The sequence below is a fragment of the Vibrio sp. VGrn 2 genome, assembly GCF_009361695.1.
Taxonomy (GTDB): Bacteria; Pseudomonadota; Gammaproteobacteria; order Enterobacterales; family Vibrionaceae; genus Vibrio; species Vibrio diabolicus.
In genome coordinates this window covers 112,069-342,754 of record NZ_RBWD01000004.1, presented here as the reverse complement: position 1 = coordinate 342,754, position 230,686 = coordinate 112,069, and the positions used below count along the sequence as shown (strand labels likewise).

Genomic DNA, 230,686 nt, shown 5'->3' with positions numbered 1-230,686 from the left:
GCACGGTAAAGCGTAAGCGCATCACGCTGGTGTCTTCCAGGCGAACAATATCGGTACCCGCTTGTAGGTACTGACCTAGGTACACGTTACGAATACCTACTACACCATCAAATGGCGCTTTGATCTCGCGTCGGTCGATGGTCGCTTTCAAGCTTTCAATGTCCGCTTTTAAGGAGAAGTAGTTCGCTTCTGCTTCGTCATACGCTTCTTTAGAAATAGAGCCTTTTTTAAATAGCCCTTGGTAGCGTTTGTATTTCGCTTCTGCTGCTGGCAACTTGGCTTGCGAGCTCTTTAAATTCGCTTTCTCAACGTCAGAGTCAAGCAGTACTAATGGCTGACCTGCTTTGACTTGAGTGCCGGAATCAAATGCGATTTTGTCGATAACACCACTGGTTTCGTTTGCGACCGTCACACCTTGGTTTGGTTCGATAAAACCGATAGCCTCGATCACTGGTACCCAATCAACCGCTTGTACTTCCGTCACGGTTACTGGGAACTCAGGTTCAGGACGGTTTGCCATGTATTCAGCAATCTTTTGTTGCTTAAATAAATTGAAACCTATCACGCTGCCGAACAAGAGAACGGCGATAAGTAACATAAAGAAAGTCCACTTTTTCATTCTATTAAGAACTCCAAGTTAGTGTTTAATAATTGCATCCCAACTGGCTTCAATAGCAGCTTCTAATGCCGCCTTATCCAGTTGATAAAATCCCAAAGCGTGTTTCCTAGCAAGTGCAACACTTGCCTCAAAACTCAATCCAGAAAGCACTTCGTTATCGAGAGGCTTGAATACGCCCTCTTCTTTCCCCTGATTAAAAAGAAGATCTACTTGGGCAAACATTTGTCTTTCAAGTTCCCGAGCTTTGCTACTATTTGAACAGGGTAGAGACTCATATTGAACTCGATTGCTGAGCGCATTTAAATTCGAGCTCGCTAGATTCCAAATATTGAGCCACATGGTTCGATATCGCTGTTTTAAAGGCATCTCTTCACTCACGCCCAGTTGCACAGCCGTAGCGACGCGCTTTGCAACGTTAAGGCGTAACTCCTCCAAAAGATGTTCTTTATCTGAGAAATAACGATAAATCGTTCCTGCTGCGACACCTGCTTCATTGGCGAGCTTTTGCATGGAAAGCCCTTGAAAGCCGGATTCAGCAATGAGTTGCTCTGCAGCGACTAAGATTTGTTCTCGCTTATCTACAGCAGGGTTATCCTTCATAATCCTACCACTAGTGAATGAACGTTCATTCATTATAGCTCAAATACCCGCCTTTTATGCAACAGAATGTTGCGCTTGTTGGTATGAAAATTACAAGAAATCAGCGTAGCTTTCACGAGGCCACCCCTTTATCATAGGCGCCACATTTATCACCCGCAGAGAATTTCTATGAAGCTGAACCCTAGTCAAGATGAAGCCGTGAAATACGTGTCTGGTCCATGCCTAGTGCTAGCTGGTGCTGGCTCGGGCAAAACTCGTGTTATTACCAATAAAATCGCTTATCTGGTTCAGCAATGTGGCTACAAAGCGCGTAATATTGCAGCGGTGACGTTTACCAACAAAGCGGCGCGTGAAATGAAAGAACGTGTCGGCCAAACGTTGGGGAAAGCAGAGTCTAAAGGTTTGATGGTATCAACGTTCCACACCTTGGGATTAAACATCATCAAACGCGAATACAAGCATTTAGGATTGAAAGCGGGCTTTTCACTGTTTGATGACCAAGACCAACTGGCGCTACTCAAGGAACTTACCGAAAAGCAGCTTGATGGTGATAAAGACCTGCTACGTCAGCTTCTGAGTTGTATTTCCAATTGGAAAAACGACATGTTGACGCCAGAGCAAGCCAAAGCGCGTGCGCAAGGTGAGCAGCAACAATTGTTTGCGTTCTGCTTTGATATGTACCAAAAGCAAATGAAAGCCTATAACGCGCTCGATTTTGATGACCTAATTTTGATGCCCGTTTTACTTTTGCGCAATCATGAAGACGTTCGTCAACGTTGGCAGAACCGCATCCGTTATCTACTGGTCGATGAGTACCAAGATACCAACACGAGCCAATATGAGTTGGTGAAATTAATCGTCGGTGAACGTGGGCGATTGACGGTCGTAGGAGATGATGACCAGTCCATTTATTCATGGCGTGGTGCGAAGCCTCAGAACCTAGTCTTGCTGGGTGAAGATTACCCGAATTTGCGATTGATTAAGTTGGAGCAAAACTACCGCTCTACGAGTCGAATCCTGCGTGCGGCCAACATTTTGATAGCCAACAACCCTCACGTCTATGAGAAGTCCTTATTTTCAGAAATTCCTGACGGTGAAAAACTCAAAGTGTTGTTGGCTAAAAATGAAGAGCACGAGGCTGAGCGTGTCACGGGGGAGTTGATTGCACACAAATTCTTGAATCGAACCGACTATCGTGATTACGCAATTTTGTACCGTGGTAACCACCAATCGCGCTTAATTGAAAAGTCTCTGATGCAAAACCGTGTGCCTTATAAAATTTCTGGCGGCACCTCGTTTTTTGCACGCGCAGAAATTAAAGACATCATGGCGTATTTGCGTGTTTTGGTTAATCCAGATGACGACAATGCATTCTTACGCATTGTGAATACACCACGACGTGAAATTGGCCCAGTAACTTTAGAAAAGCTAGGCAGTTATGCCAATATGCGTGGGAAGAGCCTGTTTGAGTCGAGTTTTGAAATGGGGCTCGAACAGCACTTAACGGGACGCGGCCTGGAAAATTTACGTCGTTTCACCCAATGGTTAGTGGCGATTGCTGACCAAGCTGAGCGTGGTGATACCGTCGAAGCGGTTCGCTCGCTAGTTCGCGATATCCATTATGAAGATTGGCTATACGAAACTTCAGCAAGCCCGAAAGCCGCTGAAATGCGAATGAAGAACGTTTCTGATCTTTACTCCTGGATAGTGGCGGACCTAGAAGGTGACAACTACGATCAAGAAGAGAAAACGTTAAAAGAAGTCGTTCAGCGTTTGACCTTGCGTGACATGATGGAACGTGGCGAAGAAGATGAAGACAGCGATGCAGTACAACTGATGACGCTGCACGCATCAAAAGGCCTTGAGTTCCCATATGTATACCTAATTGGGTCTGAAGAAGGTATTTTACCGCACCAAACCAGTATTGATGAAGACAACGTCGAAGAAGAGCGTCGTCTGATGTATGTTGGCATTACCCGTGCGCAGCGTGAACTGACTTTCACTATGTGCAAAGAGCGTCGACAGTTCGGCGAGTTGATCAAACCGACTCAAAGCCGCTTTTTGGATGAGCTGCCATTTGATGACGTTGAATGGGAAGTGAATAAAAAGCCAGTATCAGCAGAAGAGCGTATGGCGAAAGGTCAGGCACACATTGCCAATATTCGAGCAATGTTTAAGAAGTAGAGTAACCTTGTGTTCACTGACTAAAAACAAAAAGGCTTGCCAGTTGGCAAGCCTTTTTCGTTGATGTCTTTACTTATAGACCTTCAATCATGTGGTCGATTGCTGCGATGATTTCATCGTCAGAACAGTCCATACAGGTTCCTTTGGCAGGCATCGCATTGAAGCCTTCTAACGCGTGCTTCACTAACGTCTCTTTGCCTTGTGCAATACGCGGTGCCCAGTCATCGGCATTACCCGTTTTAGGTGCGCCGTTTACACCAGATGCGTGACAAGCAATACAAAAAGTACCATAAACTGTGGCGCCATCACGTGGACCGGTTGGTTCTTCTTTCACTGGCTCAGAACCCGCTAGATAAACATCACCGACAGGTTGGATGCGTTCTGCGATCGCATCGTATTCAGTTTGGCTGATGTCAGAAGCTAAAGCTGCCGTAGAAAACGTTAAGGCAGCGAACAAAACGCTAATCATTTGTCGAGACATATCCATTAAACCCACTTCACATTCCCGAGGTAAGTAACTTACCTATTTATATAGTTAGAGTATTAATGCCGAGCAGAGAAATCACTAAATTCCACTGAATGGCATAGAATGATTAGACAACTTGGTTGCAGCTGTTAAATCAATGTAAATAATGGGTGATTATATCCCGATAACTTGTTGCAATAAACAACAAGTTATCCATGACAGGGCGTGAATCACATCAAAAATTCAGTTTAAAGGAAGATAACTGTCGAAAAAGAGACCAAACGATAAAAAAAGTAAAAAAAGTACTAGACGGCATAGTGTGATATCCGTATTATTCCACTCCGCCGATAGGGCATGCGCCCGTAGCTCAGTTGGATAGAGCGTTGGCCTCCGGAGCCAAAGGTCGAAGGTTCGAATCCTTTCGGGCGTACCATTGCCTCGGAGGATACATCGGTAAAAATCAGTGGTGGCTATAGCTCAGTTGGTAGAGCCCCGGATTGTGATTCCGGTTGTCGCGAGTTCAAGTCTCGTTAGCCACCCCATTCTTTCTTTTTTAGATTGAATGCGGTAGCATTACTTCCAATCTTGATGAAATCAAGATAAAACATCGTCGGTGAATAGCGCAGTTTGGTAGCGCATCTGGTTTGGGACCAGAGGGTCGGGGGTTCGAATCCCTCTTCACCGACCACTATTTAGTTTATGGCTGAGATAGCGGTAAACATGACAATTTGATGGTGGCTATAGCTCAGTTGGTAGAGCCCCGGATTGTGATTCCGGTTGTCGCGAGTTCAAGTCTCGTTAGCCACCCCATTCTTTATTTAAAGAATATATGCTCGGTGAATAGCGCAGTTTGGTAGCGCATCTGGTTTGGGACCAGAGGGTCGGGGGTTCGAATCCCTCTTCACCGACCACTATTAGAAAGCCTGCTTTTTAGCAGGCTTTCGTCGTTTTAGAGTTTATGATCTCGCTTGGACTGTATTAGTCGGTAATGTATCAATGGATTTGAACCCAAGTGGGGTTCGCCTGAAGTTAGAATTCGGCTCTTCACCGACCGCTATTTAGAGCCCCAGTCGAAAGACTGGGGCTTTGTGTTTTTCTAATCCGCTATTTTTATTGGGCGAGTGTTTTAAGGATTTCTCTCAGTTCTACCGTTTCTTGGATTTCAAAATTGGGCGTTATATCTGTTGAGTTACTCGCACCTGTCGCATTCACCCACACACTCAAAATACCCATATTGTTAGCGCCTGCTATATCTGCTGGTAAAGAGTCGCCAATGTGTAGGGCTTCTTCTGGTTTTACTTCGACCAAGTCGAGCGCTTTTTGGAAAATGCTCGCAGCGGGCTTCTCTTCAGGCTCTTCTCCCCCCACAATAATATGGTCCACCCAGTCGCTCATCTGTGTCGCGCTGAGTTTAGGGTGTTGAGAAAAAATCGGGCCGTTAGTGATCACGACGAGTTTATAATGCTGACGAAGGTCGCTGAGCATTTCTTTTACACCAGGGAAGAAAGTGAACGCGCCCATACGTGCAGAGTCAAAGTAGTCTTGAGCTTGTTGAGCCTCTTCGGCATTAATGCTGACTCCGTGCTCCGCCAATATGTTTTGGATCAGGCCACAACGGAACGCGTTTTCATCAGGTAGCAGAGCCACAAGGTGAGGGAATTCCGCATTCAGCTTCTTGTACACACCCTGTAAGTAGCGCTGTAAGAAAGCTTGTGGTTCGGTAACTTGCGGGTAGGTCTTATGAATCCAAGTCGTAAACTTTTGTCCTGCAACTTTATCGGCTTGTGACGTCGCACATAAAGTCTCGTCCATATCAAAAAAAATCGCTTTAAGCACAGGGGCTCCTTTCATTTACAGCTTGGCTCTAACATTGATTATCTATTATCCCACTCTCAATTGTGCCGTAAAGGGTTAAAACCGACGTGTTTCACCTACAATGGGAGAGTGATGGTAACCGCATTTTCTTTTGTTTAGTCAACAAACCGCTTAAGTGGCGCATAATCGTCGTCGACAAAGGATTTGTGTGGTTTTGCTGTTGTGTTCACGTTTTAGCCTATCCTTTCTCTTTCTAAGTTTGGCTTTTTATATTTGCCGACTATTTTATTAATAGTTTTTTATGTTGAAAAATTGCTTTTCGCATACGATATTGTTTGTTAAATGTTAATAATCACATATGAATAATGTGGGTAATGGTTCTGGTTGGCCCATGCTTATTTTTAGAGCATTTTTCTAGTTTTATTGGTGTATGGCGCACAAAAATAGTGTGATATGAAAGTGGTTAAATACTTGTTAATGCATTTTTATTCGCTCATTGTGCGTTTATTTAATGTTTTCTCGGCGGAATATACTTTAATTGTTGCTTTTTTGTGTGATTTTTGCCAAATTGTTTCCGCATTAAGATTTCAGAGTATTATTCTGAATTTGAACGGATTCATTCAGGTGATGAATGGTGCCTTTGGCGCGATTCGATACCACAGACAAGGCAGTAGAGGTCTGAAATGTCACTATTAGAAGTGAAAAACCTTCGTATTGAATACCCATCCCGACACGGCGTTCACGCTGCCGTGAAGTCACTTTCTTTTCATATTGAACGTGGTGAAATCGTGGGTGTTGTTGGCGAATCAGGTGCGGGTAAATCCACCGTTGGTAACGCCGTTATTGATTTGCTTAGCCCTCCAGGTCGCGTTGCTAGCGGCGATGTTTTCTTGGATGGAGAAAAAATTTCTGGTTTATCACCAGAAGCGATGCGTAAGGTTCGCGGATCGAAGATTGGTTTTATTTTCCAAGATCCAATGACCTCACTTAACCCACTTTTTACGGTTGAGCAGCAGCTGAAAGAGACGATCCACGCCAACATGAAAGTCTCTGATGAAGAGGCGTATCAGCGTGCGCTTTCTCTGATGCAGCAAGTTGGCATCCCGCAGCCAGAAAACCGCTTAAAACAATACCCACACCAATTCTCTGGTGGTATGCGTCAGCGTGTCGTCATTGCGATTGCTTTGGCTGGTGAGCCAGATCTGATCATTGCGGACGAACCAACTACGGCGTTAGACGTTTCTATCCAAGACCAAATCCTCAACTTGATCCGAGAATTGTGTATCAAGAACAATGTCGGCTGTATGCTGGTTACTCACGATATGGGTGTGGTCTCCAACGTCACTGACCGCGTCGCGGTAATGTATCGTGGTGACTTGGTGGAGTTTGGACCAACAGCCAAAGTGTTGGGCGATCCTGATCACTCCTATACTCGCAGTCTAATTTCAGCCGTTCCACGTTCAGACAGAAAGCTAGATCGCTTCCCTTTGGTCAGCTACATCGAAGAAGCGGCAGAAATGGAGCCTCTCGACATCAAGAATCACTGGCTAGGACAAAGCCAGGATGAGCGCGAGTACACAGGCCCGCTTTTAGACGTGAAGAACGTTAATCTACGCTTTGTCACCAAAGACTCTTTATTTGAAAGCCGTCGCGAATACGTGCAGGCATCCAATAATGTGAGCTTTGAAGTGCATGAAGGCGAAACCTTTGGTTTGGTGGGTGAGTCTGGCTCTGGTAAATCAACCATTGCGCGAGTTATTGCTGGTTTATACCAACCTAACTCTGGTCAGGTGAAGTTTGAGGGGATTGACCTGACAGCTTTAACCTCTGAGAAAGAACGCCGCCCAATGCGTCGTCAAATGCAGATGGTGTTCCAAAACCCGTATACCTCAATGAACCCTCGTATGAAGGTATTCGATATTATTGCTGAGCCAATCCGTTTTCATAAACTGACGAAAAACGAGTCGGAAACTCGCCAAATCGTGAATGACCTATTGGATCATGTTGGTTTGGGTCGAATGGCTGGGCTTAAGTACCCTCATGAATTCTCCGGTGGTCAGCGTCAGCGTATTTCTATTGCGCGTGCGTTGGCGACTCGTCCTCGACTTTTGATTTGTGATGAACCGACCTCAGCACTGGACGTATCGGTACAGGCACAAATTCTAAACTTGCTGAAAGATCTGCAAAGTGAGCTGAACTTGACTATGTTGTTTATCAGCCACGATTTACCTGTTATTCGTCAGATGTGTGACCGAGTAGGTGTGATGCAAATGGGTACACTGTTAGAAGTAGCACCAACAGAACAGTTATTTACGGCACCTCAACACGAATACAGCAAAAAATTGATTTCTCTGATGCCTGAATTTACAGGCTTGCGAGAAGAGATCGAAACGGCATAAACCAAGCACCTCGCTTGGCTAACCTTTAGTCATAACAAAGACGCAAACACAACAACAAGGGATCCGTATCCCCGCATGAAGGAGTTATGCAAATGAAAACCATGAAAAGCAAATTAGCAGTGGCGCTAATGGCGGCGGGCCTAAGCTTTAATGCACTGGCAGCAGATATCAAAGTTGGCTACGCAGCTGACCCAGTATCGCTTGACCCACATGAGCAGCTATCAGGTGGCACACTGCAAATGTCACACATGGTATTTGATCCGTTAGTTCGCTTTACTCAAAAAATGGATTTCGAACCTCGCCTAGCGGAAAGTTGGGAACGCATTAACGATACTACTGTTCGTTTCAAACTGCGTGAAGGTGTGAAATTCCACTCTGGTAATACCCTAACGGCTGACGACGTTGTATGGACGTTTGAGCGTCTACAAAGTTCTCCTGATTTTAAAAACATTTTCGACCCGTACGAGAAAATCGTCAAAGTGGACGACAACACGTTCGATCTTGTAACCAAAGGTCCTTACCCACTAGTGCTGCAAACTGCAACGTACATTTTCCCTATGGATAGCAAGTTCTACACGGGTAAAACCGCAGACGGCAAAGACAAGTCTGAACTAGTGAAGCACGGTAACTCATTCGCATCGACTAACGTTTCTGGCACGGGTCCGTTCATCGTGACATCACGTGAGCAGGGCGTAAAAGTGGAATTTGAACGCTTTACAGATTACTGGGACAAAGAGTCGAAAGGTAACGTTGATAAGCTAACGCTTGTTCCAATCAAAGAAGATGCGACTCGTGTAGCTGCGCTACTTTCTGGCGGCGTTGACATGATTCACCCGGTAGCACCAAACGATCACAAACGTGTGAAAGACGCAGACGGCATCGATCTAGTAACGCTACCAGGTACTCGTATCATCACGTTCCAACTAAACCAAAACAGCAACGAAGCACTGAAAGACGTTCGCGTTCGCCAAGCGATTGTTCACGCAATCAACAACGAAGGCATCGTGAAGAAAATCATGAAAGGCTTCGCGACAGCAGCTGGCCAGCAGAGTCCAACTGGCTACGTTGGTCACGATGACAAGCTAGTACCTCGCTACGATCTGAAGAAAGCAAAACAACTGATGAAAGAAGCGGGTTACGAGAACGGCCTGACGCTAACTATGATTGCGCCAAACAACCGCTACGTAAACGATGCGAAAGTAGCGCAAGCGGCGGCGGCAATGTTGTCTAAGATTGGCATCAAGGTTGATCTGAAAACTATGCCAAAAGCGCAATACTGGCCTGAGTTTGATAAGTGTGCGGCAGACATGCTGATGATTGGTTGGCACTCGGATACAGAGGACTCGGCAAACTTCAACGAGTTCCTAACCATGACTCGTAACGAAGAAACCGGTCGTGGTCAGTACAACTGTGGTCACTACTCAAACCCAGAAATGGACAAAGTGGTTGAAGCTGCAAACGTAGAGACGGACCCTGCGAAACGTGCAGCAATGCTGAAAGGTGTCGAAGCGACGCTATACAACGATGCTGCATTCGTACCGCTACACTGGCAAAGTGAAGCGTGGGGTGCGAAGTCTAACGTGAAAGCCGCAGACATCGTGAACCCAATGGTAATGCCTTACTTTGGCGACCTAGTTGTCGAGTAATCATACTTAGTCATGACAGAGAGGGGCGCCAGTCCTTCTCTGTTTTCGACACTTGGCTCGTTTTTATTTCAGTCGGATTGAGCCAGTTTTACAGACTGAATTTTCTCTCTAAGTTTAGAGATCTATGGATAGTTAAGGGGCAAGGAATGTTTTCGTTTCTGGTCAAGCGCCTGTTTCAGGCACTGATAGTGATGTTTGTGATCAGTTTGGTGGCGTTTGCCATTCAGGACAACCTGGGTGATCCGCTGCGTGAGCTTGTAGGTCAGTCGGTTTCGGAATCGGAGCGCCAAGCGCTACGCGACGAATTGGGCCTGAACGATCCCTTTATCACAAAGTACACGCGCTTTGTGGGTAATGCACTGCAAGGTGATTTGGGTACATCATACTTTTTCAAGCGACCTGCGGTTGAGGTGATCCTCGATAAGCTGGTGGCAACATTAGAGCTCGTGTTTGGCGCGACGCTCATTATTATCGTTTTCTCTATACCACTCGGGGTGTATTCCGCGATTCACCCGAAGAGTGTCTTTACCAAATTTGTTATGGCGATGAGTAGTGTCGGCATCTCGATTCCGGTGTTCCTAACCGCAATCATGCTGATGTACGTCTTCTCCATCGAACTCGGCTGGCTGCCTTCCTACGGACGAGGTGAAACCGCTAACGTGCTTGGTTGGGAATCTGGCTTCTTTACCATCGATGGTATTAAGCACCTTATCCTGCCGTGTATTGCGCTAGCGTCTATCATGCTGCCGTTGTTCATCCGTCTGGTACGTTCAGAAATGCTGGAAGTACTGAGCTCGGAATACATTAAGTTCGCCAAAGCAAAAGGTTTGAACTTACAAAAGATTTATTACCAACATGCACTTAAGAACACCATGCTGCCAGTATTGACGGTAGGTGGCGTGCAGATTGGTACCATGGTGGCTTACACCATCCTAACCGAAACCGTATTCCAGTGGCCGGGTACAGGCTTTCTTTTCCTAGAGGCAATCAACCGTGTCGATACACCGTTGATCACAGCTTACGTTATCTTTGTTGGTCTGATTTTCGTGGTAACCAATACCATCGTTGATTTGCTGTACGGCATCATCAACCCAACTGTGAACTTAACTGGAAAAGGAGCTTAATCATGAGCCAATCAAATGTAACACCAGCTCCTGAAGCCGCTCCATCTGCATGGCAGCGTTTTAAAGAGTCGGACTTCTTGTATTACTTCAAGCGCGACAAAGTGGCGATGGCAAGTTTTACGGTCTTTATGATGTTCTTAGTGTTGGCATTAGCTGCGCCAATTCTAGCTCCGACTGACCCGTATGATCTGACGTCTATCGACATCATGGATTCAGAGCTACCACCGTCTTGGATGGAAGAGGGCGATGAGCGTTTTGTTCTTGGTACTGATGAGCAAGGCCGTGATATTTTATCGACCATTCTTTACGGTTCTCGTTTGTCTTTGACGATCGGCTTTTTAGCCGTCGGTCTTCAGTTGATTTTGGGTATCATCATTGGTTTGTCGGCGGGTTACTTCGGTGGTCGTATCGATAGCTTCTTGATGCGCTTTGCGGATGTTCAACTATCGTTCTCAACCATGATGGTGGCGATCATCGTATCGGCCATTTTCAAAGCCAGCTTTGGCAGCGATTTTTACAGCCAATACGCGGTGGTGATGCTGGTGGTGATCATCGGTGTGGCTGAATGGCCGCAATACGCACGTACCATTCGTGCTTCAGTACTGGCTGAGAAGAAGAAAGAATACGTAGAAGCGGCACGCGTGATGGGCTTTAAAGCGCCACGCATCATGTTCCGTCACATCCTGCCAAACTGTCTATCACCAATCTTGGTTATCTCGACGGTACAGGTAGCGAATGCGATCATGTCGGAAGCGGCACTGTCATTCCTAGGTTTGGGTCTTCCTGTTGATCAGCCGTCACTAGGTGCGCTGATCAGCATCGGCTTTAACTACATCTTCTCAGGTGCGTGGTGGATTACTGCCTTCCCAGGCATCGTGTTGGTTACACTGGTTCTGGTTATCAACTTATTGGGTGACTGGTTACGAGATGTATTCAACCCGAAACTGTACAAAGGTTAAGAATTTTCCCGCCAAGCGTTGTAAATTCGCTTAATTCCTTCCTAAACTGAGAGCCGGATGCAAATTCCGGCTCTTTTTTTGCTAGTTATTCTTTGTTCACATTTTTTTGGCGCTTTGCCGCCATAATGACCTTACCCACTAATTTAGAGTGAAGTGTATGGAAATGAAGAAGGCACAACACCCATCTCGTATCTTCCAAGCGAGCCTAGCTTTCGGCTTGTTGCTGGTATGCGCCCAGTTTTCTAGCCCAGTATCGGCGGAGGAGTTCCTTTGCCAAGCTACTCAAGCCAGCGAGAAAGAACTGCCGATGCTTGAGAAAACGTGCCCAATTGGTAACGGAGTATGGGGAAAGAAAGTGCCGCAAGGAGGCAACTACCTCTACTGGATTCAATGCGGATTACTACCAAAGCCAATGTCACTCGCGAAAGCAAAGCCGCTTTACAGCAAGATTACGACCGACGTGTGGATGAAGCCGGAGTCCCAAGGTTATCGCTGTTTGATTGGGCCTTATAAAGATCTGTCTGATGCGAGGGGAGATTTGCGGGGAGTCAAAACCTTGTCGAATTACAAAGAGGCTTTCATCCGCGTGGTTGGAAAAGAGAATAAACAGTCTACGACACTATCTAAACCCGCTGTGCCGTCGAAATCAGCCGCATCTTCGGTTAAGCCAACACCGACGGTGACCCCGAAACCCGCGCCAGTTCCTGCCGTGCGAGCTGATACCGACGCCTTTACAGCGCCGGCAGAGAAGTCAAAGACCAAGGCAAAAAATACACGTGATAATTCTTCCTCCAAGCCTGTTGCTAAGACCAAAGCGAAGCCAGTTGTGAGCGGGAATGATGACATTGAAGTTCGGTTGAGAACCTCCTTACAAGGCAAAACGTACGTGGTGCCATATTTACTCGATCACCACAATCAGTTTTACATGGAATACGGCAAGCCGTGGAATCGTCTCAACTACGAAAACTCGCAAAAAGTATGTCAGCAACTGGGTATGAGCTTAGCCAGCCCTGCAGAATTCAAAGTGTTGAGGGCGTCTGGTGTGATGGAAAAAAATCAATGGCCACTGCAACTGCCGTATTGGGGCAAAAGTAAGAAAGGTTTGTTCGCAGATCGTGAGCCAAACCAGCTCACCGGAACCTCATTATTGAACGTGGTGTGCGTGAAATAACGACTCAAATATTGCGGTCAAAAGATAGAAGAAAGCCCCGAGTTCGGGGCTTTTTTGCGGTCTCAAATATTATCGCTATTTGAGTGGCGTTTCTTTGTGACAGTTGGAGCAGATATACACTTCTTTGATGCCGACCAAGCGTTCCCAAAGCGTTCTGCGTCTTCTACGCAAATGCACGCTATCACAGCAAGGGTTAACGATGGTTGCTTTAGTCATCATCGCCAGGCTCCAAAATCGGGAGTGAACTCGCGATGCTTGTCATGGCTTCTTTGTTGTGAGAGTACAGACCATATTCCGGCGCGGATTCATGACCGTTTTGCTCTTTACTCCAACGAATACCGATGTAGAAGTCACCAAAATCACGGTTGATGTAACGATGACGAGTTTTGTAATCTGACTCTGAGCCTGTTTCTTTTAGAATCAGCAGCTCACGGCTTTCATCATTCTGGATTTCCCAATTACCTGGAGTTTGGAATCCTGTTGGCATGAACGACGTGTAGTTGTAAGTTTCAGCGTCGTACTCGTACGTACCTGACGAGTATTTCAGGACTTTGTCGTCGCCCGAGCCTTTACTTTCTACCATCAAGTCATGCTCTACCGTGCCGTGTTTGATGTGTTCTGCAACCGAAAGTGATTCTGCGAATGGTGTATTGCTTGAATCCATCCAGAACAGCTCATCATCTGAGATTTTAACGATCATTTGAGTGCCGTTATGCTCGGTTGTGTGCTGGTACAGCATTTCATACTCTTCGCCGTAGCTGTTGTATAGCTTGCCGTCTTTCAGCTCGACGTCTTCACAGTCTTTATTGTGGTATTCCGCGTAACCAGTTTGTTGGTCCAGATCGGCAAGAATGGCGTAGGCATCGTGTTCCCATGTGTCCTTTAGGAAGTCACTGATGTTTGCTTTGTACTCTTGATTCATCTCATCATGGTTTGAACCCCAGCAGAATAGTAGGCCTTCAGAGTCTTGCATCAACATGGCATAGCCAATTTCACCGTCTTTTTGAGCGAAGCTACCCATTTTCCATTCTTGACCGTTGAAGTGCTCGTGAGTGAAGCCCAAAGTCGGTACTACTGGTGGTGGCGTTACGCCTTCGATAACCGTTGGCATGCTGAGCGCAATCTGTACCGCGGTATGGCCATCTGTTGCGCTAATCGCAAGTGCTGCACCAGCTTCGCTCGCTTTTGTCGGTGTGCCTTTAATGGTGACAATCGCATTGCCATCCTCAGATACTGTTAGACCTTCAATGTCCACATAGTCCGCTGAGTAGTCGGTGATATGACCGTCTTTATCTTGGAACAAGCTAGAAATATCGAGAGTTTGTTCAAACACTTCACCTTGTTGTAGGTACCAACCATCAATGATGGACTGTAGATGCGCTTGTTCTGTTTCTACAACTATTGGTGGTAAGTTTGCCGATTCGATTTCGAACTTAAATACGGTGCTTACCGTACCCAAAACCTTACCTGAAGAATCAATGTCTTGCGCCGTTAGGACGATCTCAAAATCACCAGATTTTTCTACGATAGCAGTCGGATATAGAACAATCAGGTTGCCAGTTTGCGCAACTTCAATGCCTGTGCCTGCTAAGTTGTGCGTCAGTTTGGTTGTCACAAGGTTTTGGTCTTTGTCTGTGAAAAGACCTTCGATGTTTAGTTCAACGCCATCAAAGCCTGCGCCTTGTACGATTTTTGGTAATTTGCCAAGCTTATCTTTAGCAGCCTCTTCGACGGTTTCGTTTACGGTTAGCTTGTTATTGATTGCCGTTTCAGGTGCTAAGTTGTCGCTATTTGGGGTCGCGTCAGTGATGATTGGGCGTAGGCTTGCATCATTGATGTTTTCGCCGGATGCGATAAGACGATCGACTTCTTGGTTTGCCGCTTGAGCAAATTCAGTGGCCTTTTTCTCGTAGTTAGCTGGGTTTTGCGCTTTTGAGTCGGTCAGAATCTGAGCGGTTTTATGTAGTTCGGCGTTTTTTGTCGCACTTTCAACAAAATCACTGTACAGATCAATTGGTGCTTCTTCTGAGCCTCCTAGCGCTTGGTTTACCTTGGCTTTTGCGTCTTCTTCACTAATGGATGGATCTTTTGCCATTTCAATCGCAACAAGGTCTGTGATAGGTGAAATCACGTTTGACGATGTTGGTGCACGGAACACGATTTCGTGGGCCATGGCTTGGCCTGGATGATCCATATCAACCGTGTATTTGCCAGCGTACTCTTTAGAATCCAAAGCGATAAGCTGTTTCTGCTTTGCACCGTTTGGTGTAATGGTCTGCAGTGCTAGAGTGTTTTCTGGTTTTGCATCCAATTTAAGCTGACCTTTCTCATCGGTCAGACCAAGGAATGTTTCTTGAGTGTCCCATTGGCCGTTGTTGTTCGTATCTTCAAAAACAACTGCATGTTTGAAGTAGCCGTCAAAGCCTGTGATCACAACACCGTTGTTAGCACTGTTTGAACCACCATCTGAACCGCCACAGCCAGTAAGAGCGATAGCCACTGACGCTGCTAATAAACTCACCTTATTCATTATTCATTTGTCCTTGTTTCGTTTCCGAATGAGAAAGTCGCTTTTTTATTGTTTTTATCTTTCAATCTCACTAGTGAGATTGAAGAGAGTGGTGTCTTTTTAATGACTATTGAGCCTAGGTTCAAGACACGAAAAACCGCACAAAACCCGTAAAATTTATTTCTATTTTTTGTCTATGGTGGAAAATTGATAATTTGATCACGGTTCCAGTTTTATTTTGGAGATGATTGTTTTGTCAAAATAACCACATGTAAAGAAAGGTTTATTGGGTGTTGGTAAGGACTGGGGCGTGATAAATCATGTTGATCTTAAATTCCTCAACGCGATCAGCAAATTGAGGGTGAGGTTTAAGCACATAACTGTAGACTTCGCCTGGAATGAATATGTCGTAATCTGTGTATTCAAGGTTGTAAAACATAAATGTTCGTTGCCAGTAATCATCTGGCCATTCAGCACAATGTATTGGATTTACGCCGTCAAAATCCATTGAGCTAGAGATAATATCGGCAAACTCTCCTCGCCCTGCTACGATAGAGCTGTACCAGTAAAGTAAATAATCATGACAAAATAGGTCATGTTGGTTTGATTTCATATTGAGATCAGAGTCCAGCTTGTGCACTGGTTCGTTACCCTGAACACTTCTATCAAATATGTAGTTGCTAGCAGTCCCGTTTATGTAACCCCCTCCTGAAATGGGAAAGAGGTAGTCAAACAACGTTCCTTGATATTCGTACTCACCAGTGTGGACATTGATGCGTTTTTCCATCGATTGCTTGTTTTTTTGCATGGTGTAGCTTTCGAATTGTTTGCCATCAAATACGGTGGTGAAATAGTTCTGAGTCTCTTTATGAACCTGAGATGCGTATACCTTTTTGGTGGTCCAAATTTGGCGTACGCCGTGGACATAAACAATCAACGAGTCATCACTGATTTTGTACTCACCCACCTTTTTTAAGTCTCCCTTTTCAGGACACTGGTGTTTGTTGTTTGAGGCGGCATAACGTACCTCGTCATCCTCAAACTGAAACGCTTCGCAATACACCACTTCATACGCGTACGCGGTACCGCCAAGGTTTTGCGTCGTCTCCAAGCGATAGACAATGCCGCCAATTAACGGGTGTTCCGTGTCATTGTGACCTGGAGTGACAACAGGCAACTCAAAACGTGTTGTGACCCACGCATGGTCGCTGTCGCCGTGGTAATCATCACGCGCCGCTACCGCCAGGTATGTGGTGGTTTTAATGTTCTCTGGTGCACCTAGCACCATCATTTGTCCTTGGTTTAGCACCCTTAATCCATTGGCGTTTTCGAGCCAAATCCGAGTGGTGAGGAGATCACCATCCGGGTCTTCAAACAGTTGGTTAAGATTGAGCGAATAGCTAATCGGAGAGTTTTGGTTGAGCTCCCAAGCATAAATAATGGTTTGTAGCTGTTGTTCCACCGTGAGGTTGATGATGGGTTTATTGTTCTCTGATGGGTCCTCTTTTGAGCGGCTGTCTTCATAACCCACAGACGAGTCGTAAAAAGAGCCGTCTTCTGTAGTATGAAATGGGTTCGTAACTGGCCCTGGTTGTCCTAAAATGGCAGAATTGAAGGCGTCATCACCGTCTTTTGTGTGGGCGTTCTCCAACGCAGAACCTGTCAACGCTTGCTTTACTTCAACTAAAGATGTGCGCTCATATTGACGATGTGTTCGCGTGGTTGATTGGCTTGTGCTGTCTGATGAGTCCGCCGCGGATGCCAAGCTGGATTCGTCTGACATGCAGTATACGCCGAGCAAACCAACGCAGATTGCGCCGATTATCCAAAACTTTTTGCTTCTCATTACGCGTGCGCCATTCGTGATTGCAACCAGCTGCGAGAGAATTTTAGGTCTTTCTCTATTAAGCTTGCGCTGCACTCGAGCAGTTCACTGATTTCTTGGTTTTTCATTCCCATTAAATACTTGAGTTTGAGTGCACTTGATTGGCGTGGGTAACGGCTACTGAAGTTATCCAGCGCTTTATCCATGATAATCAATTGCTCGAAACGATCTTCTTCATCTCTCATCAATGTGATGTGTTGACGCTTTTGTGCTTGGTGCGAGCGTGCGTTATCGATCAAGATTTGACGCATCACTTTGGCGGCCATCAAAAAGAAATCACGTTTTGTTTCAATTTCACTCATGTCGCAGTTGGACATCTTTAGGTAAGCATCATGAATTAATGCCGTGGTGCTGTTGACGCTATCAGCCAATACTTTGTTGTCGGTGCCGTACTTTTCCGCGTTTCGTTCACGCTCGTGTTGGGCGATCTTACGTAACTGCAAATACGCAAATTGGTAAAGCTCACTCTCAGCTTGTTTATCACCAGATTGCCATTGTTGAATGATTTGTGTCAGTGCTACTGCTGTTGCCATGGTTATACATCCTCGCTCACTTTGACAAATTCAGAAATGGTGTGGGTTTCAATGCGATCAGAGCCGTCTCGGTTGCGGAGAACATCTTGTTGATAGCGATATAAAATGCCTTGCTCCCAAGTTGCGCCAGCGGGCAGATATTCCCAAGTGGTGTAATTGATTTCGGCAGGGGTCGTTGACCAACGTACCATGACATTCATTTGCGCAAGCTCGGCTTTGGGTTCGTCATTGTTGACCCACCACATGTCCGCATACTCTTGGGTGACATCTTGGGTGTATAGGCTTGCGTCGGTTGGACAGGTGTCTGCATTGTGCGGCAGTCGCATGACTTGTTGGTGGCGCATCAATAGGCACGATTGTGTCATGGACTGCTGGTGGTATTGGGTCTGCTGCCATACCCCGAGGTAGTCGATGTCGTGTTCGTTCGTGTTGGGGTAGGTAAACCACAGCATTTCTGTACGATTGTGGTGGTGGATGTTTTTTTTACGCCCAAGGCCTTGTACTTTTTCCATCAGTAGCTCAGTACTTGGATCAAAGTTGAGTGCAACGGAGCGGTATTTCCAGTCGCCTTCATCATCAAAGTCTTCGAGAGAGAGAAACCATTCAAGTCGTTGCGGGTGCACCCAGTGATTGAGCAACCGACGATATTAAACCAATCCGCAAATTTGCTTATCGGCTCGACAATGTCTTCCGTGATAGGGTGCTTCATCGAGAGGAAGCAACCTTGAAAATGGTCGCCAACGCTTGGGTGCTCAATCAATGAATCTTTGGTGATGGTGAATCGAGTTTCACCAAACGGAGGGCGATATTTAGGATGATATTGATAACGTAAATCGTAAGCACAAGCGCGGCCTTGCCAATCTTTCTTTTTGATCACGATGTTTTTGAACGTCATGCCGCGAGGTTCGAAGATGATCTCATCTGAGGCAAAGTTTTTCTCAATGTACAGCTGGCTTTCGTTTAAGTGCTCGATTGCCTCATCGACAGACACCCAGTCGAGATTGAGGTGACGTTTGGCGTCATCCAGATAATTGAGGTCAAGGCCCTTGAGCTGGTTTTGAAAGCGAGCATCAGACAACACGCGGTTGGCTAAGACAATTTCCTTACGATTCTCAGGCGTGCTGTCGAGAGAGAGCAGCAGGCGCGTCATATTGATGCTACGACTGGGTTTGGTTGTTGCCATCGTCGGTGTAAGCACTTCTTGGCTTGATAAGGTTGTCAGCAGATACCCCTTATCATCGTTGCCAAGGAAGAAGCTAATCACATCACCAGGTTGGTAGTGAAATGCCCCTTGTTGGGTAACGCCAGTGATATTGGAACTGGTTTTGTAATACAAGCCAGTCACCGGCGCATCGATAAAGTAGCCTTGCTTCAAGGATGAAGTGGGCGGGTGTGAAGTGGCAGCAGAAGTGTCTGCTGCTAACGTGGAGGTAGCCGTCAATGCAGACAGCCAAAATACCACTGAACGTGTATACATCTTATTTTAAGCCTTATTGGTTGGTGCTGTCCTCAGACGCACAATTTGGCTGACAACTCATTGGAGTAGTTAGGTGCTTCTTTGGCACCGGTGTCATCATCGCCAACAACATTTTTTGTTTTATATGTTTGGGGATATCTGGATTAGAGAGTATCCGTCTTCGTGTTAACTCCATCATGGAGCTCACCGAGAGGTGTTCGACATTCTGCCCCTTCGCGTGGAAGATAAGGCGAGTCATTTCGTACATCATATCTTCTGCAATCTTCTTCTCTTGTTGCAGTTGGATATTCTTTTGCATCATGGCGCTGCCAAATAGCACACCTGATAGCACGATGATGCCTGACAATGCAGAAGCAAGAGGGCGCCGTTGCACCAAGCGAAAGGCGCTATACAACGGCCAGTGTTTTTTCTGCTCGATAGGGCGACGTTCGATAATTCGCTCGATATCAATGCGTAGCGCTCGTACATCTGAGTATCGCACTTGGGTGGCTGGACGCGTCGCCCGTCTTATCACCCAATACACATCAGACCAAACCGCTGGTGACGGAAACATCAAAGCGAGGATTTTGCCCAATGAATAAACATCGCTTTGCTCTGTCAGTACTTGTCCTGCCTGCTGCTCAGGGCTGGCAAAATTTTGGCTAAACGCAATCAGTGCCGAGGGTGAGCCCTCTCGGGTGGAGTGCGCTTTTTGAGTCAAGTTGAAGTCGAGCAGTTTGGGTCGTTTGCTACGATCGATCAGTATATTTTCTGGTTTTAGATCGGCATGCAAAACATGATGCTGGTGGGCGTGCTCCATCGCCTGACAAATCTGCTTAAACAGCAGCAGTTTTTCCGTCTTTTCCAGCTTATTTTCTGACAGGTATTCATCTAAGGTTTGACCAAATACCCGCTCCATCACGATGTAAACTGAATCTTGATGAAGGCCGCCATCAAACACTTTCGCTATGTACGGATGGTTTAGACGCGCGAGCAGTTGTGCCTCATCGAAGAGTGCACGTTGTCCCAGCACATTACTCAAATTGCTTTGAATAAACTTGATGGCCAGATCTTGTTCGAACGTTTCATCTGCCCGTAGAGCGGCGTAAACGACACCCATGCCACCGCGACCCAACTCATGAGTTAGGCGATACTTACTGATGACTTCTCCGCTTAGATCGACGTCTCGGTTCGTAGCCTGGTGAGCACCAAAGTAAAGTAACTGCGTTAGTTGTTCTTCAGGTGTCTCGTGGGCTAAAAGAGGAACGAGTTGTTGATACAGCTCAGGTTGACTTTGTTGCAATGCTTGGAGGTATTGCTGCTTTTGGGAGTCGTCCAGATCAAGCAAGTGATAGTAAATCTGGGTTTCGCTAGAGCCTAACTGCACTGTGCCTAATGTCTTATTCTTTTAGGTACGGCATTTTATAAGAACTTTGATATAAATGTCATTTATTTATTCGGCTTTGACTCACAATGTATGAAACGCAATTTGGTGGCTAATAGAATAATAACGTCATGATTTTGCGAATTATTTTCACTGAGCTTGTCGGCAGAGAGTCTATTCGTCATAATGTTACTTGTAACATTACTGATAAATCACATATTTATGGCTCAACAGAATAAGAAAACTCGCACGACATTGCAGGATGTCGCAGACCAAGTTGGTGTCACGAAGATGACGGTTTCACGTTATATGCGTAACCCTGAATCGGTGGCAGAAAAGACTCGGGCCAAGATTGCGACTGCGATTGAAGAGATGGGATACATCGAAAACCGCGCCCCCGCTATGTTGTCAAAGTCGTCCAGTAAAGCCATTGGTATTTTACTGCCCTCATTGTCCAACCAAATTTTTGCTTCCTTTGTTCAGGGCATCGAGATGGTGACCAAAGCCAATGGCTATGAGACGCTTTTAGCGCATTTTAGCTACGATGAGCTTGAAGAAGAACGCAAGATCGCATCATTACTCTCTTATCAGGTCGATGGACTTATTCTAACTGAAAGCCATCACACGCCGCGTACATTGCAAATGATAAAAAATGCAGGGATCCCTGTGGTGGAAACCATGGAACTACCACCAGAGCCGATTGATATGGCGGTTGGGCTAGATCATGAAGATGCCTCGTACACGGCGGTTAAGCAGATGCTAGATTCAGGTAAGCGCACAATCGTTTATTTTGGGGCGCGTTTGGATACGCGAACCAAGCTGCGTATGCAAGGTTATGATCGCGCGATGACGGAAGTAGGGCTAGAACCTAAGCACGTATTAACGGGTGATCACTCTAGCTTCTCTTTAGCTCATGATTTGCTTGAACGCGCTCTGAAAACGTACCCAACGCTTGATGGCGTATTCTGTACCAACGACGACATCGCGATAGGGACCATGCTGAGCGCGCAACAACGTGGCATTCAAGTTCCGCAGCAGTTGGCGGTTGTGGGCTATAACGCGCTGGATATTGGTCAAACCATCAGCCCGAAACTGACTAGCGTTGATACGCCGCGTTTCCAAATTGGTGTAAAGAGTGCAGAGCTTTTAATTGCGCGTCTGAAAGGTGAAGCGCAAGAAGAAAAAGTGTTTGATATGGGTTATCAGATCACTTCAGGAGAGAGTGTTTAACTCGCAGTTAACCGCTCTTCGTGTTCGATCATCAATGGTATTGGCAAGTTAGGGTATGGCACATCAGCTGGATGCATTGGATCTCAACTTAATGCGTTTATTAAAAGCCGTGGTGGAAAACCGCAGCATCAAGCTGGCCGCAATGCAGCTGGGCATTTCTCAACCGAGCGCCAGCCGCGGCGTAATGAAGCTTAAGCAAGTGTTTGATGACCCGCTGTTTGTGCGTAAAGCGCATGGGGTTGAGCCGTCACCGATGGCGATACGTCTCGCCGCCGAGTTCGACAACATGATTGCACCACTGGAAAAAGTGGTGCAAGAGTTTGAAGTGTTCGACCCACTGCAATACCAAGGGCAGATCGCGATTGTGACCGACCCTTATTTGATGGATGAACAAGGGCAGCGATTGCTAACTGGCTGTCATCGAGCCTTTCCCAAAGCGCACTTTGCCTTTTCCAGTTGGAACAGTTACTCGCACGATGAAATGTTAGAGGGCGAGCACGATTACTGCATTCTAGACCAAGAGACCGAGCTGTCGAAAGACATTTATATGCGTCCGTTGTTTGTTGAAAAACGGGTGATTTTGGCACGTAAAAACCACCCGACTTTGTCGAAAGTCAGCAATGATTGGGACACGGTCTCCAAACTGCCTCTGGTGTCTCTGCCTGCGCCCGCTTCGTATAAACCACTTTGTACCGTGGAGTCCGAGTATCGCCGCATGGGCTATGAGCCTGTGGTGTTATTGAAATCCTATAATTTGCGCGTGGCGTGCCAAATGCTGCAAGAAACCGACGCAATTATGTATGCCAGCCAAAGCTCAGCAGTATTGATGCCGGAGCTGGACTCTTACGCGATGCCTTTGGTCAACCGTGAGTTTAGCCAGTTTGTCGTCTCTGGCGGTTTCTTACAAACCAATCGCAACCATCCTTTGCACCGACACTTACATAAAGTGGTACGCCAAACTCTGAAGATGCCATTAATTTTCGCACAGTGACGACGGATTATTGTCTCGCGTCACCGAGATTCTCTGCATAAGATAACCATGAAGAAAATGTGTGATTACATAGACAACTCGATCCTATAGATATTCAAAAATGAATATCTCAATTACCTGTCTCTTTTTCCTGCTCAGCGCTAACCTTAGCTCAAATAGTCAGGAGAAGTGGCTCATTTTTATCTTTTTAACTTTTTGAATGTCGATACAGATGCGTGACATTCACCATTCTCCGTTATGCAGTTTTTTAATTTCTGATGGAGGATTCATCATGCTAGTTGCACGTCTATTTTTATTGCTCGCCATCGTTGCCGAAGTAGCAGGCACCAGCACCATGTCTTTTATCGGACAAGGTCATGGATGGTTGGGCTACATCGTGATGTACGTATTGATTGCGGTGTCGTACTACTTCCTCTCGATTGCAGCGAAAAAGATTTCTATCGGCGTGGCATACGCTATTTGGGAAGGGTTGGGTATCTCATTGATCACGGTCGTTTCGATCGTGTTGTTTGATTCTGACTTAAATACCCAAGAGCTGCTTGGTTTGATGTTAGCTGTCATCGGCATCGTTTGTGTGACTTTAGGTGAGTCACACGGTCAATCTAACACCAAGAAAAACGCCGATAAACTGGCAAAAGAACGTTCATTTTCTACAAGTGTAAGGTGTGAATCATGAGTCAATTTTTTACGATGTCATTTGGATTTGTCGTGATGGCTGCCTTGGTCGATATCGTGGCGAACATGGCGCTCACACGTTCTCACGGCTTTAAATACAAAGGCTGGGGCATTACCGCGATTGTGCTGGTACTGGCTGCGTTCACGCTGTTGGCGCAAGCGGTGAAAGAGATCGACTTAGCCATTGCTTACGCCTCTTGGGGCGCGATCGGTATCTTGGGTACCGCAGTGGGTGGTGCTTTGCTGTTTAAGCAGAAACTCAAGCCAATCGGCTGGTTTGGTATCTTTGTGGTGATTGCTGCGGTCGTGGTGATGAAAACCGCTTAATCAAGCCAAACAAAAACAACGAAGACAAATACAAAGAGCGGAGTATCAAACTCCGCTCTTTTTGTTTTTCTGGCTTAAACAATGAAGCTTGCGCCTTCTTCTGCGCTAGAGACGTTTTGGCGGATCACGCTAAACAAGCCTCGTCCCCATGTTTGTTGGGTGGATTCGGTATCGAAATGAATCAACTCGCGACCAGTGGTGTCGCTTAAGTTGTTCAGTTCGCCCGTTTGGCAATCAAGGCGAATCAAATCGCCATTGCGCACCAAACCAATCGCGCCGCCACGAATGGCTTCTGGAGAAACATGGATCGCAGACGGAATTTTACCTGACGCGCCAGATAAACGACCGTCAGTAACCAGCGCTACTTTAAAGCCCGCTTTTTGCACGTTACCTAAAATGGGCATCAGCTTGTGCAGTTCAGGCATGCCGTTTGCCGCTGGGCCGTTGTGTGTGACCACAACGATGCAATCTTGGTTTAGCTCACCGCGTTTGTACGCCGCTTCCACTTCGTGTTGGCATTGGAATACGATCGCAGGCGCTTCGATGATGCGCTGATCTTCTTTCACCGCAGAGACTTTCACCACTGCTTTACCCAAGTTGCCAGTCAGTACGCGAGTGCCGCCAGTGTTTTGGAACGTGGCCTCCGGTTTGGCGATCACGTCACCGTCTTGGCTGCCTTGGCACGGTGTCCAAGTCAGTTGTCCATCGACAAGACTCGGTAGCGTCATTTGGTCTTCAAATTCACCAAACACGGGTTTCACATCGCGATGCAAAAGCTCGGATTCGTTCAAGCGGTACAATAACGCTGGCACGCCACCCGCATCTTGGAACGCGTTCATATCGGCTGGGCCGTTCGGGTAAACGCGAGCTAACAAAGGAACCACATCCGACAGATCGCTGATGTCTTGCCACGTGAGCAAGATGCCAGCAGCACGCGCCACGGCGATCATATGAATGGTGTGATTGGTACTGCCGCCAGATGCGAGTAGAGCGATGATGCCGTTGACCAAGCTCTTTTCTGTGACCACTTCTGCCAACGGACGGAAGTGTGCAGAACCCGCCGTCATTGAGGCGATTTTCAGAGCCGCGTGAGCGGTTAACGCTTTACGCAGTTGGGTATGGGGATGAATGAATGCCGAACCTGGCAGCATCAAGCCCATGGCTTCGAACACCAACTGGTTGGTGTTGGCGGTGCCGTAAAACGTGCATGTACCCGCAGAGTGGTAAGCGCGACACTCCATATCCAGCAGAGCGTCTTTGCCGACTTCTCCCGCTGCGTATTTTTGGCGCACGTCGACTTTCTCTTCGTTGCTGATGCCTGTTGCCATCAGACCCGCTGGTACAAACGCAGTCGGTAGGTGCGCGTAAGACAGTGCGCCCATCAGTTGCCCCGGGGCAATTTTGTCACAGATGCCAAGCAGTAATGTGGCATCAAAGACATTGTGGCTCAAAGACAACGCCGTTGATTGCGCAATTAAGTCACGCGAAAACAGCGACATATCCATGCCTGCTTGACCTTGAGTCACCCCATCGCACATCGCTGGCACACAACCTGCGACTTGCGCTGTATGGCCGTAGTCCGCCAGCACTTGTTTGATTTGCGTTGGGTAGTCTTGGTACGGCTGGTGGGCGCTCAACATGTCGTTGTAGGCGCTGATCAGCGCGACGTTGGCATGAGTAAAATCGAGAATGTTTTTCTTTTCAGAAGAGCAAGAAGCGGCGACTGCATGGGCTAAGTTACCACAAGATAAACCAACGCGGCCTTTGCCCGCTTCGGCTTGCACTTCGGTGCGAGCAAGAAACGCAGCGCGCGCTTCACGGCTGCGCTCGGTCAAACGTTGTGTGACCTCAAGAACAACAGAGTGAGTCATTACGCCACCTCGATCGCTTGCATTTTGATTAGCTCAGCGGCAGAGCGTTCCACCACGTCGCTGATGTCTCCGTCGATACTGACGATCAGAGTTTGAGGCTCGTTGTCTGGGCGCTCTAGCGTCTCGAATTGGCTCTTCACCATGTTTTCTTTCATGAAGTGGCCTTTGCGCATACGCATGCGATTTAGGATCAACTCCATATCGCCATCAAGGAACAGGAAGGTCACGTTGTCGTTGCCTTCGCGGATCTGATCGCGGTAAATCTTTTTCAGTGCTGAGCAGACAATAATGCCGTGTTCGTTTTTGCTTTCTAGGCTGTACGCCGCATCACGAATGCGTTCTAGCCATGGCTTGCGATCATCATCGTTCAGAGGCTGGCCCGATGCCATTTTCTGAATGTTCGCTCGTGGATGAAGATCATCACCATCAATGAATTTACGCCCTAGCTTTTTCGCTAGATGCTCACCAATTGTGCTTTTACCACTAGCACAAACGCCCATAACGATGACACTACTACCAGCCATAACTTATCCTCATAACCAAATTTGCGCGTGATCTCAATTTTTGAATTCACTTTAAAATATGGGTTTATCTTATTAATGTTATCGGTAACTGAAATAAATGTGAACCATAACACAAACAATAATTCTTAAAGGTGAACCTATGGAGCAATTAACCCAAGCCCCAGATCCTACGTTCCTACTGACGATTGCAGGCCTTGCCATTGCAGCGTTACTCGTTCTGATCATTAAACTGAAAGTCCATGCTTTTGCTTCCCTTACTATGGTGAGTTTAGGCACAGCAATCGCCGCTGGCGTTCCTTCTGAGAAAGTCGTATCGACCATGATGAGCGGCTTCGGCGGCACACTGGCTTCCGTGGCATTGCTGGTTGGTCTTGGTGCGATGATCGGTAAAATTCTTGAAGTGACTGGCGGTGCTAAAGTGCTGGCAGACACTTTGATTGGTCGCTTTGGTAAAGAGCGCGCACCATTTGCTTTGGGCGTCGCTTCATTACTGTTTGGCTTCCCAATCTTCTTCGATGCTGGCCTTGTAGTGATGATGCCAATCATCCTAAGTGTGGCGGCTCGTTTTGGTGGCTCACCAATTAAATACGCGTTGCCTGCTGCCGGTGCTTTTGCGGTTATGCACGCGTTTGTTCCACCACACCCAGGTCCGGTTGCAGCGGCAGAATTTCTTGGCGCAAACATCGGTCTGTTATTGGTGGTGGGTATTCTGGTGGCTATTCCAACTTGGTACCTTGGCGCTTACTTATTTGGCTTGTACGCGGGCAAAAAATTCGATATTCCACTATCTAAAGCCTTCTTTAATGGCGAAGCGATGGTGGATGAGCGCAACGCACCAAAATTTGGCACGGTTATGACCATCCTTGTGCTGCCAGTCCTGCTAATCTGTTTGGATACGGTATTGAACACACTGGCGGTTGCGGGTGTGATTGATGGCAAAACGGCACTGGTTGAGTTCCTACGTATGCTAGGTAAAACCCCAGTCGCGTTGCTGATTACTTTGATTGTCTGTCTGGCTGTGTTTGCCAAAGACTACGGCATGGCAAAACTAGAAAAATTGTGTGGTGAGTCATTGGCTCCTATCTGTGGTGTTATCCTAGTAACGGGTGCAGGTGGCATGTTTGGCGGCGTACTGCGTTCAAGCGGTATTGGTGATGCACTGGCTGACGTTCTTACAGACACAGGTATGCCTGTGATTGTGGCGGCGTTTGTGATTTCAACCTGTTTGCGTGTTGCTCAAGGCTCGGCAACCGTCGCGCTAACCACGACGGCGGCTCTTATCGCGCCAGTTGTGGCAGCATCAACAGGTTTGAGTGAACTAGACCTTTGCTTTATCGTAATCGCGATTGCGGGTGGTGCAACGGTACTGTCTCACTTCAATGACTCTGGTTTCTGGTTGGTCTCTCGTCTGCTTGAGATGGATGAGAAAACCACATTAAAAACTTGGACGGTAATGGAAACGTTACTTGGCGGTATCGCGTTTATTATCGTCGCAACATTAAGCTTTATTCTTTAGAGGTTCCCCATGACAACACTTGAACAACGATTAAGAGAAATCAAAATCGTCCCAGTTATCGCAATCAACGACGTAGCACACGCTCTGCCACTGGCAAAAGTGTTGGTAGAAAACGGTTTACCATGTGCGGAAGTAACATTCCGCACCGAAGCGGCGGCGGAGTCTATTCGCATCATGCGTGAAGCGTACCCAGAACTGTTGATTGGCGCGGGCACCGTTCTGACCACAGAACAAGTCGACATCGCAATCGAAGCGGGCGTGGACTTTATCGTTAGCCCAGGCTTCAACCCAACCACAGTGAAATACTGTCAGCAACGTGGCGTGACTATCGTACCGGGTGTAAACAACCCAAGCTTGGTTGAGCAAGCGATGGAAATGGGTCTGCGTACGTTGAAGTTCTTCCCTGCTGAGCCATCAGGCGGCGTAAACATGCTGAAAGCACTCACGGCGGTTTACCCAGTTGAATTCATGCCAACAGGTGGCGTAAGCCCATCCAACGTTGAAGATTACCTAGCGCTGAAATCGGTTGTAGCTTGTGGCGGTACTTGGATGGTGCCAACCGCAATGATGGACAACGGCGATTGGGAAGGCATTGCTGAATTGGTTCGCGCAGTTAAGTAAAACGCACAAACGGCTTCGAAATACCCCCGAACGTTAGAAAACGTGATACGAAAAAGGGTCATCAAGTTACTTGATGACCCTTTTGCTTTTTGGAATGAAACAGCTTTAGAAGTGATGCTTCATAAAGCGCTTAATAAAGCGAATGAAATCTGCTTCGGCTAGCTTCGCGCACTTCAATGTTTGGGCGTGAGACAATTCTACATCTCCCAAGCCTTCTGCCATGTTGGTGATCGCACACACTGCCAATACGGGTAAGCCGCAATGCGCCGCAGAAATCACCTCTGGCACGACCGACATGCCCACTACATCACCACCGATGATTTGCATCATGCGGATTTCGGCTGCGGTCTCAAAGTTGGGGCCTGTGTAAGAGACAAACACACCTTCATTCAGGTGAATGCCATTGGCTTTGCCAACTTCAAACGCTTCTGCGCGCAGGTCTTTGTCGTACGCATTGGCGAGGCTGAAGAACCTCGGGCCGTACTCTTCATCATTCGGACCGATCATTGGCGATTCAGGCATGGTGTTGATGTGGTCATGAAATACCACCAGAGAGCCGACATCAATACGCTCAGGGCGAAGTGAGCCTGCCGCGTTGGTGACGAGCAGAAACTCACAGCCCAGCTTTTTAAAGGTTCGTACGGGTGTTGTCATGACCTTCATTGAGCCGTGTTCGTAGTAGTGACCGCGACCTTTCATGCACACTACGTCTACGCCGCCCATGGTGCCAAGTACCAACTCACCAGAGTGGCCTTGCACGGTGCTAACCGGAAAGCCTTCGAGCTCTTCGTATGGAATGACCACTTTGTCTTGTAGCTCGTCTGCCAATACGCCTAAGCCAGAGCCTAAAATAAACGCCGCTTTAGGTTGGAAGTTTGGTTTGCGTTCGCGAATGGTTTGTAGCGCGCCGATTACTGGATCGTGATTCATGTTAGTCACCTTCTGGTTGTGTGTTGATTCCATTGTGTGACTTTCTGCGCTGGTTATCTTTGCTTTATTCGCTACTATCATCCTTAAAAAGAGGATGATGAAATTCGCTAGGACTCAATGCATGAAGTCAGAACCATTTGAGCGCGTGACGCTGAAGATGCTGCGTTACTTTTACGAGGTCGCACAAACCAAGCATTTCACTAAGGCGGCCGAGAACCTCAATATCACCAATTCGCCGTTGAGCAATCGCATCAAAGAGTTGGAAGAGGTGCTTAACGTCAAACTGTTTGAGCGTGATTCAAGAAACGTCATGCTGACGGAGGCCGGGCGATTGTTGGAGTCCAAATGCCAACTGATTTTTCAGACCTTGGATGTCTCGCTCAATCAAGTGCAGCAAGTGGGGTTGAACCAGAGAAATATCCTGCGAGTTGGTGTGGTAAGTAGCGCATTTTGGGGCGGATTTGATCGTTTGTTACAGCGCTTCCATGCTGAGCATGACACTTATCACGCCGACATTTTTGACCTCAACCCAGAGACGCAAAAGAAGCATCTGAGCGAGAAGAAAATTGATGTGGGCATTGTGCGTTTTGCCGATGCACTCAACATTTATCCGTATCAGTCGGTATCTTTGGGCAAAGATGTGTTTGTGGTGGCGGTGTCGGAGCAACATGAGTTAGCCAGCAAATCTTTGCTGCGGCTCCAAGATTTAAAGACGTGTGAGTTTGCGTTTATGAGTTTGGCGAATTCTGCCTCGGCAAACTTCATCATCAATGCCTGTCTGCAAGAAGGCTTTTCACCCCATATTGGCAAACAAGTGGTGGAGCCAAGCACCTTGATGGCGTATGTAGCAAACAGCAACACCGTGACGTTGGTGCCGTCGACGTTTTCTCAGCATCATTGGCATGGGATTCGTTTTATCAAGCTGAAAGAGTCACTGCGTGCAGACTTGTGTCTGATTCATGACGGTAAGCAGGAGAGTGCTATCAAAGCCGAGTTTATTCGCACGTTATTGGAGAATGCGAGTTAAGCATGGGCAAACAAAAAAAGATCATCCTAAGATGACCTTTTCAAATGATTCGCTGAAATCAGCAATGCGATTAGCGCGCAATTAACGCATCGTTACAAACTCTTCTGAGCCTGTTGGGTGGATAGCCACAACAGAGTCGAAGTCTGCTTTGGTTGCGCCCATCTTCATTGCTACGCCGAAGCCTTGGATCATTTCATCTACCGTGAAACCGATGCCGTGTAGACCAACAACCGTTTCTTCTTCACCCGCACATACAAGCTTCATCTTACATGGTTGACGGTGCTTAGTAACGGCGGTGTACATCGCAGTAAAGCCAGATGTGTAGACTTTGATGTTGTCTTTGCCGTACTTCTCTTCCGCTTCTTGCGTTGTAAGACCGATAGTGCCGATTGGTGGGTGGCTAAATACCACAGTTGGTACCAAATCGTAGTCCATCTTCGCGTTTGGTTTGTTGTTGAACAGACGCTCAGAAAGTTGACGACCCGCTTTCACTGCTACTGGCGTTAGCTCGATACCGCCTTCCATGATGTCACCCACACAGTAGATGCCTTTCACGTTGGTTTTTTGGTATTCGTCTACCTTAATGTAGCCTTTTTCGTTCGTTGCCACGCCAGTTGACGCTAGGTTGATTGCGTCTGTTGCTGGGTGACGACCGATTGCCCAAATCAGTTGGTCAACGTTTTGGCTCTCACCGTTTTCTAGGTGCAGAGTTAGGCTGCCATCGGTTTCTTTTACCACTTCTTTTGGTACAGAATGGGTGTGCAGTGTTGGGCCTTCTGCTTCCATCACTTCAACCAACGTATCGATGATCATTGGATCGAAGCTACGCAGTGGTGACTCTTTACGTACGAACAGGTGCGTTTCTGTACCTAGTGCGTGCAGCACGCCAGCAATTTCAACTGCGATGTAGCCAGCGCCGACAACCGCAACGCGTTTTGGTTGCTCTGCTAGGTCGAAGAAGCCGTTTGAATCGATGCCGTATTCAGCGCCTGGAATGTTTGGAATAGTAGGACGACCACCCACCGCGATCAGGATGTGATCCGCAGTATAATGTTCACCGTTTACTTCTACGGTTTTCTCGTCAACAAACTTAGCAAAGCCTTTAATCACGTTTACTTTGTTGTTGCCAAGAACGCGATCGTAAGATTGGTGAATACGACCAATGTACGCCTGACGGCTCTCAACCAGTTTGCTCCAGTCGAAACCTTTCACGTCGACATCAAAACCGTAATCTTCTGCGTACAGGTTCATTGCTTCTGCGATTTGTGCGCCGTGCCACATCACTTTCTTCGGTACACAACCCACGTTTACACAGGTGCCACCAAGATCTTGAGCTTCGATTAGCGCAACTTTAGCGCCGTACATCGCCGCACGGTTTGCAGATGCGATGCCGCCACTGCCGCCACCGATACAGATATAGTCAAAATGAGTCGCCATTACTTTCTCCAAGAGCTTATAAATTTTATCTGGTACATAGATAGATTGGGATGACCTTGCTCGAACTCAATGCCACCGTTATCCCACTATCATAAATCGAATGTAACGAATTCCTAAATGGGAAAAAGCGACATTACTTATGACAAATAGCGATGAGAGGCACAAAAAGAAGAATAAGCGCGATGAGAGGGCAAAGTTGAGAGTATAAAAAAGCGCAACGAAAATGTCGTTGCGCTGAGAGGTTTCGGTGCAGAAGTACTTACTCTGGCACAATCCAGTCCACTTTCCAGTGGCCGGTGGCTGGTGCGATCGCGCCTTGCAGGAATGGCAGAATCTCTTTCATCTGGCTTTCCAGTTTCCACGGCGGGTTAATCACAATCATGCCGGATGCCGTCATGCCGCGCTCGTTGGTATCGGGTGCGACACCTAACTCGATTTGCAGAATTTTACGAATGCCCAGTGCTTCCAGGCCCTCAATCATATCTTCGATGTCGTGACGGTTTACCACTGGGTACCAAATCGCGTAGATACCGGTTGCCCAACGCTTATGGCTCTGATGAATCGCGCGCACTACATCGCGGTACTCTTTCGCGAGTTCGTATGGTGGGTCAATCAGCACCAAACCACGACGCTCTTGTGGCGGTAAGCTGGCTTTTAGACGCTGGAACCCGTCCTCTTTGAAGATGCTCACTTGGCGATCGCGATGGAATTCTTGCTCTAACAATGGGTGATCGGCTGGGTGCAACTCGGTCAGCACCATGCGATCTTGTGGGCGGATTTGCGCGCGCGCCACACGTGGTGAGCCTGGGTAGTAACGCAGTTTATCACCGTTGTTGAGCACTTTGATGGCATCGATGTAGCTTTTGATGTCTTCAGGAATGTTTGGGTTATCCCAAATACGCGCGATGCCTTGCTTGTATTCGCCCGTTTTTTCAGACCATTCGTGAGTCAGATCGTAACGGCCCACACCCGAGTGGGTATCGTGATAAACGAATGGTTTATCTTTTTGTTTCAGCGCATCAAGAATGAGGCTTTGAACGATGTGTTTGACCACGTCAGCATGGTTGCCGGCGTGGAAGCTGTGGCGGTAACTTAACAAATTAAACTCTCGAAACACTCTTTGGTTGAGTGTGGTCTGTGATTTTCACTCTATGGCGGTATTATACTCAAGTAACTTAAAGATGTAGAACTTCCAATCAAATCCGTTCCTCTAATAGGGGCTCACTATTGAAATTTCTTTAAGTCACCCACACTTACTATTGGTAATCGAATTGAACTAGGTGAGTTTCTCGTGCTCAAAGAGTGTGAAATCTCATTTAGGTATAACAAGACTCAAGGACAGAGTAGCGCTCGTTGACTATATGGTCATCGCAGCATAGAGAAAGGGAACGGAGCTCCCCCAATCCATGTTGCTGGCTCGTCTGTACATTGAGTTGGCCTATCTACACAAAATAGACAGGCAATCACAGAGTCAAAACACAAAAGGAATTATTCATGTCTAATCCTCTTCTGACGTTTACGGACTTACCTCCGTTTTCTCAAATTAAACCAGAACACATCAAGCCTGCCGTTGAACAAGCGATTGCTGACTGCCGAGCGAAAATCGATGAAGTTCTAAAAGATAATGCTCACCCAACTTGGGACAGTGTGATTGCGCCAATTGAAGAAGCGGATGACCGCTTAAGCCGCATTTGGTCGCCAGTTGGTCACATGAACTCCGTGGTGAACAGCGAAGATCTGCGTGAAGCGTACGAAAGTTGTTTGCCAATTTTGTCGGAATACGGCACTTGGGTTGGTCAGCACAAAGGCCTGTACGAAGCGTACAAAGCGATTAAAGCCAGTGATGCATTCGCAACGCTGACTCGCGCTCAACAAAAAACCATCACCGATGCGTTACGAGACTTTGAGCTATCGGGTATTGGTTTACCATCCGATGAGCAGCACCGTTACGGCGAAATCAGCAAGCGCATGTCTGAGCTCAGCTCTAAATTCTCTAACAATGTACTGGATGCCACCATGGGTTGGACCAAGCACATCACTGATGAGAAAGACCTTGCTGGCATGCCAGAATCGGCGCTGGCAGCAGCGAAAGCCGCGGCAGAAGCAAAAGAGCTCGATGGTTATCTCATTACGCTGGATATCCCATCTTACCTACCTGTCATGACGTACTGCGACAACCAAGAGTTGCGTAAAGAAGTGTACGAAGCGTATGTGACGCGCGCCTCTGATCGCGGTCCAAATGCTGGTAAGTGGGACAACTCAGAAATCATTACTGAGCAACTGAGACTGCGTCACGAAATTTCACGCATGTTGGGTTTCAATACTTACAGCGAGAAATCGTTAGCAACGAAAATGGCCGAAACGCCAGATCAAGTGTTGGGCTTCTTGAATGATCTAGCGACACGTGCGAAACCGCAAGGTGAACGTGAAGTCGAAGAGTTGCGTCAGTTTGCGAAAAGTGAGTTTGGCGTTGAAGAATTGAATGTGTGGGATATCGCTTACTATAGCGAGAAACAAAAGCAGCACTTGTTCCAAATCTCGGATGAAGAACTGCGCCCGTACTTCCCAGAGTCAAAGGTTGTCAGTGGTCTGTTTGAAGTGCTAAACCGCGTGTTTGGCATGACAGTTACTGAGCGCGAAGGCGTGGACACTTGGCACGAATCTGTGCGTTTCTTCGATATCTTTGACGCTGAAGGCGCACTGCGTGGCAGTTTCTACTTAGATCTCTACGCACGTGAGCACAAACGTGGTGGCGCGTGGATGGATGACTGTCGTGGTCGTCGTATTACGCTCTCTGGCGAACTGCAAACGCCGGTGGCGTACCTAACGTGTAACTTCAACCGTCCAGTGGGCGACAAGCCAGCACTGTTTACGCATGATGAAGTTGTGACACTTTTCCATGAATTTGGTCACGGTATCCACCACATGCTGACGCAAGTAGAAACTGGCGCGGTATCAGGGATTAATGGCGTACCTTGGGATGCGGTTGAATTGCCAAGTCAGTTCCTGGAAAACTGGTGTTGGGAAGAAGACGCACTGGCGTTCATTTCTGGTCATTATGAGACAGGCGAGCCGTTGCCAAAAGCGATGCTAGATAAGATGCTCGCGGCGAAGAACTTCCAGTCGGCGATGGGCATTTTGCGTCAGCTAGAATTCGGTTTGTTCGACTTTACTCTGCACACCGAATACGACCCAGAAGTGGGCGCGCGTGTGCTGGAAACGCTGGCGAAAGTGAAAGAGAAAGTCGCGGTGGTTCCAGCCGTTGAGTGGGCGCGCTTCTCGCACAGCTTTGGTCACATCTTCGCTGGTGGTTACAGCGCGGGTTACTACAGCTATCTGTGGGCGGAAGTGCTGTCGTCAGACGCGTATTCTCGCTTTGAAGAAGAAGGTATCTTCAACAAAGAAACGGGTCAAAGCTTCCTGAATAACATCCTAGAAATGGGTGGTAGCGAAGAACCAATGGAGCTGTTTAAGCGCTTCCGTGGTCGTGAACCACAAATTGATGCGCTATTGCGCCATTCTGGTATTGCAGCGTAAGCGCACGCTGTCTTTCCAAAAATACTAAGGCCAACCATTCGGTTGGCCTTTTTTGTCCATTTTTATAAAAAATTCACGGATTCACACTGCGGTTAATTGGGTTCTGCAGCGATATCAATGTCTCCGTAGACTGAACCTCATCAATGGCTTGCAGCTTATCAATCAGCACAAATTGCAGTTCTTCAATCGATTTGCACATCAATTTGACGAATATGTTATACGCGCCCGTGGTGTAGTAAGCTTCAACGACTTCGTCGAGCGCGTTGAGTTTTTCTAGCGCGGAATGGTAATCACGAGCTGCGTTTAGGTTAATACCAATGAAGCAGCACACATCGTAGCCGAGCTTTTTGGTATTTACGATCACCTCCGTTCCTTCGATGATATCAGCCGATTTCATCTTCTCAATACGCACATGGATAGTGGCAGGGCTGACATCGAACTGCTTTGCCATTTCTGCGTAGGGCGTTCTGGCGTCAGCCATCAGTGTTTTTAATATTGCGCGGTCAAGGTCGTCGAGTTTCGGCAGGCTCGCATTCATACTATTATTTCCGTTAGGGATAGAGTTTTACCTCCCTTTTATACTCATAGCGGATAGGATTCACAAGGTTTGGCAGGAGTAACTGCGGGTTAACTCCGAGCTATGGAGATAATGTGCAGCGTTTTCTGGTTATTGTCGCGCTATGTTGGAGCGCGTTTGCCGCGGCCTCAGATCCGAAAGTTTTGGTCGTGCACTCCTATCATCAAGGTTTTTTCTGGACGGATTCCATACAGCGAGGTATCGAGCAGCAATTGGGTGATCGATCGCTGGATATGCGCGTGCTCTATTTAGACTCGAAACGTAACCAGAGTGAGCAGTTTTTCGCTCAGCTTGAATCCTTATATCGTACGAAATTAAGCAAAGAACGATTCGATGCCATTTTAGTGAGCGACAACAACGCGCTTGAACTGATGCAGCGTTTGGCACCAATCATCAAAGACACCCCGGTTATATTTAACGGCATCAACAATTATCATCCTTCTTTGCACCAATCTCTGAACGCAACAGGAGTAACAGAAGATGTCGATTTGGAGGCAAATTTAGCCCTCATAGAGCGACTACACCCTGATTACACCCAAATTCTTATTGTCAGTGACCATTCCGTAACGGGAGAGGTATTACGCTATCAAATCGACGATTTTGTACATGAACATCCGCAATATCGCGACAAAATCGTGCAAGTTATTCCCGACAGTATCATTGACTTAAAGCAACAAGTGGCGAAGCTGAATAAAGATAAAGTCGTCCTGTTTTGGACCTATTACCGAGATAAACAGGGTGTGGTTGGCAGTGAACGTGACTGGATTGGCGTTAACAGAGCCTCAAATGCGCCGCTGTTTATGGTGCACGACATTGGCTTAGGGCACGGTGCGGTTGGTGGCGTGATCCAAAGTGGTTATCGGCATGGCATTGAGAGTGCTGAGATACTTGAGTTTGTGTTGGATAACCCTGACCAATCTCTGCCAGCCGTGAAGAAAAGTGATTCTGAAATCAAGCTCGATTATCAAGCTGTAGTGCGCTGGGGGTTGGGTGCTGAGCAAGAGGTCTCTGCGGTATTTTTTAATAAACCGATGAAGTTTTCTGAGCGTTTTGCCAAAGAAATTCGCTTGTTTGGTAGTCTGTTTGTGGTGATGTCGGTGGTCATTTTGTTGATGGGTTACTATTTACAGCGGATGCGTCGCAGCGAGAGTGCCGCGCGAGAAAGCCAAGCCATCTTAGAATCGATTTTTGATCAGAGCATGCAGTATATGGGCATTTTGGATGCCAACGGTGTACTTAAATCGGGCAACGATCACCTGCAATCTTTGCTGTATCACCAAGGGCTGCGTTTAGATCGACCACTTTGGTTTCATCCCAATTGGAGTGAGAAAGCGCAAGCGTTGCTTGAGGCGTATTTCCACGCGCCTCACCATCAAGTGTCGACGTTTGAGGCTGAAATTTGGAGTAAAGAGCACGGTACATTGGTGTTGGAAATTTCACTCAAGCCTTTTTCTCAGCAAGTAGGAAATCAAAAGCAATACTTGTTTGAAGCGCGCGATATCACTAGTCGTAAGTTGATGGAAGATAAGCTCTATCAACGCGAATCAACCCTGCGTAACTATTATGAGCAACAGCCTGTCATGATGGTGACACTCGACAGCAATAACCGCATTCAAGAAGTGAATCGATTTGCTCAGCTACTCCTTGGCTACAAACCGATGGACATGCTCGGACACCGCCTGAGGGAGTTTTATTTTGATGACAAGGTACTGTTTCCTCGCCAAGTGCTATTGCAACCCAATCAACAGGTGCATGGGGTCTGGCGACGTGAAGTCGAGTATCGCCATGCAAATGGTCATCGTGTTTGGGTACGTGAGAACATTCGTCCACTGAGTGAATCTGATCAGCTGTTGATTGTGGGTGAAGATATTACAGAAACCAAACAGCTTTCCGAGAAACTGGAATATCAAGCGCGCTATGACTTACTGACAGGGACTTATAACCGAAACCACTTTGAACTAGAGCTCAAGACCGCACTGCGTGAGGTGGACAGCCATCGTCGCGTCCACGCCATGCTATACCTCGACTTAGATCAGCTAAAAGTCCTCAATGATACGGTTGGGCATGATGCGGGTGACGCGGCGATTCAATTTTGCGCCAGCATGTTAGAGGAAGTGCTGCCATACAATTCCATCTTGGCTCGAATGGGAGGCGATGAGTTTGCGGTACTACTCAAAGATTGCGACGAATACGGCGCCATTAATATCGCCAAACTGATCATCTCGACGTTGAGTGAACATCTCTTTATTTGGGAAGATACACGCTTGTTCATCAGTTGTTCTATTGGTATTCGTATCATCGACCATACGGCAGAGACGCCGCAAATGGTGCACGCTCAAGCAGACTCTGCGTGTCATGCCGCCAAGGAGCAAGGCCGTAACCGCTACAATCTGTTCAGTTTAGATAACGAAGAGCTACAACGTCGCCAGATGGAAATGCAGAGCGTCAATTTGGTGCATGAGGCATTGTCGAATCAGCGTTTAGAGTTGTTTGCTCAACCGATCAAAAGCTTACAACAGCACGATGCTCAGATGTATTTTGAGATTTTAGTGCGCATTCGCAATGGATATGGTGATTATGTTTCTCCTGCATTGTTTATTCCTGCCTCCGAGCGCTACAACATTGCGCATTGGATTGATAAACAGGTCATTACTCAAACGCTAGAATGGTTTGAGCAACGCCCGGAGGTGGTTGAAAAACTCGGTCGTTGTTCGATAAACCTTTCAGGTCAATCTATGGGGAATCAAGAGTTTATCGATTTCTTATTGGAGCGATTGGAACGTTCGCCCATGCCGTGTGAAAAAATCTGTCTAGAAATCACCGAGACAGCAGCGATGAGTAATCTTGAGCAAGCCATTGAGCTCTTCACCAAGCTCAAAGCGCTGGGTTGCATGATTGCATTGGATGACTTTGGTTCGGGCTTGTCTTCATTTGGTTACTTAAAGAAACTTCCCGTTGATATTGTGAAAATTGATGGCCTTTTCGTGCGAGATATCAACGTAAATGAAATGGACCGCGTAATGGTTCGCTCGATCAATGACTTGGCAAAACAGCTAGGCAAAGTGACGGTGGCGGAGTTTGTCGAAAACGAACAAGTCATGCAGCATTTGATCGATCTTGGTGTGGATTATGGCCAAGGCTACGGTATTGGGCATCCTCAACCGCTTTCTGAGTTAGTTGAGCGACTGACGGCTGAGTAGTCTTGTCATATCAAGCTCAACCTAGCATTGAGAGGTAACTTAGGTATACACTCAGCGCCAGTTACCGCGATTTTTTATTGGAGCCTCCTTTTGCAACTGCAATTGATCTGTGAAGACCCGTCTCAACAACCTCATCTGGATGAACTGGCTGCGCGCTGGCAGCTTTCTCACACTGACGAGAGCGATTTTGCTTTGGTGCTGACCACCGAGCGTTTAGAGCTGCGTAAAGTGGATGAGCCAAAGTTGGGCGCTATTTTTGTCGATTTAATTGGTGGCGCAGTGGGACATCGCCGAAAATTTGGTGGTGGTAAGGGCCAAGCCATCGCAAAAGCTGCAGGTTTGAACAAAGGGGCAACGCCAACCGTTCTAGACGGCACGGCGGGGCTGGGACGTGACGCATTCGTTTTGGCTTCGCTCGGCTGTAAGGTACAGATGGTGGAGCGACACCCGGTAGTCGCAGCGTTGCTGGATGACGGGTTAGCGCGTGCGAAACAAGACCCTGAAATTGGAACTTGGGTATCAGAGCGTATGTCGCTGATCCATGCCTCCAGTCATGATGCATTGGAACAGCTGGCACAAGATGAAGACTTTGTTCAGCCAGATGTGGTGTATCTCGACCCTATGTATCCGCACCCAGAAAACAAGAAGAAATCGGCGCTCGTAAAAAAAGAGATGCGCGTTTTCCAATCGTTGGTTGGCGCCGATTTGGACGCCGATGGTTTGCTAGATCCTGCCATGGCGTTAGCCACAAAACGCGTGGTGGTGAAGCGCCCAGACTATGCAAACTGGCTGAACGAGCAAAAGCCGACTATGGCGATTGAAACCAAAAAAAATCGCTTTGATGTCTATGTTAAAGCCTCAATGGCATAACTTCCTGACCGCTCAACTTTTCTTGTCACAGTACGGTGTATCGTGCTGTGATCAAGCCTCTCTTTCTGAACCGTTACTGATAGTTTTCTCTTGCTAATTCTCCTCCCTGACTGTATATCTAACTAAGAATTATTATTATTTCACTTGTTGTGATGCGGTCGATAATTGGGAAGCTGGAGTAGTAGAATGGCTAAACGCTTATGTAAAATGAGTCGTAAACAGATCGCGGCGGAGCTTGGCGACATCCATCGTTTAGTTGTCGCACCAAAGTTTGTTTGTCGCTCTTGCGCACGCTCTTCAGCGGCCAAAGATACCTTGTGTAAGCCAGCCGCTATTCCGCCGAAAAAGTGCCAAGACAAGCCATTGAACGAGCAACAATCATGTGGCTTATTGGCTGAAGCGTTGCCAGTACAACCGATTCCTGTGACAACAAAACAAAGCAACGAAAAAGCAGCGATTGTGAAGCGTGTTGTTGAGCGCGTGAAAGAGAAAAAGCAAGCCGAAAAATCCCTGGAGTCAGTAAGAACCGACGCATCAGTATGGTTTGATTTAGCGGATAAAAAATCGCTTAAGAAAGCGAAAAAAGCACTGAAAAAGCATTACAAGCAGCAGAAGAAGTTGTTAAAAGTAGCGAAAAAACAACAAAAGTTACTTAAGCGTCAGCGCAAGCTGGAAGCGCGCAATGCGAAGCTAGAGGTGTTGCTATCAACGCCACCTAATGCGTTGATGAGCACAAGCTCGCAAGTCAAAGTGCATTAATCTAATCCAAAAAAACGCTCTCCAGTTAGAGAGCGTTTTTTATTGTCGGTATGTGTTGGGAGCGGTTGCGTTACTTCTTGGCGTAGCTCATTTCGACGCGCTTTTTCACCCAGGTTTCGTTAATCCATAGCGATAGCATGATGATCGCACCGCCAATGGCGAGTCGCATGACATCAACATCGCGGTTCCAAATCACAATATTCACAATCAAACCCGCCGGAACTAATGCGTTGTTCATTACTGCAAGTGCTCCTGCGTTCACCATGGTTGCGCCTTTGTTCCACGCGAAGTAACCAAAACCGGAAGCAATTAAACCAAGGTACGTCAGAATGCCCCATTGCGTTGCGGTGGTGGGTAGTTTGTCGAGGTTGCCCATCAGAGCGAAAGCCACGGTTGCTACACAAAGCGCACCTAAGTAGAAGTAACCAAACACGGTGTGTTGTGGCAAATCAACCGGCTCACTTTCCATGATGTATTTGTAGCCTACCTGACCAATGGCAAAACAGAGGTTTGCTCCTTGTACGACCAAAAAGCCCAGCAGGAAGTCTTCATTAATGCCTGCAAACTTAATCCAGGCTGCGCCAAATACAGCAATCGCCGCGGTAACCAAATACCAAGGTGAAAAGCGACCTTTCAAGAAGTCATAGATCAGCGTTACGTAAATGGGTGTGAATACGGTGAACAGCAATACTTCTGGCACGGAAAGGAGCAAAAAAGATTGGTAGTAGAAGCAGTACATCAGACCGAGCTGAAAGCCACCGACCGTCATCAGTTTCGCGATTAAGGATTTGCTAACGCCGCGGAATTTTAAAAAGGGAATGAAAACCAGACTCGCCAGTGCCACGCGCATGAACACCGAGAACCAAGAATCAACCTGACCAGCGAGGTAAACGCCGATCAGGCTAAATGAGAATGCCCAAAGTAGGGTAACTGCGGATAGATAAGCCATGGATGAGAATCTTTATCAACAACAAATGTGCCCGCAGTCTAACCAAGTTTTAACGTCGCGCCAATCAGTCTTTTAGCGGTACGACCAGCATATCGACTGGAGAGCAGTTAATCAGTTGTCGAGTCGAAGACAGAATCTTGCTCCAGAAATCTTGGTGATGACCACAAACCACCAAGTCAATACTGTAATCTTGAATGGTATCGCACAGCTCATTACTCAAATCGCCACTACCGACCAACGTATGGGCTATTGGGTATTGCGCATATTCTGCGAAATTCGCCAATTGTGTGCGCGACGCTTCCATTGCTTGATGTTGCGCTTCTGCCATATTGATGTCGATAAGCCCGGTGTAGAGCTCTGCGTAGTTCACGTCGATGTGAATAAAAGAGACTTTCGCATCCAGAGGTTTAGCCAGTGATACGGCTTTTTTAATCAACACTTTACTGTCGTCTGACAGGTCGACTGCCACAAGTACGTGTTTGTAACTCATATTGCTATCTCCTTGTAAGGTCATAGTTTTAGATTAGCACTAACCCCCAAAAAAATTTGCTGAAGTGATCTCATATCAGTGTCGTAGGTACAAAGTCTTGTCTCAGTAATCATGTTATAGTGGCGTTATACCCAAGTGACTTTGAGATGCGGAGTTCAGCGCTCCGTTACTGACTATAGTTCAAGTAAAACCTTGCCTCTGATGTAGAGCAAGTCAATCTCGCGGGGTCGTTTATCTCGAGGTTACTTGGGTATATTGCATGCACATTAATAGGAGTTAACATGCTGTCTCAAACTATGGTCGAACAATTGAATGAGCAAATTAACCTAGAATTTTTCTCATCCAATCTATACTTACAAATGAGTGCTTGGTGTGAAGACAAAGGTTTTGAAGGTGCGGCTGAATTTTTACGCGCTCACGCCGTAGAAGAAATGGAGCACATGCAACGCCTATTCACCTACGTAAGTGAAACTGGCTCAATGCCAATTTTGGGCGCTATTGATGCACCAAAGCATGATTTTGCTAGCTTAGGTGATGTTTTCCGCGAGACCTTCGAACATGAGCAAATGATCACGGAAAAAATCAATAAATTGGCACATGTTGCATTTACTAGCCAAGACTACTCAACGTTTAACTTCCTACAGTGGTACGTGTCTGAACAGCACGAAGAAGAGAAGTTGTTTAAAGGGATTTTAGATAAGATCGAATTGGTAGGTGAAGATGGTAAAGCATTGTTCTTCATCGACAAAGATCTAGCACAAATGGCGAAAGAAGGTTCATCTTCAATCATGGATGCTCCAGCTGCGTAAACGCGTTTTTTGACGCTATAAGTAGCGGGTAAAGACGAAGCATTGATCGTCTTTTTCTCTTGAGCATTGTTGAAGATGTAGGGAGGAAAAGATGATCAGTGGAGACACAATCTTATTTGCGCTAATGGTGGTAACTGGAGTCAACATGATCCGGTATCTCACCGCTCTTCGTTCTCTAATTTACATCATGCGTGAAGCGCATCCGTTGTTATATCAGCAAGTTGATGGCAATGGCTTTTTTACCACCCATGGAAATGTCACCAAACAGGTGCGTTTGTTCCACTACATCAAAAGTAAAGAATATCACCATCACCACGATGAAATTTTTACTGGTAAGTGCGAAAGGGTGCGTGAGCTATTTGTTTTATCGACCGCTTTGCTCGGTGTTACCCTACTCGCGGCCTTCATTCTTTAAAGAATCAACAATCTAGCGAGTTAATCTCCTAGGATTGTACGGGCATGCATAGCGCTTACCGTTTAAGCGCTTTTCCCCTTCGAGATTTGTCGGTAGAATGTCGCGCCTAGAAAGCAAGGATGTGCAATGTGCACATCCTTTTTTATTTCGATTCGATACCAATCAGTCTAAGAGCTACCGATGAGTAAGAAATTTGATGTTGTTGTAATTGGCGCAGGCGCAGCGGGTTTGATGTGTGCTGCAGAAGCCGGCAAGCGAGGCCGTCGTGTTTTGGTGCTCGATCATGCTAAAAAGCCAGGACGTAAAATCCTTATCTCAGGCGGTGGCCGTTGTAACTTCACTAACTACGACGTCTCAGCCAGCAACTACCTATGCCAAAACCCGCATTTCGTTAAGTCGGCGCTTTCTCAATACACTAACTGGGATTTTATCTCGATGGTGTGTAAGCATGGTATTGAATTTGAAGAGCGCGATCACGGTCAGCTGTTTTGTGTCGATGCGTTTACGGCGAAAGACATCGTGAAGATGCTGTTGGCTGAGTGTGACATGCCGAATATCGAGCAGCGTTACCAATGCGATGTTAACTCAATTGAGAAAATCGATGAAGGTTTTCGTTTGCACGCGGGTACCGAGCCAGTTGAGTGTGAGTCTTTAGTTATCGCAACAGGTGGCTTGTCGATGCCAAAACTGGGGGCGACACCATTTGGTTATAAAGTCGCGGAACAATTTGGTCTTCGAGTTATCCCAACTACGGCAGGGCTGGTGCCATTTACGTTGCATAAAGAAGACAAAGAAGACTTTGCTGAGTTATCTGGTATCGCGGTACCTGCGGAAATTACAGCTGAAGATGGCACCATGTTCAAAGAAGCCCTGTTGTTCACACATCGTGGTTTATCTGGCCCAGCCGTTTTACAGATTTCATCATTCTGGCGAGCGGGGCAAAAGGTGTCGATTAATCTGGTGCCAAATGATGATGTTGCCGAGTTATTAGAACGCAGCCGTGAAAAGCATCCGAATCAGTCGCTCAAAAATACGCTCGCTAAAGTGCTACCAAAGCGCTTGGTTGAAGTCTTGATTGAACGTAAAGAGCTGGTCGATAAACCGCTAAAGCAGTTCAATCAAAAGGAGCTTGCGGCGATTGTGGCGCGCTTAGAACATTGGGATATCGCCCCGAATGGCACTGAAGGCTACCGAACCGCGGAAGTGACACTCGGCGGTGTGGATACCGATCACTTATCTTCGAAAACCATGGAATGCAAAGACATCAAAGGGCTGTACTTCATTGGTGAAGTCATGGACGTGACTGGCTGGTTAGGGGGCTACAATTTTCAGTGGTGCTGGTCGAGCGGCTTTGTCGCGGGTCAGTGGGTGTAATCAAACGCTACACATCCGCATAAAAGATAAGATAAAAAAAGAGCACTGAATCGTATTCCGTGCTCTTTTTTGTAGTTCCACAGCGAGTTACTCGTCTTGATACTTTTCGAGTTTGTTGTAGAGCGTTTTAACGCTAATGCCTAACTCCTGCGCTGATTCCGTTTTATTGCCTTGATTCTCTTCAAGGGTATTGAGAATAGCGGCTTTTTCTAGCTCTTCTAGCGAAACGCCCGCTGGAACAAGGTCTTCGATGCTGGTGCCTGTTTCCAATGGTGGCGTATCGAAGATCAGGTGTTCATCTCGGATGGTGTCATCAGCCAAAATAAACGCGCGCTCGATCGTGTGTTTGAGCTCACGGACATTACCTGGCCAATCGTGTGCAGCGATTTTTTGGATGGCAGAATCAAGAATGGTTTTGGTTTTAGCCTCATTTGCGTTGCGGTGCGCGATAAAGTGTTTAGCCAGACCGACGATGTCACCGCCTCGATCTCGCAGTGGCGGTATCGTTAATGGGAAGTGCGATAAACGGAAAAACAGATCTTCACGCAGGAACTGCTCTTCAATGGCGACTTTAGGATCACGGTTGGTGGCGGCAATGATGCGAGTGTTGGCGATATGCACCGTATTACTGCCCACTGGGCGATACTCTCCGGTTTCCAACACACGCAATAGCTTCACTTGATGCTCGATAGGCATCTCGGTGATTTCATCTAAAAACAGCGTGCCGCCTTCTGCCTGTTTAAATACACCTTGGTGAGTTTTATTCGCTCCGGTAAAGGCGCCTTTTTCATGGCCAAACAGTTCACTATCGACCAACTCTGGGCTAATCGCACCACAGTTAATCGCGATAAAGGGTTGTTGCTTGCGATCGCTAGCTAAATGAATGGTCTGCGCGACTAACTCTTTACCTGAGCCGCTTTCACCGACAATGAGGACGTTGGCTTCTGTTTTTGCGACGCGTCGGATCATGCGATAGAGCTGATGCATTGGCGATGAGGACCCCACCAAAAGGCCAAACTGGTCGAGATCGCTAGTGGACACTTTACGTCCTTGATCTTGTTTTTGCTGATAGTACTGGCTGACTTCGCTTAGGGTGTCCGTCAAAATGGCAATATCGACGGGTTTTCTGTAGTGAAAAATTGCACCTAAGTTCATTAGCTTATCCAAATTTTCGTTTGGAGCACCAGAGCTAATGATGATCAAGTCCATATCGTAGATGTCTTCGATATTAGAAAGGCGCTGGTAATCTGCGCTAGTAAAGTGGGCGACTTCAACAATCGCAACTTCCGGTTTGAGTTGTAGGAAATCTTCAATCCAACTATCTGCGGCATCGGTATTATGCAGACGAAATTTGTTCAGTTCCTGGCAAGAGGCAATAGCATCTTTAAGTGTCGGGTCTTGTATTCGTAGAAACAGGCTTGGCAACGACATAGAAATGTCCTCTTTACTATGACAGAAACAATGTACGTGGATTATTCTAAGTGCACAAGACAAAATATTGTCAGCAGAGATTTAAGGGTCTGTAGGCTATTTTAATTTTGTTGATCCTCTCTTGGTATATATCAGTAATAATTCTGATAAATATTGCTTCTTTATTCGGGTGTCTCACATTTTAAATAATAATTCTGCGATTAAGTGAAGTCGAAGAAATAATGTCTCATCTTTTATTGGCGTATTATGTAATTGATTGCGAAATTATTAACGATTAAAAATTACATTTCTTCTGTGTAAATAATTCATGCTTATATTTTTTTGTTCGTCTTATTTTTATCTCTTGTTTTTATTATTCCTTTAAAAATAACAAGTTACAAACTTGGCACATGGTTTGCTCCTATGGAAATACAACGTCAATAAAGGAGAATTACCATGAATAACATCGCAGCTAAAATTGTACTTACGTCAGTTCTTGCTACTTCATCTACAGCAGTCTTAGCGAGTGATAAATGGGAAAAAGAATCCATGGACGCTTGGCTAGATGGTAAAGCTGAAACGACGCTGCTGCTAAACAGTAACCTTAACTCTTTTGATATCAACACCGATGTTGAAAATCAGGTAGTTACCCTTTCTGGTTCGGTAAACAATGACCTTGAAAAATCGCTTGCCGAAGAGCTTGTAACAGGTCTTGATGGTGTGAAAGAAGTAAATAACGAATTGTCAGTGGTGAATGAAGGTAAGAAAGAAACCGATTCAGAGGCATTAGCCACACTGACCGACTCTAAAATCACGACTATAGTTAAAACGCGCCTACTGATGGATACCAATGTAAGTGGTACGGACATTGATGTAACGACGGAACGTAAAACGGTAACGTTGGCAGGTAAGGTTAATTCAGATGCGGAGCATGATCTTGCACTTTCAATTGCAAATAATACCAATGATGTAAATAAGGTGATTGATAAGCTAGAAGTGGTTCAATAATAACGAGCCAAGTGACCTAACCCAATTTTATTAGGAGGTAACACTATGGTTCGTTGGATGTTTATTTTTCTGGCTTTGGCACTGGTTTCTGCACTACTAGGTTTTACTGGTATTGCAGGGGCGGCGGCCTCTATCGCGCAAGTGATATTTTACCTATTCCTATTGTCATTAATTGTATCAATAGTGATTGTTCTGCTAGGAAGAAAAACGTAAATAGATAGGAGATTTCATGCGACTTACGTCATTAATTTACCGTATCGCCGCAGTATTTGGTTTGGTGTTCGCACTGGCTGCTTGTAGTGAAGAAGGGCCAATGGAACAGGCAGGCAAGAAGATAGATGAAGCCGCCGAAGAAACTCAAAACGCGATTGAAGATGAGTGCGAAAATATTAAAGAGAACTTGAACGCAGAAGACCAAGATTGTTAGTCGAGTCAGGTCAGCTTTTTGTTCACAGCAATGTAAGAGAAGGGCGGTCAATCACCGCCCTTCCTTTTATCTCAATTGTTTACAATCAGATAAGGAGTCAAAGATGAAAAACATATTTGATGTACTAAAAGAGAGTCATGAAAAGCAACGCCTTTTACTCGATGCTCTGATGGAAACGTCTGGAGATTCCCCTGCACGCGAAGAGTTTTACCACAATCTGAAGGATGAACTCGAACAGCACGCCGCCGCAGAAGAGCGTTTTTTCTACGCGCCTTTAATCGAGAGCGATAAAACCATCGATCTTACTCGTCATGGCATCGCAGAGCATCACGAGATTGATAAAGTGATTGCACAGCTTGATGCAACCGACATGAGCTCGCCAGCATGGCTCAACCTCATGAAAACTTTGCGTCACAAAGTATTGCACCACCTCGAAGAAGAAGAGCAGCGTTTTTTCCAACTGGCCGGTAAGGTGATGACCGATCAGCAGAAAATGAAACTAGCGGATAGCTACGTCGAAGAAATGGCTAGCTAAGTGGAGTATTGGTCCTTTTCGTGCCATTTCGGCACGGGAAGGGGCCCAATCAAAGCGTTTACCAAGTTAATTAGCCTAAACTAAAACCAGCTTATTCTCACTTTCACTAAAAAAGTGCACTCGCTGAAGGCAAGGAGAGCGAATGTTTATCATCAAATATTATATTCTTGGCGCTCTGATCAGTTTATTGGCCGCTATTTATATTCCCCAAATCATGGTTAGCCTGTTGTTCTTGTGGGTATCTCTTTCTTTAGCATTAGTCAGCGTAGCCTACGTTTTCGACATTCCCTCCATTTTTAGAAAAAACCAAGACGGCAAGATTGTCAGATGGATCCGCTGGGCATTCATCCCCTTCTTGCTGGGTGCTAGAGCGTATAATGCATGGGAAAGACGGCGCGATACCGTGCCTCCTATCCAAAAAGTCAGCGATAATTTATACCTCTCCCGTCGGCTATTTCAGAGTGACTTAGATTTTCTCGAATCCAATGACATCTCTTGTATTGTCGATGTCACCGCAGAATTTGCTGGGCTTGAAAGTGCGATGACCGACAAGCAGTTTCATTACCTTTCGATTCCGGTACTTGACCACAAAGCCCCAACGTTGGAACGCTTGCGTCATGCGATTAACTGGATTGATACGCAAATCTCGTGCTCACGAGCTGTGGTTGTGCATTGTGCGTTAGGGCGCGGTCGTTCGGTGTTTGTTGTTGCGGCGTATCTATTGAGCAAAGATCCGTCGCTGACGGTTGAATCTGTGATGAAAAAAATCAATGACGTGCGCAGTACCGCGAGATTGAATAAATTGCAGATCAAAACGTTACGAGCGATAAGTGAAAAAGGCGTACTGGGTCTGGATCAATCCACTTGGATGGTGGTTAACCCTGTTGCAGGTGGCGGCAAATGGGAGGAAAACGAACAGCACTTGATTCGTGAACTAACCAAAAAATATCGCTTGAGTATTCATCAAACCACCACAAATCTCAGCGCCGAGCAGCTAACACAACAGGCAAAAGAAAGTGGGGCTAAGCAAATTATCGTAGCGGGTGGTGATGGCACAGTGACGGAAGTGGCGAGCCAGCTGGTAGGTACCGACATAAAACTCGGCATTGTTCCGCTCGGAACCGCCAATGCGTTGTGTCATGTGCTCTATGGAGTTGGCGCAAAATTCTCACCAGTCGAAAAAGCGTGTGAAGCATTGCTAGCAGGTCACTGCCAACGTATTGATACGGCGGAGTGTAATCAGAGGCTTATATTGTTAGTCCTAGGTATTGGCCTAGAGCAGAAAATGATCGAGCATGCGCAGCGAGAAGAGAAAAACACCTTTGGACAATTGGCCTACTTAACGGGCTTTTTTAACGCGGTGGTGGCGGAAGAGACGCAGACGTTGACTATTGCGATGGATGCGCCATTTGAAGATGGAAACCGCGAAAATGGATCACAAACGCTAGAAGTTCATAGCTTTGTTGTTGCGAACATCGCTCCTTTTAGTACGTTGCTCGCGCAAGGTGGTGGTGCTCCGCAGCCTGACGATGGCAAGCTGCATATCACGTATTTAGATAACACCGAATCTTTAGGTGGACGCCTCATCGCATTGTCTGATCTGACATTAACCAGCGTAGGTGCGCAGGAGGAATCGACTCATTTTCAATACGCGACGGCTCAGAATGTCACTATTTCTGCGAACAAACCGATTGAGTATGTGATTGATGGTGAGCTTTATTCTGATGAGCAATTAGCGATCAAGCTTCGTCCAAAATCGTTGAACGTATTTGTCCCAAGCGGGAGAAGTAAATCGGCTTAGCTTTAAAACAGATAAGCAGTGGATAATGCGCCATTTGCCAGTGCTTTATAGCGTGCCTTTGTTTACCGGTTTAGTCGTAGTTTTGAGGGAACCAATAAGGTCGCTGCGTAGGTGCAGCGGCTTTTTTTATATCGGCATTTTTTGTATCTGAGAGAGCGTCTATTTATCGTTCTCGAAGTGAAAGGAAGAAGGGGGTGAGTATGACTACTCACCCTGGGATAAGTGCTTTTCAATTTCATCGTTTTCGACTTGTAAAGCAGCTAACCAGTAAGAAACAAGCGCCGTTAAGTTGGTGTCGTCAATGGCTCTGAGTAGCGCTTTTAAATCATCTAACAACAACTTGTTCATGAAATGCATTTCTTTGTAATTACCTAATTCGGCAACGCCGTATTCGGTGGCATTTTCTGCAATGAATTGTTCACCATCTTGGTCGAAGAACAACTTCGCCATCTTTTTGATCATCACTTTTTCTATTTTAACGAATCGATACGCCGCTCTTGCGAGTGTCATATGCGATTGCGGATTAACGAGAGGCAAACACGTTTGGCGATGGTGTGTCATTTTTACGAGTAGCTCCCTTACTCGATTATTATCCAATGTCATACTGACCTCTTTATTTATGACTACCGTGTTGATTACTCGGTTTAGTGTTTTCTAGTTTTGGTTGTATTGAGGTGCCTGTGGTCTTATCAGAAATGGCCAAAACGAGTTGGCCATTTTCTCTGCCAGCGCTTGATTGCAAAGGCGACCACTAAGGATCAGCTGATAAGGCTGATGCTGCTGAGCTTTTCTTTACAGCTTTTGATATCACTGCGAACTTTCAGTAGAACCGAATTATCCGCTTGCTCTGGGTGGCTAGTAATTAGGTTTTCGATCTCTTTGAGCACCTTGCTTTCAACACCTTCGAGCTGTTCCAAATACATGGACTCTTTGTCAGAAGACACCTCCTTCATCACATCGCTGTACACTTCACGCGCTTTAATGGTGTAGGAAACCGGAGTGTCGTCGGCAGAGTCTTCCTGGTTATTTGCCAATGTGTAGGGAGTAAGCTCAAGCACCGCTCGCTCACGTACTCTAAGCAGTTCTACCAACACATTATTCAAAGAAGTGTTGTCAACGTTCTCAATGGCCTTGTTGTAAATGTCATTTCCGCTCTCTATAAGCTCAATGATTGAGGCGATATTTTCATTTTTCATATCTCACTCCTGATTTGGTTGGTGATGGGAGTGTTTGTACGTATGGGGAACAAACACCGATGTTTCATCTTTAGTTGCAGGTTGTATGCCAAAGAATGTTATTTTTCTATTAATCAATTGGTTATGAGTTTATTGCGCAAGAATTGGAGGGTTGCAGACAAGGCGCTAAGAAAAAATTACAAGAATGCTGGGGAAGTCTGGAAAGAATTACACGTACAGATAAGCATTTGTCGTGAAATAAAACAAAAACCAATTAAAAACATGTACTTATAATTTTGGCACGGATATGGCTTTGTAGTGAGTAAGTGAGTTCAAAAGTTGTTTCACTTGATTTACTACTCAACTCATCAACGGAGGCTAGTTATGGCTACAACAAAAGAAAGCACAGTAAAACCTCAAGAGCAGTTAGAAGAAGCATATCACTTGGCGGAGCAAGCCACGACGGAAGCCGTCGGCGCAATGAAAGACCAAGCTAAAGAGAAATTTGATGTGGGCGCGGAACACGTTCAGCAGGCGACCAAGTCGGCAGAGAACGTTATCAAGGAGCGTCCATTGCTGAGCATTGGTTGTGCCTTCCTTGCGGGTTGGGCGGTTTCGAAGCTGATCAAATAATCACGGTCCAACGGATTAAGCCACATAACAGAAGGCGAGGGTTCCAATGAATAACTCCGGACAAGTCACCAACCAGCAACCAGGCTCGGCCGCAGCAGACAGCGGTCGAGCCCCAAGTGGGGCAGAAGAGCAGGATATCCAACAAACCATCAATGGTTTGAGCAGTATTCTTTCACAACTGGACCAATTGACTCAATCGCTGAAAGCGTGGTCGGGTTCAACGTTGGATTTGTTCCTCTTGGAGGTGAAAATTAATGCGTCCGCAGCGCGACAGATTTTGCTGTGCACCATTGTTTTTACCTTATTGTCGGTATTGTTCGTGTTCAGTTTGTGCCTTGCCTCTGGTGTGGTGGCTTATCAGCTGACCGCTAACGTGTATGTTGCAGTGGGCGTATTTATTGCGTCCTTAGGTTTGGCATTATTGTCTTTAGCTTGGTGGCAGAAGCGTTTAGTTGGTTTCCTTGGATTCAAAAATACGACAGAACAGTTGCAGGAGGGGTGGGATGCGCTCGCTACAAAAGCTCAATCGAGCCATGCGAATCAAGCGGATGGAAGGTAAGGCATCTTTAGAGCAATGCTGCTTATCGATGGAAATGTTCACGTTTACCACTAAGAAGTTTGTGAAAGAAAATCCTTGGACGACGCTAGGTATTAGTGCTGTCGTTGCCGTTACCGCTGCCAAAGCGGGTCGATTGTCTCGACTGACTTCCTCTATCTCTTCCATGGGGCTATTGGCGAGTAGTGTCTCCGAACTAACGGATTCGCTTGCCAAGCCAGTTATGGCAGCGTCTTCTAACCAGTCGGGCGTAGAACAAGGTCAAAATGCTGAACCACAAGCAAGCAATACTGCTTCGACAGAAGAGACCGCGACAGAAACAGAAGCCGAGCAACCCCAATAACGGCTTTCGCCGATAATTATTCCTACCGACCTTGAGCCTTTTTATGACAGCGAAATTGAACATTCCTGCCAACACCGCGATTGGTGCAACCCTTCTTGTCTTATTGCTCGTTCCTGGGCTGTATTTTGCTAAGCCAATCTTGTTACCTATTGTGCTTAGTACCTTTATTTCGCTGTTATGCAGTCCTTTCATTAACTATCTTGAAGACAAAGGTTTACCGCGCACGATTACCGTCGTGGTGACTCTGTCATTCTTGGTTGGTGCTTCAATTATTGGCCTTGCTGCCATGTCGGAGCCAGCTAAGCAGTGGTGGTCTGAACTACCCAGTATCGTGAAAAATGTGTCGCAAGAAGTGAGTGAAGTGACTCAAGCCTCGGCGGATCACCTTAATACGCCGCTGAATATTGCCAGCGATATGGGTATGGATGAGGTCGGGAATAACACCGTATTTTCTTTGGTGAAGACACTCGCGACCACGACGCCGACCATTTTGACACAAGCGATGATCGTGCTGTTTATGGTGTATTTTATGCTCAATCACGGACGTAGCTTATTTCGAAAGTCAGTGTCGTACTTGCATGGGTTTGCCAAGCAGCGCCAAGCGATTGAACTGGTCAAAGCACTACAGAAAGACCTATCTCGATACATTGGCACTATCACGTTGGTGAATGCGGGACTTGGGTTGAGTGTTGGGGCGGTGTTTTTTGTTCTAGGCCTTGAGGACCCGTTCTTGTGGGGCGCGTTTGCTGGCGTGATGAATTTTGCGCCGTATCTCGGCCCAGTCATCTCCATGGTGAGTTTCGGTTTTGTGGCTTATCTGCAGTTGGAGTCGGTCAGTTTTATGCTCACTGTGGTGTCTATCTATTTGTTGATCAACTTGATTGAAAGTCAGTTTGTCACGCCAACGTTATTAGGGAAAAGGTTCAACTTAAATCCGTTAGTGATCTTCGTTTGGCTCGTGTTCTGGGGTTGGCTTTGGGGCGGTATGGGGCTCTTAATCGGTGTACCGCTATTGGTCTGCATTAATATTTTGGTTGAGCGTCTGGAGCTGTGTCAATCAACTCAAAGTCAACCAAGACAAACCATTCCCGAGGATATGGCTCCACGAGAATGACTTGGGCTACAAGCTGGCTCAACGAAAAAGTTTTTCCGCACTTACAGGTCGGCTAAAAAGATACCCTTGACCGTAAACACAGCCTTTTTCGAACAAGTAATCGGCTTGCTCCTGAGTTTCTATTCCTTCCGCTACCACTTTCAATGACAGTGTTTTGCCCATGGCGATAATCGCATTCACAATCGCATTGCTATCGCTGTTGCTGGGTACATCACTGACAAACGAACGATCAATTTTCAGCTTATTGATGGGTAAACCTTTCAAATAAGACAAAGACGAATAGCCTGTGCCGAAATCATCCAGAGAAATCTCGATGCCTAACTCTCTTAGTTGATTTAACGACGCAATGGCTTGTTGAGGGTCGATCAGTAAAAAGCTCTCGGTTATCTCCAAATCCAGCCGTTGAGCAGGAAAACCGGTTTGATTGAGGATATCGCTCAATCTCTGAATGAAATTCGATTGCTGAAGCTGTAATGCCGACACATTAACCGCAATTCTGCCAAACTCAACGCCTTGTTTCAGCCAAGCATTTCCTTGCTGACAAGCGTGTAGCAAGACCCACTCGCCAATGCTTTGGATAAGCCCCGTTTTTTCTGCAATTGGAATAAAGTCGGCTGGTGGTACAAGGCCAAATTCGGGGTGCTGCCAGCGTAATAAGGTTTCAACGCCAACAATCGCATGTTGCTCCAAGTTATATTGTGGCTGGAACTCTAATCGAAGTTGCTGTTTTTCTATCGCTTGATGCAAAGCAGATTGAATGCGCACATGAGATACCGATTTATCGGTTAAATCTGGCGAGTAAAACGCGTAGCCGTTGCGCCCATTTTTCTTCGCTAAGTACATCGCCGTATCAGCGTTTTTGAGTAAGGTTTCGCTGTCTTGGCCGTCTCTTGGATATAAGGCTATGCCAATACTGGTCGAGACGCGCAGTGAATCGTGATTTGCCAAGTCGAACGGTTGTTGGAAAACGCTGAGAACATCGCCGACGGTTTCCAGTAAAGCCACATCACTGTGGACGTCCGGCAAAATGATCACGAACTCATCGCCGCCAATACGAGCCACATGCGCATTTAAGTGAAGAATATCTTGCAGACGGATAGCCAACTTAGACAGCAACTGATCACCACAAAAGTGACCCATGCTATCGTTGATGTGTTTAAAATGGTCGATATCCAGAAATAGGGTGGCAAACGTCTGTTGGTTCTTGTGCCCGGTTTCAATGTGTTGCTCAAGCAAGCTAAGTAAATGGGTGCGATTAGGTAGATTCGTTAACGGATCATAAAAGGCCATGCGCTGCAGTTTTTCTTCGTGTGCTTTACGCACGGAAATATCTTCAAATACACAGATGTAGTTAATGAGATGATTTTTATCGTCCATTACGGCACTAATGGTCGCTAACTGTGGGTAAATGCTGCCATCTTTCTTTCGGTTGATGAACTCGCCTTTCCATTGACCTTTGGTTTCGAGCTGATGCCACAACTGTTTATAGAAGCCTTGGTCATGATGACCTGAGCGCAGAATTCTGGGGTTCTTTCCAATCACCTCTTCAGAGCGATAGCCGGTGATTTGGGTAAAGGCTGTGTTTACATCAATGATGTTGGCATTGCGATCAGTAATGACCATGCCTTCTTGTGAGTTATTAAAAATTTTGGACGCCAATGAGAGTTGCGTTTCGACCATTTTCCGGCGTGTGATGTTGCGCGTCATGCCCAGAATGCCAATTAAGTTACCGTCATTATCACGGACAGGAGACTTAATGGTTTCTAGCCAAGTTGGGTTATTGTTTTCATCAATTTGGCGGCATTCTTCGACGATATTCAGCGTGCCTGTCGCCACGACCAAGTTATCGGCCTCAATGAACTTCTCGGCTCGTTCGTGGCTAAACAGTGCGAAATCGTCTTTGCCGATGATCTCACTGTTGGTCTTTTGCCACGCATTTTCTACGCTTCGGTTGGTCATCGAATAAAGACCATCCATGCCTTTTATCCAAATATGGTCTTCAAGACAGTCGATAAACTCTTGCAGCGTCGGTAATGGTGTGGTCGCTGCAGTTTGATGGCGTGTTCGTTCTTGCTGGTAGTGTGAGCTGACATCAAAGCTCATTCGCCCCACTAATGCACTCAGCCAAGCAGACACTACCGTGATTTGATCGTCAGGGTGAGTTAGCGCTAATACGGCAAACAGATCGCCATTTGGTAGCCAAATTGGACCTATGCTCAAGGTTTGCTGTCCAAAGGATGTGTGGCTTATCGTCAAGTCTGTCGGTTTAAATTGATCGGCAACTTGCACTACCACTTCGACGATAGCGCAATGATTTTGAACCGAGGTGGACACCTCAGTTGATAGCCACTGCTGGGTATCGCTCAGAGTATAAAGTTGTCCCTGAGCTTGAGTAGTATCACAGCATTGTTGCAGAGCCTGTTGCCAGTCTGCCATCAAAGGCGAAGGAATAGCGAAGCGAAACATAATTAATAACGTGTCCTGAAGCGCCCAAAGATAGTGGTATTAGAATCTAGCTTAAGCTATTGGGCCGTGTTGGTATCGTATCCAACGCTTAGGTAATTCCCAGCAGCGTAAGGCGCTTTCTATCATTAAACTGTTAGCTATATCTCTTTTTTATCCAACTCATTGCATCGTTTATTGAGGTTTTTTGTTCATCATTGAGAAGTGCTCATGGCTTTGGTTTTTTTACCCCACGATACTTGTTGGACCACTAATCCACTGATGATCAGTATTAAACCAATCAAGGTTGATGGATGAATTTCTTCACCAATGATGGTTGCCAATAGCATCAGTGAGATGAATGGCGAAGCAAAGATCAGATTACTGATGCGGGCTGTGTTTTGCGTCGATTTGAGGGCGCTTAGCCATAGGACGAAAGTAATCCCCATTTCAAATAGCCCGACATACGTCACCGCTGCCCAGCCTTTAATTGAGATTGCCTGCCAGCTCGCACCTTCATAAATACTTAAACCAATGGCAAATGGAATAGCGACCAAAAAACCAAGTAATACACCAACCACAGGGTCGGCCTTATTTTTGGTGTTTAAAATCCAGTAACCAGCCCACAATAGTGTCGATAGCAGCGCCAGTCCCACGCCCAACGGGCTCTCGAATTGCATGCCGAGAACATTGCCCTGCGTGGCAATCACAATCACGCCTACATAGCTAAAACCGCAAGCGAGCCAATCTTTAGCACGGATCTTCTGCCCTAAGAAAACAGCAGCCATTAGCGTCAAGGTAATGGCCCAGCTGTAGTTGATCGCTTGGGCTTGGGATGCAGGCAGCAAGTCATACGCTTTAAAGAGAATGACGTAATACGCCAAGGGGTTAATCAACCCAAGCAGTAGGTAATACCAAGGGTTTGAGAGGAAGGTGGCACTTAACTGGCCCAACTTGCCTTGCACACCACAGATTATCGTCAGCGCAATCGCAGAGACGATACTGGCAATGCACAGCATTTGGATTGGCGTAAATTCTGCCAACGTGAGTTTAAATGCGGTTGCAACGGTAGACCAAAGTAATACTGCTGAGAGCCCAAATCCTAGGGCGCGACGCTCGTTCATGATGCCTCTGCGTGATGATGTGCCGCTCGGTTTGGTTCATTTGAGCGGAAGAAAGAATATTATAGGAAGGCCTAGTGTATGCGAGGATTTTTCATCCAACAAACTGGACATTTATCCAGTGTCTAAATACCATTGTTATAGATACAAAACACAGGCTAACTCGCTATTATGCAATGGATTCTTGAGTACCAATCTCTCATTCTCTCTTCTCTTTGCGCTGCCACGCTTAGTGGTGTCGCCGTCGGTTGGTGGGTGAAACAACGTTTTATCACCCAAACTCAGCTTCTCGAACAACAACTTGTTTCAGAAAAGCAGCTTCACCAACAGCAGCTTGAACAGGTTAAACAAAGCCTTGCTGATGCCCAGCAAGAGTTGGATGAATTAGATGATGAGCGCGATAAAGCTGCGTTTGAAGTACGCCAAACACACGGAAAGCTGATGGCCGCAATGGAAAAACTGCGTTACTTCGAGGCTGTAAAGCAAGAGCGCCAGCAATACTTTGATGAGCTTGGTCAGATGCGTGAGCACAAATCACGTCTAGAAACGCAACTGCGTGAGCAGCAAGCACGTCATGAGCAAATCAACCAAGCCAATGCCGAAAAACTGCAAATTCTAGAGCAAGCGGAAGCGCGTCTGAAACAGCAATTTGAGCACTTGGCCAACCAATTGTTTGAAGAAAAAACCGCGAAGGTCGATTTGCAAAACCGTCAGAGTTTGGAAGGTTTGTTGTCACCGCTCCGAGAGCAGCTAGAAGGATTCAAAAAGCACGTTAATGACAGCTTTAGCCAAGAAGCTAAAGAGCGCCATACCTTAGTGCATGAGCTCAAAAACCTGCAACGTTTGAATGAGCAAATGACGCGCGAAGCGGTTAATTTGACCCAAGCCTTGAAAGGGGACAACAAGCAGCAAGGTAATTGGGGTGAAGTGGTGCTCGCGAGGGTGCTTGCCGAGTCGGGACTGCGTGAAGGGCACGAATATCAGACTCAGGTGAATTTGCAAAATGAAGCAGGCAAGCGCTACCAACCTGATGTGATTGTTCATCTCCCACAAAACAAACAGGTGGTTGTGGATTCCAAAATGGCGCTAGTCGCCTATGAGCGCTATTTCAACGCCGAAACTGATGCCGAGCGAGACCAGGCTTTGAGTGCGCACTTAGCCGCACTGCGTGCTCACATTAAGGGTTTAAGCATGAAGGACTACCACAAACTCAAAGGTATTCAGAGTTTGGATTATGTGCTGATGTTTATTCCGGTTGAGCCTGCGTTCCAAGTTGCGATTCAAGCCGATCCAAGTTTGATCAAAGACGCGATGGAGCAAAACATCATTTTGGTGAGCCCAACAACGTTGCTGGTGGCACTGCGCACCATTGATAATTTATGGCGCAATGAACGGCAGAATGAAAACGCCAAAATGATTGCGCAGCGCGCGACAAAACTCTACGACAAATTACGATTGTTTGTGGATGACATGGAAGGGCTCGGCGGTGCGCTGGATAAGGCGAATCAAAGCTATCAAGGCGCAATGAACAAGCTTGCCACAGGGCGCGGGAATGTGATTCGTCAAGCCGAAAGCTTTAAGCACCTTGGGGTTGAAATCAAACGACCAATTTCTTCTGACCTCGTACAGTTAGCGCAGAGTGATTCATTTTCAGAAAATGACCCGTTAGTAGAAAGACATCCGGCTGAGGATAAAGTAAACTAATCGCCCGCAGTGCAGTGGGCGATTTTATTTGTCAGCAAACGCCCCGCAGAGAGAAAGCGCTGCCTAAGAGGAATTAGAATGACGGACACAAGTTTGCAATCCAATACAGCGTTAGAGAATGAAACCACCCACTTTGGTTTCTCTACAGTGGCAAAAGACGAAAAAGTGACTAAGGTTGCCGAAGTATTCCACTCCGTGGCAACAAAATACGACATCATGAATGACCTGATGTCTGGTGGTATTCACCGCCTTTGGAAGCGCTTCACTATCGATTGTAGTGGCGCTCGCCCTGGCCAACGTATTCTTGACCTAGGTGGTGGTACGGGTGATTTAACGGCGAAATTCTCGCGCATTGTTGGCGATGAAGGCCATGTCATCCTTGCTGATATCAATAATTCAATGCTTAACGTTGGTCGCGATAAACTGCGTGACAACGGTATTGTGGGTAACGTGCATTACGTTCAAGCCAACGCAGAAGAACTGCCGTTCCCTGATGATTATTTTGATGCCATCACCATCAGTTTTTGTTTGCGTAATGTGACTGACAAAGACAAAGCGCTTCGTTCAATGTTCCGCGTACTGAAGCCAGGCGGCCGTCTATTGGTGTTGGAATTTTCAAAACCAGTGCTAGAGCCGTTATCGAAAGTATACGACGCATATTCATTCCACTTGTTGCCGAGAATCGGTGAGCTAGTTGCGAATGACTCAGAGAGTTACCGCTACCTAGCGGAGTCAATCCGTATGCATCCAGGCCAAGAAACGCTGGAAGGCATGATGCAAGACGCAGGTTTTGAAAACACCAAATACTACAACTTAACTGGTGGTATTGTGGCTTTGCATCGCGGTTATAAATTCTAAGGGTTAACGGCATGCCATTTGAACCACTTATCACCGCTGTGATTGAAACGTCACTGAATACTCTGATCAAAGACGACCCCGCATTGGGCCGTCGTTTAGCGCGTCTAAAAGGTCAAGTTATTCAAGTTCACCTGAAAGAGATCAATAAAACACTGACGTTCGTTTTTAGTCAGCAAATTGATGTGCTCGGTCATTATGAAGGACAGCCAAACTGCTACTTATCGCTCAACTTGAGCGTGTTGCCAGAGCTGCGTGACCAGGCCAACATCACTCGCCTTATTAAACAAGATAAACTTGAGCTTGAAGGCGATATTCAATTGGCGCAGAAATTCTCTCAGTTGATGGTGGATTGCAAGCCAGATGTTGAAGAGTGGTTGTCTCGCGTGACTGGCGATGTCGCCGCACATACCTTTGTGCAAGGTTCAAAAAACATAGGCAACTTCCTCGCATCTCAAGCAGAGAAACACCAGCGTCATCTTGCGCAAGTAGTGACTGAAGAGTGGAAGTTGGCACCTGCTCCTCTAGAAGTGGCGTATTTTTGCGACCAGGTTGATGAGGTTCGCAGCCAAGCTTCTCGCGTTGAAGCACGCTTGACTGCTTTGCTGAATAAGCTGGATGCAGATAAGCCGGCATTGGAGAAACCATGACGCCAGCAGAACTAAAGCGCTTATACCACATCGCCAAAGTACAACTGGAATACGGCTTAGATGAGCTGCTTCCCGATCACCAACTGACCAAAGCTCCGTTATTACTGCGCAAAAGCCTGTTCTGGATTAAGAACAAGCATCCAGAAAAGCCACTCGGTGAGCGTCTGCGTTTAGCGTTGCAAGAGCTGGGGCCAGTTTGGATTAAGTTCGGTCAGATGATGTCAACGCGCCGTGACTTATTTCCTCCGCATATTGCTGATCCCCTAGCTTTGCTTCAAGACCAAGTGGCGCCATTTGATGGTGAGCTAGCAAAAAAGCAGATGGAGCAAGCATTAGGTGGCCCGTTAGAAAACTGGTTTACCGAGTTTGATATCAAACCACTGGCGTCTGCGTCGATTGCTCAGGTGCATACTGCGCGTTTAAAAGACTCTAACCAAGAAGTGGTATTAAAGGTTATCCGCCCAGATATTCGCCCGGTCATTGATTCAGATCTAAAACTGATGCACCGAATGGCGCGTATAGTCGCCGGAGCGATGCCTGAAGCACGTCGTTTGAAACCGGTTGAAGTTGTACGTGAGTACGAGAAAACATTGCTTGATGAACTCGACTTACGACGTGAAGCGGCGAATGCCATTCAGTTGCGCCGCAACTTTGAAGGCAGCGAAGAATTGTATGTTCCTGAAGTTTTTCCTGACTTCAGTAATGAAACTGTCATGGTTTCTGAGCGAATATATGGCATTCAAGTCTCTGATATTGATGGCTTGAAAGCAAATGGCACCAATATGAAATTGCTCGCGGAGCGCGGCGTGAGTGTGTTCTTCACTCAAGTGTTCCGAGACAGCTTCTTCCATGCCGATATGCATCCGGGGAACGTGTTCGTCAAACCCGAACATCCAGAGAACCCAATGTGGATCGGGCTAGATTGCGGAATTGTTGGTACACTTAATAGTGAAGACAAGCGTTATCTGGCGGAAAACTTCCTGGCGTTTTTCAATCGAGACTACCGCCGAGTGGCGGAGTTACATGTGGACTCAGGATGGGTGCCTGCCGATACCAATGTCGATGAGTTTGAGTTCGCGATTCGCATTGTGTGTGAGCCTATTTTTGCTAAGCCACTGTGCGAAATCTCCTTTGGTCATGTGTTGTTGAATTTGTTCAACACGGCACGTCGGTTCAACATGGAGGTTCAGCCACAGCTTGTATTGCTGCAAAAAACGCTGCTGTACGTGGAAGGTCTTGGTAGGCAGCTGTACCCTCAGCTTGATTTGTGGGAGACCGCAAAACCATTCCTTGAAGAATGGATGATGAATCAAGTTGGGCCGCAAGCTTTGGTGAATGCGATTAAAGATCGCGCGCCATTTTGGGCGGAGAAGTTACCGGAACTACCAGAGCTGCTTTACGATAGCCTGAAACAAGGTAAAGCGATGAACCAACGCATGGATCAGCTTTACCAAGGGTATCGTCAGAGCAAGCGCCAGCAGGCGACAGGAAAGTTTTTATTTGGCGTTGGCGCCACTTTAGTCGTATGCTCGGCAATATTGGTGAACAATGCTTTTGAGCAGCTTTCGTTGGCCAGCGGTATCGCCGGTGTCACATTTTGGCTGCTTAGTTGGCGAGCTTATCGTCAATAGACGTTAAACTCTTGAAATATTTTTGTTTATTTAAAGACCCGAGGTAAAGAGAATGGGTGGTATCAGTGTTTGGCAACTTCTAATCATTGCTGTAATTGTTGTATTGCTATTCGGAACTAAGAAACTACGCGGTATCGGTGGCGATCTGGGTGGTGCCGTTAAGGGCTTCAAAAAAGCGATGAGCGAAGATGAACCTGCGAAAAATGACAAAGACGCAGACTTCGAACCAAAAAGTCTAGAAGAGCAGCAGAAAAAAGAAGCTGCTCCTGAAACGAAAAAAGACAAAGAGCAGGCGTAAAACGTGTTTGATATCGGTTTTTGGGAACTGGTATTAATATCTGTTGTTGGTCTGGTCGTTCTTGGGCCGGAGCGTTTGCCTCATGCTATTCGCAGCGTGTCTCGCTTTATCGGTGCCGCTAAGAGTATGGCAAATAGCGTCAAAGACGAATTGTCACACGAGCTGAAAGTCCAAGAGCTGCAAGAAAACTTGCGCAAAGCAGAGCAAATGGGGATGGATGATTTGTCCCCTGAGTTGAAATCTTCAGTCGAAGAATTGAAGAAGGCAGCGCAATCTGTAAATCGTCCTTACGCAAAGAACACCGATTCAGAGGCTGAGCCTGTAAAAACAGAGCCAGCAGCAGAAAAGGTAGAGAAAGCGGAAGAGAGCAAGGTTACAGCGGCAGATAAGAAAGCCGAATAGTCTCATTAGGAGGAGCTACTAGTGATTGGTAGCTCCTTTTTGATCTGGTTTTTAATAAGAGGTTTGCCATGTCTACCGTCGAGCAGACACAACCTTTAATTAGTCATTTGTTGGAGCTTCGCAACCGACTACTGCGCTCAATTTTGGCAGTGTTGGTGGTGTTTGTCGGACTAATTTATTTCTCTAACCACATTTACGAGTTTGTTTCCGCACCTTTAGTAGAGCGTCTACCTGAAGGCGCGACCATGATTGCTACGGATGTGGCTTCACCCTTTTTCACGCCACTGAAGTTGACATTAATCGCTTCGGTATTTATTGCGGTGCCGTTTATTTTGTATCAAGTTTGGGCCTTTGTTGCTCCTGGCTTATACAAACATGAGCGTCGTTTGATTATGCCGTTGCTGTTTTCCAGCTCACTGCTGTTTTATTGCGGTGTGGCATTTGCGTATTTTGTGGTGTTTCCACTAGTGTTTGGCTTCTTTACTGCTATCTCATTGGGTGGTGTAGAGTTTGCGACCGACATTTCTAGCTATCTCGATTTTGTCCTAGCACTATTTATGGCGTTTGGCATCGCGTTTGAGGTGCCTGTTGCGATCATTTTGTTGTGTTGGACTGGTGCCACCACTCCAGAAGATCTAAGACAGAAACGGCCTTATATCATTGTGGCGGCGTTTGTCGTAGGTATGGTGTTAACGCCACCAGACATGATCTCGCAAACCTTACTCGCTATTCCGATGTGTTTACTGTTTGAAGTCGGTTTATTCTTTGCGCGTTTTTATACGCGTCGAAGCGAAGAGGTAGAAGCGGAAACCGAAGAATAAGGCTAATCTAGATGTGAAAAGCGGCTCAATTGAGCCGCTTTTTTTTTGCGGTTGGTTTGTTTCTTGGGCTAACTACTTAACTTTCATGACGTAACCACACTTTGTGCATACGTATACTTCCTTGATGCCCAGCAGCTTTTGAAAAAAACTGCGCGGTACGCGTTGTAAGTAAGCACCATGTGTACACACTTCAACTTCCATATTCATGCTGTTTTACATTTGTGCTAATTAATGGGCATAAAGCAGTATAGAAAAAGAATATGTCTAATTGTCGACAGTTTTGCAAAACAGACGAAGTAAAGTGGCGATATGAGAGGTAAGTAGAGTTGCTAGTTAATTATTATGTTTATCAATAACTTTGTGTGGGTTGTTCTATTATTTCAATAGGTTGAATCATTCATTCAATAGTTTAGGTAATAAAAAAGCGACGTTGATTTCGTCGCTTTTTTCAATTTTCGTGAATTAAATATTAAACAGCTTTTTGGCATTTTCAGTCGTTATTGCATCGATAGTTGCGACATCGACATCACGCAAGTCGGCAACACGTTGTGCAACGAGAGAAGTGTAGGCTGGTTCATTACGCTTACCACGGTGCGGTACAGGCGCTAAGTATGGACAATCGGTTTCTAAAATGACCCACTGCATATCCAAATGTGGAATGACTTTATCCATCCCGCCATTCTTAAAGGTCGATACGCCACCCAAGCCTAAGTGGAAGCCTAGCTCATTGATTGCTTGCGCTTCTTCTAAGCTGCCTCCAAAACAGTGGAATACACCACGCAGACGACCATCTTGCTCTTGTCTTAGCAAAGTGAGTGTTTCTTCAATCGAATCACGAGTGTGGATAACGACTGGTAAATCCATCTCTTTTGCCCAGTTAAGTTGAGCTACGAACGCCATCTCTTGCTCGGCGCGATAGGTTTTGTCCCAATACAGGTCGATACCAATTTCGCCCACCGCAATAAACTTGTGTTTCTCAAACCAGCCGCGGATGATTTCCAACGTTTGCTCAACGTTGTTATCCACATAGCAAGGGTGGAGTCCCATCATTGAGTGGCACACGTCAGGATATGCCGCTTCGGTTTGTAGCATGGGCTCAATAGAGTCCAGATCGATGTTTGGCAACAGGATTTTATTAATGCCTTGCGCTAAGGCGCGTTGTACTACTTCATCGCGGTCGTTATCAAATTCGCTGGCATAGATGTGCGCGTGGGTATCGATCATCGTTACTCTCTGTGCTTCATGGTTGGTTTCGTATTCGAAGTATACTTGAGTGTGAGTGCTGGGTCATTTTCAGTTTTTTTCATTACCTTTTTCCAGATTGTCACTCGCAACATGCATCAAGAGTGATATGATTTTGTTCACCAGATGATTTGATCATCATAACCGTCCAGACAAGGAGAAAATGGTGTCTGTATCAATTCAAGGTCCATTCCCTGCACGCCGTATGCGTCGTTTACGTAAGCACGATTTTAGTCGTCGTTTGATGGCTGAGAACCAACTTTCTGTTAATGATCTGATTTACCCAATGTTCATCCTAATGGGTAAAGATCGTCGTGAGAGCGTGGAGTCCATGCCGGGTGTAGAGCGTTTGTCGATTGATTTAATGCTAGAAGAAGCGCAATACCTTGCAAATCTAGGCGTTCCAGCAATCGCGCTTTTCCCTGTCGTAAACCAAGACGCTAAAAGCTTATGTGCTACTGAAGCCTACAACCCAGAAGGTTTGGTCCAGCGAGCAGTACGTGCGCTTAAAGAACATATTCCTCAAATCGGTGTGATCACAGACGTGGCACTTGACCCATTCACGACGCACGGCCAAGACGGCATCATCGATGAAGATGGCTACGTAATGAATGATGAAACCACGGAAGTACTGGTTAAGCAGGCTTTGTCTCATGCAGAAGCGGGTGCTGACGTAGTCGCGCCTTCAGACATGATGGATGGCCGTATTGGTAAGATCCGCGAAGCATTAGAAAATGCGGGCTACATTCATACACAAATCATGGCTTACTCGGCTAAGTACGCGTCGAACTACTACGGGCCATTCCGTGATGCGGTTGGCTCTTCTTCAAATCTAAAAGGCGGCAACAAGAAAAACTACCAAATGGACCCAGCAAACATTGACGAAGCGATCCATGAAGTGGCGCTAGACATCAATGAAGGTGCGGACATGGTGATGGTTAAACCTGGTATGCCATACTTAGATGTAGTTCGCCGAGTTAAAACCGAACTTCAGGTACCGACGTTTGCTTATCAGGTGTCTGGTGAGTACGCGATGCATAAAGCGGCGATCATGAATGGCTGGCTCAAAGAGCGCGAAATTGTGATGGAATCACTACTGTGCTTCAAACGTGCAGGTGCTGACGGCATCTTAACGTACTTTGCGAAAGATGTGGCTGAGTGGTTGGCAGAAGAGAATGCACAAACTGCTCAACACCTAAATCGTACTCCGGAAGCGACTGAAGAGTAATTATCGCTCAGTGAGAAACACCAGACCAACAAGAGTTGTTCGTCTGTATATACCCAAGTAACCTCAGGCGGATTACAACAGTAACAATCCAAGGTGCTTGGGTATTTTTATTTTGGAGAAGAGAACAATGACAATGCTGATTCGTGAAGGCACATTGGAAGAAGCACTTCAAGTTGTGGCACGTGTTACCGAATTTTCGAAAGGAGAAACGGTAGATTCCATGACTCAACGTTTAGAAGAGAAAAACAGTTTAATCCTCGTTGCAGAAAAAAATGGCACGATTGTCGGCTTCAAAATAGGTTACGAATTAGAGGATGGTGTTTTCTATAGCTGGTTAGGTGGTGTCGTTCCTGAGGCTCGAAATGAAGGCGTGGCACAATTACTTTTGGAAGCACAAGAAGATTGGGCGGCTGAGCAAGGCTATAACACGTTAAAAGTGAAATCTCGAAATCAGTTTCCTGCTATGCTTCGATTGTTATTGAAAAATGGCTATATCATTGAAAAATTTGAAGAAAAAATTAACCTTCGTGAATCTCGAGTTCATTTCATTAAAGCGATGTGAAAATAAATGATATTTTTTCTCATTTAACTGTTGACTACGAAATGAGAATCATTATTATTAAACCTGTCTTAGGGAATGAGGAAGAGTTCACAAGGACGTTGAATGACTTATTAACAGAAGTTGATTAACTGAAAGTTGAGAAGTGATGAAACATTTTTCCGAGAACTTGCACGAATTCTTTTTGACACGACATTGCTCACATTGCTTCCAGTGTAATTTATAGCTTCTTGGTTAAGCTGCTCTATTTACAGAATTTGCTTTACCACTTCTGCTAGGCGACCCCATTCGGGTCGCTTTTTTCTTTTCTACGATTTCTATTTGACGTCACTATTCGTATTTTTTCCACACACGATGATCATTTAAGGATCGTTGATCTTCTCGCTGTTTTATAAAATAAACATTTAAAAACAATAGCTTAACGTGTGTGTTTTTTGTGTTTTCTATCATTGGATAACCAGTGGATAATTTCTATAAACAGAGTTATCCACAGGGTGAGGTTATCTTCGTGAATAAAATCGAAAAATTTACGCGACCTAGATCGAGCGAACAAGATAGATTCGGATCAGCAGTCATGGCATCCTAGGCAGATCTCTCAAGTACTGAATTGGATACAGACAATTATGGCAAGTATTCCTGAAAATCCGTTGATCCTTATCGACGGCTCTTCTTACCTATATCGCGCTTTTCACGCCTACCCGGGCACCATGAGCAATGGTGAAATTCCAACGAATGCCGTTTACGGTGTCGTGAACATGTTACGCAGCATGATGCGTCAGTTTGCGTCTGAGCGCATCGCGGTGGTTTTCGATGCGAAGGGAAAAACCTTCCGTGATGATATGTATGCAGAATACAAAGCTAATCGTCCGCCAATGCCGGATGATCTGCGTTGCCAAATTGAACCATTGCACAATGTTATTCGCGCGATGGGTTTACCACTGATCTGCGTTCCTGGTGTCGAAGCAGATGACGTCATTGGTACGTTGGCGCATCAAGCATCACAAAAAGGCATGCCTGTATTGATCAGTACTGGCGATAAAGACATGGCGCAGTTGGTGGATGATAATATTACCTTGATCAACACCATGACGAACGTCGTGATGGATCGTGAAGGTGTGGTTGAAAAGTTTGGCATTCCACCTGAGTTAATCATCGACTACCTAGCGCTGATGGGCGATAAAGTAGATAACATCCCTGGTGTACCAGGCGTGGGTGATAAAACAGCGACCGCACTACTGCAAGGTATTGGCGGTCTGACTAAGCTGTATGAAAATCTCGATGACATTGCTGCGCTCGGTTTCCGTGGCTCTAAAACCATGGCGAAGAAGCTCATCGATAACAAAGAAAATGCCATGCTGTCGTACGAGCTCGCAACCATTAAATTGGATGTTGAACTTGAAGAAACGCCAGAATCACTGCTGAAAGCGGAACCAAATAAAGACGAACTGGTGAAGCTGTATGGTCAACTGACGTTTAAATCTTGGTTGAACGAATTACTTGAAGGTGGTTCTGGGTCGGTAGAAGCTGTTGAGCTTGCTGGCTCTGCTCAAGCCTCTGCTTCTCATGCCGAGATGGAAACTTCCGCAGTGACAATCGACCGCAGCCAATATGAAACGATTCTGGATGAAGAAACCTTCAATGCGTGGCTAGACAAACTTCAAACGGCCGAGTTGTTTGCGTTTGATACGGAAACCGACAACCTAGATTACATGCTAGCGAACTTAGTTGGTTTGTCATTCGCTGTCGATGAAGGTATTGCCGCTTATGTGCCTGTTGCACATGACTACCTAGATGCACCTGAACAGCTTGATCGTGATTGGGTTCTAGAACAGCTTAAGCCAATTCTTGAAGATGCAGCGAAAGCAAAAGTTGGTCAAAACTTAAAGTATGATGCGTCTGTATTGGCTCGTTATGACATTGAGCTAAAAGGTATCAAGCACGACACGATGTTGGAATCGTACATTTACAACAGTGTCGGCGGTAAACACGATATGGACAGCTTGGCGCTTCGCTTCCTACAACATAGTTGCATTTCTTTTGAGCAAATTGCAGGTAAAGGCAAAAATCAGCTTACGTTTAACCAAATCGAGTTGGAACAAGCATCGCCATACGCGGCAGAAGATGCGGATGTGACCCTTCGTCTGCACAATCGCTTGTTTGCGAATATCGAGCAGGATGAAAGCCTGAAGACAGTGTACGAAGAGATTGAAATGCCGTTGGTGCCAGTTCTTTCGCGCATTGAACGCACCGGGGTCTTTATTGACGAAATGAAGCTGAGTGCGCAGTCGGTCGAGATTACCGCTCGCCTTGATGAGCTTGAAAAGAAAGCGTATGAAATTGCAGAGCAAGAGTTCAACATGAACTCGCCAAAGCAATTACAAGCCATCCTATTTGAAAAAATGGGTTTACCGGTGGTGAAGAAAACGCCATCAGGTACACCATCGACGAATGAAGAAGTTCTGCAAGAACTCGCGCTAGATTACCCACTGCCAAAATTGATTTTGGAATATCGCGGTTTGGCGAAGCTTAAATCGACGTACACGGATAAGCTGCCGAAGATGATCAACCCAACAACAGGGCGTGTGCATACTTCTTACCATCAAGCAGTAACCGCAACAGGTCGTCTATCTTCTACCGATCCGAACTTACAAAACATTCCAATTCGTAACGAAGCCGGCCGTCGTATTCGCCAAGCGTTTGTCGCACCATCTGGGCATAAGATCTTAGCGGTCGACTACTCGCAAATCGAACTGCGCATCATGGCGCACCTTTCTGGCGACCAAGCGTTATTAGATGCCTTCCGTGATGGTAAAGACATTCACGCGGCAACTGCGGCAGAAATTATGGGTCTGGATATTGAACAAGTATCGAGCGAGCAGCGTCGTCGTGCTAAAGCCGTTAACTTCGGGCTTATCTATGGCATGAGTGCATTTGGTTTGGCGAAGCAGCTTGGTATCCCTCGCGGCGAAGCACAAGCCTACATGGATAAATACTTTGAGCGTTACCCTGGCGTTATGCAGTACATGGAAGACACGCGCAGCACGGCTGCAGATAAGGGCTATGTCGAAACGATTTTTGGTCGACGTTTGCATTTACCAGAAATCAAATCGCGCAACGGGATGCGTCGTAAAGCTGCTGAACGTGCGGCAATCAACGCACCGATGCAAGGTACGGCTGCGGACATCATTAAGAAAGCGATGCTGTTGGTTGATCAGTGGATTCAGGAAGAAGGCAATGGCCGTGTGAAGTTGTTAATGCAAGTACACGATGAATTGGTCTTTGAAGTTGAAGAGTCATCATTGTCCGAAATTGAAAGTAAAGTACAGAAATTGATGGAATCTGCAGCAGAGCTAAAAGTACCGTTGGTTGCAGAAGCAGGGCACGGTGACAACTGGGATCAAGCTCATTAGTCACTTTTAGACCAAAATAACCAATTAATTATGAGCCAGCGCACAAACGCTGGCTTTTTTTTGCGATTAAAAAAAGCTAGCGCAAAGTTAACTTTGATGTTGCTTAATAAAAATTTCATGAAAAAAAACTACAAAAATTCTTTGCAATTCTGACCAATTGTTGTACATTAATACTCGTAGGGTACAGAGGTAAGATGTTCTATCTTTCAGACCTTTTGTTTCACGTTATTGGATTAGGCTGATTCAGCCGCCCCAGTCAGCTTTTGACTGGGGCGTTTTTTATTGGGCGAAAGAAAATTTTTCTTTTTGTTCAATGTGTTGGGTTGGTAACGACTTGTCTTTATATTTCTCCCACCTTTAACCTATTGTCTACACTCCAATTTTCTTCAAAAACTCGCAAACTATTCAGTCTGTAAATTTATGCCAATCACACTATGATTTTTTCTTGAAGGAAACTAAGTTGACGTGAAAGTGGGTAGGTTTCTGTCTAACTTGTTGAATTGTATTTTCTTTATTGGTTATGGTTGTGAGTTAATTAAGCGAAAGCTAAAGTTGGGTGGCTTTTTAAGCTATTGAAATCATCCGATAGTTCAGCAATGCTTCGTCACATAACAATAATTACCAATTTTTCTCTCCCGTTATCCCTGCCAGGAAGGTGGGGATTTTTATTGCCTGTTATTTAGCTCAGATAAACAAAAGCCCCACCAAATGGTAGGGCCGTGTCGAAAAAATTTAACAAATATTGTTAATTATTCTTCGTCGCTTGCTGGGGTATCCAGTTCGCCTTCTTCTATCAGGTGTGCGAGCGCCGGTGCAAACCAGGTATCCAGTTTTGCACGCAGCTGATCAACGCCTAATCCTTTAAGGGAAGAGAACACATCAACGGAAACGTCGCCACCGAAAGTTTCCACCTGTTTGCGAACTTTCAGCAGGGTTTGTTTGCGTGCGCCACTTTTTAGTTTATCTGCTTTGGTTAGCAAAACTTGCACAGGAATGTGGCTATCGATGGCCCAGAAAATCATTTGCTGGTCGAGATCTTTCATTGGATGACGAATGTCCATCAGAACCACTAAGCCTTTTAGGCACTCGCGTTTCTGTAGGTATTCACCCAAAGATTTCTGCCATTTGTTTTTCATCTCTACCGGTACTTGAGCAAAACCGTATCCAGGTAGATCGACAATGTGACAACCTTCTTCTACTTTGAAAAGGTTGATTAATTGCGTACGACCAGGTGTCTTTGATGTCTTGGCTAAGCTTTTTTGATTAGTTAGACGGTTAAGTGCACTCGATTTACCAGCGTTTGAGCGTCCTGCAAACGCAATTTCGACACCTTCGTCTTCCGGTAGGTGACGAATATCGGGTGCGCTGGTGATGAAATGCGTATTTTGGTAATGAATTTTTACGCTCACTGTTAACTCCATCTCGACTTTGTGTAGTCGATTGATTACTTTTTTGTGAAAATGTGTAAAATAACCGTGCTCGGCATAAGGTCGCCTATTGTACCATGAGTGTACGCGGTATGTTCACATTCCGTGGTACTGGAAGCTTGATAATTATAATGGAATGTCATGAAGAAATTAGCGCTAATTTTGAGTCTTTTAGCCAGTTGCTCAGTATGGGCCCAAGGTAATATTGAGGCTGGTAAAGCAAAATCACAAACCTGTGTCGCCTGTCACGGAGCAGATGGCAACAGTGCAATAACAACGTACCCGAAACTCGCAGGCCAACACGCTAAGTATCTTGAGAAGCAGTTAAAAGAACTTAAGCTAGGCATGACAAGTGGTGGTAAACAAGGTCGTTACGATCCTGTAATGAGTGGTATGGCAATGCCACTGAGCGATGAAGATATCGCAGACCTATCTGCTTACTACGCTTCGCTACCAGTTTCAGAAAACTCAACACCTGAAGATGTGGTAGCAAAAGGCAAAACGCTTTATACCGCTGGTGATGCCGAGCGTGGCCTAACCGCATGTATTGCATGTCATGGTCCTCGTGGCAATGGTACAGAGCTTTCAGGTTTCCCTAAAATTTCTGGTCAGCATGCTGACTACATCAAAGCTCAGCTAGAAAAATTCCGTGATGGCGACCGTGGTAATGATATGAATGCCATGATGCGCGACATCGCGAAGAAAATGACAGACGAAGATATCGAAGTGCTGTCTAAATACGTTGGCGGTCTGCACTAATATACCTAAATCGCTCAAGATCCTGCATCTTGAGTTTATTGGGTAGATGTCCCTACATCGTTCGAGCAACTTATACAAAAATGCCCTAGTGAATTCGCTAGGGCATTTTTGTTCGTGACAAATATCACAGTCGACTTTGAGTTCGAAAGCGATAGTTAGCTCGGCAGTTTGTGAGAGATTTGCCATACTTGATGTTGGCTTTTTCTTGTTAGTGTTTTTAAGTTTTTGATTAAATGATAATTTTGATATTTTTAGAAAATAGGCGGATTATTTTTTCAACCCATTACTTGTGAGCATCGCGGGATGGCGTAAAGTAGAAGTCGTTCACAGGGGGTGAATGTAAGGATTTTAGACCACGGTTTAGGTCTCCAAGGATGTAGCTCGGATGCTTGGTGATTTAGAAAGGGATTTAGATAGGTAGGGAGCCTATCTGATAAGGATGGTCATCTCGTCTGACGGTTAAGACAGTGAAACGGATCAGGCACAGGAAGTTGCTCAGTAGACAGGAAGTAAACGGATAGCCAAAACTCATCAGGAAGATGAAAAACAACTCTTTTTGGCAGGGAAAGCTCGAAAAACAAAGGGATCATTGGTGCACCAAATGTGTGCAACACAGTTTCGCCACTTGATGGCACTTAGAAAGCGACAGTCTGACTGTCGCTTTTTTTATATTCTTTTCCCTTGGTAAGTCGCAATCTGAATTACGATTACTGCACTTATTTACTTCGATGGGTTGTAAACAAAGTTTTTTAACAAAAATTGCTGAAAAAATGCTCAGTAACACTCCAATCTGAGTTCACTTTCTGGTATGTTTCGCATCCCTGTTTGAGGAAGTCAGCATGCATACCTGTCCTTTATGCCAAAATCAGCGTACTCACCACTATTTTGAAGATAAGCGACGTGAATATCTTCAATGTGAGCAGTGCTGTTTGGTGTTTGTGAATCCAGACCAACGTTTGGATGCGGAAACCGAAAAAGCTCACTATGATTTGCATGAGAACAACCCTGAAGATTTAGGTTACCGACGCTTTTTGTCGCGTATTGCTGACCCGATCACAGAGCGAATTTCTCCACAATCAAATGGTATCGACTTTGGTTGTGGTCCTGGCCCAATGCTCTCCTTAATGCTGGAAGAGGCGGGGCACAACATGGCGTTGTACGACCTCTACTACCACCCTGATACGTCGGTTTTAGAAAAAACGTATGACTTCATGACAGCAACAGAGGTGATAGAGCACCTCTACCACCCAGATTTGGTGTGGAAGCAATGGTTGAATTTAGTTAAGCCAGGGGGCTGGATAGGCCTGATGACGAAAATGGTCATCGACGTGGAGGCTTTCAAATCATGGCATTATAAGAACGATCTCACTCATGTAGTGTTCTTTAGTCGTGACACGTTCCAGTTCCTAGCAGAGCGGGATAAGCTCGAACTCGAATTTATTGGTAATGATGTAATTTTACTGAGGAAACCCCAGTAATGAGCCGTAGTAAAAAATCTAGAAAGCCAGGTGCCGCTGGCGCACCTGAGTTTGTTGTAACTCGTAACCGTACAGAATCTGATGTGGAAGGCCGCCTACGCAAGCGTGCTAAAAAGCGCAAAGGCTTGAAAACGGGTAACCGTAACTCAGAGGTTAATGAGCAGAAAAAGCAAGCTGCTGCACAAAACCGCGACCCGCGTTTAGGCAGCAAAAAGAAAATTCCTCTGGTTGTTGAGCCTGCGAAGAAAATGACGAAGCAAGAGCGTCGTTTGTCGGCAGAGCAAGAACTAGAGATGCTAGAAAATGACGCGCAATTGAACGTGTTGCTAGACCGTATTGAAGCGGGTGAAAACCTAGGCACAGGTCTACAGAAATACGTCGATGAGAAGCTCGACCGCATTGAGAAGCTAATGGACCAACTAGGTTTGTTGGAACCTGAAGAAGAGGAAGACTTCACTGCTCCTGCTGAGAAAAGCACGCGCAATGATGATGACTTGCTGGCAGATTTCGACGACATTAACTTCGACGACTACAAAGGATAATTAAGCTATGAATGTAACCTTATTAGCTATTGCTGGTGTTGTGATTATCATCGCACTTGCTTCTTATGCAGGTTACCTTCTGCTTCAATTGAAAAAGCAAAAGGAATTGCAGCTAAAGCATCAAAAATTGGCGATAGATAAACGTAACGCCAACATTTTTGAGAATGTGCATACCTTGTGTCAGGCGGGTATTCAAGGCCAATGCGATTTATCTGAAATCAGTATTCGTGTGTATAACATCATGGATTATGTACAAGGTGAAGACCGTGTCGATTTTGATAAAACGTACCCTGCAATTTCTGAGCTTTACCATATCGTGAAAGATATGGCGCGTGGTGAAGAACGCCAACAACTTGCCAAGAAAGAGCGTATGCAACAGAACTTGACGCGTCATAAAGCGGAAAGCCGCCTCACTGATGCGATCATTGAGGAGCTCAAAGTGTTGCAGAAAAACGTCCAGCCACTGAATAATCAAATCAATATTCAGATGATTTAATAGTTACCCCCAATGGTTTCCTTATGACTGCTGGGGGTATCGTGATCACGCTAGCACTTCTTTAGTTTTATACTTAAAAAGCCAGTCGGCGTTGCCACGCTTGTCATCGTCGTATGGCAAAATAGCGGCTCTGAATATCGGGTGACGGCTTTCGTTGCCCTAGCATTTAACGGAAAGTACCACCATGTCGAATCAACACACTGAATCGAAGCAGCAAATCGTCTGGGATCAAGCGGTATTGGATAAGTACAACTATTCCGGTCCTCGCTACACGTCGTACCCAACGGCGCTGGAGTTCCATGAAGCGTTCACCATTTCTGATTATGATATGGCATGCACTCAGTACCCAGACCGCCCATTATCGCTGTACGTGCACATTCCGTTCTGTCACAAGCTTTGTTACTACTGTGGTTGTAATAAAGTCATCACGCGCCACTCGCACAAAGCGGACGAATACCTCGATGTACTTGAGCATGAGATTCGTCAACGTGCAGCCTTATTGGTGGGCAGAACGGTAACGCAATTGCACTTTGGTGGTGGTACGCCAACGTTCCTTTCTGAAAAGCAAATTACACGCGTAATGAGCCTGTTGCGCCAAGAGTTTACCTTTAGCAGTGATGCTGAAATCAGTATCGAAGTTGACCCGCGTGAAATTCAGATCACCATGCTGGATCACCTGCGTAGTGAAGGCTTTAACCGCTTAAGCATCGGTGTTCAGGACTTCAACAAAGAAGTGCAAAAACTGGTGAACCGTGAGCAAGATGAAGAGTTCATCTTTGCGATGGTTGCGCGCGCAAAAGAGTTGGGTTTCCGTTCGACAAACCTAGATTTGATCTACGGCTTGCCAAAGCAAACCAAAGACTCTTTTGCCAAGACGTTAGAACAAGTACTGGAAATGCAGCCGGGCCGTCTGTCCGTGTTTAACTACGCGCACATGCCACAGCTATTTGCAGCGCAGCGTAAGATTAAAGACGAAGATCTGCCTAAAGCAGAAGAGAAGATGGCGATTCTGCAAGATACCATCGCGACACTGACTGGCGCGGGCTATCAATTTATCGGCATGGACCACTTTGCTTTGCCGGACGATGAGCTTGCCGTTGCCCAGCGCGAAGGTATTTTGCATCGCAACTTCCAAGGCTACACCACACAAGGTGAATGTGATTTGGTTGGCTTTGGTGTCTCTGCAATCTCGATGATCGGCGATGCATACGCGCAAAACCAGAAAGAGCTGAAGAAATACTACGCTCAAGTCAACGAACTTCGTCACGCACTGTGGAAAGGGGTCTCGCTGGACTCTGATGATTTGCTCCGTCGCGAAGTGATCAAGCAGCTGATTTGTAATTTTAAACTAGACAAGAAAGCGATCGAGTCTGAGTTTAAAGTAAAGTTTGATCAGTACTTTAAAGAAGATTTGCAGCTACTTCAGACCTTCATCAACGATGAGCTGGTGGAAGTGGATGACAATGAAATTCGTGTGACGCTGCGAGGTCGTTTGCTGATCCGTAATATTTGTATGAGCTTCGATAAGTACCTGCGAGCGAAGGCGCGTCAGCAACAATTCTCTCGTGTTATCTAATCATAGACGCCGATTCAAGATATAAAAAATGCCAGCAGATGCTGGCATTTTTTTATGTTTTCGCTGGATTTAAGCGCGATCTTTTACTTTTGCTTTCAGTTCCGCTTTTTCTGCTTCTGAAAGGAACGCAATCTCAAGGCCATTGATTTGTGCTTGGCGAATCTGGTCTTGGCTCAGACCAGCTGCTGGTGCCGCTACTTCGTATTCGTATGGCAGTTCGATGCCTTCTACCGCTGGATCGTCAGTGTTCAGACACGCAAGAACGCCATGCTCTAGGAACTGTTTGAGAGGGTGGTTTTCTAACGTTTCTACCGTGCTTGTTTGGTAGTTTGATGTTAGGCAAGACTCAATACCAATGCGGTTTTCTGCTAGGTAATCCATCAGTTTTGGATCGTGGATCGCTTTTACGCCGTGACCGATACGAGTTGCGCCCAGCTCATTGATTGCTTGCCACATGCTCTCTGCACCTGCTGCTTCACCAGCATGAACCGTTACCCCAAGGCCAGCGTCGCGTACTTGTTTGAAGTGAGACACAAAGCGATCGCCCGGTTGGCCCAGTTCGTCACCCGCCAAGTCGACGGCAACGATGTGATCTTTTTGGCTCAGAATACCGTCCAGTTCTTGTTGGCATGCGTCGGTGCCAAATGTGCGACTCATGATGCCGATCAGGTTGGCTTTCACGCCAAAATCGCGCATACCCGCTTGCACACCGTCCACGACTGCTTCAACAACACCCGCTACTGGTAACTTGTGTTTCATTGCCATGTAGTATGGTGAGAAACGCAGTTCAGCATAATCGATTTGAGCGTTTAGTGCGTCTTCCACGTTTTCGTACGCCACACGACGACACGCATCTAGGTCGCCCAGTACCGCAACACCCCAGTCGAGCTTAGAAAGGAAAGCTACAAGAGAGGGTTCCGCTTCGACAATTTGAACGTGAGGAGTGAGAGACTCAATATCGTACGCTGGCAGAGCAATACCAAATTTTTGGCCAAGCTCAAGAATCGTTTTAGTACGAATGTTACCGTCGAGGTGGCGGTGCAAATCAGTAAGAGGAAGGTTCTTCGTTATCATTATGTCGATCCGGATAGTTATGAACTGGAACAGGGCCCAAACATCATCTGTGACAATACATGGGTAAGATTTGCAGTTAAGTATAAATAACAGTTAGGTAGATTGTCAGTAGAGGATGACTAGGAAATCAACGATTCTCGCTCTTTTTTACTTCATGTTAACCAAATGTGTTGGCCACTCTTCTAGTGGCATTGGACGGCTGTAATAGAAGCCTTGCACTTGGTTGCAGCCTAAAGAGCGTAGTAATTGTGCTTGATTGCTATCCTCTACGCCTTCTGCGACGACATTGGTTTTGAGGCCCGCGGTGATATTGATGACCGCAGCAACGACCGAACTGTCTAAGTTTTCTTGCGTGAGTTGATTGATGAAGGTGCGATCAATCTTCAAACAAGTAAATGGCAGTGAGTGAAGATAACCCAGTGATGAGTAACCGGTACCGAAATCATCGATCGCGATACCAATCCCCATATCACGCAGTTTGGTCATATTTTCCAGTGTGGTTGGTGCGCTATCAATAATGCGCGACTCGGTGATCTCCAGTGTTAGGTTACTGGCGGGTAATTTTGTGATATCCAATACGTTGGTCACCGTATCGACAAAATCAGGGCAGGACAGTTGATTAACGGAGATGTTCACATGCAGTTGGAAGTCTGATGGCCACTGATTACTTTGAATGGCTTGGTATGTATCGCGGCAAGCTTGTAACAGAATTTGTTGGCCAATGGCTTTGATCATGCCGCTTTCTTCTGCGATTGGAATAAAATCTAATGGTGACACCATTCCTGAGTCACTGTGCCAGCGCGCCAGCGCTTCTGCGCCACACACATTACCACTAGCGAGATCCACAATAGGTTGATAATGAGGGACAAACTCTTGGTTTTCGATGCCAGTTTGAATCTTAGTCAGCATTTGGGTGCGGAACTTTGAAGCGCTTGCCAGTTCAGGGCTGTAATGACAGACACCGGTCAGTGAGTCTTGCTTGGCGTAGCTTAATGCGATGCTGGCGTTGCGAAGCCACAGCGGCATGGTTTCATTTGGTTGGGTTTGCACAATGCCAAGTGAAATCTTCATCACTACATTCTCACCTTCCACCATAAATGGGGTGGAAAAGAGTTGCTGTAATCGACGCTCGGTTTGTTTAACTTGGGCTTCAGTATCGGCGTTTGAGAGAAACACTGCGAACTCATCACCGCCAATCCGAGCCAGTAACGCGTTATCACTAAACTCTTGTTTTAGCCTTTCTGCGATGCTGACCAACAGTTGATCACCGTTATGATGACCCACACTGTCGTTGATATCTCTAAATTTGTTGATACCAAGTAAAAATAAACTGCCGTGGCACAGGTGAGATTGGTTCTCACAGATTTCGACCAAGCCCTGACGACTGTATAAGCGTGTCAGAGAGTCATAAACCAACTGCTCACGCAACGCTTTAAATGAGGCTCTGAGGTTACTCGTCATCTCATTAAAGGCATGCACAAGTACCGTTGTCTCATACACATAACCAGGTTTTGGCATACTGCTGTCCCAATCGCCATTCGCAAGGTGTTGGGCGGCGTCGGCCGTCGCGTTAATCGGTCTGGTGACTCGGTTGAAAATGATCCAACTGATGGCGATACCAAATAAGCTGACGATAAACCCGACCAGCCAACTCTTTTGTTGGCTTTTCGGCAATGTACCCAGCAACTCGGATTCAGATATAGAGGTGCCAATAAACCATGTTAAACCGTTTTGATCTCGGTATGGGGTTAGTCGGCTGAAAATACGTTGGCCGTCATGCTCAAATGAAAAGGTGTAAGGTTGCTTAGTATTGTTGAGATCAAACGACCGAACGCGGCTCGCACTGATTTTGATGATCGGATCTGCGTTTTCAGCCGCAAACAAACGCTGCCCTTTATCAGAAAACTTTGTGCCCCATGAGATAACGCTTCCCGGGCCTGAGTGAGCGATTAAACGATGCTCTGGGTCCATGATGTAGACCGAAGCTTTGGTGTTGTATTTTAACTCACGTAGAAATTCGTTAAATGTGTTGATGCGAATGTCTGTCACCAACACGCCAGCAAATTGGTCGTGTTTATACACCGGTGTCATGGCTGACAGCGTAATATCCTGGCGTTCATCGGCATTCGTATAAATCTCAGACCACATCGAGGTTTGAGTCTCTGCGACGGGCGTATACCATGGGCGAGTGCGAGGATCGTATGGAGAGATAACCGTTCGAATGCTATTACTCACATGGTTGGTGCCATAAATAATCAGATCACCATCGGTATATCGATCTTGAACCATTAAGGTGTAATCGTCGGAAAGCTCGCGGCGGAACCCGGCAAAGTCACCGCTTTCTGAACCAAATGCGATGACATCCAACTGCGGTATCGATTGGTAAAGGTTTTTGAATGCACTCAGCAGGTAGCTTTGAATATCTGAGGTGTCGTGAGGGTGATAAAGGTTGTGATAGCTGACGTTATGTGCGAGAGCCATAACTGCAGTAAACGGCTTGCGCAGATAGCTATTAAGGTGGTCGTGGACACTTTCGGTTAACACGGAAAGTTGTTTGTCGCTGATATCTGTGACCACTTCTTCGTAGCTTTGTTTTTGGACGTAGACAATGACACCGATCGCCAGTAAGAAGATCATGACAAATGGAATGAGAACAGCGGTACGCAGTGTAATTTGAGTCGTAGCAGTAGACATTGCCTAATCACATAGATGGTGGTGCGCCACAATTGTACTGATATTTTTGTTAATATCGAGTGACAAACGACTCTCGTTGTTAACGCACCACGTAAGTGATTGTCAGTACAATTCTTTTAATTTTCTGGTAAGCGTGTTTCGCCCCCAGCCTAATACTTTAGCGGCATCTTGCTTGTGACCTTTAGTGTGCTCCAAAGCGGCCTCTAATAAAATGCGCTCAAATTCTGGTAAAGCATAAGAAAGCAGTTCTTTATCTCCTGCCGCGAGTGATTGACGTGCCCAATCCGCCAATTGTTCTTGCCAGCTGCCATGCTCAGAGTCCGAAATGGATTTTTTCTCTTCGAGCAGTTCGCTTGGTAAGTCGTTTGGCAATACCTCGCTACCACTGGCCATGACGGTTAACCAACGGCAAATATTCTCTAATTGACGCACGTTGCCCGGCCAATCAAGGCGGTTAAGAATTTCAACGGTCGACGGATGCAGAGTTTTGGTTTCGACCCCCAGCTCATCAGCCGCTCGGATAAGAAAATGCTGCGTAAGTTTTTCGATGTCCTGCTTACGTTCACGCAATGCCGGAATCTGCACTCGAATCACGTTCAAGCGATGGAATAAGTCTTCACGGAAATCGCCTTCATGCACCAGCTTTTCTAAATTCTGGTGTGTTGCCGCGACAATCCTTACGTCGACGCTGATTGGGGAGTGACCGCCCACTCGATAAAACTGTCCGTCGGCCAGAACACGCAGCAAACGGGTTTGAATATCTAACGGCATGTCACCGATTTCGTCTAAAAATAGGGTGCCGCCATTGGCTTGTTCGAATCGACCCTGACGAACATTGTTCGCCCCGGTAAATGCCCCTTTTTCATGACCAAACAACTCTGACTCAATCAGATCTTTGGGAATCGCCGCCATATTGAGTGCAATAAAAGGTTTGTTGGCGCGAGGACTATGGCGGTGCAACGCATGAGCAACGAGCTCTTTACCCGTGCCCGATTCACCGTTAATCAATACTGAAATTGAGGAGCGAGAAAGACGACCAATGGCGCGAAATACTTCTTGCATGGCTGGCGCTTCACCGATGATTTCTGGCGTTTCCGCAGGAATGTCTTCTGGAGAGAGTTGCTCACGTTTATTTTCGTGACTGTGTGCAATCGCTCGTTCAACCAGAGTTAAGGTTTCATCGATATCAAAAGGCTTTGGTAAGTATTCAAAGGCGCCTTTTTGGTACGCATTCACTGCCGCATCCAAATCTGAGTGGGCGGTCATGATAATCACGGGAAGGTCTGGGTAATCGCGCTGTACTTGTTTTAGCAGCTCTAATCCATCAATGCCCGGCATGCGAATGTCCGATACCAGCACATCTGGTACTTCGCGTTCGAGCGCCATCAAAACGCTTTCCCCATCGGCATAGGTTTCGCATTTTATGTTGGCAGAGGAGAGCGTTTTCTCCATCACCCAGCGAATGGAACTGTCGTCATCAACGACCCAAACATATCCTTTACTCATGTAGTAATCCTTGCAGAAAACCGAAAAATTGATGCGACTTGAAGTCCATTAGCGCAATCAGATCGGCAAATAAATAGTAAATGTTGTGTGACCAGGCCAGCTTTCTACGTCTATTTTTCCATTGTGCTGGTCGATCAAATTTTGTGAAATAGACAGCCCTAAGCCAGTTCCTCCCTCGCGGCCACTGACCATGGGATAGAACAGCGTGTCTTGTAATTCCGGTGGAATGCCTGGGCCGTTGTCTGTGATTTCGACACGCGCAGCGAGTTTACAGCGTTTGCCGTGAATATTAGCTTGATGCACCGTTCTGGTGCGAATGGTGATTTTACCGTGTTCTTGATGGCTAAGAATTTGCGCTGCATTACTGACGATATTAAGCATCGCCTGTTCGATTTGGTCCGCATCCATCAAAATTTCTGGCAAGCTCGGGTCGTAATCGCGTTCAATCACGATTGAACGTTGCGATTCTAATTCAACCAACTGGCGAACCTTTTCCAGAATTTGATGCAAGTTTTCTTGTGTCTTCTTACCTGGCTTTTGTGGCCCGAGTAATCGATCAACGAGCGCTCTTAAACGGTCGGCTTGCTCAATAATGATGTGCGTATACTCGGTGAGAGAAGGCTCTGGCAGCATTTTTTCTAGCAATTGCGCTGCACCACGTAATCCACCTAGCGGGTTTTTGATCTCATGTGCAAGCCCTCGGACTAACAGTTTCGCCGCTTGTTGTTGGGCGTGCTGGTTCAGTTCTTGAGAGAGTCGGCGCTGCTGATCAATTTTGCGCATCTCGACCAGAAGCATCAACTGCTTTTGCCAAGTGATTGGGCTAACTGTCACCTCTAGCATTAAGGGGCGGCCATCAACAACGAAAGTGACGTCACTGTCGGTGATGCTTTGGCCACTTTGCAATGGTTGAGTGAGCAGCGCGAGATCCAGCGACGCATGTTGAATCAATTGAGAAAGCGATTGTTCAACAATACGTTTCGCGCTTTGAGAAAACAGCAACTCGGCAGCCGGATTGGCATAACGGATAGCCAATCCATCATCAAGAATCAGCGTTGCTGTCACCATGTTGTTGAGAATGGCACTAGGAAGACTGGTATCCACATTACGTCCTTGTTTTGCTTTAAGATTGTGCGTTGCACAATAATGGTGCAATTGAACGTTAAGTATGGCGAATAAATCTCAGAAGAAAAAGTGAAAAGCGCCGCAGTGATGCTATTTTTTCACCAGATATTCTATTTTGCCCCTTTTACGGTCGGCTTAACACTTGCTCTATGTAAATGCACCGTTATAGGGCTAGTAGATGCAATAAGCTTGCCGCTTCTTTTCGCGTGCACGGCCAGTGTGTGGGTGCCTCGGTCAATATTGTTTAACTGCCACGTCATATGGCTTTGTGGCGCACCATAAGGTTTTCCGTCGAGCAGCAGTTGTAACTGTTCGCCGATACCAAGCTTGCGATTGGTTTCCAGTTGAATATTGATGATGCCTCGGTTGCTGCGGATGGTTTCGTTATGTTGAGGAGTCAGCATCGAGAGCTTTAATGGGAGAGGTTTATCGGTTTTCTTTTCCGGCTTGTCTTGTGGCTCTTTCGATGGCTTGGTCTGAGGGGCGAGTGATTCCGTGCTTTCTACCTTAGGAGCGGGTGCGCTGGCTTCAAGGTTTGGCAGCGCGATGGCTTTTGCACCTTGGTTTGGCGTATCACTAAAATGAACCACGCCATTTTTATCTACCCATGTATAAGCAACCTGCGCTGATGCGATGGAGGCGATTAACAATCCGCTGAGAGCACATAGCGATGGAATAAGCTGAACTTTCATTGCTCACCTTCTTTTGATCGATGATTTCACGTTTCAATGGCTTAGCTCTTTGACCCATAAGGTAAAAAGTCCAAGCGTATTTTTATTATCCCCTCATGTTAAACGTCGAATCTTGACTGACGAATACAAAAAAGGCCCGCCTGCGAGGCGAGCCTAATATTTTGTTGCTGTGTTTACATTTTACACAGTGTCGACCTTATACAGAGTAGTAAAGTTCGAACTCAACTGGGTGAGTTGTCATGTTCACGCGCTCTACGTCCTGAGATTTCAGCTCGATGTAAGAGTCGATGAAGTCGTCAGAGAATACACCACCCGCTGTTAGGAATTCACGGTCAGCATCTAGCTCTGCTAGTGCGTCTTTCAGTGAGTATGCAACCGTTGGGATTTCTGCTGCTTCTTCTGCTGGTAGATCGTAAAGGTCTTTATCCATTGCTTCGCCTGGGTGGATCTTGTTCTTAATACCGTCAAGACCAGCCATTAGCATTGATGCAAAGCATAGGTATGGGTTAGCCGCTGGGTCACCGAAACGAACTTCGATACGACGTGCTTTCGGGCTTGGTACCACAGGGATACGGATTGAAGCAGAGCGGTTACGTGCAGAGTAAGCAAGCATAACTGGCGCTTCGAAGCCTGGTACAAGACGTTTGTACGAGTTTGTTGATGGGTTAGCAAATGCGTTGATTGCACGAGCGTGTTTGATGATACCGCCAATGTAGTAAAGCGCCATTTCAGATAGACCGCCGTACTTGTCACCAGCAAATAGGTTTACACCATCTTTCGCTAGAGATTGGTGAACGTGCATACCGCTACCGTTGTCACCAACAAGTGGTTTAGGCATGAATGTTGCCGTTTTACCAAACGCGTGAGCAACGTTGTGTACAACGTACTTGTAGATTTGGATTTCGTCAGCTTTGGTTGTTAGCGTGTTGAAACGAGTTGCGATTTCGTTTTGACCCGCTGTTGCCACTTCGTGGTGGTGTGCTTCAACAACAAGACCCATCTCTTCCATTACTAGACACATAGCAGAACGGATATCTTGAGATGAATCCACTGGAGCTACAGGGAAGTAACCACCTTTAACGCCTGGACGGTGACCTTTGTTACCTTCTTCGTAATCAGAACCTGTGTTCCATGCTGCTTCTACGTCATCGATCTTGAAGAAAGAGCCTGACATGTCAGTCGCGAACTTCACGTCGTCAAATAGGAAGAATTCTGGCTCAGGACCGATAAGTACAGTATCTGCAACGCCAGTAGAGCGCATGAAGTCTTCAGCGCGTTTTGCGATAGAACGTGGGTCACGGTCGTAGCCTTGCATTGTTGCCGGCTCTAAGATGTCACAACGGATGTTGAGTGTTGCGTCTTCCGTGAATGGGTCAAGCACAGCAGAAGATGCGTCAGGCATCATTACCATGTCTGATTCGTTGATACCTTTCCAGCCAGCAACTGATGAACCATCGAACATTTTACCTTCTTCGAAGAAGTCTGCGTCGATTTGGTGAGCAGGGATCGAAATGTGCTGCTCTTTACCTTTTGTATCAGTGAAGCGTAGGTCAACAAACTTAACTTCGTTTTCTTGGATCAGCGATAGAACGTTTTCTACTGACATCTTGGATAACCTCCAGTGTTAATAAGCGGTAAAAGCTCGATTTATGAATTATTCATGAAACCTGGCATTGATTAATCAATTTGACTTTTCATTAATCGATGCTGTTTTAACTAAAGCCAAAACCGTGCCAAAAAAAATATTCCATTAATTTCAAGCAATTGTGTTTTTTGGCGCTAGCTTGGTGCAGATGATTGCACCAAAATGATCTTTAATTGCACTATTATGGTGCGGAAAATTATTATTGCACCATAATGTGACAGGCGCATTGCTTATTCAGCCCAGTTTTTGAGCAAGAGTCAATTTGAATTATGCATCGATTGGAATAAAGTTGTGTTTAATCAATTCGTTCTGAGGAAGAAAATGGGCATTAAGCGTAAAAATCGCAGAAATGCTCGGGAGTAGATCACATATTTCTAGGCTTTTTGCTAAAATCTGGTACATTATGGCCGTTTTTTTAATCAGCAAATGTCGCCAGAGAGCACCCGTTCTCAGCGTGGGGGCATTTCATCTATCTAAGTGAATCAATATCCATGGCTACTCCACAGATTGATAAATTAAGAAATATCGCGATCATCGCGCACGTTGACCACGGTAAAACCACGTTGGTTGACAAGCTGCTACAACAATCAGGCACGCTTGAGTCTCGCGGTGAAGCTGAAGAGCGAGTCATGGACTCGAACGACATTGAGAAAGAGCGCGGTATTACCATTCTTGCTAAAAACACAGCAATCGACTGGAACGATTACCGTATCAACATCGTAGATACTCCGGGACACGCGGACTTCGGTGGCGAAGTTGAACGTATCATGTCGATGGTAGACTCTGTACTACTTATTGTTGACGCGGTTGATGGTCCAATGCCTCAAACGCGTTTCGTAACACAAAAAGCGTTTGCTCATGGTCTAAAACCAATCGTTGTTATCAACAAGATTGACCGCCCTGGCGCACGTCCTGATTGGGTTATGGACCAAGTGTTCGACCTATTCGACAACCTAGGTGCTTCTGACGAACAGTTAGACTTTAAAGTGGTTTACGCTTCTGCTCTTAACGGTTGGGCTTCTCTAGAAGAAGGCGAAACTGGCGAGAACATGGAACCGCTATTCGAAACTATCGTTGGCGAAGTAGCTGCACCAGAAGTTGACCTAGATGGTCCACTACAGATGCAAATCTCTCAGTTGGATTACAGCTCTTACGTTGGCGTTATCGGCGTTGGCCGTGTAACTCGTGGTAGCGTTAAGCCAAACCAGCAAGTAACGGTTGTTGGTGCAGACGGCAAAACTCGCAACGGTAAAGTGGGCACAGTAATGGGCTACCTAGGCCTAGAGCGTCACGAAGTTGAGCAAGCTAACGCGGGTGATATCATTGCAATCACTGGTCTTGGCGAGCTTAAAATATCTGACACTATCTGTGCACAAAACGCAGTAGAAGCGCTACCACCACTGTCTGTTGATGAACCAACAGTAACGATGACGTTCCAAGTAAACACGTCTCCATTCGCGGGTAAAGAAGGTAAGTTCGTAACGTCACGTAACATCCTTGAGCGTCTAGAGAAAGAACTGGTACACAACGTTGCACTACGCGTTGAGCAAACAGACGATCCGGACAAATTCCGCGTATCAGGTCGTGGTGAACTTCACCTATCTATCCTGATCGAAAACATGCGTCGTGAAGGCTTCGAGCTTGCTGTATCTCGTCCAGAAGTAATCATCAAAGAAGAAGATGGTCAGCTATTGGAACCGTTCGAAACAGTAACTATCGACGTGATGGAAGAGCATCAAGGCGGCATCATGGAGAACATCGGCCTACGTAAAGGTGAGCTGAAAGACATGTCTCCAGACGGTAAAGGCCGTGTACGTATGGACTTCGAAATGCCATCTCGTGGCCTGATCGGTTTCCAAACGGAATTCATGACACTGACTTCTGGTTCTGGTCTTCTTTACCATACGTTCGATCGCTACGCGCCACACAAAGGCGGTAACATCGGTCAACGTGTAAACGGTGTACTGATCGCGAACGCGATGGGTAAAGCGCTAACTAACGCGCTGTTCAACCTGCAAGAACGTGGTCGTCTATTTATCGGTCACGGTGTTGAAGTTTACGAAGGTATGGTTATCGGTATTCACAGCCGTGATAACGACCTAACGGTAAACGCACTGAAAGGTAAGCAGCTAACCAACGTTCGTGCATCTGGTACCGATGACGCACAGGTTCTTACTCCGCCAATCAAGATGACTCTTGAGCAAGCACTAGAATTCATTGATGACGATGAGCTAGTAGAAGTAACGCCTGAAAGCATCCGTATTCGTAAGAAGTTCTTAACGGAAAGCGATCGTAAGCGTGCTTCTCGTGGCGCGAAATAATTTTCGTTAAGCGATTCAATTAAGAAGAAGCCCTGAGTTATGCTCAGGGTTTTTTGTATCTAGAGAATGAACATATCAGCATGAAGCCAATTGTGATTACTGGTGGCCCAGGTGCGGGGAAAACCACCCTACTGAATGCATTAGAGCGGCAAGGGTATGCGACGTTTGCAGAGAGCTCTCGTACGCTGATTGAACAGCAAAACCAGTTAGACGACGGTATCTTGCCGTGGACGAACCTGCCTGAGTTTGCTCAGTTATGTCTCGACTTGATGAGCAAACAAAAGCGTGAGGCCCAAGCTTATGATGTTGCGTTTGTTGATCGCGCGATCCCAGACATCATTGCTTACTTACAAGTGGGCGGTTGTAAGGTTGACCAAGCTTTCTTAACTGAAAGTGCTGGGTACCATAGTCAGGTGTTTACTTGTCGACCTGAAGCATCCATTTACGTGCAAGATGAAGTGCGTCCACACAGCTTTGAAGAAGCATTGGAGATTCATCAATCCTTAGTGGATATCTATGTTGAGTTGGGCTATGAAGTGGTAGAAGTGCCATGGGGCAGCGTGCTAGAACGAGTAGGCTTTGTTCGAAGAGTCATCGGTTTAGTTGGTGAGGTCACAGACTAAAACCTCCTCGCTAGGAGGAGGTTTGAATCATTTACTTTTGATTGAGCTTTTGCAGGAATTTATCAGACTCTGCAATCGCTTCGTTCATCTGTTTGATGGCAAACTGAATGTCTTTCTCTAGACTAGAAAATTCACCTTGTAGAGAGCCAATCGCACTCGCGTTAAGGTTGTGTTTCAAGTACAACGTGTTGTCGCGCAGTGTATTTAGTACAGGCGTCATCTTTTTCTCTGCACGCTTCATTGCGCTAAGCATGGTTTTGTACGAAGCTTTGGTTTCACGTAGCTTTTGTTCGCTTGAACGGCGCAATTTCGCGCTCGAGTACAGCTCTAGTTCGTCTTGCCATTCATTAAACAGTGCGCCGGAAACGTCTTCAATCGCAGCAATGCGGTCACGAACGTCTTGCGCCGCTTTTTCGCTGTCTTCGTACTTGTCATTGATTTTGTTGTAGACACTTTCTAGCTCACCACCATCAAAATTAGTGATCGCAGATAAGGCTTCGAGCGCACTGGTGAATTCTTCTTGTGCATCTTGTTGAGATTCTTTGGCATCTTCAACGCGGTCGACCATAATATCTCGTTTATGGTACCCAACTTGCTCCATCGCTGAGTAATAAGCAGATTGACACCCTGTTAAAGTGAAAATTGATAGTACAATTGCTAATAAATAAGGCATTCTTATGTCCTCGACGCTAATTATGGGATGAACTATGAACCAGTTATCAGAGAGTTACAAGGCAAGATTAATCAATCTACTGCCAAGTTGCGTCGCGTTTTTTAAGTATCTTCTTAAGCGATTAACGCATGATCGCGTCAATGTGAACGCGGGCTATCTTGCCTACATTACCTTGTTATCCATCGTGCCAATGCTGACGGTATTGTTATCAATATTGTCGAAATTTCCCGTTTTTGCGAACGTCGGTGAGGTGTTGCAAGGCTACATTATTGAGAATTTTGTTCCGGCATCTGGGGAAGCTGTACATACGGCATTGCAGGAATTTGTGGCGAATACGGGCAAAATGAGCGCGGTTGGCGGTGGGTTTTTATTCATTGCTGCAGTCATGCTGATTTCGAACATTGATAAGAACTTAAACTACATTTGGCGAGTTAAAGATAAGCGCCGTTTAGTCTTTTCATTCTCTATGTATTGGATGGTACTCACGTTAGGGCCGATCATGGTCGGTGCGAGTATCGCGGCGACATCGTACGTGACCTCACTGCAAATTTTAGAGAACGAGACATTATCTGGTGCGTTCAATCTGTTTTTACGTTGGTTACCGCTGTTGTTGTCTTTTTTCGCTTTCCTTGGCTTATATATTCTGGTGCCGAATAAAAAAGTGCACCTGGCTCATGGCGCGATGGGGGCAGCAGTCGCTGCGATACTGTTCGAATTAAGTAAAAAGGGCTTTGCACTCTACATCACGCAGTTCCCCTCTTATCAGCTCATTTACGGCGCGTTAGCCGCGATTCCTATCTTGTTTGTTTGGGTGTATTTATGCTGGATGATCGTGTTATTGGGTGCGGAAGTCACAGCTGCGCTTGGTGAGCGAGAGCACTGGAGTGAAGATTTAGACATGATACACTCGACCGCTGAATCTCAGTTAACAGATGAAGGAAGCGAGAGTAGTGATAGCGCTAATTCAACGAGTCAGTGAAGCTGCCGTCCGTGTGGATGGTGAAGTCGTAGGGGAAATTGATCGTGGTCTGCTGGTCTTATTAGGAGTAGAGAAAGACGACGATGAGGCCAAAGCAAAACGCTTGATGGAGCGTGTTACGACCTACCGCGTGTTCGAAGATGGTGAAGGTAAGATGAACCTGAATGTCAAACAGGTAGAAGGCAAAGTGCTGGTGGTTTCTCAATTTACGTTACCTGCGGATACAAAAAAAGGCACTCGTGCTGGCTTTTCTCGCGGTGCGCATCCTGCTGATGCTGAGCGCTTGTATGATTACTTTTCTGATTTATGTGAACAAGTTTTACCCACACAGCGTGGCCGCTTCGCTGCCGATATGAAAGTGTCCTTAGTGAATGACGGTCCAGTGACGTTTTGGTTGCAGGTCTAGTCTGGTAACACAAGCGCCATGGTCTAAGCTTTAACTCCAAGCTCATGGAATTGGCTTGGAGTGATTTTCCCGACATTTATTAGTGTTGTGCTTTCAAAGGATTGATATGTTCAAACTCATTACTCCCAAAACCGATAATCAGATAAACAAGTATTATCAGTTTCGCTGGCAACTGCTTCGTGAGCCATGGCGTATGCCAATTGGCTCTGAACGCGATGAATACGATGAAATGAGCCATCACCGTATGATTGTTGATGGCCGAGGTCGTCCTATGGCGATCGGTCGTTTATACATTACGCCGGATAATGATGGCCAAATCCGCTATATGGCGGTTAAAAATAATCGCCGCAGTAAGGGGATGGGCTCGCTGGTTCTGGTCGCGCTAGAGTCGTTAGCACGCCAAGAAGGGGCGAAGCGCTTGGTGTGTAATGCCCGTGAAGATGCCATCGCCTTTTACGAGAAAAATGGCTTTGAGCGTCGTGGTGAACTGACCGACGAGCGCGGTCCTGTGCGTCACCAGCAAATGGTGAAACCATTGGATCCGATGGCGAATGTGTTGCGTCGCCCAGAATGGTGCACTGAACTTCAGCAGCGCTGGGAGCAACAGATCCCAATTAGCGACAAAATGGGGATAAAAATTAACCAGTACACGGGTTACCAGTTTGAATGCTGCGCGCAACTTAATCCAAACCTTAATCCGCATAACACCATGTTTGCGGGGTCGGCTTTTACTTTAGCTACCTTGACGGGGTGGGGTATGACGTGGCTGCTGCTTAAAGAGCGCGGTTTGCATGGTGATATTGTGTTGGCCGACAGCTCGATTCGTTATCGTCAACCAGTCGAACAAAACCCCGTGGCGAGTACTTCGTTAGATGGGATCAGTGGTGACCTAGATCGATTGGAGTCAGGGCGTAAAGCACGCATCGTCATTCACGTGGTGATTTATAGTGGCGACACGCCAGCCGTAGATTTTGTTGGTACCTATATGCTGATACCGAACTATTCGCAATTACTCAGCTGTTAATTGAGAGGGCGCCTTACTGATCTGTAGGGCGCTTATCTGTTTCGTTTTCTCGCTCTGTCGGTGGGAGGATTTGTTCCTCTGCGGTGGGATCAGTGACAGATGCTTCGTCTTCTTCGACAATTTCTTCGGAAAGCTCTTCCTCTTGAATCTCCACATTGATGTTATCGATCGCAGTTGGCTGCTCAATGGATGATTCATGTGTTTGTGGAGTACTTTCAACATCAGCCGGTTCTTTTGGAGCTGGTGCTTTTAAACACTCATTATGATGGATTTCGCCACTGAGTAGATCGCCTTCAACGCTCCCGCACGAGTCCTTCCATTGATAAACAATGCCATTTAGCGGGTTGTTGGCCATATCAAACTCGCCCCAAACCCTACCACTTATAGCTTTCCCTGAAATGGTGACTGGTTCTATGGCGACTTTCCCTCGTTGTGCGCTTAAACGCAGCGGACTTAAGGTAATGGCTTTGAGTGAATGATTCGCTTGGGATTTAAAACGGGTATCTCGCAGGTTGGCTTCCACTTCACCCGATAAGCTGTAGGCCAGCATGTTGCGATCACCTGATAATCCTTGTAGAGCGAGGCTGAGATCGGAAAAACCATCAATAGCCAGTGTGTCGGGTAAATAATCGTGGAAGAGTGATAAGGGAATGCCATCGGCATTGAGGTTGAGTGCCCAAGGCTGGCTCGGAGTACTTAGGTCTATCTGTCCGATGCCTTCTACGTAGCCTTGCTCGAGTGGTGCAAAAAGGCGTGTCAGTTTCCAAAAGCCATTCTCACTTTGCATGGCAAGTGCAGCATGAGACGTGAGCACTTGGTTATAACTGGCGTTGACAACGCTAGCTTCCAGATCGCCATGCCAAAGGCCCCAACGTTGATTGACCTGTTTAAGATCAAGCTGCTGCCCTTCGATGTTTAAACCGGAGAACTGCCAATAAGGTTCGTGAGATAGCTGAATGATTTGGCTGCGCTCGATGTCGAGTCGTTGGATTGTGACATGATCTAACTTACTGATGGCGGCGTGCCACCAGTTTTGGTTATCTTCAGGTTGTATTGCCCACTTGAGGCCTTGAATGGAAGCTTCTTCGAGTTGCCATTGCGTTGGAGTGAACACCCCAGAGACCTGCACACGACCTTGCTGCCAATCTAAGCTGAGCTCGTTGAGTTGGATTTTTTCAGGCTTGATAACAGCACTTAAACGTGGCTCTATTGCGGTTTGCTGTTGGAATCGGACGCTATCCGCCTGCAATGAAACTTGAGCCGTTGTCTCCCAGAGAGACAGTGGCAGTGTGGCGTTTTCTACGGAGAGCTCTAAGTTTTGCCAGTGCCAATCGCCCCATTCAATATCGGCGTTCAGTAAGTCTAAGCTATTAATGTGATTAATCTGGAATGGCATTGCTTGCCAAGGCTTAGCAAGCAGTGATTGGAGCTGGATATGATTGAGTTGCAACTTATTGATGGTCACATTCACTAAAGACCAGCCTTGTGGATACTGCTCGCCTTGCCCTGAAATTTGACTGTTACGCCACTTAAATGAAGTGCCATAGAGCGTACTGTCTTGCGGTTTGTAGTCCATGTCGACCAAGACCTGATTAAAGGCTTCGCCATTCCAATAGATCTGGTCGGCTGCAAGTTGAACCTCGCCATATGGTATTAACTGGCCATTCCATTGTGGTGATTGAATTTGAAGGTCAATGCCATTACCAGAAAACTGCTCGTCGGCGTAATCAATATTTTTGAGCGCGATTTGATGGAACAAAACGTTATCTAAAGGCGGGAGCTTTGGCGCGCCATACTGCAAATTAAGTCCATCAATCAATAAGCTATCAACGATCCATTTACCATCGCAATAAACATCGGGATTCATCCATAAATCGACTTGCTCGATGTAAGAAGCGTCGTCTACGTTTGTGTTCACACCCTGTAAAGTTAGGTGGTAGGGAAAATCGTAACGCACGCTTTCTGCTTGAAAGGGCAAGGAAATGCTGTTTGATAGCAAACGCCAAGTTGCATCGGCGTAAGATGTTGTTAACAGCGCAATCATAGTGGCCGGAATGGCAACTAAGATAACCAGTAACAGAATTAGAACTCGACGCGCTGTTTTCATCCCTGCTAGAACCTACGTTTACTATTAAATAAAACTAGATAGGCTTTAGCTTGTATCAATATTCTGCGGTATTCAATAAAAAGCCCCTCAAAAGAGGGGCTTGAAGCGGTTTTTTTGTAACTTGGTCTACGTAAAAGTGATAAGTGGCTGACCACTTACCACTGTGGTTTACGCGACGTCGTTGTTACTCGATTTAATCAATCTGAGGGCCAGCGGCAACCAGAGATTTACCTTCCGCATTGTCCGTGTATTTATCAAAGTTATTGATAAAGCGTTCAGCCAAGTCTTTCGCTTTGCTTTCCCACTGAAGTGGATCAACGTACGTGTCACGAGGGTCTAGAATGCTTGGATCCACACCTGGTAGCGAAGTTGGTACTTCAAGGTTGAAGATAGGAATGTGCTTAGTTGGTGCATCTTCAATCGAACCATCAAGAATCGCATCAATAATTCCGCGCGTATCTTGAATCGAGATACGTTTGCCAGTGCCGTTCCAACCTGTGTTCACTAGGTAAGCCTCAGCGCCTGCTGCTTCCATACGTTTAACCAGTACTTCTGCGTATTTAGTTGGGTGAAGCGTTAGAAACGCTGCGCCAAAACATGCAGAGAAGGTTGGTGTAGGCTCAGTAATACCACGCTCTGTTCCTGCCAGTTTTGCAGTAAAGCCAGATAGGAAGTGGTACTTCGTTTGCTCAGGCGTCAATTTAGACACTGGAGGTAGCACACCAAATGCGTCCGCCGATAGGAAGATCACTTTATTCGCGTGACCGCCTTTTGATACTGGCTTAACAATGTTGTCGATATGGTAGATAGGGTAAGAAACACGTGTGTTTTCTGTTTTCGAACCATCATCAAAGTCGATAGAGCCATCGCTACGTACCGTTACGTTTTCTAGCAGTGCATCACGGCGAATTGCGTTGTAGATGTCAGGCTCCGCTTCTTTCGATAGCTTGATGGTTTTCGCGTAACAACCACCTTCGAAGTTGAAGACGCCGTCATCATCCCAACCGTGCTCATCATCACCAATTAGCGCACGTTTAGGGTCAGTTGATAGTGTGGTTTTACCGGTACCAGAGAGACCAAAGAATACCGCTACGTCGCCGTCTTTGCCCATGTTAGCGCTACAGTGCATTGATGCGATGTCTTTTAATGGAAGGAAGTAGTTCATCATTGCGAACATGCCTTTCTTCATCTCACCGCCGTACCAAGTACCACCGATAAGTTGCATGCGCTCGGTTAGGTTAAATACGGTGAAGTTTTCTGAGTTCAGACCTTGCTCTTCCCATTTTGGGTTAGTGCATTTTGCGCCATTCATTACCACGAAGTCTGGTTCAAATGTTGCCAATTCTTCTTCCGTTGGGCGGATAAACATGTTTTTAACGAAGTGCGCTTGCCATGCGACTTCCGTGATAACACGAATGCTCAAACGCGTATCTGGGTTTGCACCACAGTAACCGTCAACAACAAACAAACGTTTGTTAGAAAGCTGGTTTGTGACCAGTTCTTTCAGCTCGTCCCAGACTTCTGGAGTGATTGGCTTGTTGTCATTTTTTACTTGATCAGACGTCCACCACATATGCTCTTCTGTCGTAGCGTCTTTGACGATGTATTTATCTTTTGGTGAGCGACCAGTAAAGATGCCAGTGTCAACGGCAACCGCACCTAGTTCAGTAACCACGCCACGCTCATAACCAGTTAGGTCTTCACGCGTTTCTTCCTCAAACAACATTTCGTAGCTAGGGTTGCGAATAACCTCTTTAACGTTATGCAGTCCGTGCTTGGTTAGATCAAGTGTTGCAGCCTTAGTATGTTCCATAACGGTCATAGGTGCTCCTTATAAGGATTTTTGTAGGGATTTTGTAAGAATGTTTTAATTTTAATCTGCTCACCATGCTAGCAACGGGGCGGGGAGAAAACAGGGAGATAGCTCAAAATTTATCCATGATTTCAATAAGGTTTTAGGTAACCCGTCACATATTGGTGGGAATAGTTTATCGTGCACGCAATCCTTTGCGCTAGGGCAAAATCATTATTAATTGTTTAAAATTAAGCAGTTGTTTTATTACGCTTGAAGCGAGGCATTACGAGGGGTTGATCACAAAAATGCCAGCATTAAGCTGGCATTTTGTAGGGTAAATTACGTGCTTGATAAGCTATGTAAATTAATGCAGGGTTTTCTTGTCCGCAGAAGCTTGTGCATACAGCTCGGTGACTTCCGCTTCGTCGAACGTATAGGTCGTGCCACAGTAATCACAATGTAAAGAAACGGATCCTACTTCAGCCAAAATGTCATAAATTTCAGCTTTCTCAACGGTGATGATAGCGGCACCACTACGATCACGAGAACAGCCACAATGGAATTCGACAGGTTGCGGTTCGTAAAGGCGCACTTTGTCTTGGTTATATAGGCGGTATAGTAGTTCGTTAGCTTCTAGACCAAATAGCTCTTCATCTTTTACCGTGTCAGTCAGTTGCTCTAGATGCTCGAAATCATCTGGTGAACCAGTGCCATCAGGGATTACTTGAATCAACATACCTGCTGCGTGGGCTTTACCTTCGTGCTCGCCCGTGCGGATCCATAGACGCGTTTTTAGCTGCTCTGAGTTTGCGAAGTAGCCTTCTAGTACGTCGGCTAGAGTATCACCTTCTAATCCAACGACACCTTGGTAACGCTCACCGTTTTTTGGTTCGATAGTGATAACGAGGTAACCTTTGCCCATGAGATCGTGGAGGCTTGCATCATCGGCAACATCGCCTTCCCAGCGAGCTACGCCACGAACACGTTGGTTATGGTCACCGTTGATAACGGCAAGAGACACAGGACCGTCGCCTTGCAGCTGGATGGTGATCGAACCTTCGAACTTAAGAGTGGCAGTTAAAAGAGTAGTTGAAACGAGTAGCTCACCCAGCAGTTTCTCTATTGCTGCCGGATATTCCTTGCTGGAGATAACACGTTGGTACGCTTCATCCAATTGTACCAACTCGCCACGTACTGAAAGATCTTCGAATAGGTAGCGGTTTAAAACATTATTTGCCATGGAGTGCTTTCCTCGTTGGTAATTCCGGCTTTTATTGGTGTTTGAACTTAATGATGTCTCTGCGCTGCTTTTTATCTGGGCGGCGTTCCGGACTTGGGTTGTGGGCATTAAGCTTACGTTGAGTCGCGTGTTCCTCACGTTTTGCGATACTCTCATTGGTTTCGCGATATAAGGTTTGTGCGATGGGAGCGCCTCGGCGTTGATCTGAGATTTGTTCGATGATCACGATTTTTTCTTCGTTGCCTTGACGAAGTCTGACTTCAGCGCCCACTTCAACGATTTTACTCGGCTTGCTTCGTTGGCCATTATAGTGGACTTTACCGCCATCGACCATGTTACGCGCGATGGAGCGGGTTTTGTAAAATCTTGCGGCCCATAGCCATTTATCTAGCCTAACGGCTTCATTTAGGGAACTCATAGAACACTACGCTATCTAATCACTGCCCGAATACGGCAATGAGTGATGGATTATTCACCTACAGATGGAGTCAAGGCGTATTTTTTTCAAGGGAGTTGGCAAAAACTGCATAAGAAAAAGGTATGAAAGACAACTTGTGATATAGTTCACTGCTCTTTGTTGAGTAATAATTTTATTGCAAATTTAGCAATTTAAAGTCGATAGCTATCGTTATAGCTTAAATGACGGACGTTAGAATAAAGGAATCCATTCAGTGAAACGTTTAGAGCTAAGTGCAGGATTATCAAGCAGACCGCTACTGGCTCAGATCAAGTCCAATCATTATACCATTCAAGCCAAACTTAGCTTGTTGCTTACCTGTCTGTTTATTGCGATAACCGGATGGATACTTGGCAAAATTGTGTGGTTAGCCATACCTCAATCGTCGGAAGTGCCGCAATGGCGTCCATCGGCGAGTAGCGTTGCTGCGAGCAATAAAGGCGACGCGATAGATTTTAATGCCCTTCAGAATGCCAACCTATTCGGTAAATACACTGAGCAAAAAGCGGCGGTTGTAGAACAGCCTATTGTTAAAGACGCCCCTAAGACGCGCCTTAACCTTACGCTGGTCGGTGCGGTTGCAAGTAGTGATGCCAACACCAGCCTTGCTGTTATTGCTAACCGAGGTAAGCAAGCTACGTACGGTTTGGGTGAAGAAATCGAAGGGACACGTGCGACACTAAAAGCGGTATTGGTGGATCGCGTCATCATTGATAACCAAGGTCGAGACGAGACCTTAATGATGGAAGGTATAGAATATAAGAAGCTATCTGAATCGCCGCAGGTAGCCAGGGCGCAAGCTCAGCGAGCAGAAGCAGCGACGTCTGACGTTGGAGAGAAATTAGAGCAAATCCGCGAGGAAATTGCGAAAGATCCACAAAGCGTTTTTAAATACATCACCATTTCACCCGTCAAAAAAGACGGAGACATTGTTGGTTATCGAGTATCACCTGGTCGTGATGCCGCATTATTTAATGATGTAGGGCTACAACCTGGCGATATTGCGGTTCAACTGAACGGGATCGATTTAAGTGACCCGTCTTCTTCAGTACAACTGATGCAAGTGATGAGCGATCCGCAAGAATTAAATTTAACTGTTGAGCGAGACGGCCAACAGTACGATATCTATATCCAATTGTAAGACTTAGGCAACCGGCGTAAGTTCAGGGAGACATACGTGAAACATTGGTTCAGCAAAAGTGCTTGGCTACTAGCAGGAAGTTTACTCTGCGTACCAGGTGCAATGGCAAACGAATTTAGTGCGAGCTTTAAAGGCACTGATATTCAAGAATTCATCAACATAGTGGGTCGTAACCTCGAAAAGACCATCATTGTTGATCCTTCAGTACGCGGTAAAATCGATGTCCGCAGCTATGACGTTCTTAACGAAGAGCAATACTACAGCTTTTTCCTTAATGTCCTTGAAGTATACGGTTACGCAGTCGTAGAAATGGACAATGGGGTACTTAAGGTTATCAAAGCAAAAGACTCAAAAACCTCAGCAATCCCTGTGTTAGGTGATGGCAGCGCGCAAGGCGATAGTGTTATCACTCGAGTTGTCGCGGTGCGTAATGTGTCGGTTCGAGAGTTGTCTCCTCTACTTCGTCAGCTGATTGATAACGCCGGTGCCGGTAACGTGGTTCATTATGATCCAGCGAATATTATCTTGATCACTGGTCGTGCGGCAGTAGTGAATCGCTTAGCAGAGATCATCAAGCGTGTTGACCAAGCCGGTGATAAAGAAATTGAATTGGTGGAGCTGCGTAATGCATCTGCTGCTGAAATGGTACGCATTGTCGAAGCACTGAATAAAAGTGCGAATCAGAAAAGCACGCCAGAGTTCCTTGAACCTAAAATTGTGGCCGATGAACGTACTAACGCGATTTTAATTTCTGGTGATCCAAAAGTAAGAGCCCGCTTGAAACGTTTAATTCGTCAACTTGATGTTGAAATGGCGACAAAAGGTAACAACCGAGTCGTGTACCTGAAAAATGCGAAAGCTGAAGACTTGGTGGATGTATTGAAAGGTGTTTCCGATAACCTGCAAGCTGAAAAGCAAGCCGGTCAGAAAACATCAGGTGCATCGCGTGGTGAGGTCGTCATTGCTGCTCACGCTGCAACTAACTCGTTAGTTTTAACAGCGCCACCAGATATTATGATGGCATTACAAGACGTCATTTCTCAACTCGATATTCGTCGTGCTCAGGTTCTTATTGAAGCGTTAATTGTCGAAATGTCTGAAGGTGATGGTATTAACCTAGGTGTTCAGTGGGGTTCATTAGAAACGGGTGCTGTAATTCAGTACGGTAACTCAGGAGCCCCGATTGGTCAGGTGATGGTTGGTCTAGAAGAAGCAAAAGATCAAACCCGAACTGAATACTATACCAACTCTAATGGCGAACGAACGCCATATGATGTTACTGAATCAGGTGACTACTCTACGCTAGCGTCAGCACTTAGCGGAGTAAATGGTGCGGCAATGAGTATTGTCATGGGTGACTGGACAGCGCTAATTAGTGCTGTTGCTTCTGACTCCAACTCAAACATTCTATCTTCGCCGAGTATTACCGTAATGGATAATGGCGAAGCATCATTTATTGTGGGTGAAGAGGTTCCGGTTATTACGGGCTCTACGGCTGGCTCAAACAACGACAATCCATTCCAAACGGTTGACCGTAAAGAAGTCGGTATCAAACTCAAAGTAGTGCCACAAATTAACGAAGGTGACTCTGTACAGTTAAACATTGAACAAGAAGTTTCCAACGTATTAGGCGCAAACGGTGCGGTTGACGTTCGCTTTGCTAAACGACAGTTAAACACCTCTGTCATGATCCAAGATGGTCAGATGTTGGTTCTTGGTGGTTTGGTCGATGAACGCGCACTTGAAAGTGAGTCCAAAGTGCCGCTATTGGGTGACATTCCGGTACTTGGCCATCTGTTCAAGTCAACTAGCACGCAAACAGAAAAACGTAACTTGATGGTGTTCATCAAGCCGACGATTATTCGCGATGGTGTGACGGCCGACGGTATTACGCAGCGTAAATACAACTTTATTCGCGCAGAACAGCTTTACAAAGCGGATCAAGGGTTGAAGTTGATGGCTGACGAGAAGATCCCGGTTATGCCTGCCTTTGGCCAGGAGCGTCAGCACCCAACCGAGATCCAAGCGTTTATTGATCAAATGGAAAACAACTAATGGTTGATATGTTAGACACAGCGCCAAGTATGCGTCGTCTGCCATTCAGTTTTGCCAATCGCTTTAAACTGGTGCTGGAGACAGAGCATCCTGAGCGTCCACCTATTCTTTACTATGTCGAGCCGCTTAACCCTGCGGCTCTGGTTGAAGTCCGTCGTGTATTAAAGAAAAGCTTCGTACCACAACCTATCGATAAAGAAGCCTTTGATAAAAAGCTGACCGAAGCATATCAACGTGACTCGTCTGAAGCGCGTCAGTTGATGGAAGATATTGGTGCTGATAGCGATGATTTCTTCTCTTTGGCTGAAGAACTGCCGCACGATGAAGACTTATTAGAATCGGAAGACGATGCGCCAATCATCAAATTGATCAACGCCATGTTGGGCGAAGCGATCAAAGAAGGTGCTTCGGATATTCATATTGAGACGTTCGAGAAAACCCTTTCGATTCGTTTCCGTGTCGATGGCGTATTGCGTGAAGTCCTGACTCCAAGCCGTAAGCTAGCGCCTTTGCTAGTTTCTCGTGTGAAGGTTATGGCTAAACTAGATATCGCAGAAAAGCGTGTGCCTCAAGATGGCCGTATTTCGTTGCGTATCGGTGGTCGTGCGGTGGACGTGCGTGTATCTACGATGCCGTCCTCACATGGTGAGCGCGTGGTAATGCGTTTGTTGGATAAAAACGCGACGCGTCTTGATTTACATAGTTTGGGCATGACACCTTCAGTGCATGACAACTTCCGTCACTTGATTGGCCGCCCTCACGGTATCATCTTGGTGACGGGCCCGACAGGTTCTGGTAAATCCACCACCTTGTATGCTGGCTTGCAAGAGATCAATAGCAACGAGCGCAACATTCTAACGGTTGAAGACCCGATCGAATTTGATATTGATGGCATCGGTCAAACTCAGGTGAACCCAAAGGTCGACATGACTTTTGCGCGTGGTTTGCGTGCCATTCTGCGTCAGGACCCGGATGTGGTGATGGTCGGTGAGATCCGTGACTTAGAAACCGCACAAATTGCAGTGCAAGCGTCCTTAACGGGTCACTTGGTAATGTCTACTCTCCACACCAACACCGCAGTGGGTGCGATTACGCGTCTACGTGATATGGGTATTGAGCCATTCCTTATTTCTTCTTCGTTATTAGGGGTGCTAGCGCAGCGCTTAGTTCGAACGCTTTGTCCAAGCTGTAAAGAGCCGTATGAAGCCGATGCTGAACAGAAGAAACTGTTTGGTATGGAAGCGCATGAACCACTAGAGCTACACCGTGCTAAAGGCTGCGAAGCGTGTAACCAAAAAGGTTACCGAGGTCGAACAGGTATCCACGAGCTCATTATGGTCGATGAGCAAGTGCAAGAATTGATTCACCGAGAGTCTGGTGAGCAAGAAATTGAGAGAGCCGTTCGCGCCCATACGCCAAGTATTCGCAGTGATGGTCTAAGCAAAGTACGTCGTGGTATTACGTCACTTGAAGAAGTGATGCGAGTGACGAAGGAAACCTAATGGCGGCATTTGAGTACAAAGCGCTAGATGCAAAAGGCAAGCATAAAAAAGGCACGATAGAAGGGGACAACGCCCGACAAGTGCGCCAGCGACTCAAAGAGCAAGGGATGATCCCGATTGAAGTGGTTGAGACGAAAGCTAAATCGGCTAAGTCTTCAGGCTCAGTCAGCTTTAAGCGCGGCATCTCAACATCTGAGCTGGCACTCATCACACGTCAATTGTCTACGCTAGTCCAATCAGGAATGCCTTTGGAAGAGTGTTTGCGTGCGGTCTCTGAGCAGGCTGAAAAGCCGAGGATTCGTTCTATGTTGGCTGCGGTTCGCTCGAAAGTAACCGAGGGTTATCCGCTCGCCGACAGTTTTGCCGATTACCCACACGTGTTTGATGAACTGTACCGCTCCATGGTTGCGGCGGGCGAAAAATCAGGTCACCTCGATACCGTATTAGAGCGTTTGGCAGACTATGTCGAAAACCGCCAAAAGATGCGATCTAAATTGCTTCAAGCAATGATTTATCCTGTAGTTTTGGTGGTATTCGCGGTTGTCATCGTTTCGTTCTTATTGGCGACAGTGGTTCCTAAAATCATTGAACCCATCATTCAGATGGGCCAAGAGTTACCTCAATCGACGCAATTTTTACTGGCAGCCAGTGAGTTTGTGCAAGGTTGGGGGCTGATTATTTTCGTTGTGCTGGTGGCGCTTTTCTATGGCCTCAAACTGGCGTTGCAAAAGCCAGACTTTCGCTTAGCTTGGGACAGAAAAATCTTGAGCTTACCGCTAATAGGTAAGATCTCTCGAGGTTTGAATACCGCACGATTCGCGCGAACACTTTCGATCTGTACTTCCAGTGCGATTCCAATTCTCGAGGGTATGCGCGTTGCGGTAGATGTTATGTCTAACCGTTATGTGAAGCAGCAAGTGTTGCTTGCAGCGGATAACGTTCGAGAGGGCGCTAGTTTGCGTAAGGCGTTGGACCAAACCCGCTTGTTTCCACCAATGATGCTACACATGATCGCCAGTGGTGAGCAAAGTGGTGAATTAGAGAGCATGTTGACGCGGGCTGCCGATAACCAAGATCAAAACTTTGAATCAACAGTCAATATTGCTCTGGGGGTGTTTACTCCTGCGCTGATTGCATTAATGGCTGGATTAGTGTTGTTCATTGTGATGGCGACCTTGATGCCAATGCTAGAAATGAATAATTTGATGAGCGGATAATTTCGAATTAAGACGTGTCTACTAACGGCATGGCTTTAATCTAACTTTCGGAGAAAAAAATGAAGTTTAAGCGTAGTAAACAACAGGGTTTTACACTTTTAGAAGTGATGGTTGTTGTCGTTATCCTTGGTATTTTGGCAAGTTTCGTTGTTCCAAACCTATTGGGTAACAAAGAGAAGGCTGACCAACAAAAAGCGATTACGGACATCGTAGCGCTGGAAAATGCCCTAGATATGTACAAGTTGGATAACAGCGTTTACCCAACAACGGACCAAGGTCTAGAAGCATTGGTTAGCAAGCCATCTAACCCAGAGCCACGCAATTACCGTGATGGTGGTTACATCAAACGTCTTCCTAATGACCCTTGGGGCAACCAGTACCAATACTTAAGCCCAGGTGATAACGGTACAATCGATATCTTCACTCTAGGCGCAGATGGCCAAGAGGGTGGAGAAGGTCCAGCTGCAGATATTGGCAACTGGAACATGCAAGACTTCCAATAATTGAGCCTAAGCCAGCACTAATGAAACAAATGCGAAAACATAACGGTTTTACATTGATAGAAATTCTATTGGTGCTGGTTTTGCTATCTCTTACGGCTGTGGCCGTGATCTCGACGTTACCGACTAGCCAAAAAGATCTTTCCAAACAGTATGCTCAAAGCTTTTTTCAGCGTTTACAGCTGCTCAATGAAGAAGCTGTGCTGAGCGGTAAAGATTTTGGCGTTCGAGTGGATGATGCCAAATCGACCTACGCTCTACTGAGTTTAACCTCAGAAGGTTGGCAGCCTCTGAAATTAAAGCAGATTCCGAGCAAAACCAAGCTAGAAGAAGATGTTACGCTACAACTCGAGCTCGGAGGTGGTGCTTGGGATAATGATGAGCGCTTATTCAAACCAGGTTCTCTTTTTGATGAAGACATGTTCGCAGAAGAAGAGGACGAAAAGAAAATTGAGCCACCGCAAGTGTTTATCTTTTCCAGCGCCGAAGTCACGCCATTTACCCTGTCTTTTTTTCCGCAAAATGGTGATGCCTTTAATGACGGTTGGCGAGTCATTGGCAAAGAAAGTGGACAAATTTTGTTATTAGCTCCGGGCGAAGAAGTGAAAGAGGATGAGAATGCGCAATTTTAAGCAAGCTCGCCCAAATTTGAGTCATCGCCGGACGAGAGGCATGACCTTACTGGAAGTATTGGTCGCACTGGCAATTTTCGCCACCGCTGCCATCAGTGTTATTCGCTCCGTGAGCCAGCATATTAATACAATCAGTTATTTAGAAGAAAAAATGTTTGCAGCCATGGTTGTGGATAATCAGATGGCAAATGTGATGTTGAATACCGGAGAACTCAAAGCGAAAAACGGCACAGAAGAGCTGGCAGGACGCACTTGGTTCTGGAAAGTCACGCCAGTCGCCACGACGCAGCCATTGCTGAAAGCATTTGATGTGAGCGTCTCGGTAGAGAAAAGCGCGAGCCCTGTAGTAACGGTACGAAGCTATGTGGCGCAATAATCATCTCCGCGCAAATACGCGCCAAAGGGTAAAAGGTTTTACACTTATTGAAGTGTTGGTATCGATTGCCATCTTTGCCAGTTTAAGTGTCGCTGCGTACCAAGTGGTATCGCAAGTACAGCGTAGCAATGCGCTATCACAAGAACGAACCCAACGCTTAAACGAAATTCAGCGTGCCATGGTGATGATGGATAACGATTTTCGTCAAATGGCGATGCGTCAAACACGTACTAATGGTGAAGAGCCTGCTAGCCGGCTAATTTTTTGGTCCGATTACCTGTTGGACTCCGATACTAAAGGGCTGATGTTTGCCCGTTTAGGTTGGCACAACCCTCAGCAGCAGTTCCCTCGTGGAGAAGTAACCAAGGTTGGCTATCGCTTAAAAGAAGAAACACTGCAGCGAGTATGGTGGCGCTATCCTGATACGCCGGTTGGGCAACAAGGTACTGTTACTCCATTGCTAACGCAGGTCGAGTCATTTGATATGCGTTTCTATGATGGTAAGCAATGGAAAAAAGAGTGGGCTGAAGAAAAAGCGCTGCCGAAAGCGGTTTCTGTTGTTCTCACTCTCAAAGACTATGGAGAAATTGCCCGCACTTATCTCACTCCTGATGGCACATTGAGTCAGAAAGATGAAAGTTCAGGAGACAGCAATAATGGTTAACCGTCAACGCGGTGTTGCTTTGATTATAGTGTTGATGTTGCTGGCGATTATGGCGACGGTTGCTGCCAGTATGTCGGAACGTTTGTTCTTGCAGTTTCAGCGAGGCGCTAATCAAATCAATTACCAGCAAGCGTACTGGTACAGCCTTGGCGTCGAGGCGCTAGCAAAAGTGGGTATCGAACAAAGTTATAAAGACACCGACACGATTAATATGAGTCAACCGTGGGCGATAAAAGAGCAAGTCTATCCGTTAGATTATGGTCAAGCGGCGGGACGAATTAGAGACAAGCAAGCGTGCTTTAATCTAAATGTATTGAGTCGTGTGCAACCAACGGGTCAGCAAATTACAAGACCATATTTAGTGAATGTATTGCAGCGCCTATTAGAAGAGTTGGATGTCGAGCCATATCAAGCAGAAATCATTGCAGACTCTACTTGGGAATACATTGATGCTGATGACTCTGTCCGTTCGACTACTGGGGTTGAAGACAGCACATATGAAGCGATGAAACCTTCCTATTTGGCATCAAATGGTTGGATGGCAGATGCTTCCGAGTTACGGGCTGTCTATCAGGTGAGCGGTGAAATTTTCCAAAAATTGGAGCCGCTGGTCTGTGCATTACCAAGTGATGACTGGCGTTTAAACGTGAATACGATTGATGTTGAGCAAGCTCCGATTTTGGTGGCAATGTTCTCACCAAACTTAAGCAGTAGTGATGCGATTCAGCTAATTGAAAAACGCCCATTTGATGGGTGGGATAGCATTGATGAATTTTTAGCAGAGTCAGAAATGGCTGGCTTAAGTGAAGATGTAAAGAAAAACGCCAAAGGCTATTTGGGTGTGGATAGCGCCTTTTTTGAATTGGATGCACAAGTGTTGGTGGATGAATCACGTGTACGTATCCGAAGCCTTTTGCAAAGTACAAATAGAGAAACGGTGACCGTAGTTCGCCGTCGTTTTGGAGGGATCAGTGAGCGAGTTTCTGACCGTTCGGCTGAGTAGCGAACAACAAAGTACCATTCCTTGGGTGGTGTGGTCGACAGATCAACAGGAAGTGATTGCTAGCGGTGAAATCGCCGGGTGGGAACACTTAGATGAATTGGTCTCATATGCTGGTCAGCGCCAAGTTGTGGCGCTGTTGGCGAGTAATGATGTGGTCCTGACGCAAGTGGATATACCACCTGGTGCAACACGCCAATTCGAGGCGATGTTACCGTACTTAGTGGAAGACGAAGTTGCTCAGGACGTTGATGGCCTGCACTTTAGCGTGTTGGGTAAACAAGCGGATAAAGCGCAGATTTGCGCAGTTGAACGTGCTTGGATTCAGACTGTACTGCAACGTTTCTCAAGCCAAGGTATCGCCATTAAACGCATTTTACCCGATGTGCTTGCGTTACCGGTTCGTGGAGATCACAGCAGTGCTGCAATGATTGGCGAGCAATGGCTAATTCGTCACTCTGCGACAGAGGGCGCGGTTGTCGACGCTTCTTGGTTAGACCTTTACCTCTCTTCTTATCTACAAAATCATGAAGGTTGGAAGCTCGATTGCTATAGCTCGGTCCCGGAATCTGCGTTACCTGAAATATGGGAGCCGCAACCAGAAGAAATGACGATGGCTTTACTGGCGAAGGGGGTGACAGAAAGCAAAGTCAATTTGCTGACTGGGATCTTCAAGCCGAAATCTTCTTGGGGTAAATACTGGAAGCTCTGGCAAAAAGCCACCATTGCTGCGGGGGTGCTTATTGTCGTCATGGTTGCGCAGCAGTTGCTCGTGGTCCACAAGTACGAAGCACAAGCTCAAGCGTATCGTGAGGAGAGTGAGCGTATTTTCCGCCAGGTGTTCCCAAATAAACGACGCATTCCTACCGTTAGTTACCTCAAACGACAAATGGATGATGAAGAGCGCCGCTTATCTGGTGGAAGTGGTCAGCAGGCAATGTTGTCATGGTTGGCGGCATTACCCGCGACGCTTGGTCAGGTCAGCGACTTGGAGATCACTAGCTTTAAATACGACGGACAACGTGGCGAAGTACGTATTCAGGCTCGTAGTTCAGACTTCCAACCTTTTGAGCAGGCTCGTGTGAAATTGGCAGAGAAGTTTAATGTTGAGCAAGGTCAGTTGAACCGTAGCGATAACGTTGTGGTTGGCAGCTTTGTTTTGAAGCGTTTGTGAGGTGATGATGAAAAATTTAATTTCTCAAGCTCAGGTTTGGTGGAGCAGCATCTCGCAGCGTGAGCAGCGTTTGGTCATGGGATGTGGCGCTATTGCCGTTATCGGTATTATTTATTGGGGTTTATTACAACCAATGAGTCAACGTGCGGAGCTAGCTCAGTCACGTATTCAAAGTGAAAAGCAGTTGCTAGCTTGGGTACAAGATAAAGCGGATGGCATCACTGCACTGCGAAAAAGCAGCGGTGTGAGCTACTCTAGTCAACCGTTGAATCAGTTGGTTTCTTCTTCAGCTCGTCGTTATAAAGTTGAGTTGATTCGCGTACAACCTCGTAATGAGAGCGTTCAAGTGTGGATCAAACCACTCGCGTTTAATCAACTAGTGGATTGGTTACGTTACTTGAAAGAGCAACAGGGTATTGAAGTCGAATTTTTAGATATCGACCGAACAGAGCAAGCGGGCATGATCGATGTAAACCGCCTTCAGTTTAAGCGAGGTTAAGGTGAAGCGAGCAGTACTTTACGTTGTTATCTTTATCGTCTTTTTTTCAGTCAGTCTTTTAATGGGATTACCAGTCTCTTGGGTGTTACAACAAGCACCAACAGTGAGAGGCCTTGACATTCAAGGAGCCAACGGTTCGGTATGGCAAGGTCAAGCTGCTAGTATTCGTTGGCAGCGCCAGAACCTTGGAGAAGTTAATTGGGATTTCCAATGGTCGAGTCTACTGACAGGTAAAGCTGAGTTTGCTGTGCGCTTTGGTCGTGGTAGTGAAATGGACGTTCGTGGGCGCGGTTTTGTCGGTTATAGCTTAAGTGATGGCCCTTATGCCAAAAACTTAGTTGCCTCGATTCCGGCGGTAAAAGTTGTTGAGCAAGCGCGCCTCCCTGTGCCTGTTGGTGTTGATGGGCAACTTGAGCTGAATATTCGTCATGCGACTTATGCTGCGCCTTGGTGTAAGAACGGTGAAGGCACTTTAGTATGGAATGCCAGTGGTATTCAAAGCCCCGTTGGCAGCTTAGATCTCGGTCCTGTGATTGCCGATATAAACTGTCAGGATAGTGTATTGACGGCAACTGGTGAGCAGAGCAGCAAACAAGTCTCTGCGGCGTTTTCCGCTGAACTGATGCCTAATCAACGGTACTCAACCAAAGCGTGGTTCAAACCTGGTGCAGAGTTCCCATCCAGCATGGGGGAGCAACTGAAATGGTTGGGTAAGCCGAATGCTCAAGGTCAATATGAGTTTAATTACCAAGGGCGCTTCTAACCTATCGTGACAAAATCCAATATCTTAAAAGAGCTGCTATTGTGCAGCTCTTTTTGCTTTTGGATCATCGTAAGCTAAAACCTCTATTCGCTGTACATTCGATCTTGATTGGGAATGAGTGAAAGTTTAAAGCCATGATTTTTAATCGATTTGTTTCTTTTGTTCAGCTTTGCAAGTAATTGGAACATAGCAGGCCAGATACTCTAAGTGCTGTACAGAAGGTCAAAAAGAAAAGGCCACGAAGATATTCGTGGCCTTTCTATTGCTAGAATTTTGTGCTCTAAATTTTACCGATAGGGCGCTTAATCTTTGCGTTGTAAAATCTCATTCCAAGGTAAATCCGCATCACCAAGAACAATAAAATTCGGGTTTTCTAGTGTTTCCCGCTCGTTATATGACAGCGGTTCTAATTGCGTGCTGAGAATACGTCCGCCAGCTTCTTCAACAATGCATTGTGTCGCAGCGGTGTCCCACTCACCTGTTGGACCTAGTCGGAGATAGCAATCTACCGCCCCTTCCGCGACGAGGCATGCTTTCAATGCCGCAGAACCGAGCGGTATTAAGTCGTAATTCCAGGCGCTGCTCATACGGTTAGTAATACGATTGATGTCTTGGCGACGACTAATAGCAATTGCGATGCTTTGCTCTGGCTGTTCGTGTTTGTGTGTATGGATTTTGACGCTGTCCGACATGTCGGGAATTTTCCAGGCGCCTTTGCCATTATAAGCGTAGTAAGTCACGCCAGATACAGGACCGTAAACGACGCCCATGGTTGGTCGATTGTTGTCGACCAACGCAATAATAGTGGCAAAGTCACCACTGCGAGCGATGAATTCTTGAGTACCATCAAGAGGGTCGACTAACCAATAACGTTCCCACTGAGCGCGTTGCTCTAAGCTTATGTCTGCGTCTTCTTCTGACAACACGGGAATGTCAGGCGTCAGATCACTCAAGCGTTCAGTGATGAACTTGTGAGCTGCAATATCTGCACTTGTTACGGGAGTTTCGTCACTTTTGATGTAGGCCTCGTATTGCTTCTTTTCATATATTTCGAGGATCATTTGCCCAGCACTGCGGGCAATCTCGATGACTTGAGGAAGTAGGTGAGATAGATCTTTTGTCATTGGCATAAGTGATAGTCCTTACTCACAGTGTTATTCGGTTCTAATGACCGTTATTGGTTATGCTTGTGAGTGGTGTTTGGTAAGTGTTTCAGTGCCAACATTAGCGCTGTGATGCTTCGTGCTTCACAGAAATCCATGTGAGTTAATAACTCTTCGGCTTGCGCAAGTGGCCAACGCACAATTTCCAGTGGTTCAGGCTCATCGCCTTCTTGCTTCTCTGGATAAAGCGCCTGTCCTAAAAATAGAGTCATTTTGCTCGAAAAGTAAGATGGCGCGAGGATAACTTGTTTCAACGGGGTTAACTGATTGCAGCCAAAGCCGATTTCTTCTTTTAACTCTCGATCCGCAGCTTGGTGTGGGGTTTCACCTGGGTCAATCAACCCCTTCGGGAAGCCCAACTCGTAGCGTTCAGTCCCAGCGGCGTATTCACGTACCAGTAATAAATCGCCTTGCTCAGTCACAGGAACCACCATCACCGCATCGCGCCCACTTGGCTTCATGCGTTCATAAGTACGGTGTTCACCATTGGAAAAACGAAGGTCGAGCGCTTCCACGGCAAACAGTTTGGATTTTGCGACCGTTTGGCATGAGAGTATCTCTGGTGGGGTCCGTTTCGACATGGCGCTGGCTCCTTGGTGTCGTTGGCGTTTACGAGATGCGTAAGATTCTTAATATATGAGAACTCCGCCTGAGTTTCTAGCGGATTTTACGGGCAGAACTAAGCATCTCAAGGTTACCTCAGTATCGATACAAAAATGGGAGACCGAAGCCTCCCATTTTCTGACCGTATTCACTCTTAGTAGTAAGAGTGATCACCACGGTCATGTTCTGTTGCATCACGAACAGCGGTGAGTTCACCAACGAATTGGTTTAGCAGTTCTTTCTCGATGCCTTCTTTTAGTGTTACGTCAACCATAGAACAGCCATTACAGCCGCCACCAAATGCAACAATAGCAATGCCGTCTTCAGTGATCTCAACCAAGTTTACGTGACCACCGTGGCCAGCAAGCTGTGGGTTGACTTGAGTTTGGATAACGTATTCAACGCGCTCAACCAGTGGCGCGTCGTCCGCAACTTTACGCATTTTAGCGTTCGGAGCTTTTAGCGTTAGCTGAGAGCCCATTTTATCGGTAACAAAATCGATTTCAGCGTCTTCAAGGAATGGCAGGCTTAGCTCATCCACGTAAGCTGAAAAACCGCTGTAAGGGATTTCAGTGTCGGTCGCTTCTACTGCTTCTGGTGGGCAGTAAGACACGCCACACTCAGCGTTTTGTGTACCTGGGTTCACAACGAAAATACGAATGTTAGTCCCTTCAGGCTGTTGACCTAAAAGGTTAGCGAAATGCGTTTGCGCAGTTTCTGTAATAGTAATATTTGACACGACGAATACCCGAGTAAATTTGTAGGTTACTGCTGCTATTCTACTCTTGTTGACGTATGGGTCTAGTCTTTTTGATGCTAAGGCATGGCGAAGCGATCTAGAGAGAACGAGGAGCAGGTGTTCTGCAGATGCAGTAAATATCGATGCTTTCTACGCCAACTTCAAGTAGTAAATGACATAATTGTCGGACGGTACTGCCTGTGGTGACCACATCATCGACGATGGCAACGTGGGAAGATGGCGGTCGCTTATTGAGAACAAATGCGCCTTTTAGGTTTTGTTCACGGCTCGCTTTAGTATTGCCGCGCTGTGATTGGGCGAGTCTGACCCGGCGAAAGACCTTCGCGTCGAAATTGGTTTTCAATTGCTGGGCGAGGTGTCGGGCTAAAACATCACTTTGATTAAATCCCCGGCGTAGGTAGCGCTGCCAGTGCAATGGTACACTGGTAATGATTGGAGCTGGTGTTGTAATGTGCTGCGCCAGTTGCTGGGTTAGTGCTTTTACATGCCAAGACTCTCCGTGATCTTTAAAGCGTTGTACTTCCCGTGAAAGGGGAAAGTCGTAATCGCCTAACGTATATAGTCTTTGCCATGGCGGTGGTTCTGAAAGGCATTCACCACAAATACTATCCGTACTCATTTCTTCTTTCTGTAACGTTAAACCGCAACGTTGGCATCGCTTGATTGGAGTTAGGTGTTGTAAACAGTGCTCACACCAACGCAGAGCATGCGTGTGGTTTGGTGTTTGAATCGGGAACCGACACAGACCGCATTGACTGCTCAACACGCGATGCATGATGTTTTGCCAGTGATGAGATAACATAGCGCTTATTCATGGTGATATTTTACTCAGCCTAACGCTTGGCTGATGGCGTAGGGAATAAAATAAGTGGGAGAGATTGAGAGCATGAGCACGAAATTACATTGGCAGTCGTTTGGTGAAGGACCTGATCTGGTGTTGTTACATGGTTGGGGTATGAATGGCGCGGTTTGGCAGCAAACCGTCGAATCACTTCAAACCGATTTCCGTGTTCATGTTGTTGACCTTCCGGGCTATGGACACAGTGCCGAGCATCATGGTGAAGATTTAGACCATATTGCTAACTTGGTCGCGCAAAGTGCGCCAAAGAAAGCGATTTGGCTTGGTTGGTCCCTCGGAGGTTTAGTGGCGACGCATGTGGCGTTAAATATGCCCGAGCGTGTGGCTAAGTTGATTACGGTTGCCAGTTCACCAAAATTTGCCGCAGAAAAACCGTGGCGCGGCATTCAACCGAATGTACTGAGCGCGTTCACCTCTCAGTTGTTAGAAGATTTTTCACTGACCATTGAGCGCTTTATGGCGTTGCAAGCGATGGGCAGTCCATCTGCACGCAAAGATGTGAAACAACTCAAGCAAGCGGTACTGTCGCGCCCTCAGCCAAACCCTGAGTCGCTGTTGGTTGGACTAAACATCCTTGCTGATGTGGATCTGCGCGATGCGTTGACGTCTCTTTCTGTACCAATGCTGCGTCTTTATGGTCGTTTGGATGGATTGGTGCCGATTAAAGTGGCGAATGATTTAAGTGAACTGTTACCTCATACCCAGCAGTTTGTTTTCAATCAGTCCTCTCATGCGCCCTTTATGACCGAACATGACGAGTTTTGTGCCCAAATTCGAGAGTTTGCTCACGATTAATCAAATACGAGCGGAAAAAGCTCAAGCTGTTCAAAAAGTGGTCGACATAAAGGTTGGTGAGGTTTTATTAGCCAATAAAGCTAAGCCATATTGACGAGTTGGGCGACTCTGAGGAGGGTTCGCAATGATTGTGTCACCGACCAACGTAAGTGTGCCACTGATCGCCCCATCCGTGAATGTGCAGACGGAACAAGCAGCTCGCGACAATAAAGTCCGAGAGCCTGTGACGCCAACGGTCGCATTGGCCAAAACCAATGCAGAGCGAAAAGTAAAAGGCGATGACAAGCGCCGACGTCAGTCTTCTTGGGATCCTTCAGAGCATCCTGATTATGACATGGAAACAGAAGTCGACACGCGTTATCAAGAAGAGCCGGAAGATACACTAGAACGGCTTTTTAGTTTGCTTGCGCTCAAGTCGTACAGTGAAGACCAAGGTAAGGGCTACGCAATTCGTTTTCGCTTACCAAAGCGCATTTTGGATGCTGCGATCAATGAAGGATTAATGGAAAAGCGCAGGAAGGTGATCAAGTTTCATTATGGTCATGCAGTCGCTCCCCATACCCCGTCAGAAGTGATAGCAGTATTATGACGACTCAATATCCTACTCAAACAAAAACGCTCCAAGCAGATTGAACTGATTGGAGCGTTTTCTTTTTAGCTATGAAAGCTCGTTAGCGGTGAGCCTAGGCGAGATTACTTTTTCGCTTTAGCAAACGCTGCCGCAAAAGCACCGCCCATTGCACTGTTCGATGAAGACTCATCGCGGCGAGGCTGACGACGTTGTGCTTGGTCATTACGACGCGGTGCGGCTGAAGAGCGTTGGCTTCGGTTATCTTGACCCGGTTCGTCTTTCATACGCATCGATAGACCAATACGCTTACGCTGTACGTCCACTTCCATCACTTTCACTTTTACGATGTCGCCCGCTTTCACCACTTCACGTGGATCCGACACATAACGATCTGTCAGTGCAGAGATGTGTACTAGACCATCTTGGTGAACGCCGATATCGACGAAGGCACCAAAGTTGGCTACGTTCGAGACCACGCCTTCGAGGATCATGCCCGGTTCTAGATCAGAAACTGAATTGACGCCTTCTGCAAACGTAGCGGTCTTGAATTCAGGACGTGGGTCACGACCCGGTTTATCCAGTTCTTTGATGATATCGGTAACCGTTGGGACACCAAAGTGTTCATCGGTATAATCCACAGCGTGTAAGCCTTTAAGGAATGCTGAGTCACCAATCAGTGCCTTGATGTCTTTGCTGTTTTTCTCAGCAATTGCTTTGACTACTGGGTACGCTTCCGGGTGGACTGCTGAAGCATCAAGTGGGTTCTTGCCGTCCATAATACGTAGGAAGCCCGCACACTGTTCGAACGCTTTAGGACCCAAGCGAGGTACTTTCTTTAACGTCGTACGTGCTTCGAAGCGGCCATTTTCGTCGCGGAAGTCGACAATGTTCTGCGCGATGGTGCTTGATAAGCCTGCTACGCGCGTTAATAGTGCGGCAGAAGCCGTGTTCACATCAACGCCAACCGCGTTTACACAGTCTTCCACAATCGCATCTAGGCGTTTTGCCAACATAGATTGGCTCACATCGTGCTGGTATTGACCCACACCGATCGATTTCGGATCGATTTTCACGAGCTCAGCCAATGGATCTTGCAAACGACGCGCAATCGACACTGCACCACGCAGTGATACGTCCATATTCGGGAACTCTTTCGCTGCGAGTTCAGAGGCCGAGTACACTGATGCGCCTGCTTCGCTGACGATGATTTTCTGAACTTTTAGGTTGCCGCGTTTGATTACGTCTGCGACAAAGCTATCGGTTTCACGAGAAGCCGTGCCGTTACCAATCGCAATTAAATCCACGTTGTACTTACGCACTAACTGGTCAACGATTTGCGCTGATTTGTCGTATTGTTTTTGCGGAGGGTGAGGGTAGATGGTTTCCGTAGCCAGAACTTTACCCGTTGAATCGACAACCGCGATTTTTGAACCGGTACGCAGACCAGGATCGAGACCAAGTGTTGCACGAGGACCTGCTGGCGCCGCCATTAACAAATCTTTTAGGTTAGTCGCAAATACTTCAATCGCTTCAATTTCAGCACGCTCTTTCATTGCGCCCATTAGCTCGGTTTCCATGTGCATCGATACTTTGATGCGCCATGCCCAGCTGATCACTTGTTTGCGCCATGCATCTGCTGGTGCGCTACTTAACGTCACGCCATAATGGTCGGCAATGATGGTTTCACAGTAAGATTGGCGAGCACCTTCTTCCTGCTCTGGATCAGCGTTCATGGCTAAAGTTAGGAAGCCTTCATTGCGGCCGCGCAACATCGCAAGTGCACGGTGAGAAGGGACTTTGCTCAGCGGTTCGTTGTGATTGAAGTAATCTTTGAACTTCTCACCTTCTTGCTCTTTTCCTTCAACGACTCGTGAGACAAGTTCCGCATTACGATTTAAGTGGTTACGGATTTTTTCCAGTAAGTTTGCGTCTTCAGCAATGCGTTCCATGATGATCGCACGGGCACCGTCTAGGGCGGCTTTGGTATCTGTGATGCCTTTGTCGGCATCAAGATATTTACTTGCTTCGCTTTCTGGCTCGGTTTGCGGATGATTCCACAGCATGTCAGCTAGCGGTTCTAGGCCGGCTTCAATGGCGATTTGGCCTTTAGTGCGGCGTTTAGGTTTGTAAGGTAAGTAAAGGTCTTCAAGACGAGTCTTGCTATCGGCTTGAATAATTTCTTGCTCAAGCTCAGGCGTCAGTTTGCCTTGCTCTTGGATCGATTTGAGAATGGTTTGACGGCGGTCATCCATTTCACGAAGGTAAGACAGACGGCTGTCCAGAGTACGCAGTTGGGTATCATCAAGGCCACCCGTCACCTCTTTGCGGTAACGTGCAATAAAAGGGACGGTGTTACCGTCATCAATTAGGGTGACAGCGGCGTTGACTTGCTCAGGGCGAACATTCAGTTCTTGAGCAATCATACGACAGATAGCTTGGCTCATCCGTGTTTTCTCTTTCAATTCGGTTTGGGTTGTATAGAACATTGGGGTCGTTCGAAGAATTTGCAATGTTTTAAATTAACGAGACAAAAATTTACCGGGCGCTGGTGGACACCAGTCAGATTTGTGTCAAAACTGTAATTAAATTGAGAACTTATATCCGCAACTATCGACTAACCTATATCCACGGTTATTGATATAACTAAATGTACCTCGGCTTATACGGATAATCATGATGAAAAAAATGTCTTTGGCGTTAGCGCTTACGAGTGCCTTACTTGTCGCCCCGCTTAGTTGGGCACAATCCATATCAGCAACCACACAAGACCCTGTATATCAGCTTGATGACAAGTTGGTGCTTGGACGAGTGGAGAGCGTTTACTACAGTGATATTCCAGAGCTAAAAGCGGTACCATTTATTGGCAAGATTGATACTGGTGCTGACACCACGTCTATGCATGCAGAGAACATCCATGTCAGTAGCTCTCATCCTGACTACCAGAACTTGAAAGACAACGAGTTGTTGTGGGCGATTGTCGATGATTTAGGTGGGACGAAGGCGAAGTGGGATGCCGATACTTTTAAACCATATCAAGTGAAGGTGAGCTTTACGGTTCCTCATCCTTACACAGGAAAAGAAATACAGATTACCGATGATCTGGAGCGAGTGAGCGCTATTCGTAGTCGAACAAGCAAAAAGCCTATTTTACGCCCGACGATAAAAATGCCGATGACGATTGCAGGCCACACCGTTGATACAGAAGTGAACCTGACCAAGCGCACGCAATTCTCTTCTCCTATCTTGATTGGTAAAACCTATCTCGATAACAATGCGTGGGTATTCGCTGGCTACGACTATCTTCAAGAGCAACCAAGCGCAAAAATGATCGGAAAAAAAGAGACGGTGGAAGTTGAGGGTGTGCCATACAAGATCAGCATCTCAACCACCAGCCGCTACACCAACGTTCACGCACTGGATATCAAGGTTGATAAAAAGAACAATGAAGTTTCTTTCACGCTAGAAGGTGAAAACGGCAAGCGCCACCCAATGACGTTACCTTTGGTACGCATGCTGAAAACCACCAAGAGCGAGCGTCCGTTGGTCTACTTACCAGTGAAAATCGACGAAAACGAAACTCAACGTTGGTTAGTCTATTTGCGTGACCGCAGTAAGTTCAGTTCACAAATTCGCTTGGGTCAGGATGTCGCGAGCCAACACTTTGTGATTGATACCGACAGAGAAAACCTATTGGGCGGTGTTGAAAAAACGTTCAAGAGCGCACTCAAGTCAAAGCCCCTCGTGATTTCACCGGAAGAACAAGTCACCATTGATGGTTATACCGTTCCTGCTTACCCCACGTTTACGGTGAAAACGCCATTATTGCGTGTAAATGGCTTTGAAGTAACAGAAAAAGGTAAGGATGAATCCGTCACGTTTTATTTAATGAACGATGAGGGTAAAGAAGAAAAAATTACCAAGCCTGTGGTGAAAAAACTCAAAGTGGGTAGCACTGTGCGTCCCGTTGTTGATGGCGATTTCCTTTTCGGTAGCAAAGAGACATCAATGGAATTTGCACTCGATGTGCTAGATGAAGACGAGACGCAACCATTTTTCGTTTTTGGTCATGACATCGCCAAAGGCGGTGTGCTGCTGAATACTCGCGCCGACCATTTACTAGATGCAGGACCGCTTTTCAAAGCCGGTCATATCGAAGTGGCTGAAGTGGAAGGGATGTCTTTCCCTGTTAAATTGGACACTGGTGCTGACGTGAGCTCGATTAATGCCAAGGACATCAAGCGCTTTCAAAAAGACGGTAAAGATATGGTGAGCTTTATTTATGAAAACGATCTAGGCATGACCAAGGCGTTTACCCGTGAGGTGGTGGATGTCATGCGTATAACGGCCAAAAAAGGAGAAAAGGCCAACGAACGGCCGGTAGTAGAAATGCACGTTAAACTTGGCGAGTTAGAGAAGAAGATCCGAGTCAATTTGCAAGACCGAGGTCGCTTCCATTACAGCATGATTTTAGGTAAAAACTTCCTAAAACATGGCGCGGTTGTTTCGAGTGATACGAATTACATCGTGACGCAAAAACCAGATTACGAAAAGTAGCACTCTGGCCGCCTTATTATCTTGATACCCAAAGCCCGAACGAAGCCAGTGCTTTGGGTATATCATCTCCTTAATGCTGCTCAAGAGCGGCATTTTTTAGTTGAGATAGGAGTTAACTTGAAAACTAAGCTGATTACCCGTGAAGGTTATAACAAACTCAAACAAGAGCATGATTACCTTTGGAATGAAAAGCGTCCTGAAATCACCAAAATCGTCACTTGGGCGGCGAGCCTGGGCGATCGCTCAGAAAATGCGGATTACACCTTCAATAAACGTCTGCTTCGTCAGATCGACCGTCGTGTTCGATTTCTTCGCAAGTTTCTGCCTGAAGTCACGATCGTTGACTATTCTCCGCAGCAAGAAGGCAAAGTCTTTTTTGGTGCTTGGGTTGAAATAGAAAATGAGGCAGGAGAGGTGAAGAAGTTCCGCATAGTTGGGCCTGAAGAGATTTATGGAGATGCGAAAGACTACATCTCTATCGATTCACCTATGGCGCGAGCGATGTTGAAAAAACAAGTGGATGAAGAGTTCACGGTGCGAACCCCAGAAGGTGAAAAAGAGTGGTTCATTAACTCGATTGAATACAACAAACCAGCCTTGGAAGACTGAGGCTTTATCACCGATTCAAGTCTCTTGAAGTTCACTAGAAGTGACTTGAGTCTCAACGTCAGCTTATTGGATACAAAGGCATGGTGCCTTTATCGGAGAAGTAAAATGAACAAAGCAGTCATGTGTGGTGCTGCACTAACAATAGGATTCTCACTCTCAGTTTTTGCTCAAGATGAAGTGAAAGGCTGTGACGCCAAAGAGTTAGCGGTAGAACAGCAGCTTGAGTATGCGAAAGCACAAGGTAATGAACATCGAATTAAAGGCTTAGAACAGGCACTTACCGCTATCCAGAATGAATGTTCGGAAGGTGAACTGCGTCAAGAACTGCAAGCGGAAGTGGACGAAAAGGCGCGAGACGTTGAGGAGCGTGAGCAAGAACTAGCGGAAGCGCAGCGCTCAGGGAAAGCAGACAAAATCGAGAAAAAGCGTCACAAATTGGCTGAGGCACAGCAAGAGTTGCTTGAAGCCAAACGTGAACTGGAATGGAATTATGGCCAATAGTAGGTGCTGAAAATACCTGCTAGAGAGAAAATAAAGCGCTTAAGATAAAAAGAGTAACAATTTGCTTGAGCACGTTAGGAAAAACAGTGATACATTTTCGACAATAGATGCTTCTGAAAGGATGTTTCAATGCAAGAAAATCATAAAATTTTAGTGGTTGATGACGATGCTCGTTTACGTGCTCTATTGGAGCGTTACCTTTCTGAGCAAGGTTTTCAGGTCCGAAGTGTCGCCAATGGCGAACAGATGGATCGCCTACTAACGCGCGAAAACTTTCACTTAATGGTGCTGGACCTAATGTTGCCAGGTGAAGACGGTTTGTCGATTTGTCGTCGCCTACGCCATGCAAACAACATGCTGCCAATCTTAATGCTCACCGCGAAAGGTGATGAAGTGGACCGCATTGTGGGTCTGGAAGTGGGGGCGGATGATTATTTGCCAAAACCATTTAACCCACGTGAATTACTCGCTCGTATTAAAGCCGTACTACGCCGTCAAACCGTAGAGTTGCCGGGCGCGCCAAGCACCGAAGAAAAAGTAGTGGAGTTTGGTGAGTTCCGACTCAATCTAGGCACTCGCGAGATGTTCCGCGGTGACGAGGCAATGCCACTCACCTCAGGAGAGTTTGCTGTCCTGAAAGCGCTCGTGACGAATGCGCGAGAGCCGATGTCACGAGACAAATTGATGAACATGGCACGTGGCCGTGAATATTCTGCGATGGAACGTTCTATTGACGTGCAAATCTCACGTTTGCGTCGCATGTTAGAAGATGATCCAAGCAAGCCACGCTACATTCAAACCGTGTGGGGCTTAGGTTACGTTTTCGTCCCAGACGGTAAAGAGGTGTAATCTCCTCACTCCATAGCCAGCACTTGGCTATAGCAACTTCAGCCTTCAAACCCTTTCCTTCGAAGGCTGAAATTTCGCGATTAGGACCACCAGGAACGTTCCATGCGCATCCGAAGTTCACTGACACAATCTATTCTGCTGTTCATCTCTTTGCTTCTCGCTAGCCAAGTTTTCTCTTACTACGCCGTTTTTAACTACGCGTTGATGCCGAGTTTGCAGCAGTTCAATAAAATTCTCGCCCATGAGCTCAATTTGGTGCTTGATGATGAAGGGCCATTAAAATCTGATGCACCGCTGAGACGTCAATTATTAGAAAGGCTGGGGGTGACAGTTCACAGCCTCGACAGCGATAAAGCGGTTGAATTTCATCACGCGATGTCGATTGATTTGATGTCTGAAGAAATGAGCCAAGAGCTAGGTTCGCCCACCGAAGTGCGCTTATTGCTTGGCGATGAAAGTTACATCTTGTGGATGCACATCGAAAAGTTGCCGAACTCCATCATTCGTATTCCTTTATCTGAGCTGCAAGAAGAAGATTTTGCACCGCTGTTTCGTAACAGCTTGATTATGGCGCTGCTGATCATTGCTGGTGGTTGGTTGTTTATTCGTTTACAAAACCGCCCACTTTTGGCTTTAGAGAGAGCCGCTAAAGACGTCGGTCGAGGTGAAATCCCGCCACCGTTGGCAGAAAAAGGCGCATCGGAAATTCGCTCTGTAACCCGAGCGTTTAATCAAATGTCCAAAGGCATTCAGGAGCTCGAAGAAGATCGCGCCCTATTAATGGCGGGGATTAGCCATGACTTGCGAACACCGCTGACGCGCATTCGCTTAGCGACAGAAATGATGTCTCCCGAGGACAGCTACCTTGCTGAAGGGATCATTAGCGATACGGAAGAGTGTAATGAGATCATTAGTCAGTTTATGGACTACCTCAAACCGGTGAACAAAGAATCGTTTGAACCTGTGGATATCAGTACGATTGCCAGTGATGTCGCCAGTTCGGAAGGTGGTTATGAGGCTGAAATTGAAACGGATCTTAATCCTAACCTGCCACCAGCCAAAGGAAGCGCCATTGCGATTAAACGGGCGATCAGTAATTTAGTTGTCAATGCACTGCGTTACGGCAATGGCTGGGTCAAAATCAGTACCGGTGTGACAGCAGATAAGCAGCTAGTGTGGATATCGGTAGAAGACAACGGACCGGGTATCGAGCATTCTCAAATCGCAAAATTATTTGAACCCTTTACGCGTGGTGATACAGCTCGCGGCAGTGAAGGTACAGGGCTTGGGCTGGCGATAGTGAAGCGTATAATCAGCCAGCACTCAGGCTCTGTGGTGATGCGTAATCGCAGTGAAGGCGGTTTAATCGCTCAAATCAGCTTTCCTACCAAGTAAGTCGGTGACTGTACCATTTAAAACAAAAAGCCCAACCTAAACAGGTTGGGCTTTGCTTTTCTCTACAATCTTATTAAGACTCTTTCACTTCTTGAGGAAGTTCATCTTCGTCTTCCAGTTTCTCTGGCAGAAGTAGGTTTAAAATGATCGCTGTGATACCACCTGCAGCAACGCCAGTGGAGAAAATACTTTTAATAAATTCTGGCATGAATTGCAGAATCTCTGGTTTTTGCGCGATACCAAGCCCCATTGAGAAGGATAAGGCCATGATCAGAATTGCGCGGCGATCGAGCTCAACACGAGAGATAATACGCACACCAGCGGCTGCAATCGTACCAAACATGACAATCGTTGCGCCGCCAAGTACTGGCTCAGGAATCAGCTGAACAAAGCTAGCGACACCAGGAAACAAGCCAAGAATCACTAACATGCCAGAAATAAAGTAACCCACGTAACGGCTCGCAACCCCTGTTAGCATAATGATGCCGTTATTCTGGCTAAAGGTGGAGTTCGGGAAACTGTTAAACACGGCTGCGATTGCAGAGTTTAAGCCGTCTGCTAGTACACCCCCCTTAATGCGTTTCATGTACACAGGGCCTTTTACTGGCTCGCCAGACACTTCGGATGTGGCGGTAATATCGCCGATGGCTTCTAGTGCGGTAATAAAGAAAATCAGTACCAGCGGAATGAACAGAGACCAGTCAAACGATAAGCCATATTGCATTGGTACGGGCAGTGCTACGATCTCGGTTGTGCCTAGCTGAGAAGTATCTACCATTCCCATAAAATACGCCATGATGTAGCCTACCAGCATCGCAATCACAATCGAAGCCACACGGATGTATGGGTTTTTCGAGCGGTTTAATATCACAATTAAGCCAAGTACCGTTCCAGCGAGCGCCAGTTTGTCTAAGCTGCCGAATGTGCCTTCATTTAATGCTGCGTAGCCACCGCCCATTGATACTAAGCCGACCTGAATCAGTGTGAGACCGATAAGAGTGACGACAATGCCTGAAACGAGCGGAGTGATAATGCGACGGGCATGCTCTAATACGCGAGATAGGAAAATCTCTGCAAATGATGCCACTAAAATCGTACCAAAAATGGCTGCCATCATGGTGCTGATGTCTGCTCCACCTGCTTTCAGCGATAGGCCTGCACCAATAATAGGACCTAAAAAGTTAAAGCTGGTGCCTTGAACAGAGAGTAAACCAGAGCCAATTGGGCCAAAGGTGCGAATTTGAATAAACGAAGACACGCCTGACGCAAATAAAGACATGCTGATGATGGTATTCGTTTGGTCTGCTGGTACACCCAAAGACTGACAGATGATCAGTGACGGAGTGATAACCGCGACGAACATCGCCAATAAGTGCTGAAGTGCGGCAAAAATGGTTTGAGGCAAAGGTGGTCGATCATTGAGTTGATAAACCAGTTCCGAAGATCGGTTTGAAGTTGTCATTGTTTGTCTCGCTAGTCGCAATATATTCCCAGATCTCGCTGAATGGGAGAGCAGGGTGGAGTTGACGTCGTTACCTGTGATTGCTGTTAATCAGAGTCAACTCAGGTTGGTGGAGTGTGATTCAACACACTTAAAAAATTTGTGCGCGATTATAGAGAGATTTATCTAAAAAGCAAACGATTGCTTTGGTTTTTAGCGTATTAAAAAACGAGCCATTTGGCTCGCTTTCAATCATTACGCTTTGGAGTAAATATCCCGCTCACCCAACCAGCGATCGATAATCGCTGTTGCGTTAGTCGGGTAATTGTCATGAATATGACGCGCAATACGCTGAACTTCGGGAATCAGACGTTGATCTCGAACTAAGTCTGCAATTTTGAAATCAGCAAGACCAGTCTGCTTTGTACCCAAGAGTTCGCCCGGGCCACGAATCTCTAAGTCTTTTTGTGCAATGACGAAACCATCGTTACTTTCACGTAGTACTCCGAGACGTTTTTGCGCGGTTTTTGACAGTGGAGAGTGGTACAGCAGCACACAATGGCTAGCAACGGAGCCTCGGCCCACGCGACCTCTTAGCTGGTGTAATTGTGCCAAACCAAGACGTTCGGGGTTTTCGATGATCATCAAGCTAGAGTTTGGCACGTCTACGCCCACCTCTATCACGGTTGTCGCTACAAGTAGGTGAAGCTTGTTGTCTTTGAAGTCTTGCATCACCGCTTGTTTCTCTGTCGGCTTCATTCGGCCGTGTACTAGACCAATTTTTACGTCCGGTAGCTTACGTTGAAGCTCTTCAGCGGTATCTGCCGCGGCTTGCGCTTCTAATACTTCCGACTCATCAATCAGAGTACACACCCAATATGCCTGCTTACCTTCGTTTAAGCAGGCATTTCGGACACGCTCGACGATGTCGTCACGTTTTGTGTCAGGAATGGCGACGGTTTGAATCGGCGTTCGACCCGGAGGCAGTTCGTCAATCACGGAAGTTTCCAGATCGGCGTAAGCGGTCATCGCTAAGGTGCGAGGAATAGGCGTTGCCGTCATGATCAACTGATGAGGATAAGCGCCTTGCTTTGCACCTTTTTCACGCAATTCTAATCGCTGATGGACACCGAAGCGGTGCTGTTCATCAATGATGACCAAAGCAAGGTGATGAAATTCAACGTGCTCTTGGAATAGCGCGTGAGTACCCACTACCATTTGTGCTTCACCACTGGCAATGCGAGCCAGTTCGGCTTCCTTTGCCTTACCTTTGAGTTTGCCCGCTAACCAACCGACTTGAATGCCCATTGTTTCAAACCAGTTGGCGAAGTTGATCGCGTGTTGCTCAGCCAATAGTTCGGTTGGTGCCATGAGTGCCACCTGATAGCCGTGCTCAATGGCACGAACGGCGGCCAGAGCGGCAACCAACGTCTTCCCCGATCCCACATCACCTTGCACTAGGCGCATCATTGGGTGGGGTTTTTCTAAATCGGTTTCAATCTCTTGTACTACTCGGGTTTGAGCGTTCGTAGGAGAGAAAGGCAGTTGGGCTAAAAGCTGCGTTTTTAGTTTATTGCAAGGGCCGAGAGGTAACGCTGAATCCTTCTGGCCTTTGCTACGCACCGCCAGCATCGATAAGTTTTGTGCGAGCAACTCTTCCATGATCAAGCGGATTTGGGCAGGATGTTTGCCTTCGTCAAACTCATCTAAATTAATGGTTGGTGGTGGGCGATGAATGGTGTGCAGCGCTTGCGACATCGTGATTTGATGGTTATACAGCCCGGCTGGAAGTAATTCCTGCACTGCGGTTTTATCAAGCAGCGCTAAAGCTTGTTCGGTAAGGTTGCGCAATGTGATTTGGCGTAAACCATCTGTAGTGGGATAAACAGGGGTTAAGCTCTGTTCTACATCGGGCTTTTGCTCGCTGACGTAAAACTTGTAGTCAGGATGAACAATTTCCAAGCCCATGCCACCGCGCTTAATTTCACCGTAAGCATGTACTAACTTACCTTGCGTGAAATTGTTCTTCATGGCTGCGGTAAAGTTGAAAAAGCGCAGCGTGATAGTGCCATTACCGTCGCTGATTTTTACCGTTAGCATTTTGCGCTTACCGAAGATGGTGTCGACTGCCATGACCTTGCCTTGCACGGCCGCCCAAAGGCCGGCATGAAGTTTAGCAATAGGATAAATACGGGTACGATCTTCGTAGCGCAGTGGAAGATGAAACAGCAAATTTTGAACGCTATGTAAGCCAACTTTGGCGAGTTTTTCTGCGACTTTCGCGCCAACCCCAGAAAGGGAGGTTAATGGGACGGCAGATAACATTTGGGCGGACATAGAGGGCTCAAGAAAATGGTTAACATAGCAGTATGTTAACCATGGAGCTGTGTTTTTGTACAGGAAAAAATAGTCATGCTTTAGTTAGTGTCATGATTTGACTGATAACCTGTCATTCCGAGGAGCCTAGCGACATCAGGAATCTATTTCCAACAAGTATGTCGTTGAAGTTAACACTATCAGCATCAGCACACTCGGGAATTAGATCCTGAATCACGCTCCTTCGTCGCTGTTCAGGATGACGAAAGCCTGTTACTTGCTTTGCATCTCTTGCCACCACGCATCATCGGCGATGATTTGGCCTTCGTCATCGAGTGGCGGGTAAGCGAGTCCTTTTCGTTTCGCGACTTTTGCCAGCACTGGGTGACCACGTTCAAAGAGAATACGGTTGATTGCTTCTTTAGGTAGAGCGCTTTCTTCTCGGTCGTACATGCCTGCGGCTTCACGTTGACGTTGCGCTTCATACAAAATTACAGCACTGGCAACCGATACGTTTAGTGACTGCACCATGCCTACCATCGGGATAATTATGTCTTGATCGGCAAGTTGTTTGGCTTGCTCTGAAGCGCCAACTTTTTCGCTGCCTAAAATGATTGCCGTTGGTTTGGTGTAGTCGATTTCGCGAAAGTCTACGGCGGTGTCCGAAAGGTTGGTCACCAAAACCTGCATACCTTGCGCTTTAAGTTCGGTAATCGCAGTTTCAATCGAATCGTGAGTATCCACTTCAACCCAGTTACGCGCGCCTGCTGAGGTATGGCTCAGCGTACGCATTTTATCAGGCCAAATGGCATGAACTTTGTGTAAACCTGTCGCGTCAGCGGTGCGGATCACGGCAGAAACGTTGTTTGGCTTATGCACTTCTTCGAGACAAAGTGTCAGATCAGTTTGGCGAGTTTTTAGGACTTGGTGAATGCGGTTGTAACGTTCTAGGTTCATATTTATTGAGGTATAAAAAATCGCCACCTAACAGAGTAGGTGGCGATAGAGGTTAGTTCTTTCTGCGTCTGACTCGGGTTGCTTGAGGCATTGCCTTAATCTTACGCATGATGCCAGCAAGGTGGACGCGATCTTTCGTCGTCAACAACACAGTCACAGTGTACAAACGACCATCACGTTCTTCCGTTGAAAGACCATGAATGTTTGACCCTGTTTTCGAGATCACGTTGGTCAGTTCTGCAAGAGCACCTTGGTTGTTAAGCATGTCGACTTTAAGTTCAGCAATGAACTCTTTATCGTAGTCTTCAGACCAAGCGACAGCCATATAACGATCTGGCTCTTTCTGATAACCACGAACGTTCGGACATGTTTCTCGGTGAACCACTAAACCACGACCAGGCGATACGTGAGCAATAATGTGATCATCTGGGATAGGATGACAACAATTTGCAAACGTCAGCAATAAGCCTTCTGCGCCACGAATCGGAAGCTTCTTCTTCGAGTCCGTTGGGATTGAGCTTGTTGTCGTGAGCTCTTCGGTGTCACCAAGGAGACGACGTGCGATCACAATGCTCATCAACTCACCCAATCCAATAGCAGCCAATAAATCATCGATGCTTTCTAGGCGAAGATCATTCAAGACTTCTTGGATATTTTCTGGATAAATTGAATCAATCGAGTGACGGCCAAGTGCGTGATTAAGTAGGCGACGACCTAAAGTAATCGACTCTTCACGACGCATCGTTTTCAGTACTTGTCGAATCTTAGTGCGGGCACGAGAAGTCACGACATAGTTCAGCCATGCCGCATTCGGACGCGCACCAGGGGCACTGATAATTTCCACCGTCTGACCGTTTTTCAATGCCTTACTCAATGGGTAAGGGTTACGGTCAACACGAGCACCAACACAAGAGTTGCCTACATCGGTATGTACGGCATAGGCAAAGTCGACAGCCGTTGCACCTAAAGGTAATTCAACGATACGACCTTTTGGTGTGAAGACGTAAATCTCATCTGGGAAAAGATCGGATTTTACGTTTTCAATGAATTCGAATGAGTTACCCGCGCTTTGTTGTAGCTCTAACAGGCTTTGCATCCAACGCTGAGCTTTCACTTGCGCAGTGGTGCCAGACTTGTCGCCTTTGTCTTTATAAGACCAGTGCGCCGCAACACCTTTGTCCGCCATTTGATCCATATCTTCAGTACGGATCTGAACTTCAACAGGTACGCCGTGTGGGCCAACCATGGAAGTGTGTAGCGATTGGTAGCCGTTCGCCTTTGGTACCGCGATGTAATCTTTCATGCGACCAGGACGTGGCTTATACAAGCTGTGTACTTGGCCTAAAACGCGATAACAAGTATCAGCGGTATCAACAACGACTCGGAACGCATAGATATCCATGATGGTGTGAAAGCGCTGTTCTTTGGTTTTCATCTTGTTGTAGATAGAGAACAGGTTTTTCTCACGACCAACGACGCGAGCATTCAAGCCGAAATCTTGCAGACGGCCTTCTATTTCGCTGTGAATACGTTGGATCATCTCTTTACGATTGCCGCGTGCCGCTTTTACCACTTCTTTTAGTACGCGGTAGCGGTTGGGATATAGCGCTTCAAAGCCCAGCTCTTCGAGTTCGGTTTTGATATTGTGAATACCAAGACGATGAGCGAGTGGCGCGTAAATCTCTAACGTTTCACGAGCAATACGACGCTTTTTATCTGGTCGAAGCGCGCCAAGCGTACGCATGTTGTGCGTGCGGTCAGCCAGTTTGATCAGAATGACGCGGATATCTTGCACCATGGCCAGAACCATCTTACGAAAGTTCTCGGCCTGAGCCTCTTTCCTATCGCGGAATTTGAGTTTGTCCAGTTTAGATACACCATCAACCAATTCTGCGACAGTGTTGCCGAATTTCTCTTCGAGATCTTCTTTAGTTACATCACAGTCTTCAATGACGTCATGCAGCAAAGCAGCTTGGAGGGTTTCGATATCAAGGCGCATTTCGGCCAAGATACGAGCCACAGCGACAGGGTGGATGATGTATGGTTCACCGCTAGAGCGGGTTTGCCCTTCATGGGCATCTCTCGCTACCACATAAGATTGACGCAGAGCCTCAATCTGAGGCTCTGTTAGGTATTCTTGGGCAACGTCTTTGAGGCTATCGAATAGATACAAATTATAGGCCCGGGAGGTTGTTGAATTCTAAAGTCAGAATTAACGGTTGTGAGCGATGCTGCTTACTGCCGCTAGCTCTGCCGCTTCTTGCTCTTGCTGTTCTTGACGTTCACGAGCGTCTAGAACTTCTTTAGTAATTAAACCTTCTTCGATTTCGCGTAGAGCGATAACCGTTGGCTTATCGTTCTCTTCTGGCACTAGTGCATCTTTACCGCCAGTTTGCATTTGACGAGCGCGGCGAGCCGCAATCAGTACTAGGTCGAAACGGTTGCCAACTTTTTCAACAGCGTCTTGAACAGTTACGCGTGCCATGAGGACTCCAAATAGTTAACTAAAATTTTAGAATGACGAGAAAGTATACAACCTAACTACTTTATTTACTAGCAATTAGACAAGCCACCGTTTGTGGACTTTCTCAGGTAGTTTATTGTGTTTTTCGCACTGAGCAAAAAACGAAAAATTCTTTATGTTTTACAGCGTGACTTTTTTGAAGTTACTCTGCTAACAACGCGTCAAGCATACCTTTATATTTAGCAGCTTGCTTTTCTTCCTTCAATCTCTCTGCACGCAAGATGGCTTTAAAGTCCATCAAAGCGGTATCAAAATCGTCGTTTACGATCACGTAGTCGTATTCGCTGTAATGAGAGATTTCTGACTTGGCTTCAGCCATACGTTTTGCGATCACTTCATCGCTATCTTGACCACGAGTGTTCAAGCGACGCTCTAGCTCACCGTTTGATGGTGGCAGGATGAAGATGCTTTTGGCTTCAGGCATTTGCTCACGGATTTGGCGTGCGCCTTGCCAGTCGATATCTAGAAAAACGTCGATACCTTTATTTAGCGTTTCTTCAATCCACACACGAGAGGTGCCGTAATAATTACCAAACACTTCAGCGTATTCTAGGAAATCACCTTTAGCGATCAGGGCTTCAAACTCATCTTTCGCTACAAAATGGTAGTGGACACCATTTTCTTCACCAGGTCGCATGTTACGCGTGGTATGAGACACAGACACTTTCATTGCGTAGGTTGGATTGCGTTCCAACATCGCTGAGATCAAGCTAGATTTACCTGCGCCGCTAGGTGCAGATACGATATAGAGAGTACCTTTGCCCATTGTACTGTTCCACTTTTGATTGGATTGATTGAGTGCCGAAGGAAAGTCCGACATTCTTTTAACGATAGCACTGGCAATGATAAATCAACCACCAAAGGGATGGATATTGGTGATAATCCCGCCAGAAAAATGGAGGCGAAGAGTATCATGATCTCTATTTTGTTACCAGTTGATCTTTTCGTCTTACTTAAATGTTGAAAAGAGCTCGCGTGCGCACAAACAAACGAAAAAAGGGGAAGCTTTCACTTCCCCAGGCGTGCGACTGACTCACACTTAATCTTCAAATTATCCTTGGGATTCTAGGAAATTTATCCAAGGGCTAACGGTAGACCTAAATTTTGGCGATTGAGCCGCGCCTTTCATTGCCTGTAAGGCCTTTTGTGGCTGCTTAAGCTCGAAATAGGCCATTCCGCGAATGTATTCAAGTTCTGCCTTTTGCTCTTTAGAGGCATTCGATGCTGCGTTTTCTACAAAGCGAGTCGCTTCAGAATACTGCTTGTCTTGTACCATTAAGCGAGCAATCTGAATTTGCGTTTTAGCAGAAGGAGCGATGTTATATGACTTTTTATAAGCGAGAATCGATTTATCTAGCTCTTTAGCTTGCTGCCAGAAGCTGGCCAAGCGATCATAGTTTTCCTTCGTCTTTTCAATGTTTCCAGATGCCATCTCCTTCTCAAGAGTTTTGGCCGCTTTATATGGAATACCTTGGTAAGCTAAGAAGTTTACAAAACGTAAGTACTCTTTCTCTCCTTCCAGTTTCCCCATTTTGTAAACCATTTCTAAGGTTGCTAAAGAGTTTTGCTCTTGACCCAACTCCATATAAACGCCAGAAAGTTGCATCCAGTAACGCTTTTTCTGAGGGTACTTTGAAGTAAGGGTTTTAAGCACACTGGCAACGCTTTTCAGCTGTCCTAACTCGTAGTGAGAGGCAACGAGAATTAAGTACCAAGACTCACTTGGGCTCTTGCTCATCGCAATTGCTTTTTGGGTTGGTGGGATTGCATTTCTGTAATCTTCCAACTGGACATAAGCGCTTGCTAACGTGATATAAGCATGAGCTTGAGGCTTCTCTTTGGTTGTTTCTGCAACTTTGAACCATTCCTTCATCGTTTTCACAGACAACGTGTACTTCTCTTCAGCTAGGTAAAGTTGAGCCAAGCTGTAGCGAACTTGTTGAGCGACTGGAACGGGAAGCGCATCGAGCTTTAATGCTTCGGCAAAGTATTTCGCGGCTTGCACATAATTGTCTTGTAGCGAATACAAAAAGCCCGTTTGCTGAAGTAAAACTGCTCGGTCGTATTTTTTCGAACTTGTGCTTTCTAAAGCGCTTGCTAGTTTTTCTTTCGCCGCTGAATATTTTTCAGTTGCGATCAACTCTTGCACTTTGTTGACGGTTCGAAATGTCCGATCTGATAACTGAGGAGCTTCTTTTGCCATCGTAGGAGCGGCAAATGCCACTCCTGCGAAGAGAATTAAAGAAGCCACTTTGCTTTTCCATAAACTTTTCATCGTGACTCCTTAATTGGTTGAGAACTCTATTTCTTGCGATAGGCGCGAGCTAACAGGTTTCCCGTCAACCAATTTTGGTTTAAATGTCCATTTAGAGACTGTTTTTCTTGCCGCTCGACCGAGGCCTAAGCGTCGTGGTTGCTCTTTAAGAACTTTGATGTCCTCTACGGCACCACGTGCATTTACAGTAAACTCTAGTAAGACAACCCCTTTTTCAATTCCTGCTTTCGCAGCCTTTCTAGGCATTTGAGGCTGGAATGTTGCAAGAGGGGTCGGACCTCCGCTACCCGCTAATTGTGCACCTCCACCCTGGCTATAATGTCCAAGCACCGAGCCACCTGTAACATTTACGGGTAGGTCAAGTTTTGGCATATCCATTGGGGTCTGCTCCATCACCGGTTTTACTGTCGCTGTCACTTTCATTTCTGGCGGCGGCGGACGCTTAGGTGGTGGTGGTTTTGGAAGTTCGCGTTTTTTCTCCTGTATTTTTTCTTCTGGTTTAATGCGAATAAACTCGACCATACGCAGGTCATCATTCGACACTAACTCGTGGCGCTCTTTGTTTACTAGCTTGTCCATCCCCCAGAACAACCCGAGGGAGACAATGAGCGCCAGTGCAATTGAGGCCAGATACCGCATAAGCTTAATCCTTATTGGTTGCGGCAATGGAGATGCTTTCTACACCTGCCATTTTGATCTGGTCCATAACCTTCACGACTACGCCAGCATTTGCTTCAGTGTCGGCTTGGATAACAACTGCGCCATCAGGACTTTCTGCTCGAAGACGTTCAATGTTCGCGCGAACCGCGTCCACTTCGATGCGGCGTTTATCAACCCAAACATCACCCGCCGCACCAACTGCGACCATGATGTTACCTTTCTTAACGGTTTGCGCTGAGCTTGCCGTCGGACGGTTTACTTCCAGACCTGCTTCTTTTACGAACGATGTTGTTACGATAAAGAAGATCAACATGATAAATACGATGTCGAGCATCGGTGTCATATCGATAGCGGTTTCATCACTGCTATCACTGCTATAGCGTCTTTTCATGACCTATACCTCTAATTCCATTTACTCAGGCAATATGCTTTAGCTTATCTTCCAGCTTTTGCGTTGTGACTTTGGCTAAATGATCAAGACGTGAACTAAAGAACAGTCCTGATAGAGAAGCCACCATCCCGGCTAAAGTTGGGATTGTTGCCTTTGAGATCCCCGAGGCCATTGCTCGAGGGCTTCCTGTTCCTGTTACCGCTAATATGTCGAATACTTGGATCATGCCGACAACGGTGCCGAGTAGACCCAGTAGGGGACAAAGTGCAATCAATACTTTCACGATTGGTAGTCCCTTTTTATTCTCAATATCCTGACGAGAAACGATTTCTTGTCGGATCATCTTAGCGTTCCAACTTTGATGCTCTGAGCGTCCTTGCCATGAGCCAACGGCTTTTTTCATGGCTTTTGGAGCGACGGCAGCAAAATAGAACCAACGTTCTAACAATACTGCCCACAGCATAAAGCTGAGGATGAAGATGGCGACGAGTACATCGCCACCCATTCCCAAGAAGCGCCTAATTGATTCAAGTTCTCCAACTAACCACCACATAACGCCTCCTTAGCTTTCGGCTTTATGCAGTTTTTCCTGATAGCGAGCGATGAAGCCTGCACTCTGTTCTTCAAGAGTTTGAACCAAACGACGACCTTTGCTGTGTACGATGGTGTAAAGGAACAGCAATGGAATTGCGACAACCAGACCTAGCATAGTGGTAACAAGAGCTTCAGAAATACCGCCAGCCATCAGTTTAGGATCGCCGGTACCGAACAGAGTAATGGCTTGGAATGTGCCGATCATACCCATTACCGTACCCAGTAGACCAAGTAGAGGAGCTACAGAAGCAAAAAGCTTGATTGAGCTGATGAAGCGCTCAATGCTTGGAGCATTACGTAGAATGATTTCGTCCAGCTTCGCTTCCAGATCTTCAAGGTTGTCACCTTTGTGCTCTTGGTAAGCTTGGATAACTTCACCCAATGGGTTGCCAGGAATCACGGTTTCTGATTTCGCTTGCTTACGCATTTTACCGCCAATCACTTGAAGGCGTAGGAAGCAAACAAGAGCAATGATAGCGCCAACTGCACCCATACCAAGGATGACGTAACCTACAATGCCACCTTGATCAATACGTTCTTGAACGGTAGGGCTTTGTACAAGTAGAGACAGAATTACACCACGGGATGGGTCAATAAACAGTGGCTCATAGCTGTTTGACGCTGACTCAAATCCTGCAACATGACGTGTAATATTGGTGCGAGGCTGTCGAGAGAGTTCTTCGAACTTACCTGTTTGAGGTACATAAGTAACGTACTTACCATCGGCAATCGCGTTAAATTCACCGACAAGAGTGACATCGCGAACCGCTTCTTTACCTTCGCCATAAACAACCGTTGCTTGGGTTGTTGCAGTTTCGCCAGAAGCAACCACTTGTTGGAGAATGGTATGCCAGAAAGCTTCTAGCTCTTGTGTTGACGGCAGTTCTTTACTTTCAGCCAGTTTCGTTAGTAGAGCGTCACGCTCTGGGAACTGAACAGCGTTTTGAGAGGCTGCAAATAAGCCCTTAAACTCTCCCGCATACTGGCGGACCACACCAAACATTTCGCCCAAAGTACCAGAGCGAACACGTAGGGTTTCTGTTAGTTCAGTTAGCTGCTTATCGTTTTCATCAAATGTTGCTTTAAGTTGATCGCCCAGTGCTTGCTGCGCAGCTAACTCTTCGCGAGCTTGTTGCAATAATGCCGCTTGCTTATCGCGATTGTTCTTGAACTCAGCTTCACGGGCTTTGTTCTCTTTCGACTCAACGATGCTTTCTGATTTTACGTTTTTAAGTAGTTCAGATAAGTTTTTAGGCGCATCTGCTTGTACGCCAGAAACCATAAATAAGCTCGCTAGTAGGCCAGCGGCTAGCGTTTTGAATCCTTTCATCTCTTATTCCTCCCCAGCAAATACAGGCAGTTTGATTAGCGCTGGTGGCGCTTGCTTCTTCGCGATACGAAGGCCTTGCTGTACCGCGATGCGGTAGCTTTCTGGTAATGTTTCCCATTGACGTGTTTGTTGGTTCCACATACCTGTCTCACCACCGTCTGGAGATTGGAATAGAAGTGCTGTGCGACCAATACGTAGGAAATCGTAAGTCACGGTTTCACCATTTCGGTCTAGGCTAGCTTTGTAAGATTCGATTGAGCGAGAGAAGCCTTCTTCAATTTGGTACGCTTCCATCACTTTACGGAATTTCTCTGAAGTTGTTACGTCGGCGCGATCCATGAGACGACGCAGTTCTTGAACTCGCTTATTACGCTCTTTTTTCTGGAAAGGCAGATCGAGAGTCACAAATTCGTCGAGTGCATCGATCATTTTTAATGTAAGTGGCACCACTTCTGTTGCCGTTTGATCGATTTGAGCAATTTGGTTATTTAATGAGTCCAACTCGCCTTGCTGCGATTGAACCATACGGTTAATTTGCTCGTTGTAGACTTTCATACTGTCGATTTGACGAAGTAAGCCTTTGTATTCTGCCAACATGCCTTCAGTGCTTTCGGCATAGTTGTCGATTTTTTGTTGCGAAGCTTCTGAAGATTGATTTGCTTTTGCTTGTGTGGAAACGACAGCACCAGAGTTGGCCGCTACAGAGCTACTACTGATAGTAAGCAATGCTGCAGCTATGGCACTGAGACCAAATTCCTTGAATTTCATGGTTGCATCCTTGTCAGTGTTTTAGTCAGTCGAAAAGGGCGCGGAAAACCCGCGCCAAATATTTTTTAGAAGTCGTATGATGCCTCGATGTAAAGCTGACGGCCGATTGGATCGTCATATCCAGTTGCATAGAATGGAGAGGTATCATTTAGAGGATCGGCAGGCGGTACCTTGTCAAACATGTTGATAGCACCAAGAGTTACACGACCACTCTCGTTGAATTGGTAAGAAGCCGTTAGGTTCCATGTTGTCATGCTCGCGATTTCTGCTTTGTAACCAGCTTTCTTAGCAGAGTCACAGTCATCAAAGTAGTAACGGTTCGCATAGCTTGAACACATACGGTCACGGTATTTACCAAATAGGTTGATAGCGACATCTTCGTATGCCCAGCCAAGGTTTAACGTTGCGGTGTATTCAGGCATGAAATCTCTTTCATCCGTTACTGGCTCACTGTCGTTTTCTTGATATTCAGCAATCAAGATCTTAGTTACAGCTACGCGCGTATTGAATGAACCGAACTCATTAGTGTCGTAAGCATATTTCACAGCAAGGTCAACACCAGAACGCTCTTCATATGACTGGTTGACTGGGCCGTAAGATACGGACTTGATTGTACCGTCTGTATTACGAACTACTTCTGTGCCTGGGTATTTACCTGGATCGTTAATTACGTCTTGGTAAGTTGGTGCTGTTACGACGTCTTCCATCTTGATGTGGTACCAGTCAACGGTTACGCCAAGGTCATCCACAGGTTCCCAAGCTAGACCCAAGTTAATGTTTGTACTTGTTTCTTCTTTCAGCTCAGAGTTAGGGCCGTTAAGCGTATCGAAGTATTGAGTATCACACTCTGGGTACTTATCTTTATCTTGTGGGCCGCTACCACCAGCGTTGGCACAAAGCACAGGGTCAAAACCAGAACCAAAGCCTCGAGTTTGATCGCCAAATAGTCGTTTCAAGTCAGGAGCTCGGAAACCTAGACCGTAGCTACCACGAAGCAATAGAGTGTCAGTAGGACGGTATGCTAGTGCTACTTTAGGAGTGAAGGCTCCGCCTGTTGCCGAGTCGTCGAAGTAGTGGTCATAACGACCAGCGACAGTCATTTCCAAATCTTCAATGATAGGAATTAGGGCTTCGACACCAAGACCAATCTGATCACGGTCACCGCCACCTGATGTTCCGCCTAGACCAGAGAAACCACCAGCTGCTGTTGTCGCATCAATCGTTTCATTGTAGTCAGTACGGTTCCATTCACCATAAACAGCAAAGCCAGACATACCAGCAGGCAGTTCAACCAAATCACCAGCCAGTGAGCCGTTAACAGAGTAAAGCTTTGAGTAGGCTTCTTTGCTTGATGTGCCGCTGTATTTGTTTACAACGTCTTGAGAGATAGGCCCTAGAAGATCGACATCGCCATTTTGTACGGCTTGATCAAGAGTTAGGAAGATTGCTGGGTTGCTTGTTTCAACGCTTTGCTCAGAGTAACCAGCTGATAGGTCCCAATCATACGTATCAGCAAGCAGGCCGTTCAAGCCTAAGGTTAAGCCAAAAGAATCGGCTTCAGTGTTACTTTCGCGTGGGCCAAATTCGACCATACGGCGAGTGTATTCACCTTCGCCGCGGAAGTGAGTGGCATCAACTTCTACGCTGTAAGGGTTAGGTTCGAATTCAGATTCTGTAGACTTGTAGCCAAAACGGGCTTCTGCCATGGCAGTGACATTGTAGTTAATGTCCATTTCACCACGTAAAAGCAGGTCTACTTGTTTATTTTCTGGTTTCAACGTTCGGTATGCAGAGCGGTTAACACCACACTTGCCATCCGCTCGTTCAATAGCGGCATCACCAACGACTTCTTTACATGAAGAACCAGCATCAGCTGGTGTTAGAAGTGTTCCGTTTGCGCCTTCAAAGTTTGCACCGTAGCTAGAGTAACCACTTAGCTGAGAACGGCTAGAACCGTCATCGCCAGCCCAATCATCTCGGTCAGATTGCTTAAGCATTTCGTTGCCCGCAAATTGGCCAACGAAGAGAATACGTTTATCGTCAAAATCTTTACCGGCAACAACGTCTAAACGGCCATTTTGGTAGCCACCATCTGTTGCGTCACCCGCACGTACTTTTACAGAAACGCCATCAAAGTCTTTCTTTAAAATGAAGTTTACGACACCGCCGATCGCGTCGGAGCCGTAGATAGCGGAACCTGAATCAGTCATTACTTCAACACGCTCGATAGCGGCAACAGGGATTTGACCAATGTCTTGGAAGTTAGATGTGCCATCTTGAGCCAGTGGGTATTGAGGAAGGCGACGACCATCGATAAGAATCAATGTGCGTGAAGCGCCAAGACCACGTAAGTTGACTGACTGTGCTGCAGGTGTGAATGAGAAAGAGTTCGTTTGAGCCATTACACCACCGGTGTTTTGAGTCAAACTGTTCAACACGTCTTGCGCGCTGTTAAAACCTTTAGATTCAATATCTTTACTATTAATAACAGTAACTGGTGAAGGACCTTCCATATCCGTCGTGGAGATACGCGAACCAGTAACTTTCATCTTTTGAAGTTTTTCAACTTGTTGCTCTTCTGCCAGTGCTGTTGCTGGGGCTACGACTGCTGCTGTCCCTAACGCAAGGCTTATCGCAACAGATAAAGCGGTTGTGTTTTTATACATCCTTGTTGCTCCGATTATTATTATTTCCTATGTCTGGCCGCATAGCGGCCAATTGTGACGTTAATATTTCGTTAACGTTCGGCCAATGTATAACCGAGATGAAAAAAGGAAGTCAAACCAGTGGTAAACGGGGATGCTTAAATGTAAAAAAGATGTAAATAACCAGGGTTGGTTTAAAACGCGGAATAAAAAACTAAATAGCCTTACCAAGGCGACATCAAATTTCAATAAAACACCGTATTTTGTGTTTCTTATAAACTTTAATGACTTATCTTGCCTATGGTTTTTTAGTGGGTAATTGAATCTGAAAAAAGATATTTTTCCAGTGAATTGTTCTGAGATGAGTTTTATATCGAATCCATACTTTGGTGACTCGAACTTATAGGGTGGTATCAAAATATGATACCCATTGCTGTAAAAGGGCTCACTCGTATTTTTAGGTCAAATATACATGTGGTGGATATGTCTATTTATTCCATGTATTTGCATTTTTATGTAGGGTTTTGGCTCTAAACAGCCTAGATTGATATTCTGTGTGAATTATTTTTGTGGTTTTTTATAATTTTTTACAAAAACATTTCTGTTTTTCGACTTCGGAGGAAGTTTGTCATGTTTTGGTTTCAAACACTTGAAGCTGATGTGGATTCAAGATAAATATGACGCTGAAATTATTGCAGTAGTAGAAAAGTCTGGTTCTTGAAACGCAGGGAGTGTGTTTCAACAGTTTTAGTTACTACGAGATAAATATGCACCACTTTGGGCGGGGAACTTCCTCTTTCACTCCGCCTGAACTGGACAGTAGACAAGGAGCAAGTTGTATATGCTGTCGTACTTTTTACGCCGTTTGGCGTTGGTGATACCAACGTTTCTCGGGATAACTATTCTTATCTTTGCTATCACTCGTTTCGTGCCGGGCGGACCTGTTGAACGCATGTTGTCACAAATGCAGTCTCAAGGGGATGGTGCCGCATCAATGACGTCTGCTGGTGGCAATACCGCCCTTTCTGATGATCAAATCGCTGAGCTAAATGCGTTTTACGGTCTGGATAAGCCAGTGACAGAAGCGTATGTGGAGTGGCTAAGTCGCTTGGTCGTGCTAGACCTTGGTGAGTCAACACGTTACTACGAGCCTGTCTCTGACATGATTGCAGAGCGTTTACCTGTGTCGTTATTTTATGGCGGCATGACCTTTTTTATCAGTTATTTTATCTCGATCCCTCTTGGTTATTACAAGGCGCTCAAGCACGGCTCTGTGTTTGATTCCGCTTCTTCAATACTCATCTTTGTGGGCTATGCCTTGCCTGGCTATGTGGTGGGTGTATTGCTCATCACGCTATTTAGTTATCACTTGGAATGGTTTCCGATGGGAGGCTTTGTCGGCGATGACTTCGACGATTACGAAACTTTCTTTGAACGCGCCAAGGACATCATGTGGCACGCGGTGTTGCCTTTAATCTGTTACCTCATTGGCGACTTTGCAACACTGACAATGACGATGAAAAACAACCTGATGGAAAACCTTTCTTCAGACTATATCCGTACAGCTATCGCGAAGGGCTTACCTTTCAAAAAGGCGGTTCGTAAGCACGCGTTGCGTAACAGCTTAATTCCAATCGCGAGTCACTTTGGTAACTCTTTGTTGTTCTTCATGACCGGTGCCTTCCTGATTGAAGTTATCTTCAATATTGATGGCATTGGTTTATTGGGTTACGAATCAATCATGGAGCGTGATTACCCTGTTGTTATGGGTATTGTCGCCATTAATGCGCTGTTGCTGCTCATTGGTAACATTATTTCAGATATTTGTGTTGCTTTAGTCGACCCACGTGTGAAGTTTGGAGCGTAACATGATTAAAGTTAGTCCATTAACTCAAAAGAAAATTCGCCACTTTAAAGAGATCAAACGAGGCTATTGGTCGTTTGTCATTCTCTCAATCATGTTGATCTTGTCGCTCTTTGCTGAACTTCTGATTAATAGTAAAGCGCTAGTCGTCAAGTACGATGGTAGCTACTATTTTCCTGTTGTCAGTGATGTTCGTTTAGGCAGTGAATTTGGCCAAGAGTCATCCAGCGAAGCGGATTATCGCGTACTGCAAAAAGCGTTTGAGGCCGAAGGGGGCGACAACTTTGTTATTTTGCCGCTTGTGCCATGGAACCCATATGAACAAGATTTTAGTGGTGATTTCCCGCCAACAGCGCCTAGTGCCGAAAACAAACATTATTTAGGTACAGATGTGATAGGTCGCGATATTTTGGCGCGACTTGTCTACGGCTTTAGAACGGCAATGGGATTTGCGTTGCTCACTATGGCAATTTCCTACGCGATTGGTACCGCAGTTGGTTGTGCTATGGGTTTTTGGGGCGGTAAATTTGACTTGTTTGTACAGCGACTTATCGAAATCTGGTCAATGGTGCCGTTTTTGTACGTCATTATGATTCTTGTCTCAATCGTTCAACCGACGTTCGCTCTCTTTGTCGCTATTAACGTGCTTTTCACTTGGATGGGGATGACATGGTACATGCGGACCATGACTTATAAAGAAGCTGCACGAGAATACGTAATGGCGGCACGTGCTTTAGGGGCATCGACGGGACGTATTTTGTTTAATCACATCCTACCGAATACGATGGTGATGATCGTGACATTGGCGCCGTTCACTATTGCAGCAAACATCACTGCGCTGACCGCTTTGGATTATCTAGGCTTAGGCTTGATGCCACCAACGCCAAGTTGGGGTGAGCTGCTACAACAAGGTAAGTCAAACTTAGACTCGCCATGGATTGTTGCCTCAGTGGTGACGTCAATTGTACTCGTGTTGGTAATGGTGACCTTTATTGGTGAAGCCATTCGAGCGGCTTTCGACCCGAAAAAATTCACACGCTATGTTTAAGCGAGCATTGTGAGCAAAACATAAAAAAGGGAAGTTTTATGAAGAAATTATTTTTAGCGTCCACGCTGAGCGCCCTGAGTTTTGGTGCAATGTCAGCAACGCTTCCGACTGACTTAAACTGGCAAACAAACTGGGATGAGCCTCAATATGGTTCGCCTGAAGCGAAACGTGGAGGGACCTATCGCACCTTCATGTCAAGTTTTCCACAGACGTTACGTAGTGTTGGCCCAGACGCTAATGCGGGGTTGCGTTCCTTTATCTTGGATGAAACCCCTGGATTGGTGGTTCGCCACCCAGACACTTTAGAGTTCATCCCTGAACTTGCTAATGAGTGGGCGTTAGCTGGCGACAATAAAACCGTTTATTTCAAACTCAATCCAGAAGCCAAATGGTCGGACGGCAAGCCTGTGACTGCCGACGATTTTGTATTCATGCTTAAGTTTTATCGTTCTAAGGATATCCTAGAACCTTGGTACAACGATTATTACAACAAAACCATTGCGGACGTTATTAAGTACGACGCTCATACGTTTGCTGTTAAGGCCGCGAAAGAGTTCAATCCGGAAGAATTGTTGCTAAGAATGGGGGCTTTACGCCCACGTCCCGCACACTTTTATGCCAACCCTTCAAAGGATGAAAATGGTGATGGTATTCACGACAACTTTGTCCGTTACTACAACTTTAAGAGTGAACCAACGACCAGTGCGTACTACCTAGATGATATCAAAAAAGGTAGAAGCGTGACTTTCAAACATGTTGGCGAAGATTGGTGGGGTTACAGCAATAAGTACTACCAAAATCGCTACAATGTCGACAAGATTCGCATCACGGTGATCCGCGATAGCGATATTGCGATGAAGCATTTTGAAAAGGGTAAGTTGGATGCATTTGGTCTGGTTCTGCCAAGTCTATGGCACGATAAATCGAACACAGAACCGTACCAAAAAGGCTACATTCAAAAGTTCTGGGGTTACAACCAATTTCCAGTCGGTGCGGGCGGCGTATGGATGAACACCGCGATGCCTTTACTGGATGATTTAAACGTTCGCAAGGGCATTACCTACGCAATTGATTTTGATGGCATGATCGAGAACATCATGCGTGGTGACTACTCCCGTAAGCCAAACCCGACGGGTTATGGCCATGGTAAATACACCCTACCAGACGCGAAAGCACCGAAATTTGACCCAGCCAAAGCGGCCGAGGCATTCGAAGCCGCAGGCTTTAACAAAATTGGTTCCGATGGTATTCGTGTCAATGATAAAGGTGAGCGTTTAAGCTTCGAGCTGACCTACGGAACACCTGTTCATACTCCTCGTATTGCTTTTTTGCGTGAGCAAGCCAAGCTAGCAGGGTTGGATATTGAGCTCAAGTTGGTTGATGGCTCATCCATGTTCAAATACGTCCGTGAGAAAAAGCACGATTTGGCTTTCTTAGATATGGGTACGTCCGAGATCCCAACGTATTGGGAGTACTTCCATTCAGTCAATGCGAACAAGCCGCAAACTAACTCTTTCACAAACTACAGCACGCCAGAGCTGGATGAAAAGATCATCGAGTATCGTTTTAGCATGGATATGGATAAAAAGATCCAGCTAGGTCATGAGATTCAGCGTGACATCATTGATGCGCACGTTATCGTAACAGGCTACATGATTCCTTATGTCCGCTACGGTCACTGGCGCTGGCTAAAGTTTCCTGATAAGCCAATGAATCGCATGACAGAGGCGTTGTTCAGTGGTGGCATCATAGGGGATGGCACTTACTGGATTGATAGCGATATCAAGAAAGAAACCAAACAAGCGATGAAATCAGGCAAAGCTTTTGAACCTGTCGTCGTCGTAGATGACACTTATAAGCTGTAAGGATTGGTTATGGAAAACGATGTAATCCTAAGTGTTAAAGATCTCGAAGTTGAATTCACCACCGATGATGGACCAGTGAAGGTGCTGCATGGTGTGAACTTTGATGTGAGAGCTGGACGTACACTCGGTCTGGTGGGAGAGTCAGGCAGTGGTAAGAGCGTAACCTCAATGTCGATCATGGGGCTTTTACCTAAGCCATATGGCAACATCATCAAAGGTGAAGTGAATTATCGCGGCACCAACCTAGTTGATTTGCCTGCGGAAGAGATGTACGCCATGCGTGGCGATCGCATTTCGATCATCTTCCAAGATCCGATGACGGCGCTCAATCCAGTACACACTATTGGTCGTCAAATATGTGAAGTGCTTGAACTCCATCGACCAGAGCTCGACAAAAAGGAGCGGGAGGCTTTCTCGATCGAGATGCTGGCAAAAGTCAAAATCCCAATGCCAGAGAAACGATTGAATGAGTATCCCCATAACCTATCTGGCGGTATGCGCCAGCGTGTAATGATCGCGATGGCGTTGGCCTGTAAGCCGGACATTCTGATTTGTGATGAACCGACTACGGCGTTGGATGTTACGGTTCAGGCGTCTATCCTTGAACTGATGAATGAGCTTCAGGAAGAAACAGGCATGGCGATGATCTTCATCACTCACGACCTCGGGGTTGTGGCAGAAGTGTGTGATGATGTTGCCGTGATGTATGGTGGGCGTATTGTCGAAAAAGCAGAAATTTTTGAGTTGTTTGATAACCCACAGCACCCATACACAGAGCGTTTAATGGGATTGATGCCGAGCTTAGATAATGAGCCGAAGCAGATGATCGATATCAAGCCTATTGATGCCAGTATGTTTGCCAGTTAACTGGGCAAAGTGAACGAGTCATAAAAGAGGATGTTATGGCAAAAGAAGTATTAAGAATTGAAAATCTTAAGCAGCACTTTGTTTCTGGTAAAGGGCTGTTCAAGAAAGGCTACACCATCAAAGCGGTAGACGGGGTTTCACTGTCTGTTTCTGAAGGTGAAACACTGGGACTAGTTGGTGAGTCAGGTTGTGGTAAAAGCACCCTTGGGCGCACGATCTTAAAGTTATACGAGCCAACGGAAGGTAAGATTTTCTTTGAAGGTAAAGACATCACTAAACTGTCTGTCAAAGAGATGCGATCGCTGCGTAAAGACATGCAAATCGTCTTTCAAGACCCAATGGAATCACTCAATCAGCGTCATACCATCGGTATGATTCTAGAAGAACCGTTTGTTATTCATAAAATCGGTACGCCAGCCGAGCGCAAACAGTGGGTAAAAGAGCTTTTAATCAAAGTGGGCTTGCCAGAAACGGCAGTCAACCGCTATCCACATGAGTTTTCAGGCGGCCAACGTCAGCGTATCGGTATTGCTCGTGCGATTGCATTGAAGCCTAAATTACTGATTTGTGACGAATCGGTATCTGCGCTAGATGTATCGGTACAGGCACAAATCTTGAACCTATTACTACAACTGCAACAAGAGATGAACTTGGCGATCATCTTTATCTCTCACGATCTCTCTGTGGTGAAACACGTCTCTGACAAAGTTGCCGTGATGTATTTTGGTAAAGTGGTAGAAGCAGGCAGCGCGAAAGAAATTTATGCAAACCCGCAAAATGAGTACACCAAGAAACTCCTATCTGCGATTCCGATCACCCACCCTAAATATCGGAAGAAAAAGCGCCTGGCTGAAAAAAAGCAGCAAGTGGCGTAAGTGATGCCACAGGTCCTATAACACAAAAACGCTCCGCCAAATAAGCGGAGCGTTTTTATAGGCTTATGTTAGGTCTTGGTGTCGATTGGCGCTTGAGTATTATGATTGATTGAAGATCGTTGCATGCTAAACTCAAGGCCTATCTTATTTGTCTGGATAATGGACCATGCCGTCGAATTTACCGAAATCCTTTAGTCGACCGTTCCTGAAAATCTTCCATATTTTGGAGGCGGTATTATTAGTCTCTATTACCTTGGCGACGCTGTACGCCATGATGCAAGAGTTTGTGCACGTATTTGTAGAGAAGCGTGTCTTACTCACGGATATTCTTTTGATGTTTATCTATCTGGAAGTGCTCGCCATGGTGCAGCAGTTCGTGATGAACGGAAAAATTCCGGTACGCTATCCTATCTATATCGCGATGATGGCGATCGCCCGCTATATCACACTAGGAATGAAAGAACTGGATGCGGTTTTGGTTGTGTGGTTATCTCTGGCAGCGTTTATCTTAGCTGCGGCAACGTTGCTCATCAGAGTCGGGCATCATTATTGGCCCTACGTTGATAACAGAACCTTGGAAAAAGATGAATAAAAGAAAGCCCCGCACTAGCGGGGCTTTTTTGTTTCAATACTCGATGACTTTTGGATCATTCAATATTTTGGAACTGTCTTTTTGAGCGTGTGTTTTTATTAAAAAAAACAAAACATTAAGCTTTTTATTCATATTTGAAGACTTTTTGAATCAGTTTGGACACTAGAAAACTGCATTGTTAATGCTGGTGGCCTGTTCATGGATAGATATACAGGGGCAATGCCCATGAGGGGTCTAAGACTAAAAATAGAAGTCGACGAGGAGTTTAGCGTCAAAACCCCAGAAGGTTACAAAGAGTGGTTTGTGAACGCCATTCGCTACTCATAAATGACGTTGTTCAGCCTGTAGTTAGGCCTAGTGCATACGTTTAGCGCGACTTTCGGCGTACGTCACTAGGCGAGTGCTGAAAGCTGCGTTTGTAGGCACGAGAAAAACTCGACAGCTGCGCAAACCCGACTTCGGCGGCAAGTTCTGTCATAGGCATATGGCTGTTACGCAGCAAAAATTGTGCTTTTTGCATGCGTCTCTGCATCACGTATTTTTGTGGTGTCACTCCAAACTGCCTTTGGCATAAGCAGTAAAAATGGCTTTCGCTGAGGTGCATCGCCTGAGCTAGCTGAGCATTGGTTAACGCCGTCGAAATGTTTTGATCGATATACGTATTCAAATGGCTGGCTTCTAAGCGACGATGCGGGGCTGGTGGTGTGACACTGGATGACATTTGCCCAAGCTGCGTTAAAAATAATGACACGAGCTGGCAGTTTATCTGTGGTGACATTTGCCCCTGACTGATTTTCTGCGCAGCAAAATCCAGCAATATCTGACTTTCTGTCCCCAAGTCTAGGAAGTAAGGCTGCTGAAATACCGATTCCTTTAATGACAAGTTACACGCTTGTTCCAGCGCTTGGATGTAAGGGTCAGCCGGCGCTAAGTCGATGACTAATAACTCACTATCTTCACTTAAGCCATTATAAAAATGGGGGGCATTGTCGGGCACTATCGCCACTGTACCATGCCCTATATTCCCACTTTCGCGTTCAAACTCGCACGCCATTGTGCCTCGCCAGCCTAACAATACCTGAGCGTAGCTGTGCAGGTGTTGGCCCTGGCGTCTGGCAATAACATTTCTTCTTATCTGAGTTTGATTCACAGTGAGTTTCCTAATTGTATCTGCGCGCTTAGTTTCCCCAATGTAGCTTTTCCTTTCCCAAAGTTTTTCAGTTCCGGAGTCTGGGTTAAATACCGCAGAGTCTCGGGCAAATGAATGGCGCGATTAATAGATAAAATAACAATATATTAACAAGGAAGGAAGAATGACATGCAACTTAACCAGCAACAGGTTCGCGACGCACTAGCTTGGCTACCATTGGTCGACGCTTTAAAAGATATTTTTACCCGTGATGTAACGGCGCCTATTCGTCACCATCACACGATGAATGTACCGCAAGACCCTAACGCGACCTTGTTATTAATGCCGGCATGGATTGAAGGCGAGTACTTGGGCGTAAAACAGGTGAATGTCTTTCCGGGGAATTCTGCGCGTAATCAACCTGGACTCAGCAGTCACTATTTACTGAGTTGTGGTCAGACAGGGCAAATGCTGGCTCAGATCGATGGCAATGAGCTCACCGCGCGCAGAACTGCGGCGGCCTCGGCACTGGCTTCTCGTTACCTCTCGCGTGAAACGGCCAGCAAAATGTTGATGGTTGGGGCAGGACGCGTTGCACGACGCCTAGTACCAGCCCATATGAGTGTACGTCCAATTGAAACTGTTCATGTGTGGGATATTAATCCGGCTGCGGCGGAGCAATTGGCTACAGAATTGCGTGATGAGGGCGTTGATGCCATTGCATGCTCCGATGAGCAACTGGAAACGGTCGCGCGCGAAGCCGATCTCATTAGCTGTGCCACGCTTTCAACCGAGCCCCTCATTAAAGGTGAGTGGCTGAAGCCGGGCGCGCACTTAGACTTGGTGGGGAGCTTTACGCCGACAATGCGCGAGACCGACAACGAAGCGTTACAGAGAGCGAATGTATTCGTGGATGTGAAGGCGGCGGCACTGGTTGAAACGGGCGAGTTGATCATGCCTATCCGTGACGGAGCGATTACCGAAGAGAAGATTTTAGCGGACTTTTCGGTGTTGTGTCGTGGCCAACATGCAGGACGTGCAGATCTCGACGAACCAGAAACGGCGATCACGTTGTTTAAATCGGTTGGCGACTCTCGTGAAGATCTGGCGGGCGCGATTCTGGCTTATCAGTCAGTGCAGGGTGCGTAAATCGTAATCAGGCCGACGCATATCTTGGCTTTTCTTTTGCCCTGCTTGCGGCTTTGTTATCCGCTATCAGGCTTTCCATGCGCGCCGCACCTTTTCAGGTGCGGTCCCTCGCGACGTGATTTGGAAAAAGACCTATGACTAAAAAGAACTCAGATTATACGGCGCCGCCACCACTAGGCTTGGCGGTCGTACCGATTATCCTCACTATTGGCTTGTTAGCGACACAGATTTTTTATTATGACGACTTTACTCCACATATCGCGTTAGCGATTGGTTTTGCTATTACCGCGTTAGTTGGCTGGTACCAAGGCCTGCGTTGGCAGGACATCGAATCGGGTGCATTTCGTGTCTTACACGTGGCGATGCCCTCCATTGCGACCCTTATTGTGGTAGGGATGCTGGTGAGTACGTGGATAGCCAGTGGCACGGTGCCAACCCTCATTTATTACGGCTTAGTCTTGATTGAGCCGGAGTGGTTTTTGGCCGCCACCATGCTGTTGTGCTCTTTGGTATCTCTTTCGATTGGTTCGAGTTGGACAACCGTGGGCACGGTCGGGCTGGCGTTGGTTGGAATCGGTTTTGCGTTTGGTATTCCAGCATATTGGACGGCGGGTGCCGTTGTCTCCGGCGCTTTTTTCGGCGACAAGATCTCACCGTTATCGGATACCACTAACCTTGCTGCCGCCGTAACCGAAACCAATGTATTCGCTCATATTCGTAATATGATGCCGACAACCATTCCAGCCATGCTGATCGCTTTGACGCTGTACTCGATTCTTGGTGGTGCAGTGATGGGGGATGCGACCTCTGACGCTCAACAACAGCTACAACAAATCACCGCGATTCAATCGGGCATGGAGAGTCATTTCTCACTCGGTTTGTTGCCTTTACTGCCGCTCTTTGTGGTGATGTTATTGGCGTTCTACAAAATAGCACCGATCCCAGCCCTGTTTATTGGCTTTGTTCTTGGCGCTGGTGTCGCGGTTCATAATTACGATTACAACCTGAATGACATTCTCACGTTTGCCCACAGTGGATACAAGATAGAGACCGGATCGGACGCGTTGGATAATTTGCTAAATCGCGGTGGCGTTACCTCTATGACTTGGGTGATCACTTTGATGATGTTTGCGTTGGCATTTGGTGGTGCACTGGAGCGAACTGGGTGTTTGGAGTCGGTCGTGAATGCCGTGATGAAGTCGACACGAGGTTTCAAAGGGTTACAAACGAATGCCATTCTTACTTCTGTTGCAACCAACGCCGTGTCGGGTGATGTGTACCTCTCGATTGCTTTACCTGGGCGTATGTTTGGTCCGCAATATGACAAGTTGGGCTATAGCCGACTCAACCTTTCCAGAGCGATTGAAGAAGGCGGAACCTTGGTCTCGCCATTGATCCCTTGGAATGCGGGTGGTGCATTTGTGATGGGAACCTTGGGGCTGATTGTCGCACCAGGCGATTACAGTGCTTTGTTGTATGCACCGTTGGCGTTTGCTTGTTGGTTATCACCAGCGATTGGCATCTTATACGCCCAGACAGGGTGGTTCTCAAAGCGTGTGGAGCAAGAGGCGCCAGCAAGCACAGAGCCTGTCTCACCAGCGAGTAGCAGCACCCATTAAACCGTATCCAATCATTCTTTAGCTAAGCCAGTAGGTAGAACATGACACAATCCGCGAAACATACCCCTTTTAACGACAAGCCCACCGTTGCGGTAGTGGGGGCTGGAGTGGTGGGGCTTTGTACCGCCCTAGAAGCACAGCGTCATGGCTTTCAAGTCACTTTGTTTGACAAGGGTTTGCCGGGTGAAGGCGCTTCGTTTGGTAATGCTGGCTATTTAGCAACAGAACTGATTGATCCTCTGGCAACGAAAAAGACACTGGCTGCCGCGCCAAGGATGTGGCTGGATCCCAAGGGGCCGTTGGCCCTTCCTTGGAAATATTTACCCCAAGCCCTGCCTTGGTTGGCGCATTTTGTTCGCTCGGCTTCTTCTGCACGAGTGGAGGCCAGTCGACAAGCGCTCTACCAGCTCAATCAAGCGGCCGTTCCTGCTTGGCAACGCTGCTTGGCTGATATAGGGGCCGAAGAATATCTTGTTCCGTCAGGTTACCTGTTGGTATGGGAGTCAGAAAATAAGTTAGACGAGGCTAAAACGCATGCTGCTTACCTTGCTCAATGGGACATAGAAAGTGTCCTACTGCAGGGCGCACAACTGAGGGAAAAAGAGCCAGAGCTGGCTGAGACTGTCAGTCACGCTCTGTTTTTCCCTAATGCGTGTCGAGTGAAAGATCCTTACTTACTGTCGAAACAACTGTTTGCGGTTTTTCAAGCGCGCGGTGGGTGTTTTGAACAAACAGAAGTGAGTGAAATTCTTCCGCAAGAGAACGCCGTTGGGGTGGTCACAGCGACGAGTCAAAATAGGTTCGAGCACGTGGTGCTTTGCACCGGCGCTTGGGGTAAGCCTCTGTTAGAACAAACAGGGATATCTGTCCCACTTGAAGCGGAGCGCGGATACCACCTGACGATAGAGACTGCCGACATGGAGACGCCGCCACTCCAACATCCGATTGGCTCTGCGGAGCGTAAATTTGTGATGAGCCCTTTGGCGTCTGGTTTAAGGGTGGTTGGGATCACTGAAATAGGTGGCTTGCGTTTACCTGAGTTTGCTCGCAGGTTTAATGTGCTGCGCTATCACAGTAGGCAACTATTGCCACGATTAAACAACCCTGCTCTTAAAGTGAGTGAATGGATGGGACATAGACCGACTTTGGCGGATTCGTTGCCAGTGATAGACCAACACCCGCGTCATCCACGGTTATTGTTTGCCTTTGGGAATCAGCACTTGGGGCTGACTCAAGCCGCCATTAGTGCAGAGTTGGTTATTAGCCTATTGCGCCAAGTGGAGCCTGATTTTGACGTGCAGCCGTATCGGGTAGACCGATTCTAAGGCCCAAAGACAGCAGATAGTAGCGTGATAAAAACGCAGGTCGAATGAAGTGGGCATCTCACATGCAGATTCACACTGGCACATCATTGATATATTGCCACTTGCTTGCGCCTGATTACCCCCCGCAGATTTGTGGTTGATGATCCATGGATGTGTATAGAAGAGCGAAATAAGAAAGCCCTTTTAATTAAGGGCTTTATACATAGGAATGGAACTGGTTGGGATCTATTCTATATTCTGGATCTGCTCACGCATCTGTTCGATCAGAACTTTCAGTTCAACGCCCGATGCGGTGATGTCGGTGCTGATGGATTTCGACGCTAGCGTGTTCGATTCACGGTTGAACTCTTGCATCATGAAGTCCAGACGACGACCCACTGCGCCACCTTTTTTCAGAATGTTTGTGGTTTCTTTTACGTGAGAGTCCAAGCGATCGAGCTCTTCAGCAACATCCGATTTTTGCGCTAGCAAAATCAACTCTTGCTCGATACGAGACGGATCCAGTTCCACTTTAGCGTCTTCGAACTTCGAGAATAGTCGCTCACGTTGCCATTCTAAAATTTCTGGCATGCGCGCACGCACTTTTACGACTTCTGCAGATATGGCGTCTAAACGCTGTTCAATCAGCGCTTTCATGTTCTCGCCTTCACGAGCACGCGCTTCAATAAACTCATCCATTGCGCCATCAAACGCTTCTAGTAGCACTTTATTTACCGCATCCATGTCTTGCTCTGGCGTTTCCATTACCCCCGGCCATTGCATGACTTGAAATGGATTGATTCGGCTCAGTTCACCAGTCATGTGCATGACTTGTTCAGCGGCCTTAATTACCTGGCTAGCAAGCGCTTCGTTGATGCTAAGCTCACCTTTTGCAGCAGGGTTTGCTTCAAAACGCAGATTACATTCCACTTTGCCTCGCGCTAAGCGCTTACGAAAACGCTCGCGTAAAACGGGCTCTAATCCGCGAAATTGTTCTGGCATGCGGAAGTATGTTTCTAAATAACGTTGGTTCACGCTGCGGATTTCCCATACCGCAGAACCCCAGTCGCCTTTTACTTCTTTGCGTGCATACGCTGTCATACTGTAAATCATCGAATTTTCCTGTCTTCATTTTTTGAAAATTACTTCAAGAGTGTATCACGCTGCGTCGATAGGTGCGCGGGATGTATGGATTGTTTATGTTGTGCCTGCGGCGTAACCTATGAATCCGGAATCGATTCCGTTATAATCTTCGCCCAACCAAATCGTCTTCTCCTCATATTTAAGGTAGATGCCCATGCGTCCAAACGATCGCAAGGCGGATCAAGTTCGCCCTATCAAAATTACTCGTAACTACACAGCTTACGCTGAAGGGTCAGTGCTAGTTGAGTTCGGTAACACCAAAGTGTTGTGTAATGCGACCGTCGAAGAATCTGTGCCACGTTGGCTAAAAGGCCAAGGTAAAGGCTGGGTTACAGCTGAATACGGCATGCTACCTCGAGCAACACATTCTCGTACTCGTCGTGAAGCGGCAAGTGGCAAACAAGGCGGCCGTACGATGGAAATTCAGCGTCTTATTGCGCGAAGCCTACGTGCTGTTGTCGATCTAAAAGCCATGGGTGAGTTCATGATCACCGTTGACTGTGACGTTATCCAAGCTGATGGTGGTACGCGTACTGCATCCATCAGCGGCGCAAGCGTTGCAATGGCTGATGCGTTCCAACACCTAGTGGATAGCGGTAAGCTAAAGGCGAATCCAATGAAAGGCCACGTAGCTGCGGTTTCTGTCGGCTTGCTAGGCGATGAAGTATTGTGTGATCTTGAATACGTTGAAGATTCAGCGGCAGACACAGACATGAACGTGGTAATGACCGAAGAAGGCAAGATGATTGAAATTCAGGGCACTGCAGAAGGTGAACCGTTCAGTCACGAACAGCTGATGGCATTGCTCGAGTCGGCGAAAATCGGCATTACGGAAATTGTCGCAGCGCAGAAGGCGGCGTTAGCCAATTGATTTTAATAGCTCCCATTATGGGGGCTATTTTTTTATCTCGACAATAGAGAAATGAATGATTGTCGAGAAGAGACACAAGAAACCAAGGACATAGAGAGAAAATAATGAAAGCATACCAGCGTGAATTTATTGAGTTTGCACTTGAGAAAGAAGTTCTTAAGTTTGGTGAGTTTACTTTGAAATCTGGCCGTAAAAGCCCGTACTTCTTTAACGCTGGTCTTTTCAATACTGGTCGCGATCTCGCACGTCTAGGCCGTTTTTACGCAGCCGCGCTCGCTGATTCTGGCATTGAATTCGATGTACTGTTTGGCCCTGCGTACAAAGGTATTCCTATTGCAACGACAACGGCGGTCGCACTGGCAGATCATCATGACGTCGACACGCCTTACTGTTTCAACCGTAAAGAAGCAAAAGATCATGGCGAAGGTGGCAACCTTGTTGGTTCTGCGTTAGAAGGTCGCATCATGCTGGTGGATGATGTGATTACGGCGGGTACGGCAATCCGTGAATCGATGGAAATTATTAAAGCAAATGGCGCTGACCTTGCGGGTGTGTTGGTTGCTATCGACCGCCAAGAGAAGGGCAAGGGCGAACTTTCTGCGATTCAAGAAGTTGAGCGTGACTTTGGTTGTGCAATCATCTCGATCGTTAGCTTGACTGACCTTGTGACTTTCCTTGAAGAGAAAGGCACAGACAAAGAGCATCTAGAAGCAGTTAAAGCCTATCGCTCGGAATACGGCATTTAATTTGTTACTTTTTCTGAAAAAGTAAAAAGGGCAGATGGATATCAATCTGCCCTTTTTTTGTTTTTGGATTCATCGCCTTGACCACTTACTTGTAGCGAATGCCTTTCTCGACATGCTCATCTTGCATGGTTTTATAGCGTTTATGGAGCCACATCCATTGCTCTGGAGCGCGTAGAATGACCTCTTCCACGTACTTGTTCATATAAGCGGCGGCGGCGACTTCGTCTTTTTGTGGATAGTCGGCTTCAATGCACTTATCGGCGATGACGTCGTATTTCCCTTCGTCATTGCGAAACCCTGAGCCCGGGATGATCGCACATTTTGAGGTATACGCCAGAATGCTCGTACCTGTTGTCGTACACGCATCGTCTACGGCAAAGAAGGGCACAAATACTGATTTTTTGCGACCGTAATCGTGATCCGGCAGATAGAACAGACGCTCACCACTGCGTAATACACGAATCATCTTTTTCACATCTTTACGATCAATCAGTTTATTGCCGTTATGTGTCCGTCCCCAATACTGGATAAAGTTATAAGCAGGATTATTATGCGGACGAAACGCGCCGTACCCGGCCACGCCTAACACGGCGAAAGCACGCGCAGTGATCTCTAGATTAAGAGCATGGACACAACAAAGTAGGACGCCTTTACCTTCTTTGGCTTTTTCACGCAGTGCGCCGAGATCTTTCTCGACGATAAGTTTTTTAAAGCGCCAAGTCGGCCAGAACCAAGTGATTCCGGTTTCTATGAGTGCCATACCGGTATTTTTGAAGTTCTCTTCAACAATATGTTGAATCTCTTCAGGTGTTTTCTCTGGAAAGGCCAATTCTAAGTTACGTTGAGCAACGTGGACACGCTTTTTACCGTAGCGCATGCCAAGTTTACCGAGTGAACGACCTAATGAAAGCAGCAGCCGATAAGGAAGAATATTGACGAGGATGGCCAACAGACCAAAACCAAGCCATACGCCCCAGTTACGAGGGTGAAGAAGCGAAAGAGAAAACTCGGGCTGCGTGTATTTGTCTTTACTCATAATCTTTTACTTTATTTGTGCACTCAAAAGCGCCCAGTACTCGTCAAAGTTTGCAGTCGGCTGGTATTTAAAGTCGCTACGCACAAAGCGGTTTAGGCTACCCTCAACTTGTCCCAGAATTTGCGCGGCTAGGATGCGCTCTTCGACAGGGAAAGACTTCCCTTCACGAATCTTACGTTCACGCAGGATCTGGCGCAATTGTGTTTCTATGCGCTCAAAGAGTTGATTGATGCGTTCACGTAGACGTTCATTTTCAAACATTAGAGCATGGCCCGACAAAATGCGTGTCAGACCAGGGTTACGTTCAGAGAACGCCAAAATCAGGTGCATCACCATACGAATACGCTCTAGAGTATCTTTTTCGTCGTCTAGAATACGGTTGATACGTGTCATCAAGGCTTCTTCAATGAACTCAATCAACCCTTCGAACATGCGCGCTTTACTTGGGAAATGACGATACAGCGCGGCTTCTGAAACGCCGACTTGCTTGGCCAGTTTTGCCGTAGTAATGCGTGAAGCGCCTTCTGTTGATTCAAGCATTTCTGCCAATGCTTGTAAGATCTCTTCACGACGGTTGGATTTTTTACTGCCGGCCATTAGTTACTTCCTTTCAAAATACAAAGTTGAGCGGAGGGGATTATAAGACGCTATTTCGCCTCAAACTAGACCACTAAGGGTGGAATGGGAGATTTAACACCCTTAGTTGTCATGTTTGTACCAAATTTATGCCAGCTTTTGTGAAAAGTTGGCAGGGTTTTCAAACGTTAGTTACATCAAGTGATGCATTTTTTCGAGAATTTTAAAGCTCAATGCTTCTTTTGATTCTAAAGCGAGCGCAAGTTCACCCTCAGACCAGTACAGGGTAATCGCGTTGTCGTTGCTGTTAAATCCTTGCCCTGCAACCGAAACGTCATTCGCACAGATCATATCGAGGTTTTTCTTTGTTAACTTGCCTCGAGCATAGGTCTCTACATCATTGGTTTCAGCCGCAAAACCGACGGTAAACGGACGCTTTTCCGTCATTGCTGCTACAGAAGCAACAATATCAGGATTTTTGACCATATTAATGACCATTTCGTCATTGCCTTCAGTTTTTTTCAACTTTTGAGACGCGATCGTTTGTGGGCGGTAGTCGGCAACAGCAGCGCAGCTAATAAACGCATCATGCTTGTTTGCGTGTGCCATAACGGCTTCGTGCATCTCTTGTGCACTGGAAACATTAATGCGCTCAACACCTACGGGCGTATTTAAACTAACAGGACCGCTCACGAGGGTGACTTTTGCTCCCATCTGCGCTGCGGCGCTCGCCAATGCATAGCCCATTTTCCCGGAGCTATGATTCGTAATGTAACGCACTGGGTCAATCGCTTCGCGAGTTGGGCCAGCGGTGATGAGTATCGACTTACCTTCTAGCAATTTTGGTTGAAAGAACTGTTCACATAGATGCACTAGCTGCATTGGTTCCAGCATTCGACCTGGTCCCACATCACCACAGGCTTGCTCTCCTGCCGCAGGACCCCAGATGTGCATACCGCGACGCGCTAACGTAGCGATGTTCTCTTGGGTTGCGAGATTGCGATACATCTGTTGATTCATCGCAGGAGATACAGCAACAGGGGAATCCGTCGCGAGCACAAGCGTGGTAAGCAAATCGTTCCCCATACCTGCAGACATGCGCGCGATTAAGTCCGCGGTCGCTGGCGCTAGTAGTACTAAATCTGCCCATTTGGCCAATTCAATATGGCCCATAGAGGCTTCCGCCGCTGGGTCTAATAAGCTGTCTGAGACAGGACGGCCCGAAACGGCTTGCATGGTTAAAGGGGTAATGAACTCTTTTGCTGCTTTCGTCATTACCACTTGAACTTGCGCTCCTCTCTCTATGAGGCGACGGGTAAGCTCCGCACATTTATACGCAGCAATACCGCCACTGATGCCGAGTAAAATTTTCTTTCCTGCTAGTGTTTGCATGTGAGATCTCCAATTTGATGACCGGATTTTAACACAATTCAAAGTCTGACCGCCCGAGCATATATAACGAGAAGATAATTCACATCAAACTCCAGAGTATTAATCTGACCGAGGAAGGGAAATTCTCGCCTACCTCACAGACAAGTTGCGCGGAGTTTGCAAGTCTGAAAAGAAAAAGAGGTACTGGAAACCATGGTGTTGAAAAGTCGAAACAAATTGCTGCTGATAGCCCTAATTCCGTTGTTGTTGATCACTACGTTGATCTCAGTGGTGTATTACATCAACAGCAGTAAAAGTTTGGAAGCGGAGCTGGCAAGAGACAGGCAAGAGCTCATCGAAACGAAAAAGAAAGAGTTACAAGCCTACATGATGATGGGTGTGACGGCGATAAAACCGTTATACGACACGGATGTAAATGGAAGTAATAAAGAGGCAGCAAAAGAAATTCTGAAAGCTATGCGCTTTGAAAGCGATGGTTACTTTTTTGCCTACGACTCTCAAGGTGTGAATACGTTACATGCCATCAAACCTTCTTTAGAGGGTAAAAACCTTTACGACTTAAAAGATGAAAATGGGGTCGCAGTTATCGCGGGCTTGATTGATGCTTCTCAAAAAGGGGATGGGTTCCTCTATTTCTCGTGGCACAAACCGACCATTGACGCACAAGCGCCTAAGCTAGGCTATGCAGAATATTTATCGAAATGGGACTGGGTTTTAGGCACTGGTGTTTATATTGATGACATCGACCAGCAAGTTGCGATGCACAGAGAGTTAAAGACTCAAGAGCTAAAAGAGCATACGTTATCTGCCGTGTTGATTTCCGTTGTTGGGTTGATCATCACCAGTATTCTCACCAGTATCGTGGTGTCGAAAGGCATTCAGCCATTACAACATGTCGCGGCGTCATTGAAAGATGTAGCCGCAGGCGGCGGTGACTTAACGGCTCGTTTAAAAGTCGAAAGTCAGGATGAAGTCGGTGAAGTGGCGGCCGCGTTTAATGAGTTTATGGATAAGCTGCACCCACTGATGCAAGACATTCATCGCTCTGCGACGACAGTACAGACCGTTTCTCAAAGCCTGAACACTCAGACCAGCCAAGCGAGCGGTCAAATGCAGGATCACTGTTTAGAGACGGACAAAGTCGTGACGGCAGTGACACAAATGAGTATGACAGCCAAAGAAGTAGCCAGCAATACCAATGCGACCGCGCAGGCGATTGAGGATGCCAACAGTCAAGTTACCGAAGCTCAGCGTGAAGTGGAACAAGCAATTGAAGGCATTACCGAGCTAGTGAGGGAGATAGACAGTACGTCAGATGCAATTTCTGAGTTGAGTTTACAAACCGAAAAAATAACCAAAGTGCTGGATGTGATTGGCGAGATAGCCGAGCAAACGAATTTGTTGGCCCTAAATGCGGCGATTGAAGCGGCTAGAGCCGGTGAGCAAGGCCGAGGGTTTGCCGTCGTTGCGGATGAAGTTCGCTCGCTAGCCAGTCGTACGCAAAATAGTACTCATGAAATTGGTGACATGCTTAAGCAGCTACAAAATGGTGTATCAAGAGCGGTCAGTACGATGTCGGTGAGCCAAAAACGAGGTGTAAAAACGGCGGAAGAATCGGCGCTCATTCAGCAATCTCTTTCTAGTGTTCATCATTCTATCGGAACAATTCGAGATATGGGTATTCAAACCGCGTCTGCTGCCGAAGAGCAAAGTGCGGTTGCAGAAGACATCAACCAAAACTTAGTGGCTATTCAACAGATCGTGAACAACATTAATGAGACGTTGCAGCATGCCGAGTCAATCAGCACGCAGCTATCACAATCTGGAACAGAAATTCACGGCTTGGTTGGCAACTTTAAACTCTGATGAACTGTTAAGTTGCATGGAAAGCACTGATGGTACGAAGAAAGCGAAAGTCATACTCGACTTTCGCTTTTTGTTTTGTGGAATAGGGGTACTTTCCATATAAAGAGACATCAGATGATACTGAAAGCTATGCCAACTGAGTCCATGCCCAGAGAGAAGTTGTTGCAACGAGGACCGCAAGCATTGACCGATGCTGAGCTACTGGCCATCTTCTTGCGCACAGGCACCCGCGGAATGAACGTGATTGAGCTTGCAGACTTCCTTATTCAAGACTTTGGTTCGCTAAGACAACTATTTTCAGCATCAGAGCAAGAGTTTTGTCGTCATAAAGGGTTGGGACAAGCCAAGTATGTTCAGTTGCAAGCGGTACTAGAAATGACGCAGCGCTATCTAGCGGAAACGCTAAAGCGTGGTGACGCCTTAACCAGCCCCGACCAAACTAAGTTATATCTTTCTTCTATTTTAAGGGATCGGCAAAGAGAGGCTTTTTATATTCTTTTTCTCGATAACCAGCACCGAGTGATAAAAGATGAAATTTTATTTGAAGGAACGTTGGATGCCGCGTCGGTGTATCCGAGAGAAGTCGTCAAGCGTGCTCTGCATCATAACGCGGCGGCTTTGATTCTAGCGCACAATCATCCTTCAGGCGTCGCTGAGCCGAGCCAAGCTGACAGAAGGATTACAAGGCGTCTCACCGACGCATTAGCATTGGTGGATATTCGTATTTTGGACCATTTCGTCATCGGAGATGGGGAAAGTGTCTCTTTTGCTGAAAGAGGCTGGATATAACTGTGCGTTTTTTAGGTTGTTAGTTGCTAAAAATCTGCTATCATCCACGCCACTAAATTTTTAACTGAATTCAGCTTGGACTGCTAAAAAAATCTGCTGTCTAAAAAAAGATCACGAAAACCTGTAAAAAGGATCTGTTCGGGTCTTGAGCAATGCATATCAAGTTAGTATAATGCGCGACCTTTGATAGCCTTGTATGGATTTTCCATAGCGGTTCTTAACCTCTAACTTCTTTTCGAGAGATAGAGAGGTTCGGCCACCAAGGTTGATATCGAGCTGAAACGATTTTGGAGAAGACATTCATGTCACGAGTATGCCAAGTAACTGGTAAGCGTCCAGTAACGGGTAACAACCGTTCACACGCACGAAATGCTACTAAGCGTCGTTTTCTGCCGAACCTACAAACTCATCGTTTCTGGGTAGAGAGCGAAAAACGTTTTGTTAAACTACGTCTATCTGCTAAAGGTATGCGCATCATCGACAAGAAAGGTATTGATACTGTTCTTGCAGACATGCGTGCACGTGGCGAAAACGTTTAAGAGGAAATAAGCAATGGCAAAGAAAGGCGTTCGTGAGAAAATCCGTCTAGTATCTTCTGCAGGTACAGGCCACTTCTACACAACTGATAAGAACAAGCGTAACATGCCAGGCAAATTTGAGATCAAAAAGTTTGATCCAGTAGTTCGCCAGCACGTTATGTACAAAGAAGCAAAAATCAAATAATTGGTTTCAGTCTCTTTGATGAATTGAAAAACCCAACTTTCGAGTTGGGTTTTTTATTACCTGAATAAAAAAGTGCTGAAAAAGTGTTCAGTACGTTATCGGATAATAAAGCACTGCTGAAGTCATTTTATCGGTCCGACGCTACACTAGAATTTTTGATTTATCGCTCTCTACCGCTTTGCCACCAATTCTCTACACACTTGCACACCGTTGTTCTAGTCAAGCTCAATACTCTTTGGTAGTTTACTCATAACTATAAGAGAGTAGAGATGGTTATGCGTGTGAGTCCGGCTCGTCGCCGCCGATGGAACAATATTCTTATTCTGGGCATTATCGCGTTTATAGTGATCTTAAATGCGCCGATGTGGATCAAAACTTACCTATTAACAGACCAAGCAGACCCTTACCCAAATGTACTTCGCTCCGACTATACGGTTGAGTCTTTGTACTATAGTGGCTGGGAGTTCGAACTGCATGATGGACGATGGCAATCCAACATCAAAGTCGATGCACCGATCAGTGAACTTGTATCACGTTGGCAATCATTGGAAGGGACCGAGCTTACCTCGGAACAGTACGATCATTTAAAACCTAACCTGACGGTACCTGAAACGGTAGAAGTCTGGTATCAGGATCTCGAAGAGCCGCAGCGGGTGACTTTCTTTCGTTTACCTGATTTCTGGCTATTTAAAACCTGGCAAGACAAATGGGTCGCTATCTCCGTCGATGAAAACTACCTTATGCCAGAGTAGAGCCTTTTTGCGCCTATACCCCTAACAAGCTTTCCTATTTATCGTTTTTCTTTTCGATTATGCTAGCAGCGAGAACTATTAGCCGGTGAATTGGAGAATCTAATGCCTGAGTTGCCAGAAGTTGAAGTCAGTCGTATGGGGATTAGCCCCCACATGGTTGGACAAACGATCCAGTCGTTTACTTTTCGAACGCCTAAATTGCGCTGGGATATTCCTATAGAGCTTAAAAAATTGGAAGGGCAGGTGATCCGTGCGATTAGCCGTCGTGCGAAATACTTACTGATCGAGACAAACACAGGTACAGCCATTGTTCACTTGGGCATGTCGGGGTCTTTACGTGTCCTAGATGCCGACTTTCCGCCAGCAAAGCACGATCATGTGGATCTCAAACTAAGCAGTGGAAAAATACTGCGTTATAACGATCCGCGTCGTTTTGGGGCATGGTTATGGTGTGCTCCTGGCGAGTCACATGCTGTACTAGCAAACATGGGGCCTGAACCATTAACTAAAGAGTTCAATGCGGAATATGTAGCGGAGAAAGCTAAAAATAAGCGTGTTGCCGTCAAGCAGTTCATCATGGACAACAAAGTCGTGGTTGGTGTCGGGAACATCTACGCGAATGAGTCGTTGTTTAAATCTCGAATTCACCCTTCAAGGCCCGCAGGTAAGCTGACTTCTCAAGAGTGGGGGTTACTTGTTGAAAATATCAAAATGACACTTGAGATTGCCATTACGCAAGGTGGGACTACGCTGAAAGACTTTGCGCAAGCCGATGGAAAGCCGGGTTACTTTGCACAAGAGTTACTCGTTTACGGAAAAGCCGGAGAGCCATGCCCAGAATGCGGCGAACGACTTCAAGAGCTAAAAATAGGGCAGCGTAATACCTTCTTTTGTGGTGAGTGTCAGAAGTAAGACGAGCTAATATCGAGCTTAAGTTGTTGTAATCTTGCGCTAGAGCCTCAATAATTCAATCAGTTTCGAATAACTTAGTAAATTATATGAAAGTCATTTATCCGGGCACTTTTGATCCAGTGACTAATGGTCACCTCAATCTAATAGAACGTACTCACGAAATGTTTGATGAGGTTGTGATTGGCGTAGCCGCAAGCCCATCGAAGAACACCATGTTTTCATTGGAAGAGCGCGTTGCACTGATGCAGGACGTTGTAGCGCATTTACCTGGTGTGACGGTAAAGGGGTTCTCTGGGTTATTAGTGGATTTCGCGAGAGATGAGCAAGCTAAGGTTCTTATTCGTGGTTTGCGAACAACGGTAGACTTTGAATACGAGTTTGGACTGACCAACATGTATCGAAAGCTATTACCAGGTATCGAAAGTGTATTTTTGACACCTGAAGAAGAGTTTGCGTTTCTATCGTCGACTATCGTGAGAGAAGTGGCCATTCATGGCGGAAGTATCGATCAGTTCGTTCCCAAGCCAGTAGCCATCGCGATTGGGGAAAAACTGAATGAAAGACAGTAAATTCCCTTATTATTTCTCAAACGCTCTCTCGATACTTATCCCTCGTTTTGTATATCGAGCACAAGCAAAGCGTTTACTTTCGAATTTAACTGAAGCCGAGAAGCAACTCTGCCTTGAGCGGGTGAACTATTACAACAAGTGTGAAACGCCGTTTTCAGTCGATAGCCGAGAACAAAGTTACGCGACTGTCGATACATTTAAAAAAACGAAAGGTTGGACGTATTTTTTCGATCTTCGCCAAGTTGTACGCTATTTCCCTTCCAGTTTTGCGTTTAACTACATCAACGGTGATGTTACACACATTCCCAATGTACCGAGCTTTATAAAAAGCCGCCCTATTTTTGGTAGCAACCAAAATTCAGTGGTATTGAAACTCAACCAAGTTCGTCATTTTAAATTTGTTGATGATCCTGTTCGCTATCAAGATAAAAAGGACATGGTCGCTTGGCGTGGTGTGGGTTTTCAGCCTCATCGTCAAAAGGTGATTCATGCGTTTCATAACCATCCGCAATGCAACATTGGCCAGACCCGCCCGGTAGAAGGGCAGCCTTGGGAAAAAGGCTTTATGAGCATTGAGGAGCAACTTCAATACAAGTTCTTGTTGTGTATAGAAGGCAATGATGTGGCCACCAACCTTAAGTGGGCTATGTCGTCTAACTCCTTGGTTATTATGTCAAAGCCAAAATATGAGACTTGGTTTATGGAAGGTAAGTTAGAGGCTGGTGTCCACTATGTTGAAGTGAAGGATGACTATTCGGATTTGCCCGAAAAGATGGATTATTACCTAGCGAATGAGCAAGAAGCATTAGCGATCATTGAAAATGCGCACCAGTGGGTTGAGCTGTTCAAAGATAAACGTAAAGAGCGTTTGATCTCATTGATGGTTGCCGATAAGTACTTCGCTTTATCTCAGCAACAATAAAAAAGGGGCGTTTCGCCCCCTTTTTTATAATCTTAAGCTTCTAGAAATTGCTCAACACCATTCTCACAGCGTTTAAGCTTGTTTTTAATGGTGTTCTCTAAAATCTCGTCATTTTGTCCGAGTGACGCACGAGAGTTTTCTACGTGGTACAAGTGGTAGCCTACACCTGCAAATTTTAAGTAAAGGCGTGACTTGCCCGCATTCAACATACGGTGAACAAACTCGCTATCTTCACGTCCCCAGCCGACAAAATCTTGGTTGAAGCCATTGACCTCAAGTGCATCCTCTCTCCAGAATGCCATATTACAGCTGCGTGTTGAATTAGCATTATTACGTTTACGCGAGAACCATTTTGATAGCAGTATATTGGTGATACAGTTCTTGCGATTGCGAATGCCTTTGCTAAAAATAGAAGGTACTAGGCTGCTTTCCATAATCGCTTTACTGCAGTTTTCATCTGTTAGCACACGTCCACCCTGCACAAACCAATTTGGCTTTGCGACGCGTTTATGTGATTCAATAAATGATGGTGATAACACCATGTCACCATCAATAATTATGATATAACGACCAGAAGATTTTGCGATGGCACGGTTGCGGCTCATCGCAGCACGAAAGCCATTATCTTCCTGCCAGCTATGAATAAGTGGTACGGGAAAGCTGTAACGAAGTTGATCGATCATTGCTTTGGTATCGTCTCGAGAACCGTCATCTGCAACGATGACTTCATCAGGCAAAACGGTTTGACGTTTCACGCTTTCTAACACCGCTTTTAATGCTTCTTTCCAGTTGTAAGTGGTGATAATTAAAGTCGTTTTCATGATTTTTTTGCCTGTTCACGTAAGTAGAGGTCGATATATTTTACAAAAGTAGAGTGCATGCTTAGCCAAGCTAGAATGAAGCCATGCTTGCCATCAAGGAAGCCTCGTTTGAGCACATACATCTTCAAAAAGCTAGCAAGAGCGTGAACGATAGCGGTCGTTAAACCCGCTTTCTTTTTACCTTCACGTTCATCTGTCCAGGCCTTGAGGTAGCCAGTGGTTTTATTGATGTAATGATGAAGGTGCTCGTAAGTGTAGTGATGCAGTCGACCATCCAGTTTTTCAGTTTGATAGTTTTTCTCATCAACTTTTTCATGAACGAGCGAATCATTATATTGCGTATATTCGGTGCGATATAAGCGCACAATCCAGTCTGGAGACCAACCAGAATGGTAGATGAACTTACCAAACGCTGAGCTTAGTCGGTTAAGCTTGTATAAAACGTTCGGCTTATTGGCTGATACCGCGTGTAAGATACTTTCTTTTAGCTCTGGAGTGACTTGTTCGTCCGCATCAAGCCATAAAACGTAGTCTGCCGTAACGTATTGCTGCGCAAGTTGGCGCTGTTTACCGAATCCTGGCCAATCTAGGTTGGTGTAAAACTTATCTGTGTATTGTCGGGCGATTTCTTCAGTGCGATCAGTGCTGCCCGAGTCTAGAAGGACAATCTCATCGACCCAATCTTTTACTGTGTCTAGACAAGCTTGTAAGTGCTTCTCTTCATTTTTTACAATTAAGGCAACGGCTAAGGTTGGTTTGGACAAGGTCATTTCCTTCTTAACAAATCAAGACAGTAAGTTTACTGGTATTGAGGATACAAATCTTCTAAGACTTGATCGAACATGCTCATTACTTGAGTGTTAGTAATGCGGTTCATTGCCGTTTCATCTTTAGCGCGAGTTCGCCAGCTTAACTCGTGACTGTTTTTGCCTGTTTCCGCAAAGATCGTTTCTTCATAAACCGAGACAACGTATTTTAGGTAGCGGTAAGGTCCCACTCGCAGCGGATTATGGTGTGCATAGAGCCCGATGATTGGCGTTTTCATGGCATTTGCCATGTGTGCTGGTCCGGTATCGGGGGCGATAACCATTTCAACCTTATCTATTAACGCAAGCATTTGCAGAATTGAGCTTTGTCCAACTAAATTTAGACACGGTTCTTCCAAGCGAGATTGAATGGCTTCAGCCAAATCCAGTTCAACTTGAGCTGGGCTACCTGCCAGAATCACGTTCCAGCCTTTAGCTCTGGCGTGATGAATCACATCCACATAACCTTCCGCGTTCCAGTTTTTATAAGCTTTGCTCGCACCAGGCACAATCAGCAGGTTAGGTTTATTACGAGAAATATGAGACTCTGCCCAGGCTTGGTCGTGATCTGAATAAGAAAGTACCCAGTCCAGTTCTGCCTTTGGTACTCCAATTTGATGGGCAAAGGCCATTAAGCCATCTGCGACATGCAGAGATTGCGGGGAAGGCACTTTGACATTGGTAAATAGCGTCTGAAAATCTTGGCTTCTATCAGAAGAGAAACCAAGTTTGTATTTTGCTTTAATGCCCAACGTCGCGACACTCGCTCGAATCGCGTACTGCATATGCAATAGCGCATCAAACTCTCTGCCTTTCAGCTGTCGCCAAAGCGATTTGTAGCCATCGAGTCCTGCTTTTTTATCAAAAACAATCACTTCTACGCCATCAATGGCGGCTAATAACTGGGCTTCAAGTTTACCCGTTATCCAAGTAATCTGGGTCGAAGGCCAGTGTTTCTGAATAGCTTGAACGGTGGAGATGGTATTGCAAACGTCTCCAATAGCGGACAAACGCAAGATGCATAATGACGATGGGGCAGAAGTGAACATAATTATTGTCTGATTCGATGAATAGAGTCAGGTAAATTATGCAGACATCCCCAATAAATGTAAAATACACGGCTCGAATATAGCTAAGTACTGATAAGTGTTCTGCAATGTCAAAGATAACACCGCATCAATCGCAAGAATCTGGCAAGCCGGGTAATACCGGGCTAAAGCGCATCGTTAAAGCGACGGGTTATTCGATCCAAGGATTAAAAGCGGCTTTTAAGCATGAAGCTGCCATTCGACAAGAGTTGGCTCTGTTGAGTATCGCTGTGATTTTGGCTTGGCTAGTGGATGTCGGCATGATTGAGCGTATCTTAATGATCGGGGTCGTGGTGTTAGTCTTGATTGTAGAGCTTGTGAATTCAGCTATTGAGGCTGTGGTTGATCGTATCGGTATTGAGCGGCATGAACTCAGTGGTCGAGCTAAAGACATAGGCTCTGCTGCCGTTATGGTTGCATTGGCGTTCGCCGGATTTACTTGGTTGTATATATTAGCCAGCCGATATTTAGGCTAGGGGGTAAGCGCGTGACTCAACAGTATCAAAACAACAACCAAATGATCTGGTTTGATGACGAGATCATGACAGACCCTAGCCAACCGATATTTGATGCGAAATACTGGCAGTCCTTAGACAAGGTGGTTGGCAGTGCGACGGGTAGAGGCACGACTTGGTTTATCCAACTAGAGAACATGCAAGCAGCACTGCGTCATTACCGTCGTGGCGGTTTGTTTGGGAAGTTGGTTAACGATCATTATTGGTTCTCTGGCTGGGATAACACCCGTAGTGCGCAAGAGTTTCAGCTTTTATTGGCGCTAATCGAGGCTGGGGTGCACGTTCCTCGTCCAATTGCAGCAAGAGCCGTAAAGTCAGGGTTCTTCTATCAAGCTGATTTATTAAGTGAGCGAATCCCAAACGCCAGAGATCTGGTTAGTATCTTGCAAGAACAGTCTTTATCGGCAGACATGTATCAAAAAATAGGGCAAGAAATTGCCAAGATGCATCAGGTTGGCGTTAACCATACCGATTTGAATATCCATAATATCTTGATCGACGACAAAGATAAGGTATGGATTATCGATTTTGATAAGTGCCGTTTTGAAGCTTCTGGTGACTGGAAGGCTCAAAATCTAAATAGACTCCTGCGTTCATTTAATAAAGAGCGTTTAAAGCGACAGATTATTTGGCAAGAATCCGATTTTGAACACTTTCAGGACGGTTATGCTTCTCAATCTTAATTGAGTTTTTTATCATTTTATATTGATTGCCCTAAGTAAGCCTTTCTTGTGTCCAACGACGCACGAGTGAGTCCATAAATTACAATCATAAGTATTCATGTGTATCTGATGACACACAAATTAACGTAGGTAACATTCGTGAAGAAAATATTAGTAACCGGTGGAGCTGGTTTTATCGGCTCAGCTGTTGTCCGACATATCATTCGTGACACTCAAGATACTGTTATCAATTTAGATAAACTGACCTACGCAGGGAATCTAGAGTCATTGGTTGATGTCTCAGATAGTGAACGTTACTACTTCGAGCAAGTGGATATCTGTGACCGAGCTGAACTAGACCGCGTGTTTTCAGAGCATCAACCCGATATGGTGATGCATTTAGCGGCTGAGTCTCATGTCGATCGTTCTATTGATGGTCCTGCTGCTTTTATTGAGACCAACGTGATGGGCACTTACCATTTGCTTGAAGCGGCGCGTCAATATTGGTCGAACCTAGATGAAGCGCGCCAATCGGCATTCCGTTTTCATCATATTTCTACGGACGAAGTGTACGGCGATTTAGAGGGGACGGATGATTTGTTCACCGAAACCACTTCATACGCGCCGAGTAGCCCATATTCAGCGTCAAAAGCCTCGAGCGATCATCTGGTTCGCGCTTGGCAACGTACTTATGGCTTACCGACACTTGTCACCAATTGCTCAAATAACTATGGCCCGTACCACTTCCCAGAGAAGTTGATCCCTCTGATGATTTTAAATGCCCTCGACGGCAAGCCCTTGCCTGTGTATGGCGATGGCATGCAAATCCGAGATTGGCTGTTCGTGGAAGATCATGCTCGCGCGCTGTACAAAGTGGTCAACGAAGGTGAAGTCGGTGAAACCTACAACATCGGTGGCCATAACGAAAAAGCAAACATCGAAGTGGTGAAAACCATTTGTGCTTTGCTTGAAGAGTTGCGTCCAGAAAAACCGGCCGGGGTCGAGTCTTATGAATCTTTGATCACTTATGTCAAAGATCGCCCTGGTCATGATGTGCGCTACGCAATTGATGCCACCAAGATCGCTCAAGAGCTTGGCTGGACGCCAGAAGAAACGTTTGAAAGCGGTATTCGCAAAACCGTGGAATGGTACCTCAATAACCTGCAATGGTGGCAACGCGTGCTTGATGGTTCATACAGTTTAGAGCGATTAGGAGCGGGCGAATAATGAAAGGCATTATTTTAGCAGGTGGCTCGGGCACTCGCCTTTACCCTATAACACGCGGTGTCTCTAAGCAGTTACTGCCGGTTTATGACAAACCAATGATTTATTACCCGTTGTCGGTACTCATGCTTGCGGGTATTCGTGACATCTTGATCATCACCACGCCAGAAGACCAGGAGGGTTTTCAGCGCCTATTAGGTGATGGTTCAGAGTTTGGCATTGAGTTGCAATACGCGATTCAGCCAAGCCCAGACGGCTTAGCCCAAGCGTTCATCATTGGCGAAGAATTCATTGGCGATGACTCAGTATGTTTAGTGTTGGGTGACAACATCTTTTATGGGCAAGGGTTCTCTCCAAAGTTAAAGAAAGCAGTTGAGACGGCAGAGAGTGGCAATGGGGCTACGGTGTTTGGCTACCAAGTGAAAGACCCTGAGCGCTTTGGTGTGGTTGAGTTTGATGCCGACAGAAAAGCTATCTCTATTGAAGAAAAGCCAGCTAAGCCAAAGAGCCACTATGCTGTGACGGGGCTGTACTTCTTTGACAACCAAGTCGTGAGTAGAGCTAAGCAAGTCGAACCATCAGAGCGAGGTGAGCTGGAAATTACCACATTAAATCAAATGTACCTAACAGCAAACGAGCTCAATGTTGAAATGTTAGGGCGTGGTTTTGCCTGGTTAGACACAGGTACTTACGAAAGCTTGCTCGAAGCTGCTCAATTTGTTTCGACGATAGAGAAACGACAAGGTTATAAGATTGCATGTTTGGAAGAAATTGCCTTTAACAATGGTTGGATTAGCAAACAGAAGTTAATGGCGGCAGCTGATGCCCTTAAGAAGAACAATTATGGTATCTACCTATCAAGCATTGTGAGCGAAGATGACAATTAAACTTAACAGTCCATTAGCCCCAGACTTAACTAAGCTTTCTAACTATTTATCTCAAGTAAATGAGAGTGGTTGGTATACTAACTTTGGGCCATTGCATGAAAAGCTTACTACACGACTTGAAACGTTTTTGGGTGTTAAAAACTTATTGTTAGTTTCTAATGGTACGCTGGCACTTCAGGTGGCATGTAAAGTTTTAGGAATTGAATCCGCGATCTCTACACCATTTAGCTTTGTTGCAACTTCATCAGCGTTGATGTGGCAAGGTATTGATGTGAGCTATTGCGATATCGATTCAAAATCTTATAACTTATCTCCAGATGCTTTGAAAGCAGCTCTTGAAGCAAATTCTCAAGTAGATGGTGTTGTTGCAACACATGTATATGGAAATCCTTGTGAAGTTGAGAGTTTCAAAGAAATTGCAGAGCAATATAAGGTCAAAGTTCTATACGACGCTGCTCATGCATTTGGAGTTAAGGTTGGTCAGAAGTCTCTCTTAAACTTTGGCGATGCTAGTACATTGAGTTTTCATGCTACTAAGATATTCCATACAGTCGAAGGTGGTGCAATTATATTCAAGCGCCATGAAGATTATTTACGTGCGAAAGAGTTCATTAACTTTGGCATACAGAGTAATGGCTCTTTAGGGCAGCCTGGTATCAACGCTAAATTGAATGAATATCAATGTGCGGTAGGGTTAACACTACTTGATCAGATTGAAGAGGTGATAGAGCATCGATCTCACCTGTTTAGTTTGTACCGGACGCTTTTAGAGCCTTATGTTGAATTACCTCTTTGGCTACCCGAAGCGTCGTATAACGGTGCTTATATGCCAATTTTCGTTAGAGATGAAGACAAGCAGGAAAGACTACTTGATGCCTTGTCTGCGCATGATATTGAACATCGACGATATTTTACACCATCTTTAGATGTTGCTTACCCTGAGAATCTGAGTTTTGGATGTCCTGTAAGCCAGCAGATATCCAAAGGAATTATTTGTCTACCGCTACATGCCAGTATGTCTTCAAATGATGTTGAAGCAGTGTGTAAAGTTTTAGAATTGATATTAAATTAACCATGTGAGAGTTCTCATAGTATGAAAATTGCTATTATGCAGCCTTATTTTTTACCATACATTGGCTACTGGCAGCTCTTGGCTTCTGTAGATAAGTTTGTTGTTTATGATGATATTCAGTATACCAAGAAAGGGTGGATAAATCGTAATCGTTACTTAAGTGCTTCAGGGAAAGTAGAGACTTTCACCATTCCTATTAAGAAAGATTCTGATTACCTTGATGTTAGAGAGCGTTTTATATCTCCAACGTTCTTGAAAGAAAGAACTAAACTATTAAATAAGATAAGAGAGTCTTATAGAAAATCACCAAATTTTAATGAAGGATATCAGCTTTTTAGTGATATTCTGTTGAATGAAGAAGATAATCTATTTCTTTTTATTCTCAACTCTATAGAAAAAATAAAATTATATTTAGGTATTGATACGGAAATTGAATTATCTTCGAGTCTAGATAACCGTAACCTTAAAGCGCAAGAAAGAGTTATAGATAGTTGTGTTAAGTTGGGTGGGAAAAATTATATCAACCCTCCAGGTGGAAGAGATCTATACAATGAATCAGATTTTCAAGCACAAGGTTTAACCCTTGAATTTCTAGATGTGTCATTGAAGTCATATTCACAGGTGCAGGCAGTTGAATTTGAGCCAGCACTTTCGATACTTGATGTAATTTTCAATGTGCCTCAGGACAAGTTGATGGATTATTTAGTATGAAAAAAGAAATAGGTGGCTATTTTTCTATACTAGATGATGTATATCGGAAGGCATGTGATAGATGGGAAATGCCATTCGAAAATGGTGTTTATTATCAATCTGGTCGGGCATGTGTCGGTAAAATATTGGAAGAAAAGAATCCTGATAGTATCGCACTTCCTAAGTTTATATGTGATAGTGTTGTAAATGTCGTCAAAAACTATCCATGTGATATTATTTGGTATGATATCGATGAAAAATTGCAACCATTAATAGATGAACGAGTGAAGAATGCGTCTATATTGTATATAGTTAATTACTTTGGCTTACGTTTGCCTGATTTGCCTAAGGATTATTGGGCTAGAGTAATTGTTGATAATGCGCAAGGGTTCTTTATTCCACCTAGCTCTAAAGCTTTGGCTAGTATCTACTCTCCGAGAAAGTTTTTGCCGGTGGCAGATGGTGGCTGTTTAGTATCTTCTTTGAATATTTCAGAACCAGATGACACTTTTTATCCAATGTTAGAGCATATGATACTCCGCGCTGAAAAAGGAGCTAAAGCTGGCTATAAGTGTTATTTGCAAGCAGAGGCTAACCTAAGTGAATATAATCCACTTAGCATGTCAAACTATTCTAGATTTATTATGAAGAGCGCAGACCTCTCAAACATTGAACGTATACGCCGTAATAATTATGAACTATTACACCAAAGCCTTGCTGTAAGAAACCGCCTAAAAATACCGAATACGCCAGAATCACCGTTGTGTTACCCTTACTTGGCTAGCAAAGTACTGAAGCAGTACTTAATTAGAAATAACATCTTTGTAGCAACATATTGGCAAGAAGTTAGCGACCGAGTTTTAGAGCAGTCTTGGGAGCAAGACTTGGTTGATAACTTGGTTTGTATTCCTATTGATCACCGCTACGATAGTGATGATATGAACTACATAATTGAAATGATAAATAGGTCTGAGCATGATTAATGTTGTTTTTATTGGGAACCGTACCCTGATCCTATCTTCACTTATTGCCAACCCTTACTATAACTTGGTGCATGCATTTGTTACGGACGAAAATCTACCTGGGTTAGATAAGATTCCACATACCATATTGAAGGCGAATGGAGAAAAGTCACGCTTATTGAGTGAGCTTGCAGAGCTTGATTTTGAACTTTGCGTATCTGCTGGTTGTCCATACCTACTACTGAAAAAGCAGATCCCCAAAGCGGTATACATTAACTGCCACCCATCTCCTCTTCCTCTTGGTAAGGGACGTCACCCCATTAACCATGCAATCTTGTCGAATGAAAAAATAGCAGGTGCTACAATCCACTATCTAACCGATGAGTTGGATGGAGGGGATATCTTAGCTCAAGAAGCATTCGAAGTTACAGATGATTTAGATGTTCAGCTCTTGTACCCAGTGCTATTCGAATTAGAAAACGAATTGTTTAACAAAGTCTTAAACAATATGGAAAAGTACGGGACTGCAATTCAAGGAACGGCACAAAGTAGTCAAGATTCATATTATTCAAGACCTGAACGATTGAGCCTCGATGCTGAAAGAGTGTCTTCAGAAGAGGTTGGGCGTTACTTACGAGCATTTTCTCATAAAACTCAGGGAGTAGAAGTGATATGTGGAAGTTCTATTATAAAAGCATTCTCTGGTCAAAAGGTTACAAATCCATTTTATGTTGCTCGTTATAGTAACATAGAAGTTGGAAGTAGTTGCTTGATAAACGATAGTTTTGTATTAATTAAACTTACCGATGGTTTATTTAGGTTTAACTTATCATGATGTTGTAATCGGGAGTAATATAACTCCCGAGATATAGGGTAAAATATGAAAAGCGAAGTTTCAGTTCTTTGTACTTGTTACAATCATCAAGAGTACATTAAATTAGCATTGGATGGGATTCTTCAGCAAGTCGTAAATTTTGATTTTGAATTAATTATATATGATGATTTTTCAACGGATAATAGTAGAGACGTAATAAAGTCTGTTGTGGAGAACTATAATGGAAATTGTAAAATAAAAATCATCTTCCCTGAAGAGAATCAATACTCTAAAGGTTTTTCCCCAATTCCGTTTATGTTGCCAGAGGTGGAAGGTAGGTATATCGCAATATGTGAGGGTGATGATTATTGGATTGATAATGATAAGCTTCAGAAACAATATGAAATCTTGCAAAAAGAGAAATCCGTAGATATATCTTTTCACCCATCACTTACCTTGTACGGAGATGAAATAAAGGATTCAGGATACGGCTATATTGGCGACAAGGAGCAGGTTGTTGACTACAATAGAGTTATCTTAAAAGGAGGAGGTTTGATGCCCATGGCATCGATATTTCTACGCACCCAGCCTTTATTAGATATGGTGTCAGAGAATGAAGAGTTCTTTAAGAGAAATTTCTATCATTCTATCTTACAAACAGTGATGACTTTGGGTAAAGGTGCAATTTATTGCCCTTCTAAAATGTGTGTATACAGAAGCCTGCATGAAGGTTCATGGTCCTTACAGCAAAGTATTGATCAACAAAAACGAGATAGAGAATTTAAAGCAGCGAACCAAAGAATATGGAAACTGAACAAAATATATAATAATAAATATTTTGGTCTATTTCTAAAGCTATATTACAAAAGGAACGTCAAGTTTTATAAAGATAAACTTAAATCTATCTATAAGTAGGAGATAAGGTGAAAAACTATAAAGGTTTTCGCGGTTTTGTTAAGCGTTTATCGTATAAGTATGATAAATCTAAAGAAGTTGATGCAACAAAAGAAATAGCACTACATTGGTGGAATGGACGAGTTAATTTTGGCGATGTCGTAAATAAGTTTATCGTAGAGCAGTTGTCAGGGAAGAGCGCTGTTTGGTCATCAGATAAATCGGATAAAGAACATTATTTAGTCATTGGTTCTGTCTTGCAATCCTCGAACGATAATGCGATTGTTTGGGGGAGTGGTATTATTTCGGATAGAAAAACGCCACTTTTCAAACCTAAAAAAGTGCATGCAGTTCGTGGTCCTAAAACCAGAGATATCTTAATCGCTCGAGGAATTGAATGCCCAGAAATTTATGGTGATCCTGCTTTAGTTCTTCCGACATTAATACAGCCCAACGAAGCAGAGTCAGCATACAAGTTAGGTATTATTCCGCACTACAACAATAAGAATGACGCGTTCTTCAAGCAAAATTTTCCTGATGATGTAAAAGTCATTGATATTGAAACTGATGATGTGCAGGCATTTATTGATGATATTGCATCTTGTGAGCTAATCGTTTCAAGCTCGTTACACGGAATTATTATTGCTGACGCTTATGGTGTGCCTGCTCACCATATTTCTTTTGATGACACGGTGGAAGGAGGAGAGTTTAAATTCTTCGATTACTACCTTTCAGTGGGACGAGAGTGTAATTTACCTATCAAAGTATCGTCTTCCACTAGTATCGAAGAGCTCCGTGAGTTGCCAAAGAACTATGACATAAAAATAGATATTCAACCTCTTTTAGATAGCTGTCCTTTTAAACAATAAAATATGCCCCGAAACTAAAATATCGGGGCATATTTTTCGTCATTTATCTCGGTGAACTACAAGCCTGTCTTGAATTTGTTCATAGAGTCTGAAAAGCTCAATGTATATCTTATTGCAGAGGTTTATATCAGATTTATCTTTTCGAGAACTGCCAATTGTTGATGGAATATCGGCTCTTTTGACAATATCTGGTCTTAAAACATACGTGGATACACCATGTTTATACGGTTTTTCCATGTAGTCATCTACAGGTTCTATAAACTGAGTTGCGTTTTTTATGAATTTCGAAGCTGCATGTGGAGTTAGAATATATCCCATAATACCGCATGTGCGTTTGTTGAAGCGTACAATATTAAGTTTGTTATTAACTGAAGATATAACTTTAAATGATTTAGGCTTGGTTGCCGCAAGTTTTAGAAAGTCGTATTGTTCCGCTAATGTGTCGAAATGTGAAAACACGTCAAAAAACTCAGGCAATAAGTCGCAGTTATCTTCTAGAACCAGTATTGGTTCGTTTACCTCCAAGCACTTTTCCCAGGCCAGGTGGTGACTAGAGAAGCAAGCAATTTCGTTCTCAACTAGCCTATAGCCAAATCGTTTTCGAGTAAGGTCATCATTGCTACGTTCAGAGTATAGAAAGTTTGGCGCAGAGGAATCTATCGCTTCTATAAATTCGAATGGTATGTTGGCTTTGTTGAGTGCATTTTCCATGCGAACTCTTCTATCAACTGAGCGTTTCAAGTTAATAACAAAAACTTTCATTTTATACTCTCAATACATCTAATTGTCTTAGTTAGCGCACCAACATTATCTTTGACAAAGCTAAGGAGGTTTTCTTGAACTACACTTTTTGCTAACGCATCTTGAAACATAGCTTCAACCTTTAGACTCATCTCGTTAGGTGACTCAATCAGTTTGATAACTTTCTTATGAAGCATCTTCGCAACCAGATCTTGGAAGTTGTAATAACTTGGTCCGGTGATTACAGGGACTCCCAGTGCTGCGGGCTCTAACACATTGTGTCCACCGACTTTATCTCCGATTAGACTGCCACCCATAAAGCAGATGTCCGCTGCGCCCATCAACGTTAGCATCTCACCCATTGTATCGCCGAGATAGACTTGAGTATTTGTCTCTACTGCATGCGTTGAAGTACGACGCACAGTGCTAAAGCCTTGCTGTTGGCAAAGCGTGAATACATCATCAAATCGTTCCGGATGGCGAGGAACCAAAATAAGTAATGCATTTGGATGAGATTTTAAAACTTGTCTATGCGCATCTAATACCTGTTCGTCCTCGCCTCTGTGGGTGCTAGCGGCAATCCAAATCGGACGAGCGTCTCCAAGCTGGGCTCGAAACTGCTGTCCTTGCTGTTTCACTTGCTCTGATATTTGAATATCGAACTTAATCGAGCCAGTAACGGATAGTTTCTTTTTCTCAACGCCTAAGCGTTCAAAGCGCTCGGCATCTGAAGCTGTTTGGCAGAGTACTTGAGTTAGGCATGGATGAAGTTGGTTAAAAAGCCGCTGTATTTTGGCGTAGTTCTTACACGATTTTTCAGATAGGCGCGCATTCACGACAGTTATAGGGATACCCGCTTTGTGAACATTGTGAAGCGTGTTTGGCCACAGCTCAGTCTCAATGATCAACATCTGTTTTGGTTGCACAGCTTTAAGAAAGCCTTTGATAGCAAACCCAAAGTCAATTGGCATATAGCGGTGTTCAACTAAATCACCCAACTTAGCAATCTGTTCAGCTCCGGTACTTGTTGTTGTAGTAACTAGAATAGATTGTTCGGGGTTTTGTTCCTTAAGGGCTTTGATTAAAGGTGTCGCTGCTATGCTTTCACCAACAGATACGGCATGTATCCAAATAGGTTTGTCGTTGCTTTTTAGCTTGGGAGTTATGCCAAAGTGCTCTCTCCAGCGAGAGCCGAACTTAGGCTTATTTGGTTTGCTCTTGTACAAACCAAATAAAAGCAGCGGTGACGCTAAGGCGAGTAGTAAGGTGTAAACAATACGAACTAACATGAGCTTATCGTAATGGCGTCAAGTTTTTGGATGCTATCTAGCACTTGCTTAGGCGAAAGTTCTGTCAAGCACTTAAGGTGTTTGTATTGACATTCACGCTGGAAACAAGGGCGACAATCAATATCGGTATGAACAATCTCCACCTTTTCTGCGAGTGGAGGTGTGTACTTCGGTGAAGTTGAACCATACACGGCAACAACATTACAACCAACCGCAGCTGCCACATGCATTAAGCCGGAGTCGTTCGCGACAACAGTCTTACATGCAGCAAGTAGATCGACCGCTTCAATTAAGCTGGTTTGGCCTGCTAGAACATGAATGTGCTTATGGAATTGCGTCGGAACAAGTGCGCGAATATTGTTACAAGTCTCTAAGTCTTTTTGAGAACCAAACAACCAGATTTGATGCCCAGATCGGGCCATTTGCGTCGCAACTTCAGCGTAGTGTGTTTCGGGCCATTTTTTGGCAGGACCAAATTCTGCTCCTGGGCACAGTCCAATGATTGGTTGGTCTTGCGTTAAGTTGAACTTTTTGAGCGTGGCTTGTTGCTCTGCCGCGTTGATTGCAAGGCGCGGGCGAGGCAAGGTTTCAAGCCCGCCAAGAGAGTTAGAATCCACCATTTCTGCTTTTGGATAAGCTAACGCTACATAGCGCTCTACCATGTACTGAAAAGACTTCATGTTAGGGCGTAAGTCATTCAATAAACCATAGCGCATTTCTCCCTTCCAGCCAGTACGAAGAGGAATGTTGGCAAACCATGGGATCAGTGCTGATTTCGCTGATTTAGGCAAGATATAGGCGTGGTCATATTGCTTTTCACGTAATGATTTACCAATTTCCCTGCGGCCTAATAAGTTAAATTCACCATGACCGATAGGCATTTCAATCGCTTGGTGGATTTCTGGCATACGCTCAAGAATCGGTTTACACCATCCTGGAGCGATAACGTCAATTTGGCTATCTGGATGACGTTGCTTTAATACGATATATAACGATTGCGACATTACCATATCGCCGACCCACGCAGGGCCAATAATTAAAATCTTTTTCATTTATTTACTTGCCAATCAGTATCATATCTAGGCTTAAAGATATTGTAATAGTTATTGCCGTCTTCTTGAGAGTGCAGCAACTGCAGTACCCACATATATTGTTCGGGTTTATCACCGACAAAATATTCAATTGCTTCATTACAGGTACGAGCGTCTTGCTCTTCGCCTTTATCCAGCTCAAACGCCGGTAAAATCTCAATATCAAACGTACCATCTTCAGTGTTCATCGACGCAAATAGAGGCAGTACTTTTGAGCGTGATAGTTTCGCAATTTTGCCTAAACCAGGTAGCGTTGCTTTACGTGTAGCAAAGAAATCTACGAACACACTATGCTCTGGGCCGTGATCTTGATCGGGTAGATAATACCCCACATAGCCATCTCGAATGGATTTCAGAAAAGGCTTAATGCCACCTGAGCGTTCATAAACACGACCACCGTATTGAACTCTTTGCTTGTGCATCAGCCAGTCAGCAACATCATTCTTTTGTTTCTTCGCCATTGCAGAAACTGGCATTCCCATTGAAGCGAGCAAGATAGCAGGCACATCAATTGCCCAAGAGTGGGGAACCATTAAAATCACATTTTCGTTGTTATCAATGTGCTGTCGTAAAATGTCTAGGCCGCGAATTTGGCAACGGTTCTGAAGCCACTTTGGTGAGCGTAAACTTAGTAACCCGAAGCGAAAAAAGAACATGGCCGCTGTGTAGAGTGTTTTTTCTATCAAAGCTTCACGTTCTTGGAACGACTTTTCTGGAAAACACAGCTCAAAGTTAACCCTCGCTCGGTGAGCTGGCCCTTTGTGGGATTTAGACAGTTTTTTGGCAATGGTTTTCGCCAACCACTTTTGTAAACTTAGTGACATTAATGATAAAGGTAAAAATAAGAGAACACCTAACCACGTGCCCCAGTACTTAGGCGACAGGAAGTGGCGCTTAAACTCAGGGTTATATGCTTTAGGGTCGAAGTCATCACGTTTTATGGTCATGGCGTGTCTAGTTACCTATTCGTGTACTGGCGAAGTGGTTTAAATGAGAAAAAAGATATTAAGGAATGATACAGGCTATTGCACTTGAGTAAAGGTGGCAGGTTATGGTTCTGCCACCTTGTGGTGCTTAACGGTTTTGGATAGTTAAGTATTCGGCAACGCCTTCTGCAACCGTCTTGAACTCAACATCACAGCCTGCGGCGCGCAGTTTGGTCAGATCGGCTTGTGTGAATTCTTGGTAAGCGCCTTTTAGATGCTCAGGGAATGGGATGGTTTCAATTTGGCCTTTGCCATGATGCTTGATAACCGCTTTTGCTACCTCTTCAAAAGATTCAGCACGGCCAGTACCGCAGTTAAAAATGCCTGATACGCCGTTTTCTAAGAACCATAGGTTCACTTTGCATACATCACCAACGTAAACGAAGTCGCGTTTAAATGATTCGCTGCCCGCGAACAACTTAGGATTTTCACCTGCGTTAAGTTGGTTGTTGAGGTGGAACGCAACTGATGCCATGCTACCTTTGTGGTCTTCACGTGGGCCATATACGTTGAAGTAGCGGAAGCCGGTGATTTGAGAAAGGGTCTCACCATGTTCTTCAGCGTCTTGCCATAGACGACGAACGTAGTTATCAAACTGCTGTTTCGAGTAACCGTATACATTCAGTGCGCCTTCGTATTCGCGTTCTTCAACGAAAGTATCTGTATCGCCGTAAGTGGCTGCTGAAGAGGCGTAAAGGAATGGAATTTCACGATCTAGACAGTAATGAAGCAACTCTTTTGAGTACTCATAGTTGTTTAGCATCATGTACTTGCCGTCCCACTCAGTCGTTGCAGAACAAGCACCTTCATGGAAAATTGCCTCAATCGGACCAAAATCATCGCCCGCCATAATTTGGGTCAGAAAGTCGTCACGATCCATGTAATCTGTGATGTCCAGATCAACTAAGTTCTTAAACTTTTTGCCATTTTTTAGGTTGTCGACAACCAGGATATCGTTAATACCAGCTTCGTTTAGTGCTTTAACAATGTTGCTGCCGATCATGCCAGCACCACCAGTTACGATGATCATAAGACTTCCACCATAGATTAAAATTTTCTCAGGAATTCTAGCAAGAAACAGAAATTAGCGCTATTGGAAGCAGTAAGATAGGTTTTAGTCTTCTATGACTTAGTATCTAGATATGAAAAAGGGAGCCGCAGCTCCCTTGATTACTTTATTATTCCATATCCGAACGGTTAGGCCTTTGATACCAAGGGTTTCGTTCGTCGGTTAACTCAATTAAGCTGTACTTACGACCTAGCTTCTGACCGCCATCGCGAGTCAATGGTTGCCAGCTAAAGAACGCACGGTTGTTGCTTGGCTTAACGGTCATGATGTCGAATGGAATCGAAATGTAGAAGCCTTTAGTAAAGCTACCTTCACCGAATTCGTCAGCCGACAAATCACTGATTGATGCGAATGCACCTGCAATGACACCACTCTTGAACTGTTTAGATACATTCACTTGTGTACCGATATCACCCGCTAGGAACTGACCAACATCAACTTGAATCATCAAATCTTGTAGGAAATCCCATTGAGGGTAGTAATAACCCGACACAAAACCAGTAAAGCCTTTATCTACAACTTGGAACGGACGTCCATATTCTGGCACATTTTGCCATTTCTCATCGTAAACACCGAAGTAACTTTGTGGATCACGTTGAGAAATTAAGTTGACGTCAGCGCCAATCGCCCAGTTAGCTCCTTGTGGTCGGTAAAGAAACTCGGTACCGACTCCGGCAAACATGCTCTCCAGATAGCCCGCGTAGAATTGCAGGTCCATGGTATCTGAATACTCTTGGAACCAAGTTAACTGTAGGTTGGACATGGTTACCGCGTGTTCATTTTGATAAGCACGGAACATGGTACGTACACGAGGAATCGAAGTGCCGTCTGGTGGGGTGACGTAGTTAAACTTGTCGTAGTTGTTGTACCAATCCCAGTATAGCGAGCCACCAATTTCTAGGTTATCTGTCAGCCAGTAAGACGCGCTACCACTTAAACCGACACTGAACAGATAGAACTCTTCTGGGTTGCCTAAGGTCTGAGCCAGTTTTGGTGAAAAGCCCCAATCAAAGCGCTCAAAACCATCGTAAGCAGGTTTACCTTGCGGTTTATCGCTCGAGGTCGATGTTGCATCTTCGATATTTGGATTGATGTAGTTAACTTCTGCAAAGTCACGGTATTTCTCTTTGGAGATAACCGTTTGATCGCCGATCAGACCACGACTGCGTTCATTGATAGTAAAGGTATCAATGTTGTCTGGCATTTCGTTATAAAGGACTGCCGCCGCTTTTTCATGAGCTTCATTGCGATCACGATACTTTTTCTGCTCGCCGACAACCGAAATGGTATTGTCTTTAACATAGAGTTGGGTATTTTGGTAGCCAGCAATTTTATCCAGCTCCTCGGTAACACGTTCCCAATCTACATCAGACAGTTGCTCTGGTTGCTTGTCTTCAACTTCTGGTGTTGGTGTATCACGCCAGAAAGATGGCATATCATTGAAGTTAGTGTAAAGACTCACGCCAGCAACTAACGTATCTCCGCGCTCGTAGCTCAAGCGCAAATCTGCCATATGTCCTAAACGATATAGAACACCAAAGTTCCAAGGCGTATGAGGTGTCATGTCTACACCACCACGTACCACAGGGAAATCTTCGCTGTAATCGTTGCTGTCGTATTCAAGCTTAAATCGCAGTGGCGCGTGCAAAGTTTGGTACTCGACACCACCAAAGAGTGCAGCAGAACCTTTGAACCAACGTTCAAAATCCACACTACCACCATTACCTTTGTAATCAGAAGGGCGCTCACAGAAACTATCGGACAGCTTACAAGCTGGGTTGCTGATGTTGTCGCGCGTACCTAAGTAGCCCCAGCCCATACCTAAAGTGAAATCAAAGGTACCAAGGTTTGGGTTAGAATAACGTTTTGTTGCAGCAACAAACTCACCATCAAAAAGACCGGTACCTGCAAAATCACGCACACCAACAGAAAGCTCTGGCAAGTACTCTGACTCTTGCAAAAGTCGAACTTTAAAATCGATGCCTTTGTCAGTGTATTTGGTATCACCTGAGAAGCTTGGATCGCTACTATAGAAAAGATCGTTCACCATGGTGTAGCGAATCGTCGTTTCTAACCAGGGCATGACTTGCAGTGTGACGTTATAGAAAAGGTACTCATCGCTGCCAGTAACAGCAAAGTTAAACTCGCCTTCAGGCGCCATACGACCTGTTGGCATCTGCATTAAGCCGACACCACCGAAGTCCATTTGTGATGGTTGCAATGGCGGCACTTCAAAAGGTATGTCTTGAGCCCACACCAACGCTGGACCCATTAAAGAAAGGGATAAACTGGTTCTGATCAGGTTCATGTCTAGTTCTTCGATGAGGTTGGTTTACGTTGTGCAAGCAGAGCGACAATGTCTTTATCCATTTGTGATTTTTCGAACTCATCAAATGGGATATACACAATGGTAAGTGGCGGCAAGTAATATTGAGTGGTTAACCAACTGCCATGGTGAGGATGAATAACCTTGCCATCCGGGTAAATTAGAATTGGCGGATAGGCGAGCTCACCAATATCACCTGAACGTAGATTATCGACCTGTTCATGCAGAGCGATACCCGCTTGGTTTTCTACTGCGTAGACTTTTTCTAAGTTACCCACATACAACACTTTCTCTTTGCGTTTTGGTGCACTTAACGCAAGTTGACCTTGTAAAAGAGGGTTATCAAATTTATCCAGACGGATGCGATCAACATCAATGGCCGACAGCACGCGAGGTGCAAACTGGCTTCGTTGGATAAACTTGTAAAATGGGTGCGCAACTAAATTATGTTGAATCATTTGGTTTAACACCGAATTCTTTAAGGCAGTACTTCTTTGCACTGCTGATTCGGAATTATCAAATAGAGTCACAGCTAAAGGGTATTGCAGGGCGATTTGTTGTTCTTGTGCATGCTTAAGTACGCTCTCTAAACGTGCCGCTTGTTGGAACTGCAATGTTTTGTCCGTTCCGACAAGTTCTATATTGAGCGGTGGTAAGGTGTGATTTTTAGCTTGAACGGTAGTCGGTGTCGCCAGAATCGTTGCCGTTAAACTTAGGCTTAATAAAGATAGCAGTCGCTTATTCATGATTTTCTGTACCCTTTCAGAATCGTCAATTCAACAGGCACCATGTTTGGACCTAAGTGTTGACGTGTTTTCACTACTTCTCCTTTACCGTTTACCCAGTATTGGTTTTCTACAGTTTTTTCTAAGCTGGTAAACGTTACAACCTCGGTATAAACATCAGTAGAGGTAGAAGAAATAGGGGTTATGACGGTTTCTTTACCTTGACGAGAACGTTGGACTTTAGCCGGGAACCCATAACGGTATTTGTCAGCCCAATCGTAAGAAAGAGAATATTGCAAAGAGAGCGCTGAGTAGGCAGGAACGTTGCCATAAATACCCGCTAGATTGGTCGTTTGTAAACCAATGGTTTTAACAATATGTCCGTTCTCTGTTACTACCATTGCTTTGTCTGCACTGACCCACTTTAGTTGTGTATTGCCGGTTAATGGATTTGGTTCGGCGAAAGCTAACACTACAAAAACCTGTTTTTGGGAACCTATTTTCAGGTAAGCACTGGCATAAGGAACTGCTTCAATTTCTTCTGGCGTTAGTTCAACATCGATGTAGTTACCATAAGCTTCTTGGACGGTAGCGGATACGTCATTGAATTTTTGTGTACAGCCAAAGATTGAGCTCAGTAATGGTAGGGCAATAAGTAAGCGCATCCATTTTTGCGATAGAAGAGTGTTCATCATTCCCTCATTACAAATAAAATCGCCCTGAATAGATCAGGGCGATTGTTTCAATATCTACAACACTAAAAAATTATTTAGTTACTGAAGTAGAAGTAGAAGTAGACGTTGAAGTTGAATCGCTGTCTGACGCTGCAACTGCTACTACAGTTACTGCTGCTGCTGCACCTACTGCTACTGCAGTTGTACCAGTTGCAGATGCTGCTGCTGTACCAGTAGTACCAGCTTCAGTCGCTGCAAATGCAGTTGATGCGCTTAAAGCCATAAGAATAGCTAGAGCTGTGTTCTTCATTATTAATCCTTGTATTTCAGATTTTAAAACATCGATGTTTGGTCTGTTTAGAACATACCATTAGTCATTTTAGTTAAAAAACAATCAGCATGTAAATAGTTTCCTATGTGAATTTACCTAACGTTAAAGAAGGATTGTTGCAAAACTGAGAATTGAGAATTGAGAATTGAGAAGAGAGAACTGCTTAGGTTTGATAGTTGTACTGAATCAAAATGCGCCTTCGACTGCGTTATTTCCGGTCACCTCTGAATTTACGCAAACGTTCACATTTTTTATTCAATGCATCCGTAGTGGTGTTCTGTTTTAAGCGGCTGACAGCCAGTGTTTTTCTCATTCGTGAGAATTTACGAACCATAAACGGAAATCTGAGACGTTTTTGCCCCCTTGCCGTTTTGCGCTAATACATGCATAATTTGCCAGCTTTTGTGTTGCGTTTATAAAAGATTGTTTTTTGAACGGTTAGTCGCAAAAGTGAGGCTTAAAAAGAATATTTATATCAATAAACCGAATGGATCGGGAATCAGCGAACAGTGGCTAACGCGTAATGCCGCCGGGCGGTAGCGTGTAAACGCACAAGCGAAATTGACAAAAGTTAACAGACATTCACTGCGCGCGTCGTTCATAATGTGCAGCGGTCAGTCGACACCCAAGGAACACTTACGTGATTAATAAACGACCATGGCTAGGGGCGTTGAGTGCAATCAGCTTAGGCTTGTGCTCATTTTCTGCCTCAGCAGATTTTTATGCTGGTGCGTTAGTAAGTTACTCTAACGCTGAATTTCATCATTCCTCTTCTCCAGTAACCGAGGGAAACCCTTTCCTTCTTCAAGCGCAAGCTGGTTACTTCTTCAATGATTACCTCGCTTTTGAAGCACGTTACGGAACTTCTGTACAACGAGATAGCGGACTTGCACTAGATAGTCTTGCGAGTGGTTTTATTAAGTTGAATATGCCTGTCTCCGAGCGTGTAGCACTTTATGGACTTGCCGGTTATTCTAGTGTCCAGATCGACCAACAAAATGTAGGCTCTAATAAAGATCAAGGTTTTAGCTTTGGCTTGGGTATGCATTATGCTTTGGACAAGCAGAATGCAGTTGTCTTTGAGTTTGTTGATAGCACATCTGAGGACCAGGCACGCTTGAACGCACTTACTCTTGGCTTTCAACACCGATTTTAATTAAAGACCTAGCGCCTAGTTTTGTTGCTAGGATTTTTAACTCCTGACTTTAAATAGCGAATTATCATGCTCAAAGGATATTTCTCGATAGGTGCTTGCATTCTAGCAAGCCTATTTGCGCCGCTTACTAATGCGCAGACTCCAACCCCAGAACAAATTCAAATGTTTCAGAACTTGCCAGCTGACCAGCAACAAGCATTGGCGAGTAAGTATGGTATCTCTATTCCTTCCGGCGCTTCTTCTCAGCCAAGTAGTTATCAAAACCCTCAAGTGATTGAGCAACGCCCGGCTGCTAGTAGTACTGTTGAGGCAAAAGCTAACGACTCAGAAGACCCAGAAAAAAATGAGCAAGGTCTAAAGCGCTTTGGTCTAGATTTATTTGCGGGTTCACCGACGACATTTGCACCAATCAGTGACGTACCTGTTCCGGCTGACTACACGGTAGGAGCTGGTGATGAAATCGTTATCCAACTTTTTGGTAAAGAAAACACAACGCATCGTCTTCGTGTTAATCGTGCAGGCATCATCAACTTCCCTTCCCTTGGTCCTGTTCAAGTGGCAGGCATGACATTCTCTGACGTGCGTGATTCTTTAAACCAGCGTGTAAAAGAGCAAATGATCGGGGTTCGTAGCGATATTTCATTGGGTGAAATGCGCACCATGCAAGTTTTTGTAATGGGTGATGCCTACAAGCCTGGCGCTTACACGGTGAGCGCCCTAACTACGATCTCTCAAGCGATTTATTACAGCGGTGGCTTTAGTGAGAGTGGCGCCCTTCGTAATGTGCAACTTAAGCGCAATGGTCAGGTAATTCGTAAACTTGATATGTATGACCTGTTACTTAAAGGCGATGCGCGTAATGATATCCGCTTGTTGCCAGGAGACGTGGTCTTCATCGGTGCATTGGGTGACACGATTTCGATTGATGGCGAAGTAAACCGCCCGGCAATCTATGAAATCAAGCCAGGTGAAACCTATAAGCAAGCCATACAAATGGCGGGTGGTTTTACGGCTAACGCATATAGCGATCAAATTGAACTGAAGCGTTACGCAACAAAAGGTGCTCGCGATGCATTAACACTGAACTTTAGTCAGTCACATGACCAGCAAACTAAAGTCAAAGATGGTGATGCGGTTAATGTGCTTAAGAAAAATGAAGAGCTGACTCGTTACGTACAAATTGAAGGTGATGTTCGTCATCCGGGCTTTATAGAGTGGAAAAACGGGCTGCGTATTGCAGATTTATTCCAATCCGTTGATACCTCATTCAATTCTACTGCAGATGTAAGCTATGCTGTTGTTGTGCGTGAGATTAACCCTCAACGCGATATCGAGGTTTACCAAGTTAACCTTGCTAACGCGATTCTTTCGCCGAGCGGCAAAGATAACCTAAAGTTAAACTCACGTGATCGAGTGCTGGTATTTAACCGTTTCAATAATGAAGATTTAGATACACTTGCAAATCAAGATACGGTTACGAAAGCGAAAACGCTTGAGCAAGCACAATTTAAAGCCGAGCTGGATCAACAAAAAGAGCAAGAAGTTATGAGCTCTTCTGTTGCAATATCTTCAGCGACAGGCAATGTGTCGAAGAGGCAATCTTCAATTGAAGAATCAGAACAGCCGAAAATCATATTCCGTGGCAAAGAAATTACCAAAGAAGATTTTGAAGCATTAAAACAAAATACGCGCCGCACGTTACTTGCTCCTGTTTTGCTACAGCTTCAACAGCAATCGCGTTTGGGTTTGGCTCCGCAGATTGCAGAAGTCTTCGGTGAGGTAAAACACCCTGGGCGTTATCCAATCACCCCACGTATGACGATTTCTACCTTAATTGAAGCTGCTGGTGGTTTAACTTATAACGCATTCACCATCAACGCCGAGTTAGCTCGTACAGTAATAAACAGTAGAGATGAGCGCGCTTCTATTGATGTTGAGCGTATTGATTTACGCCAAGCTATCAAGGGTAGCTCCGCTGACGATGTCGTTATTGTTGGTCGTGATCGCCTAAACATTCTTGAGAAGCCCAATGTCAAACTGCAAAGCACAGTAACACTGCAAGGTGAAGTTCGCTTCCCTGGTACTTATACTGTTCGTCAAGGAGAGACCTTAGGGGAGTTACTTGAACGTGCTGGTGGTTTAACCGAATTTGCACATCCGCAAGGGGCTATCTTCACTCGTGAGGCTTTACGCCTTAAAGAGCAAAAGCTATTAAACCAATATGCCGCAGATATGCGAGCAGAGACAGCGAAAAAAACCTTTCGTGTAGACAGCAATATAGGTTCGGTGATCTCAGACCCAGACAAAACATTAAAGTTTGTTGAAGAAGCAAGCCGCAGCAAAGCTCTTGGTCGCATGGTAGTGCAGCTTAATCGCATCCTAAAAGAGGAGCGTTCTGCCGACTTTATGCTAGAAGACGGTGACTTCCTATTTGTGCCAACTTTTCGAAACACGGTTTCGATCATGGGTGAAGTTCAAGTTCCTATTACATATCTACTGGATAACAAGCTAGATGTGGATGATTACCTGAACAAAGCCGGCGGCGCGAAAAAACAAGCAGACGAAGACCGTATCTTCGTTGTACGCGCAGACGGCTCGGTTTACAAACCAACATCAGGCTACTGGTTCGGTAACAATCATGAAGAGCTAAAGGCTGGTGATACTATTGTTGTACCAATCGATACGGACTATCGCGATGCATTAAGCACGTGGACTGCTGCCACACAGATCCTTTACCAAACAGGTGTAGCGATCAACGCGTTGAAGTAAGGAACGACAAGGTCATTCCAATCAGCTTAAAACAAGATTAGAAATACAATAATAGTAAGAGCTTATGTAACGATAGAAGTTACATAAGCTCAATTTTATTGATCAAAACGGCAAATACTACTCTTAACACCAATAGTGGCATTGTTAAGCCGTAGCCCGTCATTCCAGCGAGCCGAAGCGAGACTAGGAATCTTGTCACAGCGTGGTTGTGTTTTGAAAGTCGGAGAACAATCTATCAAATTTCACCAATCTCTGAGTCCAATATAACGAACCTCAGAGCTTAGGATTAAAAACCAATGGAACCACAAAAAGAACCCAATCCAAATTATCTACCATACCCACCCCAACCCACAGATGATGAAATCGATCTGCGTGAGCTTTTCAAAGCATTATGGAAAGGAAAGTGGATCGTTATTGCGACTACATTTGTCTTCGCAGTTAGCGCAGTGCTTTACGCCCTAAGTCTACCAAACATCTACAAAGCCGACGCTTTATTAGCGCCGGCAGAAAGTTCAAATGGAGGAGGTCTATCAAAAATGGCAGGCCAACTTGGCGGATTAGCAGCACTAGCTGGCGTTAACCTTGGTACAAGTGAATCTTCTCAAACGGATTTAGCTGTGCAAGTAATGAAATCTCGCCAGTTTGTTGAAGCATTCATTAACAAACATGATTTGCTTGTACCTTTAATGGCAGCAACAGATTGGGATTTAACAAATAACAAGCTCATCTTAGATGAAGAGCTTTATAATCCAAACACAGGTGAGTGGTTGCGTGAACCCAATGGTCTACGTAGTTCAACACCATCTGCGCAAGAAGCTTTCGAAGTATTCAATAAAGAAGTGCTCAATATTAGCCAAGATAAAGAGAGTGGTTTATACACCGTTTCAGTAAAATACTACTCCCCATACGTAGCTCAGCAATGGGTGAATTGGTTGATTGAAGATATCAACAACGTGATGCGTGAGCGCACTATTGCCGAAACTTCACAAAACTTAGCTTATTTGAACACCCAGCTACAGAAAACTGCTGTTACTGACATGCAGAGTACATTCTATAAGCTTATAGAAGAACAAACCAAGAGCTTGATGTTGGCTGAGGTACAGGAAGAGTTCATCTTTAAGGTTGTGGACCCAGCAGTTGTTCCTGAACTTAAAGATGGCCCAAAACGAGCTCTGATTTGTATGTTAGGTACTTTACTAGGTGGTATGCTTGGTATAGCAGTAGTTTTAGTAAATTTTACATTCCGTAAAGAAGGACGTATGGATTAGCTTCAAGCTGTTCGTACTAATCAGGAGTTGGTAATAAATAAACCAAGTAGTTAAAAAGCAGTAACCACACTTTGAACAAAAAAAGCATCTCAGTTTGTGGAAAAATTTTGGATGAAGTAATTAATTTAAGTTAGGTATCGAAAATGAATCAGATTTTGCCACTGATTGGCCGCACGGAAGCGTTGTTTACACAAGATATTGAAAACCATGAAGCAGAGCTATCACGCATTGTTTCTGAATCAAGTTTTCTTGTCTTAGGAGGTGCAGGTTCAATTGGCCAAGCCGTAACTAAAGAAATCTTCAAGCGTAACCCTAAGAAGCTTCATGTTGTCGATATTAGTGAAAATAACATGGTGGAACTAGTTCGAGATATCCGTAGTTCGTTTGGTTACATTGATGGTGACTTCCAAACGTTTGCCTTGGACATTGGTTCTCTAGAGTACGACGCATTCATTAAAGCCGATGGTAAGTTTGATTACATACTGAACTTATCTGCGCTTAAGCATGTTAGAAGTGAAAAAGACCCTTACACATTGATGCGTATGATCGATGTGAATGTGTTTAACACGGACAAAACTATTCAGCAGTCTATTGATGCTGGCGCGAAGAAGTACTTTTGTGTTTCTACAGATAAAGCTGCAAACCCAGTCAATATGATGGGGGCATCCAAGCGTATTATGGAAATGTTCCTGATGCGCAAAAGTGAGCAAATGGCAATCTCAACGGCGCGATTTGCGAATGTTGCATTCTCTGATGGCTCGTTGCTACATGGGTTTAACCAGCGTATTCAAAAACGTCAGCCTATCGTTGCTCCTAATGACATCAAACGTTACTTTGTTACTCCGCAAGAGTCGGGTGAGTTATGTTTGATGTCTTGTATCTTTGGAGAGAATCGTGACATTTTCTTCCCTAAATTGAGTGAAGCTCTGCACCTTATCTCGTTTGCAGATATTGCCGTGAAATACCTAGAGCAGCTTGGCTACGAACCTCACTTATGTGAGACAGAAGAAGAAGCTCGCCAGCTTGCGCATACGCTCCCAGAGCAAGGTAAGTGGCCATGTTTGTTTACTGCAAGTGATACAACGGGTGAAAAAGACTTCGAAGAGTTTTTTACAGATAAAGAAGAGTTGGATATGTCTCGATTCGAAAATCTGGGCATCATCAAAAATGACCCTCTTTATGAGCAAGATCTGCTTACTTTGTTTGAAAACAGCATCTCTGAGATGAAAGGTGAGCGAGCTTGGACTAAAGAGCAGATTGTGAAACTGTTCTTTACTATGATCCCTGGTTTTGGGCACAAAGAAACGGGTAAATACCTCGATAGCAAGATGTAAGTGGAGTATTCAATGAAAGCGACAACTATTGTTGAATTTGTGAGAGATACTTACAAAACAGACGAATTTATTCCCTTACATGCACCAACGTTTGATGGCAACGAAAAAGCGTACGTAATGGAAACGATTGAAAGTACATTTGTTTCTAGCGTCGGTAAGTTTGTTGATGATTTTGAGAGAAAAATTGAAGCTTACACTGGTACGACTAAAGCTGTAGCGACAGTGAATGGAACAGCAGCATTGCATGCGGCATTGTACATGGCTGATGTTCAAAGAGGCGATCTGGTCATCACACAAGCATTGACGTTCGTTGCTACCTGTAATGCTCTTTATCATATGGGAGCTGAGCCGATTTTTGTTGATGTTTCACCGGTGAGTTTAGGGTTGTGCCCTAAGGCTGTGGATGCATTTTTAGAAGAGAATGCTGAAGTCACAGACGTGGGGTGTATCCATAAAAAAACAGGTAGAAGAATCAAAGCCGTTGTACCAATGCACACGTTTGGTCACCCTGTAGAGCTTGATGAACTGGTTGCCGTTTGCTTGAAATGGAACATCACGTTGGTTGAAGATGCCGCAGAAAGTCTAGGCTCGTTCTATAAGGGCAAACATACCGGTACTATTGGTGATTTTGGTGCTGTCAGCTTCAATGGTAATAAGATCATCACCACAGGTGGTGGTGGCATGGTGTTATGTAAGACTCAAGAATTAGGTGCACGTACTAAGCATGTCACGACGACAGCAAAAGTTCCTCATCCTTATGAGTTTTTCCATGATGAACCTGGCTTTAACTACCGTATGCCTAACCTGAATGCTGCACTGGGATGCGCACAGATGGAAGTTATCGAGCAGTATTTGAAGCAAAAGAGATTGCTTGCAGAAGGCTATAAAAACTTCTTCAAAGGTACAGATTTTAACTTTGTCACTGAGCCAGAGTATGCGAAGTCAAACTACTGGTTAAATGCAATTGTCTGTCCGGATAAAGAAAGTCGCGAAGAGGTGCTAGCTTGCACAAATGGCTCTGGTGTGATGACTCGACCTATTTGGCAGCTCATGCATAGGTTACCTATGTTTGAGAATGTGATACGCGATGATTTAAGTGTTTCAGAGTTACTAGAACAAAGGTTGGTAAACTTACCTAGTAGCCCGGTAACGCGGAGGTGATGATGATAAATTTGATCCTTATCGGCGGTGGAGGGCATTGCGCTGCTTGCATTGATGTGATCGAATCTCAAGGAAAATACCGAATTCAAGGTATCTTAGACAGTAATGATAAGATTGGTACAACTTTGTTAGGTTATCCCATACTGGATACTGATGAGGCTATTTCGAAATATATTGCTAAAGGATGCCATTTTTTAATTACCGTGGGGCAGATTCAATCTAGTAGTATTCGTGAACTTTTGTACACGCAGCTCCTGAGTTTAAATGCTCAATTGGCAACAGTTATTTCTCCTCGGGCACATGTTTCGCGAACTGCTCAAATAGGGAAGGGCGTTATTGTTATGCACGATGCCCTGATCAATGCAGGTGCACAAGTGTCAGATAATTGTATTATTAATACCAAATCATTGATTGAGCATGATGCACTAATTGCAGCTCATTGTCATATTTCAACAGGAGCTGTAGTCAATGGCGGAGCTGAGGTTGCTACTGGATCATTTATTGGAAGTAACGCGGTGGTGGTACAAGGGGTCAAAACGGAATCTAAGGCCTTTATCAAAGCTGGCAGTTGTTATGTAAAAACATATCAACCATTAGTGCCGTTTAAGACTGCGGTTTTGACGACGATCTTTCCTATTAATGAAGAATATGTTCACGACTACTTCAAGTCGTTGGAGCGCCAAACAGTGAAAGGTTTTGATATTATCCTAGTCAATGATGGGTTTGGTAATTTGAATGTACTTAAGAACTTATATTCCAATTTAAATATTATTGAATTAGAGTCTGCGGGAAATATAGCGAAAAACCGAGAGGCAATGTGTCAATTTGCTTTAAAGAATCAGTATGAAGTAGCGGTGTTTGCCGATATTGACGACCATTTCTCAGAAAATCGAATAGCTCATTCGATCGAATTACTCAGAGAGTATGATATTGTTGTTAATGATTTGACTGCATTTAATGAAAACAAAGAACTTGCAGTGAAAATATTATCATCACGTATTACTGATGGGGATGAGATATCTCTGGATTTTATTCGCGACAAAAATTTGTTTGGATTATCGAATACTGCAATAAGGTTAGTGGGTTTGGAGGCTGATACTTTGCTTTTTCCAAGTACATTAATTGCAGTTGACTGGTTTCTTTTTACCCGACTGTTATACCAATCAAAGCGCGCAGTGTTTACTAATCAAGCGATTACATATTATCGTCAACATCAAGAAAATACAGTAGGTATAGGTGATGTGACAAAAGAGAGCTTAAAGCAATCATTGGAAGTACGTGAGATTCACTATAAACATATGTTGACCATTAGTGATGCTTTTCAAGCTGAATTCGACTCAAACCATAAGTTGATGGATCAACTCAATCAAGTAGATGGTTGTGAGAAGATTTTAGAAATGAATCAAAAAAATAACGAATCACCACTTCTTTGGTGGGAAGTTATCAAGAATAACAAGTAGGTAACATGAAACTAACGAATATTGAAAAAAAAATAAACTCTCGCAAACCATATATTATTGCTGAACTGGGTTCAAATCATAATGGTGATATGGAGCTTGCAAAAAGGTTAATCGTCGAAGCAAAACGTTCTGGAGCTGACTGTGTAAAATTTCAAAGTTGGTCGAAAGATAGCATTTTTGCAAAAAAGAAATATGAAGATAACTATTTCATTGCGGATGATTATAGAGATCGTGACGACTTTACGTTAGAAGAAATAGTTGAGGCTTACTCTATATCCGAGTCTGAGCTTTTGGAAATGAAGTCTTTTGCTGATGAGATTGGTATCGAATGTACATCAACGCCTTTCAGTAAAAAAGAAGCAGACTTTTTGGTGGATAAACTCGATACTCCTTTTATAAAAGTTGCATCGATGGATCTTAACAATCTTCCTTTTCTCGATTATTTAGCAAGGTTCAATAAGCCGATCATCATATCAACAGGTTTGAGTGAATTGCATGAAATAGATAAAGCGGTTAAATGTATTGAGGCTGCTGGAAATCGAAATATAGTAATTCTTCATTGTGTTTCCACATATCCGCCTGTCGATACGGATGTAAACTTGAATAACATAAAAACTCTCATGGCCACGTACCCAGAGTATAGTATTGGTTTTTCTGATCACACAATTGGAATTGAAATCCCACTTGCTTCGGTAGCTATTGGAGCTTGTGTATTAGAAAAACACTTTACCTTAGATAAGAACATGGAAGGTTGGGATCATAAAGTCTCAGCAAATTTTGACGAAATGGAAGCGATAGTTTTAGGAAGTGAACGCATTTCTAATGCTATGGGAAGCTACAGAATCACGGCCCCAGAATCTGATGAGAAGAAGGCTGAATTTCGAAGAAGTATCGTTTTGACTCGAGATCTTGCTAAAGGTGAAGTAATAAAAGAAAGTGATCTGGACTTTAAACGACCAGGGACAGGTCTAAAACCAGAAATGATGGAGTTTATAATTGGTATGAAAGTTAACAAAAATCTATCATATGATCATATCTTAACAAAAGAAGATTTAATTTAAAGGTGTGGTGATGATAACTCTAGAAGAGATTCGCATCTCAAATGCTAAAGATATTGTGGAGGCTCTAAATTTTGGAGGCCAAGGGTATGTCGCAATTACTAATAACGGCAAGCTTGTTGGTCTAGTAACTGATGGTGATATCAGACGATGTTTGCTAAATGATAATTTGAATGTTGAAGGTTTAGTTAACCGAAAGCCTCGGACATGCAGAAATACTGAAACAAAAGAATTTGTAAAGCAACAGTTAGGTAAATATCACCTCAAACAGATGCTAATTGTTGATGATCTCAATAACTTGGTTGATGTGTTTTGCCTTGATGAAAACCTTTTTGAGCAACACGATAATAAAGTTGTCATTATGGCTGGAGGGTTAGGGAGTAGACTAGGGGAACTAACAAAGACTACCCCGAAACCAATGTTAAATGTCGCTGAAAAACCAATAATTTTGCATATAATTGAAAGGTTTCGTGGACATGGCTTCCGAGATTTTATCATTTCAACCAATTATAAAAAGGAAGTTATAGAGGATTTTTTACAGGATGGTCAAAAATTTGGGGTAAATATTGAGTATGTAAATGAAAGTAAGAGGTTAGGAACGGCTGGCGCGTTAAGTTTAATAAAACATAAATTAAATGAACCTTTTATTGTTACTAATGCTGACGTTATCTCAATGGTCAACTATCCGGATTTATTGTCAATGCACTTAGATAATAATTGCTCAGCGACTATGTGCGTTCGTGATTATGAGTATACTGTACCTTTCGGTGTTATCGAGATAGATAAACTTGGTAATATTGAGGGAATTAAAGAAAAACCAAAGTGCACTTATAGTATCAATGCTGGAATATATGTTTTGAATCCAAGCGTAGTAGACCACATTCCTCAAGACACTTTTTATGATATGCCTAGTCTATTTTTAGAAATAAATAGTAGTGGCGAGAAAACGATGGCTTATCAACTTAACGATTATTGGATAGATATTGGTAATCCTGATGATTATCAACTAGCCAATGAAGAAGTAGCTGGATGTAAGTAGAAGAGTAAATTATGAAAGTTATCTCCTGTATAGTAGCTCGCACAACGTCAAATCGATTGCCACTAAAAGTTCTTAGGGCGGTCACACCTAGCTATGATAAATCAATGCTAGATATTATTATTAGCAAGACAAAAAAGTCAAAATTAACAGATAAAATTTACCTTTGCACATCTGATGAAAATTGTGATGACATATTAGTTGATACTGCTGAAAGAAATGAAATTTCTATTTATAGAGGCGCTGCAGATGCTGTTATTGAACGACTTGTTAGTGTTGCTAAGAATGAGAGTGCAGACTATATAGTTCGTATTACCGGTGATAATATTTTTGTCGCGGGTGAGTATATCGACGAGCAGGTCAACCTATGCATTGAAAATGAATTAGATTATTGTAGATTATCTGGTGTTCCGATTGGTGCAACTGCCGAAGTCATTAAATCACAAGCTTTGTTTGAACTATATGAGACAATGGATATTAGTGTTAGTGAATACCTAATGTTATATATTTTCGACCCAACTAAGTTTCGTTGTGGCGTGATAAAATCAATAGATGATATGGGACAGTACAGTATTACTGTGGATACTCCTCAAGATTTAACATTAGTTAAAGACGTTATTGGTGAGCTAGGTAGCGATCCCGATAGTTTGAGCCTTATTAATATTTGTAAGCTATTCAAAGAAAAAAGAGAACTGTTTAAAAAAATTTCATTAGATACGGAAATTAAACTTCCTTATGATAAAACAATTTCGTTTGGAGACTTTATTAAAGAGCAGAAGAAAAGAGTAGAGAGTTCACAATGTGTAATAGAAACAAAAATGATTTAGTTATTGTTGCGGAAACTGCATTTAATCACGAAGGTGATATTGAGTACCTTTACAATCTGATTGATTCTGCTGCACAATCCGGTGTTTCTCATATAAAATTTCAAGTATTAATAGACTATGATAGTTTTGTTAGTAAAAAAAGTGAGTCTTACCAACTGGTTAAAAGCTGGTGCTTCACGAAAGAGCAATGGTTGAAAGTATTTGATTATGTTGAGAGTTTAGGTCTTAAACTATTTCTGATGCCTTTATGTTGCGAGTCGGTTAGGCTATGTAAGCGGGCATCTGTAGAATATATAGAAATTCATTCTGTGTCCTTCTATGATCTTAAATTAGTTTCCAATATAGTTAAAATATTGGGAAAAAAGACTATTGCGTTTGGTATCGGAGGAAGAACTGTCGAAGAGCTAACTGAAGTACTGGCGAAATTCGGAAATAAGAATATTTGCTTTATTTGTGGGTTTCAAGCGTATCCTAGTGAACTTAAAGATGTAAAATTGAGTAGAATAAAATATCTATCAACTAAATATCCCGAGTTGTTATTAGGTTACGCTGACCATAGCGCTCCTACTTCGAATGATGCTTATTACTCTTCTCATTATGCCTACTTACTTGGAGCTCGTCTTTTTGAAAAGCATATAACTTTAGAAAAAAACAGAACAGATTCTCAGTCAGCATTTACTGTTGAAGAAATGAAGTTTTATATTTCGGACTTAAAACGAGTCTCTAGTTATTTTGACGAAGAAGAATCTTCATCTTTTAATTTATCAAAAGAAGAGTTGGTTTATCGAAATCGTCAAAAAAAGGTTGTCGCTAATAAATATATTAGAAAAGGTGAACAATTCAAAAAAGAAAATTTAGGTCTAAAAATGCATACTGAAGATGGTGTTTATACATCCATGAGTCAATTAATAGGAAAGATCGCGAATAAGAATTATGATGAAGGAGATATCATTTGTTAAACAAGGTTTTAGATATTAAAGATATACTAAAGTCAATCCCTGAAAATTCATCTAATATAATAGAATATTTTTTAGATAATTTAGATGAGCTGGATATGGGAAAAAACGAAATTAAAGAAAGCGATATTTCAATTATAAGATTAAAATATAAGACGAAAAAATTACCTCTCAACCAAACTCTATTGTATGAAAAACATAAGTACAATATAGATATTCATGTGGTTTTAAAAGGTTGTGAACTGATATTAGTGAACGAAAGTGATAACAGAATATCTATTGAAGAATATAATTCTGATGGTGATTATGAGTTATGTGAGTCTGATTTAGGTTCGATTATTACTTTAGGCGCTGGTGAAGGGATTGTATTGGATACACACACTTGGCATTCAACTGGTTATTCAAGCAATCAATCTGATATTGAAAAACTAGTAATAAAAGTGCCTAAATATATCTTAACTTACTGATTTTTAAAGATTTTAAGTTGTTCTAAAAATGATTAATATTGCTAGGTTTATAATAAAAGATATTAAAGAAGAAAATATATCCTTTTTACATGGTAATCGTTCAGATTATATGTTTAGCTTGGAAGGTGAAGGAAAATTTAAGGCAAATTTGCTTTTTCAGTTTGTTAAGTTCATCTACGTGATACTTGAATATTATAAGAGTTTGTCGTTAGACAAGTCTAATATAGACTCAGATGTTCTATTTTATGCAACAACTAAAAATCAATACGAAAGCTTAATGTCCACTTATAATTCAAGCGTGAAAATTGGAATGAATTGTTGTTGGATTTATAACGATAAAAAGTTAATTTCATCGCACACTTCAATTAAGGTACCATTAAAAAAAACTGAAGCTATAAAAATATTCATAACGACATTTTTTTTGCTTTTTACTTTAGCTTGTTCATTAGTTAATAGGGTTGGCTTAAAAAGAGCAAATTCACATGCGGCTAACTTATTTCTTCCTTATTTTTTCATTCCTTATTTTCTAGTTCTTCTTTCTAAGAGAAAAGCTAGTCTTGTAGTTTTAGCGAACGATCATAGCGCGGATACTAGAAGCATAAAGTATGTGTGTGACTTTTATGGGATAAAGACGGCTTACATTCAACATGCATCAATTTCAAAAAACTATCCGGTATTAGATTTTGATTACTGCTTCTTAGATGGAAAGAGTGCTTTAAAAACATATCTTGATATTTTTGAGGACCAGTTTGAATGCAAATTAATAAAAAACAGACGTTGTAGGGTATATCTATCCGGACAAAAAAAATCGATTAATATAAAGCCTCTCTCACTCTCGAAAAAATATATGGGCTTAGCAATAAATAATACTATCGACAAAGATTATATATTGAGGTTTTTATCGAAATGTAATGAACAAAATATTAATTGCATTGTAAGACTTCATCCAGCTCAGAGTGCTGAAATTAGAGATGTTATAACTAGCATTTCAAAAACTCTAAATGTAGATATTTCCATTTCTGACGCTAAAACTGAGAGTGTCAATGATTACTTCTCGAGAATATCAGCATTAACATCTACTGACAGTAGCATAATATTAGAGGCTGCATTATTTGGCCTTCCTGTTTTATATTACTACTGTTCTAACTCAAAAGTTGAATATGACTATTATGGGTTTCTCGAAAAGGAAATATGTACATCACTAAATATTGAAGATATTAAGGGGTCAATAGCAAAGGCTAATGATAAAAATCGAGTTGTAAATAAGCGCAATGCTTTGAGGGAATACAGTGCTACATACCAAACCGCATGGCAGGGTCGAGAAGGAGAACTTGTAGCCTTAGCTATAAGTGAACTCTTATCAAAAAAATTTACAAAGCAAACATTTCACTTTGAGGAAAATTTTTATAGTATTTATAAGGTTTATGCATTAAATGAGTATTAAAAATTCTCTAATTTACTCTGTAAATTCTATAATTAGTGCAACCATTCCTTTTTTCATGATGCCTATCTTGACTCGCTATTTAAGTCCTGAGGCATATGGACAGGTCGCGATGTACAATCTTCTTGTGGCTGGGTTATTTTCACTAACGAGTCTGAGTTGTCACGGTTTAATCCTTAGAGAGTATTTTGAAGGATATACAAGTAAGGAATACTCGAGGCTAGTCGGTAATGCTTTATTATTAGTTCTGTTATGTGTTTTAATTGTTTCACTCCTTTTATTTATTTTTAATGATTTGATTGCTAGTATACTTAATGTTGACGATAAATGGTTGTTTTATGCAATAATTAGTTCTTATTGCTCTTTTGTAATAAATGTAAGACTTAGTATATATCAAGCTAAATCTAAGCCATTTAAGTATGGTGTAGTTCAAATTGTACAATCCATCTTTAATGTATTTTTAGGATTATATTTTGTTATTAGTTTGGAATTGGACGCAGAGGGAAGAGTCTTATCAATAGTCTTTGCTCTAGTGGTTGTGGCGATTTTATCATTCTTATCTTTGGTAAAAAATAAGGAAGTTTCATTTTTTCTCGACTTTCGATTTCTTAAAAAATTTATTATATTTGGTGGTCCACTAATTCCTCACGTCTTTGGTGGTTTTTTGCTATTCACAATAGATAGATTTGTTGTTCAAACTAAATTGGGCATAGAGGCTGTTGGTATCTATATGGTGGCGATTACATTTTCTAATGGAATGAACTTAATATTAAACAGTGTCAACAAGGCTTTTACACCTTGGTTATTCTCTTACTTATCGAAACAAAACGCTGATCTGAGAGTTCTTTTTAAATATAAGATATACCTACTTATAGTATTTGTTAGCATTACTGTATTTTCTTTCCTTATATCAGACTCTATTGTTGGGGTGCTTGCTGGTGATGACTTTTCTACAGCAGGAGACGTTTTACCATTTTTGGTTCTAGGGCAATGTTTATTTGGCATGTATCTTTCTATCGTTAATTATATAATTTACACTAAGCAAACTATATATCTGTCTTACATCACTATCTCCTCCTCGATATTTAATATTATTTCGCTTTATATTTTATTGCCATATTACGGACTCATAGGTGCCGGTTATGCGTTTGCCATGTCGAACCTGCTTCGTTTTTTTATTACATTGTTTGTCTTAAATAAGCTGATTAACTCAAAAATCTTAAATTTTGGAAACTATAATGAAAAATTCTAAGTTGGTCTCTGTTTATATTCCTACCTACAACAGACCTAAACTATTAAAAAGAGCAGTATTATCGGTCTTAGAGCAGTCTTATAATTACATCGAGGTGATTATATGTTCAGATGGTGAGGACAAGGAGGTCGAGGAACTAGTAGAAAGCTTAAGGGGAGAGCATAAAGAACGGAACATTATATATGTTGCTAACGAGCCCAAATCCGGTGCCTGTGATTCAAGAAACTTAGCAATATCAGTTGCAAGAGGGCATTATATAATGGGTCTAGATGATGACGATTATCTACATAAAGAAGCAATAGAAACTCTTGTTAGTCATTGGAATGATGACTACTTATTTTTATCTATATCCTCATATTTTTTATCAGAAAAATACAAACTGTGTACGAAATTATTTTACTTGTTGGGTGACACCTTTTCTAAGAAAAAGAAGACAATCACTTATTTGGATATGTACAAAAAAAATGTTGTCGGAAATCAGATTTTTGTAAAGAGTTCTTTATTGAAATCTAATGTTTTTGACAATAGAATGCCTGCACTGCAAGACTTTGAGCTTTGGTTTAGGCTGTTAAAAAACCATAAAAACCTTCAAGCTGTAAAGTTGAAGTTTCGATTACAGTATGTTGACGTTCATCACGGTGAAGAGCGTATATCAAAATACAAAAATAGACTTAACGCTTTAGCTATTATCAAAAAGAAACATTTCGAAGAGAATGAAGATGCATTTAAGATATTGAGGTTATCTTGGAAGTTGGAGTACTCAAAGCAATTAAGTGTTAAAGATATTATGGTTCTAGTGACAAATGGCCATGCTATTAATGTGGTTAAGTTCGTAATAAGAAAATTAGCAAGATGAAAACCAAATTTGTTCAATTTGTATCGTATGTTCTTTTGTTCCTTCTGATTTTTGACCTCTCAATACCTCCCTTGCGTGCTTTGGGTTCTGCATTTTTAGTAGTTATCTTTTTACTACCTGTCATTTTTTTGAAAAGGATGTCGTTAACTAAATCTCAATGGCGGTTGTTTTTTATCTATCTACTTGTTTTGATATATTCTATCTTCACAATTTTGCTAGGCCAGGTTAGTGACTATACATATATACTTTCTGTGCTTAAGGCCATTGTCGTTTTATTAGCTGTTTATTGTTACTTAAATGTTTTTGGATACGATGATCTGGAGAATAAAATCATCAATGTTTTCTTTTTTAACTCAATCATATGTTTGTTTTTTGGCGTAAATGACCATTTATTGCCGTTCGTGCAATTTTTTAAACATGGTCAAGGCGAGCTCATTGGCTATGTACCATTTCGTATTTCATCATTATCAGGTTCTGGATACTTTGGTATTGCTGTAGGTTATGGTTTAGTTGTTTCATATATAGGCTATATGGTAGCGAGAGATGGAAAAATGTCTTTCTCCTTAGCATTTAAAACTCTATTAATAATTATAGCGGGTATACTATCTGCAAGAACAGCCTTCATTGCGATCTTGTTTTTCTTTGCGTCCCTTTTATTTAAAAAGAGAAAGTACTTCATTTACATGATGGTTTCGTTTTTATTTATAATTATTGCAATAGAAACGTTACCATTTTTTAACCTCTATAAGACATGGATACTTGAAGTTTTTAATGTTTTTTCTAGTAATGGAAAAATGTCGTCTTTATCACATTTAGAGACAATGATATTTATTCCTTCCGAATTTTCCACATTAGCTTTTGGTAATGGAATTTACGTTAACGAAGATGGTTCATATTACATGCATACAGACTCTGGCTATATGAGGTTTTTGCTTTTCGGAGGAGTACTATATTTAATTCTCACGATGCTAGTTGCGTTTTATATGGCATGTTTGACTCGTAGTTATAATTACTTTTTCTCTGTAACATTGCTTATTTTTGTTTTTCATATAAAAGGAGTAGTCTTAATTAATAACGCTGTCATAATGTCTTTTATGATATTGACTGCATTTTATATACACAACCAAAAAACGATAGGACAATATGGCTAAGGTTTTGCATGTAATCTCGGGGTTAAGTGATGGAGGGGCAGAAGCTTCATTATACAAGTTGATAACTAACTCTCCTTCAATCGAACATGTTGTGTTTACCATGAAACGAGGAGGGAAGTATGAGGCATTACTCGAGAAAGAATGTGTTGAAGTACATACTGGAAACTTTTCGAGTATAAAATCTTCTGTAAATTCGTTCTTAAATCTTAAGAAACTTGTACAACAAGAAGAGTTTGTTGCTTTTCAGGCTTGGATGTATCATGCTGAGTTCCTACTTACTATTATATGCATGCTTCTTAAAGAGAGAAGGGTTTTCTGGTCTGTGCATAATACGGTATTGAAATTTGGCGAATCTAAATTACTAACAATTTTATTATCTTATTTTAATGTTGTATTGAGTAGAGTTTGGCCTGTTAAGATAATATATTGTGCAGAAGAAAGTCAGCGTATTCATGAAAATTTGGGCTACTCTAACTCTAACTCTAAAGTTATACAAAATGGGTACGATATTTCAAGGTTTAGTATCTACTCGGAAAAGAAAAAAAAAGAAATAAAGGAAAACCTTGGGCTTGAGAAAAATGTTGTTTTTGGATGTGTGGGCAGACATGATCCTTACAAAGATCATGCAAATTTGATCTCCGCTTTAAATTTTTTTAAAGAGAAGTTTGGTGACGACTTTATTTGCCTTTTATTAGGGAAAGGAATGGATAATACAAATCAGATAATGCATGATTTAATTAATTATCATGGATTGAATGATAATGTTTTATTGTGTGGGCCAACGGAGGATATTCCCAAATATATGAATGTTTTCGATGTTCATATATTGTCTAGCTCTGCTGAGGCGTTTCCAAATGTTATATGTGAGGCGATGGCTTGTGGTACACCATGCATTTCAACGCTTGTCGGTGATGTAGAGTCTATTGTAGGAGATACGGGCTGGCTATGTCCTCCTAAAGACCCCAGAATACTTGCGAATTGTATACTTGAAGCAGTTGTGGAACGTGATATAAATGGTAAGAAGTTTGCTGAGCGATCGTTGCTTGCCCGTTCCAGAATTGAAGAAAGATTTACGATAGATGTTATGGTTCAAAGTTATTTATATTCTTGGGATTTGATTTGAAAAATATGAAAAAAGTTAAAATACTACATATACAGCTATTTTCTTTATTATCTGGTGTCCAAAAAGTAGCCCTGGATGAATTGATTCATTTAGACAATGATATTTTTGATAAATACTTGCTTTGTAAAGAAGAAGGGCAGTTAACTGAGGAGTGTAGGAAAAACGGTATTCAAGTTATCTTGTGTAAAGATCTTGTTCGAGATATTTCATTTTTCAAAGATATGAAGGCGTTTTTGAGTTTTATTAGGCTCATGCATCATGAAAAGTTTGATATCGTGCATACACACTCTTCAAAAACTGGAGTGCTTGGCCGTTTAGCTGCGAAGCTTACTGGAGCAAAATTTATTTTACATACAGTGCATGGTTTTTCGTTTCCAGCCGCCAGTAATTTCATCCAACGTAATATATTTAGGCTTATGGAATATGTTGGCTCTTGGTGCAGTGACAGGTTGATATGTCTTCATGAAGAGGATGCTGCGATTGCTATAAATTATGTAGGAGCGTCTAGAGATAAGGTTATTGTCCTAGCTAATGGCGTTGATACTTCTATTTACAGTCCACCCGATGCAAGAAAACAATATAAAGAGGCACTAGGTTTACGTGTTGATTGTATTAGTGTGGGCATGGTGGGACGACTATCATTTCAAAAAAATCCTAGGATGTTGCTCGAAGCAGCAATCCCCCTTCTTGAAAAGCATGATAATATTCAATTCGTTTTTTGTGGCGACGGCGAATTGCGGAGTGAGCTAGAGGAGTTGTTAGTCTCCAACGGTATTAACGAGAAGCAGATTAAGCTTCTCGGTTGGGTTAAAGATATCCCTAATGTTCTTAAAAGTCTTGATATTTTCGTTTTGCCATCAAAATACGAAGGTATGCCGTTGGCTATTTTGGAGGCCCAATCCTCCGCATTGCCTTGTGTAGTTTCAAATATTCAAGGTAACCGAGATTTGGTAAATAATCATTTTGACGGCTTATTGTTTGAACTGGGAGATACCAAGGAGCTGCTTTCTCATTTGTCCCATCTAATCGCTAATGACGAAGCTCGATTGACATTGGGAAATAATGCCAGAATGAGGGTAATGATGAATCATTGTATCAAAACTAGAACTGAGCATATTGAAAATCTATATCTTGAAAATTTAAGCAGAAATTTAAAATAATAATCGAGCTAATAGTATGTTGCTTTCCTTGTCTTTGTTTTGATACGTAAATGTTAGTTCTTTGATTACTCTAACTTATATGTCTAAACACATTTAAGATATCTTATTAGACAGGTTTTACTAAGGTACTCATCATTAGTAAAACCTGACTGTTACGTGCAAGGTTCTAAATATAAAAACATTAATAATATAAGTTGTAAATTATATTAAAGTAATGACGTGAGTGAGTTTGTTAGATTGTTCATTAACTGCTCTTTTTCAAAACCTGTTAGGCGTTAGAGTTTTGTATCTGTGTTTTCTTTCTAATTTTTTTTCTTATGAATGTTGTTATCTTCCAAATATGTGAAAGTATGATGGAGTATACGATGAAGCAAGCAATGAAAAAACTGAACATAGTAACTTCAGAGAAGTTTTTTATCTCTCCATAAATTCCCCAGGCTGCATATAGGAATGCAATAAAGCAAATAGCAACCAGAGTTTGTTTTGGGCCAAGTCCTAAACGTTGGAAGATATGATGTAAATGCTCACGATCTGGTTTAAAAGGAGAATCACCGCGTCGAATACGTCTAATCATGATCGCTGCCATATCCATCAACGGTACTGCAATGAACGAAAGTGCAGTTACTGGGCGCATTAGTGGTTCTGGATTTCCTTTTTGGCTAACGCCTAGCAACAACCAGATTACAGTGAAGCCAATCATCATACTTCCAGCATCACCCATAAATACTTTTCGCTCTCTTCCTAGTATCCCAAGGTTCATAAAGATATAAGGAAGCATGGCTACAATGATGACTACGCATAGATAAGCTAAACCATGTTGGCTATCAACTTGTAATAAAAATGCTAGTGCACCGAATGTTACAATAGAAAGACCACCTAGCAAGCCATCGATACCATCCACCATGTTAAAGGCATTTATAGCGCCGATTACTGCGGCTATGGTGATTAAACTACCTGCCCAACCTAAAGAAACATCTCCAATCCCAAACATATCTCCGAGACTACTTAGCTCAATACCTGCAACTTTCATCATTACGATTGACAAAATCGCTTGAATAACTAAGCGAACTTTGAAGTTAAGATCAATTTTATCATCTACTGCACCAACTATAGTAAGTGTGCAGATACAAGTTAAGTAAAGCCAACTGTATTCAATAGTATTTGGGTTAAAAATTAAATATTGTGCTAGTACCAAGCAAATTGAAATACCACCAACTAAAGGAACCGCGCCGTTATGAAGTTTACGTGCATTAGGTTTATCAACCAAGCCGATTTGTTTTGCTATCTTTCGCATTAAAAAGAGTGTCGCAAAGGAAGTAAAAAAGATAAAACTGAGTTCAAGAAACATAAAAGAGCCAACAATTATAGTACATATCCGTCTGATTTTAGCGCAACTTTGTGAAAGGAAAAAGCTGTAATATCCGCAAAGGCGATGGTTAGCTTGACAACCGCAAAGTTGGTTATAGCGACAGATAGCGCAGATTGCTCTGTTTTGATATTCTTCACCAAAACTATACTGAAGGACTAACCCATGAAAATTGCAGTTGCAGGTACGGGCTATGTAGGCTTGTCTAATGCTATGCTATTGGCACAGAATCACGAAGTGGTTGCAGTCGACATCATCGAAGAAAAGGTTGAAGCGCTTAATAACAAGCAATCTCCGATTGTGGATGCCGAAATTGAATACTTTCTTTCGACGAAAACGCTAAATTTCGTTGCTACTTTAGATAAAGTGCAAGCGTACCAACGTGCAGAATATGTTGTGATAGCAACCCCAACAGATTACGACCCGCAAACCAACTACTTTGATACTTCTTCTGTTGAGGCGGTGATTAAAGATGTGATGGCGATTAACCCGGAAGCGGTAATGATAATTAAGTCTACCGTGCCAGTGGGTTATACCGCGCGCATTAAAGAAGAATTGGGGTGTGAGAATGTCATCTTTTCTCCAGAGTTTCTGCGTGAAGGCAAAGCGCTTTACGACAACTTGCATCCATCTCGCATTATTGTAGGTGAGCGCAGCGAACGTGCAGAAATGTTTGCAGGTTTACTAGTTGAAGGTGCGGTTAAAGAAGATATCCAAGTTCTCTTTACTGATTCGACAGAAGCTGAAGCAGTAAAACTATTTTCGAATACCTACCTTGCTATGCGTGTCGCATACTTCAATGAGCTAGATTCTTACGCCGAAGCGCATGGCTTAGATGCTCGTCAGATTATTGAGGGCGTAGGTCTAGACCCGCGTATTGGTAATCACTACAACAACCCATCCTTCGGCTACGGTGGTTACTGCCTTCCAAAAGACACCAAGCAGCTGCTTGCTAACTACCAAGAAGTGCCAAACAACATCATCGGCGCGATTGTGGATGCAAACCGTACTCGTAAAGACTTCGTAGCGGAATCTATCCTTAAGCGAGAACCAAAAGTTGTGGGTATTTACCGCCTTATCATGAAAGCAGGTTCTGATAACTTCCGTGCTTCTTCTATTCAGGGCATCATGAAGCGTATCAAGGCGAAAGGTGTTGAGGTCGTAGTTTATGAACCTGTACTCAAAGAAGAAGATTTCTTCAACTCTCGAGTGATTAAAGACCTGAGTGAATTCAAACAAAGTGCGGATGTGATTGTTTCCAACCGCATGGTGGAAGAGTTAGCTGACGTTGCGGATAAAGTTTACACGCGCGACTTGTTTGGTAGTGATTAAATTTTTAGTATAACGATAATATATGGCTCTCATGTATGGGGGCCTTTTTTACAGTTGGTGAATTTAAAAAATGATTAAAAAATGTCTTTTCCCTGCTGCAGGCTACGGTACTCGTTTTCTACCTGCAACAAAATCCATGCCGAAAGAAATGATGCCAGTAGTTAACAAGCCATTGATTGAATATGGTGTTGAAGAAGCGATTGAAGCTGGTATGGACGGTATGTGCATCGTCACTGGTCGTGGCAAACACTCTCTGATGGATCACTTCGACAAAAACTACGAGTTGGAACATCAAATCTCAGGCACAAGTAAAGAAGCACTGTTGGATGATATCCGCTCTTTGATTGATTCAGCGAGTTATACATACATCCGTCAACGTGAGATGAAAGGTCTTGGTCATGCTGTCTTGACCGGTCGTGAGTTGGTGGGGGATGAGTCATTTGCTGTTGTACTAGCAGACGACCTTTGTGTGAATGAAGAGCAGGGCGTATTAGCGCAAATGGTTGAGCTGTACAAGCAGTTCCGTTGCTCTATTGTGGCGGTTCAAGAAGTTCCAGAAACTGAGACCCATAAGTATGGTGTGATTGCTGGAGAGATGATCAAAGATGACATCTTCCGAATTGATAACATGGTAGAAAAGCCAGAACCAGGCACTGCACCAAGTAACTTAGCAATTATTGGTCGCTATATCTTAACGCCAGATATTTTTGATCTTATCGAAAATACGGAGCCAGGCAAAGGTGGAGAAATCCAAATTACTGACGCATTGATGCAGCAAGCTCAATCTGGTTGTGTTATTGCTTACAAATTTAAAGGTCAGCGTTTTGACTGCGGTAGTGTAGAAGGTTACATCGAGGCGACCAACTACTGCTACGAGAACCTATACAAAAAAGCGTCTAGTGCTGAGCTTGCTAAAACCCCAACCGTAAAGGTTGCTGAGCCTGCATAGTTGTTCCGTCTCGTTACTAACGTGCTTTATCATGGCTTTCTGACGTACAAAGCTTAGTTAAAGCACGTTGATATTCAAATTCTTATGCTGTTTTAACTCATTAACAATAAGTAAGAACTAGGTTGTATGGTTCTAATGTCTGCTGATATTAGTTTAATAAACCACCTCAATTCCCTCTGCTTCCAACTTCTCTCCTAATTCTCTTTTTGCTTCTTTTTTTCCATGTATCAAATGCACGGCTTTTGGTTGTGTTGGAATCCCAGTAACAAACTTCAATAAATCGCTTTGGTCTGCGTGTGCAGAATATCCAGAGATGGCATGGATCTGCGCGTTGGCTTCGATTGGTTGGTTATCGATATCCACCGCGTGGTTGCCTGATTGGATTTCTCGACTTAAGGTTCCTTGCGCCTGATAACCCGCAAACAACACATCATCTCTTTCATCCGGTAAGAGTGCTTTTAAGTAATTGACGATTCTTCCACCTTCGCACATACCGGATGCCGCGACGACAATCGCAGGCTCGTCGGTGGAGGCTAGTCGATTTACTAATGCTTGATGTTCTCGATGGTTTTCTACAGTAATGCATTGTTCAAAAGCGAGGGGATGACGATGATTGTTGAGCTTTTGCTTTGCTTCTTTTCCCCACAGTTTTTTGAAACGGCGGTAGGTCTTCGTGACTCTTTTCGCAAGTGGTGAGTCTAGGATAATTGGCAAAGAAGACGACAAGTCGCGTTGGTGAATCAGTTGCTCAATATCGAATAACAGCTCCTGCGTACGTCCTACGCTGAAAGCTGGGATCAGAATTACACCACCGTCTCGCAGTGCGTGATCGATAATGGCGTTCAAGCGCTCAGTTCGAGTGGCTGTGTCTTCATGCTCTTTGTTGCCGTATGTGGACTCGATGAACAAATAGTCGGCACGCTTTGGCGGCATAGGATCGGGTAAGAGCGGGGTATTGGACGGACCTAGATCGCCGGAAAATACGATGATTTCATGATTGGGAAGTTTGAATTCCACGTAAGCGGAACCAAGAATGTGCCCCGCAGGCTGAAAGCGTCGGTAACATTGCTTACCAAGTTGCAGCCATTATTGGTAGTCATGGGGTCTCAGCTGTTTTTTAATGACATTGAGGACTTGTTGACGCTGATGGAAGTTCAAACCCAGTTGCAGCTTTAATCCATCTTCTAGCATTAGCGGTACCAGTTCGGCTGTTGCTTTGGTGCAGTAAATGGGGCCTTTAAATCCAGCAGCCAGTAACCAAGGTAGGCGTCCGATATGGTCGATATGAGCATGAGTCAGGACTAATGCTTTGATGTGTTTAACTGGAAACTCGATATCCAGTGATGCCCTGCGGTTGCCCAAATGGATGTCTTTGCCTTGAAAGAGTCCGCAATCGATCAAGATGCTGCAGTGTGGCAATTTCAATTCATGACAAGAGCCAGTGACGGTATGTTTCCCACCATGGTGAATCACACTGGCGATGTCTGATATGGGTGTTGTCATGTCGATTGCTCCTCCTTGAACAAGTATCAGTAACTATAAATCCTGTGGGCAGCGTAAGTGAATAGAGTTCGTTGGTTGGATGGAATTGAGTGGGAATAATCGGAAGTGCGATTAGGTTCTTTGTTTTGATGTAAGGCGTTTTTTCGTTACTTAACTTTGGGTTTGACACATGCGGTTAGTAGATTCCTGATGTCGCTTAGGCTCCGCGGAATGACGGGACTCTTATAGATTATTTCTGTTGTTTTGCTGGTTTGATTTGGGTGTGTGCGGAGAGTAGATTCCTGATGTCGCTTAGACTCCTCGGAATGACAAAACTCATTAGATCGTAAGCAAACAAAAAGGGATGCATGATGCATCCCTTTGTTATTTTTACTCTCAGTAAAAACGAGATTACGCTTTTGCTTTAGCCGCTGCTTTAGCGATTGCTGCGAAGCTCTTAGCGTCTAGAGAAGCACCGCCAACGAGAGCGCCGTCGATGTCTGGTTGTGAGAAGTAAGCTTCAGCGTTTTCTGGCTTAACAGAGCCACCGTATTGGATGATTACTTGTGCTGCAACTGCTTCGTCTTTCGCTGCGATTAGTGCGCGGATAGAAGCGTGGATGCGTTGTGCATCTTCAGCTGTTGCTGCTTTACCAGTACCGATAGCCCAGATTGGTTCGTAAGCGATGATTGCGCCGTTTAGAGCTTCAACACCGTAAGTGTCGATAACTGCGTTGATTTGACGTGCACATACTGCTTCAGTTTCGCCAGCTTCGTTTTGCGCTTCAGATTCACCGATACAGAAAACAGGAGTTAGGCCGTTTTCTTTTAGGAAGTTGAATTTCTTAGCGATAAACTCGTCAGATTCGTTGTGGTATTCACGACGCTCTGAGTGACCGATGATGATGTGAGTAGCACCGAAATCTTTCAGCATTTCTGGAGACATATCGCCAGTGAACGCACCGCTGTTGTTTAGGTCAGTGTTTTGAGCACCTAGGATGATCTTGTTACCGCCTTCAGCGATTACGCGCTCTGCTAGGTCGATGTAAAGTGCTGGTGGAGCGACTGCTACGTCAACACCTTCAACGCCTTCAAGCTCAGCGTTAAGACCAGTTAGCAGCTCAGTTACCATTGCTTTGCTGCCGTTTAGTTTCCAGTTACCCATCACTACAGGACGACGCATAGGAATATCTCCCTTATCTTTAATGTAAATAGTCAATTAATGTAAAAAATCTACGTAGGAATATAACAGAATAATGTGAACAGATCATGATTGGCGTCATGTCTTGTCCGGCTTTCTTTACTGATTCGACCAAGCAGCGATCCTGTTATTTTTGTCAAAAGCAATCGATTGGTGATCACGTAGACAGAATGATAGTTCATTCCTCGGAAATTGATGCTGAGATTGGTATTACTACGCGCTGGAATTAATTGTTGTAGAAAGGAATCAAAATGCCAAATCTCGTTTTAGAGTATTCAAACTCGGTGGAAGAACGTGTCAATGTTCAGGGGTTGCTGGAGGATTTACATAAAACGGCGTTAGAGAGTGGTCTTTTTGAACTCGCGTCAGTGAAATCTAGAACGCTCCGGTGCCACAATTGGTTAATTGGGGAAGAGGGCGATAGCCTCGACTTTATCCATATCAACTTTGATTTGCTATCTGGCCGTTCCCAAGAGCAGAAGCGAGAGCTGTCACGAGCCTTGATGGCGACACTTCAAGAGCAAGCCAGTCACGTGCACAGCTTAACGGTCAATATCCGAGACATGGACGTAGACAGCTTCCAGAAGGTAGTGAATTAGGTTGAATCGAGTTTCTTGAGAGTAGCAAGCAGGGTTGGTCCAAGGGAACTGAAAGCTAATAGGCCTTATCGAGTGTTTGTCATTGCTTCAGCTTAGCCTCGCTCTGCTTGTTGTAACGGCGCTGTTGGCGCTTACACTGCAGGTGTACTTTCCAAACCATATCGACTCGGCTAATCTATAACCTTTCTATTTTGGGGTAAAATTTGATGTCGACTAAAGAGTTACTGTTTTCTTTTCAAGGACGTATAAACCGTAAAACCTACTGGATTTGGAACGTCATTTACTATGTCTCTATTCTAGGTTTTGGTGCTGGAATCAGTAAGCTATTTCCTACTTTCTCCTATTTACTTCTCCCTATTTTCTTGGTGATTTTGTTAATCCCTGATTTGGCGATCACCACCAAGCGTTGGCATGACCGCAACAAATCAATCTATTGGCTAGCACTGAATATTCCGCTGATTATCGGACGAATCGCTACGCCAATGACCAGCCCTGTTGCACAAGAGCCGTCGACACCGCAAATGTTCGTTGCATCCATTTCTCTGATTTGTGGTTTATGGATTCTAATTGAATGTGGCTTCTTAAAGGGGACATCAGGACCAAACAAATATGGCCCTGAGCCGGAGTAATCGCTTTAAGTAACGTGCTCGCTGAAAGTAGATTCTTAGTCTCGCTTGAGCTCGCTAGAATGACGACTTTCTCTTATTAAATAGAACCGTCATTCTGAACAACGAGGTACGAGCGTGATTCAGAATCTATCGTCCGCTTGAGCAGTGGCTAAGGTGAGTGGGAAAGAATAGGAGTTTGCTGTTACTTGATTCTTAGTCTCGCTGGAGCTCGCTAGAATGACGAACGCTTTTGACCTAGAGCTTATTAAAGTCACCGTCATTCTGAACAGCGAGGAACGAGGTGATTCAGAATCTACGCACAGAGCGCTCCGAGTTTGAACTGAGCGAGTGAATTACAATGGAAAAGTAACAGCGAATCATGAAGGAGAATGAATCATCGATAGGACACCTTGCGTTTATATCCTAAAGTCAAACAACAACGCCGTTCTTTACATTGGTGTTACCAGTCAGCTGCCTCAAAGAATATGGCAGCATAAAAACGGAGTAGTTGAGGGATTTACCAAGAAATACAACGTTCATAAGCTCGTTTACTTTGAGTTATTCGAAGATATGGCAACTGCCATAACCCGAGAGAAGCAGCTCAAGCAGTGGAAGCGTAAATGGAAGTTAGACTTGGTAAGAGAAACGACCCCTAACTTTCTCGAGCTATCTGCTGAGTATCAGTAAAAATCGTCCCTATCTTTAAACGCATTTAAGCTAACCACATCCGCTTTTTGAGTCGGTGCCGTTTCCCCTTGTAGCGCCGCTCTGAACTTCAAGACCTGTTTTTGTAATTCGTTCATCAATACCACATTGGTGTGGTGAGGGTTTTTACACGTGCTGATGACCCTATCGATGTGGCTTTGCTGAGCCCACAGCCTTTCTTGCATGTTTTCTGATGCGCTTTCGATCATCTCTTTTGCCATTTCATGACGAAATTGCTCAAAAGCTTCTGGGTCTCGCTCAGCCATTCGAACCATTTCATCGAATGGCGGAAGCGTTTGAGAAGGGTAGTGACGTAGAGTAGACATCGATGCTCTCCAAATCCTTATGGAAATTGCCTTTAGTTACTAAAAGCCTATACCACTAGAAAGAAGTGAGAGGATGAATTCTTCAGCCGTCTCACTTATAAGAGAAGCTTTCAAGCTTGAGATTGAATAAGAGCGACATGTCGATGTTGGGTTGTGGTGGTTACTGCAGTTGTTGGATGCGGTACACGCAGCGTCTTTGACCGCTGATGATATGCTCGGTGCGCTCTATTTTGGTGTCACGTCCAAGCAAAGACTGAAAGACGCTCAATTCCGATTGGCACAAGCTTGGGCAGCGAGTTGCGGCTTTACAAATCGGACAGTGATTTTCGATCAAGATAAATCCGTTCTCATCTTGCTCAAGCTCGGCCATATAGCCTTCTTGTTCTCTGAGTGTCACAAGAGTTTCTAGTTTGCTTTGCAGAGAGTTGCATTGCTCAAGGTGCTGACGATAACTTTGTAACGTGAGTTTTTCTCTTTCCGATGTGACTTTGTCCAGTCCATCTTTGCCAAAAATGTGTTCGACAGCCTCTATAAACTGAATGGTCAACTCACCGTGACGGTCAGCAAATTGCTCATGACCTTTTTGAGTGAGAGACCAATGGCGAGCGGGGCGACCCACTTTGACTTTGACGTCATGAATAGACAGGATGCCATCATCTTCTAAACTCTGAAGGTGCTGACGTGCCCCCATAGTTGTCATACCCAGCTCAGAAGAGAGTTGTTTTGCAGTGACGGAACCATCACGCTTAACGATTTGCAATATCCTATCTACGGTCTTCATATACCCACCATTTATACGTCAGTACATATTATGCGCGATAGGGTTAGTAAAGAAAAGTGTTGACTTAGTTTGAGTGGGGATCTGTTGGGTCTATGTTCATGCGAACCAATATATATCGCCACTCTGAACAGCGAGAAACGAGTGTGCTTCAGAATCTATCGTTCGGTTGTGCAATGGTTATGGTGAGAGGGAGAGAATAGGAGTTTGCTGTTACTAGATTTCTGAGTCTCGCTAGAATGACGAGCTCTTTTGATTTTGAGCTTGCTATGGTGCCCATCATTCTGAACAGCGAGGGACGAGCGTGATTCAGAATCTATTGCTTGGTTGTGCGGAAAGAAAGGCTCACACTCAGATTGAGCGAGAGCCTCGAGAAATGCTTAAAGAATAATATCACGCACTTCTGGATCTTTACGATCTAGGTAGTGAGTCGACTTAATACGACGAATAGTACGGCATCGACCACGCACGAGAAGCGTTTCTGTGGTTGCGATATTGCCTTGGCGAGAGATGCCTTCTAGCAAGTCACCTTTAGTAATGCCTGTTGCTGAGAATACCACGTTGTCGCTGCGTGCCATGTCTTCCATTTTGAGGACAACATTCGCTTTTACGCCCATTTCATCGCAGCGTTTTAGTTCGTCTGCGCCGTAAATGCGGTTTTCTTCAGTATCGCCTTTTACTTCGTGACGCGGAAGTAGACGACCGTGCATGTCACCGTCTAGCGCTCGAATCACCGCGGCTGAGACGACCCCTTCTGGCGCGCCGCCAATACAGTACATCATGTCCACTTCACTGTCTGGCATACAAGTCAGAATAGAGGCAGCCACGTCACCATCAGGCACCGCAAAGACACGTACGCCCATTGCTTGCATTTCTGCAATAACGTCATCGTGGCGAGGTTTCGCAAGGGTAATAACGACTAAGGTATCAAGTGGTTTGTTCAGGGCTTTTGCTACGTTCTCTAGGTTCTCTTTTAACGGCTTTTCTAAGTCAATCACGCCTTTTGCACCAGGGCCAACAACCAGTTTTTCCATGTACATATCTGGCGCTTTAAGAAAGCTGCCTTTCTCACCTGCGGCAAGTACGGCTAGTGCGTTTGACTGTCCCATTGCCGTCATACGCGTCCCTTCAATCGGGTCGACTGCAATATCTACTTCATCACCACCAATACCCACTTGCTCACCAATGTATAGCATTGGCGCATCATCGATTTCACCCTCACCAATGACAATTTCACCACTGATATCTGTTTTGTTCAGTAGGGTGCGCATAACTTCAACAGCTGCGCCATCGGCTGCATTTTTATCGCCACGGCCAAGCCATTTGTAACCAGCCAAAGCTGCACCTTCAGTCACACGGGAAAATGCCATTGCTAAATCGCGTTTCATGATGTCTCCAAGTAAGCAAGAGGGAAGAAGAATTTGCGCGGCGATTCTATCACAACGTAGGGTAAACGTTTGCCTTTTTGCGGAGCTTTTACTTTATCTAACTTGAATTTGATCAATACTTAGGGCGATTTTCAGCGTGGCGGGAGGCAAAATCCTTGCTCAAAAATGCTTCGGCGATAAGAAAAGTCAGCGTTTAGTGAGATTGCGCCGATTTTTTGACCGAATGATGCGAAATATCGAATATAGTGAGTGTTTCTCATCGCGACGCTGAGTAGAATGAACCTTATATAGGTTAGGTGTGCATCAATCTCGCACATCGTCCCAACGGAATAACATAGGTAGGCCAAGATGTCTTTTGAAGTACTAGAACAACTAGAATCTAAAATTCAAACTGCAGTTGACACAATCACTCTTCTTCAGATGGAAGTCGAAGAGCTGAAAGAAGATAAAGCAAAACTTGCGGAAGAAGCGAACGAGCTTCGCTCTCAACGAGAAGAGCTAGAGCAAAAAGCACAGCAAGCACAACAAGAGCACGCACAATGGCAAGAGCGCATTCGTGCACTACTTGGCAAAATGGACGAAGTGGAATAATCCGGCTTCTTCATTCCAAATTAAAAACACCCGCGTTAAGCGGGTGTTTGTGTTTTGGGGAAGTAGGAAATCTTTGGACAAGCTCTATGCCTGATAGCCAAGACAAGATCCTATAACTTAGGTACCTAAGACTCGTTATTCTTCTTCATCCAACTCTAAATCAATATTCAATGGCTCAGGCGACAGGATGATCCCAGTGCTATCGGCATAAATATAATCTTCAGGTAAGAAGCTGACGCCGCCAAAGTTGACTGGTACATCTAATTCGCCGATACCCTGGCTGGTCGCTCCAACAGGAATAGAAGCGAGGGCTTGAATGCCTAAGTTCATATCTTCAAGTTCATCTACTTCACGAACACAGCCGTAAACGACAATGCCTTCCCACTCGTTTTCTTCCGCAATAGTTGCGATTTCTGCATCGATAAGGGCTTTACGTAGGGAACCGCCACCGTCAATTAACAAAACGCGACCAAGTCCATCTTGCTCTAATGTCTCGCGGATCAACGAATTATCTTCAAAACACTTGATGGTGGTGATTTGCCCGGCAAATGAAGCGCGACCGCCAAAATTACTGAACATTGGTTCAACCACATCTACCTGATCGAGGTAGATATCACAGAGTGCTGAGGTATTGTATTCCATAGCGTACCTTTCTAAACAGAAATTGGTTGTCTTTGAGTATATCTAGGCATTAAGTCAATGCAATGACAATCCTTTTTTAACTTACTAGAGTTTGAGCTACCACAATTGTTGCAAACAAAACGTTGGTGACTAAAGAGCATTTCACGATGACTGGCATCATTGGTGCTATCTGAGCGGGCTTTTGTGTATGCCAAACCGCTTTACCATGATCGGCCACGAAATAAATACTAAGTAAAAAGGGCAAGCTAATCCAAACGGGTTTGTCTTGAATTAACAAGTAAGCCGCAAAGGCAAGAATAGCACCGCCAAGTAAAACAAAGTGATACTGCTTGGCTTTGCGTTGACCCAAACGCACTGCGACTGTGCGTTTACCACACTCTCGGTCGTTCTCGATATCACGCATATTGTTGATGTTGAGTACTGCAACGGCGAGTAAACCGCAGCCTAGAGCAGGTAAGAATAGCGTGGTATCTACGTGACCAGTATGCAAGAAATAGGTACCGGATACGCCGAGTAGACCAAAAAACAAGAAAACTGAAATATCGCCAAGCCCCACGTAACCGTATGGTTTGCTACCCATGGTATAAGCAATGGCTGCGAGAATGGCCAAAATTCCCAGCCCGATAAAAGTGACAATGCTTTCTAGTGAGCTTAGTGAATAGAAAACTAACACTAAGCCAGAAATGGCGGTCAGAACGATGTTAAAGATAATCGCCTGTTTCATTTGTTTCGCACTTACCGCGCCAGACTGCATCGCTCGTAATGGGCCAAGGCGTTTGTCGTTATCTGTACCTTGAACGGCATCGCCGTAGTCGTTTGCCAGGTTGGACAGAATTTGCAGCAACGTCGCGGTTACGAAAGCCATGATGGCAATTGTCAGTGAAAAATGACCCGCCGAGTAGGCGAGCACGCTACCCGTTAAGATAGAGACTAACGCCAGAGGTAGTGTTTTTGGGCGAGCGGCTTCAAGCCAGATCTGTAGAGATTGTTTCATGGAAATTTCGTGCTAGTAACCAATGTGCCCAGTATAAGCACAAAGAGGCAGATACGCTATTGACCTAAAACAACTCAACTAGAAGTCAAAGGGTGAAGTAGAAGGAAAGCAGTTTCGATATTTGAGGCGATAAAATAGCCCTCTTTTTGGAAAGTGAATGGTACTGAGAACGCTGCTATTAGATTCTTAGTCTCGCTGGAGCTCGCTAGAATGACGAGTTCTTTCGATTTAGAGCTTATTAAAGTCACCGTCATTCTGAACAGCTAGGAACGAGTGTGAGTCAGAATCTATCGTCCGGTTGTGCAGTGGTGAAGGTGAGTTGGAAAGAATAGGCGTCTGCTGTTAGCAGATTCTTAGTCTCGCTTGAGCTCGCTAGAATGACCAGGCCTTTGATTTAGCTGTTGTCAAAGTAACCGTCATTCTGAATAACGAGGAACGAGGTGGTTCAGAATCTATCATCCGATTGTGTGGTGGTTAAGGTTAGTGGGAAAGAATAGGGGGTGCTGTTACTAGATTCTTAGTCTCGCTTGAGCTCGCTAGAATGACGAGATCTTTTGATTTAGGCGTAGTCAAAGTCACCGCCATTCTAAACAAAAAGCCCAGAAACAAGGCTCTGGGCTTTGGTGGGATAGATTACGATTAAAGAATAAAGCGGCTTAGATCTTCATCTTCAATCGTGTCGCCTAGGCGCTCTTTCACATAAGCGGCATCAATAACAAACTTCGCGCCAGATTGCTCCGCCGCGTCGTAAGAAATTTCATCCATTAAGCGTTCCATAACGGTGTGTAAGCGACGAGCACCGATGTTTTCTGTGCTTTCGTTGACCGTCCATGCCGCTTCCGCAATTTGCGTGATGCCATCTTCTGTGAACTCGATGTCCACATCTTCCGTTTTCATCAACGCAACGTACTGCTCTGTTAGAGAGGCTTTTGGCTCTGTCAGAATGCGTTTGAAGTCGTTGCTGCTTAGTGCTTCTAGCTCAACGCGAATTGGTAGACGACCTTGCAATTCTGGGATCAAGTCAGATGGTTTTGCCACTTGGAATGCACCAGATGCAACAAACAGAATGTGGTCTGTTTTTACCATGCCGTGCTTGGTTGATACCGTGCTGCCTTCAATCAATGGAAGTAGATCGCGCTGAACACCTTCGCGTGAAACGTCTGGGCCTGAGCTCTCACCGCGTTTACAGATCTTGTCGATCTCATCGATAAATACGATGCCGTTGTTTTCAACGTTGAAAATCGCAGCTTCTTTTAGCTCTTCTTGGTTTACCAGTTTCGCCGCTTCTTCTTCCGCTAACGCTTTCATTGCGTCTTTGATTTTCAGCTTACGCTTTTTCTTAGTGTCGCCTGCCAGGTTTTGGAACATGCCTTGCAGCTGGTTAGTCATCTCTTCCATACCTGGGGGCGCCATGATCTCTACGCCCATTTGTGGTGCGGCTACGTCGATTTCAATTTCTTTATCGTCTAGTTGGCCTTCACGCAGTTTCTTACGGAAGATCTGGCGAGTGTGAGAAGACTCTTCCGTTTGCTCTGCTTGACCCCAGCTATCACGTGCTGGTGGCAGTAGCGCATCAAGAATGCGTTCTTCCGCTTGCTCTTCAGCGCGGAATTTTACTTTTTCCATCGCTTGTTGATGCGTCATTTTTACCGCGACATCAGTCAGGTCACGGATGATGGTTTCAACTTCTTTACCAACGTAACCCACTTCTGTGAATTTTGTCGCTTCAACTTTGATGAATGGTGCATTTGCCAGTTTTGCTAGGCGGCGTGCTATTTCAGTCTTACCAACACCAGTAGGACCAATCATCAAAATGTTTTTTGGCGTCACTTCGGCACGCAAACTTTCTTCAAGCTGCATACGGCGCCAGCGGTTACGAAGTGCAATCGCAACCGAACGCTTGGCTTTTTCTTGACCGATAATGTGGCGGTTCAATTCATGAACGATTTCGCGAGGCGTCATTTCAGACATATTCTTTCCTTACTTCGTTACGATTACGCGGTTGGTTTTTCAGGCTCTACCGTTGAGTCTAGCTCTTCTACTGTGTGGTGGTGGTTGGTGAAGACACAAATATCACCCGCGATGTTGAGGGCTTTTTCCGCGATCTCACGAGCATCTAGATCTGTGTTTTCTAGTAGGGCGGTTGCTGCAGCTTGTGCGTAAGCACCACCAGAGCCAATCGCAATCAGGTCGTGTTCTGGCTGTACGACATCACCATTACCGGTAATGATTAACGATGCGGTTTCGTCGGCAACGGCAAGCAAGGCTTCGAGCTTGCGCAGAGCACGATCGCTACGCCAGTCTTTGGCTAGTTCAACCGCAGCCTTAGTTAGGTGGCCTTGGTGCATTTGCAGCTTGCTTTCGAAGCGCTCAAAAAGGGTGAAGGCATCCGCAGTGCCGCCAGCAAAGCCCGCTAGTACTTGGTTGTTATATAAGCGGCGAACTTTGCGCGCATTACCTTTCATTACGGTATTGCCTAGAGATACTTGGCCATCACCCGCGATGACGACTTTATTATTTCGACGTACAGATACAATGGTAGTCACAGTCGACCTCTTGATTATTTCTCTTTGGATTTAATTCAGTATATGGGGGAGGGGAAATAGGGATTCAAGGGGGCAAAAAGAAAGGCCCTAGGATCTTAGCTCCTAGGGCCTGAGTTTAAAGATTTTCTTTCCAAATCGCACATGGCTCGATTTTCGCGCGTTGCAGTTTATGACGGTCACGTTCTGCATCACGTTTGAACTTATACGGACCTAGCACCACGCGATACCATGAACTGCCTTCTTTCTTACGAATCTTGCTCGACATCCCTTGGAACGCGATTGCAAGCTTACGCTCTTCTGCTTGCGCTTGGGTTTTGTAAGCACCACATTGCATGATGTAAGGAATTTTAGAAACTTCAATTTCTTTGGCCACAACTTCAACTTCACGTTTCGGTAGTGACTCGACATATTCCCACTTTTCTTCTGGTGGTGGCGGCAAATCTTTTTTCGGCTTTGGTTTGCTTACAGTGGTTGTTGGCTGCTTCACGACAGGTGGTTTGGGCTCTGGGTCGCTACTCAAAAGGTAAAGACCATAGCCAAAACCACCCACAAGCAAGATAGCGAGCAGGCCACTACGCCAAGGTTTTTTTCTTCTCGGCGGTTGTTTTTTTGTCGACTTTTTTGGGGCACCTCGCCCCCGTCTTACATAATCTCTATTTGCCACGGTTATTTCTGGTCATCAAGGATTCTTGCAAATATGTTAATCCAGAACGAGTTGAGAAAACACCCTATTGATAGAATCTTGATAGCTAAAGCGCGACAACGTCGGAGTGTGTTTCCGTTCGAGCTTATATTTGTGCGAGATAAACAAAAAGCAGATGGGGTAAATAAAAAGCGGCGCCTTAGCACCGCTTTGGGTATGGATACTTAATTTTTAGGTTAAGGGCGCTGTGGTGGCGCTGCACTTCCGCGAATGACGAGATTAGTTTCAAGCAAACGCGAGCCTGAATGCACGTCGTGGCCTTTTAACATCTCGAGCATCATTAGCATTGCTTGTCGACCAATCTCATAGCGAGGCTGAGAGATGGTGGTCAACGGTGGATCGCAGTACTGAGCGAAGTTAATGTCATCAAAGCCCACAACGGAGAGATCTTGCGGTACTCGTAAGCCAAGCTTTTTCGCTTCTTGAATTGCGCCGATGGCCATTGTGTCACAGTGACAGAAAATAGCTGTTGGTGGCTCAGGTAATTCGAGCAGTTTACGAACGGCTTTTGCTCCGCCATCAAAAGAGAACTCAGTAATGACACTATATTGAGGGTCTTTATTGATGCCTGCACGGCGCAAGGCTTGTTGATAACCTTGCTGGCGGAACTGACACAATATTGCCGTATCTGGACCCGAGATTTGCGCGATGCGTTTATGACCTAGCTGGGTTAGGTAATTCACCGCTTCAAATGCTGAGGTCAGGTTATCAATGTGTACTGTTGGAAGCTCTAACTCTGGCGCAAATTCACACGCCATCACCATCGGAGGTAAGTTCTTTTGTTCTGGCTTACTGACATCGAACGGTAGATCTGTGCCAAGCAGTAGCATTCCATCCGCCTGCTTAGTAAATACGAGGTTAACGAAAGAACTTTCGCGTTTCTTCTGTTGTCCGCTATCGCCCAGCAGGACTAGATAGCCATGTTCCATGGCAGCATCTTCAATACCGCGAATAATTTCAGAAAAATAAGGATCACAGATGTCGGGAACGATAGTAACAATGGTTTTTGATTCGTTTCTACGTAAGTTACGCGCTAATGAGTTTGGAGAATAACCCGCTTCAAGTACGGCATCTTCTACTCTTTTTCTCGTTGAAGAAGATACTTTTTCTGGGTTCATTAATGCTCGAGATACCGTAGCCGTAGACACTCCCGCAAGCTGGGCAACATCCTTCATTGTCGCCATAGTTTTTAACCTCTCGTTTATTTTTTTGCCAAGATGACGTTATTCCGGTTTGAAATCATAGTAATCACGCTGAGTTAGAGCAGCGTTTGCTCTTCGCTCAGTTCGTGTTAACAAGTGGAAAAATGGATTCTTCACTGCGACATCAATTTGTGGGAATAGTCATTGTTTTAATCTAAGCCTGTGCGAACAAGTCACTTTAGACTTTTCTAATTTGGATAGTCTATTCATTTCTAAAGTGAAAGTTACGGTCTGTTTAACAAAAATTGCAATCCCGTCGTGATGCTCGTCACATTAAATGGTAATTCATTACATAGTTAAACGTTTGCTAGCTGAGATCTTGTGGCTCTATGTCTAAATTCCAGCGAACTTTCTTGGCATTTGGCAACAACTCAATAGCAGGTTTGGCACTGGTTAATAACTTTTGCATCAATGAACGATGCTGGGTTTGAAGTAACAGCTGCCAGCGGTATTTACCAGCCCGCTTGGCCAAAGGTGAAGGAGTGGGGCCTAACACCATGCAGGAATCATCGAACAGAGGGTGTGACTCTAACGTAAAGCGAACCTGACGCAGGAAGTCTTCAACTACCTCACTTTGGTTTGCTTCTGCTTTAAACAGAGTCAAGAAACTATAAGGCGGAAGCTGAGCCAGTTTGCGTTCTTCCAGAGCTGTCATAGCAAAGTGACGATAGTCTTTTTGAAGTAGGGCTTGCAGCAAGCTGTGCTCAGGATGGTGAGTTTGCAGGATCACTTCGCCAGGTTTACTTGCTCGGCCAGCACGACCTGCGACCTGAATAAACAGCTGAGCTAATCGCTCCGAAGCGCGGAAGTCACTACTATATAGAGAGCCATCAACATCCAAAAGAGCAACGAGCGTTACATTTGGAAAGTGGTGCCCCTTAGCCAGCATTTGAGTGCCTATCAGTATTTGGTATTCACCTTTACGAATCGACTCAAGGGCATCTTCCAAGCTACCTTTGCGACGTGTGCTGTCTCTGTCGATGCGAATGGCTTTGTATTCTGGAAATAACTGAGCCAATTGTTGTTCGAGCTGCTCAGTTCCTACGCCGACGGTAACCAGTTGAGTTGAACCACACCCCTGACACTGATGAATGACAGGTTGTTGTGAGCCGCAGTGATGGCAGCGTATTTCGTTGCTGTAATGGTGGAACGTATAGTACGCATCACAGCGTTTACATTCTGCAATCCAACCACATTCATGGCACATCAAAGCGGGCGAGAAACCTCGGCGGTTAAGAAACAACATAACCTGATTGCCCATTTTTAAGTGTTTGCGCATTTCGGCAATCAGTTGGGCGGATAAGCCACTTTCTAAATACTGACCTTTTACATCTAACACTTTATTGGTGGTTGGCACGGCAGAGCCAGCTCGTTGGGTGAGTGTTAAATGGTGATATTTACCAGACAGTGCATTATGTAGGGTTTCTAACGCTGGCGTCGCTGAGCCAAGGACAATCGGCACTTGCTCTTTATGGGCGCGCATGACAGCAACATCACGAGCGTGGTAACGCAAGCTGTCTTGTTGCTTATAAGAGGAGTCATGCTCTTCATCAACGATAATAATCCCCAAATCAGCAAAAGGTGTCAGTAGGGCTGAGCGCGTACCAATGATGATCCCCGCGGCTTTATCGCGAGCCGATAACCAGGCGTTCAAACGCTCTGTTTCATTCAAACCGGAATGAATCACATCTACCGGGACATTAAATCGATGTTTAAAGCGGTTGATGGTTTGGGGCGTTAGACCGATCTCAGGTACTAAAACTAATGCCTGTTTCCCTTGCTCTAGGACGGGCTTGATAAGGTTTAAGTAAACTTCTGTTTTACCAGAGCCAGTTACCCCCTCTAATAAATAGCAAGCAAAGCCTGTTTGGCTATTTACGCTTGCAATAGCGAGTGCTTGTTCATGGTTAAGCTTTGGTTTCTCTACCGTGCACTCTACATTTTGACTCCATTTCGTAATAACCGGCTTTTTCTCGATACGCTCGACCCAACCTTTTTCTTCGAGATTTTTTAAGATGGTCGAGTTTACTTCTTGATCCAAGAGTTCTTGATGCGAGATTGGGCCGTTGACCATCATTTGGAGTGCACGCTGTTGTTTTACTGCACGCCCAAGCCCTTGCATGAGCTTATTTCTTCCTGCTTCTGTCAGTTGCCATTCTTGTAGCGTTGCAAAGTCGGCCGGTTTGCCTTTCCTCAGCGCGGCAGGCATTGCATTGTGTAGAGTGTCACCTAGAGGGTACTGATAGAACTGGCTGCACCAATTTAGCAGAGAATAAAGCGTCTCTGGCCATATCGGTTGGGAGTCTAATACCGCTTTGATTGGCTTAAGCTGCTCTTTAGGAAAGTCGGAGTGGTTCACCATTGCGGTGACGATGCCGACTAAGGTTTGGCGTCCAAAAGGTACGGAAACGCGTCCACCAATGATCGGAAACAGGTGCCCCGGAATGGCGTAATCAAATTGTTTGTCGAGCGGAACGGGTAATGCCACTCTAGCAATGGTTGGACGCATAAATTCTTAGCTATTAAAAAGAGGGAAAGGAAATGAGAGTCTATTAAAATCGGTATGGAAATTCGAGTAAAGCTATGTGATTCAGCGTGAATCGTGCCTCTATGATTAGTCTGGCTAAAAAAGTGGCGAAAAAGTTGCCAAATATGTTGATCCGAGCAATGTGATTCTTTACTATATCGCGCCTTGAGATATGGCTTCGGCAATTAGTTGATGCGGTATCCCATTTTATTATTAATTGCGTGTGGTGTGCGGCTTAGATTCGTATAGCGACACGGCCTACTATTGAGGTTATCCCATGAAAGCTGGTATCCACCCAGAATACAAAGCAGTAAAAGCGACTTGTTCTTGCGGCAACTCTTTTGAGTTCAACTCTACTCTAGGTAAAGAGTCTATCCACCTAGACGTATGTGACAAGTGTCACCCATTCTACACTGGTAAGCAACGTATCGTTGATACAGGCGGCCGTGTTGATCGCTTCAACAAGCGTTTCGGTGCACTATCAAGCGGTAAGAAATAATAGCAGCCGCTATTACGATTACAGTTTAGAAAAGGACGCTTCGGCGTCCTTTTTGTTTAATGGCTATCAAGCGAAGAGGGATGTATAGGGTTTGGATTATTCCCGATTATTTTTCACTCAGCGCTTGCAACCTAAAGTGTGATCTGTATAATGCAGCGCACTGGTTAAGCCAGTTGTGAACCAATGAGCAGTGAGGAGCGAGCAAATCTAAGGATTTGTGAGGTAATGTATACTCAGCTTATGTTCGCGGTTAATACAATTAGCTATCTTTTCTTCGGAAAAACTATCCTCAAAGGTGACTTTGGCATATAGGGATAGTTAATCGAAAATTAACTGACAATGCGTCCTAATCTTGGATGCTACGGTTTCACATAAATCAATCGGCATTCTCTCGTCTTGACGAGTTTGAGTGGCGATATTGTTTGTGTAATTTATTAAATTTGGAGCTCTGTCTCATGCAGAACCAACGTATCCGTATCCGCCTAAAAGCTTTCGATTACAAACTAATCGATGCTTCTACAGCGGAAATCGTTGAAACAGCTAAGCGCACTGGCGCACAGGTTCGTGGTCCAATCCCACTGCCAACTCGTAAAGAGCGTTTCACAGTTCTTATCTCTCCACACGTTAACAAGAAAGCACGTGACCAGTACGAAATCCGTACTCACAAGCGTCTAATCGACATCGTTGAGCCAACAGACAAGACTGTTGATGCTCTAATGCGTCTAGACCTTGCTGCGGGCGTTGACGTTCAAATTAGCCTAGGTTAAGGGAGATTAGAAGTATGATTGGTCTAATCGGTCGTAAAGTGGGCATGACCCGCGTATTTACTGAAGAAGGCGTTTCTATCCCAGTAACTGTTGTTGAGGTTGAAGCTAACCGTGTTTCTCAAGTGAAAACTCTTGAAACTGACGGCTACGCAGCAATCCAGGTTACAGCTGGTTCTAAGAAAGCTAACCGCGTAAACAAAGCTGAAGCAGGTCACTTTGCTAAAGCTGGCGTTGAAGCTGGTCGCGGTCTTTGGGAATTCCGTTTAGAAAACGGCGAAGAGTTCGAAGTTGGTTCAGAACTAACTGTTGAACTATTCAACGAAACTAAGAAAGTAGACGTTACTGGTACATCTAAGGGTAAAGGTTTCCAAGGCGCTGTTAAGCGTTGGAACTTCCGTACTCAAGATATGACTCACGGTAACTCATTGTCTCACCGTGCTCCTGGTTCTATCGGTCAATGTCAGACTCCAGGTCGCGTATTTAAAGGCAAGAAAATGGCAGGTCACATGGGTGCTGAGCGTGTAACGACTCAAAACCTAGAGATCGTACGTGTTGACGCTGAGCGCAACCTGCTTCTTATTAAAGGTGCAGTCCCAGGCGCAACTGGCGGCAACGTGATCGTTAAACCAGCTGTTAAAGCATAACGTCTCAGGAGTAAGTAATGGAACTAATGGTTAAAGGTGCCGATGCACTAACTGTTTCCGAAACTACTTTCGGACGTGAGTTTAACGAAGCTCTTGTACACCAAGTAGTTGTTGCGTACGCAGCAGGTGCTCGTCAAGGTACTCGTGCTCAAAAAACACGTTCAGAAGTTTCTGGCGGTGGCGCTAAGCCATGGCGTCAAAAAGGTACTGGCCGTGCGCGTGCTGGTACAATCCGTAGCCCAATCTGGCGTACAGGTGGTGTTACTTTTGCTGCGAAACCACAAGATCACAGCCAAAAAGTAAACAAAAAAATGTACCGTGGTGCTATGAAGAGCATTCTTTCTGAGCTTGTTCGTCAAGAGCGTCTAATCGTTGTTGATAACTTCTCAGTTGAAGCACCAAAGACTAAAGAGCTAGTTGCTAAGCTTAAAGAGCTTGAGCTAACTGACGCTCTAATCGTGACTAGCGAAGTAGATGAGAATCTATTCCTAGCTGCTCGTAACCTATACAAAGTTGACGCACGTGATGTTGCTGGTATCGATCCAGTATCTCTAATCGCGTTTGACAAAGTTGTAATGACTGCAGAAGCAGTTAAGCAAGTAGAGGAAATGCTAGCATGATCACTGAAGAGCGTATCCTAAAAGTTCTACGTGCACCGCACATCTCTGAAAAAGCAACTATGGCAGCTGAGAAAGCGAACACTATCGTTTTCAAAGTAGCTAAAGATGCGACTAAAAAAGAGATCAAAGCAGCTGTAGAAAAGCTATTTGAAGTTGAAGTTAAGTCTGTAAATACTCTTATCACTAAGGGTAAGACCAAACGTCAAGGTCTACGCCAAGGTCGCCGCAGCGACGTTAAGAAAGCGTACGTTACTTTGAAAGAAGGTCAAGATCTTGACTTCGTTGGCGGCGCGGAATAACAGGAGTAGTTAAAAATGGCTATTGTTAAATGTAAGCCGACTTCCCCTGGTCGTCGTCACGTTGTTAAAGTTGTTAACGCTGACCTACACAAGGGCAAGCCATACGCACCTCTTCTAGAGAAAAACTCTAAGAACGGTGGTCGTAACAACAAGGGTCGTATCACAGTACGTCACATCGGCGGTGGTCACAAGCACCACTACCGTGTAGTTGACTTCAAACGTACTAAAGATGGTATTCCAGCGACAGTTGAGCGTCTTGAATACGATCCAAACCGTAGCGCAAACATTGCTCTAGTTCTTTACAAAGACGGTGAGCGTCGCTACATCCTAGCACCTAAAGGTGTTGTAGCTGGTGATGTTATTCAGTCTGGTGTTGATGCACCAATCAAAGCTGGTAACACTCTACCAATGCGTAATATCCCAGTAGGTTCAACAGTACATAACGTTGAACTTAAGCCTGGTAAAGGTGGTCAGCTAGCTCGTTCGGCTGGTGCTTACGCTCAAATCGTTGCTCGCGACGGTGCGTACGTAACTATCCGTCTACGTTCTGGCGAGATGCGCAAAGTTCTTTCTGAAGGCCGTGCAACAATCGGTGAAGTTGGTAACTCTGAGCACATGCTACGTGAACTTGGTAAAGCAGGTGCATCACGTCATCGCGGTATCCGTCCAACGGTTCGTGGTGTTGTAATGAACCCGATTGACCACCCACACGGTGGTGGTGAAGGCCGTACTTCTGGTGGTCGTCACCCAGTATCTCCTTGGGGTATGCCTACTAAAGGCTTCAAGACTCGTAAGAACAAACGCACTGACAAGTACATCGTACGTCGTCGTAACAAGTAATCTATATAAAGAGGAATCGCCATGCCACGTTCTCTCAAGAAAGGTCCTTTTATTGACCTACACTTGCTGAAGAAGGTAGAGAAAGCGGTGGAAAGCGGAGACAAAAAGCCTATTAAGACTTGGTCCCGTCGTTCAATGATCATCCCTACGATGATCGGTTTGACCATCGCTGTCCATAATGGTCGTCAGCACGTACCAGTATTTGTAACTGATGAAATGATCGGTCACAAACTGGGTGAATTCGCACCAACACGTACTTACCGCGGTCACGCTGCGGATAAGAAAGCTAAGAAGCGCTAAGGAGTAAATAATGGAAGCAATTGCTAAACATAACTTTGCTCGCATTTCGCCTCAGAAAGCTCGCTTAGTTGCGGATCTAATCCGTGGTAAATCTGTTGACCAAGCTCTAGAAATCCTAACGTTCAGCAACAAAAAAGCTGCTGCACTAGTTAAGAAAGTTCTAGAGTCTGCTATCGCTAACGCGGAGCACAACGAAGGTGCAGATATTGACGATCTGAATGTCGCAAAAATCTTTGTAGATGAAGGCCCAACCATGAAGCGTATTATGCCTCGTGCTAAAGGTCGTGCGGATCGTATCTTGAAGCGTTCAAGCCACATCACTGTTGTTGTAGCAGATCGCTAGAGACTAGGAGAGTAAGCAATGGGTCAAAAAGTACATCCAAATGGTATTCGTCTAGGCATCGTTAAGCCTTGGAATGCTACATGGTTTGCTAACACCAAAGATTTCGCTGACAACCTAGACGGCGACTTCAAGGTACGTCAGTTCCTTACAAGTGAACTGAAAAAAGCGTCTCTATCACGTATCGTTATCGAGCGTCCTGCTAAGAGCATCCGTGTGACTATTCACACTGCTCGTCCAGGCGTTGTTATCGGTAAGAAAGGTGAAGACGTTGAGAAGCTACGCGCAGCTGTAGCTAAAATTGCAGGTGTACCAGCGCAAATTAACATCGCTGAAGTACGTAAGCCTGAACTAGATGCGCAACTTGTTGGTGACAGCATCGCGTCTCAGCTAGAGCGTCGTGTTATGTTCCGTCGTGCTATGAAGCGCGCAGTACAAAACGCTATGCGCCTAGGCGCTAAAGGTATCAAAGTGGAAGTAAGCGGTCGTCTAGGCGGCGCTGAAATCGCACGTTCAGAGTGGTACCGTGAAGGCCGTGTGCCTCTACACACTCTACGTGCTGACATTGATTACGCAACTTCTTCGGCTCACACTCAATACGGTGTGATCGGCATTAAAACTTGGATCTTCAAAGGTGAAATCCTAGGTGGTATGCCAGCAGCTAACGCTGTAGAGCCTAAAGGCGACAAGCCTAAGAAGCAGCGTAAAGGCCGTAAGTAAGGAGTCGACAGATGCTACAACCTAAACGTACTAAGTTCCGTAAGGTTCAGACTGGTCGTAACCGTGGTCTAGCTAAAGGTACTGATGTAAGCTTCGGCGAATTCGGTCTTAAAGCTGTTGGCCGTGGTCGTCTAACTGCTCGTCAAATCGAAGCGGCACGTCGTGCAATGACACGTCACGTTAAGCGTCAAGGTAAAATCTGGATCCGTGTGTTCCCAGACAAACCAATCACAGAAAAACCACTTGAAGTTCGTCAAGGTAAGGGTAAAGGTAACGTTGAGTACTGGGTAGCCCAAATCCAACCTGGTAAGGTTATGTACGAAATGGGTGGTGTACCTGAAGAATTGGCACGTGAAGCGTTCCGTCTTGCGGCACGTAAACTGCCTTTCAAAACTACATTTGTAACTAAGCAGGTGATGTGATGAAAGCACAAGATCTACGCGAGAAAAGCGTTGAAGAGCTTAACGCTGAGCTAATGAATTTGCTACGTGAACAGTTCAACTTGCGCATGCAAGCTGCGACTGGTCAACTACAGCAAACTCATACTCTGAAAGCTGTACGCCGTGATATCGCACGTGTGAAAACTGTTTTGACTGAGAAGGCAGGCGCATAATGAGCGAAGTAAAACGTACTCAACAAGGTCGTGTTGTTAGCGATAAGATGGACAAGTCTATCACTGTTGCTATCGAACGTTTCGTAAAACACCCAATCTACGGTAAATACGTAAAACGTACGACTAAAGTACACGCACATGACGAGAACAACGAGTGTGGCCTAGGCGACACAGTTGAAATCGCAGAGTGTCGTCCACTGTCTAAGACTAAGTCTTGGACTTTGGTAAAAGTTCTAGAAAAGGCGAAGATTTAATCTCGTTAATTCTATGAAACTAAAGCGGCTCCAAAATATTTTTGGAGCCGTTTATTTTTTGACTACCCAATCACAAAAAAGGGTGGTACAATTCGCGTCCCTTTTAAAGAGGCAGCCCGACCCGTGATGGGTCTAGTTATTAATATTTAGCGGAGCACTAACATGATCCAAATGCAAAGTATGCTGGACGCAGCTGATAACTCAGGCGCACGCAGCGTAATGTGTATTAAGGTTCTGGGTGGCTCTCACCGCCGTTATGCACATATCGGTGACGTCATCAAAGTTACTGTGAAGGAAGCAATCCCTCGCGGTAAAGTTAAAAAAGGTGATGTTCTGAAGGCGGTGGTAGTGCGCACCCGTAAAGGCGTACGTCGTCCTGACGGTTCTGTCATTCGCTTCGACCGAAATGCTTGCGTATTGCTAAACGACAATACTGAGCAACCAATCGGTACACGTATCTTTGGTCCTGTGACACGCGAACTTCGTGGCGATAAGTTCATGAAGATCGTTTCACTGGCTCCAGAAGTTCTGTAAGGAGCACGTAGAAATGGCAGCTAAAATCCGTCGTAATGACGAAGTAATCGTTCTTGCTGGTAAAGACAAAGGCAAGAAAGGTAAAGTAACTAAGGTTCTAGCAACTGGTAAAGTTATCGTTGAAGGTATCAACCTAGTTAAGAAGCATCAGAAACCTGTTCCAGCTATGGGTATCCAAGGCGGTATCGTAGAGCAAGAAGCAGCAATCGACGTTTCTAACGTGGCGATTTTCAACGCAGCTACTGGTAAAGCTGACCGTATCGGTTTCCGTTTTGAAGACGGCAAAAAAGTTCGTTTCTTCAAGTCTAACGGCGAAACCGTTTCTAACTAATAGAAGTAATTTGGAGTTCTACTATGGCGAAACTGCATGATTACTACAAGTCGTCTGTAGTCGCTGAACTGACCAAACAGTTCGGTTACACAAGCGTCATGCAAGTCCCTAGAATCGAGAAAATCACCCTAAACATGGGTGTTGGTGAAGCAATCAACGATAAGAAACTGCTAGAAAATGCAGCGTCTGATATGGCAACGATCTCTGGTCAAAAGCCACTTATCACAAAAGCGCGCAAATCTGTTGCAGGTTTCAAAATCCGTGAAGGCTACCCTATCGGTTGTAAAGTAACCTTGCGTGGCGAACGTATGTGGGATTTTCTTGAGCGTTTAATTAACATCGCTCTTCCACGTGTACGTGACTTCCGTGGTGTTAGCGCTAAGTCTTTTGACGGTCGCGGTAACTACAGCATGGGCGTTCGCGAGCAAATCATCTTCCCGGAAATCGACTTTGATAAAGTTGATCGTGTACGCGGTTTAGACATCACTATTACGACGTCTGCTGGTACTGATGAGGAAGGCCGTGCTCTGCTGGCTGCCTTTAACTTCCCATTCCGTAAGTAAGGTGAAGGGTTACTGTTATGGCTAAACAATCAATGAAAGCACGTGAAGCTAAACGTGCACAGCTAGTAGCTAAGTTCGCTGAAAAGCGTGCAGCGCTAAAAGCTATCATCAGCGATGTAAACGCATCTGAAGAAGATCGTTGGAACGCGGTTCTTACACTGCAATCTCTTCCACGTGATTCAAGTGCATCACGTCAGCGCAACCGTTGCAACCAAACTGGTCGTCCACACGGTTACCTACGTAAGTTCGGTCTAAGCCGTATTAAGGTTCGTGAAGCTTGCATGAAAGGCGAGATTCCGGGTCTTCGTAAGGCTAGCTGGTAATTGCCACTTAATCATTTGGAGTAAATCATATGAGCATGCAAGATCCGATTTCGGATATGCTGACCCGCGTTCGTAACGGTCAGGCAGCAAACAAAGTTGCTGTAAAAATGCCTTCTTCAAAGCTTAAAGTTGCAATTGCTGCACTACTAAAAGCTGAAGGTTACATCGTTGACTTCGCTGTTGAAGGCGAAGCAAAACCTGAGCTAGAAGTTACACTTAAGTACTTCCAAGCTAAACCAGTAATCGAGCAACTTAAACGTGTTTCTCGTCCAGGTCTACGTGTTTACAAGAAGAAAGATGAACTTCCTTCTGTAATGGGTGGTCTTGGTATTGCTATCGTTTCAACTTCCAAGGGTCTTATGTCAGACCGCGCTGCACGTAAAGCAGGTCTTGGTGGTGAAATCATCGCTTACGTAGCTTAATAAGGAGTAGACTATGTCTCGTGTTGCAAAAGCACCTGTCGCTATTCCAGCTGGCGTAGAGGTGAAACTAAACGGCCAAGAAATCACTGTAAA

Annotated in this window: 220 protein-coding genes, 5 tRNA genes and 3 pseudogenes (2 of these 228 running past the window's edge); 144 read left to right on the top strand and 84 right to left on the bottom strand. The window is 45.0% G+C overall.

The genetic code is table 11. The annotated features are described in order from the left end of the window. Together vmeC and D8S93_RS10250 are read right to left on the bottom strand one after the other, a co-directional pair. Positions 1-619, bottom strand: partial view of a multidrug efflux RND transporter periplasmic adaptor subunit VmeC gene (gene vmeC, locus D8S93_RS10255; protein WP_005398173.1) — the 5' portion only. Its footprint begins 488 nt before the window's first position; the window shows 619 of its 1,107 coding nt (coding positions 1-619); the start codon lies at positions 617-619; its stop codon lies off the left edge, out of view. A gap of 18 nt (positions 620-637) precedes the next feature. Next, a complete protein-coding gene (locus D8S93_RS10250; protein ID WP_005398171.1) occupies positions 638-1,219 on the bottom strand; it encodes a TetR/AcrR family transcriptional regulator in 582 nt (193 codons plus the stop codon). A gap of 168 nt (positions 1,220-1,387) precedes the next feature. Between D8S93_RS10250 and rep the strand changes: the two genes are divergently transcribed. Then, the gene (gene rep, locus D8S93_RS10245; protein WP_005398170.1) at positions 1,388-3,403 is read left to right on the top strand and encodes a DNA helicase Rep; all 2,016 of its coding nucleotides are present in this window, start codon (positions 1,388-1,390) and stop codon (positions 3,401-3,403) included. A 73-nt stretch (positions 3,404-3,476) separates the two neighbouring features. On the opposite strand, the gene D8S93_RS10240 is transcribed toward rep, so the two are convergent. Next, positions 3,477-3,890, bottom strand: coding sequence for a c-type cytochrome (locus D8S93_RS10240; RefSeq protein ID WP_012841248.1), 414 nt, complete (start codon positions 3,888-3,890; stop codon positions 3,477-3,479). A 335-nt stretch (positions 3,891-4,225) separates the two neighbouring features. Here D8S93_RS10240 and D8S93_RS10235 point away from each other — a divergent pair. The 5 genes from D8S93_RS10235 (at position 4,226) to D8S93_RS10215 (ending at position 4,780) form a co-directional block, all read left to right on the top strand. Next, positions 4,226-4,302, top strand: a tRNA-Arg gene (locus D8S93_RS10235). A gap of 33 nt (positions 4,303-4,335) precedes the next feature. Further along, positions 4,336-4,411, top strand: a tRNA-His gene (locus D8S93_RS10230). Between the two features lie 69 nt (positions 4,412-4,480). Next, positions 4,481-4,557: transfer RNA gene (locus D8S93_RS10225), tRNA-Pro, on the top strand. 46 nt (positions 4,558-4,603) lie between these two features. Beyond that, positions 4,604-4,679 (top strand) — tRNA-His (locus D8S93_RS10220). A 24-nt stretch (positions 4,680-4,703) separates the two neighbouring features. Next, positions 4,704-4,780, top strand: a tRNA-Pro gene (locus tag D8S93_RS10215). Between the two features lie 199 nt (positions 4,781-4,979). On the opposite strand, the gene D8S93_RS10210 is transcribed toward D8S93_RS10215, so the two are convergent. Further along, the gene (locus tag D8S93_RS10210) at positions 4,980-5,705 is read right to left on the bottom strand and encodes an HAD family hydrolase (RefSeq protein WP_005394354.1); all 726 of its coding nucleotides are present in this window, start codon (positions 5,703-5,705) and stop codon (positions 4,980-4,982) included. Between the two features lie 662 nt (positions 5,706-6,367). Here D8S93_RS10210 and D8S93_RS10200 point away from each other — a divergent pair. The 5 genes from D8S93_RS10200 (at position 6,368) to D8S93_RS10175 (ending at position 12,983) form a co-directional block, all read left to right on the top strand. After that, a complete protein-coding gene (locus D8S93_RS10200; RefSeq protein ID WP_005379108.1) occupies positions 6,368-8,083 on the top strand; it encodes a dipeptide ABC transporter ATP-binding protein in 1,716 nt (571 codons plus the stop codon). A 92-nt stretch (positions 8,084-8,175) separates the two neighbouring features. Then, positions 8,176-9,729, top strand: coding sequence for an ABC transporter substrate-binding protein (locus D8S93_RS10195; protein WP_104971109.1), 1,554 nt, complete (start codon positions 8,176-8,178; stop codon positions 9,727-9,729). Between the two features lie 146 nt (positions 9,730-9,875). Then, on the top strand, positions 9,876-10,853 hold the full coding sequence (locus D8S93_RS10190) for an ABC transporter permease (RefSeq protein WP_031780394.1): 978 nt from the start codon (positions 9,876-9,878) through the stop codon (positions 10,851-10,853). A gap of 2 nt (positions 10,854-10,855) precedes the next feature. After that, the gene (locus tag D8S93_RS10185; protein WP_005394358.1) at positions 10,856-11,812 is read left to right on the top strand and encodes an ABC transporter permease; all 957 of its coding nucleotides are present in this window, start codon (positions 10,856-10,858) and stop codon (positions 11,810-11,812) included. 157 nt (positions 11,813-11,969) lie between these two features. After that, complete coding sequence (locus D8S93_RS10175; RefSeq protein WP_152813014.1) at positions 11,970-12,983, top strand: SPOR domain-containing protein; 1,014 nt, start codon at positions 11,970-11,972, stop codon at positions 12,981-12,983. A 75-nt stretch (positions 12,984-13,058) separates the two neighbouring features. Here D8S93_RS10175 and D8S93_RS24835 read toward each other — a convergent pair whose 3' ends face one another. The 6 genes and pseudogenes from D8S93_RS24835 to D8S93_RS10150 form a co-directional block, all read right to left on the bottom strand. Next, positions 13,059-13,202: a hypothetical protein gene (locus D8S93_RS24835; protein ID WP_012841245.1), complete on the bottom strand. Its 144-nt coding sequence runs from the start codon at positions 13,200-13,202 to the stop codon at positions 13,059-13,061. Continuing rightward, positions 13,192-15,513 carry an acid phosphatase gene (locus D8S93_RS10170; protein ID WP_152813012.1) on the bottom strand — a complete coding sequence of 774 codons (2,322 nt, stop codon included), beginning with the start codon at positions 15,511-15,513 and terminating at the stop codon, positions 13,192-13,194. The genes D8S93_RS24835 and D8S93_RS10170 overlap by 11 nt, the downstream gene beginning before the upstream one ends. A 262-nt stretch (positions 15,514-15,775) precedes the next feature. After that, positions 15,776-17,338, bottom strand: a complete 1,563-nt coding sequence (locus D8S93_RS10165; protein ID WP_152813010.1) for a hypothetical protein — start codon at positions 17,336-17,338, stop codon at positions 15,776-15,778. Further along, the gene (locus D8S93_RS10160; RefSeq protein ID WP_005394366.1) at positions 17,338-17,910 is read right to left on the bottom strand and encodes a sigma-70 family RNA polymerase sigma factor; all 573 of its coding nucleotides are present in this window, start codon (positions 17,908-17,910) and stop codon (positions 17,338-17,340) included. Before D8S93_RS10160 ends, D8S93_RS10165 begins: the two co-directional genes overlap by 1 nt. Before the next feature lie 2 nt (positions 17,911-17,912). Continuing rightward, a pseudogene (locus D8S93_RS10155) lies at positions 17,913-19,387 on the bottom strand (chromosome partitioning protein ParA). A 13-nt stretch (positions 19,388-19,400) separates the two neighbouring features. Beyond that, the gene (locus D8S93_RS10150; RefSeq protein ID WP_170902492.1) at positions 19,401-20,753 is read right to left on the bottom strand and encodes a serine/threonine-protein kinase; all 1,353 of its coding nucleotides are present in this window, start codon (positions 20,751-20,753) and stop codon (positions 19,401-19,403) included. A gap of 219 nt (positions 20,754-20,972) precedes the next feature. Here D8S93_RS10150 and D8S93_RS10145 point away from each other — a divergent pair, with 219 nt between their 5' ends. The 4 genes from D8S93_RS10145 to D8S93_RS10130 all read left to right on the top strand — a co-directional run bounded on the left by D8S93_RS10145 (position 20,973) and on the right by D8S93_RS10130 (position 23,973). Further along, a complete protein-coding gene (locus tag D8S93_RS10145; RefSeq protein WP_193621596.1) occupies positions 20,973-21,980 on the top strand; it encodes a substrate-binding domain-containing protein in 1,008 nt (335 codons plus the stop codon). A gap of 55 nt (positions 21,981-22,035) precedes the next feature. Beyond that, on the top strand, positions 22,036-22,971 hold the full coding sequence (locus D8S93_RS10140) for a LysR family transcriptional regulator (protein ID WP_006741755.1): 936 nt from the start codon (positions 22,036-22,038) through the stop codon (positions 22,969-22,971). 271 nt (positions 22,972-23,242) lie between these two features. Further along, positions 23,243-23,647: an SMR family transporter gene (locus tag D8S93_RS10135; protein ID WP_152813006.1), complete on the top strand. Its 405-nt coding sequence runs from the start codon at positions 23,243-23,245 to the stop codon at positions 23,645-23,647. Beyond that, positions 23,644-23,973, top strand: a complete 330-nt coding sequence (locus D8S93_RS10130) for an SMR family transporter (RefSeq protein ID WP_053807555.1) — start codon at positions 23,644-23,646, stop codon at positions 23,971-23,973. Before D8S93_RS10135 ends, D8S93_RS10130 begins: the two co-directional genes overlap by 4 nt. 74 nt (positions 23,974-24,047) lie before the next feature. On the opposite strand, the gene edd is transcribed toward D8S93_RS10130, so the two are convergent. Beyond that, the gene (gene edd / locus D8S93_RS10125) at positions 24,048-25,844 is read right to left on the bottom strand and encodes a phosphogluconate dehydratase (RefSeq protein ID WP_152813004.1); all 1,797 of its coding nucleotides are present in this window, start codon (positions 25,842-25,844) and stop codon (positions 24,048-24,050) included. Continuing rightward, positions 25,844-26,368, bottom strand: coding sequence for a gluconokinase (locus tag D8S93_RS10120; protein WP_005467756.1), 525 nt, complete (start codon positions 26,366-26,368; stop codon positions 25,844-25,846). Before D8S93_RS10120 ends, edd begins: the two co-directional genes overlap by 1 nt. A 139-nt stretch (positions 26,369-26,507) precedes the next feature. On the opposite strand from D8S93_RS10120, the gene D8S93_RS10115 reads away from it, so the two are divergent. Continuing rightward, on the top strand, positions 26,508-27,884 hold the full coding sequence (locus D8S93_RS10115; RefSeq protein WP_152813002.1) for a GntP family permease: 1,377 nt from the start codon (positions 26,508-26,510) through the stop codon (positions 27,882-27,884). 9 nt (positions 27,885-27,893) lie between these two features. Beyond that, positions 27,894-28,505, top strand: coding sequence for a bifunctional 4-hydroxy-2-oxoglutarate aldolase/2-dehydro-3-deoxy-phosphogluconate aldolase (locus D8S93_RS10110; protein ID WP_005394384.1), 612 nt, complete (start codon positions 27,894-27,896; stop codon positions 28,503-28,505). A gap of 105 nt (positions 28,506-28,610) precedes the next feature. Here the strand turns inward: D8S93_RS10110 and xapA are convergent, their stop codons facing one another. Beyond that, positions 28,611-29,435 carry a xanthosine phosphorylase gene (xapA, locus tag D8S93_RS10105; RefSeq protein WP_005379149.1) on the bottom strand — a complete coding sequence of 275 codons (825 nt, stop codon included), beginning with the start codon at positions 29,433-29,435 and terminating at the stop codon, positions 28,611-28,613. Positions 29,436-29,556: 121 nt separating this feature from the next. Between xapA and D8S93_RS10100 the strand changes: the two genes are divergently transcribed. After that, on the top strand, positions 29,557-30,462 hold the full coding sequence (locus D8S93_RS10100) for a LysR family transcriptional regulator (RefSeq protein ID WP_005379156.1): 906 nt from the start codon (positions 29,557-29,559) through the stop codon (positions 30,460-30,462). A gap of 81 nt (positions 30,463-30,543) precedes the next feature. Here D8S93_RS10100 and gorA read toward each other — a convergent pair whose 3' ends face one another. After that, on the bottom strand, positions 30,544-31,899 hold the full coding sequence (gorA, locus tag D8S93_RS10095) for a glutathione-disulfide reductase (protein ID WP_152813000.1): 1,356 nt from the start codon (positions 31,897-31,899) through the stop codon (positions 30,544-30,546). Between the two features lie 259 nt (positions 31,900-32,158). After that, positions 32,159-32,998: a 23S rRNA (adenine(2030)-N(6))-methyltransferase RlmJ gene (locus tag D8S93_RS10090; protein WP_152812998.1), complete on the bottom strand. Its 840-nt coding sequence runs from the start codon at positions 32,996-32,998 to the stop codon at positions 32,159-32,161. Positions 32,999-33,393: 395 nt separating this feature from the next. On the opposite strand from D8S93_RS10090, the gene prlC reads away from it, so the two are divergent. Then, positions 33,394-35,436, top strand: a complete 2,043-nt coding sequence (prlC, locus tag D8S93_RS10085; protein WP_006741761.1) for an oligopeptidase A — start codon at positions 33,394-33,396, stop codon at positions 35,434-35,436. Positions 35,437-35,509: 73 nt separating this feature from the next. On the opposite strand, the gene asnC is transcribed toward prlC, so the two are convergent. Continuing rightward, a complete protein-coding gene (asnC, locus tag D8S93_RS10080) occupies positions 35,510-35,974 on the bottom strand; it encodes a transcriptional regulator AsnC (protein ID WP_005394393.1) in 465 nt (154 codons plus the stop codon). Positions 35,975-36,087: 113 nt separating this feature from the next. Between asnC and D8S93_RS10075 the strand changes: the two genes are divergently transcribed. The 3 genes from D8S93_RS10075 to D8S93_RS10065 all read left to right on the top strand — a co-directional run bounded on the left by D8S93_RS10075 (position 36,088) and on the right by D8S93_RS10065 (position 40,842). Further along, positions 36,088-39,213: an EAL domain-containing protein gene (locus tag D8S93_RS10075; RefSeq protein WP_319802978.1), complete on the top strand. Its 3,126-nt coding sequence runs from the start codon at positions 36,088-36,090 to the stop codon at positions 39,211-39,213. Between the two features lie 90 nt (positions 39,214-39,303). Then, positions 39,304-40,083: a class I SAM-dependent methyltransferase gene (locus tag D8S93_RS10070; protein ID WP_005394395.1), complete on the top strand. Its 780-nt coding sequence runs from the start codon at positions 39,304-39,306 to the stop codon at positions 40,081-40,083. Between the two features lie 186 nt (positions 40,084-40,269). Beyond that, positions 40,270-40,842, top strand: a complete 573-nt coding sequence (locus D8S93_RS10065) for a hypothetical protein (RefSeq protein WP_104970016.1) — start codon at positions 40,270-40,272, stop codon at positions 40,840-40,842. A 70-nt stretch (positions 40,843-40,912) separates the two neighbouring features. On the opposite strand, the gene D8S93_RS10060 is transcribed toward D8S93_RS10065, so the two are convergent. Both D8S93_RS10060 and uspA read right to left on the bottom strand, forming a co-directional pair. Beyond that, positions 40,913-41,791, bottom strand: a complete 879-nt coding sequence (locus tag D8S93_RS10060; RefSeq protein ID WP_006741764.1) for a carboxylate/amino acid/amine transporter — start codon at positions 41,789-41,791, stop codon at positions 40,913-40,915. Between the two features lie 64 nt (positions 41,792-41,855). After that, positions 41,856-42,281, bottom strand: coding sequence for a universal stress protein UspA (gene uspA, locus D8S93_RS10055; RefSeq protein WP_152812996.1), 426 nt, complete (start codon positions 42,279-42,281; stop codon positions 41,856-41,858). Between the two features lie 281 nt (positions 42,282-42,562). Between uspA and ftnA the strand changes: the two genes are divergently transcribed. From ftnA to D8S93_RS10040, 3 genes are all read left to right on the top strand, one after another. Beyond that, a complete protein-coding gene (gene ftnA, locus D8S93_RS10050; protein WP_005379167.1) occupies positions 42,563-43,090 on the top strand; it encodes a non-heme ferritin in 528 nt (175 codons plus the stop codon). A 91-nt stretch (positions 43,091-43,181) separates the two neighbouring features. Continuing rightward, entirely contained in the window at positions 43,182-43,505 is a 324-nt protein-coding gene (uspB, locus tag D8S93_RS10045) for a universal stress protein UspB (protein WP_005394407.1), read from the top strand. A gap of 180 nt (positions 43,506-43,685) precedes the next feature. Beyond that, complete coding sequence (locus D8S93_RS10040; protein WP_152812994.1) at positions 43,686-44,879, top strand: NAD(P)/FAD-dependent oxidoreductase; 1,194 nt, start codon at positions 43,686-43,688, stop codon at positions 44,877-44,879. Positions 44,880-44,966: 87 nt separating this feature from the next. Here the strand turns inward: D8S93_RS10040 and D8S93_RS10035 are convergent, their stop codons facing one another. Beyond that, the gene (locus D8S93_RS10035) at positions 44,967-46,310 is read right to left on the bottom strand and encodes a sigma-54 interaction domain-containing protein (RefSeq protein WP_047009371.1); all 1,344 of its coding nucleotides are present in this window, start codon (positions 46,308-46,310) and stop codon (positions 44,967-44,969) included. Positions 46,311-46,745: 435 nt separating this feature from the next. On the opposite strand from D8S93_RS10035, the gene D8S93_RS10030 reads away from it, so the two are divergent. From D8S93_RS10030 to D8S93_RS10010, 5 genes are all read left to right on the top strand, one after another. After that, positions 46,746-47,297, top strand: coding sequence for a BON domain-containing protein (locus D8S93_RS10030; protein WP_047009372.1), 552 nt, complete (start codon positions 46,746-46,748; stop codon positions 47,295-47,297). Positions 47,298-47,342: 45 nt separating this feature from the next. Then, positions 47,343-47,510 (top strand): DUF1328 family protein, encoded by a 168-nt coding sequence (locus D8S93_RS10025; protein WP_152812992.1) that lies wholly within the window; start codon positions 47,343-47,345, stop codon positions 47,508-47,510. Positions 47,511-47,526: 16 nt separating this feature from the next. Continuing rightward, entirely contained in the window at positions 47,527-47,724 is a 198-nt protein-coding gene (locus tag D8S93_RS10020; RefSeq protein WP_048624594.1) for a hypothetical protein, read from the top strand. Positions 47,725-47,827: 103 nt separating this feature from the next. Beyond that, positions 47,828-48,259, top strand: a complete 432-nt coding sequence (locus D8S93_RS10015) for a hemerythrin domain-containing protein (RefSeq protein WP_005394414.1) — start codon at positions 47,828-47,830, stop codon at positions 48,257-48,259. A gap of 142 nt (positions 48,260-48,401) precedes the next feature. Further along, entirely contained in the window at positions 48,402-50,060 is a 1,659-nt protein-coding gene (locus D8S93_RS10010) for a diacylglycerol kinase family protein (RefSeq protein ID WP_152812990.1), read from the top strand. A 204-nt stretch (positions 50,061-50,264) separates the two neighbouring features. Here the strand turns inward: D8S93_RS10010 and D8S93_RS10005 are convergent, their stop codons facing one another. After that, the gene (locus tag D8S93_RS10005) at positions 50,265-50,663 is read right to left on the bottom strand and encodes a hypothetical protein (protein WP_152812988.1); all 399 of its coding nucleotides are present in this window, start codon (positions 50,661-50,663) and stop codon (positions 50,265-50,267) included. Positions 50,664-50,818: 155 nt separating this feature from the next. After that, on the bottom strand, positions 50,819-51,256 hold the full coding sequence (locus tag D8S93_RS10000) for a DUF2383 domain-containing protein (RefSeq protein ID WP_152812986.1): 438 nt from the start codon (positions 51,254-51,256) through the stop codon (positions 50,819-50,821). Positions 51,257-51,619: 363 nt separating this feature from the next. Here D8S93_RS10000 and D8S93_RS09990 point away from each other — a divergent pair, with 363 nt between their 5' ends. Genes D8S93_RS09990 through D8S93_RS09975 form a run of 4 tightly spaced genes read left to right on the top strand, consistent with a single transcriptional unit; the run spans position 51,620 to position 53,881 of the window. Beyond that, positions 51,620-51,868: a hypothetical protein gene (locus tag D8S93_RS09990; protein WP_005394426.1), complete on the top strand. Its 249-nt coding sequence runs from the start codon at positions 51,620-51,622 to the stop codon at positions 51,866-51,868. A 46-nt stretch (positions 51,869-51,914) separates the two neighbouring features. Next, positions 51,915-52,427 (top strand): hypothetical protein, encoded by a 513-nt coding sequence (locus tag D8S93_RS09985; RefSeq protein ID WP_124007321.1) that lies wholly within the window; start codon positions 51,915-51,917, stop codon positions 52,425-52,427. After that, entirely contained in the window at positions 52,417-52,767 is a 351-nt protein-coding gene (locus D8S93_RS09980; protein ID WP_152813050.1) for a hypothetical protein, read from the top strand. Before D8S93_RS09985 ends, D8S93_RS09980 begins: the two co-directional genes overlap by 11 nt. Before the next feature lie 43 nt (positions 52,768-52,810). After that, a complete protein-coding gene (locus D8S93_RS09975; protein ID WP_152812984.1) occupies positions 52,811-53,881 on the top strand; it encodes an AI-2E family transporter in 1,071 nt (356 codons plus the stop codon). 18 nt (positions 53,882-53,899) lie between these two features. Here the strand turns inward: D8S93_RS09975 and D8S93_RS09970 are convergent, their stop codons facing one another. Then, the gene (locus D8S93_RS09970; protein WP_152812982.1) at positions 53,900-56,347 is read right to left on the bottom strand and encodes a bifunctional diguanylate cyclase/phosphodiesterase; all 2,448 of its coding nucleotides are present in this window, start codon (positions 56,345-56,347) and stop codon (positions 53,900-53,902) included. A gap of 191 nt (positions 56,348-56,538) precedes the next feature. Next, complete coding sequence (locus tag D8S93_RS09965) at positions 56,539-57,447, bottom strand: DMT family transporter (protein WP_006741770.1); 909 nt, start codon at positions 57,445-57,447, stop codon at positions 56,539-56,541. Positions 57,448-57,615: 168 nt separating this feature from the next. Between D8S93_RS09965 and rmuC the strand changes: the two genes are divergently transcribed. The 7 genes from rmuC (at position 57,616) to tatC (ending at position 63,805) form a co-directional block, all read left to right on the top strand. Further along, complete coding sequence (gene rmuC / locus D8S93_RS09960; protein WP_152812980.1) at positions 57,616-59,148, top strand: DNA recombination protein RmuC; 1,533 nt, start codon at positions 57,616-57,618, stop codon at positions 59,146-59,148. Positions 59,149-59,226: 78 nt separating this feature from the next. Next, the gene (gene ubiE / locus D8S93_RS09955; RefSeq protein WP_152812978.1) at positions 59,227-60,006 is read left to right on the top strand and encodes a bifunctional demethylmenaquinone methyltransferase/2-methoxy-6-polyprenyl-1,4-benzoquinol methylase UbiE; all 780 of its coding nucleotides are present in this window, start codon (positions 59,227-59,229) and stop codon (positions 60,004-60,006) included. Positions 60,007-60,017: 11 nt separating this feature from the next. Next, a complete protein-coding gene (locus D8S93_RS09950; protein ID WP_005394440.1) occupies positions 60,018-60,653 on the top strand; it encodes an SCP2 domain-containing protein in 636 nt (211 codons plus the stop codon). Beyond that, complete coding sequence (gene ubiB / locus D8S93_RS09945; protein WP_006741774.1) at positions 60,650-62,284, top strand: ubiquinone biosynthesis regulatory protein kinase UbiB; 1,635 nt, start codon at positions 60,650-60,652, stop codon at positions 62,282-62,284. Before D8S93_RS09950 ends, ubiB begins: the two co-directional genes overlap by 4 nt. Positions 62,285-62,336: 52 nt before the next feature. Continuing rightward, complete coding sequence (gene tatA, locus D8S93_RS09940; RefSeq protein WP_005382958.1) at positions 62,337-62,582, top strand: Sec-independent protein translocase subunit TatA; 246 nt, start codon at positions 62,337-62,339, stop codon at positions 62,580-62,582. A gap of 3 nt (positions 62,583-62,585) precedes the next feature. Continuing rightward, a complete protein-coding gene (gene tatB, locus D8S93_RS09935) occupies positions 62,586-62,984 on the top strand; it encodes a Sec-independent protein translocase protein TatB (RefSeq protein WP_005382959.1) in 399 nt (132 codons plus the stop codon). A 68-nt stretch (positions 62,985-63,052) separates the two neighbouring features. Further along, positions 63,053-63,805 carry a twin-arginine translocase subunit TatC gene (gene tatC / locus D8S93_RS09930; RefSeq protein WP_005379234.1) on the top strand — a complete coding sequence of 251 codons (753 nt, stop codon included), beginning with the start codon at positions 63,053-63,055 and terminating at the stop codon, positions 63,803-63,805. 462 nt (positions 63,806-64,267) lie between these two features. Here the strand turns inward: tatC and D8S93_RS09920 are convergent, their stop codons facing one another. After that, complete coding sequence (locus tag D8S93_RS09920) at positions 64,268-65,029, bottom strand: TatD family hydrolase (RefSeq protein WP_046874158.1); 762 nt, start codon at positions 65,027-65,029, stop codon at positions 64,268-64,270. A 184-nt stretch (positions 65,030-65,213) separates the two neighbouring features. Here D8S93_RS09920 and hemB point away from each other — a divergent pair, with 184 nt between their 5' ends. From hemB to polA, 3 genes are all read left to right on the top strand, one after another. After that, positions 65,214-66,275, top strand: a complete 1,062-nt coding sequence (gene hemB / locus D8S93_RS09910; protein WP_031777176.1) for a porphobilinogen synthase — start codon at positions 65,214-65,216, stop codon at positions 66,273-66,275. A gap of 127 nt (positions 66,276-66,402) precedes the next feature. After that, complete coding sequence (locus tag D8S93_RS09905; protein ID WP_193621595.1) at positions 66,403-66,837, top strand: GNAT family N-acetyltransferase; 435 nt, start codon at positions 66,403-66,405, stop codon at positions 66,835-66,837. 620 nt (positions 66,838-67,457) lie between these two features. After that, positions 67,458-70,244: a DNA polymerase I gene (polA, locus tag D8S93_RS09895; RefSeq protein ID WP_006741776.1), complete on the top strand. Its 2,787-nt coding sequence runs from the start codon at positions 67,458-67,460 to the stop codon at positions 70,242-70,244. Between the two features lie 749 nt (positions 70,245-70,993). On the opposite strand, the gene yihA is transcribed toward polA, so the two are convergent. Next, the gene (gene yihA, locus D8S93_RS09890; protein WP_005394452.1) at positions 70,994-71,653 is read right to left on the bottom strand and encodes a ribosome biogenesis GTP-binding protein YihA/YsxC; all 660 of its coding nucleotides are present in this window, start codon (positions 71,651-71,653) and stop codon (positions 70,994-70,996) included. Positions 71,654-71,812: 159 nt separating this feature from the next. On the opposite strand from yihA, the gene D8S93_RS09885 reads away from it, so the two are divergent. The 5 genes from D8S93_RS09885 (at position 71,813) to hemN (ending at position 76,522) form a co-directional block, all read left to right on the top strand. Continuing rightward, on the top strand, positions 71,813-72,430 hold the full coding sequence (locus D8S93_RS09885; RefSeq protein WP_005379248.1) for a c-type cytochrome: 618 nt from the start codon (positions 71,813-71,815) through the stop codon (positions 72,428-72,430). Between the two features lie 839 nt (positions 72,431-73,269). After that, on the top strand, positions 73,270-73,908 hold the full coding sequence (locus tag D8S93_RS09875; protein ID WP_193621594.1) for a class I SAM-dependent methyltransferase: 639 nt from the start codon (positions 73,270-73,272) through the stop codon (positions 73,906-73,908). After that, positions 73,908-74,450: a Der GTPase-activating protein YihI gene (gene yihI, locus D8S93_RS09870; protein ID WP_005394455.1), complete on the top strand. Its 543-nt coding sequence runs from the start codon at positions 73,908-73,910 to the stop codon at positions 74,448-74,450. The genes D8S93_RS09875 and yihI overlap by 1 nt, the downstream gene beginning before the upstream one ends. Positions 74,451-74,457: 7 nt before the next feature. After that, positions 74,458-74,946 (top strand): DUF2489 domain-containing protein, encoded by a 489-nt coding sequence (locus D8S93_RS09865; RefSeq protein ID WP_005379254.1) that lies wholly within the window; start codon positions 74,458-74,460, stop codon positions 74,944-74,946. A gap of 184 nt (positions 74,947-75,130) precedes the next feature. Then, entirely contained in the window at positions 75,131-76,522 is a 1,392-nt protein-coding gene (gene hemN, locus D8S93_RS09860) for an oxygen-independent coproporphyrinogen III oxidase (RefSeq protein ID WP_048624602.1), read from the top strand. Between the two features lie 69 nt (positions 76,523-76,591). Here hemN and add read toward each other — a convergent pair whose 3' ends face one another. The 6 genes from add to glnA form a co-directional block, all read right to left on the bottom strand. Further along, positions 76,592-77,596: an adenosine deaminase gene (add, locus tag D8S93_RS09855; RefSeq protein WP_005395038.1), complete on the bottom strand. Its 1,005-nt coding sequence runs from the start codon at positions 77,594-77,596 to the stop codon at positions 76,592-76,594. Between the two features lie 147 nt (positions 77,597-77,743). Next, on the bottom strand, positions 77,744-80,290 hold the full coding sequence (locus D8S93_RS09850; protein ID WP_152812974.1) for an EAL domain-containing protein: 2,547 nt from the start codon (positions 80,288-80,290) through the stop codon (positions 77,744-77,746). A gap of 102 nt (positions 80,291-80,392) precedes the next feature. Next, positions 80,393-81,796: a nitrogen regulation protein NR(I) gene (glnG, locus tag D8S93_RS09845; protein WP_005395036.1), complete on the bottom strand. Its 1,404-nt coding sequence runs from the start codon at positions 81,794-81,796 to the stop codon at positions 80,393-80,395. A gap of 57 nt (positions 81,797-81,853) precedes the next feature. Continuing rightward, positions 81,854-82,900, bottom strand: a complete 1,047-nt coding sequence (gene glnL / locus D8S93_RS09840) for a nitrogen regulation protein NR(II) (protein WP_005395035.1) — start codon at positions 82,898-82,900, stop codon at positions 81,854-81,856. A 131-nt stretch (positions 82,901-83,031) separates the two neighbouring features. Then, positions 83,032-83,613, bottom strand: a complete 582-nt coding sequence (locus tag D8S93_RS09835; RefSeq protein ID WP_145533313.1) for a DUF4124 domain-containing protein — start codon at positions 83,611-83,613, stop codon at positions 83,032-83,034. A 196-nt stretch (positions 83,614-83,809) separates the two neighbouring features. Next, positions 83,810-85,219, bottom strand: coding sequence for a glutamate--ammonia ligase (gene glnA, locus D8S93_RS09830; protein WP_005395023.1), 1,410 nt, complete (start codon positions 85,217-85,219; stop codon positions 83,810-83,812). A gap of 530 nt (positions 85,220-85,749) precedes the next feature. On the opposite strand from glnA, the gene typA reads away from it, so the two are divergent. Together typA and D8S93_RS09820 are read left to right on the top strand one after the other, a co-directional pair. Continuing rightward, a complete protein-coding gene (gene typA, locus D8S93_RS09825; protein WP_152812970.1) occupies positions 85,750-87,579 on the top strand; it encodes a translational GTPase TypA in 1,830 nt (609 codons plus the stop codon). Between the two features lie 80 nt (positions 87,580-87,659). Then, positions 87,660-88,202: an AAA family ATPase gene (locus D8S93_RS09820; RefSeq protein ID WP_152812967.1), complete on the top strand. Its 543-nt coding sequence runs from the start codon at positions 87,660-87,662 to the stop codon at positions 88,200-88,202. A gap of 31 nt (positions 88,203-88,233) precedes the next feature. On the opposite strand, the gene D8S93_RS09815 is transcribed toward D8S93_RS09820, so the two are convergent. Continuing rightward, positions 88,234-88,875, bottom strand: coding sequence for a DUF2959 domain-containing protein (locus tag D8S93_RS09815; protein ID WP_006741783.1), 642 nt, complete (start codon positions 88,873-88,875; stop codon positions 88,234-88,236). 34 nt (positions 88,876-88,909) lie between these two features. Between D8S93_RS09815 and D8S93_RS09810 the strand changes: the two genes are divergently transcribed. The 3 genes from D8S93_RS09810 to D8S93_RS09800 all read left to right on the top strand — a co-directional run bounded on the left by D8S93_RS09810 (position 88,910) and on the right by D8S93_RS09800 (position 91,284). Next, on the top strand, positions 88,910-89,854 hold the full coding sequence (locus D8S93_RS09810; protein WP_005379281.1) for a virulence factor BrkB family protein: 945 nt from the start codon (positions 88,910-88,912) through the stop codon (positions 89,852-89,854). Next, the gene (gene dtd, locus D8S93_RS09805) at positions 89,826-90,260 is read left to right on the top strand and encodes a D-aminoacyl-tRNA deacylase (RefSeq protein ID WP_319802977.1); all 435 of its coding nucleotides are present in this window, start codon (positions 89,826-89,828) and stop codon (positions 90,258-90,260) included. The genes D8S93_RS09810 and dtd overlap by 29 nt, the downstream gene beginning before the upstream one ends. Before the next feature lie 106 nt (positions 90,261-90,366). Continuing rightward, positions 90,367-91,284 carry a bifunctional GNAT family N-acetyltransferase/hotdog fold thioesterase gene (locus D8S93_RS09800; protein WP_005395003.1) on the top strand — a complete coding sequence of 306 codons (918 nt, stop codon included), beginning with the start codon at positions 90,367-90,369 and terminating at the stop codon, positions 91,282-91,284. Between the two features lie 13 nt (positions 91,285-91,297). Here D8S93_RS09800 and D8S93_RS09795 read toward each other — a convergent pair whose 3' ends face one another. The 4 genes from D8S93_RS09795 to hslR form a co-directional block, all read right to left on the bottom strand. After that, a complete protein-coding gene (locus D8S93_RS09795) occupies positions 91,298-93,391 on the bottom strand; it encodes an AsmA family protein (protein ID WP_152812963.1) in 2,094 nt (697 codons plus the stop codon). Positions 93,392-93,584: 193 nt separating this feature from the next. Continuing rightward, on the bottom strand, positions 93,585-95,213 hold the full coding sequence (gene pckA / locus D8S93_RS09790; RefSeq protein WP_005395000.1) for a phosphoenolpyruvate carboxykinase (ATP): 1,629 nt from the start codon (positions 95,211-95,213) through the stop codon (positions 93,585-93,587). A 337-nt stretch (positions 95,214-95,550) separates the two neighbouring features. Continuing rightward, a complete protein-coding gene (gene hslO / locus D8S93_RS09785) occupies positions 95,551-96,426 on the bottom strand; it encodes an Hsp33 family molecular chaperone HslO (protein ID WP_152812961.1) in 876 nt (291 codons plus the stop codon). Positions 96,427-96,457: 31 nt separating this feature from the next. Beyond that, the gene (gene hslR / locus D8S93_RS09780; protein ID WP_005379292.1) at positions 96,458-96,844 is read right to left on the bottom strand and encodes a ribosome-associated heat shock protein Hsp15; all 387 of its coding nucleotides are present in this window, start codon (positions 96,842-96,844) and stop codon (positions 96,458-96,460) included. A gap of 253 nt (positions 96,845-97,097) precedes the next feature. On the opposite strand from hslR, the gene gspC reads away from it, so the two are divergent. From gspC to D8S93_RS09720, 12 genes are read left to right on the top strand one after another with little or no spacing between them, the layout of a single operon-like run. Continuing rightward, the gene (gene gspC, locus D8S93_RS09775; protein WP_005379294.1) at positions 97,098-98,024 is read left to right on the top strand and encodes a type II secretion system protein GspC; all 927 of its coding nucleotides are present in this window, start codon (positions 97,098-97,100) and stop codon (positions 98,022-98,024) included. A gap of 36 nt (positions 98,025-98,060) precedes the next feature. Further along, positions 98,061-100,079, top strand: coding sequence for a type II secretion system secretin GspD (gspD, locus tag D8S93_RS09770; protein ID WP_005379295.1), 2,019 nt, complete (start codon positions 98,061-98,063; stop codon positions 100,077-100,079). Next, a complete protein-coding gene (gene gspE, locus D8S93_RS09765; RefSeq protein WP_005379296.1) occupies positions 100,079-101,581 on the top strand; it encodes a type II secretion system ATPase GspE in 1,503 nt (500 codons plus the stop codon). Before gspD ends, gspE begins: the two co-directional genes overlap by 1 nt. Beyond that, the gene (gene gspF, locus D8S93_RS09760) at positions 101,581-102,798 is read left to right on the top strand and encodes a type II secretion system inner membrane protein GspF (protein ID WP_025768303.1); all 1,218 of its coding nucleotides are present in this window, start codon (positions 101,581-101,583) and stop codon (positions 102,796-102,798) included. The genes gspE and gspF overlap by 1 nt, the downstream gene beginning before the upstream one ends. Positions 102,799-102,857: 59 nt before the next feature. Continuing rightward, positions 102,858-103,301, top strand: a complete 444-nt coding sequence (gspG, locus tag D8S93_RS09755) for a type II secretion system major pseudopilin GspG (RefSeq protein ID WP_005379298.1) — start codon at positions 102,858-102,860, stop codon at positions 103,299-103,301. Positions 103,302-103,330: 29 nt separating this feature from the next. Further along, the gene (gene gspH / locus D8S93_RS09750; RefSeq protein ID WP_044129564.1) at positions 103,331-103,930 is read left to right on the top strand and encodes a type II secretion system minor pseudopilin GspH; all 600 of its coding nucleotides are present in this window, start codon (positions 103,331-103,333) and stop codon (positions 103,928-103,930) included. After that, positions 103,917-104,306, top strand: coding sequence for a type II secretion system minor pseudopilin GspI (gene gspI / locus D8S93_RS09745; RefSeq protein ID WP_017635009.1), 390 nt, complete (start codon positions 103,917-103,919; stop codon positions 104,304-104,306). Before gspH ends, gspI begins: the two co-directional genes overlap by 14 nt. Further along, positions 104,293-104,970, top strand: coding sequence for a type II secretion system minor pseudopilin GspJ (gene gspJ / locus D8S93_RS09740; RefSeq protein ID WP_025768305.1), 678 nt, complete (start codon positions 104,293-104,295; stop codon positions 104,968-104,970). The genes gspI and gspJ overlap by 14 nt, the downstream gene beginning before the upstream one ends. Further along, positions 104,963-105,973 (top strand): type II secretion system minor pseudopilin GspK, encoded by a 1,011-nt coding sequence (gspK, locus tag D8S93_RS09735; protein ID WP_005379302.1) that lies wholly within the window; start codon positions 104,963-104,965, stop codon positions 105,971-105,973. The genes gspJ and gspK overlap by 8 nt, the downstream gene beginning before the upstream one ends. Continuing rightward, positions 105,942-107,144, top strand: a complete 1,203-nt coding sequence (gene gspL, locus D8S93_RS09730; RefSeq protein WP_025768306.1) for a type II secretion system protein GspL — start codon at positions 105,942-105,944, stop codon at positions 107,142-107,144. The genes gspK and gspL overlap by 32 nt, the downstream gene beginning before the upstream one ends. A gap of 7 nt (positions 107,145-107,151) precedes the next feature. Beyond that, complete coding sequence (locus D8S93_RS09725; protein WP_005383002.1) at positions 107,152-107,643, top strand: type II secretion system protein M; 492 nt, start codon at positions 107,152-107,154, stop codon at positions 107,641-107,643. 1 nt (position 107,644) lies between these two features. After that, on the top strand, positions 107,645-108,406 hold the full coding sequence (locus tag D8S93_RS09720) for a type II secretion system protein N (protein WP_017635007.1): 762 nt from the start codon (positions 107,645-107,647) through the stop codon (positions 108,404-108,406). A 302-nt stretch (positions 108,407-108,708) separates the two neighbouring features. Here D8S93_RS09720 and cysQ read toward each other — a convergent pair whose 3' ends face one another. The 4 genes from cysQ to D8S93_RS09700 all read right to left on the bottom strand — a co-directional run bounded on the left by cysQ (position 108,709) and on the right by D8S93_RS09700 (position 111,734). Next, complete coding sequence (gene cysQ, locus D8S93_RS09715; protein ID WP_152812959.1) at positions 108,709-109,536, bottom strand: 3'(2'),5'-bisphosphate nucleotidase CysQ; 828 nt, start codon at positions 109,534-109,536, stop codon at positions 108,709-108,711. 44 nt (positions 109,537-109,580) lie between these two features. Further along, complete coding sequence (gene nudE / locus D8S93_RS09710) at positions 109,581-110,150, bottom strand: ADP compounds hydrolase NudE (RefSeq protein ID WP_005394971.1); 570 nt, start codon at positions 110,148-110,150, stop codon at positions 109,581-109,583. Between the two features lie 176 nt (positions 110,151-110,326). Further along, positions 110,327-110,911 (bottom strand): Fe-S biogenesis protein NfuA, encoded by a 585-nt coding sequence (nfuA, locus tag D8S93_RS09705; protein WP_005394968.1) that lies wholly within the window; start codon positions 110,909-110,911, stop codon positions 110,327-110,329. A gap of 97 nt (positions 110,912-111,008) precedes the next feature. Beyond that, the gene (locus D8S93_RS09700) at positions 111,009-111,734 is read right to left on the bottom strand and encodes a ComF family protein (RefSeq protein WP_085343385.1); all 726 of its coding nucleotides are present in this window, start codon (positions 111,732-111,734) and stop codon (positions 111,009-111,011) included. Between the two features lie 84 nt (positions 111,735-111,818). On the opposite strand from D8S93_RS09700, the gene bioH reads away from it, so the two are divergent. Then, on the top strand, positions 111,819-112,586 hold the full coding sequence (gene bioH / locus D8S93_RS09695) for a pimeloyl-ACP methyl ester esterase BioH (RefSeq protein WP_085343415.1): 768 nt from the start codon (positions 111,819-111,821) through the stop codon (positions 112,584-112,586). 124 nt (positions 112,587-112,710) lie between these two features. After that, positions 112,711-113,175 carry a hypothetical protein gene (locus tag D8S93_RS09690; RefSeq protein WP_005379316.1) on the top strand — a complete coding sequence of 155 codons (465 nt, stop codon included), beginning with the start codon at positions 112,711-112,713 and terminating at the stop codon, positions 113,173-113,175. Positions 113,176-113,279: 104 nt separating this feature from the next. On the opposite strand, the gene D8S93_RS09685 is transcribed toward D8S93_RS09690, so the two are convergent. After that, the gene (locus tag D8S93_RS09685) at positions 113,280-115,601 is read right to left on the bottom strand and encodes a Tex family protein (protein WP_085343386.1); all 2,322 of its coding nucleotides are present in this window, start codon (positions 115,599-115,601) and stop codon (positions 113,280-113,282) included. A gap of 229 nt (positions 115,602-115,830) precedes the next feature. Here D8S93_RS09685 and D8S93_RS09680 point away from each other — a divergent pair, with 229 nt between their 5' ends. The 5 genes from D8S93_RS09680 to envZ all read left to right on the top strand — a co-directional run bounded on the left by D8S93_RS09680 (position 115,831) and on the right by envZ (position 121,065). After that, entirely contained in the window at positions 115,831-117,711 is a 1,881-nt protein-coding gene (locus D8S93_RS09680; protein ID WP_152812955.1) for an ATP-dependent zinc protease, read from the top strand. Between the two features lie 117 nt (positions 117,712-117,828). After that, the gene (greB, locus tag D8S93_RS09675; protein ID WP_005394962.1) at positions 117,829-118,320 is read left to right on the top strand and encodes a transcription elongation factor GreB; all 492 of its coding nucleotides are present in this window, start codon (positions 117,829-117,831) and stop codon (positions 118,318-118,320) included. Between the two features lie 105 nt (positions 118,321-118,425). Then, positions 118,426-118,821, top strand: coding sequence for a DUF1090 domain-containing protein (locus D8S93_RS09670; protein WP_085343388.1), 396 nt, complete (start codon positions 118,426-118,428; stop codon positions 118,819-118,821). 129 nt (positions 118,822-118,950) lie between these two features. Next, positions 118,951-119,670 (top strand): two-component system response regulator OmpR, encoded by a 720-nt coding sequence (ompR, locus tag D8S93_RS09665; protein WP_005394960.1) that lies wholly within the window; start codon positions 118,951-118,953, stop codon positions 119,668-119,670. A gap of 102 nt (positions 119,671-119,772) precedes the next feature. Next, positions 119,773-121,065, top strand: coding sequence for a two-component system sensor histidine kinase EnvZ (gene envZ / locus D8S93_RS09660; protein ID WP_047009400.1), 1,293 nt, complete (start codon positions 119,773-119,775; stop codon positions 121,063-121,065). A 73-nt stretch (positions 121,066-121,138) separates the two neighbouring features. Here envZ and D8S93_RS09655 read toward each other — a convergent pair whose 3' ends face one another. The 13 genes from D8S93_RS09655 to D8S93_RS09595 all read right to left on the bottom strand — a co-directional run bounded on the left by D8S93_RS09655 (position 121,139) and on the right by D8S93_RS09595 (position 136,987). Then, on the bottom strand, positions 121,139-122,527 hold the full coding sequence (locus tag D8S93_RS09655; RefSeq protein WP_046874138.1) for a uracil-xanthine permease family protein: 1,389 nt from the start codon (positions 122,525-122,527) through the stop codon (positions 121,139-121,141). 234 nt (positions 122,528-122,761) lie between these two features. Continuing rightward, positions 122,762-124,843, bottom strand: coding sequence for an ATP-dependent DNA helicase RecG (gene recG, locus D8S93_RS09650; protein WP_152812953.1), 2,082 nt, complete (start codon positions 124,841-124,843; stop codon positions 122,762-122,764). Positions 124,844-125,095: 252 nt separating this feature from the next. Continuing rightward, a complete protein-coding gene (trmH, locus tag D8S93_RS09645) occupies positions 125,096-125,779 on the bottom strand; it encodes a tRNA (guanosine(18)-2'-O)-methyltransferase TrmH (RefSeq protein WP_152812951.1) in 684 nt (227 codons plus the stop codon). A gap of 52 nt (positions 125,780-125,831) precedes the next feature. Further along, complete coding sequence (gene spoT, locus D8S93_RS09640) at positions 125,832-127,952, bottom strand: bifunctional GTP diphosphokinase/guanosine-3',5'-bis pyrophosphate 3'-pyrophosphohydrolase (RefSeq protein ID WP_005379340.1); 2,121 nt, start codon at positions 127,950-127,952, stop codon at positions 125,832-125,834. A gap of 39 nt (positions 127,953-127,991) precedes the next feature. After that, a complete protein-coding gene (gene rpoZ, locus D8S93_RS09635) occupies positions 127,992-128,264 on the bottom strand; it encodes a DNA-directed RNA polymerase subunit omega (protein ID WP_005379346.1) in 273 nt (90 codons plus the stop codon). Positions 128,265-128,445: 181 nt separating this feature from the next. Continuing rightward, positions 128,446-129,069: a guanylate kinase gene (gene gmk / locus D8S93_RS09630; RefSeq protein ID WP_005394946.1), complete on the bottom strand. Its 624-nt coding sequence runs from the start codon at positions 129,067-129,069 to the stop codon at positions 128,446-128,448. Between the two features lie 285 nt (positions 129,070-129,354). Beyond that, entirely contained in the window at positions 129,355-130,578 is a 1,224-nt protein-coding gene (locus tag D8S93_RS09625) for a tetratricopeptide repeat protein (RefSeq protein WP_152812949.1), read from the bottom strand. A gap of 9 nt (positions 130,579-130,587) precedes the next feature. Beyond that, a complete protein-coding gene (locus D8S93_RS09620; RefSeq protein ID WP_152812947.1) occupies positions 130,588-131,217 on the bottom strand; it encodes an energy transducer TonB in 630 nt (209 codons plus the stop codon). Between the two features lie 4 nt (positions 131,218-131,221). Beyond that, on the bottom strand, positions 131,222-131,629 hold the full coding sequence (locus D8S93_RS09615) for an ExbD/TolR family protein (RefSeq protein WP_005379359.1): 408 nt from the start codon (positions 131,627-131,629) through the stop codon (positions 131,222-131,224). Between the two features lie 25 nt (positions 131,630-131,654). Continuing rightward, positions 131,655-132,182: a MotA/TolQ/ExbB proton channel family protein gene (locus D8S93_RS09610; RefSeq protein ID WP_005379363.1), complete on the bottom strand. Its 528-nt coding sequence runs from the start codon at positions 132,180-132,182 to the stop codon at positions 131,655-131,657. Between the two features lie 9 nt (positions 132,183-132,191). Further along, on the bottom strand, positions 132,192-133,553 hold the full coding sequence (locus D8S93_RS09605) for a MotA/TolQ/ExbB proton channel family protein (RefSeq protein ID WP_152812945.1): 1,362 nt from the start codon (positions 133,551-133,553) through the stop codon (positions 132,192-132,194). Positions 133,554-133,556: 3 nt separating this feature from the next. After that, a complete protein-coding gene (locus D8S93_RS09600; protein ID WP_104971145.1) occupies positions 133,557-134,321 on the bottom strand; it encodes a DUF3450 domain-containing protein in 765 nt (254 codons plus the stop codon). Between the two features lie 65 nt (positions 134,322-134,386). Further along, positions 134,387-136,987 carry a TonB-dependent receptor plug domain-containing protein gene (locus D8S93_RS09595; protein WP_152812943.1) on the bottom strand — a complete coding sequence of 867 codons (2,601 nt, stop codon included), beginning with the start codon at positions 136,985-136,987 and terminating at the stop codon, positions 134,387-134,389. A gap of 820 nt (positions 136,988-137,807) precedes the next feature. Between D8S93_RS09595 and D8S93_RS09585 the strand changes: the two genes are divergently transcribed. The 7 genes and pseudogenes from D8S93_RS09585 to D8S93_RS25015 all read left to right on the top strand — a co-directional run. Continuing rightward, positions 137,808-138,833: an ABC transporter permease subunit gene (locus D8S93_RS09585; RefSeq protein WP_005394935.1), complete on the top strand. Its 1,026-nt coding sequence runs from the start codon at positions 137,808-137,810 to the stop codon at positions 138,831-138,833. A gap of 1 nt (position 138,834) precedes the next feature. Next, positions 138,835-139,878: an ABC transporter permease gene (locus D8S93_RS09580; RefSeq protein ID WP_006741815.1), complete on the top strand. Its 1,044-nt coding sequence runs from the start codon at positions 138,835-138,837 to the stop codon at positions 139,876-139,878. A gap of 38 nt (positions 139,879-139,916) precedes the next feature. Next, a complete protein-coding gene (locus tag D8S93_RS09575; protein ID WP_005394933.1) occupies positions 139,917-141,743 on the top strand; it encodes an extracellular solute-binding protein in 1,827 nt (608 codons plus the stop codon). A gap of 9 nt (positions 141,744-141,752) precedes the next feature. Further along, positions 141,753-142,610 carry an ABC transporter ATP-binding protein gene (locus D8S93_RS09570; RefSeq protein WP_005394932.1) on the top strand — a complete coding sequence of 286 codons (858 nt, stop codon included), beginning with the start codon at positions 141,753-141,755 and terminating at the stop codon, positions 142,608-142,610. 35 nt (positions 142,611-142,645) lie between these two features. Next, a complete protein-coding gene (locus D8S93_RS09565; RefSeq protein WP_005394930.1) occupies positions 142,646-143,485 on the top strand; it encodes an ABC transporter ATP-binding protein in 840 nt (279 codons plus the stop codon). Between the two features lie 166 nt (positions 143,486-143,651). Beyond that, a complete protein-coding gene (locus tag D8S93_RS09560) occupies positions 143,652-144,077 on the top strand; it encodes a phosphate-starvation-inducible protein PsiE (protein ID WP_012841209.1) in 426 nt (141 codons plus the stop codon). Between the two features lie 240 nt (positions 144,078-144,317). Next, positions 144,318-144,404 (top strand): annotated as a pseudogene (locus D8S93_RS25015) (transcription elongation factor GreB); the annotation flags it as partial. 40 nt (positions 144,405-144,444) lie between these two features. Here D8S93_RS25015 and D8S93_RS09550 read toward each other — a convergent pair. Beyond that, positions 144,445-145,227 carry an AraC family transcriptional regulator gene (locus D8S93_RS09550; protein ID WP_319802976.1) on the bottom strand — a complete coding sequence of 261 codons (783 nt, stop codon included), beginning with the start codon at positions 145,225-145,227 and terminating at the stop codon, positions 144,445-144,447. 168 nt (positions 145,228-145,395) lie between these two features. Here D8S93_RS09550 and D8S93_RS09545 point away from each other — a divergent pair, with 168 nt between their 5' ends. The 3 genes from D8S93_RS09545 (at position 145,396) to D8S93_RS09535 (ending at position 149,299) form a co-directional block, all read left to right on the top strand. Further along, the gene (locus tag D8S93_RS09545; RefSeq protein WP_152812941.1) at positions 145,396-146,355 is read left to right on the top strand and encodes an ornithine cyclodeaminase family protein; all 960 of its coding nucleotides are present in this window, start codon (positions 145,396-145,398) and stop codon (positions 146,353-146,355) included. A gap of 134 nt (positions 146,356-146,489) precedes the next feature. Continuing rightward, positions 146,490-147,974 carry a Na+/H+ antiporter NhaC gene (nhaC, locus tag D8S93_RS09540; RefSeq protein WP_152812939.1) on the top strand — a complete coding sequence of 495 codons (1,485 nt, stop codon included), beginning with the start codon at positions 146,490-146,492 and terminating at the stop codon, positions 147,972-147,974. 41 nt (positions 147,975-148,015) lie between these two features. Beyond that, entirely contained in the window at positions 148,016-149,299 is a 1,284-nt protein-coding gene (locus D8S93_RS09535) for an NAD(P)/FAD-dependent oxidoreductase (protein WP_152812937.1), read from the top strand. A 225-nt stretch (positions 149,300-149,524) separates the two neighbouring features. On the opposite strand, the gene D8S93_RS09530 is transcribed toward D8S93_RS09535, so the two are convergent. Continuing rightward, complete coding sequence (locus D8S93_RS09530; RefSeq protein ID WP_005395766.1) at positions 149,525-150,391, bottom strand: YicC/YloC family endoribonuclease; 867 nt, start codon at positions 150,389-150,391, stop codon at positions 149,525-149,527. A gap of 184 nt (positions 150,392-150,575) precedes the next feature. Here D8S93_RS09530 and rph point away from each other — a divergent pair, with 184 nt between their 5' ends. Both rph and pyrE read left to right on the top strand, forming a co-directional pair. Then, positions 150,576-151,292 (top strand): ribonuclease PH, encoded by a 717-nt coding sequence (gene rph, locus D8S93_RS09520; RefSeq protein WP_104971148.1) that lies wholly within the window; start codon positions 150,576-150,578, stop codon positions 151,290-151,292. 104 nt (positions 151,293-151,396) lie between these two features. Then, a complete protein-coding gene (pyrE, locus tag D8S93_RS09515; protein WP_152812935.1) occupies positions 151,397-152,038 on the top strand; it encodes an orotate phosphoribosyltransferase in 642 nt (213 codons plus the stop codon). 85 nt (positions 152,039-152,123) lie between these two features. Here pyrE and D8S93_RS09510 read toward each other — a convergent pair whose 3' ends face one another. The 3 genes from D8S93_RS09510 to coaBC all read right to left on the bottom strand — a co-directional run bounded on the left by D8S93_RS09510 (position 152,124) and on the right by coaBC (position 155,042). After that, positions 152,124-153,074, bottom strand: a complete 951-nt coding sequence (locus tag D8S93_RS09510) for a Kdo(2)-lipid IV(A) acyltransferase (RefSeq protein WP_152812933.1) — start codon at positions 153,072-153,074, stop codon at positions 152,124-152,126. Between the two features lie 6 nt (positions 153,075-153,080). Next, positions 153,081-153,671 (bottom strand): nucleoid occlusion factor SlmA, encoded by a 591-nt coding sequence (gene slmA, locus D8S93_RS09505; RefSeq protein WP_005395778.1) that lies wholly within the window; start codon positions 153,669-153,671, stop codon positions 153,081-153,083. A 171-nt stretch (positions 153,672-153,842) separates the two neighbouring features. Beyond that, on the bottom strand, positions 153,843-155,042 hold the full coding sequence (gene coaBC, locus D8S93_RS09500; protein WP_152812930.1) for a bifunctional phosphopantothenoylcysteine decarboxylase/phosphopantothenate--cysteine ligase CoaBC: 1,200 nt from the start codon (positions 155,040-155,042) through the stop codon (positions 153,843-153,845). Between the two features lie 192 nt (positions 155,043-155,234). Between coaBC and D8S93_RS09495 the strand changes: the two genes are divergently transcribed. The 8 genes from D8S93_RS09495 to D8S93_RS09460 all read left to right on the top strand — a co-directional run bounded on the left by D8S93_RS09495 (position 155,235) and on the right by D8S93_RS09460 (position 161,575). Beyond that, complete coding sequence (locus D8S93_RS09495; RefSeq protein WP_152812928.1) at positions 155,235-156,908, top strand: methyl-accepting chemotaxis protein; 1,674 nt, start codon at positions 155,235-155,237, stop codon at positions 156,906-156,908. A 114-nt stretch (positions 156,909-157,022) separates the two neighbouring features. Further along, positions 157,023-157,697, top strand: a complete 675-nt coding sequence (gene radC / locus D8S93_RS09490) for a RadC family protein (protein WP_005395784.1) — start codon at positions 157,023-157,025, stop codon at positions 157,695-157,697. Between the two features lie 302 nt (positions 157,698-157,999). Beyond that, on the top strand, positions 158,000-158,236 hold the full coding sequence (rpmB, locus tag D8S93_RS09485; protein ID WP_005384783.1) for a 50S ribosomal protein L28: 237 nt from the start codon (positions 158,000-158,002) through the stop codon (positions 158,234-158,236). Positions 158,237-158,249: 13 nt separating this feature from the next. After that, positions 158,250-158,420, top strand: a complete 171-nt coding sequence (gene rpmG / locus D8S93_RS09480) for a 50S ribosomal protein L33 (RefSeq protein WP_004410866.1) — start codon at positions 158,250-158,252, stop codon at positions 158,418-158,420. Positions 158,421-158,695: 275 nt separating this feature from the next. Further along, a complete protein-coding gene (locus D8S93_RS09475; RefSeq protein WP_031777180.1) occupies positions 158,696-159,172 on the top strand; it encodes a hypothetical protein in 477 nt (158 codons plus the stop codon). Positions 159,173-159,274: 102 nt separating this feature from the next. Beyond that, on the top strand, positions 159,275-160,084 hold the full coding sequence (mutM, locus tag D8S93_RS09470; protein WP_152812926.1) for a bifunctional DNA-formamidopyrimidine glycosylase/DNA-(apurinic or apyrimidinic site) lyase: 810 nt from the start codon (positions 159,275-159,277) through the stop codon (positions 160,082-160,084). An 86-nt stretch (positions 160,085-160,170) separates the two neighbouring features. Continuing rightward, complete coding sequence (gene coaD / locus D8S93_RS09465; protein ID WP_005395788.1) at positions 160,171-160,653, top strand: pantetheine-phosphate adenylyltransferase; 483 nt, start codon at positions 160,171-160,173, stop codon at positions 160,651-160,653. Then, on the top strand, positions 160,640-161,575 hold the full coding sequence (locus D8S93_RS09460; RefSeq protein WP_152812924.1) for a glycosyl transferase family 90: 936 nt from the start codon (positions 160,640-160,642) through the stop codon (positions 161,573-161,575). The genes coaD and D8S93_RS09460 overlap by 14 nt, the downstream gene beginning before the upstream one ends. Positions 161,576-161,607: 32 nt before the next feature. Here the strand turns inward: D8S93_RS09460 and D8S93_RS09455 are convergent, their stop codons facing one another. From D8S93_RS09455 to D8S93_RS09445, 3 genes are read right to left on the bottom strand one after another with little or no spacing between them, the layout of a single operon-like run. Beyond that, entirely contained in the window at positions 161,608-162,396 is a 789-nt protein-coding gene (locus D8S93_RS09455) for a glycosyltransferase family 2 protein (protein ID WP_152812922.1), read from the bottom strand. Beyond that, positions 162,393-163,160 carry a glycosyltransferase family 2 protein gene (locus D8S93_RS09450; protein WP_005395793.1) on the bottom strand — a complete coding sequence of 256 codons (768 nt, stop codon included), beginning with the start codon at positions 163,158-163,160 and terminating at the stop codon, positions 162,393-162,395. Before D8S93_RS09450 ends, D8S93_RS09455 begins: the two co-directional genes overlap by 4 nt. A gap of 35 nt (positions 163,161-163,195) precedes the next feature. Then, complete coding sequence (locus D8S93_RS09445; protein WP_152812920.1) at positions 163,196-164,251, bottom strand: glycosyltransferase family 9 protein; 1,056 nt, start codon at positions 164,249-164,251, stop codon at positions 163,196-163,198. 107 nt (positions 164,252-164,358) lie between these two features. Between D8S93_RS09445 and D8S93_RS09440 the strand changes: the two genes are divergently transcribed. The 10 genes from D8S93_RS09440 to D8S93_RS09395 all read left to right on the top strand — a co-directional run bounded on the left by D8S93_RS09440 (position 164,359) and on the right by D8S93_RS09395 (position 172,879). Next, positions 164,359-164,766, top strand: coding sequence for a diacylglycerol kinase (locus tag D8S93_RS09440; protein ID WP_152812918.1), 408 nt, complete (start codon positions 164,359-164,361; stop codon positions 164,764-164,766). 11 nt (positions 164,767-164,777) lie between these two features. Beyond that, on the top strand, positions 164,778-165,488 hold the full coding sequence (locus D8S93_RS09435) for a 3-deoxy-D-manno-octulosonic acid kinase (RefSeq protein WP_319802975.1): 711 nt from the start codon (positions 164,778-164,780) through the stop codon (positions 165,486-165,488). 138 nt (positions 165,489-165,626) lie between these two features. After that, on the top strand, positions 165,627-166,694 hold the full coding sequence (rfbB, locus tag D8S93_RS09430; protein ID WP_319802974.1) for a dTDP-glucose 4,6-dehydratase: 1,068 nt from the start codon (positions 165,627-165,629) through the stop codon (positions 166,692-166,694). Then, positions 166,694-167,578, top strand: a complete 885-nt coding sequence (gene rfbA, locus D8S93_RS09425) for a glucose-1-phosphate thymidylyltransferase RfbA (protein WP_152812916.1) — start codon at positions 166,694-166,696, stop codon at positions 167,576-167,578. The genes rfbB and rfbA overlap by 1 nt, the downstream gene beginning before the upstream one ends. Beyond that, positions 167,568-168,650 carry a DegT/DnrJ/EryC1/StrS family aminotransferase gene (locus tag D8S93_RS09420; RefSeq protein ID WP_152812914.1) on the top strand — a complete coding sequence of 361 codons (1,083 nt, stop codon included), beginning with the start codon at positions 167,568-167,570 and terminating at the stop codon, positions 168,648-168,650. Before rfbA ends, D8S93_RS09420 begins: the two co-directional genes overlap by 11 nt. A 21-nt stretch (positions 168,651-168,671) precedes the next feature. After that, a complete protein-coding gene (locus D8S93_RS09415; RefSeq protein WP_152812912.1) occupies positions 168,672-169,361 on the top strand; it encodes a WbqC family protein in 690 nt (229 codons plus the stop codon). Continuing rightward, a complete protein-coding gene (locus tag D8S93_RS09410; RefSeq protein WP_152812910.1) occupies positions 169,358-170,323 on the top strand; it encodes a hypothetical protein in 966 nt (321 codons plus the stop codon). Before D8S93_RS09415 ends, D8S93_RS09410 begins: the two co-directional genes overlap by 4 nt. After that, the gene (locus tag D8S93_RS09405) at positions 170,316-171,137 is read left to right on the top strand and encodes a formyltransferase family protein (protein WP_152812908.1); all 822 of its coding nucleotides are present in this window, start codon (positions 170,316-170,318) and stop codon (positions 171,135-171,137) included. Before D8S93_RS09410 ends, D8S93_RS09405 begins: the two co-directional genes overlap by 8 nt. 45 nt (positions 171,138-171,182) lie before the next feature. Beyond that, positions 171,183-172,031, top strand: coding sequence for a glycosyltransferase family 2 protein (locus tag D8S93_RS09400; protein WP_152812906.1), 849 nt, complete (start codon positions 171,183-171,185; stop codon positions 172,029-172,031). Positions 172,032-172,039: 8 nt separating this feature from the next. Further along, positions 172,040-172,879, top strand: coding sequence for a polysaccharide pyruvyl transferase family protein (locus D8S93_RS09395; RefSeq protein WP_152812904.1), 840 nt, complete (start codon positions 172,040-172,042; stop codon positions 172,877-172,879). A gap of 39 nt (positions 172,880-172,918) precedes the next feature. Here the strand turns inward: D8S93_RS09395 and D8S93_RS09390 are convergent, their stop codons facing one another. The 9 genes from D8S93_RS09390 to D8S93_RS09350 form a co-directional block, all read right to left on the bottom strand. Continuing rightward, entirely contained in the window at positions 172,919-173,641 is a 723-nt protein-coding gene (locus tag D8S93_RS09390; protein WP_124007362.1) for a glycosyltransferase family 25 protein, read from the bottom strand. Then, positions 173,638-174,909, bottom strand: a complete 1,272-nt coding sequence (gene waaA / locus D8S93_RS09385) for a lipid IV(A) 3-deoxy-D-manno-octulosonic acid transferase (protein WP_152812902.1) — start codon at positions 174,907-174,909, stop codon at positions 173,638-173,640. Before waaA ends, D8S93_RS09390 begins: the two co-directional genes overlap by 4 nt. Then, the gene (gene waaF, locus D8S93_RS09380; protein ID WP_152812900.1) at positions 174,903-175,961 is read right to left on the bottom strand and encodes a lipopolysaccharide heptosyltransferase II; all 1,059 of its coding nucleotides are present in this window, start codon (positions 175,959-175,961) and stop codon (positions 174,903-174,905) included. The genes waaA and waaF overlap by 7 nt, the downstream gene beginning before the upstream one ends. Then, positions 175,958-176,947, bottom strand: coding sequence for a lauroyl-Kdo(2)-lipid IV(A) myristoyltransferase (lpxM, locus tag D8S93_RS09375; protein ID WP_152812898.1), 990 nt, complete (start codon positions 176,945-176,947; stop codon positions 175,958-175,960). The genes waaF and lpxM overlap by 4 nt, the downstream gene beginning before the upstream one ends. A gap of 127 nt (positions 176,948-177,074) precedes the next feature. Continuing rightward, positions 177,075-178,016 (bottom strand): ADP-glyceromanno-heptose 6-epimerase, encoded by a 942-nt coding sequence (gene rfaD, locus D8S93_RS09370; protein WP_048626024.1) that lies wholly within the window; start codon positions 178,014-178,016, stop codon positions 177,075-177,077. 148 nt (positions 178,017-178,164) lie between these two features. Then, entirely contained in the window at positions 178,165-180,363 is a 2,199-nt protein-coding gene (locus tag D8S93_RS09365) for a YjbH domain-containing protein (protein ID WP_152812896.1), read from the bottom strand. A gap of 2 nt (positions 180,364-180,365) precedes the next feature. Then, positions 180,366-181,127 (bottom strand): capsule biosynthesis GfcC family protein, encoded by a 762-nt coding sequence (locus tag D8S93_RS09360; RefSeq protein WP_152812894.1) that lies wholly within the window; start codon positions 181,125-181,127, stop codon positions 180,366-180,368. After that, entirely contained in the window at positions 181,124-181,798 is a 675-nt protein-coding gene (locus D8S93_RS09355; RefSeq protein WP_193621597.1) for a YjbF family lipoprotein, read from the bottom strand. Before D8S93_RS09355 ends, D8S93_RS09360 begins: the two co-directional genes overlap by 4 nt. Positions 181,799-181,871: 73 nt before the next feature. After that, a complete protein-coding gene (locus D8S93_RS09350; protein ID WP_017449110.1) occupies positions 181,872-182,090 on the bottom strand; it encodes a hypothetical protein in 219 nt (72 codons plus the stop codon). 661 nt (positions 182,091-182,751) lie between these two features. Between D8S93_RS09350 and D8S93_RS09345 the strand changes: the two genes are divergently transcribed. From D8S93_RS09345 to D8S93_RS09265, 17 genes are all read left to right on the top strand, one after another. Continuing rightward, entirely contained in the window at positions 182,752-183,267 is a 516-nt protein-coding gene (locus D8S93_RS09345; RefSeq protein WP_017634964.1) for a porin family protein, read from the top strand. 66 nt (positions 183,268-183,333) lie between these two features. Next, a complete protein-coding gene (locus D8S93_RS09340) occupies positions 183,334-186,036 on the top strand; it encodes an SLBB domain-containing protein (RefSeq protein WP_152812890.1) in 2,703 nt (900 codons plus the stop codon). Between the two features lie 296 nt (positions 186,037-186,332). Further along, a complete protein-coding gene (locus D8S93_RS09335; RefSeq protein WP_152812888.1) occupies positions 186,333-187,304 on the top strand; it encodes a Wzz/FepE/Etk N-terminal domain-containing protein in 972 nt (323 codons plus the stop codon). A 143-nt stretch (positions 187,305-187,447) separates the two neighbouring features. Beyond that, positions 187,448-188,638 carry a UDP-N-acetylglucosamine 4,6-dehydratase gene (locus D8S93_RS09330; protein WP_152812886.1) on the top strand — a complete coding sequence of 397 codons (1,191 nt, stop codon included), beginning with the start codon at positions 187,448-187,450 and terminating at the stop codon, positions 188,636-188,638. A 12-nt stretch (positions 188,639-188,650) separates the two neighbouring features. Further along, positions 188,651-189,799: a LegC family aminotransferase gene (locus D8S93_RS09325; protein ID WP_152812884.1), complete on the top strand. Its 1,149-nt coding sequence runs from the start codon at positions 188,651-188,653 to the stop codon at positions 189,797-189,799. 2 nt (positions 189,800-189,801) lie between these two features. Further along, a complete protein-coding gene (locus D8S93_RS09320; protein ID WP_227483967.1) occupies positions 189,802-191,259 on the top strand; it encodes a NeuD/PglB/VioB family sugar acetyltransferase in 1,458 nt (485 codons plus the stop codon). A 5-nt stretch (positions 191,260-191,264) separates the two neighbouring features. Next, positions 191,265-192,320: an N-acetylneuraminate synthase family protein gene (locus D8S93_RS09315; protein ID WP_152812880.1), complete on the top strand. Its 1,056-nt coding sequence runs from the start codon at positions 191,265-191,267 to the stop codon at positions 192,318-192,320. 10 nt (positions 192,321-192,330) lie between these two features. Then, on the top strand, positions 192,331-193,356 hold the full coding sequence (locus tag D8S93_RS09310; protein ID WP_152812878.1) for a nucleotidyltransferase family protein: 1,026 nt from the start codon (positions 192,331-192,333) through the stop codon (positions 193,354-193,356). An 11-nt stretch (positions 193,357-193,367) separates the two neighbouring features. Then, entirely contained in the window at positions 193,368-194,180 is an 813-nt protein-coding gene (locus D8S93_RS09305; protein ID WP_152812876.1) for a cytidylyltransferase domain-containing protein, read from the top strand. Further along, on the top strand, positions 194,153-195,139 hold the full coding sequence (locus tag D8S93_RS09300) for an N-acetylneuraminate synthase family protein (RefSeq protein WP_152812874.1): 987 nt from the start codon (positions 194,153-194,155) through the stop codon (positions 195,137-195,139). Before D8S93_RS09305 ends, D8S93_RS09300 begins: the two co-directional genes overlap by 28 nt. After that, a complete protein-coding gene (locus tag D8S93_RS09295) occupies positions 195,133-195,603 on the top strand; it encodes a YhcH/YjgK/YiaL family protein (RefSeq protein ID WP_152812872.1) in 471 nt (156 codons plus the stop codon). Before D8S93_RS09300 ends, D8S93_RS09295 begins: the two co-directional genes overlap by 7 nt. 28 nt (positions 195,604-195,631) lie before the next feature. Next, on the top strand, positions 195,632-197,047 hold the full coding sequence (locus D8S93_RS09290; protein ID WP_152812870.1) for a hypothetical protein: 1,416 nt from the start codon (positions 195,632-195,634) through the stop codon (positions 197,045-197,047). Further along, positions 197,037-198,296, top strand: a complete 1,260-nt coding sequence (locus D8S93_RS09285; RefSeq protein WP_152812868.1) for an oligosaccharide flippase family protein — start codon at positions 197,037-197,039, stop codon at positions 198,294-198,296. Before D8S93_RS09290 ends, D8S93_RS09285 begins: the two co-directional genes overlap by 11 nt. Further along, positions 198,283-199,152: a glycosyltransferase gene (locus D8S93_RS09280; RefSeq protein ID WP_152812866.1), complete on the top strand. Its 870-nt coding sequence runs from the start codon at positions 198,283-198,285 to the stop codon at positions 199,150-199,152. Before D8S93_RS09285 ends, D8S93_RS09280 begins: the two co-directional genes overlap by 14 nt. Continuing rightward, a complete protein-coding gene (locus D8S93_RS09275) occupies positions 199,149-200,303 on the top strand; it encodes a hypothetical protein (RefSeq protein ID WP_152812864.1) in 1,155 nt (384 codons plus the stop codon). The genes D8S93_RS09280 and D8S93_RS09275 overlap by 4 nt, the downstream gene beginning before the upstream one ends. Then, complete coding sequence (locus tag D8S93_RS09270) at positions 200,296-201,426, top strand: glycosyltransferase (RefSeq protein ID WP_152812862.1); 1,131 nt, start codon at positions 200,296-200,298, stop codon at positions 201,424-201,426. Before D8S93_RS09275 ends, D8S93_RS09270 begins: the two co-directional genes overlap by 8 nt. A 5-nt stretch (positions 201,427-201,431) precedes the next feature. After that, positions 201,432-202,586, top strand: a complete 1,155-nt coding sequence (locus D8S93_RS09265) for a glycosyltransferase family 4 protein (protein ID WP_227483969.1) — start codon at positions 201,432-201,434, stop codon at positions 202,584-202,586. Between the two features lie 268 nt (positions 202,587-202,854). On the opposite strand, the gene wecA is transcribed toward D8S93_RS09265, so the two are convergent. After that, complete coding sequence (gene wecA, locus D8S93_RS09260) at positions 202,855-203,934, bottom strand: UDP-N-acetylglucosamine--undecaprenyl-phosphate N-acetylglucosaminephosphotransferase (RefSeq protein ID WP_152812858.1); 1,080 nt, start codon at positions 203,932-203,934, stop codon at positions 202,855-202,857. Between the two features lie 183 nt (positions 203,935-204,117). On the opposite strand from wecA, the gene D8S93_RS09255 reads away from it, so the two are divergent. Further along, positions 204,118-205,284 (top strand): nucleotide sugar dehydrogenase, encoded by a 1,167-nt coding sequence (locus D8S93_RS09255; protein WP_152812856.1) that lies wholly within the window; start codon positions 204,118-204,120, stop codon positions 205,282-205,284. Between the two features lie 70 nt (positions 205,285-205,354). Further along, entirely contained in the window at positions 205,355-206,233 is an 879-nt protein-coding gene (gene galU, locus D8S93_RS09250) for a UTP--glucose-1-phosphate uridylyltransferase GalU (RefSeq protein ID WP_152812854.1), read from the top strand. 153 nt (positions 206,234-206,386) lie between these two features. On the opposite strand, the pseudogene D8S93_RS09245 reads toward galU, so the two are convergent. Both D8S93_RS09245 and tpiA read right to left on the bottom strand, forming a co-directional pair. Then, positions 206,387-207,736: pseudogene (locus D8S93_RS09245) on the bottom strand (MBL fold metallo-hydrolase RNA specificity domain-containing protein). Positions 207,737-208,126: 390 nt separating this feature from the next. Further along, complete coding sequence (tpiA, locus tag D8S93_RS09240; RefSeq protein ID WP_005384863.1) at positions 208,127-208,897, bottom strand: triose-phosphate isomerase; 771 nt, start codon at positions 208,895-208,897, stop codon at positions 208,127-208,129. Positions 208,898-209,166: 269 nt separating this feature from the next. On the opposite strand from tpiA, the gene D8S93_RS09235 reads away from it, so the two are divergent. The 3 genes from D8S93_RS09235 (at position 209,167) to D8S93_RS09225 (ending at position 210,809) form a co-directional block, all read left to right on the top strand. After that, entirely contained in the window at positions 209,167-209,514 is a 348-nt protein-coding gene (locus D8S93_RS09235; RefSeq protein ID WP_005397960.1) for a 5-carboxymethyl-2-hydroxymuconate Delta-isomerase, read from the top strand. Between the two features lie 206 nt (positions 209,515-209,720). After that, positions 209,721-210,143, top strand: a complete 423-nt coding sequence (locus tag D8S93_RS09230; RefSeq protein ID WP_152812852.1) for a DUF805 domain-containing protein — start codon at positions 209,721-209,723, stop codon at positions 210,141-210,143. Positions 210,144-210,515: 372 nt separating this feature from the next. Then, on the top strand, positions 210,516-210,809 hold the full coding sequence (locus tag D8S93_RS09225; protein WP_319802979.1) for a GIY-YIG nuclease family protein: 294 nt from the start codon (positions 210,516-210,518) through the stop codon (positions 210,807-210,809). On the opposite strand, the gene D8S93_RS09220 is transcribed toward D8S93_RS09225, so the two are convergent. From D8S93_RS09220 to glpX, 3 genes are all read right to left on the bottom strand, one after another. After that, complete coding sequence (locus D8S93_RS09220; RefSeq protein WP_152812850.1) at positions 210,803-211,153, bottom strand: DUF3135 domain-containing protein; 351 nt, start codon at positions 211,151-211,153, stop codon at positions 210,803-210,805. The two genes, D8S93_RS09225 and D8S93_RS09220, sit on opposite strands and share 7 nt — an antisense overlap. Before the next feature lie 160 nt (positions 211,154-211,313). Then, the gene (locus D8S93_RS09215) at positions 211,314-211,934 is read right to left on the bottom strand and encodes a helix-turn-helix transcriptional regulator (RefSeq protein ID WP_048626579.1); all 621 of its coding nucleotides are present in this window, start codon (positions 211,932-211,934) and stop codon (positions 211,314-211,316) included. Between the two features lie 377 nt (positions 211,935-212,311). Further along, positions 212,312-213,319: a class II fructose-bisphosphatase gene (gene glpX / locus D8S93_RS09210; protein WP_005383180.1), complete on the bottom strand. Its 1,008-nt coding sequence runs from the start codon at positions 213,317-213,319 to the stop codon at positions 212,312-212,314. A gap of 348 nt (positions 213,320-213,667) precedes the next feature. Between glpX and zapB the strand changes: the two genes are divergently transcribed. Then, a complete protein-coding gene (zapB, locus tag D8S93_RS09200) occupies positions 213,668-213,910 on the top strand; it encodes a cell division protein ZapB (protein ID WP_005379536.1) in 243 nt (80 codons plus the stop codon). 135 nt (positions 213,911-214,045) lie between these two features. On the opposite strand, the gene rraA is transcribed toward zapB, so the two are convergent. The 7 genes from rraA to priA form a co-directional block, all read right to left on the bottom strand. Further along, complete coding sequence (gene rraA / locus D8S93_RS09195) at positions 214,046-214,552, bottom strand: ribonuclease E activity regulator RraA (RefSeq protein ID WP_005397954.1); 507 nt, start codon at positions 214,550-214,552, stop codon at positions 214,046-214,048. A 76-nt stretch (positions 214,553-214,628) separates the two neighbouring features. Then, positions 214,629-215,546, bottom strand: coding sequence for a 1,4-dihydroxy-2-naphthoate polyprenyltransferase (locus tag D8S93_RS09190; protein WP_005397953.1), 918 nt, complete (start codon positions 215,544-215,546; stop codon positions 214,629-214,631). Between the two features lie 639 nt (positions 215,547-216,185). Then, on the bottom strand, positions 216,186-217,517 hold the full coding sequence (hslU, locus tag D8S93_RS09185; protein WP_006742475.1) for an HslU--HslV peptidase ATPase subunit: 1,332 nt from the start codon (positions 217,515-217,517) through the stop codon (positions 216,186-216,188). A 23-nt stretch (positions 217,518-217,540) separates the two neighbouring features. Beyond that, complete coding sequence (hslV, locus tag D8S93_RS09180) at positions 217,541-218,092, bottom strand: ATP-dependent protease subunit HslV (RefSeq protein WP_005383176.1); 552 nt, start codon at positions 218,090-218,092, stop codon at positions 217,541-217,543. A gap of 115 nt (positions 218,093-218,207) precedes the next feature. Then, positions 218,208-218,756 carry a cell division protein FtsN gene (ftsN, locus tag D8S93_RS09175; RefSeq protein WP_053809480.1) on the bottom strand — a complete coding sequence of 183 codons (549 nt, stop codon included), beginning with the start codon at positions 218,754-218,756 and terminating at the stop codon, positions 218,208-218,210. A gap of 215 nt (positions 218,757-218,971) precedes the next feature. After that, positions 218,972-220,000, bottom strand: coding sequence for a DNA-binding transcriptional regulator CytR (cytR, locus tag D8S93_RS09170; RefSeq protein ID WP_254901949.1), 1,029 nt, complete (start codon positions 219,998-220,000; stop codon positions 218,972-218,974). Between the two features lie 304 nt (positions 220,001-220,304). Then, the gene (gene priA / locus D8S93_RS09165) at positions 220,305-222,506 is read right to left on the bottom strand and encodes a primosomal protein N' (RefSeq protein ID WP_152812848.1); all 2,202 of its coding nucleotides are present in this window, start codon (positions 222,504-222,506) and stop codon (positions 220,305-220,307) included. Between the two features lie 295 nt (positions 222,507-222,801). On the opposite strand from priA, the gene rpmE reads away from it, so the two are divergent. The 18 genes from rpmE to rplF form a co-directional block, all read left to right on the top strand. After that, positions 222,802-223,023, top strand: a complete 222-nt coding sequence (rpmE, locus tag D8S93_RS09155; protein ID WP_005379546.1) for a 50S ribosomal protein L31 — start codon at positions 222,802-222,804, stop codon at positions 223,021-223,023. Between the two features lie 455 nt (positions 223,024-223,478). Further along, positions 223,479-223,790, top strand: coding sequence for a 30S ribosomal protein S10 (rpsJ, locus tag D8S93_RS09150; protein WP_004410492.1), 312 nt, complete (start codon positions 223,479-223,481; stop codon positions 223,788-223,790). Positions 223,791-223,804: 14 nt separating this feature from the next. Beyond that, complete coding sequence (gene rplC, locus D8S93_RS09145) at positions 223,805-224,434, top strand: 50S ribosomal protein L3 (RefSeq protein WP_005379555.1); 630 nt, start codon at positions 223,805-223,807, stop codon at positions 224,432-224,434. Between the two features lie 17 nt (positions 224,435-224,451). Beyond that, the gene (gene rplD / locus D8S93_RS09140; protein WP_005379556.1) at positions 224,452-225,054 is read left to right on the top strand and encodes a 50S ribosomal protein L4; all 603 of its coding nucleotides are present in this window, start codon (positions 224,452-224,454) and stop codon (positions 225,052-225,054) included. Beyond that, on the top strand, positions 225,051-225,353 hold the full coding sequence (gene rplW / locus D8S93_RS09135) for a 50S ribosomal protein L23 (protein ID WP_004398471.1): 303 nt from the start codon (positions 225,051-225,053) through the stop codon (positions 225,351-225,353). The genes rplD and rplW overlap by 4 nt, the downstream gene beginning before the upstream one ends. 15 nt (positions 225,354-225,368) lie before the next feature. Further along, positions 225,369-226,193, top strand: coding sequence for a 50S ribosomal protein L2 (gene rplB, locus D8S93_RS09130; RefSeq protein WP_005383168.1), 825 nt, complete (start codon positions 225,369-225,371; stop codon positions 226,191-226,193). 21 nt (positions 226,194-226,214) lie between these two features. Then, complete coding sequence (gene rpsS / locus D8S93_RS09125) at positions 226,215-226,493, top strand: 30S ribosomal protein S19 (RefSeq protein WP_004394525.1); 279 nt, start codon at positions 226,215-226,217, stop codon at positions 226,491-226,493. A gap of 10 nt (positions 226,494-226,503) precedes the next feature. Further along, on the top strand, positions 226,504-226,836 hold the full coding sequence (gene rplV, locus D8S93_RS09120) for a 50S ribosomal protein L22 (RefSeq protein WP_005383164.1): 333 nt from the start codon (positions 226,504-226,506) through the stop codon (positions 226,834-226,836). An 18-nt stretch (positions 226,837-226,854) separates the two neighbouring features. Next, complete coding sequence (gene rpsC, locus D8S93_RS09115) at positions 226,855-227,553, top strand: 30S ribosomal protein S3 (protein ID WP_005383161.1); 699 nt, start codon at positions 226,855-226,857, stop codon at positions 227,551-227,553. Between the two features lie 11 nt (positions 227,554-227,564). Beyond that, positions 227,565-227,975 carry a 50S ribosomal protein L16 gene (gene rplP, locus D8S93_RS09110; protein ID WP_005379577.1) on the top strand — a complete coding sequence of 137 codons (411 nt, stop codon included), beginning with the start codon at positions 227,565-227,567 and terminating at the stop codon, positions 227,973-227,975. Next, complete coding sequence (gene rpmC, locus D8S93_RS09105; protein WP_005379576.1) at positions 227,975-228,166, top strand: 50S ribosomal protein L29; 192 nt, start codon at positions 227,975-227,977, stop codon at positions 228,164-228,166. Before rplP ends, rpmC begins: the two co-directional genes overlap by 1 nt. Continuing rightward, the gene (gene rpsQ / locus D8S93_RS09100) at positions 228,166-228,420 is read left to right on the top strand and encodes a 30S ribosomal protein S17 (RefSeq protein ID WP_005379575.1); all 255 of its coding nucleotides are present in this window, start codon (positions 228,166-228,168) and stop codon (positions 228,418-228,420) included. Before rpmC ends, rpsQ begins: the two co-directional genes overlap by 1 nt. 162 nt (positions 228,421-228,582) lie before the next feature. Next, complete coding sequence (gene rplN, locus D8S93_RS09095) at positions 228,583-228,954, top strand: 50S ribosomal protein L14 (RefSeq protein ID WP_004410450.1); 372 nt, start codon at positions 228,583-228,585, stop codon at positions 228,952-228,954. Between the two features lie 13 nt (positions 228,955-228,967). Beyond that, on the top strand, positions 228,968-229,285 hold the full coding sequence (gene rplX, locus D8S93_RS09090) for a 50S ribosomal protein L24 (RefSeq protein ID WP_005379574.1): 318 nt from the start codon (positions 228,968-228,970) through the stop codon (positions 229,283-229,285). Between the two features lie 23 nt (positions 229,286-229,308). Further along, positions 229,309-229,848 carry a 50S ribosomal protein L5 gene (rplE, locus tag D8S93_RS09085; RefSeq protein ID WP_005379573.1) on the top strand — a complete coding sequence of 180 codons (540 nt, stop codon included), beginning with the start codon at positions 229,309-229,311 and terminating at the stop codon, positions 229,846-229,848. A gap of 17 nt (positions 229,849-229,865) precedes the next feature. Continuing rightward, positions 229,866-230,171 carry a 30S ribosomal protein S14 gene (gene rpsN, locus D8S93_RS09080; protein WP_012841173.1) on the top strand — a complete coding sequence of 102 codons (306 nt, stop codon included), beginning with the start codon at positions 229,866-229,868 and terminating at the stop codon, positions 230,169-230,171. Between the two features lie 29 nt (positions 230,172-230,200). Next, positions 230,201-230,593 (top strand): 30S ribosomal protein S8, encoded by a 393-nt coding sequence (rpsH, locus tag D8S93_RS09075; RefSeq protein WP_005379572.1) that lies wholly within the window; start codon positions 230,201-230,203, stop codon positions 230,591-230,593. A 13-nt stretch (positions 230,594-230,606) separates the two neighbouring features. Continuing rightward, positions 230,607-230,686 carry the beginning of a 50S ribosomal protein L6 gene (gene rplF / locus D8S93_RS09070; RefSeq protein WP_005392377.1) on the top strand. The gene runs 454 nt beyond the window's last position, so the window shows 80 of its 534 coding nt (coding positions 1-80); its start codon is at positions 230,607-230,609; its stop codon lies off the right edge, out of view.

Bases quoted from the DNA above. Each gene is read 5' to 3' on its own strand.
- rpmC (WP_005379576.1), top strand. From the start codon at position 227,975: ATGAAAGCACAAGATCTACGCGAGAAAAGCGTTGAAGAGCTTAACGCT.
- gspF (WP_025768303.1), top strand. From the start codon at position 101,581: ATGGCGGCATTTGAGTACAAAGCGCTAGATGCAAAAGGCAAGCATAAA.
- rph (WP_104971148.1), top strand. From the start codon at position 150,576: ATGCGTCCAAACGATCGCAAGGCGGATCAAGTTCGCCCTATCAAAATT.
- tpiA (WP_005384863.1), bottom strand. From the start codon at position 208,897: ATGCGTCGTCCTGTAGTGATGGGTAACTGGAAACTAAACGGCAGCAAA.
- D8S93_RS09235 (WP_005397960.1), top strand. From the start codon at position 209,167: ATGCCAAATCTCGTTTTAGAGTATTCAAACTCGGTGGAAGAACGTGTC.
- gmk (WP_005394946.1), bottom strand. From the start codon at position 129,069: ATGGGCAAAGGTACTCTCTATATCGTATCTGCACCTAGCGGCGCAGGT.
- gspI (WP_017635009.1), top strand. From the start codon at position 103,917: ATGCGCAATTTTAAGCAAGCTCGCCCAAATTTGAGTCATCGCCGGACG.
- D8S93_RS09600 (WP_104971145.1), bottom strand. From the start codon at position 134,321: ATGAAATTCAAGGAATTTGGTCTCAGTGCCATAGCTGCAGCATTGCTT.
- D8S93_RS09440 (WP_152812918.1), top strand. From the start codon at position 164,359: ATGTCAAAGATAACACCGCATCAATCGCAAGAATCTGGCAAGCCGGGT.
- D8S93_RS09560 (WP_012841209.1), top strand. From the start codon at position 143,652: ATGCCGTCGAATTTACCGAAATCCTTTAGTCGACCGTTCCTGAAAATC.
- rpsJ (WP_004410492.1), top strand. From the start codon at position 223,479: ATGCAGAACCAACGTATCCGTATCCGCCTAAAAGCTTTCGATTACAAA.
- D8S93_RS09190 (WP_005397953.1), bottom strand. From the start codon at position 215,546: ATGAAACAATCTCTACAGATCTGGCTTGAAGCCGCTCGCCCAAAAACA.
- hemN (WP_048624602.1), top strand. From the start codon at position 75,131: ATGTCGAATCAACACACTGAATCGAAGCAGCAAATCGTCTGGGATCAA.
- D8S93_RS10185 (WP_005394358.1), top strand. From the start codon at position 10,856: ATGAGCCAATCAAATGTAACACCAGCTCCTGAAGCCGCTCCATCTGCA.
- D8S93_RS09725 (WP_005383002.1), top strand. From the start codon at position 107,152: ATGAAAAATTTAATTTCTCAAGCTCAGGTTTGGTGGAGCAGCATCTCG.
- D8S93_RS09460 (WP_152812924.1), top strand. From the start codon at position 160,640: ATGAAAGACAGTAAATTCCCTTATTATTTCTCAAACGCTCTCTCGATA.
- D8S93_RS10140 (WP_006741755.1), top strand. From the start codon at position 22,036: ATGGCACATCAGCTGGATGCATTGGATCTCAACTTAATGCGTTTATTA.
- pckA (WP_005395000.1), bottom strand. From the start codon at position 95,213: ATGACCGTTATGGAACATACTAAGGCTGCAACACTTGATCTAACCAAG.
- D8S93_RS09655 (WP_046874138.1), bottom strand. From the start codon at position 122,527: ATGACAACTTCAAACCGATCTTCGGAACTGGTTTATCAACTCAATGAT.
- D8S93_RS10200 (WP_005379108.1), top strand. From the start codon at position 6,368: ATGTCACTATTAGAAGTGAAAAACCTTCGTATTGAATACCCATCCCGA.
- wecA (WP_152812858.1), bottom strand. From the start codon at position 203,934: ATGTTTCTTGAACTCAGTTTTATCTTTTTTACTTCCTTTGCGACACTC.
- rplN (WP_004410450.1), top strand. From the start codon at position 228,583: ATGATCCAAATGCAAAGTATGCTGGACGCAGCTGATAACTCAGGCGCA.
- D8S93_RS09795 (WP_152812963.1), bottom strand. From the start codon at position 93,391: ATGAAAACAGCGCGTCGAGTTCTAATTCTGTTACTGGTTATCTTAGTT.
- D8S93_RS09310 (WP_152812878.1), top strand. From the start codon at position 192,331: ATGATAACTCTAGAAGAGATTCGCATCTCAAATGCTAAAGATATTGTG.
- gspK (WP_005379302.1), top strand. From the start codon at position 104,963: ATGGTTAACCGTCAACGCGGTGTTGCTTTGATTATAGTGTTGATGTTG.
- D8S93_RS09850 (WP_152812974.1), bottom strand. From the start codon at position 80,290: ATGTCTACTGCTACGACTCAAATTACACTGCGTACCGCTGTTCTCATT.
- D8S93_RS09670 (WP_085343388.1), top strand. From the start codon at position 118,426: ATGAACAAAGCAGTCATGTGTGGTGCTGCACTAACAATAGGATTCTCA.
- rpsH (WP_005379572.1), top strand. From the start codon at position 230,201: ATGAGCATGCAAGATCCGATTTCGGATATGCTGACCCGCGTTCGTAAC.
- D8S93_RS09620 (WP_152812947.1), bottom strand. From the start codon at position 131,217: ATGCGGTATCTGGCCTCAATTGCACTGGCGCTCATTGTCTCCCTCGGG.
- D8S93_RS10020 (WP_048624594.1), top strand. From the start codon at position 47,527: ATGCGACTTACGTCATTAATTTACCGTATCGCCGCAGTATTTGGTTTG.
- slmA (WP_005395778.1), bottom strand. From the start codon at position 153,671: ATGGCCGGCAGTAAAAAATCCAACCGTCGTGAAGAGATCTTACAAGCA.
- D8S93_RS10000 (WP_152812986.1), bottom strand. From the start codon at position 51,256: ATGAAAAATGAAAATATCGCCTCAATCATTGAGCTTATAGAGAGCGGA.
- D8S93_RS09820 (WP_152812967.1), top strand. From the start codon at position 87,660: ATGAAGCCAATTGTGATTACTGGTGGCCCAGGTGCGGGGAAAACCACC.
- rpsC (WP_005383161.1), top strand. From the start codon at position 226,855: ATGGGTCAAAAAGTACATCCAAATGGTATTCGTCTAGGCATCGTTAAG.
- gspG (WP_005379298.1), top strand. From the start codon at position 102,858: ATGAAGTTTAAGCGTAGTAAACAACAGGGTTTTACACTTTTAGAAGTG.
- D8S93_RS09415 (WP_152812912.1), top strand. From the start codon at position 168,672: ATGAAAATTGCTATTATGCAGCCTTATTTTTTACCATACATTGGCTAC.
- D8S93_RS09255 (WP_152812856.1), top strand. From the start codon at position 204,118: ATGAAAATTGCAGTTGCAGGTACGGGCTATGTAGGCTTGTCTAATGCT.
- D8S93_RS09985 (WP_124007321.1), top strand. From the start codon at position 51,915: ATGAATAACTCCGGACAAGTCACCAACCAGCAACCAGGCTCGGCCGCA.
- D8S93_RS09230 (WP_152812852.1), top strand. From the start codon at position 209,721: ATGTCGACTAAAGAGTTACTGTTTTCTTTTCAAGGACGTATAAACCGT.
- D8S93_RS10025 (WP_152812992.1), top strand. From the start codon at position 47,343: ATGGTTCGTTGGATGTTTATTTTTCTGGCTTTGGCACTGGTTTCTGCA.
- D8S93_RS09595 (WP_152812943.1), bottom strand. From the start codon at position 136,987: ATGTATAAAAACACAACCGCTTTATCTGTTGCGATAAGCCTTGCGTTA.
- ompR (WP_005394960.1), top strand. From the start codon at position 118,951: ATGCAAGAAAATCATAAAATTTTAGTGGTTGATGACGATGCTCGTTTA.
- rplD (WP_005379556.1), top strand. From the start codon at position 224,452: ATGGAACTAATGGTTAAAGGTGCCGATGCACTAACTGTTTCCGAAACT.
- D8S93_RS09625 (WP_152812949.1), bottom strand. From the start codon at position 130,578: ATGAAAAGTTTATGGAAAAGCAAAGTGGCTTCTTTAATTCTCTTCGCA.
- rep (WP_005398170.1), top strand. From the start codon at position 1,388: ATGAAGCTGAACCCTAGTCAAGATGAAGCCGTGAAATACGTGTCTGGT.
- D8S93_RS09815 (WP_006741783.1), bottom strand. From the start codon at position 88,875: ATGCCTTATTTATTAGCAATTGTACTATCAATTTTCACTTTAACAGGG.
- D8S93_RS09455 (WP_152812922.1), bottom strand. From the start codon at position 162,396: ATGAAAACGACTTTAATTATCACCACTTACAACTGGAAAGAAGCATTA.
- trmH (WP_152812951.1), bottom strand. From the start codon at position 125,779: ATGAACCTAGAACGTTACAACCGCATTCACCAAGTCCTAAAAACTCGC.
- D8S93_RS10115 (WP_152813002.1), top strand. From the start codon at position 26,508: ATGGAGCAATTAACCCAAGCCCCAGATCCTACGTTCCTACTGACGATT.
- D8S93_RS10030 (WP_047009372.1), top strand. From the start codon at position 46,746: ATGAATAACATCGCAGCTAAAATTGTACTTACGTCAGTTCTTGCTACT.
- lpxM (WP_152812898.1), bottom strand. From the start codon at position 176,947: ATGACCATAAAACGTGATGACTTCGACCCTAAAGCATATAACCCTGAG.
- gspH (WP_044129564.1), top strand. From the start codon at position 103,331: ATGCGAAAACATAACGGTTTTACATTGATAGAAATTCTATTGGTGCTG.
- rpsQ (WP_005379575.1), top strand. From the start codon at position 228,166: ATGAGCGAAGTAAAACGTACTCAACAAGGTCGTGTTGTTAGCGATAAG.
- D8S93_RS09885 (WP_005379248.1), top strand. From the start codon at position 71,813: ATGAAGAAATTAGCGCTAATTTTGAGTCTTTTAGCCAGTTGCTCAGTA.
- D8S93_RS09350 (WP_017449110.1), bottom strand. From the start codon at position 182,090: ATGAAGAACACAGCTCTAGCTATTCTTATGGCTTTAAGCGCATCAACT.
- radC (WP_005395784.1), top strand. From the start codon at position 157,023: ATGATACTGAAAGCTATGCCAACTGAGTCCATGCCCAGAGAGAAGTTG.
- ubiE (WP_152812978.1), top strand. From the start codon at position 59,227: ATGACGGACACAAGTTTGCAATCCAATACAGCGTTAGAGAATGAAACC.
- coaBC (WP_152812930.1), bottom strand. From the start codon at position 155,042: ATGCAAACACTAGCAGGAAAGAAAATTTTACTCGGCATCAGTGGCGGT.
- rpsS (WP_004394525.1), top strand. From the start codon at position 226,215: ATGCCACGTTCTCTCAAGAAAGGTCCTTTTATTGACCTACACTTGCTG.
- D8S93_RS09315 (WP_152812880.1), top strand. From the start codon at position 191,265: ATGAAACTAACGAATATTGAAAAAAAAATAAACTCTCGCAAACCATAT.
- rplX (WP_005379574.1), top strand. From the start codon at position 228,968: ATGGCAGCTAAAATCCGTCGTAATGACGAAGTAATCGTTCTTGCTGGT.
- D8S93_RS09905 (WP_193621595.1), top strand. From the start codon at position 66,403: ATGACAATGCTGATTCGTGAAGGCACATTGGAAGAAGCACTTCAAGTT.
- glnA (WP_005395023.1), bottom strand. From the start codon at position 85,219: ATGTCAGTAGAAAACGTTCTATCGCTGATCCAAGAAAACGAAGTTAAG.
- prlC (WP_006741761.1), top strand. From the start codon at position 33,394: ATGTCTAATCCTCTTCTGACGTTTACGGACTTACCTCCGTTTTCTCAA.
- D8S93_RS09325 (WP_152812884.1), top strand. From the start codon at position 188,651: ATGAAAGCGACAACTATTGTTGAATTTGTGAGAGATACTTACAAAACA.
- D8S93_RS09690 (WP_005379316.1), top strand. From the start codon at position 112,711: ATGATTGTGTCACCGACCAACGTAAGTGTGCCACTGATCGCCCCATCC.
- D8S93_RS10015 (WP_005394414.1), top strand. From the start codon at position 47,828: ATGAAAAACATATTTGATGTACTAAAAGAGAGTCATGAAAAGCAACGC.
- D8S93_RS09220 (WP_152812850.1), bottom strand. From the start codon at position 211,153: ATGTCTACTCTACGTCACTACCCTTCTCAAACGCTTCCGCCATTCGAT.
- D8S93_RS10160 (WP_005394366.1), bottom strand. From the start codon at position 17,910: ATGGCAACAGCAGTAGCACTGACACAAATCATTCAACAATGGCAATCT.
- D8S93_RS10250 (WP_005398171.1), bottom strand. From the start codon at position 1,219: ATGAAGGATAACCCTGCTGTAGATAAGCGAGAACAAATCTTAGTCGCT.
- D8S93_RS09565 (WP_005394930.1), top strand. From the start codon at position 142,646: ATGGCAAAAGAAGTATTAAGAATTGAAAATCTTAAGCAGCACTTTGTT.
- D8S93_RS09320 (WP_227483967.1), top strand. From the start codon at position 189,802: ATGATAAATTTGATCCTTATCGGCGGTGGAGGGCATTGCGCTGCTTGC.
- D8S93_RS09575 (WP_005394933.1), top strand. From the start codon at position 139,917: ATGAAGAAATTATTTTTAGCGTCCACGCTGAGCGCCCTGAGTTTTGGT.
- D8S93_RS09810 (WP_005379281.1), top strand. From the start codon at position 88,910: ATGAACCAGTTATCAGAGAGTTACAAGGCAAGATTAATCAATCTACTG.
- rplC (WP_005379555.1), top strand. From the start codon at position 223,805: ATGATTGGTCTAATCGGTCGTAAAGTGGGCATGACCCGCGTATTTACT.
- hslR (WP_005379292.1), bottom strand. From the start codon at position 96,844: ATGAGTTCCCTAAATGAAGCCGTTAGGCTAGATAAATGGCTATGGGCC.
- D8S93_RS09800 (WP_005395003.1), top strand. From the start codon at position 90,367: ATGTTCAAACTCATTACTCCCAAAACCGATAATCAGATAAACAAGTAT.
- pyrE (WP_152812935.1), top strand. From the start codon at position 151,397: ATGAAAGCATACCAGCGTGAATTTATTGAGTTTGCACTTGAGAAAGAA.
- uspB (WP_005394407.1), top strand. From the start codon at position 43,182: ATGATCAGTGGAGACACAATCTTATTTGCGCTAATGGTGGTAACTGGA.
- waaF (WP_152812900.1), bottom strand. From the start codon at position 175,961: ATGAAAAAGATTTTAATTATTGGCCCTGCGTGGGTCGGCGATATGGTA.
- polA (WP_006741776.1), top strand. From the start codon at position 67,458: ATGGCAAGTATTCCTGAAAATCCGTTGATCCTTATCGACGGCTCTTCT.
- xapA (WP_005379149.1), bottom strand. From the start codon at position 29,435: ATGAATCACGATCCAGTAATCGGCGCGCTACAAACCATTCGCGAACGC.
- rpsN (WP_012841173.1), top strand. From the start codon at position 229,866: ATGGCTAAACAATCAATGAAAGCACGTGAAGCTAAACGTGCACAGCTA.
- cysQ (WP_152812959.1), bottom strand. From the start codon at position 109,536: ATGCCAATGACAAAAGATCTATCTCACCTACTTCCTCAAGTCATCGAG.
- asnC (WP_005394393.1), bottom strand. From the start codon at position 35,974: ATGAATGCGAGCCTGCCGAAACTCGACGACCTTGACCGCGCAATATTA.
- waaA (WP_152812902.1), bottom strand. From the start codon at position 174,909: ATGTTAGTTCGTATTGTTTACACCTTACTACTCGCCTTAGCGTCACCG.
- D8S93_RS10240 (WP_012841248.1), bottom strand. From the start codon at position 3,890: ATGGATATGTCTCGACAAATGATTAGCGTTTTGTTCGCTGCCTTAACG.
- D8S93_RS09360 (WP_152812894.1), bottom strand. From the start codon at position 181,127: ATGAATAAGCGACTGCTATCTTTATTAAGCCTAAGTTTAACGGCAACG.
- D8S93_RS10100 (WP_005379156.1), top strand. From the start codon at position 29,557: ATGAAGTCAGAACCATTTGAGCGCGTGACGCTGAAGATGCTGCGTTAC.
- rplW (WP_004398471.1), top strand. From the start codon at position 225,051: ATGATCACTGAAGAGCGTATCCTAAAAGTTCTACGTGCACCGCACATC.
- rplE (WP_005379573.1), top strand. From the start codon at position 229,309: ATGGCGAAACTGCATGATTACTACAAGTCGTCTGTAGTCGCTGAACTG.
- ftnA (WP_005379167.1), top strand. From the start codon at position 42,563: ATGCTGTCTCAAACTATGGTCGAACAATTGAATGAGCAAATTAACCTA.
- D8S93_RS10120 (WP_005467756.1), bottom strand. From the start codon at position 26,368: ATGGCTGGTAGTAGTGTCATCGTTATGGGCGTTTGTGCTAGTGGTAAA.
- nudE (WP_005394971.1), bottom strand. From the start codon at position 110,150: ATGTCGAAACGGACCCCACCAGAGATACTCTCATGCCAAACGGTCGCA.
- D8S93_RS09390 (WP_124007362.1), bottom strand. From the start codon at position 173,641: ATGAAAGTTTTTGTTATTAACTTGAAACGCTCAGTTGATAGAAGAGTT.
- zapB (WP_005379536.1), top strand. From the start codon at position 213,668: ATGTCTTTTGAAGTACTAGAACAACTAGAATCTAAAATTCAAACTGCA.
- rplB (WP_005383168.1), top strand. From the start codon at position 225,369: ATGGCTATTGTTAAATGTAAGCCGACTTCCCCTGGTCGTCGTCACGTT.
- D8S93_RS09405 (WP_152812908.1), top strand. From the start codon at position 170,316: ATGATTAATGTTGTTTTTATTGGGAACCGTACCCTGATCCTATCTTCA.
- D8S93_RS09290 (WP_152812870.1), top strand. From the start codon at position 195,632: ATGATTAATATTGCTAGGTTTATAATAAAAGATATTAAAGAAGAAAAT.
- D8S93_RS09975 (WP_152812984.1), top strand. From the start codon at position 52,811: ATGACAGCGAAATTGAACATTCCTGCCAACACCGCGATTGGTGCAACC.
- coaD (WP_005395788.1), top strand. From the start codon at position 160,171: ATGAAAGTCATTTATCCGGGCACTTTTGATCCAGTGACTAATGGTCAC.
- D8S93_RS09950 (WP_005394440.1), top strand. From the start codon at position 60,018: ATGCCATTTGAACCACTTATCACCGCTGTGATTGAAACGTCACTGAAT.
- rpoZ (WP_005379346.1), bottom strand. From the start codon at position 128,264: ATGGCACGCGTAACTGTTCAAGACGCTGTTGAAAAAGTTGGCAACCGT.
- D8S93_RS09685 (WP_085343386.1), bottom strand. From the start codon at position 115,601: ATGAGCCAAGCTATCTGTCGTATGATTGCTCAAGAACTGAATGTTCGC.
- add (WP_005395038.1), bottom strand. From the start codon at position 77,596: ATGATAACGAAGAACCTTCCTCTTACTGATTTGCACCGCCACCTCGAC.
- D8S93_RS09275 (WP_152812864.1), top strand. From the start codon at position 199,149: ATGAAAACCAAATTTGTTCAATTTGTATCGTATGTTCTTTTGTTCCTT.
- D8S93_RS10065 (WP_104970016.1), top strand. From the start codon at position 40,270: ATGGCTAAACGCTTATGTAAAATGAGTCGTAAACAGATCGCGGCGGAG.
- rplV (WP_005383164.1), top strand. From the start codon at position 226,504: ATGGAAGCAATTGCTAAACATAACTTTGCTCGCATTTCGCCTCAGAAA.
- D8S93_RS09700 (WP_085343385.1), bottom strand. From the start codon at position 111,734: ATGTTATCTCATCACTGGCAAAACATCATGCATCGCGTGTTGAGCAGT.
- yihI (WP_005394455.1), top strand. From the start codon at position 73,908: ATGAGCCGTAGTAAAAAATCTAGAAAGCCAGGTGCCGCTGGCGCACCT.
- D8S93_RS09535 (WP_152812937.1), top strand. From the start codon at position 148,016: ATGACACAATCCGCGAAACATACCCCTTTTAACGACAAGCCCACCGTT.
- D8S93_RS09875 (WP_193621594.1), top strand. From the start codon at position 73,270: ATGCATACCTGTCCTTTATGCCAAAATCAGCGTACTCACCACTATTTT.
- D8S93_RS09445 (WP_152812920.1), bottom strand. From the start codon at position 164,251: ATGTTCACTTCTGCCCCATCGTCATTATGCATCTTGCGTTTGTCCGCT.
- galU (WP_152812854.1), top strand. From the start codon at position 205,355: ATGATTAAAAAATGTCTTTTCCCTGCTGCAGGCTACGGTACTCGTTTT.
- D8S93_RS09335 (WP_152812888.1), top strand. From the start codon at position 186,333: ATGGAACCACAAAAAGAACCCAATCCAAATTATCTACCATACCCACCC.
- D8S93_RS09965 (WP_006741770.1), bottom strand. From the start codon at position 57,447: ATGAACGAGCGTCGCGCCCTAGGATTTGGGCTCTCAGCAGTATTACTT.
- D8S93_RS09330 (WP_152812886.1), top strand. From the start codon at position 187,448: ATGAATCAGATTTTGCCACTGATTGGCCGCACGGAAGCGTTGTTTACA.
- D8S93_RS09530 (WP_005395766.1), bottom strand. From the start codon at position 150,391: ATGATTTACAGTATGACAGCGTATGCACGCAAAGAAGTAAAAGGCGAC.
- glnG (WP_005395036.1), bottom strand. From the start codon at position 81,796: ATGAGTAAAGGATATGTTTGGGTCGTTGATGACGACAGTTCCATTCGC.
- D8S93_RS09400 (WP_152812906.1), top strand. From the start codon at position 171,183: ATGAAAAGCGAAGTTTCAGTTCTTTGTACTTGTTACAATCATCAAGAG.
- tatA (WP_005382958.1), top strand. From the start codon at position 62,337: ATGGGTGGTATCAGTGTTTGGCAACTTCTAATCATTGCTGTAATTGTT.
- recG (WP_152812953.1), bottom strand. From the start codon at position 124,843: ATGTCCGCCCAAATGTTATCTGCCGTCCCATTAACCTCCCTTTCTGGG.
- ubiB (WP_006741774.1), top strand. From the start codon at position 60,650: ATGACGCCAGCAGAACTAAAGCGCTTATACCACATCGCCAAAGTACAA.
- D8S93_RS09865 (WP_005379254.1), top strand. From the start codon at position 74,458: ATGAATGTAACCTTATTAGCTATTGCTGGTGTTGTGATTATCATCGCA.
- D8S93_RS09475 (WP_031777180.1), top strand. From the start codon at position 158,696: ATGCGTGTGAGTCCGGCTCGTCGCCGCCGATGGAACAATATTCTTATT.
- gorA (WP_152813000.1), bottom strand. From the start codon at position 31,899: ATGGCGACTCATTTTGACTATATCTGTATCGGTGGCGGCAGTGGCGGC.
- D8S93_RS09510 (WP_152812933.1), bottom strand. From the start codon at position 153,074: ATGAGTAAAGACAAATACACGCAGCCCGAGTTTTCTCTTTCGCTTCTT.
- D8S93_RS09920 (WP_046874158.1), bottom strand. From the start codon at position 65,029: ATGATCGATACCCACGCGCACATCTATGCCAGCGAATTTGATAACGAC.
- D8S93_RS09585 (WP_005394935.1), top strand. From the start codon at position 137,808: ATGCTGTCGTACTTTTTACGCCGTTTGGCGTTGGTGATACCAACGTTT.
- rplP (WP_005379577.1), top strand. From the start codon at position 227,565: ATGCTACAACCTAAACGTACTAAGTTCCGTAAGGTTCAGACTGGTCGT.
- D8S93_RS09605 (WP_152812945.1), bottom strand. From the start codon at position 133,553: ATGAAAGGATTCAAAACGCTAGCCGCTGGCCTACTAGCGAGCTTATTT.
- hslU (WP_006742475.1), bottom strand. From the start codon at position 217,517: ATGTCTGAAATGACGCCTCGCGAAATCGTTCATGAATTGAACCGCCAC.
- D8S93_RS09265 (WP_227483969.1), top strand. From the start codon at position 201,432: ATGAAAAAAGTTAAAATACTACATATACAGCTATTTTCTTTATTATCT.
- D8S93_RS24835 (WP_012841245.1), bottom strand. From the start codon at position 13,202: ATGATGACTAAAGCAACCATCGTTAACCCTTGCTGTGATAGCGTGCAT.
- D8S93_RS09285 (WP_152812868.1), top strand. From the start codon at position 197,037: ATGAGTATTAAAAATTCTCTAATTTACTCTGTAAATTCTATAATTAGT.
- D8S93_RS09680 (WP_152812955.1), top strand. From the start codon at position 115,831: ATGATGAAAAAAATGTCTTTGGCGTTAGCGCTTACGAGTGCCTTACTT.
- uspA (WP_152812996.1), bottom strand. From the start codon at position 42,281: ATGAGTTACAAACACGTACTTGTGGCAGTCGACCTGTCAGACGACAGT.
- D8S93_RS10005 (WP_152812988.1), bottom strand. From the start codon at position 50,663: ATGACATTGGATAATAATCGAGTAAGGGAGCTACTCGTAAAAATGACA.
- D8S93_RS09355 (WP_193621597.1), bottom strand. From the start codon at position 181,798: ATGAACACTCTTCTATCGCAAAAATGGATGCGCTTACTTATTGCCCTA.
- priA (WP_152812848.1), bottom strand. From the start codon at position 222,506: ATGCGTCCAACCATTGCTAGAGTGGCATTACCCGTTCCGCTCGACAAA.
- hslO (WP_152812961.1), bottom strand. From the start codon at position 96,426: ATGGCAAATAATGTTTTAAACCGCTACCTATTCGAAGATCTTTCAGTA.
- tatC (WP_005379234.1), top strand. From the start codon at position 63,053: ATGTCTACCGTCGAGCAGACACAACCTTTAATTAGTCATTTGTTGGAG.
- D8S93_RS09495 (WP_152812928.1), top strand. From the start codon at position 155,235: ATGGTGTTGAAAAGTCGAAACAAATTGCTGCTGATAGCCCTAATTCCG.
- D8S93_RS09980 (WP_152813050.1), top strand. From the start codon at position 52,417: ATGGAAGGTAAGGCATCTTTAGAGCAATGCTGCTTATCGATGGAAATG.
- D8S93_RS10110 (WP_005394384.1), top strand. From the start codon at position 27,894: ATGACAACACTTGAACAACGATTAAGAGAAATCAAAATCGTCCCAGTT.
- rpmB (WP_005384783.1), top strand. From the start codon at position 158,000: ATGTCACGAGTATGCCAAGTAACTGGTAAGCGTCCAGTAACGGGTAAC.
- D8S93_RS09280 (WP_152812866.1), top strand. From the start codon at position 198,283: ATGAAAAATTCTAAGTTGGTCTCTGTTTATATTCCTACCTACAACAGA.
- D8S93_RS09970 (WP_152812982.1), bottom strand. From the start codon at position 56,347: ATGTTTCGCTTCGCTATTCCTTCGCCTTTGATGGCAGACTGGCAACAG.
- D8S93_RS10190 (WP_031780394.1), top strand. From the start codon at position 9,876: ATGTTTTCGTTTCTGGTCAAGCGCCTGTTTCAGGCACTGATAGTGATG.
- rfaD (WP_048626024.1), bottom strand. From the start codon at position 178,016: ATGATCATCGTAACTGGTGGTGCTGGCATGATCGGCAGCAACATTGTT.
- D8S93_RS09420 (WP_152812914.1), top strand. From the start codon at position 167,568: ATGACAATTAAACTTAACAGTCCATTAGCCCCAGACTTAACTAAGCTT.
- D8S93_RS09410 (WP_152812910.1), top strand. From the start codon at position 169,358: ATGAAAAAAGAAATAGGTGGCTATTTTTCTATACTAGATGATGTATAT.
- gspJ (WP_025768305.1), top strand. From the start codon at position 104,293: ATGTGGCGCAATAATCATCTCCGCGCAAATACGCGCCAAAGGGTAAAA.
- envZ (WP_047009400.1), top strand. From the start codon at position 119,773: ATGCGCATCCGAAGTTCACTGACACAATCTATTCTGCTGTTCATCTCT.
- D8S93_RS09615 (WP_005379359.1), bottom strand. From the start codon at position 131,629: ATGAAAAGACGCTATAGCAGTGATAGCAGTGATGAAACCGCTATCGAT.
- D8S93_RS09215 (WP_048626579.1), bottom strand. From the start codon at position 211,934: ATGAAGACCGTAGATAGGATATTGCAAATCGTTAAGCGTGATGGTTCC.
- glpX (WP_005383180.1), bottom strand. From the start codon at position 213,319: ATGAAACGCGATTTAGCAATGGCATTTTCCCGTGTGACTGAAGGTGCA.
- D8S93_RS10135 (WP_152813006.1), top strand. From the start codon at position 23,243: ATGCTAGTTGCACGTCTATTTTTATTGCTCGCCATCGTTGCCGAAGTA.
- D8S93_RS10195 (WP_104971109.1), top strand. From the start codon at position 8,176: ATGAAAACCATGAAAAGCAAATTAGCAGTGGCGCTAATGGCGGCGGGC.
- D8S93_RS09835 (WP_145533313.1), bottom strand. From the start codon at position 83,613: ATGAAAGTTCAGCTTATTCCATCGCTATGTGCTCTCAGCGGATTGTTA.
- nhaC (WP_152812939.1), top strand. From the start codon at position 146,490: ATGACTAAAAAGAACTCAGATTATACGGCGCCGCCACCACTAGGCTTG.
- D8S93_RS09305 (WP_152812876.1), top strand. From the start codon at position 193,368: ATGAAAGTTATCTCCTGTATAGTAGCTCGCACAACGTCAAATCGATTG.
- mutM (WP_152812926.1), top strand. From the start codon at position 159,275: ATGCCTGAGTTGCCAGAAGTTGAAGTCAGTCGTATGGGGATTAGCCCC.
- typA (WP_152812970.1), top strand. From the start codon at position 85,750: ATGGCTACTCCACAGATTGATAAATTAAGAAATATCGCGATCATCGCG.
- D8S93_RS10170 (WP_152813012.1), bottom strand. From the start codon at position 15,513: ATGAATAAGGTGAGTTTATTAGCAGCGTCAGTGGCTATCGCTCTTACT.
- D8S93_RS10010 (WP_152812990.1), top strand. From the start codon at position 48,402: ATGTTTATCATCAAATATTATATTCTTGGCGCTCTGATCAGTTTATTG.
- rpmG (WP_004410866.1), top strand. From the start codon at position 158,250: ATGGCAAAGAAAGGCGTTCGTGAGAAAATCCGTCTAGTATCTTCTGCA.
- D8S93_RS10060 (WP_006741764.1), bottom strand. From the start codon at position 41,791: ATGGCTTATCTATCCGCAGTTACCCTACTTTGGGCATTCTCATTTAGC.
- D8S93_RS09580 (WP_006741815.1), top strand. From the start codon at position 138,835: ATGATTAAAGTTAGTCCATTAACTCAAAAGAAAATTCGCCACTTTAAA.
- D8S93_RS10145 (WP_193621596.1), top strand. From the start codon at position 20,973: ATGGCTCAACAGAATAAGAAAACTCGCACGACATTGCAGGATGTCGCA.
- rraA (WP_005397954.1), bottom strand. From the start codon at position 214,552: ATGGAATACAATACCTCAGCACTCTGTGATATCTACCTCGATCAGGTA.
- D8S93_RS10040 (WP_152812994.1), top strand. From the start codon at position 43,686: ATGAGTAAGAAATTTGATGTTGTTGTAATTGGCGCAGGCGCAGCGGGT.
- rpmE (WP_005379546.1), top strand. From the start codon at position 222,802: ATGAAAGCTGGTATCCACCCAGAATACAAAGCAGTAAAAGCGACTTGT.
- D8S93_RS10035 (WP_047009371.1), bottom strand. From the start codon at position 46,310: ATGTCGTTGCCAAGCCTGTTTCTACGAATACAAGACCCGACACTTAAA.
- D8S93_RS09570 (WP_005394932.1), top strand. From the start codon at position 141,753: ATGGAAAACGATGTAATCCTAAGTGTTAAAGATCTCGAAGTTGAATTC.
- gspE (WP_005379296.1), top strand. From the start codon at position 100,079: ATGGTTGATATGTTAGACACAGCGCCAAGTATGCGTCGTCTGCCATTC.
- D8S93_RS09365 (WP_152812896.1), bottom strand. From the start codon at position 180,363: ATGAACCTGATCAGAACCAGTTTATCCCTTTCTTTAATGGGTCCAGCG.
- rfbA (WP_152812916.1), top strand. From the start codon at position 166,694: ATGAAAGGCATTATTTTAGCAGGTGGCTCGGGCACTCGCCTTTACCCT.
- rmuC (WP_152812980.1), top strand. From the start codon at position 57,616: ATGCAATGGATTCTTGAGTACCAATCTCTCATTCTCTCTTCTCTTTGC.
- D8S93_RS09990 (WP_005394426.1), top strand. From the start codon at position 51,620: ATGGCTACAACAAAAGAAAGCACAGTAAAACCTCAAGAGCAGTTAGAA.
- bioH (WP_085343415.1), top strand. From the start codon at position 111,819: ATGAGCACGAAATTACATTGGCAGTCGTTTGGTGAAGGACCTGATCTG.
- D8S93_RS09340 (WP_152812890.1), top strand. From the start codon at position 183,334: ATGCTCAAAGGATATTTCTCGATAGGTGCTTGCATTCTAGCAAGCCTA.
- D8S93_RS09545 (WP_152812941.1), top strand. From the start codon at position 145,396: ATGCAACTTAACCAGCAACAGGTTCGCGACGCACTAGCTTGGCTACCA.
- D8S93_RS10165 (WP_152813010.1), bottom strand. From the start codon at position 17,338: ATGAGAAGCAAAAAGTTTTGGATAATCGGCGCAATCTGCGTTGGTTTG.
- D8S93_RS10175 (WP_152813014.1), top strand. From the start codon at position 11,970: ATGGAAATGAAGAAGGCACAACACCCATCTCGTATCTTCCAAGCGAGC.
- D8S93_RS09300 (WP_152812874.1), top strand. From the start codon at position 194,153: ATGTGTAATAGAAACAAAAATGATTTAGTTATTGTTGCGGAAACTGCA.
- D8S93_RS09610 (WP_005379363.1), bottom strand. From the start codon at position 132,182: ATGTGGTGGTTAGTTGGAGAACTTGAATCAATTAGGCGCTTCTTGGGA.
- D8S93_RS09270 (WP_152812862.1), top strand. From the start codon at position 200,296: ATGGCTAAGGTTTTGCATGTAATCTCGGGGTTAAGTGATGGAGGGGCA.
- edd (WP_152813004.1), bottom strand. From the start codon at position 25,844: ATGACTCACTCTGTTGTTCTTGAGGTCACACAACGTTTGACCGAGCGC.
- D8S93_RS10130 (WP_053807555.1), top strand. From the start codon at position 23,644: ATGAGTCAATTTTTTACGATGTCATTTGGATTTGTCGTGATGGCTGCC.